Raw genomic sequence first — 230,686 nt, forward strand, 5'->3', positions numbered from 1 at the left:
CTGCCGTTTCAGTGGTGCGTATCTTAATGATTCAAACCACCGTGTCAACCGTTATTTTTAATTTTTTTCCTTTAAAATCAATCACTTACAAGACTTCAAAAGAAACCAAACTTCGGTTGACTTCCCTGCCGCCTCAGCAGCAGGGAGGCGTATATTAAGGATTTAATTACCCGCGTCAACACCTTATTTGAAATTAGTTAACATTCGCTCGGGGCATATAAAGGTAGCTCAGGATCGAGGTTTTACAAGGCTGGATTTGTAGAATCTCCGAAACACTCGCTCACCGAGCAAAATCAGGATGATTGTTAAATAAACCAATGGCTCAGCCGCTGACGCTCGGCTCTGCATCCACAAATGCAGCCATGCTGCACAGACTGCTATGAAAACACCTTTATGAATGACCACCCAATTTTTTCTTAAACGCCTGACCATCCATCTCGGCGATGTAGCAGCCAAAACAAACAAACAAACCCAGGTGAACATACCAACATAGATAAATGGACGTCTATATAGATCTTCAATAAACAGCGACCAGTCGAACTCAATCCACCCTGCCACGTATGTCGTTAAATGAAGCGTCCCATAGAAGAATGAATACAACCCCAGCATCCGACGATAACGCACTACCGTCTTCATGCCTAAGCGTCGCAACGGTGAGCACGCCAAAGTGACCAATAAGAAACGGAGGGCCCAAAGACCATTTTGTTGCAAATACACCTCAACCGGGTCTACCCCCAACAGACGCGGGAAGAAGAAGAACATTATCGACAAATATACGGAGGGCGCAGCCGCAGTAAGAAACACGACCCACCATAGAATTTTATTTTTCATCAGTAGAAAAGCTTCAGATCCATGTCTTTGTAGAGGCCAGCAACTTCACTGTAGCCATTAAAAAGCTGAGTTGGTATGCGATCGATTTTGCCATCCGCACCAAATCTTCGTTCGGTCGCCTGACTCCAACGGGGATGAGATCGTCCAGGGTTAACGTTACTATAGAAACCATACTCGCGCGGCGCGGCAAGATTCCAGGTCGTCGGGGGTTGTTGATCGACAAATCTGATGCCGACGATGGATTTGATACTCTTAAAACCGTATTTCCAAGGGACCACCAGACGAATTGGAGCACCGTTTTGTACCGGCAGTGCTTCGCCGTACATGCCTATCGCCAGAAAAGCAAGCGGATGAAATGCTTCATCCATACGTAGCCCTTCGACATAGGGCCATTCAATAAATGAAAAGCGATCCCTCTGCCCAGGCATTTCTTCTTTTCGGACAATTGTTTCAAAGGCAACGTATTTGGCCTTGCTGTTTGGCTGAAAACGCCGTAATAGTGATGATAACTGAATCCCAGTCCATGGCACTACCATAGACCAAGCTTCGACACAGCGAAGCCGGTAGATGCGCTCTTCTGTTTGGCTACTGGTAACCAAATCCTCCAGAGACAAAACGCCCGGCTTATCGCAAAGCCCGGAAACGCTTATTTCCCAGGGGTAGGGATTGAAATCGCCTGCGTTTTTGACAGGATCGTCTTTGCCAGTGCCAAACTCGTAAAAATTGTTATACCGCTGAGTATCGTAAGCATCGGTGACAGAATCATCGGTGTCGACACTGCGATATACCGTTGAGTTGATTTTCCGGTTAAGCCAATTAGGTGCGTTTGCTGTTTTGGCTGCAACTAGGGGAGATATCATGCTGGTCATTGCCAGGGCACCTGCCCCCTGCATTATTTGGCGCCGATTTAGAAACATCGACTTGGGTGTAACATGGTTTTCAGATTCGGAGAATCGACGAGTCATAATGAGCCGCCTCCATATTTTATGATTGAGACGGCATTATGACCTCACTCCTGTGCGGAAGTTCCTGATTTATTTTTTTTAAGAAACCTCACCACCTCTAACAGTGGACCATGCAATGCATAAGTCAGTGCAAAGCCTAATAAAACGCGCGCTGGATCTAGCGCGATAAGGGACAGTACCAATACTATTGCCAGCAGAGCAAAAAACGGCACCCTACGTTGAGCACTGATATCTTTGAAGGAGAAGTAGCGCACAGGACTGACCATCATTATGCCAACCAAAGGCGTTAACACCACCATCAGCCAAGACACCTGCTGACCGGTGACACCAAACTCTTCTAGTGACCAGATTGTCGACCAAATTACAGCGGCACCAGCGGGACTGGCTAAACCGATAAAGTATTTTTTATCTACCTTTCCGATCTGCACATTAAACCTTGCCAGCCTTAACGCTGCACCAGCAACATAAATGAATGCAGCAACCCACCCCGCTTTATCCATGCCACTCAATGACCATTGAAAGGCCAAAATAGCCGGTGCCAGACCAAAAGCAATAATATCAGACATACTGTCATACTGTGCGCCAAACTCAGATTGCGTATGTGTCATACGGGCAACACGACCATCGGCACCATCCAGTAACTGTGCAATGAAGATTGCTATACAGGCTTTGGCAAAATCTCCATTTATGGAAGCGATAATCGCGTAAAAGCCAGCAAACAAAGCGCTCGTGGTTAACAGGTTTGGTATCAGGTAAACCCCACGGCGATGATGTGACTCAGCTTGGGGACTCAAGCCGGTTTCGTTTTGTTCAGACTGTTGTGACATTTAACCTATCTCTTGCTGAATTTTCTGTGCTGTTTTCCAGAATGCGTTAACCAATGGGTCCTGCAAGCGCCGATTCAGGACGCAAACACCGACATCAAAGGGCTGGAGTTTTTTATCGACATCGATAGTTTTGATCTTTTGCTGGAGCGGGCTGTTTTCCAAAACCAACTTGGGCACAACACCTACGCCCAAGCCTAAACCCACCATCGCTACAATCGCTTCGTGGCCGGCCACCTGCGCGTATATGTTTGGCTTAACGCTTTGAGATCGAAACCAATGGTCCAGTCGTTTACGGGCTAAACCAAATTCCGACATCACGAAAGGGACTTGCCCCCAAGGAATCGGGTTTTGATCAAGCAATGCCGTTATCGGTCCTTCCACTGCCGGAGCAATAAACTCTAGCGATGTTTCAACCAATGATTTAAACAACAAAGGGTTCGGAAGTTGGTCAGGCAATGGCGCAACGGCGATATCGGCTTCATCATCCATTACTTTCTGAATGGCCTGAGCTGCGTCGCCGGTTTCCAGGATTACTTCAATATTGGGGAATTCTGAGCGAAACAATGTCAATAACTCTGACATGAATGAATAAGTCGCCGTAACAGAGCAATACAGCCTGATTTGGCCAGTCAGCTCAATAGGATTATTCTTCAAACGGTGCTTCAAATCCTGCCAATGTGCCAGAGTCGCTTCAGCGAACTCCCTAAATTGTCGACCTGCCTGAGTCAAGACGACGGTCCGGTTATCCCGTTCAAACAGCGTCGCACCCAATTCATCTTCCAGTCTGGCAATACTACGGCTCAGCGTTGAAGGGCTGACATGCATGGCTTCTGATGTTTTACCGTAATGCAGAGTCTGGGATAAATGTATAAATTGACGTAATGCCCGTAGATCCATATTCCCCTCCTAATTATTCAGCGAATTATGGCATGTCATAGATTACGTTGCAGCATTTGCAACAATATTTCGTTTAAAATTGTTCCGCAGGATCATCCAGGAGGTAAAAAGGCAACTCGGATTTTGAAATTCGCTTTGATCTGAACTAAGTTCAATGAAGTTACCTACGTGAGATACCCACCCCATGAATGCCTATCGTCGTATTATGTCATTGGCATTATTCTTAATTTCCGGTTTGGTTATGACCTGTCATGCCGACACCTTAGCGATCGTAGGTGACGATAAAGCAAAGCCAAAGAATTGGTTGGACTCTACAGGGCAACCCAGGGGCATTATGATAGACCTACTGAACGACGTGTCGAATCGAACAGGAATTGAATTCACGTATGATCTTTCACCCTGGAACCGAGCCTTTACCCTCAGTTCAAATGGGAAAGGCGCGATTATCGGCTTTTCCAAAACCGCAGAAAGACAGCAGCTGTGGGACTTCTCGGAACCGATGTACACAGATGAACTGGTAATCGTCACCACCAAGGCAAAGACCTTTGATTTTACCGGGCTGGCCAGCCTGACCGGAAAACGACTCGCGATCAAAAAAGGCAGTTCTTATGGTGATGACTTTGAGATAGCACGTAAAAACGGGGACATCGCCATTGTCGAGTCCACTGACCGAGCAGGACAGATGCGCATGCTGGAGTTAAACAGGGTCGACGCAGTACTAATCAGCCCCGGTCGGGTGGCATTAGAGACTGTTATCGCAGAAAACGAGTGGTTATCAGAGCATCGTGACGATTTTATCATCCTGCCCCGCGCCTATAAGAAAGATTTAAATTATCTGGGCATTCCAAAAAGCATGGGCAAATCCTATTTGCTCCGAGACATTAACAAAGCGTTGCTAGACATGAGAAAAGACGGTACTTATCAAGCGATTGTTGATAAGAATATCCAAGCTGTTCTTGATCAACTGACGAATAGTCGATAAGAAAAATACATGTCCAATTCAAATAATGACAAAACAAGTAATCGCCTACGTTGGTTTCTATCCAGCGTGGTGGTCGGTTCTATTATTATCCCGGCATTTATTGTCGGCACTATCGAAATCACATTCCGATTCAACGCAGAAATAAACGATCGCAGCACCAAAGAAGCGACAGCCTTGATGGAAGTGTTGAAAGAAGGTCTCAATCCGCCTTTGTGGTCATTCATTCCTGAAAACGCAGAACACCTTATTGACGGTGTCGCCCTAAACTCAGCGGTAAATCGCATTACTGTGACTGATGCCCTGGGCGATCTCTTTGTTGATTACTATCGAGTTGGCTATACCCCAGAACCAGACGCACTGACGTTAACCGACAATGTGGTTCGTGAAGAAAAAATCATAGGCAAGATAGAACTCGAATACAGCTTACAACCGGCACGTACGCAAGCCCGGCTCGAAACGCAACAAGTTCTGATCATCACCACCGCACAGGTATTGCTGTCGTTAACCGTTATTTTGTTCATCATTAATCGTCGAGTGAACAAACCGCTGGCTAAACTTAAGGAGTTCGCACACGAAGTGGCCAGAAAGAATTTCGATGCAAATATCACGACTGTGCACGACGATGAGTTTTCGGATTTGGCCGATGAGCTCGATTTTATGAAAGTTGCCTTGAAAGAGTCGTTTGACCACTTAGAAGATCGCGTAAAGCAGCGCACTGAAGACTTAACACGGGTCAATAAAGAGCTAACCGAAACCGTACAACGACTGGAAGACGCGAAAGACAGCCTGGTTCAGACTGAGAAACTGGCTGCGCTCGGTGCTCTGGTCGCAGGCGTTTCCCATGAACTCAACACCCCGATTGGCAACGGCCGGGTCATGTCTTCGTCACTGTATGAAACAGCGAAACAGCTGAAGGCTAACTTCGAAAATGGAAAAATGACCAAAAGCCAATTCGAAAGCGCACTGGATGAGATACTGCAGGGGGCGAACCTGATTGAAAGGAACCTTCTGAAAGCCGTCAATCTGGTTCAGAGCTTTAAAAAAATCGCAGTCGATCGCACCAGCGACAGTCGACGGGTGTTTAAAATCAACGAATTCATCCATGAGATTGAGTCAACACTTCACCATATCTTCAAATCGAAACCTTATGAACTGGTTGTTGATCTTGAAGAACAGGACGCCGAGCTGAACTCCTTTCCTGGCGTACTCAGCCAGATCATTTCAAACCTGATCAACAATTCCATCATGCATGGATTCGAAAATCAGTCCACGGGCACCGTCACTGTGTCGACCCGAAGCCAAGGGAGTTCGATAGACATTACCGTAAGTGACGATGGAATCGGCATGACAGATGACGTTAAAAAACGCATCTTTGAACCTTTCTTCACCACCAAAATGGGCAAAGGTGGCAGCGGCTTGGGCATGCATATCGTGCACAACCTAACCACTGTCTCGTTGGGCGGCCAACTCAACGTGCAATCTGAAGAAGGAAAAGGGACAACGGTGACCTTGAGCATTCCGCTCCAGGCACCCACAACAGACAAGGAAAAATCGGAAGCCAAAAAGGCACAACAAAGTCCGCCACCCTCGTCAACAAACTAAATCGCTGTTGAAACAACATCTGCGACACTCTGTTACAAAACCGCAATGACGGAAAACTAGTTAATTTGGCCTTAGAATGCGATCAATATCTGACCATTTCGCCGCAAATACCGGCAATCCACACTAAAACTGATTCAAGTCAGTTTTTGCAACACTTGATTGCCAACAATTCATTTTAAGCAACACCATCCTTTGGTTAGACTGCGCTTTAACCGTGGTATGAAACCACTTCCAGATTTTTATAGGTAACAGAATGAGTAACTATTTCAACACCCTGAATTTACGCGAGCAATTGGCTCAGTTAGGCCAATGCCGTTTCATGGACCGCAGTGAATTTGCCGATGAATGTGATTTTTTGAAAGGCAAAAAGGTCGTGATAGTCGGTTGTGGCGCGCAGGGTCTTAACCAGGGTTTGAACATGCGCGACTCTGGTTTGGATGTTTCTTATGCCTTGCGTCAAGCAGCCATCGATGAGAAGCGTCAAAGCTGGAAAAACGCCAATGAAAATGGCTTTAACGTGGGCTCATACGAAGACCTGATTCCAACGGCCGATCTGGTCGTTAACCTCACTCCAGATAAACAGCACTCTTCTGTGGTCAATGCAGTTATGCCGCTCATGAAGCAAGGGGCTGCGCTGGGTTATTCTCACGGCTTCAATATTGTTGAAGAAGGCCTGAAAGTTCGTGAAGACATTACGGTCGTCATGGTTGCACCTAAGTGTCCTGGTACCGAAGTGCGTGAAGAATACAAGCGCGGTTTTGGGGTGCCTACCCTGATTGCCGTACACCCGGAAAATGACCCAAAAGGCGAAGGTATGGCAATCGCTAAGGCATGGGCAGCAGCAACGGGCGGCCATCGCGCCGGTGTCTTGCAAAGCTCTTTTGTTGCCGAAGTTAAGTCAGACCTGATGGGTGAACAAACCATTCTGTGTGGCATGTTGCAAGCTGGTTCGATTCTATGCTTTGACAAAATGGTCGCTGATGGCATTGACAGCACCTATGCTGCGAAACTTGTTCAATATGGTTGGGAAACCGTTACCGAAGCCTTAAAACTGGGCGGTATCACCAACATGATGGATCGTTTAGACAACCCATCTAAGTTGCGTGCATTTGAGCTGTCAGAAGAAATGAAAGACATCATGCGTCCGTTGTTCCGCAAACACCAAGACGACATCATCAGCGGTGCATTTTCGTCTGGCATGATGGCGGATTGGGCAGCAAATGATAAAGATCTGTTGAACTGGCGTGAAGAAACCGGCAAAACAGCCTTTGAGCAAGCCCCTGAAGTGGCTAATGATCTGGATGAGCAGGAATACTTTGATAAGGGTATTTTGATGGTTGCCATGGTGAAGGCCGGTGTTGAGTTGGCTTTCGAAACCATGGTTGAGAGCGGCATTATCGAAGAGAGTGCTTACTATGAATCTCTGCACGAGCTGCCGTTGATTGCCAACACCATTGCCCGTAAAAAATTGTACGAAATGAATGTGGTCATCAGCGACACCGCTGAATATGGGAATTACTTATTCGCCAATGCGGCGATTCCTTTGCTGGCCGACACTATCATGCCAAAGGTAACAACAGAGGTTATCGGTAAGGGCTTGAACAGCAAGTCTAACTCTGTAGACAACCTGGCGCTGGTCAAAGCCAATGAAGCCATCCGCAACCACCCTATTGAATACATTGGTGAAGAGTTACGTGGTTATATGACTGACATGAAACGAATTGTAGAAGTTTCCTGACAGTTAACGATCTCAGTGAGGTCCCCAAAAGGGAGTGAGCGTTAGCCCGCACATTGTGCGGGCTTTTTTTGCCTGACTATTCTGTCATCCGCTTGTTCGCACGCTCAATTTGCTGAGCCATGGTCTCCATAGTCGACAACACCAACTCAGGTCGGGTTTCGATCAGTGAGCGAAACTTGTCATACGCCACACGCACTGCTGAACAGGGGCCGTCAGCTACCACCGTGGCAGTGCGCGTTGTTTTCAACAACATGGCCTGCAATCCTATGATTTCGTTCTCTTTGGCCACACCTACCTGCTTCCCCTGCACGGTGACCTTGGCTTTACCTTGTATCAAGGTATAAACGGAATCGGCACTTTCGCCCTCTTTAATGATTTCCTCACCAGATTTAAAGAATTCAAAACCCGGCATGGGATCTGGCGGTACCTGAGTATTGTGGTTTAACAGGCTCATGACCAGGTCACTAAACCCATGAATAACACTCGGTATCACGGCTTGAGGGACGCCCTTCCAGGTCCAGACATCCAAAGTCACGGCGCCTTCCTGATACCACTGCATCACGCCACCTGGATATCCCAACCAACAATCACCGGACTCTAGGGCCATAACGCGGTTATCGTCCATCTTCAATCCAATCAGGCCATCCACAACACGAACCAGCGCCCAATCTTCTGCCGGTGTTTCCGCCAACTCTTCCCGCTTGAAGACCATCCGTGTCGACTTTCCCGCATCAAAGTTCTTTAACGCAAAAAATTGTTGAGTTTGAGCTTTGTGAATCCAGCTTTCGGGATGTTTAACCATCAATAACATAGCGGTTACTCTTCGATCATCAATTCAGAAATTTGGTCTGTGCGGGCAATCGCGTAAGCGTAGGCGTCACTTAAGTCCGCCAAGGTTAGTCCTAATTCGCTCAATTGATTTGCGGGTATTTGATCCCATTGTGAATGCATATACTTCACAACCACAGACAACAGCTGGCCAGTCTCGCCAGCTTTTAGCACCACAGCATCGCGCAACTCATGCGACAAGGGTAAGACTTTCATCAATTGCTCCAATGGATAGTCAAACCACGCATCCAGGCAACTTAACAATCCTGCGGAAAAACTCATCTGCTGAACTTCGGCGGAAAACTTCGTACTCAGATTTTCACACATATAGGCGCGCATCAAACTCTCCGTTTGCAACTCATCTGGTTTGTGATTGAGCTTGCCCAGGCTCACCAGGGTTGCCCAACTGCGGATGCGGTTAATGCCAAGAATCATCACAGCATGACTTATAGAATCCACTTCCTGTACTCGTCGATAAAACGAAGAATTCACCAGTTTCAGTAACTTGTAGGACAAAACCACATCGCGTTTCACGATGTCGGTTAAGCGCTGAATGTCTACTTCCGGTTGATACAGCTCCCGAATCAGATCAAAAATCGCCCGTCTATTGGCGTCCAGAATATGCCCGCGCACCACTTCGGGTTTGCAAAAGAAAAACCCCTGAAACAGGTCGAAGCCTAGTGATTGGCAATACTTGAACATATCATGGCTTTCAACTTTTTCTGCCAGTAATCGGACAGAATGTTGACTTAAAGTGTCGACAGCCTCGGCCAGATCTTGCTCGCTGTATGTAAGGACATCCAACTTCACAATGTGAACAACGTCTATCAGCTCAGGTCGATAGTTAGTCATTTCAAAATCATCCAACGCGACCTGAAAACCGCGTTTACGTAACTGCTCGATTTCCGCAGGCAAAGTGCCGATGTGATGTTCATCCTCCAGGACTTCCACAATCAGAAACTCCCGGGCAAAGGTGGGTATTGCAGACATCATGGTGCGCCCGACATTCAAAAAGCCTGGCTTGCCATTCAATACCTGGGGGGCACTGCTTTCGGTGTAGGCGTGCAGAAGCACCGAGCGGGTTGCCAGATCCCCATCGATAAACTCAGCCTTATCGGACTCGCCATTACGGAACAACAGTTCGTAGCCATAAACCTGCTGACGCCCGTCAAATATGGGCTGTCGCGCAAATAATACTTTTTCCTGCAAGGACTCCACCGAATAGATTGAATTGAAATGAATTGCGTCGTTAGGTTAACTATAGCAACCTTCTGCCAGTTTGCTGGCCCGACATGAATGGATTTTAAAGGAATCTGAGTATGGTGATTCAGATCGGTTTACGTTGTAAACCAGACTGGCTGTGCAATGGGATTGGCTGGGGTCTGGCCTTGATACTTGGCCTGTTGATGCTTGGGCTTGGGCTGAAAATTGCCAAAGAAGTCAAAAACCGGCGTCAAAAGAAATATGCTATTCGATTCAGACGCGACAAGCGTAAATGACCCGCGCAAGCGGACAGCTCGTCCGCCGCGCTTGGTCGGCTGAGTCTTTAAAGGCTCAATACCTTTTCACCACGGGCTACGCCAGATACCCCCGTCCGGGCAACTTCCATGATCGTTGTACCGGACAATGACTCTAGAAACGCCGCGAGCTTTTCCTCATCACCGGTCACCATAATAGTGTAGGTGGTCGGCGTAACATCGATAATCTGCGCTCGGAATATATCGGATGTGCGTTTTACTTCTTCACGCTGGGCACCGGCGGCACGGACTTTTACCATCATCAGCCCGCGTTCGACATGGGTCCCTTCGGTTAAATCGACAACCTTAACGACCTCCACCAGCTTATTAAGCTGCTTGGTTATCTGCTCGATAATCTGATCATCACCCCGGGTCACCAGCGTCAGACGCGACAAAGTAACATCGTCCGTAGGGGCCACATTAAGTGAATCAATGTTATAACCACGTTGCGCGAACAAACCAACCAAACGGGCCAACGCACCAGACTCATTTTCCATTAAAACTGACAGTATATGTCTCATTAGGTGCGCTCCGTTTTGCTTAAGAACATATCGCACATGGCACCATTCGGTACTTGCATCGGATAAACGTGTTCTTCCGGATCAATCCGGACATCAATAAACACGGCTTTGTCGCGAATTGCGAGCGCTTCTTTCAGCTTGCTTTCCAGATCTTCCGCGCGATCGACAACGATACCAACATGGCCATAGGCTTCCGCTAACTTGGCAAAATCAGGCAGGGAATCCATGTAGGAATGGGAGTATCGAGACTCATAGTTCATATCCTGCCATTGTCGCACCATGCCCAGGTAACCGTTATTCAGACACAAAATCTTAACCGGCAGCCCATATTGGCGACAGGTAGACAGTTCCTGAATATTCATTTGAATTGACCCTTCCCCGGTGACGCAGACGACATCGGCATCCGGATAATTGAGCTGAACCCCCATTGCGGCGGGAAGACCAAAGCCCATCGTGCCGAGACCTCCGGAGTTGATCCAACGATTCGGCTTGTTGAACTTGTAGTACTGCGCGGCAAACATCTGGTGTTGACCCACATCGGAACAGACATAGGCATTGCCCTGAGTTACTTTGCTCAAGGTCTCAATGACGAACTGTGGTTTCATCAGCTTGGAATCATCGGTGCGGTAACGTCCACCATGACGGGTGCGCCACTCCGCAATTTGTGACCACCAACGATCCAAGGCGGCATCATCGACATGTAATGACGAATTATCAATCTGTTCCAACATTTCGGTTAATACCGCTTTGACAGGGCCAACAATGGGCAAGTCCGCCTGGATATTCTTTGAAATGGACGCCGGGTCAATATCAATATGAATGAGCTTCGCGTCAGGACAGAACTTCGCGGTATTGTTGGTCACACGGTCATCAAGACGTGCACCAATCGCTAAGATAACATCACAGTTATGCATAGCCATGTTCGCTTCATAGGAGCCATGCATACCCAGCATACCCAGGAACTGTTCGTCGGTGCCCGGAAAACCGCCGAGCCCCATTAAGGTATTGGTTACCGGAAAATTCAGCGTTTTAGCCAGTTTGGTCAGCTCCTTGGAGGCTCTGCCAAGGATGACACCACCACCGGTGTAAATTACCGGTTTTCTGGCCTGCATCAGCATGTTGACCGCTTTGCGGATCTGCCCACTGTGCCCTTTCTTAACCGGGTTATAAGAGCGCATTTTAACCCGCTCCGGGTATTCATAAGGAAACTTGACGTTTGGCATGGTCATATCCTTCGGAATATCCACCACAACTGGTCCCGGTCGTCCGCTCTCAGCAATATAGAAAGCTTTTTTGATGATACCCGGTATATCTTTCGGATCTCGGACAATCATATTGTGTTTCACCACAGGGCGGGAGATACCCACCATGTCGGTTTCCTGAAAGGCGTCACCACCGATCAAATGGCTCATTACCTGTCCGGTAATAACCACCATTGGAATGGAATCCATGTAGGCTGTTGCAATTCCGGTAATCGCATTCGTTGCGCCTGGACCCGAGGTAACCAGAACAACGCCGGCTTTACCAGACGCCCGCGCATAGGCATCGGCCATATGAGTCGCGGCTTGTTCGTGACGTACCAGAATGTGTTTGATTTTGGTTTGCTGATGCAAGGCGTCGTAGATATGCAGTACGGAACCGCCTGGATAGCCGTAAATATATTCAACACCCTCGTCATGCAATGCACGACAGAGCATTTCACCACCAGAAAGCATTTCTGGCTGCTGCTGTGATTTTGACATTTTTTGTTGGACCTTCGCTGCGGTTCAGGAACGCGTTCGCCCTGCGGGCATATCTTCAGCGCGTGTTCAAATGGCAAGACCGGTAAGCCTGACCACCAACACAACCGACCGGTTGTCGAGGAATCCTCACAACGCAGACATCGATATTGCTGCCTGTAACCTTTGTGCATGAACTGACCTGACGGCCAGCGGTTACCGCCATTCTAGCCAGCGGTTAAAGAATGTCCACCAATAAATGGCGCTTTCGGGCAGAAAAAGAAGGCTTCGCTCGCTGTAAAGTGCTTGTCTGAGAATCGATTTAAAAAAACGCCGGTGAGTCACCGGCGTTCTGCGTTTGTGAAGGTCAACTCTTGTGAAATTCAATGGTATCGCTGATGAGCTGCGCAACAATTTTATCCCCGGCTTCAAAATCGCCTCTTAACAATGCAGATGCCAAGGGGTTCTCCAACTCGCGCTGAATAGCACGTTTTAATGGGCGAGCCCCGTAAACAGGATCGTAACCGGCTGCACACAGTTTATCCATGACAGCATTGCTGATTTCCAATCCCAACTCTTGATCGCCGAGTCGTTCGTGCAGTTGTTGCAACTGAATTTTTGCAATTCCGCGAATCTGCTCCTGACCTAAAGGGTGGAACACAACGACTTCATCGAGTCGGTTAATAAACTCCGGACGGAAATAACCGCCGACGACGTCCATCACTGCGCTCTTCATTTCCTCATAGTTAGCCTCCCCGGCCAGATTTTGAATCTGATCGGAACCCAGGTTTGACGTCATCACGATCACGGTATTGCGGAAGTCGACGGTGCGGCCCTGGCCATCGGTTAAACGGCCATCATCCAATACCTGTAGCAGGATATTAAAGACATCAGAGTGTGCCTTCTCGACTTCGTCGAGCAAGATAACGGAGTAAGGTTTGCGGCGTACCGCTTCGGTCAAATAACCCCCTTCTTCATAGCCCACATATCCCGGAGGCGCACCAATCAGTCGGGCCACAGAGTGTTTCTCCATGAACTCGGACATGTCTACTCGCACCATCGCTTCCGTGGTGTCAAACAGAAACTGTGCCAGCGATTTACATAACTCTGTTTTACCCACACCAGTTGGCCCCAGAAACAGGAACGACCCATTCGGACGATTCGGGTCAGAAAGGCCGGATCTGGAACGACGAATCGCGTTACTGACCGCGACCACGGCTTCTTCCTGGCCGACGAGCCGATCGTGCAAGACCTCTTCCATACGCAGCAACTTATCCCGTTCACCTTCCAGCATTTTATCAACCGGAATCCCGGTCCAGCGGGAAATAACATTCGCGATAGACTCATCAGTGACCTTGTTGTGCAACAACTGCATATCCATCATTTCAGCCTGACTGGCCATATCCAGCTGTTTTTCAAGCTCTGGGATCTTACCGTATTGCAGCTCTGACATACGGGCCAGATCACTGGTGCGACGCGCGGCTTCCAGATCGACCCGCGCCTGTTCTAACTGTTCTTTGATGTGCTGCGACCCCTGCACGGCCGCTTTCTCAGTGATCCAGATTTCTTCCAAATCAGCGTATTCCCGTTCAGCCTCAACAATGGCTTCTTTCAGCTTTTCCAAACGGGACTTGGCCTGCAGGTCACTTTCTTTTTTCAGCGCTTCGGCTTCAATTTTCAACTGAATAAGGCGTCGTTCCAAACGATCCATTGATTCCGGTTTGGAGTCTATTTCCATGCGTATGCGACTGGCTGATTCGTCAATCAGGTCAATGGCTTTGTCAGGTAGCTGACGATCGGATATGTAGCGCTGCGACAACTTCACGGCCGCAATGATGGCGCCATCCGTGATGGTCACACCATGATGCACTTCATAGCGCTCTTTGAGGCCACGCAAGATGGCGATGCTGTCTTCCTCGGTGGGTTCAGTGACCAAGACCTTCTGGAAACGCCGCTCCAGCGCACCGTCTTTTTCAATAAATTGGCGGTATTCATCTAAGGTTGTAGCGCCGACACAATGTAGCTCACCGCGGGCAAGCGCTGGCTTCAGCATATTGCCGGCATCCATTGCGCCTTCGCTTTTACCCGCACCAACCATGGTATGCAACTCGTCAATAAACAGAATAATCTGACCTTCTTGTTTGGCCAGCTCATTGAGTACGGCTTTTAACCGCTCTTCAAATTCCCCGCGGTATTTCGCACCGGCCAATAGCGCGCCCAAATCCAAAGACAAGACGCGCTTATTTTTCAGGTTTTCAGGAACTTCACCATTGATAATGCGTTGCGCTAACCCTTCGACAATGGCGGTTTTACCCACCCCCGGTTCGCCAATTAGCACAGGGTTGTTTTTACGACGACGCTGTAAGACCTGAATGGTCCGGCGGATTTCATCATCTCTTCCGATAACCGGATCGAGCTTGCCGGCTTCGGCGCGCTCGGTCAGATCAACTGTATATTTGTCCAGCGCCTGCCGGTTTTCTTCAGCTTCAGCGCTGTTGACGGATTCACCGTTGCGGATGTCTTCAATCGCACTGGCGAGCACATCTTCACGTAAACCGGCTTCCTGCAGAAGTTTTGCGATGCGTGAGCGGTCCTGCAGCATGGCCACAAGCACCAGTTCACTGGATATGTACTGGTCTTTGCGTTGCTGGGACAGTTTGTCGGCACGGTTTAAAACTCTACCAAGGTCATTGGACATGTGTACGTCATCGTCTGCACCCGACACCTTAGGCAATTGGCTTAAAGATTCTTCTGCGGCGACTTTCAAACTCTGAATGTTGACACCGGCTTTCTGCAACAAGCTGGTAACCGATGCGCTTTTTTGATTCATCATGGCTAACAGTAAGTGCACTGGTTCAATGAAACTGTTGTCGTGACCAAGAGCAACGGACTGAGCATCGGACAACGCGATTTGTAAACTACTGGTTAAACGATCGATGCGCATGATTTTTCCTCACCTATCAAGTTCATATGCCTAAACGTGAGGGTAATTAACCTGAGAATCAAGTGGTTATTTTATCGACAAGTGCGAAACGACGTGCATCGCAAAATAATTGCAATCCTCTGGCGATGTTAAGAATAACAATAGGAAGGCTTGTGCCGCTAACGGCTGACTCGCCAGATCAGATTTGCCATCCGACCGGTCAAACCGTCACGCCGGAAGGAATAAAACCTGTCTGCGTTGGCATAGGTGCAAATATCCGACAAATAGACTTGGCTTACCCCCAAGCCTCTAAGTTGGGCAGAGGCTAACCCAGCAAGGTTACACCAGTATTTGTCGGGTTGATTCCCAGGCAGAAAGTTAGTATCTACTCCTGGCCAACCTGCAAATACCTCGCGAACGTCGTCACCAACCTCAAAATGAGCCTGGGATATGGCGGGTCCGATGCCGCAAGCGACCTCGGATTGAGTAAAGGCTGCTAACGTATTTGCCAAAACACCGTTGGCCAGCCCCCGCCAACCGGCATGGGCGACGGCGACTTGACTGCCACACAGTGACCAGAAAAAGACCGGCAAACAGTCAGCGGTCATCACACAACAGGCAGTCCCGACTTGCCGGGTATAGGTCGCATCTAACGCATCAATACAATTAGCGGTTTCTGCCAAGGCGACGTTGGTCGAGTGTGTTTGATTTAACCAGCGGATATCCGGCTGCCCCTTCAGTCGATTGCGCAACAGCTCTCGGTTCAAATCCATGTTAACATCGCCAGCAACGTGCCTGGCGACGTTATTGTGCGCAAAAGCACCTCGGCTGAAACCGGACTCGCGAGTAGACCAGCCCATAAACACGTTTGCTGGCGAAGGCCAGGGGGCGTAATTAAAACTCAATAGTCGTCTGTCCCGTAGAGTTCTAACTCTGCTTCCATTGCGGCTATCAACTGCTCAAAGTCGTCAGGAATGTCCGCTTCCCACTGCATCAGATCGCGAGTGATCGGATGCACCAGTTCGAGAAAACCTGCGTGCAGCGCCTGGCGCTTGAAGTTTTTCAAAACCGCCATGACCTCACTGGACACCCCTTTTGGCAAACGGGAACGTCCGGCATAAAGCGGATCACCCACCAGTGGATAACCGATATGTGACAAGTGCACCCGAATTTGATGGGTACGGCCCGTTTCCAATTTACAGCGCACCAAGGTGTGATTGCGGAAACGCTGTTCTACCCGATAGTGAGTAACTGAATCTCGACCCATACCTTCTGGTGCCACGGCCATCTTGGTACGGTGTTTTGGATGCCGGTCGATAGGCTCATCAACGGTACCACCACCGGTCATCACGCCCATACACATGGCCCAATATTCTCTTCCCATCGAGCGGTCCTGCAGCTGCGCGGCCAATGACGTTTGCGCTTGCAGTGTGCGCGCGACGACCATCAATCCGGTGGTATCTTTGTCCAGTCGATGAACGATTCCAGCCCTCGGGATAGCCGCCAACTCAGGGTATCGATACAGCAGACCGTTCAGCACCGTGCCGGAAGGTGTACCGGCACCGGGATGCACAACCAAACCGGCGGGCTTGTTAATGACAATAATCTGCTCATCTTCGAAGACGACATCCAGCGGTACGTCTTCGGCCTGCCAGTGTTCATTGGCTTCCAGAACAGCGTCTATCGTCAATGTTTCCCCGCCGACAAGCTTCTCTTTGGGTTTCAGTGTTTTGCCATTGACGGTCAGTTGTCCGTTTTTAATCCATGACTGAATTCGAGACCGTGAATAATCCGGAAATAGCTTGGCGGCAATCTGGTCGAAACGTGTATGACCCATGTCGGCCGGGACAATTTGCGTTTCCTTTATAGTTTCTGAAGCATCAGTCATTGGAGGGGAGAGGTTCCTGTGGTTACAATAGCGCCCATTTTACTGATTTAATGAGAATAAGCATGTTTACAGCGGCATCTGACGCAAAAAAGATTTGTCTGACCCTGATTCTGGCACTCTCGGTAACGCTTGTCGGCTGCGCCAGCGCCGGAAAAAAGACCGCGGATACCGAAACAGCTTACTATGAGACCGCCCAGCAGTACCTTGACAACCGTAATTACAGCCTGGCGATTGAACGGTTAAATGAACTGCAAAACCGTTTTCCATTTGGTCGTTATACATCGGCTAGTCAGTTGGACCTAATGTATGCCCATTACCAAACGAAAGATTTCAGTTCTGCATTGATCGAAGCTGACCGCTTCACCCGATTAAATGCGGATCATCCCAATGTCGACTATGCCTGGTTCGTGCGTGCCATGAGTTACTACGAACTGTTTTTGGCCAATCGCGGCCTTTTTGGTAAAGTAGACCCGGCCAAACGCTCAGCTGAGCAAGGAGATAAGGCATTCCGAGCGCTGACCAACTACACCGGTCAGTTCCCCGACAGTCCCTATCGGGCTGATGCCTTATCAGCGATGGTCATTCTGAAAGATGCACTGGCACGCCACGAACTCGTAGTTGCGGACTATTACATCCGCCGTGGCGCCTGGATAGCTGCCGCAGAGCGAGCCCAGGTGGTAGTTGAACACTATCCAGGCGTCAGCGCCGTGGCAGACGCCTATGTCGTCCTGATTGAAGCCTATGACGCACTGTCAATGCCAGACGATCGAGCGACTGTACTTGATAAACTCACAACGCAGTATCCCGAACACGCATCATTGCGCAGTGGCTCCTATACCTCCCCTAAATGGGAAGAAGATCGGTGGTGGCTGAAAGTACTGACGCTGGGAATCACCAGCTAACAGCCGCAGGTCATGGCTGCTTTTACGGTCTCTATCAATTGCGCGGGTCGCTCGACAAAGTAATGGGCGCCCGCCTTTTTTAACACCTCGCTATTACCGTATCCCCACGCCACCGCAATCGTGGTCATATTCAGGTGGCGGCCGGCCTCAATATCAAACACCGTGTCCCCGATCATGATCGTCTGTGCCGGCAGCAACTGCTCATCCTTTACGATTTTGGCCAATAGTTCCTTTTTATCTCCATAACGACCGTCTTCGTCGGAACCGTATACCCCTGCGAATAAGGAACCGAGTTGGTGAGATTCAATGATTTGTTGCGCGTAGCGCTGGTATTTTGCAGTGGCCACATATTGTTCGACGCCGACCTGTTGAAAATGGCGTAACACAGACTCAACATTATCGAATAAGGGACTGTCGAACATTTGCTGTTGATAGAAACCCCTATAGCTCTGTTTTGCGTCGGCTATATCCAGCGAATGGTGCAGATCCAACAAGACGGCCAACAACTCACTCAGTTCAGGCCCGATCCTGGAACGAATTCGAGACTCTGGCCACGGATCCTTACCGTATTGTTCTGCGGTCCGGTTCAGGCAACGAGCTATCGCGGGCATCGAGTCAATCAACGTCCCGTCCAGATCCCAAAGCAACGTAATCACCCGCTAGACTCCCGGTTTCCAACCATGGGTAATCGGATACCGGCGATCGCGCCCAAAACCTCGTTTGGTCACCCGTACACCTTCTGGTGCCTGTCGGCGTTTATACTCATTCAGATCGATCAAGCGGATGACCTTTCGGACGGTCTCAGCGTCGAAACCTGCATCTACAATCGAATTCAGGCTCTCGTCGTTTTCCACGTACCGGGCGATGATCTCGTCCAAAATTTCGTAAGGTGGCAAACTATCTTGATCCAGCTGGTCTGGAGCCAATTCGGCAGACGGTGGCCGCGAAATCACCCGCTCCGGGATGACCTCGCTTTGCTCATTGCGCCATCTGGATAGTTTATACACCCAAAGCTTGGGAACATCTTTCAAGCAGTTGTAACCACCGCACATGTCCCCGTATAAGGTTGCGTAGCCAACCGCCATTTCGCTTTTGTTTCCGGTGGTTAACACCATATAGCCAAGCTTGTTGGACAACGCCATTAAAAACACACCTCGCATACGCGACTGCATGTTTTGTTCGGTCACATCTACTGGTTTTCCTCCAAAAACAGGATTCAGGGTATGCAAGGCAGATTCGAATGCGTCTTTAATTGGCAAGACTTCGTAGCGAATACCGAGTCGTTTAGCCTCGGATTCAGCATCGTCCATCGATATCTGGGCCGTATACTGGTACGGCATCATCACACCCATGACCCGATCGGCTCCTAAAGCGTCAACTGCAATCGCAGCACTCAAGGCGGAATCGATCCCCCCTGACATCCCCAATACCACGCCAGGAAAACCGTTTCGGTTCACATAGTCAGCCAGACCTAACTTCAATGCTTCGTAAAGTGCCGCTTCCGTCGATAATTGCGGAACGACTGCTGGTTCAACGACATTCCATCCTGATTCATTTTGACGCAACTCGATCATTTTCAGATCTTCAGCAAATTCTGGCTGACTGGCGACCACTTTAGCTTCCGAATTCACCACAAAAGAGCCACCATCAAAAACCAGTTCGTCCTGACCGCCAACATGATTCACGTAGAGCGTCGTCATTGGCCATTGACTGACCACTTTTTTAACCTGAGCCTGACGTTCCGTGGTTCGATCGATCGAAAATGGGCTGCCGTTAATATTGATATTTATCTCAGCACCGGCCTCAAAAGCTCGCCGGGCGGGACCGTCATACCAGATGTCTTCACAGATACTCAGGCAAAACGTCGCGCCTTTAAACTCAAACACACAGGTTTCGCTACCCTTTTGAAAGTAGCGTTTTTCATCGAATACCTGGTAATTGGGCAGATGTTGTTTCCGATAATCGGCCAGCACTCGACCATGATCAATGACCATAGCTTTGTTGAAAAGTTTGCCATCTTCCCGTTGCGGATAGCCAACAACCATTGCGACTGGAAGGCGGGCATCAAACAACCGGTGCAGAGCATCACTGACTCGCTTACCCAAACTTGGGCGCAGCAACAAATCTTCCGGTGGGTAACCTGTTAGGGTCAGTTCCGGAAAAATGATCATGTCTGCGCCGGCATTCACCGCCTGCGTTGACAAGTCCAGTATTTTGTCGACGTTACCATCGATATCCCCCACCGGGAAACGAAACTGAGCAAGCGCTATCTTCATACCAATCTATGACCTGACATCTTAAATCCGGCTATTGTGAGGCTTATGTTGGATGGGAACAAGTTTCAAAGCACGCTCAGGCGTGTTTATAATGCCCCGTTCACTGTTAAGAATCTGTCTATGGCTTTTTCCTTCGCACACCCATCCTATCGTGCACAACAGCTCCTGTTTGGTTTCGGTATCTTCCGCCTGATACTGTCGACTGGATTTTGCGTACTGGCGTTTATTCCCAATGCTGTCAGCGATATATTGCCGACATCCAATTTGGAATCGCTGCAATACGCAACAATTTCATATCTGGTACTTTGTGTCATCGGAATGCTGATCACCGTGAATGAACAGTTATCTAAAACACCCGTTACGATTCTGTTAATCACCGATATTCTGTTGTTAATGTTAATCATGCGTTATGGCGGCGGGGTAGATTCCGGATTCGGCAACCTGATGCTCATCAGCGTCGGCATTGGCGGGCTACTGTTGCCTTTTCAGCAAAGCTTGCTAGTGGCAGCCATTGCGTCATCCACACTGGTGTACACTGAGATGCTACCGCTAGCGGGAGCCGGAAAAGACCTGTTACAGGCAGCTCTGCTAGGGGTTGGCTTTTTCACTGAAACGATTTTTTTGCAATACGTTGGCCACCGGGTTAAAACCACCGAGCAATTAGCCCGAGCACAGGCCGACACCATCCTTGATTTGCGGCACTTGAATGAGTTAATCGTTCAAAGAATGCGCACGGGGATTATCGTGATTACCAATGAAGGCGCGATTAGACTGCTTAACGATGCCGCACGAGACTTGCTGAATATCACCGAGCAACGCCCCTTCTGGTTGTCAAAACCCATTTTCGACCGTCTGGAAGCCTGGCGCCAAGATGCAAATGCAACCATTAAACCTTATCAGGCCGACCCAGATCACGCCTTAGTGAATATCAATTTCGCAAAACTGCAACCCACAGAATTCAGCGATCTGATCGTTTTTCTGGAGGACACCGGGCGTATGCACCAACAGGCTCAGCAGCTAAAGCTCGCGTCATTGGGTCGGCTCACCGCGTCTATTGCGCACGAAATCCGTAATCCTTTAGGGGCTATCAGTCATGCTGCCCAGTTACTGGAAGAAGCCCCCGGCCTCGAAGCATCGGATGCTCGCCTGTTGGATATCATCCATACTCACACCCAGCGGGTTAATAACATCATTGAAACCATCCTGGAACTCTCCCGTCGGCGCCCGGCCAACGTATCCGTCACCTCTATCTCAGGTTTAATCCATAATCTAATTCAGGAACGAGAGATGCAGACCAAAATGCACCGAGATCAAATCACCGTGGATAGATTGTCGGATCTGGAAATTGAGTTGGATGTGAACCAAATCAAACAAGTTTTACACAATATCATCGATAATGGTCTGCGCTACAGCGAACAACACACCGGAAAGCGAACAGTGGTCGTCAGCTCTGGAATAATCAACGATACCGGGCAGCACTATCTAGATATCGAAGATCAGGGCCCCGGTGTACCGGCTGATCAGATTAAAAACCTTTTTGAACCTTTCTATACCACGGAAAATAGCGGCACCGGCCTGGGTCTCTATATCGCCAAAGAGCTATGTGAAGCGAATCGGTTGCAATTATCATATGTGGATGACAAAACGGGAGGTTGTTTTAGACTCATCTTTTCCCATACCATCACCAAACAAAACACTAATTATAAAGAATAGGATTTTCGCCTCATGTCTGACACTCAACGCGTACTCATTATCGATGACGAACCTGATATTCGTGAATTACTCGAAATTACGCTAATGAGAATGGGCATCGAAAGTCAGGTGGCTATCGATGTTCATTCCGCGATTGCTGCCATTAAACAACATGAAGTCGACCTGATCCTGACCGATATGCGCTTGCCTGACGGCAATGGCCTCGATGTAGTTCGCTATGTCGCCGAATTCAAACCTGACACACCAATCGCCGTCATTACCGCCCACGGCAACATGGACCTAGCCATTGAATCTTTAAAGTCAGGCGCTTTCGACTTTGTGTCAAAGCCCGTGGATATTCATAAGCTGCGCAACTTGATCAACCAAGCACTGAAAGTAAAACAAGCGGTTAAGGACGCAAACACCGCTGCAGCTAAAAAACCGAGTACGGAAACCCTATCACTGGGCAACTCTGCCCCGATGCAAGCTCTAAGTAAGAAAATTCAGAAGCTCGCTGTGAGCCAGGCGCCAGTATTTATTCAAGGCGAATCCGGCACCGGCAAAGAACTGGCCGCCCGACAAATTCATTCACTGGGTCCCAGATCGGGGGGCGCTTTCGTCCCCGTCAACTGCGGAGCAATCCCGTCTGAACTAATGGAAAGCGAATTTTTTGGTCATAAGAAAGGTTCCTTTACCGGAGCAACAGAAGACAAGCTCGGTTTTTTCCAAGCAGCGAATGGCGGAACTTTATTTTTAGATGAGGTCGCAGACTTACCGCTGACAATGCAAGTGAAACTCCTGCGTGCTATCCAGGAAAAGAAAGTCAGACCCATTGGGTCACAAACTGAAATTGACGTTGACGTGCGCTTGCTAAGTGCCACTCATAAAAATCTGGAAGCGATGGTTGATGCAGGGGAATTTAGACAAGATTTATTCTACCGTATAAACGTCATTTCTCTCCGCATTCCTGCACTGCGAGATCGTCATGAAGATATCCCGCTGTTATGCGACGCAATTTTGAAACGCATTGCGGATAACTACGAACTACCGGCAGCGAAACTCGAGACTAGAGCCAAGAAGGCTCTGGAGTTATACGGTTTTCCAGGCAATGTCCGCGAATTGGAAAACATCCTTGAACGCGCATTTGCCATGTGTGAAGACGATGTAATTACCGAGGATGATTTAAATCTGAAAGATGGTTCATCACAAACGGTTAAACCGCTCAATTCGACCAGCATTGGGGAGCGACCTGAAGGCGTGTCCTTAGAAGACTATTTAATGGACATTGAACGTAATGTAGTTGAGCAGGCACTCGAAGAAACTCGCTGGAACCGCACTGCCGCTGCTAAAAAACTAGGCATAACATTCAGGGCGTTACGGTATCGCTTGAAGAAACTAGGGTTGGATTAATGAAAGAACAGGGAACGCTTGGCGTTCCCAAACATCTGCAATAGCTAGTTACCAACATGTACCCGCTGGATTCAAATTTCCGGCATTATCAAAAGATCTTTGACGGCCAACTGAATCCATTAGAAATATCGAACAAACCGTATCAGCCAATTGAGGACTATTGACAACAGGAGTTGCTGTTAAAGTGAAACACCTTGCACCAACACAGTCCAAGTCGATAGAGTCAATTACACCACCCGCATCTGGTGTTGGTATGGCTGCTGCTGAGTCATTAAACTCAATTGTTAATTGATAGAAGCCCTCATTAGATACATTTACTCCCCCGTTTATGTCAACCACAGAGTCAGTGTAGTTCCCAGTTCGAGTTAATATTCGCTCTTCCATAGCTGCTGCTGCAACTAACATTACTGTTGCATCACTTCTTCGTGTTTCTTGCATATATTGGATGTAACGTGGATATGCTATAGCCGCAATCACGGTAATTAATATACCGACAATCATTAGCTCAACAATGGTAAAACCTTTTTGTTTGTTCATATTGAAAACCTTAAAACAAAATTTCAACTTCGCGCCACGATTGGCGGCCAGCCGCATCAACTACGCCTTCAGTTACTCGACGACAAATCATTTCACCGGTTGAAGACTGTACGAAAACACAGTTACCACCATCTGATTCATCCATCTCTTCCTCAGGCTTAATATTGGAATCATAAGCCATATCCAATAGCGTCACAGTCGAACTTGTTTCAAACACTGTAACCCCTGAAAACTCGCCTTCTCCTAAGTCGGAACTAACATCCACGATTTTTTCTAGGGTTCCATCACCGTCCAAATCGACATCGGTAGTAGATCCAAGGGCATCATACGCCAGCGCAGTCCCAGTCTCCCAGCTTGTGACATAAAGATTTGAACGACCATTTACGTCACATTGATCACCTGAAGGCAGATACTCTGTAAAAATCAACTGATCTTGATAAACCAGAGCTTCACGAAGCACGCGCCCAGTCGGCATGGAAGCATCATTGGTCAAATCACGATACCAACCTCCCTTAGCCGCTACTGCTTTAACCAAGTCTTTATAATAAAGGACTTTGCTTCCTGCTATTGTCGGGTTTTCACCGTTGGCATCTAGAACACCGCCCAACGTTGTAATATTTAACTCCGTACTATCGACCAGATTTGACTTATAGACTTCAGACCACAAGAATCCGCTGGTTGTATTTCTCGGCTCCATTATCCCATACATAGATTGCTGAACTTTCGACACACGATCTTCATTGACCAAGTATCGACCCGTTCCAAAGTGAACCCATCGATCGGCTTTAGGTGACCGAGTTAAAGTCGGTTTTGCAACAATTGGCTGTTGGGTATCCAGCATGACGCTTGGACTGATATCATCGGCATCGTCAATTGCCAAATAAGCACTACCACTTAAAGTGAGGTTCCAACGAAATAGTTTACCGGCTTGATCGCTCACTGAACTACCAGAAACTGAACCAAAGTATACAGCATCAGTACTACCATCTTGATCCCAATCACTGCTTTCAAATCCAACTAAGTAGCTAGACGGAGCGTCGAGAATTTGCTTTTTATACAACTGTTTTTCGCCCAGATCGTATGAAAACACGTAGCCATCTTGCGAAGAAGTACTGTTGGCTGCCTGCCCTACACCGTGAGGCCAAGGACCGCTGCCGAATACCAAGTGCCATTCACTAGCCAATGGTAATTCGTAACCAGAATTAGTTGGCCGTCCGCTGGCGTCGTAAGTTATCGCAGTTGGTATGTACCGTTTGACCAAAGTAGGTTTACTCAATGTCATCCCTAAATTGAAATCGGTAATCTCTGCAATCAATGTCGGTGGAAGTTCCGGATTGGTAACATCCAGTACTACAATTGCTGAACGAAGAACCTGAGTATCACCCGCGCTCCCGTCGTTATCATGATCGACGCTAATATCACCACCACCTTGCCTCATTGGAACAACCAAAATTGTTCCCCAGCCACCTGGGTGATCACTGTCTTCATCAAAAATTCGAACATCAAAAGCCTGAGGTTCACCGTCGACATAAAACATGTGAGGATAGTCAGGTTCTGCTTGCCATCTCATATGCCCAAGTAAGTTTCTGGGCACATATGCCCATATTTCTGAGCCCAAAGAATGATCGTTTGGATCTTGTGCACACCCCGTAGGCGAAGCGGAATTCAGGAAGCCATTACATACAGGATCCCAGTAACCGCCATTAAACGCATGTATCATGCCGTCATTGGAACCTACATATATCATGCGACGTCTATCTTTATATTTTTTTGCAAACTCAGCATACGTTTGATCACCAAAAAAGCGATCATATGACTCTGTTGGGCGTTCGACAACAATTGGAGTACTATGGACGATGTCGCCAAGACGCCACGTATCATCAATACTGTCTCCGTCAACATCAATCTGCCGTTCTCTCAAGCCAGAAACATCAATACCGCGAGTCCAGTTAATTAGGTTTTCAACATCTGTTAAATCAGAAGCGGAATATCCTAAATAACCACTCAAGAAAGCCGCATTGTTCTTTGTAAAAGGCACTACTTGTTCACAAGGGTCATTTATATCAGTTGTTGTTGGACAATCCTCGTAGTAGTAGGAACTGATAATATAACGTCCATCATCCGCTGCATCAGAATAAATGCGTTGATCCTTAAGATCAGCATCAGCGACAAGGGCTAATTGTTTTGCTGCATTCCAAGTTGAAGATAGCTCTTCCAAGTCAACCAGCCCGCCAACTTTCACGGCTACTTTCGCACTATTTCCGGTATTACCAAACAACGCATATCGCTGGAATTTCGTATCGTCCAGATTGGCATCGTATTTAATTTGAACGATAAAGTCGCCGGGAACTAAATTACCACCGGCATCATAATAAGGGGGCTCATCCAGCAACTTGTCACCATCAGAATCCTCTCGAATCAAACCAGCGCTGTCGACAAATAACGAATGCAACTGTCCAACCCAGGTTACAGATGAATTACCTCGAGTCAGCTTTGGAAAGTAAACAGCCTGATAGATAGCACCGTTACCTGACGCTCGGTTTGCAACTACCGCTGCATTTGACCCCGACGATAGTCGTTCGACGATAGTGTTAAAAACTCGACCCAATTGATCTTCTAATGTATTTGGATTGCGGACTTTATAGTAATTGTCAGGTATTCCATCAGATCCGGCAAAACCCGTTTCGTTGATCAGGTTATCCCACTCTTTGGTTGAATCGGGCGCTACTGTATCTTTTGTCGGATCACCATCAAGATCCTCCAACTCAGTAAAACCTCCATATTTGGCGGCTAAATACAATTGAGACTTCAACAGATCGGCAACAGCGACAGTAGGATCAATTGTATGAATTGCAGTTTCACGCGTCGGACCGTTTGCTGCCGGATCCCAATTAAGGTCCGTTGCTCTACCATCCTGGCCATTCGACTTATCACTCCAGCCGGTTTCCAAACCATCATTCGTTGTACCAGCGACGGAGTATGATGCTCTGAACCTCAGGCCACCTGAAGACAATACCATTTGCTGTTCAACCGCAAATTGATCAGCGGTAAGTTTTACTTCTTCGCGAGTGCCATCGTTATCGAAATCGGATGTGCAGTGAGTAGAATCGGTATCGAGTGATGTACAAATATCAATTCTCTGCACAACATCCATATCGAAGTCATTACCCCACTGAGAGTCTTCCCACATGACGTAAATCCGCGCGTACTTAAGGTTGCCTGCTGCATCAAAATCTAACGTGTGGAATTTCACATCATTCAAAGAACAATAGGTATAGTCTGTCTGCCCCGTGTTGTAAGACTGACAGGCAGGAATCAACGACATCTTGTTTCCATTAACTAAAAAATCGAAGGTTGGCACACTATCGGCGAGCTCGATGGCATAAGTATTAACTGTCTGCATTTTCGCAAGCGTCTGCAAGTCGGTAGTTTTAGCATGGTAAGCCAATCCTGCTAGATGATACCCACCTTCGGACTGTGGCTTATCGGGACAGGTACCGGACACTTCACTCAGCACGCCCATTTCACGTTGAACACAGAAATCACCATCAGACGCCAGTTTATTCTTTCCTTTTAGCGTGTCGTACTCTAGCTTTCCAACATAATCGGTCTGGTTAATAAGATCCGATGCACTTGTTAATAGAGGAACCGATCCATCCATATCATCCACGACGTCAATGTCAAATGATGGAGCTCCTGAAGAAATCAAAATAATTGAGCACTTTGCACAACCATTTTTGTTGTTCAGCGGATTCGTCCATTTAAATTCAGAATTCAGTCCAGCGAGAAAATCGACGTCAGATTTAAAGAAATTATCGTTGATATAGTCCGCAGTCGGTTCTGTATTTCCAGAGAAATACCGAAGCGCTTCATAGTAAATCTCAGCAATAGGATTACCCCAGTTAGAGCATCGTCTGTCATCCCGTGTCGGCTCTTTCAAATAAGATGGAGCAATTTTATAGGTAGAGCAATCGGTATAGGTTGAATAGTTATGATTTACAATCTTTAACTTCTCAATCGTCTGAATAATGCCATTCACAGACTTGTTAAACGAACCATTTTTAAGGTTAATTTCATCTTCATTTGAGTCGTCATTTCCTGCAATTTTGCTGATTTGACTCCTGATAACACCACCCTCAACATTGCGGTGATAGGAACCTGTAATTAACCCAAATTGAATTCGAGAGTCTTCACCAAATTTCTGTAGCAATCCTGCTGGTTTATAATATGTCTCAGTACCGTCGAAATATTGTCGACAACGAGGGTTTGTCAACTCATAGGTAGTCGCGCAAACTTCGACCCGCAGTATTAAATCTGACCCTATTTGAGCGGAGCTAACCGGAGCGCCTAAGCCAGAATAATTGCACTGATTTCCTTCTTTTGCAGACCAAAAAGGATATTGACCCTCCACTACCCGCAGTACAGGCACTCCGCTCCTCGATGTTGTACAGAGGGTGATGCCTGAACTTTTATTATAAGCGTCTGGAACAATATGCAACAGATCGGGGATGTTTGCAGGAGTTTTTGTAATAGGGTTATATTTAGGTACTACTTTAGAAAAAGAATGTACATCATTAGGCAGATATGACACCTCAAGAACGGCTCGGCCTCTATCCTGTGCCGCAAGCACGGTTGTATCATCTTCGTAACGCTTACCACCATATAAAACGTGCCGCATTACATCTATACGGGTCATAGAAATCCAATTCAAGAAATTTCCAGACCAATCATCGTTATCACAGCTATGAACAATATTAGCAGTACTTGCGATACCATCATTGTTATATCGACTGATCGATGGGCGCGCGACGATAAACATTTGCTTGGTTGTGTCGTAACGATAACAAAGTGCAGGATCAAAATAGCCGGCGTAGTCGAACGCCTTTAACCCCAAATCAGGTTTTTCTGCGCCTTTATAAAAAACATCCAATACCCCATCATTATCAATATCGGTATAGTCGTTATAGGCTTTGTAATAAAGCTGCTCGTCGTTAGACATTGCGAGCATAACTAACGGCGTATTTTCCTTGGTCAGTGACAAAGGCGTCAATGCGTAGTCGGAAGAACTAACCGCGAAAACGCTTACCATGGAATTAACCGCAGCGACCAATAAAGCCGGTATTAAGAATTTAGTATGAGTCATAACGCACCTCAATCTCTTCGATAAGTTGACTGCAACATCACACGGCTGTTTTGAGTTCTGCCGTAGCCTATTGCAGTAATTCGGTACAAAGGTTCCCAATATGAGGGTATGTATTCGTTCGACGCATCATATTGATCGCTCGCGGGGTTCAATGGATCCTTCACGGCAAAGCATCGAAATTCAATAATGTATTTTGCGTTTGCCAATCCCCCCGCATTGAAAGTCGCTAACCTATGCATTCCTGAACCATCTCGCCATGTTTCCGCAGACTGATAAATCTCGTCAGTTTGATTAAGTTTAGGTTCCAATACACAGCTGTTTGCAGGTTCAAACTCTCCTAAAAAGCAAAGTCCATTAGCACAAGTTGCATTGCCACTGGCGTCTTCCGTATAAAAACAGTCCTGCTGATTACAGGCACCCCCAGTATAAAAATTCAATTGCTGGAAATTCTGTTCATCCAAGTACAGTTCAGCTTCGATCAAAGCAGCTTCAGCTGCCTGAAAGGCGATGTTCCGCTCACTGAAATTACTGGTCATGCGCTCCTCAGCGGTGGACATACGCATTGCAGAAATCCCTGCAACCGTCAATATGAGTAGAAAAACCAAGGCGACCAACAGTACAACGCCCTTTTGATGTGAAATTTGTTTCACGATGAAAGCCCTCGATTGCGCAAACGTAAAGACGTAGTGAATCGTTGCGGAGGTATAGCAAGATTATTCAACGGCTCAACTTCAACTTCGATGACAATGGATAAGGCTTGCCAGAAGCACAAAGCTGTAGGGTCGCACAGGTCATCAGAACCTGCGGCACCGGTATCGTTATCAACAGCATCAACATAGGCTGCATTTATGGTTTCCGCATTGGCAAACCGATCAACGGCCCCGTCACCGTTTTGATCCAGTCCAAATAAATATTGAAGATCAGATATACCCTGAATCAATTCTTCGTTTGCGTCTACGGTATTACCATCACCATCCTCATCGAAACTGGGTGTTCGCCGGTACAGTGCGCTCTGCCCACTGGCAGAGTCTTCAACGGTATAAGCGACTCTGGATACCACGAAGATAGCGGAACCAGGAGAATATGCAGTATCCAGTTTTCCACTAGTGTCGTCGCAGGTGAAATTCCCTTTTAACTCTTTCACGCAATTTTTAGCAATAGGGCTGGCACCTGTACCATGTGGTACCGTAGACGAATTGCCTGCGGCCCCTTTTTGGGCAAATATCCCCATGTTAGAGCAGTCTTTTTCGACAATAGCCCAAATAGTCCCGTCACTGAATCCATGAGGTTTACTGAGAAGAATCGCAGCTGAGCTCCCTCCCGGTTGCTTCTCAACAGTCAAAGCCCCGCCCAGATCGATAACCCGCATTTCAATGACGTCGGGTCGACGTATAATCGTATTTGCCAGATTAAGAGGATCCTGTACGGATATTTCATAGTCTCTTGCGTTCGCGTACTCGGCAGGTAACGTCGCTTCTGTGTTTGCCCAGGACCTTAAAGCATCCTCCGCTCGGAAAAAATCGGCACTGCCTTTTTCTAGGGTATTAGCTGTAGGAATTGCGTTGCCGCTGCACCCCCAATAACCAACATTACGCAAATCGCGAACAATATAATCCATAGCCAATTTGGCGGTTTCCTGCATTCGACCCTGTTCGACGAGCTCCTGATACCCGCTTTGAGAACTGGTCACTACCGTTACAACACCGCCAATCAATACCAACCCGAGAACCATCGAAACCATGAGCTCAACAAGACTGAAACCTATTTGTCTAACCATTACTTGCCTCATAGATAAGTCTGATAACTGACAGTAATCAGTTGATCTTCTGCGTTATCCGCATTAAAAGCAGCGGCGCCTTGTGCTCGTTGCTGTGAAACTTCGACCATTCGAATATCTATCTGGTAGAAACGTCGAGCATCGTCAGTTCCGAGATTATTCGGGTCTTGAATAATCCTCGCGTCGGCAGTAGCGTTTTGCGCCTGCAATCGAGCCGTTATCCACTGGTTCATATCCCAAGCGGCCATTTCCGCAGGCGTACAAGTCGCAGCCGCACAGTCGGTTGCAACCACGGGTAATGCATCGCCAAAGTCACGTTCATAATCCTCCGTTTCGATCGCGTGCACCTGGTTAGAACGCATGCGATCAAGGATATCTTCAGCAAGTGAGCTCGCACGAGCCTGCTGCAATGTTTCGTAGTTCATTCGCAGTGCCTGTGTCTGCAAAGCAGCGAAGCCCAAAAGGCCAACAGCTAACACTATCACTGCGATAAGGACTTCCAACAAGCCTGCGCCCGTTTGCTTAAAAAAAGACATTCTTAACATTCGTTCATGTCCCCTTCTTCGTAATAAGGCCGCCCGGTTCTGTTCACTACTAATGCGGCAGAATATCCTGCTAGTCCAGAGCACGCCCAAAATGATCCGTTTGTTGTATTTTCTAGACGCCCAAGCCGGTCAAAGGTCATATAATTTGTGTTAAAAGCGGCATATCGAAGTGTCATATTGACCGCATTTTTGTTTGCATAAACGCGGATCAGTTCATCGGCAGGCGTATCAAGATTACCATCCCCATTGGCGTCAATAGAGGCGTCTAATATCTGATCACCATCAGTGTCTGCAAAAATTATCCAACCCGTATTCCAATCAGCAGCACCAAAGGTACAAACCGGCGTCATTGCCATTGGGTTAGTTGTAGCGCACATGGTTACTCGACGATTTCGACTCAAGGCTTCAGACCTTGCAAGCACCATATCGACATACAAATCATCACGGACCTTATCGACACCATTACGCATTACAAGATTTTGATACTGCGGATATGCCATCGCACTGATCACAGCAAATATACCGACTGTAATCATGAGTTCCACAATCGTGTAACCTTTAGAAAATCTCATATGTACCCCACATATTATTCTGATGGTTATTTTAGGTGCGCATTTTAAAGAGTTTTGACCGTTAGGATAAACGGTCAATATGCTGAGATGAAAGGACTTTATAACCTCTGTTTTGCGAAACCGGTCAAGGTTTGAGGTCTGTTCAGTCGAGAGGCGTCAGGCGCAATTCTTTGGGAATGGAGAAAGTGATATTTTCTTCGACACCTTCCAGCTCAATAGGGCTGGTTGCGCCTAACCTTTGCAGGCCGTTAATGACCTGTTTAACGAGAATATCCGGTGCGGAGGCACCAGCGGTTACGCCTATGTGCTGCTTGCCTGTGAACCATTCCGGTTGCAGTTGCTCGACGGTATCCACCAAATAGGCTGCGCAGCCCATCCGCTCCGCAAGTTCGCGCAATCGATTGCTGTTCGAGGAGTTCGGTGAGCCGACAACAATCACCACATCACACTCCTGGGACAGGGTTTTGACGGCATCTTGTCGGTTTTGCGTGGCGTAGCAGATGTCATCCTTACGTGGGCCGGTTATCATCGGGAACTTCGCACGTAAGGCTTCAATGATTTTCGCGGTATCGTCCATCGACAACGTCGTTTGCGTAACGTAAGCCAGTCGCGACGGGTCTTTTACTGTCAGCTTCGCCACACACTGCTCATCTTCCACCAGATAAATGGCGCCGCCATGTGAGGTATCGAACTGCCCCATGGTGCCCTCGACTTCCGGATGCCCTCGATGGCCGATCAGGATGCACTCCATGCCATCGTTGGAGTAGCGGGCGACTTCCAAATGCACCTTGGTCACCAACGGGCAGGTTGCGTCGTAAACGCGTAAACCCCGCCGATCAGCCTCTTTGCGCACGGCCTGTGAAACCCCATGAGCGGAAAAAATCACCCAGTTGTCATCAGGCACTTCGTCCAGTTCGTCGACAAAGATGGCCCCACGGGATTTCAAATCTTCGACCACAAACTTGTTGTGCACGACTTCGTGACGTACATATAACGGCGCACCGTGTACTTCAAGCGCACGGTTCACAATATCAATCGCGCGATCGACCCCGGCACAGAAGCCTCGGGGGTTTGCCAGTTTAATGTCCATGACTGGCCGCCTCTACCTGCAGAATTTCCACTTCAAAGTCCAGGGTCTTGCCCGCCAGGGGGTGGTTGAAATCAACCTTTACCTGCTCATCCAATACATCAACAATCACGCCAGGCAGCTCGGCACCAGCGGCATCCTGAAAGGACACAACCATGCCGGCCTCAAGCTCGCCGGTTTGAGCAAACTGAGATTTCTTAAAACTCTGGATATTGCCCGGGTTCTGTTGCCCAAACGCATCTTCCGGTTCAACCCGGACCGTTCGTCGATCACCCTCTTCCAAGCCCAGAATGTGCTTTTCAAAACCTTCCGGTAAATTCCCGTCTCCAATGGTCAGTACCGCAGGTGTTTTTTCAAAGGTACTGTCAACGACCTGACCATCTTCCAGGCGCAGGGCAAAGTGCAAGGTGACTTTTGAATTTTCGTGTATTTGAGACATCGGCTACACCTTAAACGCAAGATTCCCGCGTAGGCGGGAATACAATCAAATTGAGCAGGCCACCCACAAGGGCGGCCTTTCCAGAAAAATCAGGCGAACTGACGGGTTTCGCCACCACCATCCACATTTTCTACGCAACGGCCACACAGTTCCGGATGTTCGGCATGGCTACCTACATCTTCGCGCTGATGCCAGCAACGGGCGCATTTGGCATGGTTTGATTTGACGATCGCGACTTTCAGGCCGGACATCTCGGTGTCCACCACATCCGCCGGTGCGTCTTCCAGGTTCGCCAGTTGTGCGCTGCTGGTCAGCGTCACAAAGCGCAGTTCATCACCCAGTTGACTCAAAGCACTCTTCAGCTGCTCATCACAGTAAAGGGTTACTTCCGCCGTCAGTGAACCACCAACAACACCCTCATTACGGGCATTCTCCAGCGCTTTGTTCACGCAATCTTTCGCTTCTTGGACGATGCTCCAATAGTCAGCACCCAGTGCCTCCTGTTCAGAGAATCCTTCTAGGCCGTCATACCAGACTTCAGTGAAGACCGTTTCCTTGCTTTGACCGGGAACAAAAGCCCACAACTCTTCCGCGGTGTAGCTGAGAATCGGCGCCATCCAGCGCACCATGGCCTGTAATACGTGATACAGAGCGGTCTGGGCAGAACGACGGGCCAGCGAATTTTCTTGTGTGGTGTACTGGCGATCTTTGATGATATCCAGATAAAAACCACCCATATCCAACGCACAGAAATGGTGGATTTTTTGCACAACCTGCACGAACTGGTAGTTGTCGTACAGCTCAGAAAGCTCGTTCTGCACCACTAAAGCACGGTCAACGGCCCAACGATCCAACGCCAGCATGTCAGCATTTGCGACCAGGTTTTCATTCGGGTCAAAACCTGCCAGGTTCGACACCAGAAAGCGCGCGGTGTTACGAATACGACGGTACGAGTCAGCCGTGCGCTTGAGGATCTCTTTTGAGAACGCCATATCACCGGAATAATCGGTTGAGGCAACCCACAAACGAAGAATGTCGGCTCCAAACTGGTTGAAGACTTCCTGCGGCTCCATACCATTGCCCAACGACTTGGACATCTTGTAGCCTTTCTCATCGACGACAAAACCGTGGGTCAGCACTTGCTTATACGGTGCCGTGCCATTCATCGCAACCGCAGTCTTCAGAGACGACTGGAACCAACCACGATGCTGGTCAGACCCTTCCAGGTACATGTCCGCCGGATATTGGCCTAACTCTTCGCGCTTCTGCAGAACCGCGGAATGGGTCACACCGGAGTCAAACCAGACGTCCAACGTATCTTTGGTTTTTTCATACTGATCCGCGTCATCGATAACGGTGGCCAGATCAAAATCATACCAGGCATCCATCCCTTCTTTTTCCACGGCTTTGGCAACGGCTTCGATGATTTCGGCCAGTTTTGGGTGCAGCTCGCCGGTTTCTTTGTGCACGACAAACGTAATGGGCGTTCCCCAGGTTCGCTGGCGCGAGATACACCAATCCGGTGATTGACCGACCATTGCTTCGATACGGTTCTGACCCCAGCCGGGCACCCAACGGACCCCCTGAATGGCTTTCATCGCCTGATCTTTCAGGCCGTTTTCTTCCATACTGATGAACCACTGCGGTGTCGCACGGTAGATCAGCGGCGTTTTGGTACGCCAGCAATGCGCGTAGCTGTGGGTGATTTTGTTTTCGCTGAGCAGATGACCCTGTTCTTTCACCACGGCAATCACTTTTGGGTCGACTTTATAGACGTGCTCGCCAGCGAATAACTCAACGTTAGCCCGGAAGACGCCTTTGTCGTCCATCGGGTTGATCGTGCTGATGCCATATTTGTTACAGACAACAAAGTCTTCCATACCATGGTCTGGCGCGGTATGCACAAAACCGGTACCGGCGTCTAAGGTGACGTGCTCACCCAACAAGACCGGGATATCCCGCTCATAAAATGGATGTTTAAAGACCAGATTTTCAAGGACATCGCCAGTAAAGGTAGCCAATACGCTTGGGCTTTCAAAACCCGTGCGTTCACAGAAGGCCGCCAACAACTCTTGAGCCACCATGACCCGCATCGGCTTACCGTTATGCTGCACCTGCACCATCACATACTCGATCTCGGCCCCAGCGGAGATTGCCAGTGACGAAGGCAAGGTCCAGGGGGTTGTGGTCCAGATAACGGCATGCAGAGGACCTTCGCCCTGATCGCTACCGATCGCGGACAATACCGCAGCCTCGTCTTTAGCGGCATAGGCGACATCGATACTGAAAGAGGTTTTGTCGTGGTATTCCACTTCGGCCTCAGCCAATGCAGAGCCCCCAACAACAGACCAGTACACCGGCTTGTAACCGCGAACCAGGTGTCCTGACTGCGCGATTTTACCAAGCGCACGGATGATGTCCGCTTCGGTCTGATAATTCATGGTCAGGTAGGGTTCGTCCCACGAACCGAATACGCCCATGCGTTTGAATTCTTCTCGCTGCCCACCCACCTGGGTATGCGCGTATTCCCGGCACTTCGCCCGGAACTCTTTGAAATCGACCTTTTCACCGGCACGGCCGATCATGGTCTCAACTTTGTGCTCAATCGGCAGCCCATGACAATCCCAACCGGGCACGTAAGGTGCGTCATAGCCGATGAAGCTCTTTGACTTTACGATGATGTCTTTCAGAATTTTATTAACAGCGTGACCAAGGTGCAGCGAGCCGTTCGCATACGGCGGACCATCGTGCAAAATAAACTTAGGACGACCTTGGCTTGCTTCGCGAATTTTCTGGTAAATGCCGTTCGTTTCCCACTGTTGGAGCATTTTGGGTTCACGTTTGGCTAAATCGCCACGCATCGGAAAATCCGTCTGCGGCAAATTTAATGTCGCTTTATAGTCAGTCATCTTAAGTTTTCACTTTCCTAAGTTTGCAAACCAGGCCTTCGCAGCCTGAATGTCCTGCTGAATCTGAGATTTCAGCGCGTCAAGATTATCAAATGTTTCTATACCTCGCAGCCGCTTATGCAGTGCGACGGTGATTCGCTGGCCATAGAGTTGACCCTCGAAGTCGAAAAAATGGGATTCCAGCCAAAAACGAGGGTCGCCAACGGTGGGTTTTGGTCCCAGATTGGCCACACCTGAAACCGTTTTACCGGCCAGGTCAGCGGATATCGCGAAAACCCCGCTGGTCGGCAGTTTCTTATGGGGCAACAACATATTCGCCGTTGGCACACCAATGGTACGGCCCAATTGACGGCCATAGATCACGCGACCACTGAGTTGAAACCGATCACCCAATAAGGTTTCGGCATGAGCAAAATCGGCACTCGCTATACAATTACGAATCAACGTACTGCTGACTCGCTCACCCTCAACACACAATGAGGGTAGATCCGTGACTTCAAAGTCATATTGCCGCAAAAAGTCGACATTACCGATGCGATCCGCGCCAAAACGAAAATCGTCACCCACCTGCAGCCATTGCGTATTAAGTCTGTCGACCAGAATCTCACGGACAAAGGCATCTGCGCTGAGCGCCCGCAAACGGCTGTTAAAGGGCAAGACCACCAACTGATCAACGCCCATAGCCTGCAGTCGCATGGCCTTATCTGTCAGTGATGACAGTCGCGCTGGTGCTTTGTCAGGCGTCAGAAACTCCCGGGGCTGCGGCTCAAAGGTAATCACTACAGATTGCAGGTTATGAGCCTTGGCATAATCGGTTAAGCGACGGATGATTTGCTGATGCCCCAGGTGCACGCCATCGAAACTGCCGATGGTCACGGCAGATCTGGACAGGGGCATAAGGGGTAATCGCGTGATGCGCATAGTCATTCGAAGCTGAAAATTGGCCGCGCAGTATACTGAAAATAGTTGCCGGTGTCGTGCTCTTCGCCAACACCATCCAGCGACAGTTCTAACGATCAGGCTGGGTGGCGCAGATCCGCCATACGTACACCGACCATCAGCAAGGCCACCGCATAACTGAACAGCCCAGCAAACACCAATACAGACACCACCATTAAGCGTTGCAGCAATAGTTCAGTCATTACAAACCAGGGCAATTGCAACAACATGACCAGCACGATGGACATCACAATGCTTGCCAGCGCTGTGCGCACGATGGAAGGTAAAATCAACGCGCGACGCGGCAAACGCTGCTCCTTATGCAAATGCCAGGCAAGCAAACCCGCATTCAACCAGGCTGAAGCCGAAGTTGCGGCCGCCAGCCCAACATGGGCCAAGGGCACAATCAACAACAGATTAAAAACCATGTTCCAGACCATCGCCTGTACACCAATCTTGACCGGTGTTTTGGTGTCTTGGCGGGAAAAAAACGCCGGCGCGAGAATTTTAATCAGCATGAAGGCTGGCAGACCTAACGCGTAAGCGGCGAGGCTTCCAGCGGCGAAATGAACATCTTCCGATGTAAACGCGCCATTTTGAAACAACAACGTCAACAAGTGCTCAGGCAGGATAACCAGAGCCAACATCGCGGGCAAACCAATCAACAAAACCACGCGAATCGCCCAGGCCAAGGTCTTTTCGAACCGATCGCCATCACTCTCTGCGTGTAACGCCGACAGCCTGGGCAACAAAACAGTGGCAATAGCAATGCCAATAACCCCCAAGGGCAGTTCGGTGAGTCGATCCGAGTAGTAGAGCCAGCCCACCGATCCATTCGGCAACCAAGAGGCAAGCACCGTATCCAATAACAGATTAATCTGACTGACGGATACGCCAAAGAGCGCAGGCAGCATCAGAATCTGGATTTTTTTGACACCTGGGTGCTGCCAATGCCACTCAGTCAGCGACCATACGCCGGTTTTCAGCAAAGACGGCCATAAAAACAGCCACTGCAATACCCCGGCAATTAATACGCCCATAGCAATGCCAGTCTGAGGTACCGCGAACAAGGGGCTCAGAAACAGAGCGGAACCAATCAAGGACAAATTAAGAATAATCGGCGTCAGTGCCGGCGCGGCAAATCGCTGATAGCTGTTCAGCACCGAGGACGCCAAAGCGGTCATGGATATAAACCACAGATAGGGAAAGGTCAGGCGCAGAAAATCCGCGACCAGCTCAAGCTTCGCGCCATCGTCGTGAAATCCGGAAGCGAACAGCCACGCCAAGACAGGCGATCCGATGACAGCCACCAGGGTAATCACCCCAACCACGGCACCCAGATAAATCTGCACTGCTGACACCAGCTTGCGCACACTGTCGTCGCCCTCAGCATGACGGTACTCAGACAGAACCGGTATAAAAGCCTGATTAAACGCCCCTTCGGCGAATAACCTGCGCAGGAAATTAGGCACTTTAAAGGCAATCAGAAACGCATCGTGCGCCCCACCGGAACCGAATAAAGTCGCAAATACAATATCTCGGGTCAGACCCAGCACGCGCGACAGCATTGTGGCGACAGAGACTACAATCGAGCTTTGTAGGATGGATTTACGGATTTTCGTAGACAACGTGATTCCTTGTTGAGCCGTGCCGGTTGGCGGCGCAGTTTACTGGTAGGGAGCCGGTTCCGGCAAGCGCGCCGGTGCGGCCAGACCTTCCACAGACACATCATCTGGCCGACTTTTAACACAACTCTACAATTATGCCGATGTTTCCGTTGACAGCCCTCTAGCGAGTCAATAGAATCCGCCCTCCGAATTTATCAACACCAGATTAACTAACTAATTAAGGAGCATCCTGTGGCAAACTCTGCTGGTTCTCGTAAGCGCGCTCGTCAGGCAGTGGTCCGCCGCGCTCGTAATGCAAGCATGCGTTCAATGGTTCGTACGTACGTTAAGAAAGTTGTAGCTCAAATTGAAGCTGGTAACTATGACGATGCGAACAAAGCGTTGCTGACTGCACAGCCTGTATTAGACGGCATGGCACGCAAAGGCATCATCAGCAAGGCAAAAGCAAGCCGAACTATGAGCCGACTGAACGTTAAAGTTAAAGCATTGAAAGCTTAATCGCTGACATTGTAAAAAAACCGGCTCAGGCCGGTTTTTTTATGTCCGCAAATTAACGCTGAACGTTAGCTGTCTAAAACCGCCCTTCGTTAAAATCCGTGATGGCCTGCTCAACTTCGGCCACGGTATTCATCACAAAAGGTCCGTACTGCGCCACCGGCTCGTTAATCGGGCGACCGGCAACCACCAAGAAACGGGTATCGGCCGTCAACGCGGTCACTTTCAGGATGTCACCCTTACCCAGTATCGCCAAGTGACGCTCCGGCAATGTCTGACCCTCAATCGAGGCTTCACCCTGATAAACATAGACAAATGCCTGTTTATCCGCCGGGACCTCAATTTGTTGTTCGCCTTTTGCCTGATCGATAGACACGTCCAAATACAACGGATCTGTCGCGATATCCGTGACCGGACCGCGGCTATCACCAAACTCACCCACCAGCACATTTACCTGCCCAGTCTGCGTGGGCACAACCGGGATCGCCTCCGGTGAGATATCCTGATAGCGCGGCGCCGTCATCTTGTCTTTGGCCGGTAAGTTCACCCACAGCTGGAAACCCCAGACCGGACCATCGTCCTGGTTTGGCATTTCTTCGTGCACAATCCCACGCCCGGCGGTCATCCACTGAATGGAACCCGGACGCAAATAACCTTCATTGCCCTGATTATCCCGATGACGGAAAGCCCCTTGCAGAATGTAGGTAACCGTTTCAAACCCACGATGTGGGTGCATCGGAAAGCCAGCCATATAATCGGCTTTATCGTCCGATTTAAACTCATCCAACATCAGGAAAGGGTCGACTCGTGGGACATAAGAATTACCGATCACACGGGTTAGCTTAACGCCAGCACCATCCGACGCAGCGACGCCCCTCGCAACCTGTTTTACACCTCGATAGTTCATCAACCATCCTCCTATTCAACATTATTGAACCTTAATCTCTTGAAACTGCATAAAAAAGCGGAATATATTGACGAATCTCTTCAAAAGAACTGAACCATGGCCCATAACCCGATAACACTCGACCTGCTGAAAGCGCTGGATGCTATAGATGCCCGTGGCAGTTTCGCTGCCGCCGCCCAAGCGCTGCACAAAGTTCCTTCAGCGCTGACCTATACCATTCAGAAGGTAGAACAGGATCTGGGCATTAACCTGTTTGACCGCTCCGGACACCGCGCCAAACTGACACCCGCCGGCAAGCTGGTACTGGATCAGGGACGCCTGATTTTGCGGGATATAGACAGCCTGGCGAACTCCGCTCAAAAGCTGGCCAGTGGCTGGGAGTCGGCCATTACGCTGGTTGTCGACACCATTTTTGCCACCGATTATCTGTACCCCCTAATCAAAGAGTTTAATCAGCTTCACCCTTTTGTCCGCGTTAATGTCAAACATGGGTCACTGTCGGGAACCTGGGAACAACTGTTGAACCAGTCTGCAGACCTGATCTTCAGCCCGGATAGCACTGACCCGAAGGTCGAAGGCTACGATAAACGTGTGGTGGGTGAATTCGAGATGATCTTCGCCGTAGATAAATCACATCCACTGGCCAAAGATGCCTGCGAAGTCACTGATGAAATGATCGAAGAGTTTCCCATCATTGTGGTGCCGGACTCCAGCCAATTGCTGACACCCTTAACGCTGGGTTGGACGCGACAGAACAAAGTCATTTCGGTCAGCAATATGGCGGAAAAAATTGCCGCACAGAAAGCCGGCCTTGGCGTTGGCTACCTGCCCAAACACCGGATTCAGGCGGATCTGGACCGTGGCGAACTGGTGCCGTTGAAAGTCAACGCCAACCCCAGCAAAGCCATGTTGGCCTGGCGAAAAGGCACGGCAGGTCCGGCCCTGCAATGGTTTCTGGATCACTTAACCGGTACTCACCTGGGCTTATAACGGAGATTTCAGGTAATCCTGAATAATGAAGGCAATGGTCTGGTGAGTCAGAAACCCCACCTCTTTGAAATTCTTCTCGCTTTGGTAGCGAGTCAGAATATCGTTCGCGAGCAAGGGGTCATCGTTGGGGATTTCGAGCTCCTCCATAAACCCGATTTCCTTGAACGCTTCCTGCAGCATTAGCGCAATTTCCCGCTTTTCTTCCGGTTGCCAGGAGAAGTTGACCGAGGTCCCCCATTCACTGATCTTACTGTTTAACTCAGACATGCGAACCAGAAACTGACGTTCGAGCTTAGCCAGACGAAGTGTCGCTTCTTTGCGCGCTTCTAACTCTTCGTTAAGCCATTTAATCTGATCATTGCGTTGTGCCAGTTTACTCTGCAACGCGTCCAGCTCCGACTGCAATTGCACCAATGTCTGACCATCTTTGGCGTGCGCAGCACGCTCATCCCGCAAAAAGGCGGATAACTGCCCAGCCTGCATTCCCTGCGCTAATAAATCCGGCACGTAGACTTCCGGGTGCTGTTCAATGAAGAACGCCACCTCGCGCATGACTTTTTCATCCACGCTGGGTTGTGAGAAGAAGTCGGTTCCGCTGAACAGAAATAACACCGCCGCAATCAATTCCAGAATCAGCGCTGAAAACAGGGCATTCAAATATTTCCGTTCAATTTCAACGCGTTGAATAATGCCTAACAGGGTGATAATGCCAGTGGCTAAAAACAGCAGTAAAACCACGGCGAATAACGCTAATTTCATGTAATCCTCTAACACAGGTCGCGGCTGATCTGCGCAACAGCCTATTGGATATTGGCACGGCGGTCTACTGAGGGTCCAGTTTGATTCGTTTTTTTAGAACCAGAACCAAAAATTCACCGACGTATGGCCTGTTAAACCGAATTGGTCAGACCAATGTCGGATAGCCTCAAAACCGCGCCAGTTCTAGCCTTTGTTCCTTGACCCTGCGTCCGCGACGGGCAATATTGACCTTCCCCCTTGCGAGCAACAGCGCTCAGATTGACACTGGAAAAACCAAAATAACAACAGCAAGAGAGCCGACTATGACCATCTGCACCATTGAAGATCTGCAAAAACTGGCCCGTAAACGGGTTCCCAAGATGTTTTACGACTACGCCGATTCCGGCTCCTGGACAGAAACAACCTACCGGGAAAACAGTTCTGATTTCCAGAAAATCAAATTGCGGCAACGTGTTGCAGTGGACATGACCAACCGATCAACCGCCATGCCCATGGTCGGCCAGCAGACCAAAATGCCGGTCGCTTTGGCTCCGACTGGACTCACGGGAATGCAAACCGCCGATGGCGAAATTAAAGCGGCCAAAGCGGCCGAAAAATTCGGTGTCCCCTTTACCTTATCAACGATGAGCATCTGCTCTATTGAAGACGTTGCCCAACACACGTCAGCACCATTCTGGTTTCAGCTGTACGTAATGAAGGATAAAGAATTCGCACAAAACCTGATCGACCGGGCGAAAGCCGCCGGTTGCAGCGCCTTGGTGCTCACGTTGGATTTGCAGATTCTCGGTCAACGCCATAAAGACATCCGCAATGGTCTGTCGACTAACCCACTATTGTCCGTGAAAGGCTGGACCCATATTCTGACCCGACCGCGCTGGTGTCTGGGTATGGCCATGACCACACGACACAGCTTTCGCAATATCGTCGGTCATGCCAAGGGCGTCTCCAATGTGAATTCACTGTTTGCCTGGACCGCGGAACAGTTCGACCCGCAATTGAGCTGGGATGACGTTCAATGGATTAAAGATCGCTGGGGCGGCAAGCTGATCCTGAAAGGCATCATGGATGCTGAAGATGCACAGATGGCCGTAAAATCAGGCGCCGATGCGTTGATCGTCTCAAATCACGGAGGGCGTCAGTTGGACGGTGCGCCGTCATCCATCTCTGCGTTAAAAGCCATTGTGGATGCAGTCGGTCCTGCTATTGAGGTCCACATGGATGGCGGCATCCGCAGCGGTCAGGACGTTCTGAAAGCTATTGCCTTAGGCGCCAAGGGCACCTATATCGGCCGTCCGTTTCTCTATGGTTTGGGCGCCATGGGCGAACAAGGGGTTACCAAAGCGCTGGAAATTATCCATAAAGAGCTGGACCTGACTATGGCGTTCTGCGGTGAGCGTGAATTAACGAAAATCAACCGCTCTCACCTTTTGCCAGGCACGTTCTAGGGGTCTAATTTGGGTTTGGACTTGGATCAGGCCCATCATGCTCAGGGCAAACTGGTGATGACTAAATAGCACATACTTGATCACATTTGATTTCAATCGGTAGCATTTGCATCATTCCGTAATTTGGTTTCAATGGGCGATTTTCGCTGTCAAGTGCCACCTTCTCGATAACGAATACGAAACACCAAACGCTATTTCGCCAGATCAGGTGTAAATAGCCGTTCCGTCGCATCTGCTTTGGCTGACTTAATTGGCACGTCGCAACGGATTCAAGGGCATGGATGCCCTTGGAAGCGCCGCGCGTGCAGGGAAGCACGCTCAAGCGACCGAAAGTGACAATGAAGGAAGAATACCAAAGCGGGCGACAAACGGGGGTTCAAGGGGGCTGCCCCCTTGGAAAGAAAAAAACCTCCGAAAGATTGTTTCGTTTAGAACCAATAAACGCATCGTCAGATTTGGCTGGTTCTTCACGGCAATAGACACAACGTTAAACCAGGCCAAAGGTACTCTCGAATTGAAAACTCAAAGGCTAAATACGCTTAGGTCAGTATCATTCGATCACGTCTCCGCCACCTGAATCCGGAAAGGACCGGATTCCGGAACCAGCTGACCAATTCGCTGCAGCCCTCGTGTACTGAATTGAGACTCAAACGCGCTCTGATATTGTGGATCAAGGGCAATCAGTAGTCCGCCGCTGGTTTGCGGATCGCAAAACAGAAAACGCTGGTCGTCGGTCATTGGCCCGAGATGCTGACCATAACTTTGAATGTTGCGACGCGCGCCTCCAGCGATACACCCCGCGGCCAGGTAGTGCGCAGCTTCTGGTAACACAGGCACACGCTCCGCATCAATGTGCGCGGCCAGGCCAGAACCTTGGCACATTTCCAACAGATGGCCGAATAAACCAAAGCCTGTGACATCGGTCATGGCATGAACGGCGGGTAATGCACCGAGCTCTGCGCCAATGTCATTGAGCTGGCACATACTGTCTATGGCAATATGTTGATGTTCCGGTAACAGTTTTTTCTGTTTTTGGGCGGTACTCAAAATACCTACGCCCAGAGGTTTGGATAAATACAGTAGATCGCCGGCTTTGGCCGTGTCGTTCCGTTTCAGATTCGGCAGCAACACGCGCCCGGTCACGGCAAGGCCAAAAATGGGCTCAGGGCTGTCAATACTGTGTCCTCCTGCCAGCGGAATGCCCGCCGCCCGGCACATTGCGCGCCCTCCTTCAACCACCTGTTGCGCCACATCAGCCGCCAGTTTATCGACCGGCCAACCCAAGATCGCGATCGCCATCATCGGCTTGCCGCCCATGGCGTAAACATCACTGATGGCATTCGCGGCAGCAATCCGGCCAAAGGTGAACGGGTCATCGGCGATTGGCATAAAAAAATCGGTCGTACTGATCACGGCAGACCCATCACCCAAGTCATAGACCGCAGCATCGTCCTTAGTGTGATTGCCCACCAGCAGTTGCTTGTCGGGCACCTCGGCCGACGTGCTCTTCACAATCGATTCGAGTAGCGCCGGTGAAATTTTGCAACCACAACCCGCTCCGTGGCTGAACTCGGTTAATTTAATCTGTTCCATGCGGTTTCCCGTCTAAAATTTTGCCAAGGCTAACCAAAGCGCTAATCCATCGTATTGCGCCGCCTCAGGTTTCCAGTCATAAAGGCTCCCACCAGCAGCCTTCGACGACCCGATTGCGAATTCGCGTCCAATTTTCATCACCCACCCAAAGTTGAACTAAACTGACAGAGGCCGTGTTACACAGACGGGCATAGCAACAACTCGCCCCTATCACTGATCGAGCAGGAACGACATGAACAAGGTGCTGATAGCCATCATTATTGCAGTATTGGAATATCAGTCCGTTGGTGCGGAAGAACTCAATATGTCGTTCGGCGATACCTTACCGCCATGGGTCATTGAAAATGGTCAACGCGGCCTGCTGATTGACTTAGTGGACGCCTGCCTGACGCCGTCTGGCCATGTCGTCAATGTCGAGCTCGTACCCTACGCGCGACGTATCCTGGAATACAAAAACGGGCGAGTGAACGCAGTGACCGATATCACTCCGGAACTCATCGCTGAGCAGGCCTTAACCGGCTATTACACCGACACCCTGTATGCCTACGAAAACTACTTTTATGCCCTGGCAGACAATCAGTTCGAGCTGAGTTCGATTTCTGACATCGGGCAACGTTCCGTTGTGTCATGGCAAGGAGCCAAGGTTGTCATCGGCGGGGAGTACCAGCGTATGGCGGAAAACAACCGAAACTACTCAGAAATTGACCGTCAGGAAGCTCAGGTCCGGCTGCTGGTGTCCGGGAGGGTTGATTTCATCCAGATGGACAAGGAAATCTTTAACTATTACCTGAACAAATTTATCGACGCTGGCATTGTCGATAAACAGCTGGCTTTTGACCGCTTTGAGTTACTCGGCGCCAGCCCGAATGGCATTCTGTTTCAAAGCAAACAGGTCCGCGACGATTGCCTAAAGAACCTCCGCGCCTTACCACAAAACCATCCACTGCAGGCTATTTTGCGGCTGCCGCCCAACGAGAGCGATTAGCGCTGCACCCATTGCTCGCATTTGCCAAAGAAAAAATCGATAAAGGCACGAACCTTGGGTTGCTCAATTTTGGTTTGGTGATAATAGGCGTAGGCCTGCACACCGCCAACCCAGTAGTCCTGCAATACAGGAATAAGCCGGTCCCAAGGTGAGCGGGTGTGATCCACCATCGCCGTCGCACCGTTAATTAACCCCAGCCCCTGTGCCGCATACTCTTCACCATTGGCGTCGGTCACCACGTAGGTGGGTAAAAACACTCCTTCCAGGAAGCCATCATTGAAGTCCTTGCCTCCACGCACCACCAAACTGTTCTGCGGTGTATTGTGGGTATTACCAATCACATAATGGTTAGCCAGATCGGTCGGCGTTTGTGGCACACCGTGCTGAGCAAAATACTCGTGCGAACCGTAAACACCAAACGCGGTTTCAATCAGAGATTTGCGTTTCAGACCCGGCATCACGTCACCCAGATATTTACTTAACCCCCAAAACACATCGGCCTTCACGGACTGCAATTGGTTGAAATCGGTCATCAGGTGGATCGTCAGTTTTACCTTCGGGTAGCGTTGCAGGAACTCTCCCACCCAAGGGGTCACGGTCATGCGCAATATGTATTCTTCAGCAATGATGACCGTCAGATTTCCCGCAGGTTCACCATGCCGCTCTGCCAACCAGGCCTCAATCGCGCCGTGCTCTTCCAGCAGAATCTGGCTTTTTTCCAATAGGGATTGCCCGGCTTCCGTCAGAGTGATGTGACGGGTAGAGCGGTTCAGTAACGCCTCGCCGACCTGTTGTTCCAGACCTGTAATGTGCTTACTGATGGCCATCGCGGACACACCCCGTTTCAAGGCCACAGCGGAAAAGCTCCCCTGCAGACCGACATCCTTCAAGGTTCGCAGCCACTCTACTTTCAACATAAGACACCAGATTAAACTTTTAGTTTAGTTAATTTAACCATTTCAACTATTTGGTTTACTTAAGAAGAAGTTTACTCTGGCCTAAACAAACAAAGCAAAGAGAAATCACGATGTCGCTGGTAAAACGTTTATTGACGCACTACGCACTGATCGGCTTTGGGCAGGGCTTGCTGCTCTGTGTGTTAACCCTGTTTATGATCGAAAAAGGCTTGGCTCTGTGGCAAGTTGGTGTGGCCTTTGGTGCATTTGGCCTAACCGCGGTGATCATGGAACTGCCACTAGGCGCAACGGCCGACTTACGCGGTCGAATACGGGTTTACCGCTGGTCTCTGATGGTGAGCGTTGTGGCACTGGTGATCGCCATCACGGTTAGTCATTTCATCTGGATATTGCTTGCCATGAGCCTCATGGGCTTCAGCCGGGCACTGGAATCCGGTTCCGTCAGCGCGTGGGAAATAGAGCAGATCCGCCATCACGGCATGGCCGACAAGACCGCGACATTGATCGGACAGTTTCAGGCCACCAATGCGCTGGGTATTGCCCTGGGTGCGCTATGCGGCGGCTACGTTCCCCAGCTCATGGCCGGAACACTGACCTGGCTGACGCCAGCCACCAACAATCTGGTCATCGTCTTAGCGCTGACCCTGATTCACATCCTGCTGTTGCCCTGGTTATTCAAAGAAGGGGATGTCATCGTCGCATCCGACGAACGCCCTACCCTGAAATCACAAATCACCGTTGCCGTCCAACATGGCCTGAAGCACCGTGCCATCCGCCCTCTGTTGCTTGCGGGCTTTCTGTTCGGCATGGTGCTGTCCAATCTTGAAGCTTATTGGCAACCCTTTGTGAAAACGCTGGCGCCTGACCAGAAATACGACATCTTCGGCTGGATCGCGACCGGGTATTTTTTTAGTGCCGCCGCTGGCCCCGCGCTGTTTTCCACGCTTGTTGAACGCATCAAGGTCTCGCCAGAAACCATGATCACCATCATTTTTGCCGCCGTCGCGCCCGTACTCTATGCCTTGGGCAGCAGTCAAACCCTTTGGAGCTTCGCCTTACTGTACTTTCTGTTTATGGGGGTTATGGCCTGCGTCAACATTCCCGTTACGGTATTGCTGAATGAGCATACGGAAGATCGGATTCGCTCCACCATGCAGAGTGTCATGAGTCTGGTGTTGCAAGGTGGCGGCGCCTGCGCCGCGTTCGCCCTGGCGCCGGTGATTCAACACTGGGGCATAGGCACCATTTGGCATGGGTTGGCGGTTACTCTACTGAGTTTGGCAATTTTCCGCCTGGTTCAGGGCATCTTGCCGAAACTGGGTCGGGGTTTTGTGAGTTCGCTCTTTAAACGCACGGTTAAACGAACTTAAGGTGCGATACCCCAGATCCAGCGAAATGTTCATAATCGGCTTGTTCGGGGCTTGCACTAACTGAACGGTGGCGTCTTCAATACGCCACTCATTGACGAAGTCGTTGAAATTGCGATAACCCAACTGTTCGTTAATCAACGAGCGCACAACATATTCCGGTCGGTTCAAGGTTTTGGCCAGTTGCGCCAACGTTAATTTTTCCTGTTTGTAAAAGCCCTGCTGCATCAACGCCAACAACGGGGCTAACTCTGGGTTAACCGGTTCTGGTTCTGGCGGTGTCGGTTCTCCCGGCGGCCCCAACGTTATGCCAAATAACAGGCCCTGTGGCACCGTCATAATCTGAAACGCCATCACCAACGCACAACTGGCCACCACCAGGCGCTGAAACAACGCCCCACCCCAACCAAAATTGACCGACAACACATTAACCAACACGGCTGCGCCGACCATGACGATAACCACAACCCGCAAGCGGCGGCGAGACGCCACCAGATCATCCGGCCAATACTGAATGACCGTCCATAAGCCTGAGGCAATCAACAGGTATTCAACATAACCCGGAATATCCAGAAACAGGACTTCCATCAATGGTTGATAGGCACCCAGGCCGGGCGAGAACAAATACAGGGCTGGCACCAGCGCAGAATAGACCAGCAAAAGCAGCCAGGGCCAGATAATGGAGGGGCGCTCGCGAAACGCAAAATGGCACAACAACCAAAACAATGCAGGAATCGTCGTCTGTATGTCGGTGGTCAGCCATTGCCAGTTCGCAGGCAACACCGGATGCAACAGAAACCCGGCTGTCGCTACCATCAAAGCGATGAAAATATAACTGACCTGAAACTGTCGATGCGTTTTCAACACAGCTAATGCCATGACCAACAGGCAGCCCAGTGAAAAACCGATGGTCAGATGCAGCAAATTACGCTCCCGGAGCTACAGAGGCCTGCCCGTTGGGCAGGCTTCTCACAAGTCAGGCGGGTCAGTCAGCCGCCAGTTCACCCAACAACGCCACCACCAGGCGCCAAAACGGCTCAACAGTGTCTATTTGCAGGCGTTCAGATGGGCTGTGCGCACCTTTAATGGTGGGTCCAAAACTGACCACGTCCATGTCAGGCTTTTTGCTGATCAGTATGCCGCATTCCAAGCCGGCATGAATGGCTTTCAACTCAGCCGGATGACCAGTAATTTTAGCTGACAGCGACTGCGTTCTCGCCACCAGAGCACTGCTAAAATCAGGATTCCACCCAGGGTAATTCAGAATAACTTTATGGGCTAAATGAAAGGCATCGAATACATGCTCAATGGTCTGCTTCAAGCCCGTGGTCTGTCGCTCATTGAAATGCCGCAAACTGGTCAGGATTTTCAGCTCACCTTCGACAACTTTCACCACAGCGAGGTTGCAGCTCAAGTCCACCAGGTCCGCAGGTTGTTTCAGGTTATAACTCTGTGCCCCATGCGGCAGAATGGAAATCAGGCTTAAAAATGATGTGGTGTCCGCTTTACCCAGAACCAGAGGCTGCTCGACCTCGGTGGGTTCAAATACCCACTCCAGACCTTGTTCCACTTCAGGCAGAAAGGACAACCAGCGTTCTTTGGCAGAGTCCAGCAAAGTACGCCATTGCTCGATGTCATCTTCGGACAGCATTAATACAGCACTCGCCTCACGGGCAATGACATTGTGGGCCACGCCGCCGCGGAACGACACCAGCTGCCAGGTCAATTGCTGAGCTTCATTCAGGACCTCCACCAACAATTTATTGGCGTTACCAAGCTGCTCGTGAATCTGCACCCCGGAATGACCGCCAGAAAGCCCTTTCAGATGAACGATCCACGGCTTCAACCCGGGAGTGGGTAGCTTCAACATAACCTGACGGCTGGCTTCATAACCATAGCCACCGGCACAACCGATATAAATTTCCCCCCAATCTTCGGTATCGAGATTCAACATGCGTGTAGCGCTGAGCATACTCGCGTCCAAACCTACCGCACCAAAAAGGCCGGTTTCCTCTTCAACTGTAAACAGTAATTCCAAAGCTGGATGCACAACACTGTCATCGGTCATCACGGCCAGCGCCGCCGCGACACCGATACCGTTGTCCGCGCCGAGCGTGGTGCCCTGCGCTTTGAGCCAGCCATTCTCCACCACTAACGACAGCGCATCTTGGGTGAAATCGTGTACCGTTTCACCGGTTTTCACCGTGACCATATCCAGGTGGTTCTGAATCGCTACCGTAGGCGCGGACTCATACCCCTTAGTGGCGGGAACATAAACCACCAGATTGCCCGCGGTATCCACTCGGGTCGTCAGTTGACGTGCATTGGCCAGGCCAATGATGTATTCGCGTATGGCGGCTTCCTGACCGGAAGGTCTCGGGATTTGCGTTATCTGATAAAAATGCTCCCAAATTTGAGCCGGTTGCTCAGGATAATGGTTCGGTTTCATATCTTTAACTGCCCTCATGAATCGACCGCGAAGCTTACTGCGCAATCTGGGTACAGAGCAACCTTTGGCCAAGAAATACCCGTCGCGTGCGCACCTGGGGCTCAGGCTGCGTTCGGTCTGGTCCTGTCCTGCGCGACACGCGTACCTGACGTTCCATAAATGTCTGACACTATTCGAGTGTTTTTAACTATATTGTGCTTAAATAATGTTCACTTTCCGGCGACCCAGTGACATCGGGTATTGCCTGCGTATTGTCTGACTGGCTGATGTAACGCGATGAAAAAGACCAATGGCACCGTGGAAACCGACTACAAGAACCGTTTCAATCGCCGACTGTGGCTGGAAGAGCGCCGTCGGGATCTGATCCATTATTTCGACTCCCGCAGCATCAACAACGGGCGTATCGGCACAGACCCTTACTGGAGCGTAGTGCCGCGCACATCGATCTGGCAGATACCCAGCCTTGGCACACCGGGTTTCGATGGGTGGTTTGGCATTGCCGGTGATCACCCTACCGACGTCGTACCGCTGAATTATTTTAATGGCGATCCACGGGTTATTCTGGAGCACTTTGTCAACAAATGGTTACGCGCAGCCGAACGTCTAAAGGCCGGTGAAGATTACGGCGACTTCCGCATTGAGCATATCGAACAACGCCCAACCATCGGCGAACTCATTGAAGACCGTGCCATGCGCCTGAAACGTTGGGTGGACGCCGACGACCTCTGGCACAACGTCGTACCCATTAACCCGGTTATTCTGGTTCCTGACGAAGACGGAGACGCCCTCCCCCCAAGTACAACTGAATAAAAAATAAACAGACATTTTTTTTTCAAATCTGTATACTCCGCGCCGCTGAGGTGACCCAGCCTGCAATTGTGTGCTTTTGGAGCGCTTTGTTTTCAACAGAGTCCATGCCGAACAGCAAGACACATCATCATATTCGCGAATACGCGACACGGGGAGCAGCCTGTACACACCTTCGCGACGACCAACGAGCGTCGTCATCAGCTAATCGCTGTTATTGAACTGGTTCGCCAATATTGGCACCAGAATTATCCTATTGTGCCTTTGATGATGAAACGGCACTGACAATCGAGAACATTAAATGTCTGAAAATCTGACTTTTGCAGATCTGGGCTTAACGCCCGCTATTTTATCTACGCTGGATTCTTTGGGTTACGAAAACCCAACCCCGATTCAAGAACAAGCCATCACCTCTCTGCTGGAAGGCAACGACGTATTGGGTCTGGCGCAGACCGGTACCGGTAAAACCGCTGCATTTGCATTACCCCTGTTATGTATAATTGACACCAATACCACCAAGCCTCAGGCGCTGGTATTGTGCCCAACCCGCGAATTGGCCATTCAGGTAGCTGAAGCCTTCCAAACCTACGCCCGCGGTAATAAAAATTTCCACGTATTGCCCATTTACGGCGGTGCGGACATGCGCAACCAATTACGTCAACTGAAGCAAAATCCACAGGTTATTGTCGGTACGCCAGGTCGTGTTATGGACCATTTGCGACGCGAAACACTGGACCTGTCTGAACTGAAACACATGGTACTCGACGAAGCAGACGAAATGCTGCGCATGGGTTTCATTGAAGATATCGACTGGATTCTGGAACACACGCCAGAGAGCAAACAAACGGCGTTGTTTTCGGCCACCATGCCCAGCCAGATTAAACGCATTACCGATCAGTACCAAAAAAATCCGGTTAAAATCGAAATCAAAGCCAACCACACTGAACTGGCGCGTATTGAACAGTTTGTGTGGCGCGCACAGGGTATCGACAAGCTGGAAGCCCTGACCCGAATTTTGGAAGTCGAAGAATGGAACGGCATCATCATTTTCGTGCGCACCCGTATCGAATGCCAATTCCTGTCTGAAAAATTATCCGCGCGTGGTTACGCTGCAACAGCCTTAAGTGGTGAAGTCGCGCAAAAACAACGCGAAGAAATCATTAACACCATGAAGCGCGGTAAGCTGGACATCGTCATCGCGACCGACGTTGCAGCCCGTGGTTTGGATATTGAGCGGATTACTCACGTCATTAACTGGGATATTCCCGGTGACGTTTCTACCTATACACACCGAATTGGCCGTACTGGCCGTGCGGGCCGTTCAGGTAAAGCCATTCTCTTCTGCAAGCCGCGCGAGCAGCGCATTCTGCGTGACATTGAACGGGCCACCAAATCGCAGTTGATTGACTATCCGATGCCGTCAGCCGAAAAACTGGGTGAATACCGAACAGAACAGTTCAAAGATACAGTGCTGGAGCATGTCGAAAAAGACACGCTCGATTACTTCAAGGCGATGATCACCAGTTGGGTCGACGAAGCCGATACCGACATTCTCGATATTGCTGCTGCCCTGGCCTTTATGGCGCAGGAAGACAAGCCGCTGCAGATTCCGAAAGATCCTGAGTTCAAACCACGCAAACGTGAGAACGATCGAGGTGAAGACCGCCCTCGTCGTGAACGCGGTGAGCGAAGCGAGCGTGGCGAAGGTCGCGGCCGTAAGCGCGAACTGAATTACGATGCAAAAACCTATCGGCTGGATGTGGGTCGTCGTGACAATGTTGAGCCGGGTGCTATTGTTGGCGCTATTGCCAACGAAGGCGGCATTGAAGGCCGCTTCATTAACAACATCACCATCCGTGACACTTTTACATTGGTGGATTTACCAAACGGCATGCCGGCGGATATTTTTGCGCATTTGCAGAAAACCCGCGTTAAAGGTCGCCCTTTAAACATGCGTGAGTGGAAAGATGAAGCGCCGTTAGCTGCTGAAGGCGGTGACCGTCGTCCGCGTCGCGACAGCGGCGACCGTAAACCACGCCGTGACAGTGGCGATCGCAAGCCACGTCGTGAAGGTGCACCGGCGGATCGTAAACCGCGTCGCCGTTCAGAATAACAGCGAGAATAAAACAGAATAGAAAGGCGAACTTCGGTTCGCCTTTTTCTTTTTCTGGTAAACTGCGCCCACACCGAAACAGGGAAATGCCATGTCAAAAATATTCTTAGTGTTGATCGCAATTGTTGTGATCGTGTTGTACATCCGCCGTACCACCACCGACACCAAGGTTGCCAGCTTTAATATTGAGCAAGGCAAAACCTTTTTGCTCGAAAACGCCAAAAACGTCAACGTGCAAAGCACGGACTCTGGTCTGCAATACGAAGTTCTGCGGGCCGGGACGGGTGCCGAGCATCCAAAAGCATCCGATTCAGTTAAAGTGCATTACCACGGTACACTAATCGACGGCACTGTATTTGATTCCAGTGTTGAACGTGGCGAACCGATCAGCTTCGGTTTGAGTCAGGTGATCAAGGGCTGGACTGAAGGTTTGCAATTGATGGTCGTGGGTGAAAAAACCAGATTCTATATTCCTAGCAATCTGGCTTACGGCAACCGTGCAGCAGGCAAAATTCCGCCCGGCTCTGTGTTGATTTTTGATGTCGAATTACTCGGGATTAACGATTAATGAACAGTCCGACCGTCATTGCAAAGCTTGATATGGCGTTGGGCGAATGCCCGCGCTGGAACGAACAGGAACAAGCCTGGTATTGGGTTGATATTCTCGGTCGCCAGTTCTTCCGATTCGACACCCAAAAGGAAACGTTAGAAACGAAGCAGTACGATTTTGCGCCGGCCTGTTTTGCCTTTACTGAACGCAACCACATTGTATTGACCAGCGCCAAAGGTGTGTATTGGCTCGATACTTTCAACAGCGCACCACGCCTGCTGATCAACCCGGAGTCGAACAAACCGGCAAACCGCTTTAATGATGGGGTGACCACCCCGGATGGTGCTTTTATCGCCGGCACAATTGGCGATGGAAGCCAGCCACAGGGAACGGCGTATCGGCTTAGCCTGACCAACAGAACCATGCGTTCTCGTGCGTTGCAGTCGGGCTACACCATTATTAATGGGCAGGCGTTTTCGCCTGACGGTCGCTGGTATTACGTCACCGACACGCCCAACCAGAAAATAATGCGTTATCCGTATCAGGCGGAAACTGGGCAATTAGGCGAAGCGGAATTGTTTTATCAGTGCGAGTCCGATGAATTTCCCGACGGAGCTGCGATAGATACCGAAGGCAATTATTGGGTAGCGATGTATGGTGCCGGAAAGGTCGCGGTGATATCAGCGCAAGGGCAACGTATTCGTGAAATCTCATTGCCCGTCAGTCAACCCACCATGGTGGCGTTCGGCGGACCAAACCTGGATCAACTGCTTATAACCACCGCAGCACAAACCCTATCTGAAGCTGCGCTGGCTAAGGAGCCTTTAGCCGGCTCTGTTCTGCTGCTGCAAACAGACAGCATTGGCACAGTCCCGGCACGCATGACGGAATAACCCTGCCACATAAAAAACGGACCTGAGTGTCCGTTTTTTGTTCTGTATGAATGTTTACAGCAGGATGTCGCGGATCTCTGCCAGTTCCTGCTTTCCTTCGATCAGCTCTTCTGGTGTCAGTCCGGAGAGTTCATGCGGAAACACCAACCAGTCATCACTCTTGCGCACGTAATAATCAGGCAGAATATCTACTTGTGTATTAGCCGGCTTGTACCAAGGACAGGCAACGCGGATGTCCTTTGGTGTGTTCAAGCGCGACAGCTTTTGAATCTGTTTGATTAACGCGTCCACACTGCGACCGGAGTCGAAAACATCGTCCACAATCAGCAGAGAGTCGTCAGCGTTCGCATTCTCAATCAAATAATGTAAGCCATGGACTTTAATATCTTTCGATTGCTTGCCAATGCCGTAATAAGACGAGGTACGAACCGAAATGTGGTCCGTTTCTATGCCTTTGAAATCAAAATATTCCTGCACGGCAATCCCGATTGGAGCACCACCGCGCCAGATTCCGATGATGAAATCCGGGCGAAAACCATCTTCCAATACCTGATGCGCCAAACGAAAAGAGTCCTGCAATAACTCTTGCGAGGTAATAAACACTTTATTTGTCATTTCTCAGACCTAAACCAAAGTTAACCGTTTGGGCAAATTATAATGCGTTCATCGCCATTTGTACGGTTATATTTCGTTAACTTTCAGACTTTAACGCCACCCTAAAGAGCACTGTAGACAACTATTGCTGGAACGGAAACAGTTTGCTGCCAGATTCGCGCTGCCCGCACCACTCGATTCCCGTATCATAATCCCCCCGGTCGGGGTTTCTTAATGCGCTCTCCGCAGAATGCCGACCAAACGTCTCAGGCAAGCATTGTGCGAACAGCAAACCAAGGATTCAGCATGCTCATCAATAAAATAAACAACCGTGACAGCGGCATTGTTGTTTACGGTATTACTCCGCCGAAGACCGGCAACAGCCCGGAAAAACTGCAGGATATTGCGAATCTGCAAATTGAACGACTGCGGGACCAGAACATTGATGGGCTGATTCTTTACGACATTCAGGACGAAGCGGAACGAACCTCCGACGCACGCCCCTTCCCCTTCATCGAAACACTGGATGGCTACCATTACAGCGAAACTTACCTGAAAGGTTTGGACGTTCCGAAAATTGTGTATCGAGCCAGTGGAAAGTACACCCAAACCGAGCTGGCCGGCTTTGTCAACGGCGCTCCGGCTGACGAATATTTAACTGTCTTCGTCGGTGCGGCGTCCACCACCGCCGATGCCGGACACCTATCGTTAAAACAGGCTTATGAGCTAAAAGCCAACAGTGCATCGCACATGTTGCTGGGCGGCGTCACCATTCCAGAACGGCACCAAGCGAAAGGCGACGAACAACAACGCGTGTTCCAGAAAATGGCGCAGGGTTGCTCTTTTTTTGTCTCGCAAGGGGTTTACGACGTGAACGCCTCTAAGAATTTTCTGTCGGATTACTACTACCACGGCCTGGAAAACAACTTGCCTTTGGCCCCGGTACTGTTGACGCTCACGCCCTGTGGTTCAGCAAAAACCCTGTCTTTTATGAAATGGTTGGGCATCAGTATTCCGCGCTGGCTGGAAAATGATCTGATCCACTCCCAGGATATCCTGCAGAAGTCGATCGATTTCTCAGAGCAAAGCTGGCTGGAACTAAAAGAATTTGCGGACGAAAAAGGCATCCCGCTGGGCTGCAATATTGAAAGTGTGGCCATCCGCAAGGTAGAGGTCGATGCCTCCATTGAGCTGCTCAACCGAATTCAGGCATCGCTGAATCGTTAAGGCAAACATGCTTTAAATATCGCCAGTCAAACCAATAGGCACTATCAATACTATTGATAGTGAGCAGCAACCACGCTATTTGCGGTTTTCATGATCACAGAGCGAATGGGTGAGGCCGCTTCCTGTTTGCGCCAGACAAAGCTGAAATCACGGGCCATGTCCAGCTCCGGAATATTTAGAATCGCCAGCTCGCCCTGACTGACCGCCTGTTGCACCGAGCGGCGGCTAAGGCAGGTCAGATAATTACCCTGCTTCACCAACGCAATAATCACCCCGACATGGTCGTATTCACGGTGTACTTTGATCTGGTCGAGGTGCTCGTGAATACTGATATCAAAAATTTCCCGCGTCCCAGCGCCGCGTTCCCGCAAGATCCAATGCGCCATTTCCAACTGGGTTAGGCTGGTTTCGTCTCGTTGTGCAAACGGGTGTTGTGCACTGGCCACAATCACCAGTTCGTCTTCGCACAGTCGCTGTAGTTCAATACGTTCGTCATCACAATGGCCTTCAATCATGCCCAGATCAAAGCGGTAATCGAGCAATCCATTGATCACATGCTCCGTATTCTCAATACCCAGACGCACTTGCAACTGGGGGAAATCGCGATCCAGTCGGCAAATCAATTCGGGAATCAAATACGCAGCTGGCGTTTGACTGGCACCGACGGATATTTGCCCGCTGACCAGATCACGTTCTTTCATGCCCATCTCAATGGTATGGCAGTTGGCGAGCAATTGTTGCACCTGTGGTCGCAACCACACTCCCCAGCTGGTCAGCGCCATGGTGCGGCCATGCCGGTTGAACAGCGGCTTGCCCAGCAACGATTCCAATTGCGCCAACGCCATACTCGCGGCAGACTGAGTCATGTTCAGCGCCTTCGCCGCCTCCGAAACGCTCTGGAACTCTGCCACCCGTTGAAAGACCTGCATCTGCCGTAGACTGAATTTCACATCAATGTTCCTGATAATCCGCATTAAAACTATTGGTTTGTCTTATGGGTTTATATCAGCAATAGTTATGGTCAGAAAGAACAGGATGAGCATTAACTGATACGGATCAACTGAGCGATGCAATCCATTGCGCCTCGCTTGAATATCCCACGACAACAACGCAACAGAGGCAGGACAAGATGGAATTCATAGTAATGATTATTGCCATTGGCCTGCTGATCAGTGCCGCGCTCCATAGCTCAATTGGCTTGCTGTTTTGGTTCACCTACTTTGGCCTGGTCTATTTCTTTACCTTTCCGGGTGGGCCGATAAAACAAATCCTAAATCGCCAACGGGAGCGACGTCAGGCGGGCAATACGGCTTGCGGACACTGCGGAGCCACGATTAACGCAATGGATACCTTGTGTGTCGCGTGTAAGCTGGAGATGTCATTTGGAAAACTCTAACGAATCTGAAGCGCCCACCGAACCTTTTTCAAAAGCACGCAAATCTGCCGAAATAAAAGCCCAGGGGACAGCTGAAGAAAACCAAGATTGATGTGAAACTTGGATATTTTCGGGGTTATCGAGCGCACCCGCTTTAATATAAATTCGCCCCGGGTGGGATGGCGAAGAACCGAATACTGGCGAACCACAACGCGAGCAAAAATGCCGTGTAATGCCACGACCACTTTCACCCTGCGTTGTGTATTCAGCAGGCTTACCGCCCGTTAACTTAAACCCAGTTTCAGAAACGGCAACGACTGTATTAAAGGCACTTCCGGTGTGTCGGCGGCAATCTGAACAATGGCAGTAACTTGCGTGGCCCAGCTCACCGCGATACTCAAAACGGATGTCACCGAAAAGGCACTGACCCGTAATCATGTCAATCAAAACTCCACGTCCCCTTCTACACCATTCCAAAACCAACGGGTCCTTAATTACGATTGGTCGGCATATCATGACTGTCAAAAAAATTAACAGTGACTACACCAACTTCTTTGCAAAGGTCGCGAAATCCGCAATCAGGGTGGTCAGTTGCTGGTCGATCTTTTCATCCAACACATCGCCCTGTTCACTCAGTACCGAGACCGCGCGGCCAATGCCCAATTGCGCCCGATACACATTACAACCAAGATTGCTCAATTGCGTGCGGATGTGCGGCAATGCACGTGCGGCGGCCATCGGGCCTGGCGATGCCGCAAGCACCAGCGCGGCCTTTTCTCGGAACACCAATGTACCGGGTTGGTCGTCTTGCGAACGGCTCATCCAGTCCAGCGTGTTCTTCAACAACGGGGAAAAGAAACCATTGTACTCCGGGCTGGCGACGATTATTCCACTGGCGTCCAACATCCGCTGGTTAAGTTGTTTAATGCTATCCGGCACACCGACCTGAGCTTCGCAGTCGCCATCGTAAATTGGTGCATCCAACTGTTCGGCGGTCACCAGGTCGGCCTCGATACCGTGCTGTTCAAGACGGTGTGCAACTGCCAATAGCAGACGAACATTAATGGAGTCCTGTCGGCGACTGCCAGGTAGTAGTAATACTTTCATATGCAGACTTCCATTAGCCGACGAAATATTTGATGGCACCGGCAATAAGCACCAAAGGCACCAGAATACGGATGATTTTGGCGTACTTTGACGCCTGTTCATCGGTTAAAGTGGTTGGGTTACGCGAAGTGATCATCAGAACGCCCACAATCGCGATACCCAAGACCAACAGAATTTGTACGATAGCAGGCATCAATTCACTCCAAACAGTTCAGCCAGTTTTTCACCCGGTTGCTCTGCGCGCATAAAAGCTTCGCCCACCAGAAACGAATGGATGTTATTACGTCGCATCAGTTCAACGTCGTCACCGGTCAAAATACCGCTTTCAGTGACCAGGATGCGATCGCTGTCCACTAGGTTTTGCAGATCCAAGGTGGTTTGCAACGACACCTCAAAGGTGTGCAGGTTGCGGTTATTTACGCCAATCAATTTATTTCGGATGTTCAGCGCGCGATGCATTTCATCGGCATCGTGCACTTCAATCAGCACATCCATGCCGTACTCCGTCGCTTGTGCGTGCAGATCGGCCATCTGGTGATCATCCAGCGCGGAGGCGATCAACAATACGCAATCGGCTCCAATGGCACGGGCTTCGGCAATCTGATAGGCGTCGATCAGGAAATCTTTGCGAATCACCGGTAACGACACCGCCTCGCGAACGGAGATCAGGTAGTCCTCGTGGCCCTGGAAAAAATCCCGGTCCGTCAACACAGACAAACAGGCGGCACCACCTTGCGCGTAACTTTCAGCGATGGCGGCTGGTTCAAATGGATCGCGTAACACACCCTTACTCGGAGACGCTTTTTTAATTTCGGCAATGACTGCCGCTTGACCGTTGGCGATTTTGGCTTCCATGGCCGCGGTAAAACCTCTTGGCGGCGCGTAGCGATCAAACTCCTGTTCCAGATCCTTGAGGCTTTTATACGGCTTTCGTTCAGTGACTTCCGCCACCTTACGGTCGAGAATCTTCTTTAATATTGTCGGTCTATTGCTCATAGTACTCGTTACTGTTCCCGTATCATGCGTTGGCCGAGCTGGTCAGCTCAGCCAGTTGTTTGAGTTTTTCACCGGCCAATCCGGTTGAAATCGCGTCTTCAGCCATAGCCACACCGTCCGCGAAAGAATTCGCCACGCCGGACACGTAAATGGCCGCACCGGCGTTCAAGGCAATAATATCGGCGGCGCGAGCGGCGTCTTCGTGGCCCGCGCCATTGAAGACGGCCTTAATCAGTTCCAAACTGCTTTGAGCATCGGTTGCGCCCAAACCAGCATGACCTTGTGTCGCCAAACCAAAGTCTTCAGGTTGCACGTTGTAAGTGGTTACTACACCATTTTTCAGCTCGGCCACAAAAGTTGGGGCTGCCAAACTGAACTCATCCATACCATCATGTGAATGCACGACCAATACATGTTCGCTGCCAAGATTCTTCAGAACTTGCGCGAATGGCTCACACAACTCCTTACTGAAGACACCAATCACCTGGCGTTTTACGCCCGCTGGGTTGGTCAGTGGACCCAACATATTGAAGATGGTTCGCAAGCCCAACTCTTTACGCGGGCCAATGGCATGACGCATGGCGCTGTGATGCGCCGGTGCGAAGATAAACCCAACGCCGACCGACTCAATGGCCCGGGCGACCACATCGGAGCCTGCCGCTAGGTTCACACCCGCTGCTTCAAGGACATCAGCACTCCCAAAGGTAGACGATACCGCGCGATTACCGTGTTTGGCCACGTGCGCCCCGGCGGCAGCCACTACAAAGGCACTGGCGGTGGAAATATTAAACAGTTTCTGGCCGGAACCTCCGGTGCCACAGGTATCCACAAGGTTTTCGCAGTTAACCGTCACAGGTGTCACCAGCTCTCGCATAATCGTCGCTGCGGCGGTTATTTCTTCGATGGTCTCACCTTTCATACGCAAGCCCATTAAAAAAGCGCCAATCTGGGCGTCGGTACAATCTCCGGTCATCACCTGCCGCATGACCTGCTGCATCTCGTCCAAACTTAAGTGACCATGACTGGCAATTCGATTCAGTGCTTTTTTAATGTCCATGCCTTTCTCCTGCGCCTTGCTCGTCGGCGGATGAATATTGATGAATAAAATTGGCGAGCAGCTCTAAACCCTGTTCGGTCAAAATCGATTCTGGGTGAAACTGTACGCCTTCAATCGGTAATGTTCGATGCTTAATCGCCATAATGTCGTCCACGGCACCGCTTTCAGTCTCGGTCCACGCCGTCACTTCAAAACAGTCCGGTAAACTATTTTTTTCCAACACCAGTGAATGATAGCGGGTCGCTTGAAAAACATCCGGCAATCCGCGAAACACTCCCTGCCCAGCGTGATGAATGGGCGAGGTTTTACCGTGCATAACCCGGGCAGCTTTCACGACATTAGCGCCAAACACCTGCCCAATGGCCTGATGCCCCAAGCACACGCCCAATAGAGGCACCTTACCGGCGAAGGCTTCTATGGCCCGCAACGACACGCCCGATTCGTTTGGCGTGCAGGGCCCGGGCGAGATCATCAGCAGATCGGGCCGGAGCCGGGCGATGCCATCGACATCAATGTTGTCATTTTTACGAACAACAACGTCAACAGACAGCGATTCCAGGTAGTTCACCAGCGTATAGGTGAAGGAATCGTAGTTATCGATCATTAACAGCATGCAGTTTTCTCAAAATTCGGTGACGCGAATGGTAACACGAGCCACTTTTTTGAAACTACGCATTGACTCTATCGCATTTTGTTATAGCATACTAGTACATGAATACATCAAACACTGAAAAAACTGAACTGCTCGACCACCTGCTGAGCGCCAAATCCCGTGAAGATATGGCGCATCGGCTGGAGCAATTGCTGACGCCAACGGAATATGAAGAAGTCATAAAACGACTGCAAATATTCAAAATGCTCGAAGATGGTCTGCCGCAGCGGAAAATCGCTGAACAATTGGGTGTGGGCATTGCCACCGTATCGCGTGGTGCCCGAGCCTTAAAGAATGAACTTTAATTGAGAACCTCATGAGTCTGCTCCCTTTCGAATTACCGCGTAAGCCGCAATACGTCAAAGTTGCCGATCAGTGTGATTTTTTTGAACTGTTCAAGAAAATCGAAAAACGCTATGACAACTGCTTCATTCTGGAATCCCTCGGCGAAGACAGCCACATCGCCCGGCACACCATCATCGGCTTCGATCCTGAAAAAATAATATACGCGAACGCTGATCAACTGACCGTGGAAGACCGTCAAGGTCAGCATGAAACCGTCACCACGGACAACCCTTACATGTTGCTGCGGGACTTGATGCCACAGAACATCATTTCACGCATGTACGCGGGTGGCCTGACGGGTTACCTGGGTTACGATGCGATGAATTATTTTGAACCGACCATGTCCATTCAGGCCAGTGAGCTGTTCGATACCTTCCGGTTTGGTCTGTACAAAGACGGGCTGGTTTTCGACAAAATGACCGGCGAAGTTTTCTACTTCTATTACGATGACAACCGCATTGCCATAATCGAAGAATTGCTAAACACGCCCTACACCGGCAATGGTGACTTGAAAATCACCGACCTAGGCGACAGCATGAGCCGCGAAGAACATCGCGATGCGGTCATGAAGGTGAAGCAGGACATTATCGACGGGAAAATTTTCCAAACCGAGGTCGGCTTTAAAAAACATTTTAAGCTCGAAGGCGACTGCATCAACCTGTACGAGAAGTTACGCGACATCAACCCGTCACCACAGATGTATTATGTTAAATTCGGCGAACAAAAACTGATTGGCGCAAGTCCTGAATTGCTGTTCCGTTTACGCCAAGGCGAAATGGAAACCTTTCCGCTGGCCGGAACCACCAAACGTGGCGCCACCGCAGAAGAAGACACCGCGCTGGCTCGCGTACTGCTGAATGATCCGAAAGAAATCGCCGAACACAACATGATTGTCGACTTACACCGCAATGATATTGGCCGCGTTGCGCGCTTCGGCACGGTGAAAGTCCGCTCGCTCATGGACATCAAACGATTCAGCCATGTGCAGCACATTTCCAGTGAGATTGTCGGCATTATCGATGAAAACCAAGATATGTTTACCGCGTTGGCCAGCAACTTTCCGGCAGGCACCTTAACCGGTGCGCCTAAAATTGAGGCTATGAAAATCATCGACGATCTGGAAACGGATGGGCGTGGACCTTACGGCGGTGCCGTTGGCCATTTTTCATTTAATGGCGATTGCACCTTCGCCATTCCGATTCGAACAGTTTTTGCCAATGGCGAAAAAGCCTATGTGCAAACCTGTGGTGGTAACGTTTACGACTCGAACCCGGACGATGAGTATGAGGAGATCCGGCGTAAATTTGCCGGTACCCGCAAAGTGCTGGAATTGTTTATGTAACCGATCGTACCGTGACCGTCGCAACGTGCACGGTCTCGCCAACAAACGATCCGAACAACACTGAGAAATTAAGTATGCACATTTACATCATCGACAACTACGACTCGTTCACCTTCAATCTGTATCAGTTTATCGGTGAAGTTCTGCAAAGTGAGAAAAACAAGGGGACGATCAGCGATTTTATCATCACCGTAAAACGCAACGATGAAGTCACCCTGGCCGACATCCGCAATGCTCAACCGGACCGCATTATTATTTCCCCCGGGCCTGGCTCTCCGGATGATAAACACTATTTTGGCGTGTGCGCTGAGGTCATCACAGAACTCGGTAAAACCATACCCCTGCTCGGCGTTTGCCTTGGCATGCAGGGCATCGTGCATTGCTTTGGTGGCAACATTGTCAAAGCGCCGTTACCGATGCATGGGAAAATAAGCCCCATCAATCACGACGGCACCGGTGTTTTTGAGCAGATGCCCGATCAGCTTGAGGTTATGCGCTATCATTCCCTGATTGCCAGCGCGGCAACGTTGCCAGAATGCCTGCGCGTGAACGCTACAGTCGGTTCGCTGACCAAAGCAGACTTTAATAACCGCGACAAACTGACTTCCGCCGGTGATTTCGAAATCATGGGCGTCGAGCACAACGACTACCCGATTTACGGCATCCAGTTTCACCCGGAATCCTTTGCGACCGAAGGCGGGAAAGACCTGATCCGGAATTTCCTGTTCGTCGCTTAAGCTTGAGCAATAATCCGAACTGCCCTAAACCGGCTTAGATGGCCGGTTGCAATCACCTGCGTGAAAAACTGTCGCAGAACCACTTTATGGTTTAGGCTCATAGAGTAAATAGCGCTCTCTGAATCGGAGACCAGCCCCGGCATGTTTGCTCTTAAACTGAACAGCGATGCGACAGCGGCCTTCCGGAATGTCCGAGTGGGCCAGTCACTGTGGGTCGCCATTACCTATGTCATTTGCGCGCGCATCGGGCAAATGTTCGCCATCGACCCCGCCAATGTCACGCCCGTTTGGATCCCCTCCGGCATACTGTTGGCTGTAGCCCTGAGACTGGGACCTCAAATTTGGCCGGGTATCTTTCTGGGCGCGTTCACTGGCAATATCTGGGCATATTTTTCAACAGACAGCCTGACGCGAATGCTGGCGGCGGTCGCATCTGCTACGTTAAACGGCATCGGCGACGTTATCAGCATTGTGGTCATGGCCCAGCTCATCGTTCACCTCAACCGTTCAAACCGTATTTTAAACAGCCACCAATCGTTGGCGATTTTCATCGTTTTCGGTGCGTTTGTCGGCCCTTTCATCAGCGCACTTTTCGGGGCGACAGGTTTGCTGTGGTTTGGTCACATTGAATCGGAAGCGTATCGCACCGTAATGCAAACCTGGCTCCTCGGTGACAGCACGGGCGTCATTATTTTCACTCCGTTTTTACTGTCCTGGCTGTACCCAGAAGAGCACTTCACGCGCAGAACCTTGTTCACACTGATCGTAGTGACCGCGTACGCGATGCTGATAACTGGCGTGATTTTCGACATTCTGAGGTTGCCCAAACTTGCCCAATACGGCCTGTTTTTATTTTTGCCCGCGCTGTTTTACGCCCTGATTCACCTGGGTCAACGCCTGGTGTTTTCCGTGCAGGTGGCGGCATTGTCTTTGGCGGTGGTGGCCACTGCCTTGAACAAAGGACCGTTCTATCAGGCAGATCCGCATAGCGCTTTGATCTATCTGCAACTGTTCGCGGCAATCTTTTCACTGGTGCTCTTTGTGTTCGCCATTCTCAACATGGACAAATCCCGAAGCAGCAAACTACTGCAGCGGCGAACACTCGAACTGGAAGAACTGTACCGTAAAGACGCCCTCACCAAGCTGTGGAACCGATACCGCATTAAAGAGTTTATGGATCTGGAAATGATTCGCTACCGTCGCGATAAACGACCATTTGGCCTGCTACTGCTGGATATCGATGACTTTAAACGGATCAATGACGAACATGGGCATCTGACCGGGGACAAAGTTCTCATTGAATTATCGCAGTTTGTTCAGTCCCGCATCCGTGAGGTGGATTTTCTTGGTCGCTGGGGCGGTGAAGAATTTATCATTATTGTCAGTGAAACATCCGCCGAGGCTATTCTATTGCTGGCAGAAAAACTGCAAACCATGATTCGCGAACATAACTTTGAATCCATTCAACCTAGGTTGACGGTAAGCATCGGTGTTTCGTTGGTGAACGAAACCGACACGGAATTGACGTTAATGGACCGGGTCGACTCTGCCTTGTACCAGGCCAAGAACAAAGGCAAGGATCAAGTTATTTTTGTGGAATAAGTGGAATAAAGTTTCTCAAACCCGGCAGCCTCATCGCGTTTAAAAATTCATTAATCTTCCGAACAGCACCGTCTTTCATGAAGGTTTTAGCAACAATAAATCGAAAGAGGCACCTATAACGCACTGCCTGAACACGCTGATAAGGTCATTCAAAGGGTTCTGGCTCCAACTTTAGTCGCATGCCACAAACACCCGCACCGCTAAACAAATCTGTTTGGCGCCTTTTGGCGTAACCTTGATACCGGTCTACCCTTTTTAAAAGACAAGCGCATTGGCAAACAACCGAGACGGTTATTTCTGTTGACCCCACATAACAGGAATCGGTAAGGTGGCCGGTAACAAAATAAAAACAATAAAAATGCAAGCAACCCACATTGCCTGCTTAAGAGAGTTATAACGCATGCTAACCGTTCAAAACGCGAGTTTGAGTTTTGGTGGCATTCGCGCACTCGTTGATTTAAGTTTTACAGCGAAACAAGGCGAAATCACCTCCGTTATCGGCCCGAACGGCGCCGGTAAAACTAGTTTGTTCAATGTAATTTCGGGTTTCTATCAGCCACAGCAAGGCGCTGTGCTGTTTGAAGGCAAAGACATTACCCACATCCGACCCGACCAGCGGGCCAAACTGGGGATTTCCCGTACCTTTCAAAATATCGCCCTGTTCCGGGGCATGACCGTGCTCGATAACATCAAACTGGGTGGCCACAATAAATTGTCGTCCGGCTTGTTTGCCTCCGGCTGGTTTTACGGTGCAGCGCAACGCGAAGAAGTGGCGTTCCGTGCCGAGATCGAGCGCGACGTGATCGATTTTCTCGAACTGGACCATATCCGCAAGGCGCCAGTCGCTGCGCTGCCCTATGGCTTACAGAAGCGTGTCGAGTTGGCGCGTGCGCTGGCCATGAAGCCGAAGTTGTTGATGCTGGATGAACCCGTCGCCGGTATGAACCGGGAAGAAACCGAAGACATCGCCCGTTTCATTCTGGACATTCAAGAGCAATGGGGAACCACCATTTTGCTGGTTGAACACGACATGGGCATGGTGATGGATATTTCCGATCAGGTGGTGGTGTTGAACTTTGGCCGCCAGATTGCCGCAGGCACCCCGCACGAGGTGCAGCAAAACCCAGCTGTTATCGAAGCCTACCTCGGCAGCAACGAAGCAGGAGCCGCATAATGGGACAAGTTATGCAGTATCTGCTGAACGGCACGATGAATGGCGCACTGTACGCGTTAATTGCGGTGGGCATTGTCTCCATTTTTAAATCCACCAAAGTGGTCAGCTTCGCCCACGGGCACGTCATTATGTTCGGGGCTTACTTCTACTTCACCTTTGCCGTGATTCTGCCGGGTGCGGAATTCATGCCCGACTGGGTTGCTAAATGGGAACCCGAGTGGTTACTCGCCTACAAAGAAGGCGCCATGATGTTTTCGCCCAAAGCCGCCATTGCCGCTTGGGTGAGTAACCTGCCGCGCATTGTGTTGGGCTTGGTGGGTTCGATAATCTGCAATGCCCTGCTTGCCGTGGTCATTGAACGGTTGTTTATGCGCCCGCTGCTTGGGCAAAGTTCGTTGTCGATGATTCTGTGCACCGTCGGTTTAATCTGGGTACTGGAAGGCAGTGCTTCGTTAATCTGGTCAGCGGATATCGACCAGGTACCGGCCCTGGGTCCTAATTTCCCGATTCGTTTTCAACTGTTTGGTGATCAGGTATTTCTGTTCAGCGCCTCAGTGGTGAACTTTGTCATTGCGTTGCTGTTATTCGCGGCACTCATGTTGGTGCTTCGCTTCACGCGCTCAGGGGTCGCCATACGCGCCACCGCTGAAGATCAATCCACGGCTTACGCAATGGGCATTAACGTGCCTGCAGTGTTCACCTCGGCCTGGGTTGTTGCCGCCACCACGGGCGCCGTTGCGGGCGCAATTCTGGCCAGTCGCAATGGCTTGTCTCCCACACTCGGCCTGTTTGGTTTGTCGGTGTTGGCGGTGGTGTTAATGGGCGGGCTGGATTCGTTTGCGGGTGTGTTCATTGCGGCCATGATCATCGGCATTATGGAAGCGTTCACGCAATGGAAATTCGGTGGTGAATACGCCGAGATCGTCCCTTACGTCTTGGTTCTTGTGGTTATCCTGTGGCGACCGAACGGTTTGTTGGGTCAGGCCGAAATAGAGCGAATTTAATTTTGATTACCGGACATTACAAAACGGCATACGCCGCTGACGAAAGCATCTGGAATAACTGGGCGAAAAAATCAGGTTTGGTCATTGCCTTGATCGGCCTGTTTGCCTTTCCATTGTTTGCCAATAATTACTTGCTGCTGATTGCCGGACAAATCCTGATTTACATGATTGCCGTCACCGGAGTGAACGTTCTGGTGGGATACACCGGCTTAATGTCGCTCGGGCATGGCGCGTTCTTCGCCGTTGGTGCCTATACCGCCGTTATCGCGCATAACGCGGTCGAGAATTTATTCCCGCTCATTACATTGGCGTTGTCGGCCGGTGTAGCCGCGTTGTTTGGTCTGCTGTTCGGGCTGCCATCGTTGCGCGTAAAAGGCCTGTACCTTGCCGTGGCGACCTTATCAGCCAACTTTATTATTCTGTTTCTCATCCGTCAGGACTGGGCCGCACCGTGGACAGGAGGCCGTCAAGGCATCGAAACCCCCAACGCCGTGATATTCGGCTGGGAGCTGGCCTCGAACACCGCCAAATATTACTTAATTGCGCCAGTCTTTGTGGTGTTCGTTCTGTTTGCCCAAAATCTGTTTCGCACCCGCTTTGGTCGCGCCCTCATTGCCATTCGTGACAACGACCATTCCGCCGAAATTCTGGGCATATCCCTGTACGCCTATAAGCTGAAAAGTTTTGCTATTTCTGCCGCCTATTGCGGCGCGGCCGGCGCGCTGTGGAGTTATTTTTTCCCGGCGATTCTGCCGGAAGATTTCAGCCTGAACATGTCGATCACTCTGGTGGTCTGCCTGATCGCAGGCGGCATGGGGCGCACGCTGGGGCCGCTGTTTGGCACCCTGCTGATTTTGTTGATTCCTGAAATTCTGAAAATTATCAGCGGCGTCTTTACCGGTGGTGATGGCAACGCCCTTATTCATTTTAGCTCGATCCGAGACATTGTGTTCGGCCTGCTGATTATTCTGTTTCTGATTTTCGAACCCATGGGCTTGGTGTCGATATGGGATCGTTTCTGGCGCTTTGTCGCGCGCTGGCCATTCTCAAAATAACAACAAGAGGAATTAGACATGACGATGAAACGTCGAACCTTTATCAAAGCTGGCGCCGCAATCACAGCCGCCAGTTTGGCACCTGCCATTGTTCGGGCCGAAGAAAAAGTCTGGCGCGTTGGCGGGTCACTGCCCATGACCGGTCCTTTTGCAACAGCGGGCCAATTGGTTGCACCAGCACTGACCGATTTCACCATGATGGTGAATGACGCAGGCGGCATTGGCGGCAAGCCCATGAAAATCGAAGTGGAAGACTCTGGCTACGTGCCGAAAAACGCACTGGCGAATTTCGAACGCGCTCTGGCCAGCGGCCCCCTGCACGGTTACTTTGGTGACTCTACCGGCTTTATGGAATTGGTGGGTCCTTCGCTGACCGGTGACAAAGCGGTCATGATGATGTCGACCTCTTTCGCGTCATCGCTGGCTGACCCGGCGAAACGTCCGTACCAGTTTATGGCCGGACCGAGCTATCAGGATCAGGTGGAAATTCTGCTAAAAGACATCAGCGCCAAAGGCGGTAAAACGGTCGCTCTGGTGTATTCCGATTCTGAATTCGGCCGCGACCCCATTCCACACGCCCGCAACATTGCCAAGCAATTGGGCATTAAAATTGTGCTGGAAGAAGTGACTAAGACAGCTGGTGCGGATATCGAATCCCACGTGACCAAGCTGGCGCAGGCGAACCCGGAGTACGCCATTCTGCAGGGTTACGTGACGGGCGTATGGCCACAGTTAATTGGTGCGGCGCGCGCCTTTGGCTTGAGCACGCAATTCATGGGCACCTTCTGGGGAATGGAAAAGGTGGTGGCGGACCGTGTTACCGAACAGGCTGGACCGTTCCTCGACGGTTATCAGGGTGTTATGCCGTACCGCTATTTCTACGACCAGAAAGACGCGCCCTATTATCAGGAAGTTAACGCCTGGAAAAAAGCACAGAACGCTGATTTCCCGGGTTACATCGTCACCTGGGCGCTGGAAGCGTACATCAATTTGCTGATCTGGAAGAAGTCGATGGAGATCACCATCGAAGCCGATAAACCCATTACCGCTGACAACCTGATGGCCTCTATGCGCTCCATCCGCAATTGGGACACAGGCGGGTTCTTTGGCAGCCCGGTTTCGCTGGCCGAGCATAAAATCGGTCAAGGTCGCGTTTACAAATACAGTGCCGAAACCAAATTGTTTACCCCGGTTTCAGACTGGATAACCACCTGAACCAAACCCTGACACGGTTAATGCCCTGAAACTATTCCGGGCGTTAACCGCCTAATTGTCTGGACGTAAACGCACTGAAAAACGAGACCCTATGTTAACGATTGAAAACATCAACGTGAATTATCATCACGCCGTGCAGGTGTTGAAGGGCTTTTCCCTGACCGTCAACCAGGGCGAGATCACCGCCCTGCTCGGCGCCAATGGCGCAGGGAAAACCACCGTATTGAAAGCCGCCTCCGGCCTGCTGGGATTGGAAAATGGCCACATAGAAGACGGCCAGATCCAGCTCGATGGTGTGTCAATCCTGAAAACAAAACCGCACATGCTGGCCCGCAACGGGTTGGTTCATGTTCGTGAAGGTCGACGGATTTTCGCTGAAATGAGTGTTGAAGATAACCTGACAGCGGCCTCCTACGCGCTCACCGGCCGACATAAAAAAGCAGACTACCAACAGGTGTATGATTTTTTCCCACGTTTAAAAGAACGATCCAAACAATTAGCGGGGCTGCTCTCGGGTGGCGAACAACAAATGCTCGCCATTGGCCGCGCCATTCTGGCGCAACCCAAATTAATATTGCTGGATGAACCTTCGTTAGGGCTGGCCCCTAAAATTGTGGATGAAATATTTGAGATTGTGCGGCGCATTAATCAGGAACAGGGCGTCAGCATGTTGTTGGTGGAGCAAAATGCCGCAGCGGCGTTTCGCGTTGCGCACCAGGGTTACATACTGGAAAACGGTAAAGTGGTCTTGGAAGGCTCCATCGACGAACTTAAGCAGAATAAAGACATTCAAACCTTTTACCTCGGTATGGGGGAACATCAGGATGCGTCGTCCTTCCGCGATGTTAAACATTATAAGCGCCGCAAACGCTGGTTAAACTGAGGGCCTGACATGACAGAGGAAACCTACCTCAGCATTACGCAAATGCTGGAAGACAATGCCCGGAAATATCCGAATGACATTGCCCTGCGTCAAAAAAAATTCGGCATCTGGCAGGAAATGACCTGGCAAGCTTACCTCGACATTACCCAAACCATTGCTGCCGGGCTGCGGGCGAACGGCGCGGAGCGCGCTGCCCACGTTGGCATTATTGCCGAGAACTGCGAAGAATGGATTTTGGCACAACTGGGGACGAATTTTTTATCGGGCGTTTGCTGCGGCATTTACCCCACGAGCCCGGCGAATGAAATACTGCACCTGTTAACCAGCGCCGATTGCAGCATGGTTTTTGTGGAAGACCAGGAACAGGTCGACAAAGTATTGAGCATTGAAGGTCAGCTGCCCTTATTGAAAAAAATTATCGTATTCAACACCAAAGGGTTGCAGAACTACCAACACGACAAACTGGTCAGCCTGGACACATTGATCGAACAGGGACGGCAGCAGTTAACACAGCAACCGGATTACGTGAACGAGTGGCACAAACACCAACACCCAGACGACACGGCGCTGATTGTGTTTACATCCGGCTCTACCGGACTTCCCAAAGCCGCGATGATTTCCTACGCCAACATGTGGCACGAAATGAAAGTGGTGTCTGAAACCATTCGCACGGAACCTGGACAGAACATCCTTTCTTACCTGCCGCTGTGCCATATTGCCGAACAGGCCGTGTCCAACCTGAATGCCATGCGAAACAGAATTGTGATTAATTTCGGTGAAAGTTTGCGCACCATTCGCACCGACCTGCAGGAAATAGCGCCGGACCTTTTCTTTGGCGTACCGAGAATCTGGGAAAAAATGCAGGCGGAGATTTCGGTACTGGCCTCGCGCAGCGGACCGCTGCGACAAAAGCTGATTGGTATGGCCATGAACCGAGCACACGCGTTAGGCAGTAAGCTGCCAGTGAACTGGAACCGCAAAGAACGGCTCGAATTCCGGTTCTGGGATGCACTGGTGTACCGTCACCTGCGCAGCTACCTTGGGCTGGCGCATTGCCACTACGCGATGACCGCAGCGGCACCGATCTCACCCTCGCTGCTCGCGCAGCTGCGCGGCATGGGCATTCGACTTTGTGAAATATTTGGTATGACCGAAACCACCGGTGCGGCCACCGTGCAACCATGGGATATGAACAGTGACGGGCGCATTGGGTTTCCAACCGTCGGCGTGGAATGCAAAATCGCCGAAGACGGCGAACTGCTGGTAAAAGGCGGCATCATCTTCAAGGGCTACTACAAAAACGAACAAGCCACCCGGGATACCATAACCGATGGTTGGTTGCACACCGGCGACATCGCCACCGCGCACCCGGACGGAAGCTTCAGCATTGTTGACCGCAAGAAAGACATCATGATTAACGCCGCAGGCAAGAACTTGTCACCCAGCCTAATTGAAAACACCGTTAAGGCATCGCCCTACATCAAAGAATGCATATGCATTGCCGATCAACGCCCGTATGTGGCCGCGTTGATACAAATTGACCCGGACGCGATACCCACCTGGGCTGAAAATGCCGGTATAACCTACACCACCTTCAAATCGCTCACCCTGAACCCAGCCGTGATCGAATTCATCGCCAGCGAAGTAGAAAAAGCCAACCAACAACTTGCTCGTGTTGAGCAGATAAAACGATTTTACCTACTGCCGAAAGAACTGGACCACGATGACGGTGAAGTGACCGCCACCATGAAAGTGCGACGAAAAAATATTGCCGAACAATTCGCAACTGAAATTGAACAGCTATTTGCCGAGCATGCGGCTTAAGGTTGGTGATGTTAGCAGGGTTGTCAGTGAGATTGGTGACGAAAAGGACAGTTGAATACAAAGAGAAGCAAAACGCCGGGATCTTTAGCGTTTTCTGGGATACCCGGCATAAAAACCCTCAACGGAATGCAACTTTTAAAACACTCGCTCTCGCGACTTGTTCAGCGCTACCTGAGAGAAAGCAAATTACTGACCGTCACAAACTCATAGCCTTCAGATTTTAACTGGTCGATGATTTCCGGAACGGAAGCCATAACCTGCTTTCGGGACTGATACATCACGTGGAGAAGAATGATGGAACCTGGCTGTGTATTGTTTACGACGAATTCCGTTATTTCATGGGTTGTGGCGTCTTTGCCCAGATTCGCTTCAGTGGCAATATCCCACATCACGGTTTGCCTATTCGTTTGCTTCAGATAATACGGCAACAAAAAAAGCTTCTTGCCATATGGTGGCCTGAACGTTATTTCACCTACATACCCAGATTCGCGTATTAATGCATCCGTATCGTCTATTTCGTTACTAATGAAACGATAGGATTTAAGCAGCATTCGAGAATGAGAGAAAGAGTGATTACCTATTTCGTGACCACTCGATACGATGGACTTGGCCAACGGAAAGTTCTCGTCTATAGACTGGCCCATTAAGTAAAATGTAGCTTTAACATTCTTCTCATCAAGGATTCTAAGAATTTCATCTGTAGCGTATTTTGTTGGACCATCATCGAATGTTAAAGCGACGACCTTTCTTTCGGTATCTACTCTATCGACAAGCTCTCCAAAAAACTGGAAGGACGTAGACCTGCTGATATAGAAAAGAATTATGCCTACCAGAAGGAGAACGAGTACTGCAAATATCCCTTTATTCACTTTTATTCCTTAATGCTAAAACGCATTGTTTTGTACGCGGTAAATGCCAGTAGAAGGCATAACCGCGAGAGTAGATTAAATTAGCAGGCCGTCTCTTGCTGATCTTGATCAATGGTTACTTCCGCCACTCGGTGGTTCTTGAGTCATAATAGCCAGACTCCCCCAAGCTTTTCCCCCAGTATACTTTGTATTCATTCTCATCTATGTACTGATAACATGGACAGCTTTCTGAATACTCTATGTCTAACCTTTCGTATAACTGACGTATTTCCGAGTCGGTTGGTATGACACCGTTTTGATCTCTAAATTGTTCGATGGAAATAACCAAAGCTTCCGCGTCTTCAGCCTTTTTATCAGAGCATGTTGTAAGAACGCACACGAATGCAATGGCTAATAAGTGTTTCATAAAATGTAACGTCTAAAAAAGTAAATTAGGTACCCGGTCAAACCGCTATTAACGACTTAAAGTTTCAATAGTTGCAACTTCCGCTCGAAAATTAACCTTTAACATTGTATGTACATACTACCCGTGTTTTTCGACGAGTTAAGGAGCTCGAACCTCTTCTCTTACCCGGTAAATTTCGACCTAGAAAAACAATTTATCGTTAGATGCCATTTCAGGACAACGTCACGCGATCAAAAACTCGTCCATTCAGTTGATTCCAACTGCTTGCAACTTTCATCACGTGAGCGGTCCCTTGTCGAAATTCCTCAAACTGAAGACTAACGTCATGACCCCTGATAAAAAACCTGTTTGAACCGTCTGGAATTAATACCGACTCCACCTCAAGCGAATGAAGTAAGTTCTTAACGGTGAAATAACCAGACTTCTCTGTAATATTTACACGAATATCCGAGTTGCGCATTAAATAGTCTCCAGATACTTGGCCGCTTAAAACAGGCGAACTCTTGCTATTATCAACATGGCTAACTTGTAAGGCCCGAGAAAGCGTCTGATAGTGTTCAGCCCAAGGAGCGGTGTTCACACCGATCTCGATTTTCCTGAATTGCGATTTTTCATAAATTCGATCGCAAAGGTCTTTATAATCTGTCCAGTAATTCAAACACCCCTCAAGACCCGTATATCCTTTGCTTGTTGAATAGTCAGTGTTATTCGTCCACTCGGTTAAAACGTTCTGAAATCTCTTTCCTCGAGCCTGAAAAACTCTCCGCATATGCATCTGGGCATCGCCTTCGTCCAAATAGATAAAATGCGTATCGCAGTCGCTTAACAGGGCTTCAACCTGCGACGCGTAATTCTGAATAATCTTTGCACCTATGTTCACATTCATCAAATGCAGGATGTTTTTTTGAAAGAAACCACTGTCGATGATGACCGCGTCATATTCACTCATCTCAGATCGAATAAATCTTTTCCATATATCGACACTAACCAATAGTAAATGGCTACCTGAACTCTTACCTTCGCATGAAGGCAACGTAAGTGGATGATGTTCGGATAACTCATAAAACCAACGCGAGACTAGTCCAGATTTCCGAAAGGAATGATGCAGCCACTGCGCCGTGGTGGATTTACCACTGCCAGGCAGCCCTTCAATTAATATCAGTTTTTTCATGCGTACCTTGTGGGTTCGCGCTTTTAAACGGCGGTGCAGGCGCGCACCGCGTGTTTTGGGTCAGTGATGTTCCCCCGCAAAAATGGACACTCATCTTTTCTACGCTATCATTTGCTCATATTTAATCGGTGAGGTGTAGCCCAATCCCGAGTGTAACCGAACCGAGTTATAAAACTGATTTATATACCGCCCCAACTCCCGATGCAAATCCTTAAAGCTCAGGAATGTTCTTTTACGTATGAGTTCTCCCTTTAGTGAATGATAGAACGATTCCATATAAGCATTGTCTGTGCAATGACGTGGCCGGTTTACACTGTGATGCATGCCGTACTGACATAACAATTGCTGGAACTCCGAACCCGTAAATTCCACACCCCGATCACTGTGTAAGATGACATTGCGGGTATTTCTACCTTTGTTCATGGCATACCTTAGGGCCGAAGTCGTTAACTCAGTTGTTCGTGTGTAGGATAATGACCAACCAAGAATTCGCCGTGAGTACTGGCCCATCACGGTGGCTAAATACGTCCATTTGTCGGCGAGTTTAATATACGTCACATCGGCGACCCAAACCTGATCAATGCCTGACGTTGGATTGGCATCAAGCAATAGGTTTTCACCCTTATTTCTAAACTGTCTTAAGCCTGGCTGGCGTCGAGTTACCAGCGTAACCCTTGCTTTGAGTCCAGTTTCACGCATCAACCGAGCAACGCGCTTCTCGCTAGTTCGTATGCCCATTTTCCTCAACATTTTAAAGACTCGGGGACTGCCATAGCGTCAATGGCTCTTCTCAAAGACTTGTGTGATGGTCTTCAGCAATTGCCGATCGGACTCGATCGACTTAGATGCCGGTCGTTTCAGCCAAGCGTAATACCCGCTACGAGAAACTCCAACCCACTGGCAAAGAAAGCTCACTCCGAAGGTTTCTTTGTATCTGAGGACAAATCCAAATCGTTCTGATGTTTTTCCGCCAGATACTGTTGCCACTCTTTTAGAAGATCATTTTCCTTCTTAAGGCGCTCAACTTCTGCTCTAAGTTGCGCGGTCTCAGTGATTTTCTTTTGGGATTTCGATATACGTTTTTTAGACAAGCCAACTCGCTTCTTTCCATCACCTTGAAGCAAACCTTCTCGATATTCCTTGCGCCAACGTGACAACATAAATGGATGGATGCCAAGTCCTTCTGCAACCTGATTGCTTTGAATGTCGGGCTGATAACTCATTTTAACGGCCCGAATTTTAAACTCTGTTGAATAGTGCCACGTTTTGCGTGGATTATTATATTTTGGCATTCTTTCCTCCAGATGCGTTATCTAGAGGTGTCCACTAAAACGGGGGAAGTTCAGAATCCCCAACCCGTGCTTGTTAGTTTTAGTTCAAATACTGAGCCCAGATATTCTTCCCCGGGTGATGTTCTCTTATAGTAGACATTGCGCATTCAAGATCTTTCTCATCTGATGTGTCCACTACATAATCAAGAACCGATATATCAAGGTCTAGTTCCCAGAGCTTTTCGATTTCATCATTTGAAAGTATTCCAGAAGCTAGCCATGTAGCATGATTCCCAGTATGAATCAGAACTTTCATTTCCTCATAGGCTGATTTACTTGTTATAAAAAGTACCACTTAATATCCTCCAGCCTAAAGAAACTAACGCCCCTGTTCATTGACCAAGCTTGTCTTGGTCCGATGTAACGGCTTGTTCTGTATTAATTAGTGCAAGACTTCGAATAAACACTGTACTCGATTCTTCTTCGTCTTCCCATTCGTTACCAAGATCCAAAATCATACCGAGATCTATTAATCTAGTAGTGACTTTATCAGTTACATCATCATAAGAAGACAGGTCAGATCTTGAGCCAGCCTCAAAGGGCCAATCTTCGTATGTATCAGATAGAAAATCTATTTCGTCACCTGAATATGACTTTCTATACCATTCAACCATGAAAGCAGAAACCGCATTTGACTCAATTTCATGCCGAGTACTTACCGGAAGGTTTGAAAACAGTATTTGTTCCTTCCTTGTAACATTGACAGACTATACCCTATCGACATTCTCTACCTTTGAAACAGAACGTTCTTGTACACGGGCGAAAAACGAACGCCAGTGAGTTTTGAGTCCAAAGCCCGGAACGGGCTGCGTGCTACAGTTTGTTATGTTCTGGGAATTAGTTACCACTGAGGATTTCCATCTACTATCCCGCTCCTATTCCACTCGGTCTCGAACTCTTCTTTAGATATTTCGATAGACTCTGAAGTTATTTCGATAGGCTGATCACATAGAAAACCATATTTATCATCCATAAAATCTCCGCGGTCGTACTTTATGGAATTACCATTCGAATATCTGTTGATTTGTCGTTCTGCGAATGAATCTGATCCATTAATTTCAAAGAAATACCAAGTTTCACCCCAGTGGTCATACTTATCACCACGAGATTCATTCCAATATTCCTTAATCCACTTCATTCGTTTACCTTAAAAACATAACGCAAAACGCAGGGGCGAGTGGAGCGTAGCGTAACGAGTCCATAGCCCGCCACGATAGCGGAATTTTGCGGGCTAGTTGCCTGCCGTGTATTGTTATGGATGTAGGTCGTTGACATATGCTCGCCTCATTTGTCGCCCGTAACCACAACCATTAGAAAAAAGGTTTCCCCTGAATTTAGATTGAACATATCTCTTATCAATTTGTTGAATGCCGATATGAACTTCATGTCTCGCAAAAGATTCACGAGCCAGCTTATGCAATCCACAGAATATGGCCCAAACCATTAACTGGTGCCATTCACTCAGTGACGTTGCTCTTTCTTCTGCTTGAGCCCAAGCTATATTCAGTTGAGGAAAAGTCCCTCCGTTACCAGAGAGGATCTTACCATCTGAAATTTCAATTTCTCTCTGCCAAAGCAATCTAGTTTCTTTGAAAACTCTACTGAACTTCATTTATGTCTTGCCATAACGCCCGCATAAATGGCGAACGACTTGTTGCGAGTCCAGCGCGTACCGCGAAGCGGTATCTTTAAACGCGCGATATTTCATGAGATTGTTACCTTAAGGGTGAAGCTTAATACGGGTAACTAATGGATAATTTGATACACCACACTTTGTGGGGTGTACTGCAATTTGTACCGAAGCACTTCTCGATTGAGCTGTGAGCAACAATGATAACGCAAACTCAACATTTGCGTCTGAAGGATTGACTTCATAGTGATTGGTAGCGCAGCCCGCTGGGTTGTGCATATCGTCTGCAGAAAAAATAATGATATCAGAGCTATAACCAGCGTTAATTTGCCCCAATTTAGTTAGCTGACTCCAGTCACCAGCAAATGAGAATGACGAAGTGATTAATAGTGAAGTTAATGCCAATTTTCTAAGTTTCATTAAAATTTCCTGAAGGTAACAGTTTCTTCTTAAGCCACCGCCTATTTTTTCATGAGCGCATATGTAATTAGCTGAAAGAACCACAGTATCGCTCTCTGCCAGTCATACTGCAGCCTTCAAATACCCTTGTCAATTTGGTTGTCATTACATAGAGCGCATGCCCAAGTATCTTAAATACTGCTGCGCCTGAAACGCCCTATTCATGGGGGCTTGTCTACTATGCGGGAAATGGAAATTCCGTTATCGCCCGAGTTTTGCGGCGCGTGCATAGATATTCAGGAATTCTCCGGAATATGCGGCGCAAAGGCTTTTTAGCGCGATTGGGGCTTTTTTCAAAGTGAAAAAGCCAAGATTACCCATAATTTGGGAGACGGCGCGATCCATGGGGTTGTTGCGGTGAAGGTTATGCATTTGAAGTTTGATTGTTAGTGTGAAGACCAGCCTTGATGTCGCATTATCCTGGAGCAAGCGCTGTTTAATCGGGGCTAAAGCCCTCTCGCACAGGGTGTGCGATTGTCGGGCTGAAGCCACGACCTACAAATTCTTTGCGCCTTCGACTGCTACGCGCTCAAGGCGAACGAAAGGGGCTGATGGTTTCGCGTCTCCGCGTTGCAAAGCCAGATTCAGCGTAGACCTTTTAATTTGCCGGGCTGAAGCCCGACACACACAGTTATCGCCTCTCCGCGTTGCTCCAAAGGCTCCTACGTGGTTAGAAGGCACATATTTAATCACGTACCTGTGGAAGCCAGCTTTAGCGGAGACGCATTTTAAAGATTGTCGGGCTAAAGCCCGACCTACATGTGAAAATTACACCAAACCGAGTCGGGCGAGTGAGGTGGTGTTCATTCGGTTGTAGCCGCTGCTGTTAGCGGTATCGGCTTTGGTGATGAGGAAGAAGTCGTCCAGCCAGATTGAGTATTCCAGCAATCGGTCTTTTATTCGCGTGGCTTCCAACAAGTGTTTGTCTTTGATCGATAAGTTTCCTTTTGGGTTGTGGTGGATAAGGATGAGCCGGGTGGCGTTGGCTTGAATAATGTGGCTGATGAGTAAATTAGTGGTGAGTTCTTTGAGGGAGAATTTGCCTGTGAGGATGGGTCGGCTTTCTAATAACACGCTGCGGGTGCTGAGCATGAGTGCGTGTATGGCTTCGTGTTTTAAATGGATGAAGGTGTTGGCGATGTACAGCTCGGCACGGGCGATGCTGTCGAGTATTACGGGGTTGGGTTTTTCCAGTTCGCGTTGGTGGGCGTGGGTGAACAGCAGTTCGTCGTCTATGTTGGTGATTATTTTGTACATGATGTTCTCGCTTTTTAAATTCGTTTTCTGTTTAAAAATTTTCAAGCATCAGAAACCTTGCCTGCGGGCGCAGGCAAGATGTGCGGCCAAGCAATGTGTTCTGTGTATATGAGTAGTGAGCTGTTATTTTTTGCGCGGGTACGGCCTGCGCGTTTTGTACAGGCGTAACAGCTGTTTATAACTCACGAATGTCACGGAACACGGCTTTAGCCGCATCGAATTTGGAAAAGCTCCGGTGTACAACGCCAGGGCAATACGAAAACGCCACCAGTGTAGGGCGCGTAAGTACGCGGGGTCGGTTTCTATCTGTGGGTTTCGGTGCCGGTTGGCGTGTGTGGAGTTTGCTGTTGTGTGAACAGCGGTTTCACAAGGTTTTTTCGCTTCAACGGGGTGTTGAAGGTCGCTGTTTTGTGCGCTTAGTTTTTCTTGTGAGTGGAAATTTTCTTGGAACGAGCGGTGCTCTAGCTTAGAATCCTGCTTAGCCATAATTGATACCTTAGCCTATCGGTTGTGGTTAGCTGCCCTTGAGTGTTGGTAGCACTCGGGGGTAGCGCTTAGTTTTGTCTGAGTCTGCCTCTGGTTTACCTCCTTTCCTGTCTAATAATTCAACCTGTATAAAACACTGGGTGCGTGTTGAACACAATTTATTTTTTGTGTGAGGTGAAGTTATTGTGATGGGCGTCTAAAAAAAATTGTTTGTATAGTGTGTTGATGTGAGTTTCTTTTCATCAGTGTAATGGTCTCTTACTTCGTTTTGTTGAGTTTGAATTTTAATTTGTAGCATTTGGTCCATTCGAGACATGGTTTATTTGGGAGGTTTTTTTCGTCAAGGGCCACAACAGCTTGGCCCTTAACAATCCCAGCCGCCGCCACAAACGACTGTTCACTCTTCTCAATTCCGTCTTCGACAGGTCGTTCGCGACGGCCATCCATGGCCGGCTCACTTGTTCAAGCATCCCTGCTTGAACAACCTGTGAGACGAGAATTGCTCCGCGTGGTCGTTTGAAAGGCGGTGAAACAACCGCATGAGTCGCCATCTTATTGGATATTTCTAAAATCGATTTCTGTCACATGATCTTTTGACTAACCATTCGAAAGCCATTGCCGATATTGGCGTAAATAACCGCTCCGTCGCATCTGCTTTGGCTGACTTAATTGGCACGTCGCAACGGGTTCAAGGGCATGGATGCCCTTGGAAGCGCCGCGCGTGCAGGGACGCACGCTCAAGCGACCGTTCGAAGAAAGTGACAATTAAGGAAGACTACCAAAGCGGGCGACAAAAGGGGGTTCAAGGGGATCGCCCCTTGGAAAGAAAAAAACTGAATTGTTTACCAGCACAAACACCAAAAACAAGGTCCAAAAAAGATAGCGCGACCGCCCTCGTGCCTCGGTTATTGGCTCAAACAAAATAAATAAATAACCGTTTTCGATATCGGCGTAAATAACGGCTCCCTCGCATCTGCTTTGGCTGACTTAATTGGCACGTCGCAACGGGTTCAAGGGCAGGGATGCCCTTGGAAGCGCCGCGCGTGCAGGGACGCACGCTCAAGCGACCGTTCGAAGAAAGTGGCAATGAAGGAAGAATACCAAAGCGGGCGACAAAAAGGGGGTTCAAGGGGATCGCCCCTTGGAAAGAAAAAACTTAATTGTTTACCAGCACAAACACCGAAAACAAGGTCCAAAAAAAGATATTGCGACCGCCCTCGTGCCTCGGTTGTTGGCTCAAACAAAATAAATAAATAACCGTTTTCGATATCGGCGTAAATAACCGCCACGTCGCATCTGCTTTGGCTGAATTCATTGGCACGTCGCAACGGGTTCAAGGGCATGGCTGCCTCCTTAGAAAAAAAACAAACCCTCTTCCAGCACAAACAGCTGCGCTGCAAAAACAAAAACCCACCGAAAAGCCCCGACTGGTTTCCTTTGTGCGTTTTCCTTGAGCTGCGTCACTTGGGGTTACCGGTATCTGCGCTGTTTGGCTGCTATCATGCCAGGGTTGTTTTTTGTTCAGCGGTGCTTTTGCTTTAAGGAGGGTTTCTGTGTATCCGTTCTTGATCATTGTGGGTTTAATCTTTTTCTTGCTGCTGGCACTGCTGGCGCTGCGTTTATTTGATGAACATGCGGAGCGATTGGAGTGGGCGCGCTTGTCTGCTTTGCAGCCGTCAAACCCGGCTACGTTTAACTCAAGTTTGGTGGCGGATTTACCTGAGCCTGCTCGTCGGTTTTTCAATTTTGCGATCAAACCCGGTACGCCGTTGCTGAGCGTGGCTGAAATCGATATGGGGGGTGAATTTAGTTTAGGGACGAAAGATAAGCCTAACTACCAGCCGATGGATGCCAGGCAGATTCTGGCTTCGCCTATGGGGTTTGTCTGGAAGCTGAAAATTCCTGGGGCGGTGTCGGTAACCGGGTCGGACAGTGGCCGCTGGACGCGTTTTAGGATTCTAGGTCTTATTCCTGTTGCCCGTATGGAGGAAAGCGTAAACCACACGCGGTCGGCATTCGGCCGGTATGTTGCCGAGTCTGTGTTTTGGACGCCTGCGGCTGTGCTCCCGGGGCCGGGGGTGGTCTGGCAAGCATTGGGGTCGGACTCTGCCCGCGTAAGCGTGACGGGCAATGGCCTGACCCAAGAGGTGGATGTAAAGGTTGATGCCGAGGGTCGGCCCGTCGAGGTTCATTTCATGCGTTGGACCAATGCCAATGCTGAAAAACAACACCGGCTGCAACCTTTTGGCGGTTATCTGTCAGATTTCCGTGAAGTACAGGGCTTTCATGTTCCCTTTGATGTTGAGGCTGGCAATATGTTCGGTACGAGCGATTACTTTGCGTTTTTTAAGGCAAAGGTGACGGCTGTCCGCTTTCGTGAGCATGCACGTGAACGTGAATGATGGGGTGTGACTGTGTCAGCGCACGTGCTGACACAGGTGGTTTTACTGCGCGTTTATGCTTTCGCCCTTTACATCGCGGCGCAATAGTCTGCGGTGGGTACAGCGCGAATGATTTCAATACTGGCGGCCGGTTTGGTCATGAATTCCGACAAACCCACGGCGGTGCCGTTATCGGCCCAGTCGTAAGTGTAACCAAGCCCAGTCCAGGGCACGCCCGGTGCGGCGCGGAAGCTTTTCATGTAAAGCTGCTGGTAAAACTGCGTGTAGTCGTTAATGCCGTCCACCTCTGGGGCGCTGCCATCAAAATTCAGGTTGCATTGGGTGTCTTCGGGGCTGGGGTCGACGCAGGGGCGGAATACGTCCTGTGGCTGAATCCACATTTCAACAAACAGGTCGTATTGCCAGCTTGGGTGCAGGCCGAGCAACTGTTTCAAGCGCAGGTCGCGTACGGCATCCAGGTCGGCATTGTCGGCGTGTTGTTGTGTCCATTGCTGGCAAAATGTCTGCACTTGTGGGGCAACCGTAACCCAATAGGCAAACTCTGGGTTTGCTGGAGTTTGCGTGGTACCGGCGATGTAGTTTTCAAACGCGGCGGTGCTTTTCCAGGTGACAACTTTGATGCGACCTTGGTCATCGCGGAGCAGCTGATTGTTTGTGGTGGATATCGGCGTTAACTGATTTACGTTTTCGCCATCCATCACTTGCGCGGCGTCAATCACCGCCTGCTGATAGGATTCATCCAACGACAGAGTGGTACAACCACTCACCGCCAAGCCAAAAAACACCAGCAACCCTATTGGTGCAGAAATTTTTCTCATTACTCTTTCCCCAGATATTGATCAAGATAGGTTTGCCACACGTCTTCGTCCAAAATACTGAGCAAGGCACGGTTGACCGGTTCCCGTAATGCGCTGCCTTCTGGAAACGCGATCGCGTAATCCTGTGGTTCCACGCTCAGTGGCGCCAGTTTTACATTCACCAGTGCTTTGGTCGTCACCAGATACTGCAGAATTTCTTTGTCGTGCAAAAACACGTCGACCGCGCCTTCGTCAAATTTGCGTTGCAGCTGTGGAAAGGTTTGCAGCTGTTCGACGAAAACGCCCTGCTTTTCGGCCCACTCCGAGGCCACACTGAGGTTCTTCACCGCAACGGTTTTTCCTTTCAGATCGGCCACGCTGGTGACCTGAGGTTCCAGTGCTTGCAGGGTCAGACTGGAGGTAATCACGGCGGTAAAACTGGAGATAATGGTGACGCCAAAAAACATCAGAAACAAAACAAACAATTGACCGAACCGGGTGTTTAATGAAAACGGATCGCCCCGCCCCTGGAACACCAACAGTGTTGACCAGATTAACGCGCGGTAAAATCCTTTCAGCGGGCCTTCGGCAAAAAATTCATTGCCGCGTTGCCGTTCTGTCCACCAGTAGTAAATCGCGACGATAAACATGAAAGACAGCAAACCCAGAATAATGTTTAACAGGTTGGAGCGAAAAATTTTAGCCAGCACCAAACCAAAGTTGGCGCCGCTGTCCCGGTCCGCCACCAGCGTGCCCAGCGACGCTTCAAAATAGCGGTGCGAGAAATCGATTTTTGCTTCGCGCGCGGGGGTGATCGACAGCGCCGCAATGGCTAAATCTATTTCCCCCTGTTGCGCAGCCAGGATCAGGTCATCCGCTGTGCCATATTCGATGAACCGGTATTGCGATGCATCCAGATCCAGACAATCGGCAACCAGTTGCCATAAGCGAATACTCAACCCTTCCAGATTACTCAGTTGACCCATCACAAAGGGCGGCGAAAACTTGGTGCCAATGCGAATGGGTTGCTCGCTGGTAATCGGATCAATTTTCGGGCAATAGGACGGTGCCGCATGGACGACGCTGGCACAGGCCAGCAAAGAAACCAGAACCAAAAAACGGTGCCATTTAGTCATGCTGTTGAAGCCTCATGTCAGTCAGGTGCTGAACCTGGGAAAGTGCGTCCTGCAACGTTGCAAACTCGTAGTCGTACGTCAGGTGTTGGAATTCATGCTTGCCGCCGTAACCCCATCGGGCAACGGCTGTCTGGCACCCGGCCGCCAGGCCACATTGGATGTCTGCCCGGGCATCGCCCACCATAAGCAGTTGTTCCGGTTTTATTTGCGTGTATTCGCTGAACAGGAGAACCATGTCTGGTGCGGGTTTCGGTTGCGCGACAGTGTCGCTGGCGTAAACCTGAGAAAAGTAGTGCCCAATATTGCGCGACTGTAACAGTTCCAGGGTGCGTTCAGAATCTTTCCCGGTGGCAATGGCCAGCGGTAACTGTCTTGCGGCGCAGCATTCCAACAGTTCTTTTACGCCGTCGTACAGCAACACCTCATGCGCCATTGCCCGGCTGTATTTGCGGAACGGTTCGTACATATCTTCGGTCAAATTCAGGTTGCGCATAATTTGCTTGAAACCCAACCCGAGAAAACGCCGGTATTCATTAAACAGCGCGTCGATATCAAACGTTTGGTGCGGGTAGACCTCCACCAGCGCAAGCGACAGTGCCTGCTTCATCACCGCGAGGCTGTCGATCAAAACGCCGTCCAGATCGAACACAATCGCTTGAACAGACCGCTGCGAATTATTCATTTTCCGCACTGGCCTGTTCCATATAAAGTGTTTCAACGACGTCAACAAACTGGCCGATTTCGCGACTAAAGGCTTCGTAGATCCCCGGCAAGTCCAGCTGACGTTTGCGCACCAGAGATTGATTCATACCAATGATGAACTGCTTCGCTTCCAGATAGTCCGGCGATAAGGTGCCTGACAGGGCGTCCAACGCCAAGTCCATGGCCACCTGCCCTTGTTCCGTTCCCGAAATAGCGACGGTCATCAAACCACCGTCTGCAACAAAATTGGTGTTGGCGCCCAACACCGGTAACAGGGCATTGCGCTCAGTCCAGCTGATCACCTCTTTGGGGGAAACAGCCTTGCAGGCTTCGTTAGCGGTCGGCTCTGGGCAATCGCCCTCGGTCAGGTTTTGGTAGTTGGCAATCAACAACATGGTGTTATCGGCATTGGCCTGTAACACCGCTTGCTGCCATTGCTCGAAAGAGCTCACCGCCAACGGCGCCCTGGCGTTAAACGGCGACCAGTCTTGCAACAAATAGCCGCGGTTTTCTTCTATACCGGTGGCGGAATGGTCGTTGAGCATTTGGATGGCGGCCACGTCCAGTTCACTGGCGTTGCTTAACGTCTGCAACGTTTCGATCAGGGCTTTGTAGTTTTTGTGTTCATAAATACCGGCAACATTGCTGGCAGCGTCGTAGCCGTATTGTGTGACAGTGCCGTTAACGCCAGCAAAAATAATGGTCGGGGTTGTCAGACTCGCTTCGCGTTGCAAACCAAAGTAGTCCACACCCGGGTTCTCGCATCGGCCACTGGCCAACCACTCGGCAATGCTTTCGGCTTGCGCGGAGCGATCGAAATCCGCCGCCGTCTGCAATTGATTGAAGCCGACCAGCGCCTGTGCCAGATCATCCACCAGCACAACCACCTCCGGCTGCCAGTCGCTGATGGTAAAGCGCACATCCGCCGCCGCATTTTGATAAAAGTTACAGTTGGGGTGGTTTTTTAAATCCATGTAGTGCGTTCGCACATTCAGGTTACGCACATCCGCTGATGCCAGCGAGCGGGAGATACCTTCGTTAATATCATTCACCCAGGCCAGATCTTTATTGTAGGAATGTACGACCAGAATTTTTCGTTGATCGCTGTTGTGCTGCAGAACAACAACCGCCGCAGTGGCCAGCAACACCAGGATCAGTAACCATTTTATGAGCGCTAAAAGTTGAGTCATGTTCGGGCAATCCTAAATAAAATAGAGCGACTGCCACCACGGCAGACTGGCGTAGATCGCAACAATCCGCAGCGACAGAAAACCAACATTGACCAACAACATCAGCCCCGGCCGGTAGGCGACCTGTTGGGCATCCAGTTCACTGATCGTTTGCGAATACACTCCATGTTGATACGGAAACAGAAAACTCTCAGAGACCGTCACCACAATAAAGCCCACCAGCCAGGGCGACACGCCGACGCTGGCCGCAAAGGGCAACAGCGTCGCGGCTAATAAAATAAACGCGGGTGCGCCGGGCACCACCAAACGCACCAGCAGAACAAAACCGATGATCAGACCAATACCCAGCGCAAAGTTGGCTTCAAAAATAGGTTTGATCAATTCAATCTGCGCCACCAGCCATTGGCTCAACGCCAGGTGATCGAGCATGTCGCCCCAGGCCACCACGGTGGCAATAAAAATCAAGGTGGGCCAATCCACTTTGCTGCGCAAAGACTGCAACGACAGCCCCTGAAATAAAAAAACCACCAGCGCCAAAAACACCACAACCCAAGCCAAGGGAATTTGGTGCAGGCTCTGAGTAAAGACGCTGGTCAACAACAAACCATACAGCCCCAACACGCCCCAATCTTTTCGGGTGATGAGGGTGCCAGGTGTTCGTGCAGCCAATGTGTCGCGTTCAAGTTTCGGTTCCGCTTGGGGTGGCAATACGAAGCGTTGTGCCCACAACGCAAAGCCAATCAACCCAATCGACAACACCAGCGCGACAACCATACTGGCTTGCAGCCAACCCAACCATTGAAAACGGCCGCGCGTCTGTTCGCTGAGCATAGCCAGTAAAATAAAGTTCAGTGGATTACCGGTCAGGAATACGGTCGACATTAAGGTTGTGCCGTGCACGTGTAACAACGCGTAGATGGACTTACCGGTGGCACTCTGCGACAAGGCGAATTTATCAAGCAAGGGTTTGAGCATGGTCGCCCGGCCCAACGGTGATGGCACCATCAGGGTTAGCAGCAACGCCGACGCCAACAGAGTCAGGATCTGTTTGAGACTCGACACGCCCCCTTGGGCTAAAGCGGCATTTAAGCGATCAAGCCAATGGGTTTCCGACAGCATAGCCGCCAAAATAAACACGCCCATGACCAGAAAAAAAATCTGCGAATAGAACCCGCTAAAGGCGACATCCTGCGGTACCAGTTCCAGCAAAGTCGCTAACAGAATGACGGCCAGCCCGGGGACAAAGTCCGGCACGAGACGGAACACCCACATTGCCACAGCGGTCGCGGCGATCGCAACAAACCAACGTTGATCCGACGTTAAATGGGGTCCGCTAAGAAAGAAAATGCTATAGGGCACCAACACGACAATCAGCCAGGCAACAACGCCACTGGTCGTCTGTTGCCCACCCTGATTGATGGTTTTATCAGATGAACTCACCGGTTCTGACTCTCTCTTTATTGTTGTGGTTTGACCACTTTTTCTACAGCTTATGAAATAGTACGGTGTTTGGGAAATTTTTCGTGCAAAAAAAACCCGGCATAGGCCGGGTTCATTGCTGTGTTCAGATTATTTGTAAACCGGTAACTTGCCGCAAATATCTAACACTTTACCTTTTACTTCTTCGATTACGGCGTCAGCGTTGCCGTTTTCCAACGCGTCCAGAACGTCACAGATCCAACCGGTCAATTCACGCGCTTCGGCTTCTTTGAAACCACGGCGTGTAATGGAAGGTGTACCAATACGCAAACCTGAGGTCACAAACGGTGAACGAGGGTCATTCGGTACGGAGTTTTTGTTGACGGTGATGTTAGCGCGACCCAAAGCAGCATCGGCATCTTTACCAGAGTATTCTTTGCCGATCAGGTCGACCAGGAACAGGTGATCTTCCGTTCCATCAGACACAATGTTAATGCCACGCGCCATAAATTCCGCAGCCATGGCTTTTGCGTTCGCAACCACCTGAGCTTGGTATTCTTTGAACGCAGGCTCCATGGCTTCTTTGAAACACACCGCTTTCGCTGCGATAACGTGCATCAATGGGCCACCCTGAGATTCTGGGAATACGGCAAAATTCAGTTTTTTATTCAGCTCTTCATCTTCTTTCGCGAGGATCAGACCACCGCGTGGGCCACCCAGCGTCTTGTGCGTTGTTGTGGTAACAACGTCGGCGTAAGGCATTGGGCTTGGGTAAACACCGGCGGCGACTAAACCAGCAATATGCGCCATGTCGACGAACAGGTAAGCACCCACTTCGTCGGCGATTTCACGGAAACGGGCCCAATCGACAATTAGAGAATACGCAGAGAAACCCGCCACGATCATTTTTGGTTTGTGCTCACGCGCCAGCGCAGCAACCTGATCGTAATCGATCTCGCCAGTTTGAGGGTTCAAGCCATACTGCACCGCATTATAAATACGACCAGAGAAAGATACGGGAGCACCGTGGGTTAAGTGACCACCGTGTGCCAGGCTCATGCCCAATACGGTATCGCCTGGTTGACACAACGCCATGTACACCGCTGCGTTCGCTTGTGAACCGGAATGTGGCTGTACGTTGGCGTAACCGGCACCGAACAGTTCTTTTGCGCGATCGATAGCCAGCTGTTCAACCACATCGACATGTTCACAACCACCGTAGTAACGCTTACCCGGATACCCTTCGGCGTATTTGTTGGTCAGCTGAGAGCCTTGTGCCTGCATCACGCGTGGTGACGTGTAGTTTTCAGACGCGATCAACTCGATGTGCTCTTCCTGGCGCACACGCTCCGCTTCCATGGCGTGCCACAGGTCGGCATCGTAATCGGCAATATTCATTGTTTTTTCAAACATCGGGACTCTCCGGATCGTTGTAACCGTTAACTAAAAAGCTCAAATGGGCTGTTTAGGTAACGCCTGCAAAACTCGTACAACCAGTCAGTTTTTTGCCTGAAAATCAAGCGATTTCAGGAAGCGGGTATTTTACACAAACGCTCGGGCAATCCCAGACACAGTTCTGATTTAATTCGCAACAATCTGTTCCGTTTGCAGGCAAGTAAAGCGGGCTTTCGATGAGAGTTAAAATGGCTTCAAAGGCTGAGCAGGATTGGCCTGGCGGTCGATTTAACCCCAGGCTCTGCGCGCAATGGTGACGCTACGATAAGGCCGCCTACTTTGCGCCAGAAGCCGCTACGATTCAAGATACCGGCATCGCACCGATTCAGGAGAATCCCTAATGAGCTTTTTCGACGATCCCAAAAATGTTGAGCAATACATCGGCATGTCCCAAGGCTACGATGGCGCCCTATTGGTCAATGCCCTGGCAGCCAAACTTGCGGAAGGTTCCACCGTGTTTGTGTCCTGAGTCAGAAGTTCACAAGAATTCAGCGTGCCATTCAAGCTTTATAGCTAGGCGTGTCTCGCAGTCAATGGTTATTCCATTGGCAAGAGACAGAACAACGCTAGAGAGCTTGAATGACGCGCCCGAAGGGAGCTCATGGAAAACACTATTACGGCGTTGCTCTTCTTGAAAAGATCTCGATATTCTCTACAAAGAGCGCCTTGTACTAGCGCTTCCCATGAGCTCTGAAACGATGCGAACTTCTGACTCAGGACACTAGAACTGGGCATGGGCGAAGGCAAAGACGTCGCGCTGCTCAGTCAGTACTTTCAGGTCACCGGCTCCGACGCCTCATCCGTTTTTGTGCAGCGCTATTTGCAGCGTCATCCCAATGCCGACGTTCTGGTGCTGGATGCGGTATCGATTAACACCGAACGCCAGTTCCACGCCCTCTATTCAAACAAGGTGTTGCATCAGCTCTCGCCAGAACAACTGGCGGAATCCTTTCAACAGCAACACGCGCGCTTACTGGATAATGGTTTAATCCTGCATTCCTATTGGCTGGGCACCGGCTCTCAGGAATTTGCCGGAGACCGAACTTACTACTACCAACCCGCAGCCATCACGGAGCTGATGGCCCCCTTTTTTGACGTGCTCAGCATTGAAACCTATTCCGAAGCCGACACTGAGGATTCGTTCTTTGTGCTCGGCCAAGCGATAAAAAACTAAATTTTAATTTGTGGCGGCGCACCCTCCTTGCTAACGTTGGTAGAATCACAATAAAAAACGACGAGAGTGCTATGCCGCTAAAACTGAAACTGATCTGGCCTTTTCTGTTAACCATCCTGATTCCGTTGATCGTCGCCTGGTTCGTCTACCCGAACCATGTTCCGCCGGAGTTCATGGTATTCCCGCCGGTAGAAATTACGCCGACACCCGGCTTTAACCTGCTGTACTTCATCGTTCTGGCGATAGGCGCGCTTGCAGTGACAGCGCTGATCTTGTTCCCAACCTTGTTTGGCTTCAAAAAAGTCACACCACCGACACCGCCTGTGGTCACGCACAGCTTTCCCTGGTGGTTTTACGTGGGTGCCGCCTTCATGCTGTTTTTCTGGTGGCTGATGTGGTCACGCTCATTCGTTTTCGGTGATCTGGTGTATTACGCCTTCAGCCCGATGTGGTGGGGCTTTATCGTGATGCTGGATGGCATTGTCTATTACCGTACCGGAGGCAAGAGCCTGATCGTCAACCGACCAGCCCTGTTTTTGATTTCTGCCGTATTTTCGGTCGCTGGGTGGTATTACTTCGAATACTTCGACTATTTCGTGCTCAGTAACTGGTATTACCCGAATGGACACATGTCGGAACTCTCCCACGCCACTATCGTCGGCATTTTCCTCGTTGCCTATTCCACGGTTTGGCCCGCCATTTTTGAGTGGTACACCCTGCTGAACAGTTTTCCGAAGTTGGTGGCTCGCTACAGCGAAGGCTGGAAAATTACGCTCAACGGTAATGTTCTGTTAATTTTGGGTATGCTGGTCACCGCTGGCATGGTTGCTTTTCCGCACCTGATGTTCTGGGGCGTCTGGATTGGTCCGATGGCCATGTTGGTCGGCCAGTTGATGCGCCTGGGCATCTGGACACCGTTTCAATCCATCGAAAAGGGCAACTGGAGCCCGGCGATACTGGTCGCCGTCGCCTCATTGTTCAATGGCTTTTTGTGGGAGTTGTGGAATCACGGCAGCGAAGCCTTGAACCCGGTCAACATGTCCGGCCCGATTGCGCAGACCAACCCGAACTATTGGATCTATGACGTGCCTTACGTCAACGTGATTCACCTCTATTCTGAAATGCCGCTGTTGGGCTATTACGGTTACCTGCCGTTCGGATTGTTTGTGTGGATCATGTACATCTGGGCCGGAAAAATCTTCGGCTGGCGGACCGATTTAGACCTGTAACCGCAATCTCGCCACCTTCGCTGATTGAAGGTGGCTTTCCTGCCTCATCTGGTAAACGCTGCCATTCAACCCAAACTGTGCACTGTTTAAAAGTTTTACGGTAAAGCCTTTGCCAGCCATGCAACACGGCTCTTATACTGCCCCGCTGAATAAATAACTCACTGTTGTTGGCCCATTGGGCTTATGGATACTCATCAGGCAACCCATGGACGTTCTTGCCTGTCAGCAACCTTACCGATGGGTATCATCATGAAACACTTTCTAGCGTTAGCCGTATTGACGCTGAGTCTCCTGCTTCCAACCGTTTCTACTGCCAATGATTTTGATTGGATGCGCGATTTCAACGTTCGCGCTGAAGCCGATCAAGACGGCGTTCGTTTGCGTCTGCAAAAGACATTCAACATTAACGGCGCTGAAATCGATCTTGTCTGGTCAAACACGAAAGACCCTGCCGATGCATTTAATGTGATCGCACTGGCAGACATCTCAGACCGCCCGGTACGTGAGGTGCTGAGCGCCTATGAAAAATCCACAGGCTGGGGCAATCTCGCCAAACAGCTGGGCATTAAGCCAGGCTCGGCAGAATTTCACGCGCTGAAATCGGGCAATTATGGGCAAGCCTCGGTTCTGGGTGAACAAGCGTCATCGGGTAAAGGTAAGTCCAACGGTAATGGAAAAGGTAAAAACTGATTTATGAACGCATTACAAGCCAAAATTTTAGCCGCAGTGTTCATTCCCTTGGGGTTAGCTTCTGCCGGTTACGGTGGTTACCAACTGTTTTTGGCCTGGGACCACAACCAAGACCTGAAAGAATCTGACAATGCCTTGGGCGGGCTGCTCAGCAGTGTCACCAATGCGCTGGGCGCTGACATGACCATGCCCTACACGCAACCGGCCATCTTTTTGGGCGCGGGTTTGTTTGTGTTTTTGCTGGGCTGGCTGGCGCTGGGTCGCGTGCGCTGATTTCCCCTACCATTCGGGCGCGCAGGGATCGCGGCCCGAGGGTACCCTTGAAACATAATTCGTCACACCTGGACACACTCAACCAACCAAAACCGGGTATCCGTCACAGACGGACAAAAGCCAGCTCCCCACAAAAAAAACCGACGGGTCTGTTTCGCTAACCTCACGCTTAGGAACCCGGCGCAAGACAGACACCAAGTGACAACCCATCCCCCATGCACTAAAATCCGCCCTTCACAAAACATATTCAAAGGCTTATTTCGTGGCTCAATACGTTTTTACAATGAATCGCGTGGGTAAAGTAGTTCACCCAAAACGTGAAATCCTGAAAGACATCTCCCTCTCCTTTTTCCCCGGCGCTAAAATCGGTGTATTGGGTTTAAACGGTTCTGGTAAATCCACCTTATTACGCATCATGGCGGGATTGGACACCGACATTCTTGGTGAAGCGCGTCCGCAACCCGATCTCAACATTGGCTACTTACCTCAGGAGCCGGAGCTGGATGACAGCAAAACCGTGCGCGAAGTCGTTGAAGAGTCACTGAATCACATTAAAGAAGCCCAGACCCGGTTGGATGAGGTGTATGCCGCCTATGCCGAACCGGATGCCGACTTCGACAAGCTGGCCGCTGAGCAGCAGAAGCTGGAAAACATCATTAATGCCGCTGACGGTCATAACACCGAAAATCGTCTGGAAATTGCGGCAGACGCGCTGCGTTTACCACCCTGGGACGCCGAAGTGAAATACCTGTCCGGTGGTGAGCGACGCCGTGTGGCGCTTTGCCGTCTGTTGCTGTCTAACCCAGACATGCTGTTACTGGACGAACCCACCAACCACCTGGACGCTGAATCGGTTGCCTGGTTGGAACGCTTCCTCCATGAATTCACCGGCACCGTGGTCGCGATTACCCACGACCGTTATTTCCTCGACAACGTTGCAGGCTGGATTCTCGAACTGGACCGTGGTCACGGTATTCCGTTTGAAGGCAACTACTCTCAGTGGCTGGAAAACAAAGAAAAACGGTTGCAGACCGAGTCCAAACAGCAGGCTTCGCATGAGAAAGCCATTAAAGCTGAATTGGAGTGGGTGCGTCAGGGTGCAAAAGGCCGCCAGTCCAAATCTAAGGCGCGTTTGAAGCAGTTTGAACAGATGAATTCGCAGGAATTCCAGACCCGCAACGAAACCAACGAAATTTATATTCCACCGGGTCCTCGTTTGGGTGATATCGTGATTGAGGCTTCTGGCGTCAGCAAGTCATTCGACGGTCGCCTGCTCTACGAAGACCTTGATTTTGTGGTACCACCGGGTGCCATTGTCGGGGTGATCGGTGGTAACGGTGCGGGTAAGTCTACCCTGTTTAAAATGATTGCCGGTCAGGAACAGCCAGATACCGGTACCATCCGCATTGGTGAAACCGTGAAGCCGGCCTTTGTCGGTCAGATGCGCGAACTGGACGGTAACAAGACCGTTTGGGAAGAAGTGTCCGATGGTTTGGACAACATCATGATTGGCGGTTGGGAAACCTCGTCCCGTGCCTACATTGGCCGATTCAACTTCAAAGGCAGCGACCAACAGAAACTGGTGAAAAACCTCTCCGGTGGTGAACGTAACCGACTGTTCTTAGCTAAACTGCTGAAAGAAGGCGGCAACGTGCTGCTGCTGGACGAACCGACCAACGACCTCGACGTAGAAACACTGCGTGCTCTGGAAGAAGCCTTACTCGCGTTCCCGGGCGTTGCCATTGTGATCTCGCATGACCGTTGGTTCCTCGACCGAATTGCGACGCACATTCTGGCCTTCGAAGGTGATTCGAAAGCGGTATTCTTTGAAGGTAACTTCACCGAATACGCAGAAGATCACAAAAAGCGTTCCGGTAACGACGGCCCGCACCGCATTAAATACAAGCGCATTAAATAGCAGTCTTGAGTATGCAAGGCCTGTGCACCGACAGGCTTTGCTGTTGTTACAGATCGGTGCGCTCATTCTTACTGCCGAGACCAACATGCCGAAAACGCCCCTCACTAAAGCTGCCAAAACCACGCACACCTTTAAAGGGCCGATCATTTCGCTGGTCACCGCGAGTTTTCTCGCCGGTATGTTCATGCTGGGGGGGTTTTGGCTGCTCAACACCAATCTCGGCTTAGCCAGTTCGCTGTTTGCGATTATTCTGGTTTTCCTCAGCCTGACCGGTTTATTGGTTGCACTGCGTATTTACGCGCACATTTCCCTGAACCTGGCGCAGAACGATCAAAAACACCTGCAAAACGCGTTGATTCAAGCTAAAGACATGCTCGACACCAGCAAACAATTACGCGACGACCACATTGTGCTGCAATCGCTGATGCAGAACCTGCCTTTTCCCATTTGGTTGAAAGATCGTTTTGGCCGCTACCTGGTCGCCAACCAGGCATTTACTCAGCAATGGTGCAACGGAGCCGACCCGAAAGGCAAAACCGATGCTGAGCTGCTTAACGCAAAATTAGTCGATGCCTTTGCTTTGGAAGACCAGAAGGCTTTGAGCACCGGGCAACCGCAGATTCTGGAAATCCGATTCGACTTCACTGAACAAACGGCACAGTGGATGCGCATAGAACGGTATGCTCTGGTCGGTGATGACGGTCAGTCGGTCGGTGTTTTGGGTTTTGCCACGGATATTTCCGGGTATAAACAGGATAACGTGCCGCAGTCTGAGTTGCTGAAAGACTCAGTGACCCAGTTGATGAACCAGACGGGACTGACCCGCTACATTGAACAGCAGGAACAAGCGGCCCATGGCGTGCACTGTGTCTACATCGATATCGACCATTTCAAGGTGTTGAATGACTCACTCGGCCAGGATTCCGGTGACCAACTGCTGAAACATGTGGCTGAGCGAATTTTGCTGGCCAGTGAGAAGGGTGAAGTCTTGTCGCGGATCAGCGCCGATGAATTTGTGCTGTTTTTAACAGAAGACAGCCAAAACTCACTGAAACAACGCATTGACGATTTGCATGAGCAGTTGAACCAACCTGTCAGCATCAATGACATTCAATACAGTTTTACCACCTCCTTTGGTGTGGCCTTTGCCCCGGAACACGGCGAAACTCTGGGCGAACTGAAACAACATGCCGGTGTCGCCCTGTTCAACGCTAAAAAACTGGGGCGGAATCAGGTGCATTGGTACCACAATGATTATCGCGATCAAGCCATACGGCGGCTCAATAAAGAACAGGTCCTGCGGCAGGCCATTGCTGAACAATTGTTGGACATTCATGTACAGCCGCGCATTGACTGCCGGAACGGCAGCATTCAGGCGCTGGAATGCCTGGTACGTATTCAAATGGACGATGGCGATCTGATATATCCGGGTACTTTTATAGCCCTTGCTGAGCAGAATGGACTGATCCGCCAACTCGACACCTTTATGCTGGAAAGCGCTCTGATGCAGATTCAGGGTTGGCTGAACAGCGGCGTGGAGCCCATTCCATTGGCCATTAATCTCAGCCTGCAGAGTTTCAACGAAACCTTGCTGGCGCACCTGAACCGTTGGCAGGTGCGTAACCCGGCGGTGTTTGACTACCTGGAACTTGAACTGACCGAGCACCGCTTACCCGAGCGAGACCACAATTTCCTGCAACATTTGCACACCATTCGTGAATTCAATATCCGCTTGGCGCTGGATGATTTCGGCACCGGTTACGCCAATCTGTCACGCCTGCCTGAATGGCCATTCCAGATCCTGAAACTTGACCGCAGTTTCATCATTGACTTACCCAACTCGCCAAAACAGCAGGCCGTGGTGAAGTCGATCATTGATTTATGTGCCACATTGGATATTCAGATTGTTGCCGAAGGCGTTGAAACGGAAGAGGTCCTAACTCTGGTCGATCAGCTGGGTTGCCACTATATACAGGGTTTTGTTTACGCCAAGCCGAAACCCATTACCGATATCGACGATTGGCTGCACGCCCGGAAACTGGTAGCGCAGTAACTTTTTACCGCTAAGCGCTTGATCTGCAAAATAAAAATCACTATTATGCGCGTCCTCGTTGAGCGGACGTGGTGAAATTGGTAGACACGCCAGATTTAGGTTCTGGTGCCGCAAGGTGTGAGAGTTCGAGTCTCTCCGTCCGCACCAGTTGCTTCAGGCAACACTTCTCAAAGATTCCCTGTTCGTATTCCCAATCCGTTACACAAACAACCTGCACCCGTTTATGTTTTTTGTCGTTACAACGGAATATCAAAATGCAAAACATCTTCGCGCACGCCTAACTTGGTATAGAGCTGCACCGCAGGCTCGTCGGCGTAGTCCGCCTGGACATAGATAACCCAGGCACCAACCGCTCTGGCAATCGGCTTCAACGATTCAATCAACCCCGTCGCGACTCCCTGACGGCGGAACTGCGGATATACCGCCAGATCGTAGATATACATTTCACTGCGGGGTTGTTCAAACTTCTTCAACTCATACCCCACCAGCGCACCAGCAAGCTCATCGCCCTGCATGGCCGCTAGGCAGATAAAACTGTCACTGGCCAGCAACGACGTAAGGTATGCCCGGTCAGGTCGGTTGGTACCGTAGGTTTCAACGTCGTCAAAAACGGTGCTGAAACAATCCAAGACCTGATGTATGAGAGCCTGGTCATCGCCAGACAGACGCTTTATTTGAAAAACCATTCTAACCCCCTTTCTCGGTTTCTCGCCTGCCGGGATAACTGGCAACCCAGGCAACAGACATTAACTGAACGCGGCGATGCCTGTAATAGCGCGCCCAACAATCAACGCATGAATATCGTGGGTTCCTTCATAGGTGTTCACCGCTTCCAGATTCAGCACGTGCCGGATGACATGAAACTCGTCGCTGATGCCATTACCACCGTGCATGTCACGAGCGGTTCGGGCAATGTCCAGTGCTTTGCCGCAATTATTGCGTTTCATCACAGAAACCAATTCAACCGGGCAGGTACCGGCGTCCATCAGCCGTCCCAACTGTAACGCACCCTGTAAGCCGAGGCCGATTTCAGTTTGCATGTCAGCCAGTTTTCTTTGAATCAGTTGATTGGCCGCGAGCGGTCGGTTGAACTGCTGTCGATCCAGACTGTATTGCCGGGCGGCACTGAAACAGAATTCCGCAGCGCCCATGGCACCCCAAGCAATGCCATAACGTGCTTTGTTCAAACATCCAAAGGGACCTTTAAGACCTTCGGCATTAGGCAGCAGATTTGCCTCAGACACGAAGACATTGTCCATCACAATTTCGCCGGTTACGGAGGCGCGCAGCGAAAACTTACCGTCAATCGTGGGGGTACTCAGGCCAGCCATCCCCCGCTCCAAAATAAAACCGCGAATCACGCCATCGAGTTTAGCCCAGACCACGAAGACATCCGCAATGGGCGAATTAGTGATCCACATTTTGCTGCCGATCAGATTAAACCCACCGTCTGCCGCAACGGCTCGGGTTCGCATACTGGCGGGGTCGCTGCCACTGTCCGGCTCGGTTAAACCAAAACAACCGACCCATTCGCCACTGGCCAGTTTCGGCAAGTACTTCTGTCGCTGTTCTTCGTTGCCATACTGGAATATCGGGTACATCACCAATGACGATTGCACGCTCATGGCCGAACGATAACCACTGTCTACCCGTTCCACTTCTCGCGCGATTAACCCATAACTGACATGATTCAGTCCTGCGCCGCCATATTCTTCAGGGAGTGTGGAACCCAGCAAACCTAACTCACCCATCTTGAGAAACAGATTGCGATCAAATTGTTCGTGCCGGAAGGCTTGGGTGACGCCAGGCAATAGCTCGCCCTGACAAAAATCGTGCGCGCTGTCGGCAATCATGCGCTCTTCGTCAGACAGTTGCTGATGTAACTGAAAGGGATCTTGCCATTGGTAAACAGGCTGAGGCATAGGGAGTTCCTTAGAGGCGTTATCGAGTTGGTATTATTCAAGCACTCTGTTGTTGGGGCTGACAAGCCGCAGACCATTGAATATATTTTCAATCAATCGAAATGTGTAAACCACAGCGAACAGAGGGCGCAGGATCAGCCCCGAATGGTACTTACTTAAGGTTACTTGGCATGGGGATTTTCATTTCAAGAATAACTGCACCACTGGTCGAACTGTATTTCCTTTGCCGTGAAAAACCATTCAGTTCTGACGATTCTTTCTTAGTTTTATAACGAAAGAATCTTTCGGAGGTTTTTCTTTCCAAGGGGCGATCCCCTTGATCCCCCCTTTGTCGCCCGCTTTGGTATTCTTCCTGAATTGTCACTGTCTTCGAACGGTCGCTTGAGCATGCATCCCTGCACGCGCGGCGCTTCCAAGGGCATCCATGCCCTTACATCCGTTGCGACGTGTCAATTGCGTCAGCCAAAGCAGATGCGACGTTACGCTATTTACACCAATCCTAGAAATGTAGAATTTGGAGGTTAGTTTAATCTAACGAGCAAGTGAGCAGGAAATGGCGGTCCGACGTTTCGGTGGCCGTTGCGAACGACCCGTCGAAGACGGAAATAATCTGAAGTAAGTAGCATTCGATCACCCCCCTACCATCTTTTCCCAAATCTGATAACTGTAATCAATGTTCGAGGAAAAATGCTGCTCATAGATTTTTTTAAAACTGGCCGGTATGTCCGGAAACGGCACATCACCATCGACCTGAGCGTGGATGACCGATAGATGGATCGTATCTGCCTGTTCAATTAACTGTTGATACAGCTGACCGCCGCCTCCGACAAACAGGTGATCCGTGCGCTCTGCCAGCGCGGCCAACGCGGTATCGAGATCGGTAAAAAACAACGGGTCAGACTCAGACGGCTCGGGGATGTCCTGACTTAGCACCGCCAGATGCCGACCCGGTAACGGTCCAGCGGTTTCGTATGTTCTGCGGCCTAATAATACCCACTGGTTCATGGTTAGTGCTTTAAAAATCAACTGTTCTCCGCGCACTTTCCAAGGAACATCCTTACCTCGGCCGATCACACCATTTTCTGACGTTGCGGCAATTAAACTAATTTTCATGGGTTTACCTCGTGTGAGATGAATAGACCACCAAGTCTTTACGATAAGTCCAATGCCCTTTGTTCCAGAACAAATCGCGCGCGGGATTGTCCCGAAAGACAAAACAATGACATTTATGAATACCATCCAGATACAGCGCGTGCAGCGCGCAATCCAATAATGTCGTGCCGATCCCCTGGCGCCGAAGCGTTTGGGCTACGGCCAGGTGATGCACGTAGCCGCGTCGACCATCGTGCCCGCATAAAACGGTTCCGACCACGCTGTCCTGTTGCAACGCCACAAAACTGGTGGACGGGTTACGCTGTAAAAACCGCGCCAGATTTTCTTCATGGTCAGAATCACTTAAGCCCACGCCCGGTGATGCTTGCCATAACTGCTGTGCCTGCTCAATGTGGCCAGGATCAAAAAGGCTAACCTGAATTCTTGCCATAACGGAAGCGGAGTCCTGTGTGGTTGACGACATTTGAGTTTTCAGAACCCGGTTGTTGTCGTGTTATCGAAACCGAAATTCCCGGTTCGGCAACCAGGAAGTAAACATCTGAATATAGTGATCCACATGGGCGGGCACCGGTGGCAAATCCCGGATTCCAAAATACTGTGCTGAATCGTAGTCAGTGGCGGGCGATATGTCACCTTGCCAATCGGTGGACACCATGACAAAGGCATGCAATTGCACCAAGATATTCTGCGCTGGCCAGATAATCTTATTAGCCGGGTCCGCGCTGCTGTAGCCGATGCATTCCAGCTCAGCGGGTTCGACGCCAAGCTGTTGCCTGGTCAGCCTCAGCGTGGCCTCGGTGGCTGTTTCACCATCGCGAATACCATCCAGAGGTAATTGCCATTGTTGGCGCTCTGTTTCTTTTATCAGCAGAAATTCGGCATTCTCATTCAACAGAATCACCACACACGCAGGTAACTTCACCGCGGTTGAAGAAGCATCTCGCTGCAACTGCTGCAGGTATTCACTCACTAAAAACCTCTAACCCCATTCTTTTAAGTGCTATAAAAACTGTTGCCGATAGGCAACCGGGCTTATGCCCACCTGCTTTTTAAAACGATTGGAAAAATTAAATTGATCCGAAAATCCCAACCGGCCTGCGAGCTCAGCCAAAGGCCAGTCGGTATGTTCCAGTAATTGTTTGGCGCGATCAATGCGCAAATCACGGATGATCTGTTTCGGGCTTTTACCAAACCGTTCTTTGCACAACCGATACAGGTGCGGCTCTGAATAATAGGTCAGGCTTGCCACATCAGCAACGGTCCAGCCCTTGTGCAAACTCTGTTCGACTTGCGCAAACGCGGCGGTCAGCCGATCCTCCTGTTTAGGCGCTTTCTCCCTCAGATTGAATTCAATATAACGGGCCAATTGCGCGAAACTATGCTCACGGAAGTCGCGCTCTAAATGCCGCTCCTGATCAATAACGTGACTCAGATAAAAGATATTCATGGCCTGTGAGGTGGCGCGGACTTCGCCAATCCGCGGCATCAATGCATTCCAGTGCAGGCTGGTCGGCAACAGAATCCAGCACATGTCCCATTGATCGCTGTCTATTTCGAAGCGCACATCGGTATGTGCGGGCACCACCGTCATGGTTTCCGGAGTGATCATGCTGACGCCAGCGGCCGTGGTGAGTTTGCCAAGCCCTTTGGAGCTGAACAACAGGGTATGCACTGTCGGGTCTACCCGTTCCACCACATAAGGCGGTTTTAAATGCGCAATCCCGGCCATGTGAACGCCGTAGACCGGCATTTCCGGAAACGCATCGCTGGTTAAGAAAATTTCAAAGCAGTCCTTGCCGATTTCCAACCGATTGGTGAATTTAAAACTCATAGGCGAACACAAAATGATAGGAATTAACATGCCAATCATAGTTCTGCGCATACTATTCCGCCAGCGGATTCATAAACTGGCCGCACAATGATTTCCTTCACCCTGTGGCGAGGTTCGCACATGAAAACACCGTTGTTTCAGCAAATTATGAAACTGGCACTACCGGTTGCGTTGCAAAGCGTGCTGATCTCGTTATTGGGGATGTCTGACGTCTTCATGGTGACCGGTCTTGGTGCTGCGTCGGTGGCGGCCATCGGCTTGGGTGCGAAGCTGCATTTTGTGTTGATCATGGTCATGGCCAGCTTTGGTTCCGCTATTTCGATCCTCGTGGCGCAGTATCATGGTCGTGGCAACAAACACGCCACACAAGCGGTGTTGACGCTGGGCAATATAGCAGGTCTGTTGCTGTTGGTGCCGATTGCGGTGGCTTTCTTTGCGTTCCCTCGCCAATTACTGAGCCTGCTCAGCGACGACACGCAGATGATCGAACTGGGCGTGAACTACTTGCGGTTAACCGTGCCCTTGCTGTTCTTCACACACATTATCATCAGCTTTGAAAGTGCCCTGCGGGCACGCAGCGAAACAATGACACCTTTATTGCTGTCGTCGTTGGCGATAGTTATGAACATAGTCTTAAACTATGTTCTGATTCACGGTGTGGGCGTTTTTCCTGAGTTGGGTGTGTCCGGCGTTGCCATTGCCAGTGATATTGCACGGTTGGTACAGGTTGTCCTGTTACTGTTATACCTCGGCAGACACCGGCACGCGTTTGCGCTGGGCAATTTGATCGCCTGCGTGACCGATATTGCCCGCTTTGTGCCCAAGTTCTTTAAAACGGCCTGGCCATTGACGGTTAACTTCTCCGTTTGGGGTATCGGAACCTTTGTGTACCACGGTGTGGCGGCGAAGGTCAGTACCGATGCGCTAGCGTCGCTCAGCTTGATCAGTCCGATTGAGGGAATGTACCATTCGCTGTTCTTTGGTCTGGTAACCGCCTGCTCGGTTTTGGTGGGTCAGAGCCTTGGCCGTAATGATTTTGACATGGCGACGCTACTCGCCAGGCGCTTCGCCACCTTTGCACCAATGGGGTCGATGATTATCGGTTTAATGATTCTGGCGGCCACCCCTCTGTTTCTGCCATTGTTGCTGGATACGGAAAGTTCGCTCTACTCGCTCAGTGCACAGCTGATGTGGGTGATGTGCCTGACATTCTGGGTCAAAGTGTTGAACATGACACTGATCGTTGGCGTACTGCGGGCAGGCGGCGACAGTAAGTATGTCCTGGGTGTCGACATGATTGCGATGTGGGGCTTGTCGATTCCTGCTGTGTTAATCGGCGCCTTCGTCTTTGAGTTAAGCTATGTCTGGGTTTACGCGTTGGTATTAGTCGAAGAAATCGCTAAGGCTGGGATGGTGACGCACCGGGCTTTGAAGAAAATCTGGCTGAAAAATCTGACCGACGATGAGACCGATCACCCGGATATCACCCCTATCGCGGCTTAAAATCGCCGTTGAAAGTTGCCTTTGCCCTGCGTCCAACTCCATAATGGCGACTTTGTGACAGGAGACCCAACCGGGTCTCCTCCCTTTGTTGAAATAGGTTGTCGTCAGTGTCTAAAAAAGTAAGAGTCGGTATTATTTTTGGCGGTCGTTCCGCTGAACACCAGGTCTCCCTGCAGTCTGCTAAAAGCATCATTAACGCCATTGATAAAGACAAGTATGAGCCGGTGTTGATCGGCATTACCCCCCAAGGCGAATGGTTACTGAATGAATCGACGCTTTGCCTGTTGAATCAGGACGACCCCAAACTCATCGCACTGAACGACGATGGTCAGCCCGTCGCATTGTTAGCCAGCGCCAATAAAGGCGAGGTGATGAACACTAGCGGGCAGGCGGGCATTTCAAATGTCGATGTTATTTTCCCGGTATTGCACGGCCCCTATGGCGAAGACGGATCCATTCAAGGACTGGCCAAGTTGGCGAATATTCCCTGCGTGGGCAGCGGCATTATTGGTTCCGCGGTCGGAATGGACAAAGATTTCACCAAACGTCTGCTGATATTGGCCGGTTTGAACGTTGCCGACTACGAACTCGTACGGCGCGGTAACCTGAGTAACGAATTGATCGACACCATTGAAAACCGTTTGCGCTACCCGGTATTTGTGAAACCGGCGAATATGGGCTCCTCCATTGGCGTCAGCAAAGCCGACGATCGCGCGGCATTGATCGAAGCCGTTGCCAAGGCTTCTGGCTTCGACAGCAAGGTGTTGGTCGAAGCAGCCGTTGTCGGCCGAGAAATTGAATGTGCCGTACTTGGCAACGATGACCCACGAGCATCGATTTGTGGCGAGATTGCCGCAAACCATGGCTTCTACGATTACGATTCCAAATACATTGAAGCTGACGGTGCCACGTTAAGCATTCCTGCGCAGATTTCAGAAGAAGAATCGGACCGTATCCGTGAGATTTCCAAGCAGGTCTTCACCACATTGGAATGCCGGGGCTTAACTCGAGTGGATGTATTCCTGACCCCTGACAGCCAAGTGTATATCAACGAAGTGAACACCATGCCCGGTTTCACCAAGATCAGCATGTACCCCAAACTGTGGGAACACAGCGGCGTTTCCTACTCCAAGTTGATCGATACTCTGATTCAGTTGGCCATCGACGATTTCCGCGAATAACGCGAAAGCCATCCCTCTTACCTCTGTGAGCACGTTGCTCATGGAGGAACAAGACTAGCCTCCGCACTCAATTGACCTGTTAAGTAAAAAATGACAGCTGTCCCTGTGAACAATTCGATCTATGTTCGCTATCGTACAGTATTCATCTGCAAGTTGTTTATACTCAAATGCTGATCATTTGATATCGAAATATATCGTTCTCTTCAGTTTTACCGTGGCACTTGGGGTCTACCGTGCGGCGGAGACAGGATGCTCATATATCAATGGACTAGCAGGCACTTTTTTTACAGGCCCTAGGTGTGCCTTATCAACCCAAAGTATGACTGCTCAGGTGCTTGCTATGTTATTACTGAAAACAGACAAAATGATTATCAATCGTCTCACGTCCATCGATAGCAACAATGCAAAGCCAGCGTCAGAGACGACGGGTGTCATGCTGAAGACTATTCGTACCCTAAAACATAAAGTTACGGCACTCGAAAACAAGTTATCAAAAGCACAACATCTCGCCCATCATGATGAGTTAACGGGTTTGGCCAATCGAAGCTTGTTAAGGGATAGACTGAATCAGGCAATAAAGCATGCTATAAGACATCAGAATTTAGTTGCAGTGCTGTTGTTGGATCTAAACGACTTCAAACGCATTAATGATACCTTCGGTCATCACATTGGAGATGCTTTACTGATTAACGTTGCGAGCCGCTTGAATTCCTGTATACGAGATGCTGATTCAGTTTACCGGTATGGGGGTGACGAATTCGTTGTACTTGTACCAGATGTGGAGAACGTTTCGGGCCCGTTTGAGCTGAAATCCAAACTCCTTGCCTGCATTGCCAAACCCTATAACATTAGCGAACAAGCATTTTCGATTTCAGCGAGTATCGGGGTTGCTATTTACCCTAAACATGGTGCAGATCAACACGCTCTTATCAAATATGCCGATAGCAAGATGTACACAGCTAAACAGGTGTCGCAAGAAAAAAGCTTGCCACTTTTGCGGTGATCTAAAAACACTCTAACCTGATGAGGTGTAAAAAAAATTGGGCACGGCAGAATGATAATTATCTGCCTCGGTGCCAGCAGGCTTTAGCAAACTCTACGAACAATATTCACAAGCTTGGCAAAGCAATTTTCAACTACCCACTCTCCCGCAGTGATTAGGATCATCAGAAGAGCAATATTGTTTGCTTTAAAAACTCGCCACTCCTTTCGATGCGCGCCACCTCTCCAGTCCTGAATCTGACAAGAATAGAGAAATTCAAACTAATTTGACTTGACTGAATGTAAATTAAAAGCCCGGACACCCCACCAAACCATGTTAGACGTTATGAATGATGAACTATCCAGGACAATTTTGCCTTCAGTGTTAACAACCAATGTATAAGATTAGAAGGAGACTATTTTTCGACTAAGGTCGATACTCGAGAGTCTTCTTCACGTTTCGACTTTTTAGCCGCTCGCTTCTCTTTTTTGGTTGAAGACGCCGGGGTCTTGTCTTCTTTGTTACTGTGCCTTTCTTTGCTCATGATGCTGTTCCTCTAAGAATTGGAATGCGCTCAGAACTGTTCGTAGTATCGCTGAGCGATCTAATTGGCGCAATTACGCCAGTCGCTTATCGACTCGCTTTTCCGCGAGCAACCAATCGTCCAAAGCATCGCCGACGCCTTCGGCACGCGATTGTCCCAGCATGTAGGCTTCTTGCTCAATCAAACGGTGGCGAGATACGACCGAGTTCTCTTCTGCCGGTAGTTTCTGGGCTTGCTGTTTTTTGGTTTCAGCGGTAAATACTTTCATGATAAATCTCCTCGTTAATGAACCGATAAATGACCGATTCAATAATTCACTTAAGTGGCGAATCAAACACAGGAGATTGCGTGCAGACTTTTCTGCTTGGAATTTTGCGAAAACTGTCAGATTCCGCATTCAGTACACGTCAATCTACCGCAATACTATCGGAGAAAAAAATGCAGAAGTCTGTACGGTACCGTACATTGGAAAGCAGAATCGGATTAGCTGGGACAGGGTTTTGGCAGAGGCAATAAACGATCCGTTTCTTTCTTCACTACCGCGTAGCACTCACACGACAGCTCTTCCATTCGTTGTCGGTTAAGCACGGTAATATGGCCTCGTTGATACGATATGACGCCCAGTTTCTGCAATTTGCCGGCGGCTTCGGTGACGCTTTCACGGCGGACGCCGAGCATGTTGGCAATTAATTCCTGCGTCATGACGACTGTATTCTTGGGCAGCCGGTCCAATGACAACAGCAACCATCGACATAATTGCTGATCGATTGTATGGTGCCGATTACACACGGCTGTTTGCGCAATTTGCGTGAGCAATGCCTGACTGTAGCGCAACAACAGTATCAGCAATTCGGTGTGGCGGGAGAACTCGCTTTTAAAGATTTTCCGGCCCACGCGATACGCATGACCCGCACTCTGTATAATGGCGCGACTTGGTGTGCTTTCGCCACCCATAAACAGGGCGGTGCCCAACATACCATCGTTACCGACGATGGATATTTCTGCCGAAGCCCCATCCTCCATAACGTAAAGCAGCGACACAATACAATCAACAGGAAAATAAGCATGGTGTAACGCATCACCCGATTCATACAGGACGGCGCCTAATTCGAGATTGACTAATTCAAGATTTGGCAGCAACCGGTCTTGGACATCGGCAGGAAGTGAAGCAAGGAGATGGTTTTGTAATGGGTCGAGGGAATAAGGTTTTGCATCGATCATGGCGTAAACTTTCTTTAGGTTTTTGCGCTTAGTAACGCGTTGATTTATCAACGCGCTACAATCCGTCATACCTTAAGGTTTACGAGTGCGTTAAGTTTAAGTGTTTCAATTACACAGATATATGCGCAATTGATCTGAAAAGCACGGCGCAGGCAGATTACGACACGCATGGGCTGAATACTAACCGGATGTTCACAGACGAAAATCACTATACGCTACTGAGCCTCAGTAAGCTCGAACTATTCACCTCTTTCTCCGTCACAAGGTCTACCAAAATTTACGGTGGTGACCAGTACACCATTGACCTGAAACGGATCGTATTGTTGCAATACTGCTGTGACTTTCGCGTCAAATTCACGTGCTTTATCGATACCCATGCGCTCAATACTGAACCCGTTGCGAGCGTGGATCGATTCCACAAAATCTGCAATGGATTGGCGATATGGCACGGGATCGGTCGAGACCACTCGTTCTGTTTTAAAGAAACCACCCTGTTCGATCAACTCGATTAAGGAAAAGGGCGTGAAATCCTGATTGGTTGAGTAAGCCTTCACCAGCGCCATCACCTCAGCTTGCCCAGCGTAATCACTCAGCTCACCGCCGGTGATGACCGCTAACATGCCGTCAGCCCGGAGCGCCTGCTTAAATTTCGGAAACACCACCGGCCAATCCATCCAATGCAAACTGTTGGCGGTCACAATTAACGACAGATCTTCTGGTAAGTGAAAGGCTTCAGCGTAAGCTTGGTGCCATTCAACCTGCTGGCTTTTCTGCGCGGCTTTTTCAATCATGGCTGCTGATGGATCCACCGCAGTAACAACATAACCCCGCTCTGCCAGCGGAATGGCAATTTCCCCCGTCCCGCAACCGACATCAAGTATGCGGGCGTGGGCGGGCAACTGCGCAGTCAGTGCATCAAAAACACATTCGTCATAAGCCGGACGCTTGTGATACCGGTCAACAATAGACTGGTCCTGGAATTGATCGCCATAATATCGGGCTAGATGAGCAGGTTTCATAAATGGTGTTCCCTCATTGGATTTGCATGACAAAACCGTGTGTCATGGCCTATGGTTAAAGGGGTAAATGCTGAACATGGCGAGATAGCCAACCGTGCGACCTACTTTAACCCATCCCCAAGTACTTGAAAAACCTCTGTATAAAGCGGAGGTTGATCGGTTACGTGTTGCACTGCTCAAACAGCAACGCCGGATCAGCGGCCTGAACACCTCAGTGATTGTTGTCATCGCCGGTGATGACCGGGCGGGTCGTCACGAACTGATTAATACGCTGATGACCTGGTTGGACGCGCGATTTATCAAACTTAATGCGTACGGCCCCGCTGAGCAACTGACGCAAGAGCACCCATTTTTGTGGCGTTACTGGCAGGACTTGCCTGCCCAAGGCCAGCTTGCGCTCTATTTCAGGGATTGGACGAGCAGCACCATCGTGCAAACCCTCAACGGTGCCCTGCACAAATCTCAACGTAGCAGGCGCATTCAGGACATTAACGATTTTGAAAAAAGTCTCTCCGACAATGGTTCGGTTATCGTCAAATTCTGGCTGCATCTTTCTTATGAAGCCCACGAAAATAAGCGACAAAACACATCAGACGCCGATGACTATGATCGAAAAGATGAGTTGGCGTATGAGCACTACGATACCGCGATGGCAACCATTGATCAGATACTGTCAGCAACGAATACCGAATCCTCTCCTTGGTCAATCGTCGACAGTGATCATCCACTCAAACGGAATGTTCTCGTGGGTCGCCACCTGTTAACGTGCCTGCAACAGGTGTCGGATACAGAACCCGAAACGGACGTTAAACCCTGGTCAACATCAACAGAGCAAACGCCAAACAGACTGCAGCGAGCCCTGGCAGAAAAAAGTGTACTCAGCAAAGCCGAGTACCAACATCAATTCAAGACATACAGCACAGAGTTACGACAACTCGCCGAGCGTGCTTTGCGGGCAAAGCAATCGGTTATCTGCGTATTCGAAGGCGTCGATGCTGCTGGCAAAGGCGGGGCAATCCGTCGCTTGGTGTCGGCATTAGACGTTGATCAATACCGGATCGTCCCTATCGCAAAGCCGAATGATGACGCCATCGCCCGTCATTATCTTTGGCGTTTCTGGCGACATATACCGGCTGATGGATTGATGACGATTTTTGACCGCAGTTGGTATGGCCGCGTTTTGGTTGAACGCGTTGAAAAGTTTGCCTCGGATGTTCAATGGCAACGCGCGTACACCGAAATAAATCAATTTGAAAAACAACTCACCGACTACGGCATTCTGGTGGTGAAATTCTGGTTGCATATCGACCAAGATGAACAACTGCGTCGTTTTCAAGCCCGTGAGATCACCCCACATAAACAGCATAAAATTACCGATGAAGATTATCGCAACCGTGAGCAGTGGCCCGCCTATGAACAAGCTATTGAAGATATGCTCAGGTTAACCGATACCGAACACTGCCATTGGCATGTTATACCGGCACAGGACAAACGATTCGCTCGCATTGCCGTCTTCGAAACATTGATTACAGAGATGAAACATCATCTACAATCAACAACAGTCGCACCGAGTACGAGAAGCCCCGATGAAACTGAATAAAGACTTCCACCCTCAAATGGCGGCCGTCAGAGCACAGCTGAATTGTGATTTTGCTATCATCAGTCACATCGTTGGTGAGGACTACACAGTGATCGCCGTTGATGGTGTGTTGGATACTGTCAAACAAGGTGATTTGTTCGAGGTTCAAAATACCTATTGCCACGCGGTTGTTGAAGGCGGGGATACCATTACCTACAACGAGGTCGGTAAAATAAAAGCCATGGTATTGCACCCAATTTACACCGCGATGCAACTGGAGGCCTACATTGGAGAGCCTCTGCAAAAGAATGGCAAAGTTGTTGGTACGCTGAATTTTTCTGGCTTCGGCCCAAAACTGCCCCCCTTTCAGGAGGCTGACATAGCGCTGGTTAGATCGCTCGCCCGCGAAGTTGAAGCGGCAATCGAGCCCAACTCCGTTTAAGTTATTAAAGAGGCTTGCTGTTGATTCAAACTCACCGCAAACAAATTGCACGCATACTCAGCGTAGATGGCAACCACCGTTTCAGTCGCACGGTGGATGTTTTATTGATTGTGTTGATTTTACTCAATGTCATTGCCATTGTGCTCGAATCGATACCCGCATTTCATGATCGCTACCGCGCCTATTTTTTTGCGTTTGAGGCGTTTTCTGTCGCCGTTTTTTCTGTCGAGTATGTGCTTCGTATCTGGTCATGCGTGGAGTTCGCGGGATACGCTGATACACACCCAACTAAGGCTCGTCTGCAGTATATGCGGACCCCCTTGGCGATCATCGATTTAATCGCCATCCTGCCTTTTTACTTGATGTTTATCTTCGTTATCGATCTGCGATTCTTACGTATTATTCGCTTGCTGCGTATTTTTAAACTGACTCGTTATTCTGGTGCAATGAACCTGCTTCTCAGTGTTCTCAAGGAAGAAGCCAACGCGTTTCTTGCTGCATTTTCCGTACTGCTTATGTTACTGATTCTGGCTTCCAGCGGAATTTACGTAATTGAACATAAAGTCCAGCCAGATGCATTCGGCAGCATACCGGATGCCATGTGGTGGGCTATGGCAACACTGACCACCGTTGGCTATGGCGATGTCGTTCCGATTACCGTGCTGGGTAAAATTTTTGGCGGTTTTATTACCGTAATCGGAGTTGGCATGGTTGCATTGCCAGCAGGTATCCTTGCCAGTGGATTCGCGGATCAGGTTCATCGTCGACGTTCTACCTATGAAGAACGACTGGAACAGGTCTTCGATGACGGCTATTTAAGCCCGTTGGAGCAAGCAGACCTCAATAGCCTCAGGGACCAATTGGGTTTGACTGAAGATGACGTTGAAAAACTGACACACGAATACGTCAAAAGAATGCAGCACAGCCTGCGTCAGTGCCCTCATTGTAAAAAGCCATTATTCCAACAGCGTCAATCTGACCAACCCGGAGCTTAAGGCAACTCTGATTAATTCAAATCACCTCAGTCCTATCAGATCGAAGGATGAGCGAGGCGTGTGTTGCAGGGAATGGCGAGTCCTTTTCAAAACACACAACAAAGCTCAGTCATCGATCTGAAGGACCCGGAGGGAGGGCTGAAATGGCAAATTTCGTTGTTAAGTCCTTTGCCAAGATGATGAATATTGCCTGCAGAACTTACTTCGAATTTTGCGCATTTCTTCACCCGCTGAGGTAGATGGCAATTATTCAGAGTGGCCTTAACGTTTCGCGTTTAAATGTCCCTGTTTTGTGCTGCATTTCGTCGGCTGTTTTGCTATAAAGACCGGCCGATTAATTTTACCTGAGTTTGACTTTTTTCAAACGCTGTACAGGGATGACGAGTGACACAGCCCAAACTAGACAACCGCCCTGCAGGGGCCAGCGCAACATTGCTGAATGCCAATATGCGCTTGTTGGCACCCAAATTGGTAACGTACGACTGCGAACTGAGTACGCTGATCGAATGTATTGAGGCCGATGCGGAATGCGCACGGGTGTTGATCAGCTATGCCAATAAGCGCAAGGAAGATGGCGATACTCGTATTGAAACGGTGAATCATGCAATCGTATTCCTTGGTCTGATAGACAGTAAACAGTTTCTCTTTGCCTACCTGTTGTTGGATGTGTCCCAACCCACTCGCGCGCAGATCGTACAGCTTATGGTAAGGGCCAAACTCTGTTCAGATTTATTTAAAACCAATGGTCCCGTTAACAAAGACCTAGCGTTTATAGCTGCATTAACGACGCATAAACGTTTTTTAAAAATCCAGAAATCCGAAACCATCAGCCTGTTATTCAAGTTGCCACTTGAGCGCAAAGAAGCCATTAAGAACTTGGACTACGGCCTGCGCAATACCATTAAACAGGCGATGATCATTGACACTAAGTGCAACCCAAACTCACAAAAACGTGAACCGATGCCGGGTGAGTTTGAAGCTATGTTCCGCGACGCGTTGTACTGGGCTAACACCATAATCAGCGCCCTGTCCTAAGACTGGGCGTGTTTTCGGTGAGCTCGCCAACCCAGCGCACCAGGAATGCCAATGACGGGCCACCACAACAGCCAGGCCAGCTGAAAACCTTCTACTTGAGACATGATGCCGACAACCACCGTCAGCACACCCCATTTGACCGCAAAATACAGAGCATAGGCGCGACCGAAACTCTGCGCCTTGGAAGCGAAAGTCGGGGACTCTAGCGCGCGGCGCACCGCTACAGGTAACTTGGACTTTGCTGGGTGTAACATAAATCACCTCACCACCCATGCTTTGTATCCATTTTAGCGCTGCTGAATGTCAGCAACAGGCAAACCTTACCCAGCCTTGACCTGCCACAACTAAACCAGTTAAAAATCTCTGGTATTATCCGCTTAATATTTCCACCGGAACATTCCATGCTGTTCGATCTGCGTCGACATAGTTGGGTTTACCAATGCTTTATCGCCTTCGTCTTGCTGGCCTCCTTGCCCATGCCTGCCGTTGCATCGATGTCGGCATCTTGTTCCGAGCAAGTTTCCACACCTACTCACAGCATGCACTCCACTACCCTGGCCGATGATTTTGAGCAGCCACTAACCGCGAATCGTTGTGATTTGAACAACTCGGCAGACGCAGCATCAGACTGCTGCACGACCGCTGGGTGCCAATGCGTCACTTGGGTTGCTGTACCAGCAATACCAACTTTGCCCCTGTCTTCGGCTATCCAGCCATCCTTAGAACTGGTCTATACCAGCCCTCGCGCACGCACCGAACAACTGTATCGCCCACCCCAGGCTATCGGGCAACTCTAGGACGTTCTTCAAACTCGTCTCGAACACCGTCTAGAGTATGTCCATAATGTCCCACAACGTTTGAAAAACAATTATTTGACATTAGTTCTGGAGCTTATTTATGAAAAACCTAACTCGCATTGCGTTAACACTGGCCTTTATGACTGGCTTTGTCTGGGCAGAAACCATTACCGTTTATAAATCCCCCACCTGCGGTTGCTGTTCTGAATGGGTGAAAATCATGGAAGCCGCTGGCCATGAAGTGCATATCAAACACCCTGTAAGCTTACAGCGCACCAAAGATAAGCTCGGCGTGCCGAACCAATTGGGCTCTTGCCATACATCTGTCATCAATGACTACGTATTTGAAGGCCATATCCCAGAGCAGGATGTTATGGCGTTTTTGGCGAACCCTCCAGAAGGCGCTCGTGGTTTGGCCGTTCCCGGCATGCCAGCTAACTCACCGGGTATGGCGGCCGAAGGTGTTGAATACAGTGGCTTCAATGTCATTGGGTTCGATGACCAGAATAAATTGTTCCTGTATAAGAAATACTGATGAAGGGCCTGTTAGTATTGCTTGCTGTGCTCCTCATGACAGGGGCACAAGCTGAAGAAACAGCATTGGAAGCGGGACAAAGGCTGTACTTCGAATCTGGCGGTTATGGTTGTGCGGTTTGCCACGGTTTGGGCGCGGAAGGAGGTGGCCAGGCCGGTGGCTACATTCGCGGCGCCAGCTTGGTACGTCTGAACGAGAGTTTGGCCGAAAATGACCCCATGAAGCCACTGGCCACGGTATTGTCGGAAACGGATCGACAAATGTTGATTGATTACCTGACAGACCTGGCCGCGATTCCACTGGTACAGTTGACGTTTGAAAACGGTCAGTGGAGCGGCTTGTCCGAGCCACTCAAGGTGAATCAAACTGCTGAAATTGTGCTGTATAACGCGACATTTGAGGAGCAGGCTATCGATCTGAGTGCATTAGGGCTCGGCCAGATCACTCTGCAACCATTGGCGCGTGACCGCAGACAATGGAAGGCACAATCCGAGCAATTCACGCTGCCAGGGGTCGCGCTCGGCGAGATCAAAACCGTACTACCGGGCGCTACTGCCAACACAACGCCCTAACCGGTCCAGCGCATAGGCAGACTGACCACTTCGCATTATACTGCACCCCATCCAGAGGCTCTTGCCAGGCATTCAACCTGGCAAGAGCCTCCTTTTTGTTAATTACACGTACAGAGATTTATGATGAACATCACCAAAGATACCGTTGTTGAGCTGCACTACGCCATGAGCGAAGGTGAGACGCTGATTGAAAGCAGTCACGAAGGTGACAGCGTTTTTATGTTGCAAGGCCATAAGAATATGCTCGGCGCAATTGAAGAAGCCATCGAAGGCAAAGCAGCCGGTGATAAAATCGAAGTCACACTGACACCAGAGCAAGCTTACGGTGTCCGTCAGGAAAACTCGATCCAGCGTATTCCCATTAAACACCTTCAGGGATCCAAAAAATGGCGGCCCGGCATGGTGGCTATGGTTGACTCAAACCAAGGCCGTAAACAGGTCACCGTGGTCAAAGTTGGTAAATTCAATGCTGACTGCGACATTAACCACCCACTGGCTGGCAAGACACTGAGCTTTGTCATCGATATCGTGTCTGTGCGCGCGGCGAATGCCGATGAGATCAGCCATGGGCATGTGCATGGCCGCGGTGGCGTTCATCACTGATCGACGCCTTTGAGACGTTAGATGTTAGACGTCCGCGATCGGTTTATGCTGATGAACGGACGTTGCTTTTTTAGGTATGTAATCAAAACAGCACCAAACTTTTTCCTGCCAGTCAGCTTCTTTTCAGTGTGAACTTGACCTTAGAGCCCCTCTAAAGCGCATCATTAACCCAAATGATCGATAACGAACACGCACCGAACAATCAGAGGTGAGAACATGACAACAGCCAACAACCCCCATGTGGTTTTGCCGGTCACCGGCCTAACTTGTGCATCCTGTGTGACTCGGCTGGAAAAAGCCATGAATAAACACGACGGTGTGGTACGTGCGAATGTAAATTTAGCCCTCGAAACGCTCGATTTATCCGTCGATGAAGCAACCAATTTGGCCGACATTCCACAGTGGGTATCTGCCGCAGGTTTCGGACTGGAAACACAGGAAGTGACGGTCACGGTAGACAACATTACCTGCGCTTCCTGCGTTAATCGCATTGAAAAAGTTCTCGGTAAAATGCCCGGCATTGAACAGGCATCGGTAAACCTGGCAACATCACAGTTAAAAGTGACCTGGTATGCTGGGTTGACGACACTCAGTCAGATTAAACATCGCTTAGCCGACATCAACTATCCGGTAGTGGAGACGGAGAACGAAACACAGACTACAGCCGCGTCAGCAAATACGCTATTAACGCATTCACTGATCGGGCTCGCACTTAGCCTACCCATGGTCGTCACTATGTTTGCCGGGTTATTTGGCGCGGACTGGATGCTACCATCCTGGGTCCAGTTTATTCTGACGACGCCGGTTCAATTCTGGCTTGGCTATCGTTTCTATGTTGGCGCCTATCACTCTTTGAAAAACAAATCGGCCAACATGGACGTGCTCGTCGCCATGGGTACCAGTGCGGCGTATTTCTATAGCCTCTATCTTTGGCTGGTTTTGGGCAGTTCACACCTTTATTTTGAAGCCGCTGCGGTTGTGGTCAGTTTGGTCATGCTCGGCAAGTGGATGGAAGAACGAGCCAAAAACATCACCAGCGACGCCATTCGAAAGTTAATGAACCTTCAGCCTCCCACGGCACAGAAATGGCAAGGCGATGACTTAGTAAAAACCGATGTGAACGACTTGGTGCTGGGCGATGAATTGCAAATTCAACCTGGCGATACTGTACCGGCAGATGGTGTTATCGTCAGTGGGAGCAGCGCCATTGACGAAGCCATGCTCACCGGTGAAAGCATTCCGGTTACCAAAACGACCGGCGACACAGTACTGGCGGGTACAAAAAATACCAATGGCAGTATCCGGCTGAAAGTACACAGTTCACCCGACCAGTTCCGGTTAAAGCAAATCGTGCAGCTGGTGAATGATGCTCAGATGCAGAAGCCAGATATCCAAAAACTGGTCGACAAAATCTCTTCCGTTTTCGTCCCGGTTGTTATTGCCATAGCGCTCGTCGCATTCGTTTTACAATGGTGGTTTATCAGCCTTGATGCGGCGTTCGTTGCCAGTGTCTCGGTCTTGGTCATTGCCTGTCCTTGTGCACTTGGATTGGCCACACCAACAGCCATTATGGCCGCCAGCGGGGTTGGCGCACGACGTGGCGTACTGATCCGCAATATCAATCAACTGCAGATTCTGGCTAACGCCAATGCAGTTGTCTTTGATAAAACCGGTACCTTGACTCAGGGCACACCTAAAGTGGCCGCTCTGCAAACTTGGATTGACGATGATTCATTACTGCCTTGGGTAAAACAGGTACAACGTCAAAGTCAACATCCATTAGCCAGTGCCATGGTTGAGCACCTTGCGGAGGTCCGGGCAGACGATAATGACGCTGAATTTGAAAACCTGTCGGGTCGAGGTGTCGTTTCAAAACGTGGAGACCAGCGTCTACTCATTGGTAATGAGCGACTGTTGACTGAATATGAGTTGTCCATACCTGATGACTATCACAGCAGTTTGGCCGCCAGCAGCACCGTTTGGGTGGCGTTGAACGATCGACTTGCCGCACGTTTCGACATCACGGACCCGATTCGCAATGATGCCAAAGATACCATCCGTTGGTTAAACAAAGCCGGGTTGAATAGTTGGATGTTGTCTGGCGATCATCAGAATGCGGCCGAAGCCGTTGCTCAGGAATTGGGCATCTCCGACCTGATGGCTAACCTGCTTCCCGAACACAAAGCCCAGGCGATTACCCAATTGAAGAAGAAATCTAACGGCGTCATTATGGTCGGTGATGGCATTAACGACGCACCCGCACTCGCCGCCGCAGACGCCAGCATCGCCATGGGCAGCGGTACCGATGTTGCGATGGAGTCTGCGGGTATTACATTGATGCGTTCAGATATTGGTTTGATTACAGAAGCTATTCAGATTGCCCGTAAAACCCAACGAAAAATTAAACAGAACCTGTTTTGGGCATTCATCTACAATTGCGTAGGCATCCCGCTGGCCGCTTTCGGCCTCTTAAGTCCGGTCGTAGCCGGTGCTGCCATGGCATTTTCCAGTGTTAGCGTGGTCACCAGCTCCATATTATTACTGCGTTGGAATCCAACATCGATAAAGGAAAACTCTCATGATTGAACTGAAAATTGAAGGCGCTACCTGTCAGGGTTGCGTGAACTCCATTGAAAAAGCCATCCGTCAAGTCAGCGGTGTCGACGAAGTCCACTTCAGTTTGGAGACTAAAATTGCCCAGGTCGAAGGCAGTGCGGATAAACAGGCGTTGGCCGATGCCGTCGAGGATGCTGGCTTTGACGTGGTAGACGGTTAAATGATACGAACGATTACGTTAACCATCTGCGCCGCGATAACCTTGGTTGCCTGTTCAGATGACACTGAACAGGCAACCAATAACCAAGGCGCCAAAGCGACGTCGAACATTGATCCGAAAACCGTTTCATTGCTCGCCAACCCGCAAACCGGTCGCTGGTACAGCCCGGCACAAGTTGACAAGGGGAAACAGAACTTTGCTCAATACTGCGCCGGTTGCCACGGCGTGAAAGCCGAGTCGACACCCAATTGGAGAACCACTGATGCCACTGGAAACTATCCGCCGCCACCCTTGAATGGAACCGCCCATGCCTGGCACCATCCGCTTGCAGTATTGGATATGGTGATTCGTGACGGTGGTGCACCACTGGGAGGCGTTATGCCAGCTTGGGGGCAGGTTCTGAACACCGAGCAGCGATTAGAATTAATCGCCAGTTTCCAAAGTTACTGGCCAGACAAAACCTATGATTTATGGCTGGAACGGGAACTGAGCAGTAGGGAGGAATAAAAGCCGATCCAAAAAAAGCCATTGTCACGGGACCGTGGCAATGGCTTTTCGATGATGCAAAACGAATCTTTAAGCGTGTTGTTTACGGCTGGCGCGCAAGCCTAATAAACCGAGTGCCAACAAGCCTAAAGTCGCTGGTTCTGGTACTGAAGAGACGTAAGTGAAGTCGTCAACGGCGATCCAGTCGTAAGAGCCATCCCAGGACAAGGTCGCATAAGAAATGTCTGCCGCAGAAATACCATAGAACTCACCGGCATTGCTCGAGCCAGTTGATGGCAAAATGTAAGATTCAATCAAATTGTTGGATGAATCGAATGCCGACAGGTTCCAGGAAGCGAAGCTTTCTGCCATGCCCCAGGTGAAACCAAAGGCACTGGTACCACCGTCGAAATCAAACGTTAATGACCCAAAACCATTGCCACCGTATGTACCGTTATCCAGATAAATACCGGATTGATTGTACTGTTGATAGGTGTTGTCTATTCGAAGGTTATTGTCATTGGCTGTGAAGGTCACATCATCAATGGTCAATGAGGTGTATGTACCTAAGGTTTGATCTTCAAAATCAATCACATTACCGCCAGACAACGACGCATCACCGCTGGAAGTAATAAAGGATGCACTGGCAAAACCAGACATTGCGAGGGTGGCGATTGTGCCTGCCAAAATCTTTGTGGTTGCTTTCATTGTTATAATCTCCAAGTTTAAGTCCTTTCTGTCCTGCACCGCCGTGTTACTTCATATGCAAGAAAAGTAACTAGGTACTTTCCTCTCCCCTAATCCAGCGGCCATCGATACATTGCAAAACACCTGCCTGCTTCATGAATGTTCCTTGAAATCAGACACTTAACATCCAGTAACATTTAAACTTTGCGGACATCGTTAAAGTTTCCGACTCTTTCTCAGGAATCCCCCGATTTACTGTAAAGAAAATCGGCAGTTTTCAGTGAAAGAGATCACAAAAATTTAACAAACTGTTACTTAAGGGCACCTCTAGAAAGTCCAACTGACTCTGGATTTAAGAACGCGCTTAGGGCAAGGCGGAAATTTGAAAACCTAGCGGGCTAAGTTAAAAGCTTTCAACACAGCCATAAGCTCGTTCATAATTCCCCAACGGGGCGGGCTAGCACACGCGCAGAGACGGACGGACATTTTAGAGGTGCCCTTAATGCAGACTTCCTGGTCACAACTGACCTTTAACCATAACAACCGGCTCTTGGTATACTCGTGCACGCAATTCTTATGAGGTAAAAGGATGGATTGGAAAATTTTTGCGACGATATTTGTGTCGGTTTTCATCGCTGAATTGGGCGACAAAACTCAGCTTGCGACGATGTTGTTTGCGGCCGATAAAGCCGTCAGTAAATACACGGTTTTCTTTGCGGCGTCTGCCGCATTGATTGTCGCATCTGCGATAGGTGTTCTGGCTGGTACGTTACTGTCTGAATACATCAATGAAAAATACCTGCACTACATTGCCGGCGTGGGTTTTATCGCCATTGGCGCGTATACGCTTTATAGCGCTTAACTAAGGAGTCGCTAGCCAATGGTTTTATCCTTTGGCTACGCCGATCGATTCAAATCACTTCAGTCCGGTCGGATCGACGAATGAGCATGGCGAGGGTTACCGGGCACAGCGAGTCATGCTTAAAACGCATGACAATGCTCAGCCATTGATTTGAATTCCCCTTAGAATTCGACTTATGATGAAAATTCCGGGCTATGGAAATCGACTGGCATTGCGCTGCAACAGTGCTCGCACAAACACGACGCCAATCACGAAGGCCATCAAACACGCGAGTATCAACAAGTGCTGACTTTGCCAATAGGGGTCACACCACAAAACCAACATGACAAATACCGCCAAGGCCACCAGATATATGACAAACCAACTGGTGCGATAAAAGCGTTGCAACTTATAAAACCATATTGAAGCGACCGCCAGTGTCACGGAAAGCACCACGACTAAAAACAGCAGCAGCCTGGCAGGCCAGCGATTGGGGCAGACGATTTTGCACACAGGCTCCAACGCGACCTCGACCGCACTGCTGGGTTCAACGAAAAACAGCGAAGATAGAGCCGTCGTTTCATTAACGGTTAATGGCATTGTCCACAGGCCGACGCCGCCGTAATTCCATTCACTGTACTTTACGGTGGCGATGAATTCGTCTTCGGTGTATTTATTATTAGCTAACACTGGAACCAATTTTTCCATGATTTTCAAACCATTCAAAACGGATGACTTGCTGTCCAACTCAGCGTGCAGAGCTTCCATCAATGAAATAGCTGGGGTCAGGTCAGTCGCTGTTTGAGTAACAGCCGAATCGCCATCGGATGCTTCAGATGCTCCTTGCGCATTGTCAGTTTCAACGGGTGTCAAAGATACCGCCGTACTAACAGGTTGGCTCGCGTCCAAGTAGCTCGAAGGCAAATCAATCGGGTCGACCACAACCAAAATGATATTCAAGTAGTCGGCTAGTATGTCCATGTTTTCCTGTACGTAGTAGCCTTTGCCGAGATCGTGATAATTCACCATCAGGTTGACGTAAAAGTCGTCGTCATTTTTGGCATTGGGTAATTCACTGAGTTTGTTTTCATCAAAAGCAACGTCGTTCAATGTCATTTTTAACTTTATGATAAAGCGGGTTACTTGCTTCATTTGCTCAGGGTCGGTCATATCGGCGAGGTCCAGATCCAGTGTGATACCGTCGGCCAGTGTACGCACCCGGCTCACTCCAAAAGAAATGGTGGGTCGGATACGGTTAAAAAAATAATCGTTGAGTTCGGTTTTAACATGCGAGGCTAACGACAGAACAAGTTCATCGTCAAATTTGGAAACCCGGGCATTCGCCAGCTCTGTTCGGCTTAAGGTGCTGTTCTGTACATCAATACGATCCGTCAGCACCATATCCAGCTTTGCCCGGTACTTGTGAATATCGTTGACAAATTCTGAATAGGGCTTTTTATTCTGCAGGTGAAGCCAGTCATCCACGGTACCGGCCTCGTTTAACGAAACACCGTAGTAACCTATACGGGTTAACACATTATAATTAATAGCTTCCGGTTCGTAATCACCCAATTCACTCTGCCAAAAAGGGTAAATTCCATATATGAAGTTAGAATACAACTCACTGTCGGTCGCCTGTAGTGAGCAATTGCAATCATTTCCAGACCAGGACAATGGTGACAACGTTTGATCGCTGATCCCGGATTTGATCGCCACCGAACGAAGCCAGGTGAACTGCGACGGGGATAACTCAAGCGCTTGCGGTTGGGTTACCGCCATGTATAGCTGATTTGCGGTGTTAAATTCAACCGCGACCAGTGACGTTAGCTGCGCCATCGCGTCCTCAGAAATCACGCTAAAGCCACTGTCTGATAAGAACTGTTGAAAAGAGGCATCCGTCACCGTGTACACAATGGCTTGTGTCGTGTCAGTCGCCATTTCGGTCTGTGCCGTACTTTTCTGTTCACTGACACTGGTTGTCGTAGTCGTGGTGTTGTCAGAATTGGTTGTGGTTACGGTGGTCGTCGCCGACGTATTGGCCGTCGTTTCACTGACCTGCTTCGTCGCGGACGCACTTGCGCTGGCATCACTGTCATCGGCTTCATCATCAGCTTTCACGACCACCGGCACCACCAGATTGCCAATCCAATTGTCGATCGCACCTGCGGGCGATATTACGCCACCATCAATAAGGGGTTGCAGTGTTGTCCGTATCGCATTCCGCGCCGCCAGCTGAGTTTCCATTTCGGGGCGCTGGTTGTTTAGCGCGGTGACCACCGAGTTAACAGTTTGCAACGTCAGCAGATCCGCCTCCGTCACTTGAAAATAAACGTCGGGCAAATTCACTGTCGTCACCGTGATGTTGGGTGTCGCTACTACGGTAGGTTGATGCTGGGCGACATAAGCATCAATGGCCTGCAAAATGAACATGGAAGAATGCAACGTCACCGGCGTATTAAGATCGCCCCGGGATAACGTGGGTGTGTCGCTCCCTGCGACGCTGTCCGTCTCGGATGACATTGTCTGATCGGAAAGACCTTGTTGATAGCTCATAAACCAGGTTTCAAAATCAGGCTGCTGGACCAACACTTGCCAATCAGGGTATTTGTTTTCCAACTCCATCGAGAAAATCAGGTCTTCAACCAAAGCAGACGCTAGCAACACCCGGGTGGCGTCTTCCTTTTTTGAATTCACGATTAACCGACTGTTTTCTGAAATGGCGGAAACCTTTTCCAGAAATTCAGATTCGACACAATAATCTCGCAACCATCCCAGGGTTACAGGGCCGACAATGTTATCGGTCAACATGGCTTTATCTGCGCCATATTTAACCTGGATGGCATTGCCTTCTTTATCGAAAAACCAACCGAGCCCACTTTGAATCAAAACCGCAAGAATACGCCCTTCAGTCAGTGCTTTGTCTTGGGTTATTTGCTCACAGGTAAAACCAGTCAGGTTACTCATTTCGCTCTGAGCGCTGAAAGCTGAGTTGGCAACCCACAAGAGCATCGTACAGAAAACGGTTAGGCAAGCATTCCTGAGATAGCTTCTCAAATCGACGTTTCGTCGACGCCGTACGATGGCATTAGATTGTACGTTCAAAGCGATTTACCTTCTTTTCGCTGTTCCTTGACAACACCTTGGTCCAGAAACTCTTGCGTAATGTGATCAGATCCGGTTTGAACAACCTGTATGGCCGCATACCGAATGACGTTGATAATGGCGCCACCTGCCAGCTCATGATTATCGGCCAGGGCATGCAGATCTACGTCGTCCGCTAACGGGCACTGTGCGGGAATCGAATTCTTCCATATTCGATAACGTTGCTGGGCATCTGGCATGGCAAAATGAATCATCGATTGAAATCGGCGCGAAAAGGCGTCATCTATATTGCCCTGTAAGTTGGTCGCTAAAATAACAATGCCGGGGTAATCTTCGATGCGCTGCAAAAGGTAGGATATTTCCTGATTTGAGTGTCGATCGTTCGCAGTGGACCCTTGCGTGCGTTTGCCAAACAGCGCGTCCGCTTCGTCGAAAAACAGAATCCATTTTTTCTTTTCAGCCTGATCAAAAAGGCTGGCCAGATTTTTCTCGGTTTCACCAATATATTTTGACACCACCGCAGACAAATCGACTCGGTAGACATCCGATTGGATTTCCTCGCCGATCAGACTGGCTGTCATGGTCTTACCGGTACCCGGTGGACCGTAAAACAGAACACGGTAGCCAGGTTTTAACACCTTAGCCAAGCCCCAGTCCTGCATAATAGTTCTGGCACCATGTGCCCAGGAAATTAAATGACGGACCTCATCCTTTACATGATGTGCCAATACCAGATCATCCCAGCAGGCTGCGGTGGTTAACCGTTTGGCGGGAAATGTCATACTGAAGTCAGGTTTATGAACTTCCCCTGTCGTAAACAGATTCAAATACTCAGTACTCATGCCCAACGTGGTGCAAAAAAAGGGTTCACCGAACTGCTTGTAGTCCAACATCAAAATGTTATGGGCCGTGAATGGATGGTCGGGCTCAAAGAGTTCTGTTAAGACAAAACGTTTCTCTATATCTCCTCCGGCAATTAAAAACGCCGCAGTCTCAATGGTTGGCATGAAGCCACGGTGCTGCCCACTCTGCCAGCCACCAAACTCGGAGTAGGGTTTATCGAATAACTTATTCCGAATAAAAAAAGTATCCAGCGCTTGCGGCATGATGTTGGGCAGCAAGGCCAGAATCAGTATCAGTCGTTCACGTTCGTCGAAACCGAACAGACGAATCGTTTGGGCATACATTGATTTATCCGTACTCAAATCAGGCACGGGTATCTCGTTGATATCCGAGAATGGGTTCTCACCCTGTTCAAAATACAAATTAAATCGACAGGTCAATACACGATTAAACCAATCAATTTCAGCCGATAAAGCGTCGGCATTTAACCGCTGAATATCACTTGCTTCTGCGCCGCCCAGCGGGTCAGGCTCAATTAGGTTTAGTGCACTTGCCTGATTCATGATAGACCTCGCTTAATCATCGCCATTCAACCTGAATAGATTGCGCCATCCAGGGGAATTTAATAAAGGTAAAGTTCCACGGAAGTTGATCCAATAACATATCAAAGGGCTTGTTCTCAACATGCAACGAATACCCGTCGTCCGTGATTCTCAGAACGCCATCACGGCAAAGAAATGACTCGCGCAGCCCGTCGATGGACGTACTCTTCAGTGGCGCCCAATTATGTAAGACCCCCTTCAGCAACCCTTCCAACACCGTTTTTTCATCGTCGGTGATGCCGACCCTGCGGACGATCGGTGTCGATAATGGCATCCCACAAAGCAGTTTGTTCAGCGCCAGTGCGGGCTCGACGGTTTCCTCACTTCCGGTGACCAACCATTGTATTAAGTGAACGCCCCGCTCTTGTGCCATCGACGTTACAAAGAGCCCTTCTTTCGTCAACGACAACATGTCAAACAATCGAGGGAGGTAAGCACAAACAATGACCAAACCAGCGTTATGGATGTACAGACTATCGCCAGCTTCTGCAGCAGAGAATTCTTGAGATTCCATGAGTTCCATAAATTGCGCTTCCGTTAGCGTCTCTTGCGCCAAACGCGAAGGCTCAATCGGGCTTTCACGTTCGAATAGGACCGCGACCGTTTTATCACTCAAGCCATCCAAAAATAGTGGTATTTGGTCACTATTTAAATACCGGCGCAGTGCTGCAGACATTTTTCCGGTACGACGAGACATCAACAAAGTTACCAGGTCGTTAACGTCTTGCTGTGACAGAGATTTAACGTTGGTCGTTAACGGAGGAATACTGCCTCGAGCAACGGACTGAGCCAGAAAGTCTGCAAAGGAAAGCCAGCCGCGTTGAGCGATCGTTTTTAAGTAGCTCATAAAAGTGTCTGCCAACACCGTTACATCTGCCTCGGAAATCGACTGCATCCACTGGGTATTTTCAATCGAATCTGAGCGGTCTTGTTCGCGGTGTCTCGCATCGTCTGTGGCATGATCATCCCGCAGAGTTTGCTTCGCATCATCCCTGGCCAACGTCGATTGAGACGGCTTTGAATCGAAAATTGTGGTTTGGCTATGGTGACCAGTCACGTTTTTCAGATCAACAACATCACCCGCCAAAACCTGCTTAAGCAACACAATGGTAACCTCGCCGCGACTGTCGGATGCAACCACTTTTTTAATGTTCTGACCAAGGATACTACGATCAAAGCTCTGAAAAATGTCTGTCACGGTTCCAGACTGTCGGCACGCCCAGGTCAACGCCATCAAACTTAAGCACTCCGCACGCGTGTAGCGGCTGAGCAGTGATGTCTGGTTCGTCAAATGTGTAATGAGTCTTCTCGCCCAAGAGCGGTTATACCTATACAGCCCGTTCAGCAGTTCGTCGAACGTCGTGACCGATACCAACCACTGCCAACTCGAAAAAAACGTTGGATTTTCGGGCGCTTGTACTCCAACTTGAAGTTCGCGCAACTCACTTAGGTTGAGACGGCTACTGCGTCCACCGCCGAGCCAGTTCCGCGCGAGTTGATAGACTCGAAAGCCGAATCGCCAGGTTTCCCAAGTTGCGCTCTGTTCAAGTGATGTGCCACCGGCAGATTCCGCTGTGGTTGTGACGTGCCCGTTTTTGTGTTCCGATCGAGAACTGATGGTTGCGGTAAACTCATTACGCAAGGACAACATAACACGCAGCAAACGATCGTCCCGAGACGACAACGTTTGGATGCTCTCCAGAGAGGCTATGAGCGTGAGCAGAAGATCGTTCGCCCGAATATTGTGATGATTGGCGATTTTTTGAAGCATGTAGCGGATATACACGCGGACACTGAAGTCACTTCCCCGCGTAGATAAGGCAAAGTGAAAAGAGGCCTCCCACAACACCGCCTCACGGGTCACCAGTTCGGGGGTTGAAACTCCGACTCGTGTCTGATTCTGGCTCGCGAGTACACGCTGGCGAAAAATTGGCTGTTGAATGAACTCGCTGACCACTTCGGCGAGGTGCGGACTGACCACCGTCAGCAGCTGCGTCAACTGTGCAGTCGTACAGGACTGAACGAGCCGTTGAATAACGCTATGGTCCGAAGCGAACTGACGCAGTAACGAGACAAACCATTCCAGCTGACCTGCCGTAGCGTCAGCGAGCAGCGTACTCACAGATACCTGAGTATCACCACGCACGGCGGCGGTTAGTCGTTGCTGGAACTCGGTGTCAATGTCAGCATCCGTTTGCTCCGTCACCTCACGCGTTTCGGGTTTGGGATCGTCATAGCGCAATATCGGCTGCAGAATGTCACTGAGCAATTGAGAAAAGCTCGTTGCATCCCTGTTTTGGGCGGGACGAATACGCAGTACCAGCAGTATTTCCTGGCCCAGTTGTTCAGCGGTCACATTAAAGCGGGCAGCAAGATCACGGATCAGGGATCGAATGAACTGTTTCCGGTTAAAGTGACTGCCATGATCAACCAGAAGATACGCTAACGTTACCTGCCAAAGCGCTTGCTTTGTCGTTTTCGATGAACTGGCTTCACTCGCTGGGATCGTCGGTACCAGCTGTTGGCGCGCGATGTGTATGGTGTCCGCCTGAGACATGACCTGTTCCATAAACGAACCTGCATCCCGGTTCAATACCGAAATGCAATCCAACAACATCGGTTCGCTGTACAGGCGCGCGACCACTTCCTGAGTCTCCACCCGGTTGACATGCCGTCGCAAGAAACGTTTTAGTAACAAAGGATACTGTCGAACAATAAGCCACCACACGGCGATCAATTTGGATGTATCCTGCGTGGCAACCGAGGCTATTAGCAATTTTTCCAACCTGGCTTGCTGTTGTTTCGTTTTTAGCGTCAGGCGGTGAGAGTCGGACTCTGTAGGGTCAATAGCATTTGGCACCGTGTCGACCATGTCTGAGTCTTTGGGGATTGCCAGCAACGGGTTTGACACTTGCCACAAGCGTATCGCGTCGGGCGTTTTTTCATGGGCAAAGCGCTGGTCGAGTGCGGCGTGTATCCACTGACTTTCTCTCTGTTGCAACTCAGCAGGCGGTGGGTTTCGCGAATAGACTGACAAAAAGAGGGCAAGAGTGTCCCGCTCACACTGCAGCAGCAAACGAGTCAGTATAAATTGAGCACGCGGTTGGCGGAGCAAGAAACGGATAAACAGATGACCGCGATTGTTGAGATTACCCTGTATCCATTGATCGAATGATCCATCCTGAGCGTCGTCAGATTGCGGGAGCGCCGCGTGACCTTGCTGCAAAAACAATAAATAGACATGGGACCCTTTTTGCTCATCGGTGAAAACCCACTTTAACTGGCTGTCCTGCCCATGTTGATATCGTGCAACTTGATCCGCCAGCAATGCCCGTAACTTCTGTTCTAGAATTTCACCACCGTCATCCAACAGCGCTTGCAATGACAGGGTGCCAAGATCAACCTCCAGTTCATCGAACCGTATTGTTTGGCCAACGGTGTCGAAGTCATCCAGCACCCGTTCAACCGATGAAAAAAGAGCGTGCTTCACCCAGGCATCGGCATCACGCATGAAATGCCACGCGTCAGACTCGGTGGTGAAGTGGAAATCTATGTTCACGTCGTCAATACCGTGTCGGCTCATAGCGGTTGCTCCTGCGCAACAACCGAAGATTGCCAATGCCCAGACAGGCAGTTGGCCAATGCCCAGGCTGCCCGATCCAATACATCAACGTCCACAGAATGATCACGGTAGGCCTTAACCCAACGTGCGTAGAGGCTTTCAAACGTGGCCATATCAGCGAAATCCAGCCAGATGACATGCACAAACACATGAGCGGGTGCCTGCTGCCGGATCAGCTCTTGAGCATACTTTCGAAAATGCAAATCCGCACAGCGAGCGCTCCAACCGGCCAAAACAACACTGCATTGAGACGCAAACCCGAATGTCTTTTCCAGATCCTTCAGGGGTTTAAAACCAGCGACCGAACGCAGCAATGGATGTTCAACCAAGTGCAAGCCTTCACTCGCCAGATTCATCTGGACCAGAGCACTGCGTAATATATTCACCGCGCTAATCGCTTTGTCTCTCGAAGGGAAGGCCCCCAGTGAGCAAAGCGTTTCTGAGCGATCATCCGAAGGTTGCGCATCCCGGTTCCACAAAACAACACGAACGCCAGCGTCATCCTTTGCACGGACGAGTCGAAAATTAGATTGTGTCGCCGCGCTGCGAAATAACCAACCAGGTAACCCCTGCCCCTTGCCTGAAAATACAGTCGGCCATTGTTCCCGTAACTGGCGTATTAACGTCCGCAGGGGTTGTTCGTCCACTTTTTGCCAAGGGACCGGCTCACCCAGCTCCGACGCCGTATTCAACGCACGCAGACCCGCAATATCAGAACGTAAATTTCGCCATGTCTCGGCATCGTCTTTGGCAAATTCAAACCCCGACTGCAACAACCGATTTGCGACAGAGCCAAAGCTCAGCTCGTGCACATCCAGCAGCAGCGCGCAGCGCTTCAGAAAGCCGGTCAATGGTTCTCCTCGCCATTGCAATCGGTGCAGATCTACCGGCGCCGTGCGATTTTGGGTGATTTCAACAATGGCGTCGAGCATCAGCATTTTTTGGCGCAGTAAACGATGACTGACCTCCAGTTCAGAAAAGTACGGATTAAAATGCGCAATGGCATCACCTGCGGCTTCTTCTCCATACAAACTTAACAGATGGTCAAGCAGTCGACTGTGTTGCTCCGTAGACGAATTGATGCCTTGTTCGGCAAAGACGCTGTATCGTTCGCCGGTCTGCACTGAGCGCTGCAATGTTTCATAGTTCTGTATGCCGGCATTGCTCAAGTCGTGAAATGACGGTTCATCGCTCAAAAAATCAATTGAAAAAACCTGATTCAGGTGACCTATGAGTTGATGCATATAACTCAGCCGTTGATCGAATAAGCCGAGATAGCCTTTCAACTGTGTGGACTTAAGCCGAGTGTCCGCCGATGCAGTTTTGGGTAAGCCATAGTGACCGACGCCGTAGACTGCCGGAAAGTGATTTTGAATGGAATGGTAGGGACCAAGCGCATTCGGCTTTACGGCGGGCAAGGGGAAAATATCGTTGCCGGATTCAACCCGTTTGAGTTGCGCCTTGTTTCGAAAAAAAATCTGATCCGCTTTGACGCTGAGTTCGTCAATCCCTACTGGAATTTGGCGTCCATTTCGCGTGGCGATTACATGAATCTGGTCATCTTCGACCGGCATGGCTATTTGGGTAACGACATTTTTTTCCCGCAACGGCAATGAGGTGCCCACATCATGACCGTGCCAGTAGAATCGAACATAGTGAACTTTTTTTACCCCGGGTAACTGACGCAGGTTGGCGTAAAAGCTGGCCACGGGAATGTGCTGCGGTTCTTCTGATTTTTTTGGCATTTCTGGATCAGCCGAGAAATAGCCCGACCGGGTTTTTGGTCCGGTAAACACAGCTTCCGCAGTGTAACCCTGAGCTTTGGCCTCACTCAAACTCATCCGGTTCAACGGCATTTCCAGGTGTTTACGACACTGTAAATAGATTGATGCCACAACGTCTGACGCGTTAGAGGCTTCATCCAGTTCAACGCTGGCGTGTAATTGAACGTTAGCTTCCGAGACGAATTGAATATCCGGCTTCGTTTCACACATGGAACGATTGGCTGACATCACCGCACTGACTTGTGCAAATACGGTAGCTTCCAACTCATGAACTCGTGCTCGAGTCATATTTCCCTGGTCCCGTAAATGCACCAACAGCTCAAGCCGACTGCTATTCTCTGCTTTCACGCGTGTCACCCAAACGTCCTGGATCTGTGGAATTGCATCCAGCAGCAGTATACGGATATCGCTCAGCGTGGTTGCCCGGCAGGGATAAATGACTTCCGGTGCCTGCAAACCTGAACGCTGCCAGTGTCGCGTTCCGTCACCCACAAGATGTTCCACGATGGGCCGATCAAGCAGGTAGTTCAGCTCGGTCAGTGCAAAAACGGCTTGTTCCAACACGGTGACACCTGGGTCATGATCATTGAAGTCTGTCCACAATTCGCCACTGGCGCGTTGAGCATACTCAATCCCCAGACGACGAAGGCTGGTAAAGCTTAAAGGATCATTATCGTGATCTTCACGGAAGATAAACAACGTTTCAGTCATATTATCGAGCCGTAGACACGAGCAGCTTTTCGGTAACGCTCACCTACTCATCGCCCTCAGCATACGCAATGGTATTCAGCGCATCCGTCCACAACTTCGTAATGTGATACTGAATAATGAGCTTCTTCCCACTGAGACGGCTGCCAAATTTAATGTTGCTGCGTACCTGTAGCTGATAGCGATGCTCATGGGCATTGCCCACCGTATTCCAGCGGAATTTCAGTCGATACGCCAGGGAGCGGTAAAAGGCATGGTGGCACTTTATGCGGTTCTTTAATCCGAATGGGTTTGAGAGCCAACCCGTTGGGTGGTACGCGTTCATGGCAATCGCATGAGCCAGCGCATACTGTCCCTGCGATTTATTGGCCTCCGACGACACAACGCCGGCAACGATTTCGAACGCATGGCAACCGGTCAGCTCCTCGGTAATGTTGTGCCAGTCGCCATCGGCATAGGCGACAAGTTCACCCTGCCCGAGGGCATCTATCGTCGGCGAGCGCCCGAGCCGTCCATCGCTGGCAACAAAACCGCGCACATCCAGATCGGTCGTTGGTGTTTGTGTATTAATACCAACTCGCTCCGAACTCAGCACATTCAAAACAGGCTTCGCGTCTTCACCAAGCGGTTGATAATTGATACTGAACCCGTCTGAACGCCCGATATAACCAAAGGTCCAAAGCGGTTTGGGTTGCCCATCGCGAAAGAAGCTCATCAGACTCTGGCTGCCATCTAACGTGGATAACTCAAACCCATATTCTGAGGACTTTGAGAATCCTTCATCGGCCATATTCAATGTTGAATCTATCAGATCGGCAAAGGTCTCCTGAGTCGGCAATTGCCCCTTGCCAAAAAAGTTTCTTAGCGTGTTACGTGTTTGTTTAGGCATCTTCTGCTTTCCCTTCCCTTACAACGAAAGTCCGCCCTATTTCCAACTCATCGATACCTGTGAGTTCTGGTTGAATAGGTTGCTGCTGATCTATCACGGTGATGAAATGCTTTGCGCAAGGTACCGGCAAACTCCAACGGTAACTTGGCAGGATCAACCGTTCTGTTATCTCGGCGCTGTCACTGAATAGATAGTCGTCGTCAATGGCTGCTGTACCTTCATCAAGAACGACCCTTAAAATAGAAAAATCCGTTATGAAAGAAACATAGGGTAAATGAGACAGGTAGGACTCCAGTTCCTCCGTTTTGATCTTCCAATCGAAATGACCTAAACCACCCTGCTCCGTCCATGGGCACAGATAATCTGAGATATCGCTGTTCAGCTTTTTAAGCAAATAACCTCGGTTCCCGTTGGATGTAAACTGCACCGCGCACCGAACTTGTATGCGCTCATAAATGGGGTTCAACACATGCAATTGGCAGTCATCCACACTGCGCAACACCAGGTATTGATAAATTTCCTTCAGGTCTGCTGAACTGAGTTTTGCACCTGAGCATCGAGCATGCGTGCAATGTGACCAGGCCGGAACGACGGCTATGGTGATATGGCTCGGTGAAATTCCCCTAACCGCAGGGTTAACATGGTTCATGCATTTGACCATGTTAACGTTTGGGAAAGCCTGCAGGACCAACTTTTCAAAATCCCAGACAGTGGATGCTCGCTGTTTGTGACGCAACCGTTCTGCCAATCGCATACGCATATCGGCATTCGTTTCCGCATCGCGTCCCGCCGTTGCGATTCGGCGACTGCGAATGGCACCGAGACCGGCAACCGAACGTTTGGCGAGCCATTTTTCAGGTAGAAACACTGCGTCATTGGCAATGGCCGCACCCTCGGCATGCACCAAGCGCAGGCCGTGGGTAACGACGGTTCTCAATGAACCAAATCGGGAAAACTGCTGTGAGCAACTGATGCGAAACCAAAACAGGTTGTCGTTAACGACCGGGTGGCTGCTGGACATATCGTCGGGGACATCAATGACGACAATACCTGAGGTAACAAACCCGGCGCTGGTGTCTGCGATAATGCGTTCGGGTGGCAACTGCCGCCAACCTTGACGGGTCAGGTAGTGCCAGTGAATGTCCGATTGTCCCGTCGCCGCGTCGACTTCAAGCGCGGAATCATCAGTCAAGTCAAAATACAGATTCAAATTACCGCCCAATTGACTGGCTGAAATACCAATGTAGAGGTTTCCGTCGTACTCCTGCGAGCTGATTAATGTCGCCCCCTGACCGGAGGCAATCGGATTAATCGGTTCAACACCGAATGGGCTGATATGAAAAAATTGATCCGACTTTTTACTGACATGTCGTTCTGTCGTCGCAGGCTCACTTTGTTTTCGGGTACGGGTATAGAAATCGATACGGTCACTTGCCTGATAAGCTAATGACAGCGAGCTCAGAGAAGGGGTATACGGAGGCTTCGGTAGCGGTTTGGGTTTTTTATGTCGGGCATTGTAGGTTAAGACATGAGTCAGTAACTCTGGGTACACATTGTGCCCAAACGCAAATTCCGGCTGCGAAATTCGCAGCTTGAAAAAACCATGACGAGTGTTTGGCGTAAAATCGAAGGGTTCGGTGCTGAAGTCACCGTCATAGGGGCGATGCAAATTGCCCACTTGAAAATCCAGTTTTCTGGACGTGTCTAACGTTAAGCTGCCTGGTAACGAATCAAAAAGTGACGTCTCCATAACGGATTTTTCATCCGCCGAAGACAGCGTGCGCCAGCGGTTATTGCTGAGTACATCGAGCTGCGCGGTAAAGTCACTGTTGACGACATTCAACGGTTGCTGGTCATCAATGAGAGTGTAATCCCGATAATGGTCGGCAAAACCATCTTGATGATTCGGTAAATCGGCCCACTGGCAGGTCAGCGATAAGTCCGATACCTTCTTCTTCGACATTTCGGCATTACCGAATATCAAATAGGCACTCGTCGTAGGCAATGGACCAAAGGGTAAAAACGGCTTGCTGGGGTCTAATCGACCGAACTGGTTGTAGACCACGAGGTCGGTAATGCCCTGAACGTTTACGTCGATTAATACACGCTTTAAACACAACCCCTGAAGAATCGAGTAGCTGGCATGTTGCGCCTGCTCGTTGAGTAAAAAAGAAACCACGGGCTCACGTGTCTGATAGTTGTCGCCGTGTAACTCAGGGTCATAACCTACAATCGCTTCCATTTCTTCGGCTAATGTCAACGTTATACCCAACCCCATATCCACAGACGACACCGTGTCGTGTACCGGTTTGACAAAACAGTTGTCTATCGTCAGCCAACCGGATGCGCCCGTCATCTGCACCACGAAGATTTTCTTCATCCATTCATAAAACAGCCGCTCTTTGTTTTTAAACAGATTGATCCGCAGCCAATGGTAACTGTCTACCTGCTCACGCTGTGATTCACTTACGGCAGCACGGACCACACTGGATAAGTCTTCGTTTAAAAGGGCGGTCATCAACGGATCGCTCAGTTCGGCCAGAGTTAGGGACGTCAGGTTCTTTACGGCATCGGTAATGAGCGAGTCCGTTTGTACCTGACTATCAAGCAGGTTGTTATCCATCAGCAGTTCGCGAGCGCGCAGCAAGAGTAACAGCTTGTGATAATCCGATAACCAAGCATCACGCATCAACAGGTAACGTCTCAGCACCCGTCCAAACTCTTTGAGAAAAGATTCTGCGGTGACCGCGTTAAACAATCTGGCCATCAAATAGGTACGAAAAAAGTGTTCGGTTTTTGGCTTCGATTCTGATGAATCAAGTTCGCTGACTATAAATCTCGGTAGCGTGTCAAAGATTTCTCCAGCGCGGTATAACAAGGCTTCCTTGCGCGCGCTGGGTTTATACACGCCAAAATGCGAACGCTCGCTCACATCATTCTCGAGGAAAAAAGAAAAAAGCCTGCCGTAATCTATTTTAGCGGTTGGCAGAATGAAATCTTTTGGGCTGACTTTGTGCTCATAGTCTTCGCGCAGATACAAACTAAGCTCTATTTGGCGGCGACCCTGAGCAAGGTGCAGAACGGGGCTGGAGATGGCAAACCCGTACCGGGCGTTTACCTCGCTAGCAACGGATGTAACGCCGATGGCTTCTGCTCGGTCAACGAAGGTAGGTACTCCAAACAAGGGGACAGCGGCGACATCAGAGTCTGTGCTGCCTATCTCAATGGTGCGCTCTTTAATATGGGTCACAAATTGAAACTGTCGTTGTGGCGCTACTTTTTTGCTGCGCATAAAACCCAGCGTTTTTAGTTTCGCGACGCGTGCATCGGTAATCGTCGTTGCGTGTTCAAGCTTGTAAAGAATCTCTGCCGTTCCAGACGCGCCGCCGCTGAACAGATCGTTTTCCTGCAAATAAGTAATCGCCTCTGCGGTTGGACTCGGTTGGACGGTTACGTACACACTCGCTGGCGTCGCAGATCTCGGGGCGTTTTTCAGGACATCCCGGTAGTAAAAATCAATGTGTTTTTGCGTCAGGGCATTCAGCTGATTCTGTACTTTCGAATAGAGCTGTAAAAAGGAGGCGTACAGGCCAAAGGCTGGGTCGTGCTTTTGGTTGTTCAACACCTCAACCCAAGCCAGTTCACTTTCTGCTTGTAGATAACGCAGTACACTGAGCACGCGGGAATAGGCTTGTTTCACGACTTTTTCGTGCGCAGAATACGCCCCATTCATGGGGACGTCGTTCAGTGGAAACCGAATCCGAACTGGAATGTTAGCCTCTTGTGTGAGCTCTATCGCCCAGAGATTTTCAAATTCCAATAGGTGTTGACTCAACAACCGATAGCGATCCGTCCCAGATTGTGCGGCAGATTTAAATAGAATCGGTCCCAAGCGATGCAGCTCACTCACTAATCGATCTCTGACAACCGCGTCGAGAATTAAATCAAAGTTATGCGAACTATCGTTCACTTCGGAAGGAGTCCGCTTCAACCATTGATTAATATCGACAAAAAGTTTAAAAATGAAAAAGGCCCCTTCGCCTAATCCACTGTCCATCGCACGGTTAAAACGACGGTTCAGTTCCTGTATATCGCAAGAGTGAATGGCCGCGAGTACGACGAGGTCATCGTTATCGAACAAACTCTGCCAACTGTCGTCTTTCTCTTGGACACCCGCAAGTTTTAGCTCGGCGGCCAGGTGTCGGCCCTGTACCAGAAGTTCGGTAAACGACATTCGATCCGGCTGAAAATAACCATCTTCAAAGTACCGTATTGCGCGCTCAGACCGATGGCTACCGTGTGAAGAATAGGAAGTCATAATGAAACATTGGTCCCTTCAAGAATGTAGTAAGGGTACACAAGATTGTGTCGGGTATTGGTTGCTCGGATATCGTAGTCAATCACGATTTTCAGCAACCCTTCCAATGATTGCGCGGCGTCGACCTCAACGCGATTCACAATGATACGAGGCTCGTGGTACAGAATGGCTTGTTCAACCGTTCGTCGAATTCTGGCAATAGAATTTGAATTAATCACTTCAAACACCAGGCTTTTCAACCGACAGCCGTAACCCGGATTCATCGTGCGTTCGCCTGGCTCGGTTGACAGCAGTATCCACAAACTCTGTTCAACATCACGGACTCCGTCGACCATGTGCGCGGTAGCATCTTTCGCTGTAAAACTCACTGGAAATGACCATCCCTTACCCAGAAATTCCATCACAATCCCGTTTTAATAATTGATGTAAAAATGCTTCTCATTACCCGCCGATCATGACCGTCGGTAACCCCAACACGACACTGCCTCCGTGAGCGGTGGTATCACCCATTCGCGCAGCGGGCTTTCCCCCGATCATCACGGTCGCCGAGCCCTTGGCGATGGTATCCGGAGGTCCGACGCAAGTGCACATATCGCCAACAACCGCAGCGGGTAAACTGCCGATTAATACCGTTGGTATTCCCGGTCCCGTGACCGGTCCACCCACGTGGGGCACGATACCGGTGACCATCGGACAGACATGAAGATCTGTGAGTCTTGCTGCTGGCGGCATTGTGGTTCTCCTTTGGTTGCTTGAACCATCAGTTGATCATGACCATGGCGCCTTTAATCGTCGTTTGTCCCGAAGCAGACACTTCTGCGCTGGCACTGCCTTTGCCTACAAAGCCAACCTGGGCGGTGACATTGACATTAAGTCCTTCGGCTGTGACATCGGCTTTGGAGGACATCGCAATATTTCCGGTCGCATCCAAATTAATTTTTCCTTTTGCCTTTAAGTTGATGTCTTTAGGAGAATCCAACGTAATGCCCGCGTCAGACATCAGGTAACTATTTTTATTCAAGTCAGTAATGGATATGGTTTTGGCATCGTCACTGAGTTCCACAACGTGACCACCCGGTGTGCTCAGCGTGATCACTTTTTTCTCATCATCGAAACGAACAGTGAGTTTCTCTTTCGTCACCTGCGACCGAATGTAGTTTTCAGCGGTTATGGTTTCTGCCGGCGGCAAAGAACTACTGTATAAACTGCCCAATACCACCGGTTGCGCTGGGTCACTGTTGAAGTACCCGACGATAACCTCGTCTCCGACGTCTGGAATGCAAAAATGGCCGTAGGCATTAGAAGCTGAAAAACTCGACAATCGAGCCCAAATGCCTTCTGTTTCTACCCCCATCACAGGCAGAGATATCTGAATCCGATGTTCACTTGCGGGGTCTGCGTCCAACTTCAGAACTTTGCCAATCTGCAGACCCGTCACCGCTGGAGCAAAGTTGCTCGCGGGCGGCGCTGATATCGCGTTTTGCTCCGCAAACCAGGTAGGAGACAAGCCGGTTTCTATATCGGTAATCCACTGACCGCCTTCTAATCGGTGAATCACGGCGGTCATCATTGCTTTGCCACTCAAGCGTTTGCCTACGCCCACCAGCTCAATACAGCTGCCGACCAATGCCTTTTCGGTACCTTGTACCCGCAAACGGCCTCGAACCCGAGACATCGCCATTTTCTGCTGTTGCGCGCCGGCCCAGGCCTTCAGTCCGTCGCTACTGACAACCGCACTGGTGTGCGTCTTAACGGCTTTTACATCCAATGCTTCTGCCAATGTTGCGGCGGTCAAATTGCCTTGACTGGTAAAAGCGTCGGCTTCAGCAGACTGCTTAACCACGCTTTGCTGAGCAATATCCCAGGCAGAATAGTCTGCGCTCGGCACCTGAAATTGCGCGTCAACATCGGCGTCAAAAGACATAAGATCTTCTCCGTAAGTAACGGTTAAGACTTCCGCAGCGCTGGCATCTGGAGCCTTCACAGAAACCTTGCCGGCGTTAACGGACACCAGTAAACCATTTACCTCCGCCCGGGCAATCATGAAATCCCAATCTGTGCACTGGTATTGCACCAGTTCGGCGTACTCGATACTGGTGGCGTCGACATCGGCCGTTAACGCTGAATAGTTTCCAATCAAGGCGGTAATAATGTCGGAGTCTTTCTGGTCAACGTAATTTTCATTCTTCCGACCCAGTGTCATTGCCAGTACAGGATCCCGACACTCCACACGTAACTGGGAACCACTCTCTGCAGAAATCTGCAAACCGTGCTTCACAACAACGCCCTCGAAAATCGTTTCCTCACCCTCGTCGTATCCCGCACAGATTTTTATCTTTTTTCCAGGTATGAACATATCGGCATCACTGACCGGGAACGATTGATCCGCAGGGTCACCATCAATACATTCTATGATGGCATAGGGCACGCGATTGAATTGATAACTGACAACCACAGAAGTCACCCCGACGGTGTCGGGAATTTCCTCACCTTCACTGTATATTGCAATTCGTACAGGACCGTCCGAATTGACGGCCGGGGAATCTGCCATCAGGGTTGCCTTAGCGGGGGAAAGCGCAGTTGGGTTCCGGGTTCGAGAAAACGGAACGTGTTCAGATTATTGAATTTCGCCACGGCGACGTAGTAGCGACTGTCTTTGTAAATCCGGTGACATAATTGCGGCAGCGTATCTCCCGCGCGCACGACCACATGGTGCGTCAAATCTGGTGAGGAACGCTTCGCCTGCAAAGACTCCTCTTCATTGGACATATAACTGGAAAAGGCTAACTTCACCTTGGCCCTTATCGGGCTGCCGTCGGGCTTAAATAACGTATAGTCGATAGACATCGAGTCCAACCGACACTTAAAGGCGAAATCCTTCCAGACAATTTCGACCACACAGGGTTCATGCTCATCGCCATCGTAGTCGTACACAATGTTCTTAAGGTTACTGACTTGGGTGCTGACATCGTCCTCGGCTTCGACCACACCGGAGCCATCCAACATCAGTTCAAAGCTCACCTTCTCGGGTTTGTACGCCGTAAACTTAGACTCATCCGAGAGCTTACCCAGCGGAGTTTTAGATTGCCCGCCTTTGCTGGAACCCGTGCTGTAGTCAATGGCATGGGCGTGAGAAATGGTCGACGGATTCAGCATGACCGTGAAAATATCGCTGTCACCTGAAGCCGGTTCCTTCTTTTCACCGACACAGCGGGTTATGGTCAATTTGGTTTTTGTCGCCAGTGACGGGTTCATCGGTTATCTATCCGTGGTTTCGCGTAACATCTGTTTTACCAGGCGTTCAACGTCTTTCAGAATCTCCTCCTTTATTCCGGGCGCACAGCACTCGGCTGTTCGCTCATTGCGGTAATGGGCGGAATGAGGTTCTTCTACCGTCGAACGTATCGTCAATTGCTTTACTTCTATCGTCATATTTAAAACAACCTCATGGAATAATCGTAACTTAACTCTATTTTTTCGATGGCCAGTTCATTTTTGGTTGAATTAAATGGGTCCACTTCCCACGAAACAGGAAAAGCGTTGAAAAAAGTCCACGCGCGAATAGGAATGTTGTATTCATTCATTAGGTACACGGCCAACGGTTGAGTTTGAATGGAGACTGAAAAATCCAGTTCAAAAACCGACTTACACCAGATGACCAACGGAGAATTGATCATATCGATACCGCGTTTCAACACCAGATTTGAATGAGTAATGCCTTTGGGTAACTTATAGGCAAAACGATTCTCGCCGCCTTCATTATAAGTATCGGTTTCCAGCTTGGTGGTAATGCCAGATACTTCCTGAAAAGAGGTATCCATTTGACCCAGTGAGCTGACAAAGGATACCTGGAAGAAGAACGCCGTTGGCGGCGTTTTTAAACTCTGAGCAAGTGCGGCTAAACTTTCCATAAAACATAAACCCTTTTACTGCATTGACTGCTTGATCTGCGCTGTTTGCGAACATGCGGTGTCAACTGAGATACAGGAAGCCCCTAGAGCTTCCTATATCTGAGCACCGTCTAAACGTTAACCGTTGGCGATCGTTAGTCCTTCATGTGCAATTTCAATTGTCTCGATGGCGACTTCATTGCTGTCGGATTTCAGATCGGTACCGGTAATTTTGGTCGGCCATGCGTTCGCCAGAGTCCATACCATGGTGACCGCGTCCGTTTCATCCAACAAACTAATTACCACGGGGACACGTTTGATGGTGTTCATCTTGATCGTTGAGAACCAATCCCAGAACTTGTTATCGCCCTTGTACACGCCTTTTTTCATGGTCACGTTGCCAGACTTCACAAGCCCAGGCATTTTTATGGTTGAAAAGACAGGGTTATCCCCCGCGCGATACTCAATTATCTGCGATTCAACATCCAAGCCGGATACTTCCTGAAAAGACATTACTTCGGAGTCCCATTTCACCTGAAAGTAAAATTTAGGCATTGGCCATACTGTTTGGGATTGTGCGCTACCGTCATCTGCCATATTTAAATTCCTTCATCATCAATGTGTTTATACAGTTTGCAAGAACGTTATTACGATTTTTGCATTTGCTGTTGGAATGTAATTTCAATAAATTCAGCTGGACGGGTTACCGCTACCAACACCGTAATATTCATGCGCCCTTCTAAGATATCCACCGCCGTCATGGTTTCACCTAACCCAACACTGACGCTGAAGGCATCCGCAGGTGAAGAACCGGCCAAGCCACCTCGCTTCCAGACGCCGGTTAAGAAGTTTTGAATCATACTTTTAATCGTCACCCAGGTTTTAGACACATTGTCTTCAAACACGAAAGCCTTTGCCGCCGTCGCGATGGATTGTTCAATCATGATCATCGTGCGTCGAACATTCACATAACGCCAATCCAGACTATTGCCATCTAACGTACGCGCTCCCCAGACCAAGGTTCCTTCATTTATGAAGTTACGAATAGCGTTTATAGACTTTCCTTGCGCGTGCACGTTCAGATCTTCCTGGTCGGCGTGCGTAATATTTACTGCCGGTGACATGACACCATTCAAGCTGACATTGGCAGGTGCTTTCCAGACTCCGCGAGAGTTATCTACCATGGTATACACACCTGCCATGGCTGAAGACGGAGGCAGGAGGTTCATGGTTTTCGCGGTAGCTTTCAGTATTTTTTCGTAAAGAGGGCTGGCATTGCGCAAGATTTTTCGTACTTGCACCTTATCTTCGTCTGTTACATCACTGTCTTTAACTTTTTCAAGCTCATCCCAGATCTGTTTCTGGTACTGAAACTTCTTCTTCGCTTCGGCCAGTTTTTTTTCGTCCGTGGAACCTTCTGCGTTTGTCGGCACTTCGGTTGGCGCCTGCTCCGGCAATTGCAGATCTTCAATGATGACTTTTTTTACCATATCCGCGCTGAAATTCTGAAAATCGAGCTCTGCGTCTGAGATGACGGTTGAATTTACCCATGGGTAGTAGGCCGTGGCAAAATCCAATGAATTTGCGCCAGCGTCCATACGGAAATTATCAATGCAATCGTCCGTCGCAACACCTTGGCCCAGAAAACGATGATCGCTTTCCGGCTCTGTTGGGTCGCGCCGATCACGATAACCCTTGAACACATCCAGAATCGCAATTCTACTCTGCATGGTTGCGCAATGACTCACGCTACTGGCTAAAACGTTTTTATACCCTGCAGAATCGAGAGTCACTGCTTCAGGAACGACTACCATGGTTGGCTCAGACTCTTTTACCAGTTCATCGATTCCCTTCGTTAAATCTTTTGCTGAGACTTCACTGTCGAAACCACCCACGGAAACCACGTAACAAGGGCCGCCACCATTTTGGAAAAACATCAGCATGGATTGATACAGAATGTGTTGTTTCTTTACGTTTTCCCATTCGATTAAGTAGTCTTTTACAACCGGTTTCCCATCTTTTAAAACGGGCTTTCCGTCTTTGGTCATCGTGTAAGAAAAGCTTTTAGTGACATCCGCTTGAACGGCGGGAGCTGAGGGTGCAGCGGCCGCTGCAGGTTGGTCTCCCCCCTCCTCAGCCGGTGCTGAAGCTGGTTCTGCTTCAGCGGCGGGCGCAGGAGTGACATCAGTTATTTTGAACTTCGGCTGAAACATGCCACCAAAGTAATTGCGGAATTCCGCCATTGAGGAAATTCGCCAAGGTTTCAGGTGCAGGCTATCACCACCATTGTCTGCCCTTTCGGTGTAGCCAATAAAAGCCGGCACTGCGGTAGCGACTTCAACAACAGAATTGGGAAAGGCGTTTTTCTCAACGATATAAACGCCGGGAGTTTTCATGGTTGTCATAAAATGTTCCTTTGGTAGTCTCGCATATATTTGTTCCCACAGTTACGGCATAAAATGCCCATCAGTAGTTCACATAAATATTGGATTCCGCAGCGTATACACCACCTTTCAGCGTACCCTGAAGGTGCGCAGGCGATGCAACCGGCAAACGTTTAATAATGACTTTGTTGGTTCGAGCATCTTTCAGTTGAAAGGAATAATTCGACCGTTCAAGCAACGGCAATTTCTTAGTCGAGCGAAACAACGTAACTTTTCGCTGTAAGGCGTCCTCATACCCATCGGCAACCGATTCAAATAAAGGCTCTTCATCCCCGACGGCCGATTCATCAACCGTGACACTTTTGTCGCTTCTTGAACGATCAACCACTTCCAACAGAAACTGATCAAACCGTCCCATGAAGTGGTACACCCATAAGCTGGCGGTAGCTGCCAACTGCGCGGTAAAGTGCAGGGCTGTTAAGCCTTGGTCATGGCGTTGTTTGATCGTGCGGAAGAATGCCGGGTTAATTTCAAGGCGCAGCAGCAAGGCAATGCCGTGGGGTGAGGAAGTTTCAATGCGATCGTTGGATAACCACTGCTGTACGTTAACCAAGGCGGTTTTGTCGACCACATCCCCAGCGTGTAATGGCAATACGTCGGCGTCTTTATCGGGTTCAACCACCGCATTCATCAACGATAAGACTTTCCCTCGTTCAGTTGGCAACCGACTCGCCAGTGCTTCTGAGTAAAGCGTAAAATTTGAATCTAACGATTGCGCCGCAAAATGCACACAAAACGGGTCGACAATATCGCGATATTCACCAATGGGTTCACCCTCACCCATGTTTCGATACGATCGCTTCTGGTTTGCCAGGCTTTCCAGCTGCATCCAATTGGCTGGAGAATCTTCCAGAAACATATCCAGACCATCGTCACGGTACTTCACCATCAGCTTCGCATTAACAAGCTTACGGTGTGTGGTACCGAGTTCGGTAAAGCGTAAATGGCGGCAGCGGTTATCCGCAAAATACCGGTGTGCAACAGACACAGACAACAGGCGGCTATACCCCATAGCAACCTCTCACTGGTGTCGGTCTGTCTAATTGCTTGTTCACCATCAACGCCCTCCCACGGAAGTTTCTGGTTCAGACGCACTGGGAATTTCGCCCCGTATCTGATCCGCATTGATGCTGACCACGCGCAAACGGTACAGCACCGAAGGTGTATATCGCCCGCCGTGGATGCTCCAAAGGTTACTTAAATCCTGCGTATTGGCATCTTCAAGTTCGATGATGAGCTTGTCGATATTGGTATCCAGGCCAGGGGTATTGGCGTGATCAAATACCCTCGTCGCGTGAAAAAAACCGACCACCGCAGACAACAGGTTCACTGCGTGCTCGTATTTCACACCACTAAAGTGCGCGGAAACCAAAATAGAAACATTCACCAAAATAGGCGAAGAAATGTCTGAACGAGACAGTCCGGTGGAGCCGCGCTGGTTAGTCATTGCGTTGCGTTCCTGGGTAACATTCACCAGCGTGATCGCAACTTTGTTGGCGACTCGTTCTTCGGAACGGCCTTCGGTGTCCGCAAGATTACTGAGTACCGCAATGTCTTCTGTTAAATCAAATTGCCGGATCAAATAGTCATTTAGCTGACTTCGTACGGCTGCCAATGCTTCCGCAATCATCCGTTACTGCACTCCTGTCACCATCACACAACGTCAACTCAAGTTTTTTGGGCAAAGAAAACCCTTACACAATTAGTGTATTTTTTATGAGTCATTGCGTAAAAACGCCAAGGAAAACATCGGTGCCATGAACATGGCTGACCTGGGCTTGGTTATTTTTATGTTTATCTTCTGTCAGAAGACAATTTTTATATTCCTCTCTTCGCTTCTTACACTAGTTCAGCGGTATCGCGTTGGTCAATCAAAAAAGATTCCATTTCGTTTTCTTATTGCCAAATTAGTGACAATATTTTTATTATTTTAGACACTCATCACACCCGCACGATAGCGGACCGGCGTTTCTGAGTTCTCCACCCGAATTTAATTAGTATTTGAAAACATTGATTTTTTTCTCACGCCAAACGAAGTAACGAAATCACTCTGCCTGCTGTTGTCAGATTAACGCAGCGAAACCGCGCGAAAGGAATTAAGAATAAGATAGACAGTACTAATTCAAAAAAAGTCTATGAATTAGGTTTTCGTTTCATGTGAACTAAAAAAAAGAAAGGCTTGATCTGTCAGGTTTCACCTTTTTCAAGTGAGGACATAGCCTGTATTGCAGCACGTTGTAGTGCCGCTTCGCCCATTTGCGTAGCTTCGGATTCCAATCCTGCGTCGTCATTCACCTCAACACCGTTGACATTCATGGTGGGTTTAACCCGACCTTGCATCTGTTGAACAACATGTCCCAGTTCATGGGGTAAGTGCTGTTCCTGGCCAGCAGCCAAATGAATATCACTGCCCTGCGCATAGGCATGCGCATTCACGGCAGCGGGTTTTGACGAATTATAATGCACCTTAACATGATCTAACGAAGTACCAGACAACGTTTCCATACCCGATTTTAGATTATCAGGCAGACCGGTGGCATTGGGTTTTCGCTGGTGAACGGCTTGAGTTCCGTCCGAAGAAGTTGAGTCAAACTTGCCTTGCAGCAATTCTTCTTCCTCTGGTTGACGTTGCACTGTGTCTACTGTCTGCGTTTGAACGATGCCAGATCCACCCGATGTAGTCGCGAGATACTGCAATTGCGCCACCCGTTGCATTGCTAAGCGATTGTCGGTAAAAGCGGCTAATTGCGCCGCGCGTATTGTAGGTTCTTTACGGCCGTGGTTAGCAGACGCTATTTTTTCCTGAGGTGATTTCATAGGACTGGTTTCCTTCAAATTCAAGGGCTAAACAACTCATGAGACGCAGATCGCGTTATGCAGAAACCCGACGAAAAATGACCTTAGTTGATTACCGACCAACCGTCAATTCAAACACAAAACAGACAACAGAAACCTCTATTCTTGTTTGCCCGCTCGGAAGATTAAAAAAGAAAAAGTATTCGGTACATGCATAACGACAACTCTATGAAGATGATCGAGCATTCACTCTAAAGCCATGTACCAGCCTTTCGCGACTACGATGCCTTTATCGACTGAAATTAAATACTGATCATGATTTCCGCGCCAATTGAAAACCCAGATATCACTAATAGGCTCTCCTTGCCAATCGACTTGCGCAACCAACGTCTTTTTTTTGTGAAGTGCGTCTAAAATTTTCAGATCAGGTTCGCCCAGTAACGCCAGTATGTCTTCCGAACTGGATTGCCCAACTTCGACCTGCTCATCAAGCGCTTGCATGATTTTGTGTAGCGTTCCGTTCCAGGCATCTACGTGACTATTCCAGGATGCACCTTCAAAATGCCCTGGTACTGAACGCCAATATTGAAAGTCTGCAATCAGCGTACGCAGATCCGTGCCATTTATGTTTGATTCCGTCGTGGGTTCAGCACTCACAAGCGCTGCGAAAGATAGCAGCAAAAGGATTAATTGTTTATTTAGGCCGTTTTTCAAACGTCATTGCCTCTTTCACTTTTAATGAACAGATGTACATTTTCTTTTGACAATTGAAAACAACACCCCTAATTTCTAGCGCTTGCCTCACTAAGTTGCTTGCAGGTTCCTCATAGGAAATTTTTAAGCATGATGTCTATTGAGACACTGCAATCCAACACATTGGATTGCATTACTCCACAAGAGTAAGCAATACCGCCTGGTCTTAAAAGACATATGACGGAAACATAATAATACCTAGGAGAGTTAAATGAAAAACATAAGCGCCTTATCAATGGCCGCGTTATTAGCGGGCTCATTGATGAGCTACCCGACTTTCGCTGCCTCACAAACGGCCGATGAAACCTATCAACTGCTAGAACAACAAAAGAAAAATACCTACTACAAGGTCACCTATCGCTCAGAAGCGGAGGGCGCAAAAATTGCGATTTCTTATCACGCTGAGCTGATGGAGACCAACAAAGAGCAGGGTTATCATGTTATCGACCTGACAACAGAAGACATTGAAAAACTGGAGTCACTGGGGTTTACTGTCGACATTGCAACAGATTTCATGAATCAGCAAGTTGACCTGCTCACGCAAATGCAATCGGTTGCCGTGCAGACAACACTAACCACAAACAGCGAAAGCAACGCCGCCGCGCTTATTGCTGGCATTCCAGGCTACAGCTGCTATGAAACGGTAGAGGAAACATTCGCTGCTGCGCAAACCATTGCCAACACATACACAAATTTAGCGGATTGGATTGACGTTGGTAATTCCTGGGAAAAAAACCAGGGACTCGGAGGCTTTGATATTAAGGTCCTCAAGCTGACCAATAAGGCCAATACCGGCACAAAACCCATTCTTTTTGTGAACAGCGCCATTCATGCGCGTGAATACACAACAGCGCCGTTAAACCTGGCATTTGCAAACTGGTTGGTTGAAGGTTATGGCAACAATGCCGACGCCACCTGGATTCTGGATCATCATGAAGTTCACCTGATGCTGCAGACAAACCCGGATGGTCGGAAGAAAGCAGAGACCGGCTTGTCCTGGCGCAAAAATGCCAACCAAAATTATTGCGGCTCGACGAGCAACAGCCGAGGCGCAGATTTAAACCGAAACTTCAGCTTCAGTTGGAATATCACCAACGGCCAAGGCTCGAGTGGCAACCAATGTGATGCGACCTATCGCGGTCCGTCCCCCGCTTCCGAACCCGAAGTACAGGCCATTGAAGCCTATGTGCGCAGTATTTTCCCGGATCGCCGAGGTCCCAACAAAAACGATGCCGCGCCGACAGATACCACCGGCATGCACATTGACGTTCACAGTTACAGCGAATTGGTTTTATGGCCTTGGGGCGATACCAATCAGGTGGCGCCAAACGGTATTGCTATGCAAACCCTGGGTCGAAAATTCGCCTTCTTCAACAACTACCGGCCACAACAATCCATTGGTCTTTACCCAACCGATGGCACCAGCGATGCCGTCAGCTACGGCGAACTCGGTGTACCAGCCTACACCTTTGAACTGGGTACATCATTTTTTCAAGGCTGCTCAACATTTGAAAGCACCATTAAGCCAGACAACCTGAAAGCGCTCATTTACGCCGCCAAAGTGGTTGGCGCGCCGTACATTACGCCAGGTGGTCCGGACGTCACCAATCTTGCGCTCAGCGATGGCGCGTCGAGTGGCGGCGTGACACCAGGAACACCGGTAACACTAACCGCAACCACCAGCGATACTCGTTTCAACAACAGCAACGGTACAGAACCCACGCAGAACATTGTGGAAGCGGAGTACTATATCGACGTTGCTCCTTGGCAATCTGGCAGTACGGCAATCGCACTTTCCGCAGCCGATGGCTCATTCAATAGTAAAACCGAAGGCGTCACTGGCGTGATCAACACGACGGGCTTGAGCTTGGGTCAGCACATCGTTTACGTCCGAGCCAAAGATGCAGACGGCGTCTGGGGTGCGGTCACCGCCGAGTTTTTGGTGATTGATAACGACCCTACACCAGAACCTGTTGAATATTGCGCGGCCGCTGGAGCCAATGCCAGTGAAGAGTGGATATCGCAAATAACCGTGGGCAGTTTCACTAACGCCTCTGGTAGCGCGACTTACTCCGACTTCACCAGTAAAACAGTTCCCGTCAGCACAGGGGCGAACGCAATTACCTTAACGCCTGGGTTCTCTGGCTCAAGTTACAACGAGCATTGGACGATATGGATTGACTTGAATGCCGACGGCGATTTTTCCGATTCCGGCGAAGAAGTCTATAACTCAGGAACCGCATCTTCATCGACTCGAACCGGTACGTTAACTGTTCCAGCAGGCACAGCAGAAGGCGATACACGCATGCGCGTAGCCATGCGTTACAACGCAGCACCCAGTGCATGTGGTACGTTCAACTATGGTGAAGTGGAAGACTATACCGTCCAAATCTCAGACGGCGGCGGCACCGTGCCGAGTACCTTTGAAAACACCAACAGCTATGCAATACCCGACAACGACGCAACCGGAATCAGCAGCCCAATAGCGGTAAACCGAACCGGCGCCTCTGGCACCGTTAGCGTTGCTGTGAACATTTCGCATACGTACAAGGGTGATTTAATTGTCGATGTCATACACCCGGATGGCACCGTTTATAACCTGCACAACCGTACAGGTGGTTCGGCTAACGACATCATCGGCACTTTCTCTTTTGACGCTGGCAGTAAAGATTCAAGTGGAACCTGGAATTTGCGGGTACGGGATCGTGCCAGGGCAGATGTTGGCACCATTAATCAGTGGAGCCTGACGTTCCAATAATTTAGCCAAGCAAAACGAAAGCCGGTGCATGCACCGGCTTTTTTTGGTCTGGCTCACCTTTAAAAATCTGCCCGCCCCCGAAAAAGTAAGCGACATTAAGAAAAACTGGACGGTCTCAGAATCAACTGCTATTTCATCCCGGACTGCCCTGTAGGCGAAATTAGTTCACGCAGGCAAAGTTCAACGCCACACAGGGGGTAGACTAAGAAAACTCTGACTTTAGCCTAAGTCAAAGTTCTTGCCATCTGCCTTAAGCGTACTCAGGGAAATCGTCGGATGATCAATATTGCCTTTGTACTTGTCACTTATCAGTTTCCCTGTTAGTGCGCTTTTGAGATCGGAGTTAGAAATTCCCCACGAATTATTAAAATCTTGCCAACGTTTCCATAACGTTTGGAATTCGATGTATGTTGGAAAATCATCGTTTTCAAGTGGTACGTTCTGTGCTGAGCTACTGATAAAAAACTTACTGGTGTTAGTCAGTCCACCTTTTTTACCCAATATTTCTACTGCTTGCCAACGCGCGCCCTCAGCCACGTACTTGGTTACTGAGTCGGCGCCTTCGGGGCCAGGGGCACCAAGTGCCCGTTCCACTTCGTTTTCGGTGCCGTCTTCCAAATGTCGGGCATCGTACTGATCTTTCTCATGCGTCATATCGGGCAGCGTCAGGTCAGGACGTTCATATTTTATGCCCATTTGAAAAAATTCATTGGCGTTACCGCGCACTTCGGTGATGTACCCATAGTTTGCCGACCCAAAGAACGCTTCGATGCCAAGCTCTCCTGCTAAGCCGTCGTTCCCAAAGGTGTTTTTATAGTCAAAGTCAATATCCACTGCAAAAGGCCAGAAATGGTTTGAATCAACAGGGACCCAACCTTGCTGTCCCTGCATCCACTCTATGGCTCTATTGGATTCCTTCTTGGATTTTTTCCGTACGGCTTTCAGCATACGACTAGAAGTAGCGACGCTTCCAATCATACGTAGTACAGCCATCATCTGATTCAGCGCATCGAACTTAGTCTCCTTGACCGGTGGTCCCATGTAATCGTAATTGACATAGGGGTACTGCACTTCCCTGGGGTCCGCAATTCCTGAGGTTTTCAACTTATATTGACCACCATAATGCTTGTCGAGCTCTAGCGGCAGTGCTTCATCTGAAATAATCCTCAATTGCATCGGTTTCATACCAGGATTCTGTGCTGAAACCTTCGATTCAGACTGTTTCGAGGGACTGGATTCAGGGTTCAAACACGCAACACTGTCAACAAGTTTTCGTAGGCCCTGTTGGTTAGAACTCATATCCGCAACACGTTGCAATTGCGCAAGCTGATTCTCTCGTTTCGAGTGAAAAGTGTGATTCGCGCTCACTGAGCGGGTAGCCCCAGACTCCACACTGACAACGGGTTTCCTGAAAGATTTGGACTCATACATATTATTGACTTTTCCATAATTGCCAAGGTAAACGACTTTCCCAACAAACCATCGTCGACGTTATTTATGTCGCAGTGTTAGATCCAGCCATCTAACATGCTGACGCTCGTTACTTTCACATCCCAAACCTCATCAAAATAGTCTACTGTCGATGTATCAGCATGGTGAAGTCGTGTTCCAGATAATCGGTAATACGTTGACAGTGAGGGGTAATTTGCATACAACGTTGCAACGCTTCATCGGGGCAATACCCGGTTAACAACGGACTCGCATCGAAGCTGTTTGCATTTAACAGATTAAACGCCATACCCAAGCGCGCGTTCTTCCATAAAGACGATAATAACGACCAGGGATAGTCACTGGTGGAATTACGATAGTTAAGGCTACCAGACATCACGATCACATCCACTTCTGGTAACGTCACTTGGCTGAAGTCCGCCTGAATAAAATGCGTACGTGGTAAGTGGCCATATTTTCGCTCGGCACCTGTGATAAAGTCGTCGAGCAAATCCACACCCAAGTAGGTCACACGATCAAACCGCGATTCCAGATACGCTCGAAAGTCGCCATACCCGCAACCCAGATCCATCACGGAAAGTCCGTCAAAGTTCCCCCATTTGCACAACTGTTCAAAACGAATTCGTTGACCATCTTCGGTTTGATACGCGAGCTCCTGGTGCGGTAATTGGCCGAGCCTTTCACGATGAAAGCGCTGGATAGTGGCTTTTTCCATAATATTCATATTGACGAAACCTCAATGCCCTCGTCGATTAAACCAATAGACCGCCAACGGCACCCGCTATGGCACCGACACCTGCGCCAATACCTGCGCCAACTAATGCACCCGCCGGACCACCCACTGCGGCACCAATACCCGCGCCTATTCCGCCCCCGACAATGCCACCGCCGAGCGCACCGGCCGCAACTTTTTGACCCGTCGATAGCCCAACTTTCCAATTGCCACTGAGATCTTTTGCGCCAATCGCTTTATAAAGCGCGCGGGTATAGCGGTTCGATCTGGGCTCAGTATTGTCGTACGCACCGTTCGCCAAATCGGAGAATACTTTTTCATTGAGTACATATTTACCTGAACTCGGATCCAGAATCACCGATTTCTGCTTTTTCGCATCTTCGAGATATTCGCCACCGCGTTCTAGTGCGTATTCAGCCTCGGCGCGCCAAGTCTTGGCTTCATTAACGTTATCTTGCTGCACGGCCTGAACCGAATCGTCTGTGCCTGCGGGTGCGTCTTTATCGACAACATGTAGTGATTCGTGAAACAACGTCAGGGCAGAGACCTGATCGTTCGGCGTATTGGTATGATCAATAAAAATAACCGGTGGCCGTTCGTCCGGAAGTGTTAAGCCATAAATGCCAACACGATTGTTGTTATAGAGCAGACTGTCGACCTCCTGAACCTCACAAGTATCCAGAATGTCTAGCGTTCGGCGACCTTTCGCGTCTTGATTTAATTCCGCCTTCACGACTTCCTTATCCATACGCTTCAACTGCGCAATGCCATCTGTTGGCAGTGTAGGCGAATAAGAGTGTGTCATTTTCGCCAGCTTGCGCTGAGTCGCAGCGTCGCGCCGATTATCATGAAATGCAATGGCTTGTTGAACGTTTTTTTGCGCTGATCCCTTCGCAGAATCATTAGGTTCGCGTGAAGGCATGGTCTTTCTGGCATGGTGTGACATGGCGGCTCCGGAGCTTTATTTCTATAAGCACAGTAGAACCACGTCACTTTACTGTACGATGATATTTCACGGGCTTAGATTAGCGCATTACGTCTGTATCGCAAGATGGTTCCTTTTTTATGGGTTTATCAACAGGTTGGCTTTATCGGTTAACGTTACCGCACCGCCTTTCCAGGTCAGAGAAATTTCATCACCCGCCATCGCCGTCAGTGCGTGACGCAATCCTTCTGAACTTGCGTCCACCGGCACGCTATTGATAGCCGTCAACACGGTTCCCGGTTTCAGTCCCGCCGCACTGGCTGCACTGTTTTGCCAGACCAGACCGATGGAAATATGATCGCCCAAAGCCAGTGAAAACCCAAAGTCGGAATAAGCAAAAGGCGCATCGGAAAACGCTTTGAAATAAGCGACGCCTGCTGTGGAGTCCAACGTCACAATATAGTGCGCCAGCATTCGCGCACCAATCAGACTTGGCGAACCGTCACGCGTTTCCGACACCACAGCGCCCAATTTTAAATTACCCAGCGACAACGAATTCAACATCACCTGACGTTGTTCTGCGTCTGCGGCTTGCCCGCCTAAAGAGCTGCCGGCAGAACCAAAACCAGTTCGCGTTTGCCCAACACCGCCTGCCTTTCTGGCCCCCTCCAAGTCAGCCGGCGACAGATTGAAGTAAGTCGGCGCACCGGTATCCAACATCGCCTTACTGCGTGCTTTTTTCGCAAAGGTGACGTCGAATATCGGGCTAAACGGATAGCCAAACTGATATAGCTTTAATTTTTTGGCGCGGTTGAGATTGGGCAATTGCTGCGTCTCGGTACGAAACCGCAAGATCGACTGTTGCAGGTCTATCTGCCAGGCGCCCAACGGCAATAATTCTGACCCGAGCACACCGTCGCCAATGAACGTTGCAGTAAGTGGATTAGAAGAAAAGTCTGCAGTCACCATCGGCACCCGACGAAACTCTACACCACCGATTTGCAGATCTGCCTGCACAATATCGCTGCGAATAACAGCGCCGTGCGCATCGGTTCCCTGGCTTCTACCGACACTGACCAGCCCTAGTTCATGAGCCAGCGCTTTATCGATCATGGACGGGCTACCGGTATCCACCACAAAACGACGTTCCTTCCCGGCGATGTTCACCTGCACATATAGCTTGGTGGCAAACACGTCCAATGGGACATCAAACGATGCACTTGGCTGTGCTAAGACTGGCCCTTCAGTGAGCCAGACTGGCGGCTGAGAGTTTGCATTTGCAGAAGCCGAAAACATGAATAGCAAAGGCAGCAGCGCGGCGGCTAGAACAGTGCCGAGGTGAAGTTGTGGAAATCGACTGCCGTTAAATCGAGTTGTTTGATTTATTGGGTTAATCTTCATCGCCACTAACCCCATCTCCTGAGAACAAATAGGCCACTAAGTTTGGCAAATGCCGCCGACCGACAAACATAAACACGATACCAAACAGAATACAGCCGACAGACTGAGAGACGGTCATTAAAGGTGGTAAGACGTCAAAAAATATCAGATTTAACAACCCGATAATGGTCAACAATATTCCCGACCAAGCGAAGATTAACAACATTCCACTGCTCCTGATTGTGATTCATTTACGGTGAAATGCAGCGTGCATGCACGCCGTGGGTTTACAGCTGTTCACCTTTTCGATATTTACCCGGCGTTGTCCCGGTCCATTTTTTAAATGCCCGCTGAAAAGCCGTCTGGTCGGCATAGCCCAGCAGGTAGGCCAGTTCGGGAAGGCTGACATCCGCTTGGTTAATGTAGGTCATCGCCAAATCTTTACGGGTCCGTTCGAGTAAGCTGTTAAAGGTTTCATCTCGCTCACGCAAACGCCGCTGCAATGTTCGCGGTGTCATGCCTAACGATTCCGACAAAGATTCCAACGTCAACGTTGCTTGCGCCAGACCTTCAATAATCAACCGACGCACATCACGGATCAGACTATCGGTTTGGTTAAATTGCTGCAACAGTCGTTCGGCGTGAGCATCCATCATTTCTTGCATGAGCGGGTCGTGTTGCGTGATGGGCAAATGAAGGTAAGTAGTGGGAAAACGCACCTCAACCACCGGCTGTTCAAACAACACCGGGCACTGAAAAATGCGCTCGTATTCGGCCAGGTACTCTGGTGCCGAATGCCGGAAATGAACCGACAATGGGCGCAGGTTTTGCCCGGTTATCCAGCGGGAGAACGTAACCCAGGCGGCGACGTTTTCTTCAGCAATTGCACAGGCGGCTTCATCTGCACCGGTATTCCAGGTCAGTGAACACTCCTCGTTACCAAGTTGATACCGGGACTGCGCACGGTTCGACACCAGTGCTTCGTATCGCTCATGTCGTGCAAACGCTTCCTGCACGGTTTGGCTGCTCATCACCGCATACCCAAGAACGCCATACTGGCCCGGCTTAATACATTCCCCCACGTGCAGACCCACGGCCGGGTCGGAAGCCAACTTGCCTGCAGCCTCCAGCAAGGTCAGAAAGGTCGTACTGGGTAATCGCCGGTCTCCGTCGTTCAATAATTCCAAGGCAATGCCCGCTTGGGCAAAAAACGGCTCTACCGCGCATTCGCGCCGATTCAAGTATTCAACGATACCGCGCAGGTAATGGTATGAAACCGTGCTGTCTTGGTGGGTATCTGGCATGTTCAGCAAATTTTCCTGACGTTTTGAATCTATCACCGGGGAGTGGAATCCGGCACTATGCGCAATCCGAATAATACAGCGCTCTGGCCGGTGCACAACCGACCGAGACGATAATAATAAACACGGTGGCCCGATGACCTTTGAACCTCAACTCATACTGATTTACTTTGCGCCGATATTCTTGGCCTTCATTGCCTGGGAATGGCTCAGCCTGCGTAAGCAAGCCGGTTCCGCCCCGGCAACCGCGCAATACAGTCTGGCAGATACAGCCTCCAACATCACCCTGGCGTTGCTGCATGAAGTTGGTGACGGTCTTGCCGCATTTGTGACACTGAGTATTTACTATTGGCTGTTCGATTTCCGACTGTTTGACATACCCAACACGCTGTGGGCGTTTGCTCTGTTGTTTGTACTACAGGATTTTTGCTATTACTGGTTTCACCGCGCCAGCCATCGAATTCGTTGGATGTGGGCTTCACACGTTGTGCACCATTCTTCGCAAACGCTGAATTTCTCAACGGCGTTCCGCCAGAGCCTGACCTACCCTATTTCGGGGATGTGGGTCTTTTGGATTCCGCTTGTCATGCTGGGCTTCGAGCCAATGACGGTGATCGCGGTGGTGCTGTTTAACCTGGCGTATCAGTTCTTTATTCACACGCAGCTGAGCCCAAAATTCGAATTTCTGGGTAAGGTATTGAACACACCTTCACACCATAAGGTGCATCATTCGCGCAATGCGGAATACATCGACATGAACTATGCCGGCACATTGATTATCTGGGATAAACTATTTGGCACCTTTATCGCCGAAAAAGACGACATCGTCTGCGATTTTGGCATTACCCGGCAAGTTGTCAGTCACAACCCGATCTACCTCACCTTTCACGAATGGAAGGACATGTTCCGCGATGCCTTCAGTGGCCAGAAAAGCGTATCAAAACGGCTGAAACACTTCTGGGCACCGCCGGAGTGGCAACCGGAACCGGCAGCCTCATCAAAAACAGGTTACAACAGTACCGAACCAAACGTACACTAGACTGGATATTTAATCCTAGGCAGAGCGCTACGGAGTACAACGATGCTTTGCGCAGCATGGTGACATTTCAGGGCTAGCCGGTGGTGCTTAACGCACCACTTGCTTATTGATGTCCACTACATCGGCTGTCGCCACACTCGGTTCAGCAGGTTGGAAATCCGGGGTTTGCTGAGCCCTTTTACGGAACTCCGACGGCGTGACCTGATAAGTTTTCTTGAAATAGCCATAGAAGGTGGTTTTCGATGAAAACCCGGCCGAATAGAAAATCTCGGTCACCGATTTGTTCGGTTCCTGAATCATCCGATTGGCCGCATAGGCTACTCGCAGATCGTTCACGTATTCGTAGAAGTTCTTTTCGTAGCAATTATTGAGAATGGCCGACAACCTATGCGGGCTGACGCTCACAGCTTGAGCCAGGCTCGATAACGACAGGTCTTCGCGTAAGAACAATTGCCCTTCCAACACCTCTTTCTCAATGCGTTGCGCGTCGGCATTGTAAGCCAACTGTTCTTCGTCCAGTACTTTTGAAAAATAAGAGGTCTGTTCGTAAATGATGTCATCGGCGTCGTTGTCGACTCGGATGGCCCGGAATGTCGTACGCACACTGAGGTAAACAAAGTGCGTTACCAGAATCATAAAGCCAATATCACCCACCGATACCTTGTTACCTGTTGGGAACAAAAAGGCACTGAGTACCTGCGTGGCATTGGCCACGAATATGACCAGCAACACCTTAATCATGTCATACCAGCTGTCTGGCAAAGTCTTACTCTGGTAGGAATTCCAGTCTTTCTTCATCTTCAAAATAAGGTGCGACGCCCGGGCCAGGTACATCAGCAAATGAATACCCGCCATAGCGCTGATCATGTTGAATATCATGATGTAGCTGTCCATTTTGTAAGCATCACGAGGCACCAGAGAAAACATGGGGTAGCCACCCAAAAGATCGCCACACAGCAGAGCAGTCACCACCGGTAAAAAACAAAAGGTGAAGTCTTTTAACTGCACTTCTTTGCGGGTCGAAATATGACTGACATAGCCCAGAATCAGTGGCCCTGGCAGGAACAGGATAGCGAGCGATATTAAATAGGCCTGCGGGGAGATCCGAATATCGAAACTGTCCAGCAGAATTAAGGACATATAAGCAGACAGAAACAACATGAAGGCCACCAGCCACTTACGTGACCGACACTGAACCGCAATAAACAGGGTGGCGAGCGCCAAACAAGCTGCCAGCGAAACACCGTAAACAACACTCATTACAGACTCCATTTCGAACTCTCTCTTGCTTCTATTTATGACCAACCGATCATGCAGACAACCGCCTGCAAAGACTTTATAAGTGTATAAAAATTAGTCGACGAACATCACTACCCAACCGAGTAGGTCGGCCAAAATACCACTAAAAAAACGTCCTGCAAGAGGACCGTTTTAACGGCGCTCACTTCGAAACGATGTGTTGCTGAGAGCTTCAAAGACACCGTTCGAGACTTCCCAACCGCTGTTTTGGCGTTCGCCTGGCCCAAAAAAAGCGTTCGGCTGCATAAAAAAGCGTCCGTCTGGACCAAGGCTGACACCCGAACGCCCCTTCATTCTTAAACTGCGCGCATTGAGATCTTTTTCAGGATGGAATAAAGACAATGGCAGTATCGATGAAATCATTTACCCAACACCCACTTACCCTGGGCATGGCGCTGTGCACAACCGCGCTGCTTTCTGCGTGCGGCGAACCCGAAACCAAAAACAGTGCCCCTTCGGCGAACGGTGTACAAATTCTATACGGAGCTGACCAACTCACGCTGCAGGAAGCCGGTGACGATATTTGGACAGAAGTGGAACTGACCGGATCTTTTACCTACTCCGACGCCGAACAGGACCCAGCCAACGTAGAAGGTCACCAGTATCGCTGGTTAGTCGATGGTAAAACCGTCAGTACCTCGTTGAGCTTTACCCCCTCGCGGCTGGATCACGACAAAGAGATTCGTTTCGAAGTGACCCCGGCGGCGGCTTCCGGCTCCGCCACTGGTACCCCAACAGCAACATCTCCTTTAACACTGCGCACGAAAGAGCGCCTGTTTTTCACAGCCACCGCCTTCGACGAAGACCAGGCTCTCTACGTGACAGACGGCAGCGCTGATAACACTGTTCGCATTGGCAATTTTGTCCCCGGAGTTGGCCGCGAAGGCAGAGAGTTCGTCACTGAGCCATTTATGGCCGGAGACCGATGGGTTTTTTCCGCACAAAACGTGGCAGGTAAAACAGTCCTGGCCTCCACAGACGCAACAGCAGAGGGCACCATTCTGCTGGATGACGGTGAACTGGCCGACTTAAACCCGAATTCTTTCAAGATGTTCAATGGATATGTCTATTTCCGAGGTTTCGACGCTGATCACGGCACCGAAATGTGGCGCACCGACGGTACTGCTGAAGGAACTGAAAGAGTGACCGACATTGTCCCAGGCATCAATTCCAGCTACGCCTTCCCATTGACGGTAATGAATGAACAGCTTTATTTCATGGCGCTGCACAGCAACAAGGGTTTTGAACTGCATCGTATGAACGCCGCTCATGAATATTCATTGGTCAAAGATATTAACCCTGGCGCACCAAATGCCAGAATCCACACCGCCGTCGCATTTAATAATCGACTCTACTTTGGCGCCGACAACGGCGTGTCCGGAGAACCCGGTGGAAAAGAACCGTGGGTATCCGACGGAACAGAAGCTGGCACGGTGATGTTGAAGAACATCAACACCCTCGGCAGTTCTACCCCTCAGAACTTTGTCGCGGTCGGCGACACGCTGTACTTCATCGCATCTTCCTATAACGGCGAATACAGTAGCGAAGTCTGGCGCACACGAGGTACACCGGAAAGCACACTCATTGTCAGTGAAACCATGGCAGGGGCAACCGCGTTAACACCGTTTGGGGACCGTATTGCGTACGGTAACCGAGGCAAGCTGCAAATCGCCAAACCCCTTAAGACTGAAGATGGATCGAACTCCCGTGAACTCATCACGCTAGACGACGTTGTTAACCTGCAATACATGGTTAATTTAGGGGGCAATCTGGTGTTTGCATCTGACATTAAGGGCCATGGTCAACTTGAATTGAGAACAGTTAAGGCAGATACGCCACAAACCGTCGAAACACTTGCCGACCTTAACGGCGTCGACTCTTCGTACCCAAAACAATTTGCTCCGCTGAACGGCAAACTTTTATTTACGGCTGCTGACACGGGCACAGGTAATGAAATCTGGATTACCGATGGCACCTCCGAAGGAACACAACTGTTAATAGACCTGTACACAGGCGCGAACTCCAGCAACGCCACACTCAATCTGCCTGTAGACGGCTTGCTTCGATAACTATTCAACAAAACAGCGGCGGCCGGGCAAGTACCCAAGCCGCCTCAATTGCAGGACATCATCATGAAACATGCTTTTACTGTCAGCCTGACAGCCGCGCTAATAACAGCCTGCGCAGGCGGCAATTCACCAGAAGTGATCAAACCGGACTTGGGTGGCGGCGATAACGTTGGCCAACTCACTGCCGGCAGCCAACCGTTCGATATCGACGGGTTGGGGTTTAAAACTGCCACAGTCAACGCTAAGTCAATTGATGGTCAGTTCAGTTACAACGACGGCGAACAGATTACTTTTATGCTGGGTGATACTGAACTGTTTACGGTGGCTGCAGCAGAGAACCTGAATTTCTCGACAGCTTTGCGCCAGGGCTACGCGCTGCCCGATACCGCCGATGCGGTTCTGTCGATTCTCGAAACACCACCAGGACAAGCCGCCGCAACACTTGATCCGCTTCACGTGATTTCGAACAAAATGAAGCTACTTTTGGTGCTCGACAACGACCGCAACCCGGACAACGGTATTGACTTAACCGACTGGCACCAACGCCTGGCAGGCACGTTTGTGGATCTGGATCACGCATTTGACCGACCTGACGTTTTTGTAGATACCTTTAGTGGCAGCCTGGCGGCACCTGTGGCTATTGATATCGCCGAACCGCTCGTTACGCTGTACGACATGGAAGGTATAAAGGTACGCGCACCGCGAATGATCCAACACGAGTCCGCTTGGAGTAGCTTAGAATACATCAACAGCTATCAATACAATTCGCTGGGCGCACTGACACAAACAGATAATCTGGTACGACGCACAAGCACAGACAAGGACTTGAGCCGAGATACCATTACATACAGTTTGGACAAATTTGGCTTCCCTCAAGAAGTGATCACCACTCAGCGACTTAATCTGGATACGGATACACCGGAAACCTATGTCGCAAAAACCGTGCTGATCAACAATGGCTATATGGGCCGAAATGGTTACCAAATTGTGACCTTTGAAGAAGACTTCAACGGCACCAGCCTTGACGATTTGGAACTGGAATATCGCATGGAAAGCACCTATTCAGCGAACCAGCCGATTCGCATGAAAGAATTTTCCGACAATGGGAACCAAACTACGTCCCAGCACGACTATGTCTACCAATACGACAGCGAAGGACGCGAAATACAGGAGCGTATGGACTACATCAGCCATGATGACACGGGTGCTGTGATTGAAACCGTTACTAACCTATACACCACTGTTTATTCTACTGTAAACGGCGATGAAGTAACCTCCCGTTCGGATGACCGCGACAATGACGGTGTCATCAATAGCCGCAAGGAGATTCGTATTAAACGCAATTCTGAAGGTCAAGTGTTGGAAAAAGAGTCCAGCTACTATGGCACGGACGACTTGCTGACGTTTCGTCGTCAACAGAACTTCGAATACAACGACAATGGCAAAGCGATACAAGAAATCGAGTTACGCGACTTAGATAAAGACGGTTTAGACCTTGAAAACGAGTATGGGGTTAAGATCGACACCTATAACGACCAGGGTGTTTTGGTTGAACAGTCCCGCACCTCAAACTCGAACAATACCAATGTGACCAAAACCGTGACGAAATACAGTTACGAGGAACAGGGAACAACACTGGGTCGCATGAAAAGCATTGTTCAAACCGAACAAACCTGGGCTTATGGCACCGCCGAAGCAGACCGACCGGAGCCACACCGCGTGATCACCTACAATTACGTGTACGACGCCAACAGCGGGCGTTTAACCAACATCAACTCGAATCAGATCTACAACGGCGTTGAAAACTACCGACAGACCATTGAGCTGGCGTATAACGCAGACGGTAACTTAACCGACTATACGATCACCTATAACGTGGACGACATTGGTGGCACAGCGCGCGTCATGGCACATCACATGACTTACGTGGAAACCGACAATGGGCTGGGCTACTTATTGCACAACCAGACCCGCGAACAATTGAACTCACTGCTCAACAAGACCGCCCAAGACTACGACATTTACCTCAACACGCCCGTACTTATTTTCGCGCCATGGAAGTAATGTAGAAGAACTCGTTGGATCCGGAGCGAGCGCTCTGGATCTTTTTTTTGAATACTGCTTTTCTCTTTTAGACCTCAACCTACAATGATATTTGACATTTTCTCAGCATTAACAGGAGTTCAAAACAAATTTTTCAGTCAAAGCCGCAAAATGGTGTTCGTAAATATGGAATTACTAACGAGGAATCGATTGTTATACGTTCAGAATAAACACACTGGTCACGCACTAGAAACGGTAATTAGAAATGTAATGAAAGACTTTCAGTCTAAAACAATAGCTATCCCAAAGAAGCACTATTTAATCTGTATCACACCGAAGATTTGCATGAGGCGAGAATCTAGAATCCAAAGTAAATCATAAGAATTTCAAATTACGAACAAACGCACAGGGTCTACAATTCAAAGTAGCACCTCAGATACAATCATCATTCAAAAATATTTCAGAATATATCCACATGATTTACCCACCACCATTCTAACTAGGCTTGGTCAAACTTTTTACCCGAATATGCAGATGAAGATAATATATCCCAGTAACAATGGCAGTCGTTACCGTTAGAATATAGGCTGCCGCGACAGTTGTACGCGCAAAGTAGAATGCCTCAGAAAAACTATCTGTACTTGGTAACGGAAAAGGGCTCACATGGCCATTTTCACTCAAAAATGCAAAACCATAGCCCATCACGCCTGCCCATAGACCCAGAGCAACAACTCCAAGTAGAGCAATACCACATACTGCACCGAAGTCTATATTTCTATCCAACACATCAAGTTTATCCCATTGCTCTGTAATACCCTTAACACCAATCACCAAAACACCTGTCAGTACGGGAATCATAACCTGTACGATATTTATCAAGTAATTCGCTTTTTCCACGTGATCCACAACGTTCATAACATAAATCCTTCTAACTTAGTAATTTCGCACTGATATTTTCGTCAATACCACTAAAGGCTTTAAATTGGTCATAAGAAATACTTTATTAAAAAGCCAACAATCCCCTAATACAACAATTCAACCACACTCAGGTAACAAGATAGTTTAACGGGTATTGGGGATGAAAAGGCTTCCTTTCATCCCCATCAAATCGACTAAAAAAACTATTAAGTTTTCGAATACCTTAAAAAACAACCGCGACCAGTCGCCAGGTTGTTCAAATTCAATCCCAATCCCACGCTAAACGTACTTGTGGAATAGTGCGCCAAATAATCCATTGGCCCCAAATGAGTCCTTAACTGTAGAGGGAACGATGTACCTCGTATGCAAATATCCCATGTTAATTGCAGATCACCAGAAATCCCATCTAGCAGCAAGGTACCAGTCCTAACAGATGCACTGCCACTTAGGGCACTGCCGAACATTCCTTCCACACTGACTTTTCCGCCTATCATATCATAACCTTTGAAACCGACATTTTTTCCGGCAATCCAAAATCTATTTCCGTTATCAGGGAACCAAAATGGTTTAACGTTAAGCTCATAACCATAGACTTCCCCGCCGATGGTGGGCTCAAAGTACCGACTATAATTTATGGAAACGAAATTAGCTCCTTGCCCCAAAGAATCAAGAGCTTGATGATCATTACTGTTAAACGCATCAGTTATGTCATCCAACACATAGGCGATAGGTTCGCCTTTGTCGTTAAATTGTGTGGGAACTGGTTCTCCGTCTTCGTCGGTCTCATCGAGGACTTGACCATCAGATCTATGCTCCAATCCAAATAATAGCGATTTTTCTTGATGGGATTCACTTTCACTTGGGCTAAAAAATTGGTAAGGCGTATAAAACTCCAAATAAATTCCAGGATTTGAAATGCGGTTTATTACTGGACCAGAGTCTCTCGTAATCAGGTAGAAGTCAAACATACCGGTCATACCAAAGAAAAATCGCTTCGACCATTTATCCGGATTTAAGTTCTTTTCATCCAGACAAGCCAAATAGGCAATACTGCTTCGACTATTATATGAATACTTTCGTCCATCACTTTTGCCATTTCCCTGTATATTATTCTCATATTCACAATTAGTGCTTTCCCAAAATGTATACTTTATGGAGTATTGCCCTCTTAAAGACATCTCATCTGTTTGCCTATCTTCGCCTCCAAGCTGCATAGATGAAAACAACCTGTAATTCAGATAGTTATCCCTAAAAAAGCTCAGCTTTTGAACATTCAAAGGATCACACTCCCCCCATATTAAACAAGGACCCGAGGATAATTTTTCCTGCATATATTTAAAGTCAAAATCTTCTGGTGTTTCGAGATCATCATCCCCCAAGCTGGCATCATCTGCATAGCTAAGATTTGGCAATACCAAAAGCAATATTAGCAGTAAATCTTTAGTTAACATTTTCATATCTAGCTCCTTTTGTTAACAGCGTCTCTAAGTGCTTTGCCAGCATTAAACTTCACCAGATTCTTTGCAGGGTAATTTTCCACTTCGCCATTTCGTCGGTTTCTACTGGTACGTTCAGGAATATGTTCAACTTTGAAGGTCCCGAAGCCCTGAATGCCAATACTTTCATCTGGTGATAATACATTTGAGAGCGTTCCAACAAAGGAATTCAGAATATCTCTGACATCTGAAATTGCATGACCTGTGTCATTGGAAATTGCCTTAATCAATTCGGTTTTATTCATAGAGCTCTCCTTTCTTTCTATCTATTTCGAGACATTAAAAATCCTCTTTCACATAAACGAGATTAGCTACAACATCGTGCATTAAGTGTATGCCAATATCGAGTAATTATCGGTTGCGATACTTCGCAATCTCTTTTAATTTGTTTCGGTATATCTTCATACTGTGACTACTGATCGTAGATCGCGGATTAATTTTGATGCTATTCAGGAACCAGCGGAGTCGGTCTAAAAAGACCGGTGCAACATACACTTCAACCTGTTTAGTATTGCCAGATTTCATATCCGTCAGGTAACGGAGATCGCCCCAGTGACGATACAGCGACATTTTCTCAAGAAACTGAATTGCTTTATCCAGCGTTGGTTGTTGGTTTCGGCTACTGGAAGTGAGTGCTCGCTTAATCACGATCAAAACGCCGGTGAGCAATTGGATCAGCAAGTTCGTTGGTAAACGGGGGACGATGTCGGCAGAATTAACAACGCGATACACAGGCGTTTTATAGAATCGGAAATACAGGTAGTCGGCGAATCGGGGGGCACCAAAGGTGTAACATACCTTGCGAACGTCATCGCTTATTTGTTGCGCTGCCATTTGCGCGAATACCCCACCTTGCGAATGCCCAGTTAGAAATACGATGGCTGGTTTGGTTTCTCCGTTAACATAATGTTGAATGTCGTCTATTAAATGTTGTTGAAGAATATTTTGAAAAGAATCGTAAAAGCCCTGGTGAACGTTACCTGCGTCACCTCCTTTCGGCTTGGCATTCGCATTTAACAACCAATCTTTGACATTTTTATCCGTTCCCCTAAAGCTGAACACGACAAATTTTTTACGATTAGATACCCCGGTTAACACATAGTATTCAGCGGAATCGACTTGCCGGAACTCTTTGTATTCAATACTAACGGCCTTGAGATGGTTCAGAATTTCTTTGAAAGCGTCGGAGTCTTCATATTTGCCAAGATAGCTTCTGATCTTATCCGCCGTTAAGTGATCCTTATTTTCCAATATCTTGGTTATACCTTCTTCGATATTGAGTTTATAAAAATCATTTGGTGTCAGGTAAGCAAAGTAAGCGAGTTCAGACATTAAGTAAGCGGCCCGGTCTGAATAACCAAGCCGCAAAAGATCAAAATTTTTCGCGATAGGATCGGGTTGAATATCGCTGGCTTTAACACTGGAAGCATCGAACTGAGTAATTGCGCGACCGTAGTTCAAGCCAACAGTAGCAACGGCAACAACGCCAGGCAGCCAAAACAACAAAAGACTTTCTAGGCTTGGCGAAGTAAACAGCCCTATGCCCAACGCGGCTTTAAGGCTGCCAAAATAAATGAATGGCACGACTGCCCATTGCGCAACATTCTGAATAATTTTTAACATACCTACGTCCTTGTAATCTTAGATTCCACAGTAACGCGTTGAACTCTATCAACGCCATTCGGCGCGCACAGCGCCAGACAAAAACTCTGTACATGAGTATGTTACTGGTGACTTACTCACAAAGATCAGCAATTCGTTGGCAAAGCGCTAGGCCAACATTCACCCCCTTTGCTGATCACTTATTGACCAAACTACAGTTAACCAAAATGATTATCAACAGCATTTTCTACCATGGTAAGAATTTTTTATATGAACATATGTCATTTTTATGACCTCCCGAAATAACGACAAGTGCGATTAAAACGGCTACCTGGAACGCAATTCCCGTGACTACTAACCACTAACGCCCTCGTCCACGGACCAAAAATTCCTTTTAAATAACCCCCATACTCGCTAACGAGGTGAGCTTCATGCGATCTGGTTTTCCGGTTGGTTTATTGGCTATGAAAACGTCGTCCAACCACAACGAGAATTCCAGCAAACTGTATTTAATGCGACTGGCTTCTTGTCGCTGTGCCTCCGGCACGTTGAGTTCGCCCGCTGGGTTGCTGCACACCAGAATCAGCCGCGTGGCGTTGGCTTGAATGATGTGTTTGAGCAACCGACCGGTGGTGAGCGCTTTCAGTGATGATGGCACATTGAGTAAGGTTCGGGTCTCGATCAGGTGTTGCGATGTGGTGAGCATAAGCCCGTACACGCCGGTTTTAATAAACCGATGTTGCGCATCTGCAATGTGTTGTTCTGATTTTAAGCGCGTATCCAACAGAACGGAGTTGGATTTCTGGAAGGCTTCCTGGTGGCGGTGAGTGAACAACAGTTCTTCGTCGCCGATGCTTATTTTTCTGTACATAATGTTCTCGCGTTTACAGTTGAAATAACATGAAAAAATATTGGCAAACGCTTTAGAAACCTCGCCTGCGATGCGCGCAGGCAAGGGAATGCGGCTAAAGCATTGCGTTCTGGGCTGTGTTTACAACAATGAATACCGGGACGGCCGCGGCGGAGCCACGGTGGTGATACTCAACACAGGCAAAGAACAGAGCTGAAGCCGCTCCGATTCTGGAAAAATACCGCTGAACCACACCACAGCAAGCTGCAAACGCCACCAAGGGGTGCAGCGTAAAGTCGCCAGATGGGTTTCTGTGTGGGTGGGTTGGGGTTGCCATTGGGTGTGGGGTTCGCAAGACGATTCCGCGTCAGAAAGGTTCTGAGCGGCGCTGTTGAGTGCGCTTAGTGTGTCTTGGGACTGAAATTTTTCTTTAGCCGAGTGGGACTCTAGCTTACAATGATCTTTAGCCATGATTGATACTCATATTATCGATTTTGGTTAGCTGCCCCAGAGTGTTACCAGCACTCTTGGGTAGCGCTTAGTTTTTCAACGTTTTTCTTGCGATAGACCTCCTTCTGTTTTTCATCCAACGCTTATAAAACACCTTACGAAAACACCACGCAAGCGGTAAATTTTTCAGGTTTGTTTTTTGTGATCGAGTTAAAAAAATGAGATCTTTTTCGGGAAAGGAATAAAGCCCGAATTAAAAATATTCGGGCTGTTAAATGAAATACGTTAAAAAAAAGAGAACCCATTGCGTTCGGGTTACGACTTCCAACCAGAACCCAGTACTAACTAAGCTTTGATCGAGTCACTTAGCTCTTTTGGCGCTTGAACAGAAATGTCTATCACGTCGGATTTTAATTCGATTTAAACCATTCGATTTTTCCAATAGGAGGAATCAGAAAAATCCAAAACGCTTTTTAGCGACATTTTTTCGGTTAATGTCTATCACATCGGATAGGTGGTATTTTTCAAGCCTATCCAACAGCGCGTCTGTCCCTTTGGCCAGCTTATAATCCATTTCCTCATTGTACAAAGGAACGATACTGTAAAATTCAATCTCCTTTTGGTCGTTGATTTTCAACTTATGAAAGTCTGGTGGTACCGTGACAGAAGGCAGAAGAATAACACCGCAGAACTCGGTGTTATTTGCAAACGGCTCCGCGGGGTTTCCATTTGGAATTGAATGCCCCCAACCAAACCAAGTTTCGTACTTATGCGGAAAACGCGCCAAGTATTTGAGTTGTCTAACAGGCCAGTACCATACTTCATCTTTAAATGCTGCGTCACCAATCTTCCAGCTTTCAGGAAGTGAGACCATTAATTCCATGTACTTCGTTGAATCTGCATCTTCCGGGACACTCATAGGGAGGTCACTCATGCCGGATGTCACCAGCGTATGAAATGGTCGCTCTTTGGTAGGCGGTACATGGTGTATGTCGATATGTACGGTATCCGATACCAGCTCGTGCATGACCGTTGGAATTTTTCCAATATGGGCTTCAATATGATCTGAGATTTCTTCTATACATTCTTCGCCGCTTGGGACTTCCCATTCTTTTTCACCATCGGTATAGGTAAAAATTGGTGATCCTGACAGCGATACGACTTTTTCATCTTTATCCATAGATGTCTCCGATTTATCCTTCCTTTTAACGAATTCGAGAACTTTATCAAGTGCCGGAAGCGAATGCTATGACTGACAGTTTTTACTGTCATTACAACCACTTATACATCACAAAGGCATCCACATAGCCTTTTGCTGGGTGATTAAAGGCTTTTGGCAAACAGCCGACTGTTTCAAAGCCAAGTTTGTGCCAGAGGCGCACAGCCCCTTCGTTACTGGATGCTACAAAATTAAACTGCATGGCCTTATAGCCAAGTTTTTTGGCGATTTGCTGAGAATGCTCGCACATTATGGTTGCCAGCCCTTTACCACGCGCCAAAGGTGAAACCATATAGCCGCAGTTGCAGACATGGCTACCGGGGCCTGCTTGATTTGTTTTCAAGTAATAGGTTGCCAAGATTTCGCCGTCGTCTTCAACGACAAAGGTTTTGCGCGGCGTCTCTAACCAAATTTTCTTGGCTTGTGGTTTTGAGATATCGGGGTCGAAACCATAAGTTTCTCCCGCTGACACGATACTGTGAAAAATTGGCCATATGGCATTCCAATCTTGCTTCTTGGCTTCTCGAATGTCATTTCTTAGTCGGTTCAATTTTGGTACTCGCCTCAACAAAAATCAGAAACCACTGTATAAGTTCCTGTTGAAAAACCAAAGAGAATCAGGTCGTCTTTTATTGAAGAAACTTCCCCTTTTGACTAACACCTAACAGAAACAGTACCAACTTCAACAATGATACTGACGGACAAAGTTACCTAATGAGTTACTTTCCTTAGGCTTTTTATCCAGACTCTGCCAACTTACCACTCACGAGACCACAAATACAACGTTACGATTCTCGAAATATAAGCATCAGTTTTCAGGGACGACTTTGGTTTTATTTCATGATTTTTATTATTTGCACGTCAAAGCAATTGGTTTGACTTCGTTTGCTTTCATTTTTCACCAATTCCGCGCTACTTTGGCCCGGATTTTAGGTAAAACCCAATTTCAGGGCACATTGCCCCGCCCCAAGGCCAACAACCTTACTTGCCCATACAAAAAAATACCGATTCCCCAAAACGGAGTTTCCATCATACGGCCTGTCTGTTCACGGGCGCACCAGACTAAATCGAGCGCATTCTACTCACTCCAAAAAGACGCATATCTGTAACACTCAATAATGATCCTAACTTCTAGATCCAATATTTATAGATGCAGTTCTCAGAATGATCTATGAACATTTGACATAACTCTTCGCTCGACTAATGTAGTATAAGTTGGAATATTTCATTAGAAATTAAATTTAGCAACTTTCGAATAAATATAACTAGCAAAATTGGCATTGTGAGCCGTATCTAAATAACAGACGTTTGCAGTAGTGGAATTCAGTGCCTCATGAAAAGAGCGATTAAGATCTAGCCCCTTAATAAGGTTTCAGGCTTGGTCTCAGGACAAGTACGCGCTTAAAAAATACTCATGCAAAATTCGATACAAACGGCTTTACAGTGAAAATATAATTAAGGCAACTCTGATTAATTCAAATCACCTCAGTCTTTTAAGATCGAAAGATGAGCGAGGCGTGTGTTACAGGAAATGGCAAGTCCTTTTTAAAAACACACAACAAAGCTCAGTCATCGATCTGAAGGAGCCGAAGGGCGGGGCGCAAATGACAAATTTCTTTGTTAAGTCATTTGCTAGGATAATGAATATTGCCCGTAGAACTTGCCTCGAACTTTGCGTATTTCTGAACCCGCTGAGGAAGACAACAGTTATTCAGAGGTGCCTTAAGTTTTCAATTGTCTAGCCCGGTCGTCAATCGAAGCTAAAGAATTTGTGATCTAAACCGTCGCAAATACGCTGCAGCCATTTCGACTAACTCTGTCGCGTTATGCTTACGTCGAAAAAACAAGTACAACTAGCATTACTCTTCACAAGAGGAAGACATATGAGAGATAAAATAATGAGACCAACCCGCTTCGCGGCGGCTATTGGTTTCGCCATTGCCGCCGCAAGTGCACAAGCAGGTGAATGTACATATACGGTACAAAATTCATGGAATACCGGATTTGTTGCCTCGATAAAAATCACCAACGATGACACCACCGCGATCGATGGCTGGGAAGTGAACTGGAACTATGGCAACAATGTCATTTCCAACTCATGGAACGCTAATTTAGCGGGCGCCTACACAGCAACAAACTTAAGCTGGAATGCCGTTATTCAACCTGGACAAAGCATCGAGTTCGGCTTTCAAGGCACGTTAAATGGTGACGTTGTTGAAACGCCTATTGTTACCGGTTCCGTTTGCACGTCTAACCCTGATCCAGATCCTGATCCAGATCCTGATCCAGATCCAGATCCTGATCCTGATCCTGATCCTGATCCTGATCCAGATCCAGACCCAATGGGTAAATTCCGAGTTAATGCGCAAGGTAACATCACCAAAGATGGTGAAGAAATGCCGATTCAATGCGGAAACTGGTTTGGTTTAGAAGGTCGTCATGAACCATCAAATGATGTCACAAACCCAAGTGGCGCTCCAATGGAGTTATACGTGGGCAATACATTCTGGGCCAATGGAAGCGCGGGAACAGGTCGTACCATTCAGCAGACTATGAATGAGATCAAGGGTATGGGAATGAACGTTATTCGCTTCCCTATCGCGCCGCAAACGTTGAATCCGAACGATCCTCAAGGTAAGGCTCCCTTCCTGAAAAACCACTCGTCTGTGCGTTCCAATAATGCGCGTGAAGCAATGGAAGATTTCATTAAGTTGGCAGACCAAAATGACCTGCAAGTCATTATTGATATCCACTCTTGCTCGAACTACCTTGGCTGGCGTGCGGGTCGTTTGGATGCTCGACCTCCATTTGTCGACGTCACCAGAACGGACTACGACTTCTTACGCGAAGATTATTCATGTTCAGCAACCAATAACCCAGACAGTGTGAAACACATTCAAGCCTATGACAAAGAGAAGTGGCTTGATGACCTCCGCGAAATAGCTGGTTTATCTGAGTTGCTGGGTGTGAGTAACATCCTGGGTATCGACGTGTTCAATGAGCCATGGGACTACTCTTGGGGTGAATGGAAAGATCTGACTACAGAAGCGTACGCTGCAATCAATGAAGTGAATCCAAACGTGTTGATTTTCGTTGAGGGTATTTCAGACAGTTACGATAACCAAGACGGCACGCCAGACGACATTGGAAACTCTCCACATGGCGACCCAGACACAACGCCTAACTGGGGTGAGAACTTCTACGAGTTTGCTGCAAACCCACTCGACATTCCAAAAGAACGTCTTGTCATTTCACCTCATACGTACGGCCCATCTGTGTTTGTGCAGCCCATGTTTATGGACCCAGCACAACCCGAATGTGAAGGCTTAAAAGGCCACGAGGCAGGTGCCGCGAAATGTAACATTGTGATCGACAAAGACCGATTAGTTCCTGGTTGGGAAGAGCACTTTGGCTACTTACGCGACCAAGGTTATGCAGTCATTATGGGTGAATTCGGTGGTAACATGGATTGGCCAAACAAAGCCTCTCTGGGCGACCAGAAGCTTTGGAAAGGTCACATCACACCAGGAGTTGACCAAGATTGGCAGATAGCCTTCACCGACTATATGGTTGAAAAAGACATCGATGGTTGTTACTGGGGAATGAACCCTGAGTCTGGCGATACAGGCGGTTGGTACGGTCACGCATACGATCCAATCTCCAATACAGCTGGCTGGGGTGAATGGCTTGACTTCGACCAACGTAAAACCAACCTCTTGAACAAGATCTGGGGGCAATAATCGCTTTAGCGGAATCATTTCGCTAAAGACAACCGCTTAACCATCCTTCGCAATGGTTAATGAAACCATATAAGCAAACCATTGTTGGTTTGCTTTTTTTTGTTCTAGACCTACTGGGTGCAAAGAAAAAAACGCAAGCACGGTCATTTGAAATACAGTTGAGTCATGGCCTCATTGAACAAATCTGTGGTTCGTGACCGCTTCGAGAATATCTATTCTTGCTATACAGAAACAACGAGTGTCGGGTCGAACTGGGGATTTCTTTCATCCGGATAGCCCCTAGGATTACACACAACTCTAGTTTTCCCTATCAGGTAGTCACAAGTTTCGTGCATATGCCCGTGGACCCAAAGATCAGGCTCTAACTCTCGGACTAAGTTATCCAAGTTTGAGGCGTAAGACGCACTCAAAATATCATTTTCGTACTGTCGGGGAATAGACTGAGCACTTGGCGAATGGTGCGTTACAACCACAGATTTCCTTGTTTTGGAATTTACTTCGGACTCAAGCCACCTCACAGATTTCTTGTTTATCATAGCCACATCGACAGAGCGAAGCTTCGAATAGCTAGGTTCCTTCCTGATTTTCATGAAATCTGTCATTACTTGCTGGCATTGGTATCTTGCTATTCTGGACTTGCCATAGGCTGTAAGTTTGTTAACACTGATTTCAGAAACTCCAATCCCGCGAAATTTCCGAATAGTGAGTTTCTCTAATTTAATTTCTCCATCCCTTGTAAAAGCGCTCAATTAACTAGCTTATTTACATACTTAACTTTTGCAGCCATTCTTTGCACAGGTGATTTTTTCTCTACTCGTCACCCAATGGCTTGGATTATCACTAGTATAAAAACACATGCTGTTTTCCCACCTTTGATGCCTTTATGAACTTCCTTTGTTGGTATATGTTTGACAGCCATTCTTTTATCCTTTACTGATTACACGTTAATTTAATGTCGATTCGTACCGCTATGACGTGGATCGTTAGTGGTTAAGTTATTACGACTTAGAACTCTTCAATCAAACTTATTCCAATTCTTCACTAACCAAGCCATGACATCTTTGTGGCTTTGCGTATTTTCGGGCAGGTGTTCCTTGAGCAAGTTTTCGATTTTTCGTGCTGATTCGTGATACTGAATTTCATGGATCATGATAAAGCGGTTGATGAATTCCAAAACATCGTGGCCGTTGTTGCAATCCAGTACGGTGGTGTCTGGGGTTTGGCTGGTGTGGCGTTGATGGTGTTTGTGGTCAGACGTATTGTCCGGCCAGGCGTAGCTGTATTTAAGGTCCGACTTCGTGATAAATGGCACACGGCCTCCTGTTGTTTTTGTTGTCCCATCAGCTGTCATTGGTCAGAAAGCTGTTTGGTTTTGGTAACTGGCTCGTTTTTATTTATTCGTTTTTAATTTGTCGTTCGTTTTTTTTGTTTGTTTCTTATTGCTTGAAATTTCTTCTCACTTGTTTCTTACTGCGATTGTGTTGCGTTTTTATTGCATTTTTCTGTTTTTACGCTTCATCCCTAAATTTTTTCCAAAACACCAAACTGGTAATCGAACAGGTAGTTCTCGTTCCGGTAGGCAATCACTTCACTGGCCTTTTTCTTCAGTCCTAAGACTTCAATGGGTTCTTCGCTCAAGCTGTTGGCGGTGCAGTAGTCCCACTGGGTCCATTTATCGGGTGCGGTGAGTAAGGCACGGCCAAAAAAATTGGCAATGGCTTGTGCTACATCGGGTATGCCCTGCTCGTTGGTTAAGGCGTCCGCAAAGGACAGTTGGTGCTGCCCTCCGGTGGTACGGCAAAACACGGGGATAACATCCGCTTGGCAAGCCAACGCCATTTCGATGCCGCCGGTTGGCATGGCCACGGTGCGGTTCAGTAGTTGCACGGCTTGGGTACGGTTGGCGGCGGCGTTCGGCACAATGGCGTCTATAAACGTAAATACAGCCTCTTTCTTGCGCAGCCTGCGGGCTACAGTAAGCAGGCTGCTGGGCTCTTCAGCGTAGAGAATGTCTATGCCCAGCTCTTTTTGGGCACGGGTATAAAGCTCGTTTTTCCACGCGGGCACAGCGGCCCGTGCCTGACGGCTCATTAAAAAAGTGAGCGGTCGTTGGGGTGCCAGTTGTTTGGCCAGGAATATGGGAATGCAAGCAAACTGGGTATCGAAATGGATAGACACGAATAACATGCCCTGGGGTTGCGTGAGATCGGGCGGATTCACGATTACTTCGAAGTCGGCATCCAATGTTAGGGTGGATCGGTCTTCGGCAATGCGTTGCATAAAGGCTATGTTTTCGAAGAACACGCGTTCTGGCTCTATCCCAAAAGGCAGCAGCTCCTGGTACAGTGTTTGAAGACGTGTTGCTTCGAAAACATCCATGGGGTTTGCCCTTAAATCCGCGTTATCAACAAGCGCACGGGCCGCCACCGGGGACAAACACAATCAGTTTTTTCTTGGGTTTCTGTTGTTTCACGTACTTCATCATCGCTCTCACTGTTCACCAACATGGGCCTTTCATGGTATGGGAGCTGTCTTCAAAGCATATACACTTAAAGTTTGTTTGATCCGAACCTTAGGTTCGACTAATGTTGAGTAAAACCCTTCGCCATTTAAGAGTCATTATGAAGTTGTCCCTGTCGCAGATGGAGACGGTTGCTGCCCTGCTGGGGTCGGAAACCTATGTAGAAGCTGGTCATAAATTGGGAAAGTCCGATGTGGCGGTTGGCCGTCAGGTTCGGCAGATTGAGCAAATCCTGGGGCGGTCGATCACCTATCGTTCCTCTACGCGACGGCTGTCGTTAACGGAGTTTGGTGCTGAAATTGCGGAACGCTATGCCACCATACTGAAAGAGCTGGAAGGTGTGACACAATGGGCCACGGTGGAAGATGTCGAAGCCTCCGGCACCGTGCATGTGGCGTACCACGACGAAGAAGTTTTCCACGCGACGCTGCTGCCGTTGTTGCCGGAGTTTTGTAATCGCTTCCCGGGTATTAACATTCAGCTCGAACAGATAAAACCCATTGTGCGACACGGCTCTTACACGGCGGACGTTTATTGGGGTGTGGGTGAATACTTCAAGCAGATGAACCCGAAGCTGACGCAAAAGCCTTTGTTGAATATCGACTATGGTCTGTTTGCCGCAGGCAGCTATTTAAATAAGCATGGTGAGCCCAGTACGCTTAAAGCGCTGGAGTCGCATCATATTATCACGTCCTATTCGCGGTTGCCGGATGACAGCCTGTTCTGTTTCGACCGGAACGCCTCTGAACGCTTTAAAACCATTAAAGCCCGTAACCGACTGCGGGTAACCAATCATGTGCTGGATTTAGCCTGCGCTGGGCTGGGCATTGTGAACGCGCCATACAACACCATGACCATGTCGAAACTGTTGCAGGAAGGAAAACTGAAACCCATTTTGAAGCCGCATTGGATTAAAGGCATCGGGATGTATGTGTATTACGACGCGTCGTTCAGTAAAACGCATCCGGCTAAGCAGTTTACGGATTACTGCCTGCAGCAAAGCGATAAGTTTTTGCTGACGCGGTGAGGGCGATAAGAGCGGTTCGATGTTTCGTCTTTTTATAGGACCTCTCAGTTGGTGCTTGGTAGTGTGGGGATTATGCTAATTTTGGGATCAAACGTGTCGGACGCTTTGGTTCGGTTTTTGACCAACAGATTTCTTGGAGAATTTTCTTTCCAAGGGGTCAGCCCGAATGGGCCTTAAGTATATTTACATTGTATTTGAGACTTTTGCGTCATTCGGTGACTTAGTTTAACCGAGACTTTTTACTTCAAGCACTAAATCTGTTCCGAAGACTATGGTTCCATTTTTAACCAAAAGTTCTCTTGGAGGATTATTCTTTTCAAGGGGAGATCCCCTTGCACCCCCTTTGTCGCCTGCTTTGGTGTTCTGCCTTAATTACCACTCACTTCGAACGGTCTCTTGAGCGTGCATCCCTGCACGCGCGGCGCTTCCAAGGGCATCCTGCCCTTGAATCCGTTGCGACGTGTGAATTAAGTCAGCTAAAGCAGATGCGACGGAATGGTTATTTACGCCGACTCGGTCAAGTTTACATTTTGTAATCTGCCTCAATGGACAAAGGAGTGGGGGTTAGGATTGTTGAGAGCCGAGCCTGAATCGTCGGACCGGTTTGGCCTCCGACAGAAAATATCGCCCATGGAAGCTACGTCATAGAATAATGCATATGTCATCGATTCAAACCGCCTTCAATTGGTAGTTACCGCTCTAACGAGGTCTTTATTCAGCCATCCTTGGCGTTGGGTCCTCTGATTCAAACCGAACGAACCTTACCTTGGTGCCAAATCACAGATGATGTGTACTCATCTCAAAAAAGAGCTGTGATTAAAAACACTTTTAATAATTAATAAAAACCTGTGCGGCTATGGCCAGGCTTACGGCTTGTTGGCATGTGGCGAACAAGGTGGTGCCTCTGCAAGTATCGGCGGCTTCGTCCAGTGCGGCAATGTTTTGCTCGGCGAGTGCGACATCGGCCAGTAACTGTTCTTTTTCGGTGTCGTCAGTTTCGACCTGTGCGAAAGCATAAAGAGATTCACGAATTTGTTGGTTGGCGTACAAGCGGACACGCAGTTTTTCTTCTTCCAGTGCGAACTGTGTTCCTTTATCAACATGTGGTTTTGCCAGCGAAAAGTGAGCGGAGGCGCCATAGGGTTGTGTGGTAAACGATATGACCTGTTTGGGCGCGTTTTGAATGTCGGCGCTGTAGCCGGTTTCGCTGAACAGGTAGTCAAACACTTTGCTGCCGGTGTCGATGCAGGCATCCATGTTGTCGGTCGTGCAGTAGGTTGGGTTGTTGTTCAGAATAGATTGCAGCCGGTCGGTCATACCGCCGCGTGTGTCTACGGTGATGCTGTATACGCCATTTTCCGTTAGGTCGAGCCACTCTTTGGTTTTTGTTTTGGTCTTTGAATAGAATAAAAAGCGCACTTTAATTTTGGTGACCCACTTTTGGTATTCTTCGATGGAGCGAAAGTACAAACGCGCCGTGACATAAATTTCAGAACCCAGTTTCACATGATGAATAAACGAGTCTCCGCAAACGGCGTCGACCTGTAAGTCATCTTGCGCAGCAACAGACTCTCCAAGTGGCGTTAGGGTACGATTTTCCAGCGACAGGTCGCGGGCGTCGTAAATCAACTGCACACTGGAAGAGGCGGTACGGGAGTTGTCTGTCACCCGGGACGATAGTGATGTACTGACAGACCCGGCGAACAGGATCAGATTAATGCCGCCTTTTACTTTGCCGAAGGTTTCTTCCATGTGGCGCTCAACGGTGTTCGCGCCGGTGTAGCTCAGCTCGCCCTGCGTGTTTCCCGTTTCCACCAACTCGCCGGTTACGCAGGTGTCACGGAACATAGTGAGTTGGCTGTCGAACCCCTGCCCCAACTGTTCAGGATTAACGTGGACACCGAAATATTCTGTCGCCGACAGGTTCATGGCACAGAACAGCAGCCCGGTGGTTAGCCAGACTTTTTTGTGGATCAACATACAGACTCTCCTTGCAAACAAACCCGAAAAGGCCGCCAGTTTTAAACGGGGGCCTTTGCAGGTTAGGGTTATGATTTACCGTTCGAATTCAGCGCCGTACGTGGTTAGGGCAAATTCGCAAGGCGTCCATTCAATAATGCCGTCGGTCGCTTGTGTAATATCAACAAAGACCGGTGCCCAACGCAATTTGCGATAAGACAGCGACAATGAGTTGGCAATCAAGCCGTTGTTGGTCGCGCGTTGACGCGCCATTTCGCATTGATTGACTTTACGTTCCTGAGTCGGGATTTCCAGCGAGTCTCGGTCGTAAGCGACCACGCAGCCTTCACCCGTATTGACACACACATTATTGATGTTGTTCCAATAGTCCACACACTCGGTACCGTAGGGATGTGACTGACAGTATTCCGCCGCGTCATAAAAGAGCCAGGCATTTTTGTAGGCGTCTTTCTGCAGTTGCACGACCGAGGCCCGTTGCGCTTCTGGAATCCAACTGTAGTAGGTGCTGAGCACATCGGCGGCACGCTGTTCATCGACCAGAGCTTTTTTGTACTTGTCCGTCAACTCGAACAACAGTTGATTACGGGCGAAGCTGATGTCCTGATACGTTGGCGCGAGGCGTTTTACATCGGCGGTAGAACGATCGTATCGCGTGGTTTTATAGCTCACCACGTTGTAATCCGATAGCTGATTAAACTGATACCGGAAGTCGTTCTTCGCGTACTGAATGGCCTGAGCAAACAAGTCGAAACAAGGTTGTGGGTAGCTCAGCGAACAGGTCACAATGTTGTTCGGGATAATGTTCAGCAATTGCGTTGGGTCACCGCCTTTTTGAATTGCGCGGACGGTGATTTTCACCGACTCTTTCGACTCTTCATCGAGGAAGTCCAGCTCGCCCTGCACGCTGACGATACCACCGGCAATGTCGACACCGAGATACCCGCCAATGTCGCGCTTGTCTTCACTGTTCAGGTACTCAATGTTCATGTTCACAAACAACTGCGCACCGTATTCGATGGAGGTGACAAATTCATCGCCCGCCATTTCAACTAACTGGCCTTGAAAGTCCGTTGCGATGGCGTTACCCACCGGGCTCAGGGTAAAGCCCTGGTTCGCATTCACCGGCACAAAAACTTTTTTCTTCGGCGTTGTTGAGGCGGTGAATGTGTAGGAACTGGAGAATTCCGATTCAGCAGACTCTTTGGCGATGTGCGCACCGGCGTTTACCTGTACCGCGCTGATGTTAACAGATGCATCGATGCTGCCGTTCAGCGCGCTGAGGATTTCGTCGTAACTGGTGTCGGTGTCGTACGTGAAGTTGAACTCAACTCCGCCGTATTCTTCAGTGACCCGCCCGGTAACCGGTTGGTGGTTCAGAAATTCCTTGGTGGCGCTGTTATAGGCGGTGCCGATAATAACGTGGTCGTTAACCAGGCCCGGAATGGTGGTGCTGAACGCGTCCAACGCTTGCGCCTGCATGGGTTGGATAAGGTCATTGTTATTCAGCCCAGCGGCAGAAACGTGTGTCGCTGCGACAAGGACGCTGAGCACAAGACCGGATTTCATAAATGTTTTCATCGTCGGTATCCCGCTTAGTTAATTTTCAATGTGTAATCTTCAACTTCGCCGTACTGAATGTCGCGACAGGGGTCTGCACTGCCTCCGGCGTAATCGTCAGTGATGCGCAGTTTGATGTAGCCCGGTGTGGCGTTTTCAGGGACTTCCAGATTCAGCGATACTTCGTCCGCGACTGCGGTGGTATTGCGCATCAGTATTTCGCCTGCGTCGTCCAGCTTGCCGTTGCGGTTCCAGTCGGCAAACACATGCCAGGTTCCTTTCAGGCGTGGGTGCACCTGGTGCTCTTGCATGGTCATGCGCACGCGGTCGCCACGGTTCACCTGGATAATCCGGCCACTGAAGTTTGAGTATTTTTCAGCACCACTGGCGTTGGTGAATCCGCCCACGGTGACGTTGATAATGGCGTTGTAGTTCGACTTAGCGGACTTCGCCGGGCAGTATGGCTTGAAGTCGAATGACGTCAGCAAGCCGATCATACCGTAACCACGCGGAATGGTTTTGCAGTTTTCGCTGGCGCTGGTACCGGCGTACCACTGCTCCGGATTCTCGTGGTTTTTGTCACCAAAGGTGGGGTACTGCGGATTAATGCGCAGCGCACCACGCTCATACAACCAAGCGTCTTTCAATTGGTTAAGTTTTTCTTCGGTTGACATGGGCGTGGTCACATCAAACATGGTTTCCCACGTTTCCAGCAACAGCCCTTCAAAACATTTTTCCATCCACTGAAACCGCCCCTGGGCTTGCGCCGGTGATAGCTGGTCGTTCCACATACCGTAGTTGGGGTAGTCCGTAGCCATGCTATGCGCGGCAGTGACCATGGCCACAAACGCGATGGCCAGTGTGCGTAATGATTTTTTCATTGGTCCATTTCCTTAATTCGGTTTTATAACGATTCAAGATCGAGCAGGCTTGCGTCATATGTTTTCACGTAGCCGCCGTCATAAATTTCCTGTTCACGTTGACGGCAATGCGGACCTAACGGATTGCGGTTGCAGTAGTCCACAGAATCCGCAAAGAGGTAAGCATTGGCGCGCGCTTTGTCCGCGATATCGTTAATGGCCGCTTTCTGCGCTGAAGTCAGGCTGGAGGCGTAATAGTTAACGATGTTCTCGGCACGGCGTTTATCCAACATGGCTTGTACCCACTCGTCACTCATACGGTTGATGGTGAGTTTGGTGAGGTAGCCTACTTCTTCGTAACCGGTCACCGGCGTCAGAATATCCAGGTTCGGTCCGGAGTACTCATAGCGGTGGGTGTACAGTTTGACGGGGTTGTATTTGTCCAACGTCGGGAACTGGTTGATGTAATCCGCCTTCAGATAGTTCACCGTTTCGGAGAACAGGTTGAAACAAGGGTCAGGGTTATTCAGGCTGCATTGCATCAAACCATTCGGAATAATCTTCGCCAGTTCCAGTGGGTCACCACCCACCTGTTTCGCTGAGATGGATATTTTTACCGACCGTTTGATGTCTTCATCCACGAACGACAAATCACCATCCACGCTGACAATACCGTTTACGTCGACTGAAAGGTAACCACCAATCAATCGCTTGTCTTCAGCGCTGCGGTATTCCACTTTCATGTTGACGATCAGGTAGGAGGCGTACTCGATGCCCATCACAAACTCATCGCCCAGCTCTTCCAGACGATTACCCGGATAGGCATTGGCCAATTGCACGGCAGCCGCGGTTGGCGAATAGCCGTCCGAGTTTGCCGGTACCAACAAACGCTTTTTCGGCTTCAGGTTGATGTACACCGTGTAGGTTCCGGTGTATTCATCGGCCGCATTTTTTGACGCATAGGTGCCGCCTGCATCGACGCTGACCGCCGTTAACTTAACCGATGCGTCCAAGCTGCCGTTCACCATGTTCAACAGTTGCTTGTACCCCAGGTCCACAGAAAACTGGATTTCACTTTCGGTGTTGCCGTAGGTCTCGTCGATCAACCCATTCACCGACTGGAACCCATAGAATCCTTGCTTGTCGCTGTGATAAGCCGTGCCTAATGGAATGTGGTCGTTTTCAATGCCAGGGATCTCGGTTGCGAACAGCGCGCCAGATAACAGCGCGCTGCCGATAGCAACGGAAACCGGTTTTCGTATCGTTCGAATTGCAGGCAATATGCAATTTTTTAGTTTCATCATGTGAGCTTCCTCAGTGAGGTCGTAATGACACAGTGTGTTTTCGTCAGCACAGCAATGCCCGGGCCTGTGCAACTTGTGCACTGGCCAGCATAAGAAAACGAGAGTGATTGACCGGCGATGAAATCGCCGGTATTCGTTACCGCTGAATTATTGCTTCAAAGAATTCAGGTAATCCTGATGCCACTCTTCTGGCAATGCTTCCAGCATGGATTCAACCGTCGTTTTGGCCTTGTCTTTAAAGGTCAACGCAGACTGATAACCCAGGTCACCTACCGCAATGCCGTTGGCGAACATGGTTTCCTCGGTAGCGTCAGTGCCTTTGACCGGCTCCAGTTCAAGGTTATGAACGGTGTCGTTAAACATGACAGCACTCACGGCAACCACGGTGGACGATCCGGCATCGGTTGACAGCACATCACCGGTGACCACTTCATTCGCCCAAACCACACCGCGTGCCGTCACAACAGGGTGTGTCTCCGTTAACAGCACGTTGTTTCCTAAGCTGTCTGTCAGGCTGATCATTGGGATGGCTTCGTAACCAATCGACGTATCTTGAACTTCCTTCACGCCGTCGGCAGTGGCCACCAGATCGCCCACGTAAACGTCTTCAATCGCTTTGGTGGTGCCATCGGCCATGGAAATCAGCGTGCCTTTAGCGATACAGCTGTATTCGAAGTACAAGAACGGTAGTTTGTCTTCAAACACCCAGTCGCTGTGCACGTTGCTCATGTCTGCGTTTTCTGCAACAAACACAGTTTCGATAGTTTCCGGATTACCCATGTCGTCCGTAAATGGGTGGAAGCGGTCTTCAGTGGTGTTTACATCACCGTCGAGGTCGATCGTATCCTGCGACTTAACTTTGATGCGGATTTCCCATTGCACGTTTTCAAATCGTTTAAACAACGTACCGGTGGTATCGGCGCCCACACCAAAAATCGCTTCGTCCATGGGGATGTCCCACGTTAAACGCGTTCCCACGAACCCTTCGGCATCCACGAAGTGACGTTTTTCGACGTAGTCGACGAAGGTTTCACCGGTGGTCGGGTTACGCATGCTGGCCCACTCGCCTGCTGCGCTGGCGTTACCGGCCATAATCCAGGCACCTGTTTCATTGCCCAAAATGGCAGCTGACCCTTCACCCGGAGCGAAGATGTCGGTAATTTCGTGGAAGGTTTCAATCTGCCCACGCAATGGAATCTTTACTTTCAATAACGCATTCGGGGTGTCACGTGGATACAGTTGCGGAATGTCGCAGTCACCGTGGTCGCGGTTCAAACAAACTTTGATATTGGGTGCACCTGCGGCTTGATTTTCAGGCGTTTGCGCGGGCGCATCAACCGTCAGGGTTCCATTGTGGCTGGACTCACCGCTCATCAACGCGCGAGCGTAAACCTTGTTGGTCATCTTATGGAACTGGCTTTGACCGGACGTGTCTTTCGTCATCGCGAAGGATTCGATGGTGAACTGATCGGTCTCTTTATAATTGGCGGCGATGTATGAAGCGTCGATATCGCCTAACGCCAGTGACCGGTTCGCTTCAGATGCGTATGTGCGACGTGAACCCGGCACGCCAATCTGTTTACCGGCAGGGTCTTTCAACACAACTGTGGTATAGCCAAAGCTTAAATCACCAGTCACGTTAACCGTAGCTGAGTTGATCAATCGTTCTTCATTTGTCTTGGCATTCACAAACGCTTTTGGTGCCAATACGGAATGGTGCATGGTTTCCTCAACCGCCAGCCGTGAAATCGCTTCTGGGTATAGCGTAGGACGCATAAGGGCTTCCGTGCGGGCCTGCTGCACCATTTTGAAAAACATGGGCGATTTTTCTGGTGTGGTATTGGCGTAGCCGATGTGTTCCATAATCACGGCAAAGTCATCACTGTTGCCCGGATTAAGGTAACCGTTCGTCCCCGGACGCTGATTCACGTATGGTTTCTGTGCGCGATTGTCTTTGCTCTTGGCAACAACCACCGATGAGCCTTCCGAAACCAGTGAGCCCGCGACCGCGGACGTGCCAATGACCGCGATTGCGGAGATGGCGACGGCTAAAAACTTCTTATTCATATTGTTTTTCCTTTTCGTTGCGTTCAATGGATCCAATGCTCAATGCACTGCGTGTAGCCAGAGCAATCAGACAGGGGTAAACCTCATTCAAATCTTAAAATGTAGTCTTCTGTTTCTCCGTTGTACTGCGCGTCATTCACCTCTTCGCAAGCGGACGGATTTGCCCGAGCCTTTGCGAATACGCGAATTCTGGTTTCGCCGGCCTCGATTTCACCAGAGCTGAGCACTATGTTGGCGTATTGCCGTTCTTTTTGAGCGATGCTGTCGAGATAGACGACTTCATCGTCAGCGAATACTTTGTCTTTGTTTCTATCGAGCCAGATACCTACGTGACGATCGAAACCGTTGAAAGCATGTGACACTTCAACACTGATATAAAAGTTGGCGGGCTGAGTTATGGTTCGCTTGATCAACGATGCGTCGAACAGGGTGTAACCAGAACTGACGTTGGCATCGGTGGCATTAACCAAAACGTTTTCATAACCACCGTGGTGCACGGCGACCTTTTTGATGGCGATACCTCCAGTGGCACTGCCAGCCTGACAATAGTCATCGTTGCCGCCACTGTCGTCGCCGCTAATGGTCACCGTATGTTGAGCAGTAGAAACCAAGGTTGTGTTATCGAACATGCGCAACTCAATGTCGTATCGACCGGCTTCGGTCACGGTTAACGATGCATGACGAGTAGATGCAAAATCGATAAAGCTGCTACCACCGGTGGCGCGGTAACGCCAGGACCAAGCGACGTTTTCCGGTTCATCTGTGCTGTTGTTGGTGAATGTTGCGGTAAATCCGGTTGGCGGCACATTGGGTGTGAATGCCGCGACAGGGTCTGGCGTTGGGTCTGTCTGATACGACAAACGAACGGCATAGTCTTCGTACTCACCGGAGGTTGCGTGCGCGCATGGGCGCTCCATATTCGACCAGTCCATCACCACACGAAGCCGGGTGATTTGATCGCGCGCCGCAGTATCGATCTCGGGTAAGGAGAAACTCGCGTTCACAACGCCTTTACTGCGTGCGTTATACAGCTGTTCACCGGCATCATCGAAGTCATGATCACCATTCAGGTCCACGTAGAGGGTCCATCGCCGGCGGTAGTCGTTATCATTTGGCGTCAGTGTGATAGTGTTTTCACCCGAGGTCAGCAACGACAACGGTGCCAGATGGGTGTAGTCGGCGTAGCCACTCGGTTGGGTTTGCGTTTGCGGAAACGACTCGCCATTCACAGACACCTGTTTGATGTAATCGGTCGTACCGCCAAACCCGCTGGGCGTACAGTAGTCTGGTGTGAGATCCAACTCGCGCACAATAGTATCGGTACGACGGCTGTCATCCGCGGTTAACGCCACTGCCAAAGATTCAATGCCTTCCAGTTGTGTTAGCAGCAGTGTGTCGTTCTTTGAGTGGGTGGTTTGGTCAATACTGCCGTCGTAATTGGTATCCCAACGGTACGCGACGGTACTTGACCATTGCGAGGAGGTTTTGTTAATCAACCGAATGTCAGAGAAAACGCGTTCGTAGTCGAACAACGCAACCAAATCATCGGTGACCGCCAGATAAACATCGGCTTTGGCGAACGCCAGTATCACGGCCCGGCGAACGTCTTGCAGACTGACACTGTCTGGCAATTCGGAATTCGAACGGAAGGTATCCGCGACAGACAACATACATTGCGCGGCATCGGCGTATTGCATCGAGTAAGACCAGCAATTGGCCGCGGCGGTTATCCATAGGTCGTACGCAATTAATGGCGTCCAGTCATCGTTATCATTGACCAGATGATAAAAAGCTTTGTTCATTGGACCGGCCAGATGATGCCCGGTGACTTCCACATTCCAGTCTTTTGCTGAGTCGATCGATTTTCCATCGAGTGAAGGTTGTGTGAAGTAGCGCGCGGCGGCGTCCAGTGTTGGCTTAAACACTTCAGCGCCGTACTTCCAGTCGTTTGAGCGCGACTGCGTTTGGCGAATAGCGTATTCGGTTGCTTCACCGGCAATATCCGCAAAGGACTCCGCTATGCCCATGGAAATACCGGCGCTTTGATTGATCTGGCTGTAACGTTCAAGAACCGCGTGCGCGAGTTCATGACCGATGATATCCGCCGAGACTTTCGGGTAGAAGTCGACATCGCCATTTCCAAGCGCGATAAATTGACCATTCCACGAAGCGTTATCCGTTGCGCCATAATTCGCTTTTACAATAAGTGGGTCGGATGATTTCAACGGCCCTTGCCATTGCGTGAGGGTGAATCGCTCATAAAGATTGAACGCGACCTGCGCGTGAAACGCAGCGTCGTTCAACGGAGCAAACGCGCCATTGAGGTAAGTGTTCTCTCCGGGTTTAATGCCGCCATCGCTGTTGCAGCGATACCAATACGCCGCAGTGGCGTCAGGTCCATCCATCACCACCACATTGTTCTTCCAGGTACCACTGGGCGACAATGCCATGGTGCAACGGTCTCCATTTCGGTCGACCAGAAATGTTTGTGCGGACAGGGCATCGAGCTCTGAATTCACTGGCGAATAGGTGTACTGAGACGTCATCTCGTTACCACCGGGCCCACGACCGGCCTGTACAGAGCGATGCAGAGTATCCTGTGAATCAACGATGTCTCCAGAATCCGGATTCACGAAAAGCAAAGGCCGAAGGAAAAGCCCGGCGTCTTTATTTTCAGCATTAAATGAAAGCCGGATGACGGACTGTGCCTGTCCATCGACAATGTGAACCACCGGCTTTGCAAGCGGTTGAGACACAGCCCACTGACCAGAAGACATATCGGCCAGATAGTTTTCAATCCAAACGTTCGCCTGCTCGGAACTTGATTCATCGGCCGTATACAAACTCACCATGGCTGTCGCTGACTTTTGGATATTCTTATTCAGGTCGGCCGCAATGCCATCATAGACAGAGCCAAACACACGTTGGACACGACCTTGATTATCGAGCTGTACCACGATGCGTGCGCCTTCAACATCCTGACCGTTATAGGTTTGCTGTAAATGCTTGAAACGCGCCAGCACGTGGTCTGGTGTAATGTCACGAAAACTCAGTGCTTCCTGAGTATTTAAGAAAGACGAAACCTGCTGCGACAGACTGTTGGCGCTCACTCCGCTGGCCTTGAGCGTTGTCTGGAAGGAGGTGTTCTTTGTTGTATCTTTGTTGACCTGCGATTTTTCTGTCGCAGCCAATGTTGCGCCCGATGCTGCAATGACGCTGGCCATGACAAGTGTCTTCACTTTGAATATGACATTGAATGTTTGGTTTTCTCTAGGCAATAGCATGGCTCTCCCAACCCTCCCCGGCTTGAGCAAAATGTGTTTTAAAATGTTGAGTGTCTGACGACGACAACCGACGTTTTTCAGGCAAAAGGAAACCCATGGGCGCTCAGAAGCCCATTGCCCTTTTTTCAGAAATTACTCGTTGGTTTGATCGACGCGTGGTCTTCGCAGGTAACTGGGGCAAACGTTATCGCCTTAGGTTACGCGCGACTCAATGGGTCATGTTGTTATCTTAGAGAAGTGCATACAGGCATCCTTTTATAAAGTTATTATTGCGAATAGGTACGTCTTGTTTTTTGAACTTCATACCTTTCTGTTGCGAACCCGACGACCGAAGTATCGCCGTCAAATACGCGGCGAACCCGGAATAGCCGCAACAAAAGCAAGCCAATGAAGAGTGGAAATAAAAATGTGATTGCCCCTGCTTTTGGCAGTGCATCACGGGACATGGTTTTTTGCTGTTGGAACGTTCGTCCATTCTCGGTTAATGATAGAGTCACGGTAATTTGCTGCACGTCTTTTCCGATGGAATCGACGTCGTATTTATGCTCATGCGTGGCTTTAAATTCAGTGAACTCCTGATGATTTCCATCACCATAATCCCAACGCCAATGCGCGCTTTCACTATACTTTTCGCTGATGTTGGTAAAGGTCACCGTCGCGGTCTTTTTATTTACACTAAATTCAAAGTCCGGTTCAGGGTTCTTTGCAGGCACGTCGACAGTCTGCTGCTTCTGGAAGACAACTTGCTCCGTGGTAATCAATTGCAACTCAACGGTGACCGGGCCAAAGCTCGCCAGTTCTAGCACCGAATTCTGTTCATTGGAGAATACGGCCCAGTCTGCGGAATCTTTCTGATAGCGCCAAACCCATTGGGCACCCTCTGGAATGGCTTCGCTGGTGTTGCTCAGTGTGACCGAGTAGGTGCCAGGTGTCACAGTTGCCGTGAAATTGGCTTCCGGCACGCGAACCAACGTGACTGTATAGTCTTCATACTCGCCCAGTGCATCGCCGAGACAGGGGTCGGTCTGGAAACTCCAGTTTCGGACCAGTCGCAACCGGGTCTGTTTGCCTTCGACCGCCAGCGAGCGATCCACGTCGACGGTTACGCTTTTTTCTGAGGTGATTTTACTGAGGTCAAATAACACTTCGCTGGTCTTATCAAATCGATGGTCTCCGTTGAAGTCGACATAGGCGGACCAATAGGAGGATTCGCTATTGTTCGGTGTCACCACAAACGAGTTTTCGGCATTTAAATACAAAGGCAGCGGCGGTTGGGCCGTATGGTCACCGTAACCATCAGGGTCTGCGCCGGTTTCGGCGTAACGCGCGCCGTTCAAGCCGAACTGTTGAATATAGTCAGCCCCGTTATTGCTACGGGCGGGCAAACAAAATCGGCTACCGAGGAAAATATTGCGTTGGTATTCGTCACTCGCGTCACCGCCAGTTGCCGTCAAACGCACATCGATGTTCGTCTCATTCTCGGCGACGTCAACAATAACCTTGTCGGTCAACAATTGGGTTTGTGCAAAGGGCTCGGTTTGTCCACGGGCAAACCATTGGAACTGATAGCCTTCAGGTCCCGGTATTGAACTGGCGTTTAGCAACTGCACATCGTCGAAATAGGGTTCTGCATCGAACAGGGCGATCAAGGCGGTTGAATCGGTGGCAAAAACATCCGCCTTGGCAAAGGCAAGTATCAATGCGCGGCGAATATTGGCAGATGTCCAGGTTGGCGCCAGTTCCGTATTGTTGGCGCGAAAGGTGTCGACCGAATCAACAAGGCATTGCGCTGCCGTCGGGTAGAGGGTGGCGGGAACCCAGCAATCGGTCGCCGCGGTTATCCACAGATCGAACCCTATGATCGGGTTCCAGCCCGCATTCTCGGTAATCAGATGGAAAAAGGCCTTGTTCAATGGGCCCGCCTGATGGTGCCCTTTTACTGTAACGTTCCAGTCTTTAACAGAACTGATGGATTTGCCATCCAATTCTGGGTTCTCGAAATAGCGAGCAGCGTCTTCCAACGTTGGCTTGAACGTTTCGGCAGCGTATTTCCAATCGTTCTCGGCGCCTTCCATCTGTGCAATGGCGTATTCCGTCGCTTCACCCGCTATATCGCCAAACGATTCCGCTATACCCAAAGGCACACCGGAATTCTGGTTAATCAGGCTGTAGTGCTCCAGAAACGCATGGCCCAGTTCGTGACCTAAGGTATCCGCTGATACCTTGGGCAGGAAACTGACCAAACCATCGCCCAAGGCAATGAATTCACCATTCCAGAACGCGTTGTCGCTTGGTAAGCCCCTGGATTTATAATGCACGCGCACGTCAAGCGGACGCCCGATTTCCCGTAAAGGCCCCAGGTCGCGGGTTTTGGCAAAACGTTCGTACAGGTTAAACGCGACCTGAGCGTGATAGGCGGCATCGTTAATGGGGGAATAGGCTTGCAATGTCGCCACCTGGTTCTCATCGTGCCGGCCGGTATTGACATCGCCTTCGGTTATCTCGGTACAGGTATATTCATAGACGTCAGTTCCGTCGTTACCCTTAAACAGCCGCACATTGTTTTGCCATTCACCAACGTTTGGCGTAACGAACATGGCACAGGTGGTATCCGTGCGGGTCACCAAGAAAGTACCACTGCTCAACGCATCTGTCGCATCTGGGGTGAAAGAATAATCATGCTGACCAGTCAGGGTATTACCACCTAACCCACTACCTGCCTGCACACTCCTGCGCAGACTGTCTTCGACACGCAACAGCTCACCGGTGTTTGGGTTGATCAGCAACACGGGACGAACGGTGATGTCCTGCGCGTCGTTCGTTGCCAGAAAACCGAGGCGCAGTGCACGCACAAACTGATCATTCACCCGGGCAACCACGGTTGTTTCTTTCCATTGTTGAATGCGCCAGTCGCCCTGCTGTTCAATACCTGCGAGATACGATTGAGCCACGGCTTGGGCGTCTGTGTCTGTAAATGCTTTGGCTGTATGGCGCAGCTGTTGAGCCATGGGCAAGTCAACGGCAGCGGTGTCAACCACGGAACCGTAGACACGTAAAATGTCTCCCGCTTTGTTGACCCGAACTGCAATGATAGCCTGGTCAATATCAACGCCCGCGTAGGTTTGCTGCAGCTGTTTAATGTCACCTGACGCCTGAGGCAAGGTAATATCACGGAATGAGACGGAATCGGACAGTAGAAAATAGCGCGCGAGCTGCTCTGCGAGTGGTTCCGCGATTTGTTTGGCAGAATCACTGGTGCGCGCATAAATGACAGACGCGCTGACCGTCAGCGACAGGATTAACAGGCAATGTGCAATAAAGCGGATAGAGACATCTACATGTTTTCTGCGGAGATTGATGATCATCCCTGAATAAACCTTACAAAAGAAAAACAATGTATTGACGAAGCCCAGCAAGTATTAGGAATGAATGCGCGCAATACAATGTCATTTTGATGAATAGTTCCGAATTTTTGTGACGCACTTGGAAACGATTTAAACAACATTTTTAAAGGGCGTAAAAGAAGGATCATTGCCCGATTGTTTTTTTAGAAACGTATCACAAGCCTCTTGTCACTGAGCTGACTTATTCTGGTCTCGAATAAACCGTACGTGACTTCTTAGGACGCAGCATCAAAATTGCACGTGTTTGCATTCCTGTTTTACACTCGCACGGGGAAAGTTTAGATCGTCTCAAAAAACCAATCTTAATGAGATGAGAAACCGACAACCTGCGTTATTGAGATCTGCAATTTATAACCGCAGCGTTTAAAACTATCACACCCAAATAATTAAACGGAATTAAGGACAAAGGATGACCATAGAAGCTGCCAAACAACACCATTTAAGTGAGATTAAAGCGTTGGTGGAGTCTCTAGCGCATTATTACCTGGAAGACACCACGGCTCCCTTGCCCGAGTGGTTTTCCAACACACTTACCGAACAGAGCTTCGAAGATCGGCTCAATAACCCGGATTATCAGAACTGGGTTTATCGCTCTGGTAATGAAGTGCTTGGGTACATTGCCATGAAGAATGATGGCCACCTCTACCATTTATTTGTTGCAGAACACGCACAGGGCCGAGGTATTGCGAGACAGCTTTGGGAGCATGTTTGTAAGTTAGTGCCCCAACAGACATACACCCTGCGCTCGTCGCTGTATGCAGTACCGGTGTACCGGAAGTTTGGTTTTATCGAAACTGACGCAACAGGTTTTAAAGACGGCATCGGCTTTCAACCGATGACTTACACGGTATCAGGCTAACGACAGCCAATAATGGGGACTTTGTGATGCCGGGCTACTCCGGCATACCTTTGTTTAAAAAACTGGGCTTAAAACCGGGCATGCGGCTGTACGTGAAGAACGCACCGGATGACTATTGGCAATGGATAGCACCGGCATTAGACGAAATATCGGTACTCAAGAGGCTTGGGGCCAATGTAGACATGGTTCATTTATTTACGCTTGAATGACGGGAGCTGGAATCCAACATCCCTTCGATCACGCAGAAGATCAAGAATGAAGGCATGATCTGGGTATCCTGGCCTAAGAAAGCTTCGAAAGTCCCTACCGATGTAACGGAGGATGTCATTCGCAAAGCCATATTGCCTTTAGGCTTAGTTGATGTAAAAGTCTGCGCGGTAAGTGATGTCTGGTCAGCGCTGAAGGTGGTGATTCGTAAGGAAAACCGCAGTCATTATTAACAAGCGTCGATTTACACAAAAATAGCGAGCGCTCAAAGAACGCGATCTTTAGCGGAGTCCGTTACAGGGTATCTTGCGATCTGAAACACTGACACTTGAAGACTTTTTATGAGTACAACCAACGTATGAATAGAGCCGCAACCCTCGATGAAATCAGCATACAGATCGTCAAACAAAAGCGCACGTGGACCAGACCCCTTCTGGTGGGTATAGATGGCAACGATGGCAGTGGAAAATCTTACTTCGCTAAGGAACTCAGTGAGTCTTTGCAGAAATCGGGCCTAACCTCGTTGGTTTGCTCTATCGATCATTTTCACCAAACCAGACACCTGCGCTACCGGCTTGGTAAGAACTCACCCCAAGGTTTCTTTGAAGACTCTCACAATTTGCAAGACTTGATCGACAAGCTGATCCTTCCGGTACGAAACAACGAGAATGTCGTCACCTGCCAAATATTTAATAGTGAATTGGATGAACCCTGTCTGCGGACCTGTGATATCGGGAATACGGATATCGTATTTGTTGAAGGTTTGTTTTTGCACAGAGACGAGCTCGAACAATACTGGGATTACAGCATCTACTTACAAACCAACTTCCAGATATCAGTTCGCCGGGGTAACGCCAGATTTGGGCTCAACCCAGATCCGGCGCATACGAGCAATTTCCGTTATGTAGAAGGCAACAGAATTTATCAAAACCGCTGTACCCCTTCCTTACGAGCTACCGTCGTTGTCGACAATAACGACTTGGATACTGCTCACATTGTTTAACGGTTATTGAAAACATTACTGCCAGCGCTAAGTTTAGTTTGATTAAAATTCAGCCGGCAATATCCATTTATTGCAGCGATGCCATGGTTTGGCCGGTTTTGCTAAATAGCCAGCTTTAAAGAGGCAACTCGCAAAGTCAGAGAACATCACAAAGCGGAGGGTTTGATGGTTTATCAGGGGAGAAATGAAAGGCTCAAAGCGGACATTTCAACGTTTCAAACACCGACAAATAATGAACGCCAGTGAGTTTTATTGTCCATAGCCCGGCATGGGCGGGTGCTTCATTTTGCTAAAGAATGGTGCGGACATTCTAACAATAGTTCTAGCTCAGACCGCAAAATACTGATTTCATCAGAGAACTTATAGTCTGCTTCCAGAATGTGGTAGTTATGAGCCGCTGGCAAAATCCTAGCATTCTCGCAGGTAAGTTCGTAGAAACTTACGTTTTTAAAAGACCAAGCTAAGTTTTCAACATAACTAAGTCGAGAACCAGCATACGATAAGAAAAGATCTGGGTCTCGTTGAAAGAGATATACATTTAGATCTAGTGTTTCCTCAGACCCTGTTTGCACCCCTCGCATCAAGCTGTTGAAGTTCTCTTGATAATTGAATGTTAGCGCTACTTTAGCGAAATCAACGTTATTGTACTTAGCTTCCATACCGAAATAGTAAAAAACGTTTTCTTGTAGGGAATCTGCAATGAACCGCTTTTCTGATTCAGACAACCCACGATAGCCTCGGATAGTTAACTGTCGTACACACTTCGCATATTCATCACTTGAGAACGACTCCTTGTTCAATTCCATTGGGCAAAATTCTTTACCAGAAGCAATAATTGAAATAAATAAAAGAGCAGTTGCTAATACTAGCTTCATAGGTTTTTTAACGCCCGCATTTGTGGCGCTTTTGTAGTGAGACACAAACGGAAAACCGTCCAAGCCACACAGTGGCCGATGCAACATGCGCTTGTTAGAATCCATTGCGACGCTGCTCCCTTTTAGGGTTATGTACCCATACATTGCAGCCACATTCCTTTGAATATGTTTTACCTAGGTCAGTGGTGATTTTTACTGAACACATAAATGGCTTACCACCTAATGCAGAGCCCCAATAATGATATTTATGCTTGTATTCTGCATCAAATTTAAAAGTAATGCTGACATCCCGTAACCACCCACTAGGTATTTTTCTTGACTCTAAGTCCCTCTTTAAAATACTAGATAGCAGTTTGATTGCGGGAGAAAATTCAATATCCTCAGCATCAATAGAAACAAACTGATCAACCAAATTTATGACAAATTCATCTGTGTCATTGGCATCAGCATGTTTATATAACTTCCCGATAGCCCAATATCCCTCATAGTCGAAGCTTCGACTCAGGCACCACTGAACAAGGTTGCCAGCTATACCTTTTAATTGTTTCCTTCGTGCCATAGTTAAGGACTTCTAACGCCAAGCTTTGCGGCGGTCCAAGGCCCGCCGCGTTAGCGGTTTAAGGCGGACCTGACGCAACAGTGCTTTGTTACGAGCAGTTGCGCCCACCATTGAATTAGTTTTGGATTTCTATTTGTTTCGGTTTGATCGGTGCCAACAGCAAATAAAAGACCCATGCGAACCACGATATAAAGACCATGGCTATAAGCCAAGATAGTTTTTCACCGCCTGCTACTTTCTTTGAAAATATGATTATTAGAAATGGAAGAAACCAAAAAATCAGTAAGAACTGACCTAAGAATGTGAGATTAAAGTTCATAGATTTTCCTTATCTATTTTTAGCTGGAACGCCCGCCATACAGGCGAGCAACTTGTCGCGAGTCCAAGGCACGGAGTGCCTGTTTGTGCTGGTGCCTGTTATTGTTCATTGTCAGTAATATCAAGTTCCAGCCCCTTTTCTTTTCGATAGTTCGAGTTAAGTCCCGCTCTAAAGTATTCATTCACCCATATCGGACTTAAGGAAATACCTTTACGCCACAACAGGCAATCATCAACTGTTATTGGCGAAACCTTGTCGGCAATTGTTACTGGAAACGCCTCAGTTCCTGTTTGAACAAAAACCGTAAATGAAAAATCAGATTTCCTTTCTACTGTAATAACTTCATTGACAATAGAAGCAACTTCTAAGGGCTTCTTACCGGATGAACGTATAACTCGAAACAAGCCACTTGTTAAGAGGGTTCTGTAATATACATTCAGGGCGTCAGAAAGAACTTCTACAGAATCAAAGTCTCCACCTTCAACCTTCCAGAAGTTGTTCGCATAAGAGCCAATTGAGAGCCCATCTTGGTTGTAGACTCTTCCAGTATTTAGTTCAGTCTTCCACATAGATTCAATAACGCTTACGGCAGTTGCGCGGTCTTTTTCGCGTCGACTGCCCGTGATTGTTAAGCATGGGGAGCCAGTGAAGCAACTTCATATTCCGTTGAACCACTCACTTCCTTTGCAGAAAATTCAGGAGGCATAAACGCTAAGGCTTCGGCTTCAGTTTTGAACTCTGCTTCAAGTATGGTGGGAATACCTTTACCAACGTTTATCGACATCTCGACTCCATTGTAAGGAAAGTAATATCGATGCCTAATAACTTTTATTCCTTCCATCTTAGATAAAGAGCTATATTCAATATCCGATAGATATATATTCGTTATTGGCTCGCAAATATCCGAAGTTTTTCCATATTTCTTACAAAGCTTATATTTAGTACCAATACTTGATTCTTCTTTCCGAAGACGAAGCCGTGAATCCGCTATATACAGATCAGTAAGCACTTTAGCTTTCAGCTCAGATAAATCTGGTAGTTTGTCGTCATGCACTAACCACCTTCTTTCAATTTCTAACTCAGAGTATTTCATTCTTTAGATGCTTAACGTTCAACTTTGGGGTGAGCGACAAAGGAGCGAATCCCTTGGCCCGCCGCGAAGCGGTCTTTTAGCGGGACAACTTGCAACAGTGCCTTGTTACGTATGACGTTCTAGTAGCACACAGTTTTCTTCGCTTTCAATTACGCTAAACCCGTTTTCTTTATAAAATTTAAGAGCTCTCTCATTAACGTGAAAGCACCTTAACCTTAAAGGTTTTCCTTCTTGAAGCCCTTGTATCTTACTGAGCACATTATTCCCTAACGACTGACCTTGATAATTAGGGCTCATAATTACCATATTGAGATATGTATCGGCATCATTCAAAGAATACTGTACATAGCCAAGTTTATTCTCATTTAAAACTATGAAAGAAGTATTCAACTCGAAGAAACGACTATTAAATTCGTTCGTTTGCCAATTCTCTTCCCAGCCCCAGATCTTCTCGATATGAGGTTTCATAGCAGGAACAAACATGTTCCAGATATCCGATTTATCTTCCTCAACGGCAGGTAAAAGAGCTACTTGCATGATTTCCTATACGTAACGCTTGCAGCAGTTGCGCGGTCTTTTTCGCGTCGACTGCCTGTGATTGTTACTTTCACGGGTGAGAGTTTCCATATAGATAAACAATATCTCCGTCGAAATACGCGCCATAAGAGCGCTTCTCACCACTTTTTGTCAAAACATAGCCCCCTGCTATAAGGCCGAGTTTAATATTTGCCTTAGGAGTAGCTATCTTTCTTAATACAGATATAGCTTCTTCGTGCTGAGTTTTACTGAAGGCTCTTTTCTGCGTAAAGCACGCCAACCTTTGAGAGCATCCGAACTCAATGAGAACTCTAGTTTCCAAGAGTTCGCCTTTAGGATTTTTGCTAGTGAAACCTATAACAAACCCGTTCTTAGCTTCCGTAAAGTCAATTACTTCTATTTCAATTACTGTACCTCCAGCAAAGGCGTATTTTGCTGCAATCAGTAACAGTAAGCATAGGAAAAGTCGTTTCATTGCCAGCTCTTTGAAAGTAACGCCGCCAGAACCTGAACAACAAGCGTTTTAATGGCCTGCTTTTCAAGGCCATTGCTTGCTGTTTCAGGCTGCTGGCTTTGTTAAGCATTTTTGATAAGTTTTGCATATTCCTCAGCAACGTCTTCGTCTACTTCGACACCCCGATTGCCACCATAAAGCCTATTGTTTTGGTCCTTGCGCGGTCCAGATATCCAGTATTCGTCGCCACTTTCTACTTCGTAATAGTTAGATTTATAGCCGCTACCTTTAAGGCTTTGAAATACTGAACCACGATAGTACAAAGTTTTTCCGGACTTTGAAAAATATACTCTACCTATCCTAGCTGGACCTTGAAGACCGCCAGATTTATCTTCGATATACATAATTCGTGACCGTTCGGCTCGAAATTCTTTGGGTGGAATTAGATCTTGGTCCAACTTCATCCCCATATATTCGATTTTTATTTCGCGATCGGTGAGTTTCATATGCTTAACGTCTGTGGCAGTTGCGCGGGCTGTTTCGCGTCGACTGCCCACATTTGTTAGTGCTATCCGCCAGTCGACCACACTCGATGGGAAGACTTCGATAAATTGTCATAAAACAAGACATATCCATAACTAAAATAACCATACGTTTTAAAAAGGAGATCTACACTCCCATCACTATCAAAGTCAGCCGCCTCTACTAGAGACATATCCCTTTCCAATAGTAAGAAATTCTCTGCATCAAGAAAGTAGTACCAAGTACTTAAATAACCTTCGTCAGGAGGTCCATCACATTGGTAATATTCATACTTGAAGCCAATTTGTACCAATTTGTGTTCCTTAATTGAGGAATAACTCTTCTTGGCTTCAAAGTACTCTGGCTTCCACTCTGTTGCAGTGCCTAACTCATTATCCGTACAAATGAATTGATGTGTTAATGGAATCGACTTCTTTAGCGCATCAAATGCTAGTAAGAATTCTTTCGAAGCTGGTATGTAAGGCTTCCACTGCAATCGATCTTTGTGAGAAATATTCGTTCCAACAACTAGAGGCCGATAGAGACTTCCCCAGCCAAACGCATTTCCTATGTTTTTCTTTTTAAAGGTACTTTCGCTCCCTACTAACTCATACCTGTGTTCAAAATCGCAGTTTCGAACGGTTTTTTTATGGATACAACTAGAAATGTCTTTTAATTTTATAGTTCCAACATCACGGCCATCGAAGACTACCTTCCATCTATCTTCATGCTCAAAGAATTTTCCGCTGTACTTTTGCCAAATACCATTCTCATATTCAAATAAAGGTATTACATACTGATTGTGGGAATCAAAGCCGTCGATATGTGATTCATCTAGAACGCCCAGCTGAATTGCCTCTGCATTCACGCTACTAGCCGCAAACAGTATTTGGAGTGAAAATAGTATATATCTCATATGTCACTAACGTTTTTCAACACCGGCGAAATCGCGCGCAGCGTGATTGAGTCCAATGCCCACCGCGAAGCGGATTGGTGGGCGGTGCTTGAATTTGTTAGGTACTTTTTTGCCTAGATGAGTAGACCATTATCCCCCCAACTAACCATAGTACCAATGTTACCGGGACTGTTAAGATACCGAACCATGCTATATATGCAAACGAGGGATTATATAACTCTGCTAAGAGTAAAGGGAGCGCTACCGTCCCCCATATTAACCCACTGCCAATAGCTACCAAAAGTTGCCCAGAAGCATTTCTACTCTTCCGCTCAATGGATATGTTATTGGGAACTAAACCCCACTTTATCCATACTCCGATGATTAGAAGTAAGGGTAGTGAAGAAAGGATGCAAGTTGTCGCAGTATTCAGAACATAGCTACTAGTCGACTGTCCAGTAAGTAGTGCCATCATGCTGAAATAAAAAACTATTGAACTATAAACAAAGAAAAAGTTTAAATTACCCACAGTCATTTCCTTTTGACCTAACGTTTTCGTTTTACGGCGAGCTTGCGAGTCCAAGGCCCACCGCGAAGCGATGTATTTAGGGCCTGAGTAACAACTTTTTGTTAAGACTAGCCATTATCAATTGACTTGTACGGTCCCTTTTTGAAGTTCCTTTTGAAAATCCGGAACGACAGTCTAAATAGCCAAAGCGCAAGCAGAACCATAAGTGGTCCGGTTACGACACCACCATATACAGCACCGGCTGAAAAACTCCCTTCAACCTCTACTTTATCAATTATCGCCATAACAGAAGTTAGTAGCCCTTTAACACCTACAAACAGAAAAAGTAACGCAAATGGCAATGCTAAGATGGCAAATATGTTTGCAACCAGTAGGTTGAATACATTGGCGACTTTAAACCAAAATTCAGTCATTTTCTCTCCATTAGTCTTAACGCTGAGCACAGCTGCATTTTTGGAAGCGCCGTTGTGTGGTACACACCACACAAAAAGGCGATGGAAAAAATGTCAGCTGGTGCGACTTGTTACATTTAGTTTCTGACTCGAACATGGCCGACAATTGGTCGAGATGGTCCGCATTGGTATAAATGAAACGACACATCCTTTTGAGCCATAAATGCAGCCAATATAGTGGAAGAAACTAACTCGTAGTTTTCTCCAGTTTGGCTTATTGATGCTTTATTAAGATCCAACATATATGCCGCGCCAGGATCTACCTTGCAGCCTAGAGTTGATCCTACAGTATAATCTACCTGGATATGCATTCCCCACGCTCTTGTTTCTATACCAACTATTTTCCCATACGGTGTAGTTTCTAAAGCAGCTAAACACGCTGATGATAGAAAGCAACCAAACAATACAATCAGATATTTCCTCAATTTTTAGACCTCTCGATAATAGAATGTAACGCCGCTATTACCGGCGAATTGTAGTTGATTGGATTTTTATGCTACTCAGCATAAAAACCAAGCGACGGAAATGGAGTCCGGTAGATAGCTTTGTTACATGCCGATTATATAATCGCCCGCTTTTACCTTTATTTCCATACCATCAGATTTTGCATCTTCCCATTTTTCACGATCTGAATACCCCCATTCACACATTAACCGATAATCATAATCATCAGGGGTATCTTCGATACGTACCAACTTGGGTTTCGCATTTCTTATTTCTGAACCAGCCAAAAACTTTAACCTTGAGATTGAAAGTTCTATTTCACTTATTAGACCATGAGCCTCTACATCTCTTGGATCTTCAGTAACCTTTTTCTCAAGTTCCTTTTTCCAATGGTTCAGCTTGTCTATGACATTAACGGTATTGTCATAGCTATCCCTCGCCTCTAAATATTCTTTGCTACTTACGTTTTCCATGATTCACCGTTTAGGCATGTAACGTTTGTAGCAGTTGCGCGGGCTTTTTCGCGTCGACTGCCTGCATTTGTTAATTTCAGAGGCTGATCGCATAGTTTGCCTCTGTTATTTTTAGCTCAATGTCTGCGATTTCTGCGGCTTCAGCGTTTGTATATCTACAGCTAATGCTAATTGAAGCTGTTCCACCTGGCTCGATTGCTGAATAGTAATTCTCGCTACAAGAATTAACGAGGATGTCATTTACCAGTATAAAAGCTTGAACATGTATATTTTCATATACTTGATCTGAGAGATTTTGGATAGAAGTCTTCACTATGAGACTTGAAGCAAAACCAGATGATGTAGTTACCGGCCCCAATATAATGTCCGTGGGATCAATTCTCTTTCCTAAGAAAACTGTCTGCTGATCAGCCGGAGAAATTGCGCCAGTATCCATACGGAATGCTAATGCAGCCACAATAAACGCAGTTACAGAGATAACGACTAAAAAGCCGATTCCATATGCTATTCCTGTTGCTACGTTTTTTAAGAATCCTTTCATTTCCATACCCTAGAAATTAACAGTTTATTCGTACGCTACTGCGTATTTTTAATGCGCACATATGTAATTGCCTGAAACAATCCTATGTCGCCTCTAAGTCAAGCATATTGAGAGCTTCCGCATTGGATGTCAATTTGACCATCCTTATTTTTGTGCTCCAGCACAAGTATTTTAAATAACCAAGCACTTCAAACACCCGATTTTCCTAGTGTCGACCCTCATCGCAGATATTCGTTTTCTGGACCTTCCTCTGAGTTTTTAAGCATCAGCTCATATATCTGCCAATTCCCCGGATATGTAAGCGCAAGCATCACTATTTTGTGATCGGTTTCTCGGGTCTTTTCCAAATCCGACTCCATACTGCTTGGATATACATATTCGATGTACAATGAAATGTACATTTACGAGAAAATCAGGACCGATTGATATCCGTACCGCATTACCCGAAAAGCCCAAAGGCTTCTTAGATCAATTCAGAGTATTTATTCGTTCACGCGGTCTCGCCTACGCCACAGAAAAAACTTACCTGCTTTGGGCGAAACGCTTTGTCAGATTTAGCAAGTACCAATACCCAAAAACTTTAGGCTTCAGAATACCGACAATTTAAAAGGTGTATCAGCGAGTGGGTTGGGACGCCGTTGAATCCGTTTGCCACTGCGCCATTTCTTCTTCTATAAAATAATGCACGAGATCGCGATACATTTTTTCTATCACATCAGGGCTCAATCCCTCAGAGGCTGCCCAGTGTCGTCGCTGTTCCAACATCGCTCGTTGGCGTTCCGGTGCTCGCACAGAAGACTCGTTTTTCTTATAGGATGAAGCCGCTTTCACGTACTGAAATCGCTTGCCCAGAATCGCAATGATTTCGCGGTCCATATCATCGATTTCCCGGCGAATGTCATCCATCCCCTTACACTTTTCCGGTTCAATCCTGTTCTCGTACTGCATGTATTCGTCTTCTCCTGCGAACTCAACGTTGTGAAAAGTAGGTGTGTTACTATCAAGTACGCAGTGTGGATATTTTCATGAACACCCAGGGCGCACCAAAAGACAACCAAAAACCAATTATGGCGTAGCGAATTAAATCGGCGATGTGAGAATTGAACGGCAGAAGCATTTTCAAACCGATTTTTAACAACAGAAGAACTGCCAACCCAAAGATAAATTTAACCGCCTTTTGCCACCAACGTCCGCCTGGCTGGTAGTTGAGAACTTTCAGATCTAACTGCATACCGGCCAGAAACCCTAACGCGGCACCAAAAACAGTCACCAAATCCTTATTGTCCGGGTAGGCAAAATAGGCCAAAAAGAACGGCAATAGTAACAGCCACAATAACCCGCGATGCGTACGCTCGGCATAGGCCATAAACCAATTGACAAACAGTACCCAGAGCAAACCAATACCGATGCCCGCCAGTACATCCATTGGCCAATGTACGCCTAAATACAAACGAGACAGTGCGACCAGCACGATCATGGCCGCACACATCAAGCTAAACCAACGCGTTTTCACCTGAATGGCGATGGCTGTCCAAAACGAAGCGGCACCCTGGGTGTGCCCACTGGGGAAGGAGTGGCCTGTCGCTGTGTGGGTGCGCAGAGAGTCGATACCCTCCATACCAATGGGCCGTTCTAGCGCAATGACACTTTTTAGCGTCGGGTTCAGTACCATACTGGATAAAAAGGCAAAGCCGATTTGATGCGCCATACGCTTGTTCTGACACCAAAGCAGCCAGGCGGCAATCGCTATATAAAAGGTCTCCTCAGCAGTAAAAGAGATGAACTGAAAAAAACCATCCAACACTGGATGTCGAAATTGCTGCAACCATTGCAACACGTTTAATTGCCAATCCATGAGATTCCCTGTTTTCGTCGAATGCACCAATATCGCAATTCCACCTGAAAATTTCCAGCCAAGAAATGAACCCTAACGCGTGTTGGCATTAATCCAGATCAAATAAGCGAATAACACCGTGACCTGTGCACTTTCCAATATGACCCGGATTCTTTATCATCCCGGCCACACTTTCTCGGCACATCCGTGCCCTTCTCAAGGAATTATGATGAAGAGAACCCTACTGAAAACCACCGCACTCGCCGCATGCCTGACTGTGGTGACAGCCCCCAGCTACGCCTTTGACCTGTTCGGATGGTTCAAAAAAGACAACAGTATTGACGCCATGATCGAGCACGTTCCCGCGGATACGGCTTTTTTCTTTGGCGGCATCAGCGATCCTGAATATCTGGAAAGTGCAGATCAGATGATTCAATCGATTGACTACAGCGAGATGAGCAAAGGACTCACGGAGCTGTTTGAAGTACTACCGGAATCCAAAGGGTTGGATATTCTGTCGTGGATGCTTGATGACTATTACGCCACCCTGCCTGAAGGCACAGAAAAACTGTATGCGCACTATGGGTTGGATACCAAAGGCGCCAGTGTCTTTTATATGGACGGCCTGTATCCGGTTATGCGAGTTGCCGTTAAAGACGAGGAAGCGTTTCTAAACGTGCTGAAAACCGGTGCAAAGACAGTAGACCTGGCATTGGGCACGGCAACCATCGACGGCAACAGCCTAACCACGATTGAGCTGGTCAACGAAGACAATGCCTCCATTCATCTCGGCATTCTGGTTAAGGATAAGGTATTAACCCTCTCTGCCCTGTCAAACAAAGACAGTGACGCAGCAAAAGCGCAACGCTTCGCACTGGCGAAGCCAGCCACGGCAATGAACCCAGACCTTTGGGACGAAGACGGTGATACTTATGAATTTAATGAGTACTTCCGCGGCTATGTCAGCTTGCTGAATATCGCCAAATCACTGCTGAATGAAGATTCTCAAGCGATTCAACAGATTCTGGCCTTTGCCGGAGACGACGCACCCGATTTCTCGGCACTGCAGGGGCAATGCAAAAACGACGTTCTGAACATGGTTGCCGGTACGCCACGATTCGTGATTGGCCTGAATGACTATCAACTCGATGGCTCTACCATGACCAGCGAACTCAGCTACGCGCTGGAAGTTAAAAATGAATCGGTATTGGGCGAGCTGCAAAAACTGCGTGGATTCAATCCCGGTTACATCACGAACAACGATGCATTAGCGTTCGGCATCAGCCTCGGCATTTCAGCCGATGCGCTATCTCCGGTATTAACCAGTTTATGGACGCAATTCACTCAAGCTGAATTTAGCTGCGAGCAGTTGCAGAAAATGCAAGCGCAAGCCAGTAGCTTTAACCCAGCGATGATCGCCATGTTTACCGGCATGGCGCAGGGACTATCGGGCATCAGTGCAGGTGTGTTCGACGTTATGCTGGATGAATCTCTGCCTGCGGGTGGTCGTTTTGACATGATCGCATCCGTCACCGCCGAAAAGCCTGAGGTTCTGGCTGCGTTAATCAGTAACTACCTGCCCATGTTGCAGGGTACTCAGATTCCGACAGATGGGACGCCGGTTAACCTGGCTGACAACGGCCTGCCGATGGACATCTTCCTGGCTATCAAAGGCAAACACCTGGTGGCTTACAGCGGCGAACAGGGTACGAAGGTCGCCAATGCTATGGCGAACGAACCCAACACCGCAAACGGCACAGCAGCGCTGGCATTGGATTACCAGAAAACCGCCGACGTTCTGCTGACAGCCATTGGCCCTTGGTCTGCTTATTCTCAAGATGAAAGTTGCACTGAGTTTTACAGCGCCGCACTGATGCTTAAGAGCTTCCCGGCACGTCTCACAGGGCGCGACGATATTACGGCCAATGGTTTCGAAGCCAATTGGACAATGTCGATGAGTGACATTCAAAGCATCATGAACCGTTACGGCAACAGCATCAGCGGTGAATACGCGCTTGAATATCTGGATTACGACTGCAGCTGGGTTGCCATCGGCACCGAAACATTGAATGACGACGGCACCGGAATGTACTCAGAGCAAGATGAAAGCGGCAGCTGTAATGTCTACGAGAGCCGTTACCAGTGGAACAACGCGATGGGAATCATGGTTCAAAGAGAATCGGTTAACCAATACCGCGACAGTTGTGACGAAGAATGGTACGAAGATGAACCCTATGACTTTACCTGTCAGGTTCTGGCCAACGACGACACCGGTTTCTATTGTTTAGAAAGTGGAGAAGACGAGCCAACTCTGCACCGCTATACACGCCAATAGATAACACTTTTTAAAAATCCCCGCTAATGCGGGGATTTTTTTGTCATCATTTCGACCATCTAATTTTAGTTAGCCCGCCCAAAAATTTCATCGATGAGTGCAATCATAAGTTTCGGATCAGATGATTCCCGCTCCAGTGCATTCATGAATTAATCTCAGAAGTAAACATACAAATTCACGAACTACGAAACAGCAACGGTTAAAACCGTTTGTTACGATTCAAATGGGCTTTTTCTGTGTGACCAATCTCTCATCCTTTGTGACGCTCTCTGTACGACTACCGTTTCGCTCCTTAGCATGGCCGGTGCTAAAAAAAAACAACTCAATGGACAATCGGGAAGGTCGAGTCCCGTAAAAGGAATTATTTCTATGCTGAAAAAAAACACGCTCAATAAAATCAAACAGCAAAGCATCGTTACGCTTGCCTGTCTCTGGCTTACGGCCTGTCAGGTGGAAACACTCAACGAGCCTGATGCAACGCCCGTTTCCGATCAAAGCCTAGCAAAAGCATCGCTGACTGAGGTTGGCGCAACGTCAATGTGTAATGCGGTACCGATAAGCGGAGGACTGTACACCCTGGTCAATCGACAATCCGGACTGGCCTTGGATGTTTACCGCAAAGAGACAGAAGCCGGCACGGCGATCATTCAATGGCGACCAACAGGCGCGGCGAATCAAACATTCAAAGTCACCCGGGTTGATGGCAATTACTGGAACATTGAAGCCACTCACAGCGGTATGTCACTGGACGTATTGGGTTTTGCGGATTACGACAACGCCGCTATCGTGCAATGGCCTTATCTGAGCGGACCAAATCAACAGTGGCATTTAGTCAAATCCAGCTCTGGTGGGTTCAGCGTACGTGCCAGACATTCTGGCAAAGCGCTCACGGCATCTTCGGATCAGATTGGCGCGGCCGTTGTTCAAAAGCAGGAACAGGGAGAAGGTTTACAGCGCTGGTATTTCAATCCGACCAATGGCTTCTGCCAAGATGCCGTTGGTTTTGCCAATGAACCGGGCTCTGACGGCCTGCAAAGCACAACGGGCGGTGCTGCCGGATCGATGATCGTCGCTGAAACCTGTGATCAACTGAAGAACGCCTTAACCAATGACAGCGCACTGACCGTTTTCATTCCGGATACCACATTGGACTGCCGAACTCAGCCTCGGAAGATCCAAGCCTGTGAGATTTCTTGTCCCTCCTATCGAGAACCTGAAAAAACGTTCTATCGGGTGCCGGTTGGTAACCAGACCTGTACAGAGCTTGGCAGCAATACCAACGCAACGGTGACGCAACCCCGATACGATATACGCATTAACGTGAAGTCCAACAAAACGCTGGTAGGGCTCGGTGCCAACAGTCGATTACTGGGCGTTAGCCTGAACCTGTCTGGCCAGAAAAACATTATTGTCAGTAATCTCAGTATTGAAGAAATCAACCCTCATTTGGTGGAAGCCGGTGACGCAATCAGCGCCGACAACGCCAGTCACATTTGGATAGACCATGTAAAAACCAAGCGCATCAGCGATGGACACCTGGATGCTCGTAGCAGCCAGAACATGACGTTAAGCTGGAACCATTTCGACGGATTTAACGGTTATGTTTGCGGCAGACAACATCACTACACCCTGTTACTTCAAGATTCTCAGGCGACACTGCATCATAATTATTTTGATCACGTCTCCGGTCGTAACCCTAAACTGGTTGGAGACAAAACCCGGGTACATCTGTTTAACAACTATTGGAAGAACGTGACTTATTTCGCGATCAGCACCGCGAACAGAGCCGAGGCCTTGATCGAAAACAATGTGTTCGAAAACAGCCGTCGTCCTCACTGGAACGAATCAGGCTATATGAACGCGCTAGGGAACATCTATACCGGCATCTCTGCCACGGACCCAGAACGGGACAGCGGCAACGCGGTGTTCGGCGACGTGAATCTCTACTCTTATCGGTTAGATGACCCGGCAACGTTACCTGACTCCGTTGCCACTCAGGCGGGTCCTCGTTAACAGCCCCTGCAGAAGAGCATGGCCGCACCGGCTATGCTTTTCTGTCTTTTCAATCCGATATTTCTCAAGCCCGAATTTATAATACCTGCATTCGTGTCGGCGGCCTTTGCCGCGCAATATTATTTGTTAATTAACGACAGTTTAGCCTTTATACTGGCGCTGAATTCCAATTGACAACCTTAAGTTATGTACCAACTGAAAATCGAAATTCCCCCGGTAGAGGACTACATTGCGATTCGGCTCGCCGCTGGCTTGTCACGTAAATCGGAACAAGCCGCAGAACGCGGACTACCCAACTCCTTGCATGCCGTGACGGTGTATTACAAATCGCAACGTGTCGGCATTGGACGGATCATCGGCGACGGTGGTTGTTTTTTTGAAATAACGGACATGGCGGTTTTGCCGGAACATCAGGGCAAGGGCGTGGGTCGGATAATCATGAACGCGCTGGTTGCCTGGCTTCAGGAAAACGCACCAAAAACAGCGTATGTCAGTTTAATGGCCGACCACGGCACGCCAGATTTCTACCAGCAATTTGGTTTTACTAAAGCAGAGTTGCCCAAATCCGCTGGCATGTACCTGCGAATACTTTGAGGAAATTTAATGATGGCAGTTACCATGATGACCATAGCTGGCGCATGTAGCCTGTTAGCCGCTCTTCTCCATGTTGGCGTGATGATCAAAGGGCCTCGCTGGTATCGACTGTTCGGTGCAGGTGAACGTATGGCAACGCTTGCGGAACAAGGCTCACCAAGACCCACCCTGATCACCAGTGGTATTGCGCTGGTCCTGACTATCTGGGCCTTTTATGCCTGGTCCGCCGCACAATGGTTGCCCCCCTTACCCTTTACCATACCGGTGCTCTGGCTGATCACCATTATTTACCTCATCAGAGGGACTTTAGGCTTTGTCGCCATGTTGTTTAACCAACACCCGACGATCGCACAGAACAGCCCGGCATTCTGGTTTTGGAGTTCCATTGTGTGCCTGTTAATTGGCTTGGTTCACCTCGTTGGATTGCTATGAACGAATCAGCAAGCGCTCGTTCAACCCAGCAATGAGCCGTGTAAGACGCCACAATCCATAATAGTGTCCTGAGTCTGAAGTTCGTATCGTTTCAGAGCTCATGGGAAGCGCCAGTACAAGGCGCTCTTTGTAGAGAATATCGAGATCTTTTCAAGAAGAGCAACGCCGTTTGTTTGATCTGAGTAGGTCTTCGCTTATTCGCTCTTCCGTTACTATTCTGCGCCAAAACATGAACGAAAAACCTCAACCAGCCTTTGATTTACCGAAACTGAGGTGAATTGAGCGAAGCAGAATTAAAGGAATAGAAGGCATGGAAAAACGACGAGTATTGATTGTTGGTGGCTATGGCACGGTTGGGCGATTGGTTGTTGAACAACTCTGTGGCGACCAAGATTTACAACTGATTATTGCAGGCCGTAATCGCATCAAGGCCGAGGAAACCGCGCAAGAATTCAACGCATCCTCGTGCACATTGGATGCTAACGAGCTACCTTCGGTTCAAGAAGCGCTCATCAATATCGATCTGGTCATCAATTGTTTTGGTGGTCCTTTTACCAATGCCCCACTGGCTTTAGCGGCTACTGCTGCGGAACGAGGGATAGACTATATCGATGTCTCAGGAAGCATGGAGTACAGCAAACGCTTTCTCTCACTGGCGTCGACAGCTGAGGAAAATCACGCCACGTTGATCACCGGAATGGGCGCAAACCCAGGCATACCGTCGCTTGCTGTTTGCTGGTTGGCGTCACAGTTGGAGCCCCCCGTTGAAGCAGAGATCAACTTTATTTTTGGATCCAATATTGAAACACTGTCCCCAGCATCACTGCAGGAAATGCACTATCTGTTTAAGAATCCACCTCTGCTCTGGCAACATCAAACATGGCAACTCAACAAGGTGTCGGGTAAACAGCAAACATTCAACCCACCATTTCACAAATCCGTTTATCTGGGCCCTTCCTTTTCTTATGACATGATGAGCGCGACCGAAATACACGACTTAAACCGGCTCTCTGCTTGGTCCGGTTGCCAGTCAACATTTCAGGGCACATTAATGTACCTTGGCATGAAACTGGGTCTGGCAAAACACCAACGAACCAGGCACCTGTTTCTGAAACTGCTGAAATCTGCGGGGCAGTCTGCAACGGCCGTGGCCGAATCAATGATATTCGTGACGGCTTCGGGCAAATACCAAGGTCTTCAAGCAGTCAAATCCGTTCAGTGTGTCGGCGATGAAGTTTTCATGACAGCGGCAGCGGTCAGTACGACCGCGCGATTGCTGTTAGACGATACAGTGTCACGCACAGGCGCCTTTTTGCCACCATCGGTGATTCCTGTGGATTTGTTTTTCGACAGGCTGCAAGCCGTGGACTGTATCAAAGTGAGTGTCGACTGAGTCAAGCGCCATGAGGTTTAATCTTGCCGACGCACATTGCCTGGCCCCACCTGTTTGATGATTTTATCTTTCAAGACAGTTGCGGCTTCTTTCCCTTCGACCCGTTCAATCAACTTCATGGTTTGCTTCCCGCGCCCTTTTGCCAGCAGTGTGAAAAAATGACGCTTGGCCGTTTGCGAGCTTTCCCAACCCGTCGCTTTATTAATGTCCAACGCAGATAGCTCATCCGCAGCGATGGTCTGCTGTTTTCGAATCAATCCGATGAATGAACGTTGCTGATGCAGTCCATCCACCGTTGCGGTGGTGACCACTTTGGTCAACAGATTCCGCAGTGAAATCCAGAAAAACAAAAATCCGATCGGGCAAAAAACCAATGGAAAAATAAACGGTGCACCCGCCATCGACACGCCAATACCAGAACCCATAAATACAGCGCCAAATAAAATACCGCCCATTCGTTCATAGATATAAGAAAAGCGTGGCTCGGTAATGACCAGCTGATTTACCTGTTCTTCGATATGCAGCAACGCCAGCCGACTTTCAGTTAACTCGTTCAGTTGCGGGTGCTGGTCTGCCAGAAACTGTTGAGTTGGTTGTGCGCCACGGACTCGCATGACCGGCACTGTAAATGCGCGTTTAAATGCCGTCCCCCCGACGGTGGTGTCAATATCCACGCGCCAGAAATGATAGTTTTTAGACGAAGGCGTTGTGGTTGGCACATGGTCCGGCAGATTGAACGCAAAACGCAAACGGGTTTTTCCCTGCGAACTGCGCTCGATATAAGCCAATCCCTCGCTGTGCCATATCGTCGTCTCACGCGTTCGGCTTTTACCACCGGATCGGGATGTGTAGCGATTAATGCAGGACACAATAACCCGGACCTGTTGGCCGCGTTGATAGGCAATATTTGTGTTCACGGTAGCGGCCAAATGACCGCCAACAGAGGCGGGGTAAGGTGATAACAGCAATGGACTTCGACCAAACTTTAACAGTTTCAGCCATTCTTTAAAGAACGCGACAAAGAAGCCAACGGCAATAACCGGAAACACCATTGCGATCAGAATGGCCTTGTTGCCGCTGGACCACTCATCCCAGAAATCGAACAAAATTGGACTGCTCACCGCCGCGATAAACACCGCGATTCCTAAATAACTCCAAACAATCACACGGGCCGATGAATAAATAGGCGACGAGGACGCCGTTGCCGTTGTTTCTGCGTCAAGCACACCGTCATTCAGCGGCGATTGCTTCCGGGACGATACCAAAAAGGAACTAAAAAACAGGCCGCCACCAACTCCACCAAACACAACGACGAAAATCAGTTTGAATCCGAGCAACCCCCAGCGGATATCCGCAAACAAATAGACCCGTTCGGGTTCGTCAGGATGAACGTAGGCAAACATGGGTTCGTTGCTGTCGTATGCCTGTTTCAACACTCGGTAGGCGTTCTGCTGCCAGCGGCCAACATTATCGCTCCCCTTACTGAAACCAACCTGATTTCCCTGGTAACGCTGGCCGTCAACATCATAGTAGTAACTGGCTTGTGCCTGATAACTGGTGCTGTCGCCATGTGAGACGCTCAGGTTAACAGACGAGAGCGTCGCTGGAATGCGATCCCAACCCGGTACTGTCGCACCAAGGTATAAGGTTGGAATAACGCTGATGAAAAGAAAGCCGAGGCCAACACCAAAGAACGGCAACGAAAAGAGCAACGCAGGCCAACTTGGTTTACGGAATGTGACAGCCAAAAAATAATCTCCTGTACTGGCGTTGGTAAATGCTAACAAACAACCATGCAACTTGTCGCCGGTTGTCATGGCACGTTAATGGCCGTAATCTCACCCATTTTCTGGCAAAGAAAGGCATCGTTCGTGTTTATCATTGATATCGAGTACACCGTAAGCTTAGATAAAATTGACCCACTGATCCCAGAGCACGTCATATTTTTAAATAAATACTACGACGCAGGCGTATTTGTAATGTCTGGTCGTAAAGAACCCCGAAGCGGGGGCATCATTATTGCCAAAGCGAATTCACGTCAGGCGATCGAAGCGTTAATTGAAGAAGATTCGTTTTATCAAGCGAATGTTGCGAACTACCGCATTACCGAATTCCTGCCCGGAAAGGCGGCAGCAGGCTTAGAGGACCTTTGCGAACCAGTTCAACGGTGAATTCCTTGGTGTGAAGAACCAATCCAGTCCGGCGACTGTGATTCGGTTCTTGATACTAGAGCCGCTCGGAGGAGGATTTTTCTTTTCAAGGCGACAGCCCGGGATGATGTTTACTTGAACTTTGTTAGTTTTTAACGCATGAATCTCTCGGAGGATTTTTCTTTCCAAGGGGCGATCCCCTTGATCCGGCCTTCACCAGAGGTGAAGTCGTTAAAATCGAATCGAAGCCCATTGGGGCTTCGCTTTTAATCGATTTTAACCCCCCCTTTTGTCGCCCGCTTTGGTTTTCTGCCATACCGGACACGTGCTTCGAACGGTCGCTTGAGCGTGCATCCCTGCACGCGCGGCGCTTACAAGGGCATCCATGCTCTTTAATCCGTTGCGATGTGTCCGTCATGTCAGCCAAAGCAGATGCGACGAAACAGTTATTTACGCCAGTCTTTGGTACATAGAATTTAGAGGTTGGTTTTATCTATCGAGAAAGTAACTCTTGCAGCGGATTTTGCCGCCTCTCAAATGACCTGTCTAAGACGAAATTGAGAAGTTTGATCAGTCGTTTGTGACCGCGACTGGGACTGGGACTGATAAGAGCCAAGCCTGAATCGTCAGACCGGTTTGATCCTTGACGGCGAAAATATCCCAGTGAAACCGTGTCATGCAAATGTCGTAGATAAAAACTATATAAACTGAAGTAAGTGCCATTCATCAATGAATTCAAGCCCGGAACCAAGCGAATTTACGCTTGGTTCCAATCCGCCAACTGAATACAGATACCGCGCATCAGGACTTCGCCGTTAAAGTCGTTGCCTTTTACGACAACCAATTCCAAGCTGTTTTTAACGGCCTGCCATTGGCTTCCATTCAAGTCGATGCGGGTTGCACCAGCCGCCAACGTGGTTAACTGCGTCACGTTGCCGGTGTCTCGTTCAATTGCCCACAGCGTGGCCTGATCAACGCTTTGTCGATCGGTGCGATCGTTCCATCGCAATTCCAGACGTGACGGTGTTTTTTCCGTTTTGCCATAAGCGCTAATCACAAGCGGCGCTTCTCCGCTCGCCAGGGCCGTTTGCATAACCGCCACATAGGAAAGTTTTGGAATCTCAGGAACACTCGTGCCGAACGGTTGTACCGCTAACAGAATAAACAATGCCATTGAGGCCATAGCAATACCTTGCCAGAACCAAAGCGATTGCCACCAGGACGCTATTGTTTTGGTACCCGGTGCGGATTTCCCCTGAATCTGAGCCATAACTTTTTCTTTAACATAGGCCGGGGCCGCTACCTCCTTAGGCAGCTCATTCAGCGGTGCCAGGCGTTCTTGCCAGGCGATCACCTCACGTTCGAAGGTTGGGTCTTGCTGCATCAGTTTTTCCACCCGTCGCTTGACCGCAGGCAACAATAAGCCCATGGCGTATTGACTCGCCAGATGATCACGAACCTTGGGGTTCTGGTATCTTACGCTTCTAAGCATTCGCGCAACTCCTGCAACCCACGTCGTATCCACGACTTCAACGTGCCTAATGGTGCGTCAAACTTCTCCATTAGTTCTGCGTGAGACCAGCCATACACGTAAGACGAGATAATGACGTTTTGCTGCTCTTTCTTAATCAACTGCAGGCACCGCCCCAAATCCACATGTTCTGGCCACAATGTTGAGGTATCCGCGCTGAAGTCTTCGACAACCGTACTGTCATCGGTTTCGTTTAAACGTTTGCGTTGCCGGATACGATCGATGGCCTGATTACGCGTTAACTGACACAACCATGACCAGGCCGAGCCTAAGTCGGCCCGGTACTGATCCGCATTGGTCCAGATTTTACTGTAGGCATCCTGCAATACATCGGCCGCGAGGCCTTCATCGGGAATAATTTTCAGAATCAGGCCATACAGTTTGGCGTTCGTTAAATCATAGAGCTCGGCAAACGCAGGCTGATGTCTCAGCTTCACCTGCGCGAGCCTCTGCTCTACTTCTCTCTTCCACGCGTCTTGGTTCAAAACGGAGTACTCTCGTTTTTATTTGGTTTGCGCAGCGTACCACACGTTTCCAATGCCGTGACCATTAATGTCACCTTCTTTTTGGTCTCCGACCCAGGTATAAAGAGGTTGATTTTTGTAGGCCCATTGATAAGACCCGTCGCCTCGTTCAATCACCGTAAAGTCGCCCCAGGTTTTGGCGTCCTTTTTGGCCATAAATGGTGGCCAATTTGCGGCACAGCCACCGTCGCAGTTCGATTTTCCAGCTTCATCCTTGGTGAAGATATACAACGTTAAGCCCTTGGATGTTGCAAATACCTCACCAAGCGACGTATTAACCTTGGTCACCACCGTGTCTGCCTGAGCCAGGGTAACGGCTTTATTGCCATAACTGTCATTGGTTGTGGTATTGCTACCATAACCGTTGCCAGCACAGGCAGTTAGAGCGGCAGAAGAAAGTAAAGTTGCGATGATCATTGATTGAAGTTTCATGGGTTTTCCTTTTGTGTGTTAGGTTCACCTTTAGAAACGACGGCCGATCCGGTTTTAGATGCAAAAAAATAAAAATTTTTTTTTCAACATACCTGAACCACGGGTGGTTATGGCCTGTTTTTAACGGGCCAACCATGAAAATAATTGAACTGACCTTCACGAAACCATTAAAGCCCGAGCAGATCGGGTATACGACGAACTCGCAGACCCGCCCAATTTGCTGGGCTTGCAGCTACTTTTGACGAAATTAAGGTTCAAGATGTTACGTCCACCGCAGAAGGCAGTGTCTTCTATTACCAAACCTCGGGATCGTTTCGTCTGTTTGGTCTGGCAATTTGGAGAAACCAGATTGATGTCATTACCCGAACTTCAACTAAAACGAGGCGAATTGAAAGGTTTGTCAGATCAGAGGCGTACTAACAAAAAGACCTCATCAGGAGAGGTCTTTTATAGGCAATATCAGCGTCATTGAGGTTCAGCTGTCGATACCATCATCGTCTTCGTCTTCATCCAGTTCGTGATCGCCATCTTCATCTTTACCGTATTCCGCAGAATCTTCGATGTTGTCTTCAATAACATTCATGACTTCACTGTTGGTATTGCCGCTTAACATGATTTCATCGCCGTTTCCGTTGTTAATAACAGCGTCTTCCAACGTCCAGTTGTCACTGTTGGTTTCTGTGTTATCAAAGCGGAACCATTCATTCAGGCGGAACGCGACGATTATGTCATTAATGCCCTGATCATCAACGACGAAGCCAGCGCTGAAATCGGTTCCGGAAAACTCAAATTCATCCGTCTGGTCATAAGACAGCGTGAACGGTATGGCGACATAAGTGGTGCCATCGGCGCTGGTGTAACTGCCTTCAATGTACAACGAATAAGTGAGCAGTTTATCCGCCACACCCTGTGGCAGATCCGGCATACCAACCAGGTCTTCGCTGGCTAATTTCTCAATGTCCAGTTCAATGTCTGCATACAGACCGGTGTCGATCGTCACCTCCGGTAAGGCTGGATAGGTCATGCCGGACAATAAATCCAAGGCGTACGGGCCAATGAATTCTAACTTGCTTTCATCTAGATCCGCGGTGTCATCATCGTCTTCGTGTTCCAGTTCAATTTCCTTAACGACCATCCACGCCTCGGTCATGTTTATGTTTCCGCTGACATTACCGGCAGTATCCGTCACGGGAATATCATTAATGGTGGTGCGCAACATGGTGCGCGCGGTCTGGGATGCCGAAAAAGACAATGTTACGGCGCCTTTGCCATCATCCTGAGTGGCCGATGGATTACAGGCAACAAGCGTCAGTGCAGAAAAAAGAGTAACTGGGAAAAGTGCTTTCATAGGATCTACCTCGTTGGTCAGTGACCTAACTCTAGCGCCGATCTTTCACCTACAATGTTAGAGAAGTGTTCGGGTTTTGTAGCGACACATAGCCAGTCACATGGCCAGGCGGTACAGTGTGCGAACTTTGAAAACATCTTTTAATGAAGCAACGAGCGAGATTCATGACGAATCTGTTTTCCCGACTTTACCTGACATTCACCGCCACGCTGGTCGCTCTGCTGACGATCATCGGCGCGGCGCTCTATGGCTATGGTCACTTAAAACTGCAACGCTATGCGACGGTAGGGGTTGATCCGGTAGTGGAACTGGCCAAGGCAGCCTGGCTGTCCCTGGATGTCGATGAACACAGCAACTGGCTGGCCTTGATGTCGACCCTTTCCGGCACTCAATGGCAATTACAGGACACCACGGACTCGCGCACCCTTTTGTCCGTCAATCCATTTAACAATACCGTCTCGGTACAGATACCGCTGGACTCAAACCGGGCCATCGCGATACCGGTGGAAAACTGGGACGATTGGCATAAAGCACACGGCTGGCTGATTTTGGGAGCGCTATCTAACGTGCCTGCCGACTTGCGTGAAGCAAAGTTCCAGGCATTAATCGCACAAACACCCTGGCCCTTAGACCGAGTCAACCGTGACAACGAGGCCCTCAACGCGCTATTTTTAAGACAGCTGAGCAATGGCCAGAGCATCCGTGTCACGGACGCGGAAGCCGGTACCGATACGTTTTACTTTCCCGCAGGTGCCCGACAACTCATCCGTTTGGGTCCCATCCCCACTTTTCAGCTTTTTACGCCAGAGCAATGGGTGTCGCTGTTTGTATTCAGCCTGATGCTGCTGAGTCTGGCTTTTTCACTTTGGGTACGTCCAATCCAGCGTCGTTTTACAGAACTTCTAAGCGCCGTAGACCATATTGATGAGCAATCTGACAGTGTCCGGTTACCCACGGATCACAACGACAATGTCGGTCAACTGGCAAAACATATTGAACGCATGGCGCACCGGCTGATTGAACAGGTTCGCCTTAATCGGCAGCTTAATCAGGCCGTATCACACGACTTAAAAACGCCGCTTGCGCGCATTCAGTTTGCCCTCGCCTTGCTGCCCGATGCCGATGAAAACCCCTATGTCGAACAGATCCGCACCGATGTGACCTTATTGAGCAACCTGACGCAAGAATTGCTGCTGTACCACCAGCTAAAACAATCGAGTCCCGATGAAGTGCAGTGCTGGGCGGTGGCAGAATTGACCCATAGCCTGGCCAATGTTCCAGAAGGGGCTCATTTGGATGTCGTGCACCCTCAACAGGATCGTCAGATTCCCATGTTAGCTACTCACTGGCGGCGGATTACCGATAACCTGATTAAAAATGCGGTTCAGTACGGGCACGGTAAGCTGAAGGTCAATCTGTCATGTCAGGGCAACGTCTTGGAATTCAGTGTGCACGACAACGGTAAAGGGTTATCGGATGAGCAATTTGAGGCGCTTAAGCAACCATTTCAACGCCAGCAAACACACCGCAACCTCAATGAAAACAATCATGGATTGGGGTTGGCCATTGTGGACGCCACCGTAAGCCACTACGGCGGCGATTTCAGTGTATGTACCAGTCCTTTGGGTGGCAGCTGTTTTTGTGTCCACCTACATTTTACGAACAATGTAGGACTCGAATAACGTGGCCCGGCGAGGTATTCTCAATCCTAATATGGCACTGGATGCGTTGACGTGAAATTTAGTTTGCTTGTGGTATCAGTTTTAGTCGCGGTGGCGAGCGCAGGTGCTGACGAATGGGGCTCCTGGGACGACCTGCCTGACAACCTGCTGACCACAGCGTCTGATCCGAACCAAGCCATTGATCGGCTCTATGACCAACTCCAATCCCGCTCTTCTGATGATCTCGCTGGCCGGGAAGAAGACCTTCAAAACTGGCTACTGACGTTGAATCTGGACTTTCAGGACAACAGCGAGTTATCAGCCTTGCTCGATCGCCTGCAAGGGGAATCCAATGAAGACATTGCCGATGAAATTGAAGATTGGTTGAAGGACCAATTGGATGACGCCAACGATGCCCTCGAGGACGATCTGAAAGAACTTAAAAAGCAGCAAGATGAGCTGGATGACGAACGCGAAGACGAACTGGATGATCTGGAAGACGAATTAGATGAGATTGACGAAATCGATGAACCGGACGAGCCTGAAGTGGAGGGGCCGTGACGGTGAAAAGGTTTTTGTCATTGCTTGGTCTTATCTGCCTGTCTGCACCGGCACTGGCCTGTAGCAGCGATGAACGGATTACCCTAAGTCAGTCCCTGGCAGAGCGTGGCAAAACATTTGCGGCCATTAATGAGCTGAAAGATGGACTGGGCAACTGCTATCACCCTCGCTTGAAACTTGAATTGGGGGCTTTGTACCTACAGTTGGGAGATCTGGAGTCAGCCTTGTCTTGGTGGCAGTCCGCACTAACCGAAGACGAATTACCTGCTAAAGTCGCCGCCGCCGTCAAACTGCGCATCATTCAGGCAAAGCTATCACCACCGTCGTCTGACCGCGCACATATGCTGCTGGGCGCTGGCGTCCGGTACCAAAGCGATTCAGGTGTCAGCCATGATTTCTCCATTGTCACCGCAGGTCAACACAGGGGTCGCTCCACAGATGCCTGGGGATACCCTTTGACACCCGGCCTATATGGCAAATTTTCGGGAACCAACCGCTACTACTGGCAAAACGACACCTCACTCAGCAGCCTGTTAGTAACCGCAGGCGTGATGGCCGAGGCCGCGCCGGCATCACTCAGTATGGGCGCCACGCTGCAGAATCAGAGTGACTCACTCAGTGTTGGAGCCGTATCTGAATTGTCTGTTCGGTTTGCGATATTGACTTTGACGACCGCCCTGCAAGGGTCCACGCAACGTCCACAATTTAAAATCACCGAATCGGCCAGGGTGAATTCTGGAGACTGGACGGCGAGCCTGAGTCTTGAAGCTCAGTACGATAGCCAACAATGGCAATTCGACCAGTTGACCACAAAATTCAGATTGAACAACCGATGGAAACCCACTCTGCAGGCAGAGTATGACGCGCCAACCGCAGAACTGAGCGGTTATGCTCAGGTCACCTGGCCAATAACGCCGCAAATCGGGCTGCAATCGCAAACCGGTGCTACGCTGTCTACAAGCACGCTTTGGTACACTAAACTGACGTTGAACTGGCAGCCGTTTTAAACCATGACCAACACTTTTGACTACGCCCACATCGCCCTGGTTGAAGATGATCAGGCGTTGGCACAGCTAACAAAAACCTACATAGAAAAACAGGGCTATCGGGTTACCCACTTCAGCGATGGCCACTCAGCCGTTGCACAAATCCCTGAACAACAACCCGATTGTGTGTTACTCGATATTATGCTGCCCGGTATCGATGGCGTGGAAGTTTGCCGTCAGCTGCGGTCCGACTATCAGGGACCCATCATTTTCCTAACGGCCAAAGGCGACGCGCTGGATGAAATTTTGGGTCTGGAAGTCGGTGGTGATGACTATCTGACCAAGCCCGTCGAACCGCGCTTACTGTTGGCTCACATACGCGCGCATTTACGCCGCAGTCAGCGCGAGCCAACAGCTGAACCGGCTTCACAAAAACCCGCTTTCCGTGTATTTGCAGAAGCCGAAATCATAGAGTACCAGGGGCAAAAGCTGCCGCTGTCGCAACCTGAATTTCGGTTGTTGCAATTATTGCTGAACAGCCAAGGGCAAAGCGTTAGCCGGGATCAGGTCATGCTGGCGGTGCGTGGTATTGAACACGACGGTTATTCCAGAACCGTCGACATCTTGGTGTCCGATCTGCGCAAAAAACTGCCCAACCCGGAATGGATTAAAACCATTCGCGGTAAGGGCTATGTCTGGCAACCTAATTAATGGGTCAACTACACATTACGCCGATATTCCCCGCCAACCTGATACAGGCTGTGACTGATCTGTCCGAGGCTGGCCACCTTAACCGCGTCCATTAACACAGCAAACACATTGTCATTGTGGACTGCGGCGCTTCGCAGTGCCTGTAACGCAGCGTCCGTTTTCGCCTGGTGGCGTTGCTGAAACGCTTTGACGGCAGATATTTGCTGGGCTTTTTCGTCGTCGGTTGAGCGGGCCAGCTCAAGGTCGCTGTTCTGCGCCTGACTGTCCTTCCCGAGAAACGTATTAACGCCGATTAACGGCAATTCACCGGAATGCTTTTTGTGTTCATAAAGCATGGACTCATCCTGAATTTTAGACCGCTGATACATCGTATCCATGGCACCCAACACACCGCCGCGCTCACTGAGTCGCTCAAATTCCTGATACACCGCTTCTTCCACCAGGTCGGTGAGGTAATCAATTGCGTACGAGCCTTGTAATGGGTTTTCGATCTGATTCAAGCCGAGCTCTTTATTGATGATCAACTGAATCGCCACCGCACGGCGCACGCTGTCTTCGGTCGGCGTTGTGATTGCTTCATCGAAGGCGTTGGTGTGCAGGCTGTTGCAACTGTCGAACAGCGCGTACAGCGCCTGCAACGTGGTGCGAATGTCATTGAACTGAATTTCCTGCGCGTGCAACGATCGACCCGACGTTTGAATATGGTATTTCAACATTTGCGAACGTGCGTTGGCACCGTAACGGTACTTCATCGCTCTGGCCCAAATGCGACGCGCCACGCGACCAATGACCGCGTACTCGGCATCCATCCCGTTACTGAAAAAGAAGCTCAGGTTCGGCGCAAAATCGTTCAGCGCCATACCTCGGGCCCGGTAATATTCCACCAGCGTAAAACCATTGGCGAGGGTAAAGGCCAACTGGGTAATCGGGTTCGCTCCGGCTTCAGCAATGTGATAACCGCTGACACTGACAGAATAAAAATTCCGTACGCCCTGTTCAATAAACCATTGCTGCACATCGCCCATCAGATGCAAGGCAAACTCGGTTGAGAAGATGCAGGTGTTTTGTGCCTGGTCTTCTTTCAAAATGTCAGCTTGAACGGTACCGCGCACCTGTTGCAGAGTTTTCTGCTTGATTTGCGCATAGATTTGTTCATCGACCAACTGATCGCCGGTGACACCCAACAGCCCCAAACCCAAACCATTGTGCCCCTCGGGCAACTCGCCTTGATACGCCACCTGATGTGTACCACGCAATGCGCTGATTTTTTTCTGAGCATCATTCCACAGGCCATTTTCTTTCAAATACACTTCAACCTGCTGGTCAATGGCTGCGTTCATGAACATGGCCAGGATCATTGGCGCGGGACCGTTAATGGTCATTGAGACTGACGTCGTCGGCGCACATAAATCGAACCCGGAATAGAGCTTTTTCATGTCATCGAGACTGGCGATCGACACGCCGGAGTTACCCACCTTGCCATACACATCTGGCCGTTCGGCCGGGTCTTCACCATAGAGCGTCACTGAGTCAAAAGCGGTGGATAAGCGAGCCGCACTTTGCCCACGTGACAGGTAATGAAAGCGACGATTGGTGCGTTCCGGTGTGCCTTCACCGGCGAACATCCGCGTTGGGTCTTCACCGGCGCGTCGATACGGGTAAACACCGGCGGTATAAGGAAAATGTCCAGGTAAGTTTTCTCGACCGCTGAACAGCACCTGCTCACCCCAGTCTTTGCTTCGGTTGGCAGCGACCTTTGGAATCTTCTGACCACTGAGTGTGGTGCGGTAGTTTTCGCCGGTGATGCTTTTACCACGCACGTCATAAGAGAAGGTTTCTGTTTGTACGCCAGCCATGCGCGGCGACCAGCTTTGTATGGCCTCGACTGTCTCCGGTGTGAGCGCGGCCAGTGAGTCGTGATAATGGTCGATGAGCTTAGCCAATCCGGTATCGTCGGCGGTGACATGAATTTTTTCCAGCGGCTCACCCACCTCGACACCCAACACCTGCAGACTTTCAAACAGGTGTTGCGCACGGCGCGCGAGCTCCGCCTGTTGCGCCAATTGCTTATGTACGTCGCGGCCCTGTTCAGCAATTTCGGCCAGATAGCGCTGGTGTTTGCCTGGTATCAAAATGTGAGTTTTGGGTTCTCCGGCAGGCAGTTCTGCCTGCCATTGACGGGAATCTTTTGCCGTCAGGGTTTGGCACAACGCATTAAAAAAACCGTTCACACCGGTGTCGTTAAAGTGACTGGCGATACTCGGAAATACCGGCACCTGCTCGTCCGGCGTGGCAAAGTCGTTGTGATTTCGGCGCCATTGTTTGCGTACATCGCGCAGCGCATCGTGCGCGCCTTTGCGATCAAACTTATTGATGACAATCCAGTCCGCCAAGTCGATCATATCTATCTTTTCCAGCTGACTGGCGGCACCAAATTCCGGTGTCATAACGTAACCAGGGATATCCACAAGGTCGACGATAGCGGAGTCGCTCTGGCCGGTACCGGCGGTTTCCACAAAGACTAGATCAAACCCCATATGCGTTAAGGCTGCAATCGCCTCTTGTAGCATGGCATTGGTCGACAAATGCTGACGTCGCGTCGCCATGGAACGAAAAAACACATTACCCTGGCGCAAGCTGTTCATTCGAATCCGGTCCCCCAACAGGGCACCGCCGGTACGCCGACGAGTCGGGTCGATCGCCAGCACCGCAAATGTACGGTCCGGAAACTCGGTCGCGAAACGCAACACCAGTTCATCGGTCAGACTGGATTTACCGGCGCCACCGGTACCGGTTAAACCAACCGTCAGGCAGGCGGTTTTCGTTGCTGGAGCGCGTGTTTGTCCCTGTTCAATCAGACTCAGTTGGCGAGCCTGTTTCAGAAATGGATGTGCGGTTTCACAAAGCTGCGCACGGTGCTTAGCTTTGTGTTTTTCGATCTTAGCGACGGCATCATCGATCATGCCGGTCAACCCCAAAGTCATACCGTCATTCGGATGATAAATGCGGGTGACGCCATAGGCTTCCAACTCGCCGATTTCTTCCGGGGTAATCGTGCCACCACCGCCACCGATAATGGCGATGTGTGGTGCACCAGCGGCCTGTAACTGGTCGACGAGATAGCGAAAAAATTCATTATGCCCACCCTGATAAGAACTCAGGGCAATTGCGTCGGCGTCTTCCTGTAACGCTGCCTGAACGATGTCATCGACCGAACGGTTGTGACCCAGATGAATGACTTCGCACCCTCGATCCTGAATAAGCCGTCGCATCACGTTAATGGCGGCGTCATGACCATCAAACAGGCTCGCAGCTGTCACCACGCGCAGCGGAATTTCTGTACTCATTGTTCTCTCCGGTCTGTCGACATAAACCTTGTGGGTTTGCCGATCATTTATTGTTGTTGGCTGACCTGTGTTTAGCCCATGCGGCAAACACTGAAAAATGCGGGGCTTATGGCCCCCGGGTGCCCGCTCACCTCAACTTGGTGGACTGTCAACGGGCTGGCCGCACACGATTGCGCGACCACTGCTATGTTCTACGGTTGGTTCGTTCAAGATATTAATAGTCGTAAAAACCCTTACCGGATTTCTTGCCGAGATAGCCAGCGTCCACCATTTGTTGCAGCAACGGACAAGGTCGGTATTTGCTGTCTTTAAAGCCGTCATGCAGGACGTTCATGATAAACAGACACGTATCCAGTCCAATCATATCCGCCAGACGTAAGGGCCCCATCGGGTGATTCATGCCCAGCGTCATCACCGCATCGATGTCTTCTGTCGTCGCCACCCCTTCGTACAGGGTATAGATGGCTTCATTGATCATCGGCATCAGAATCCGGTTCGAGACGAAACCCGGAAAATCTTTTACGGTTACTGGCGTTTTATTCAGCTGCTTACTGATCTCAAACAGGGCATTAAAGGTTTCATCGCTGGTTTGCAAACCACGGATCAGCTCCACCAATTCCATGATGGGTACCGGATTCATGAAATGCATACCCATAAAACGATCCGGACGCTTGGTTGATGCTGCCATACGGGTTAGAGAAATAGCACTGGTGTTTGACGCCAGAATGGTGTGATCCGGGCATATTCGGTCAATACTCTGAAACAACGCGATTTTGGTCGGCTCTTCTTCAGTAACCGCCTCAACCACGAGATCACAACTTTTAAAAACATCCATTTGCGGAGAGGTATGAATGATCGACAAGGCATTGTCTTTACGGGCTTCATCGATCATGCCCCGCTCAATACACTTATCGAGCCCTTTCTGAATTTTGGTCACGGCCTGTTGCAGGTGGCTGGGTTGGTTATCGACCAGATGCACGGTGAAGCCGTTGCGGGCGAAGACTTGTGCAATCCCACTCCCCATGGTGCCTGCGCCAAGCACACCCACTGTTTTAATTGTCATATTAGGTTCCCTCAAACCAGAATTCGCAAAATATTGACCGATTGCTTGCGTTGCAGCCTAGTTTTCGTTTACGTTAACGTCAACCTAAGCAACAAGTCAATGCCGACAGTATTCCGTAAACTGAACGCAACAAGAGTGATTCGCATCAACCATCTATCATCGAGACGCCGTATTGATGACCATTGACCACCTGACAGAACAATTCAGTATCCGGGACCTCGCGGACGAATTTGACATCACCACCCGTACCATCCGGTTTTATGAAGATAAGGGTCTGATGACGCCAACCCGAGCCGGACAGCGACGAATTTACAGCAAACGGGACCGAGCGCGCCTGAAACTGATTCTGCGCGGTAAGCGTCTTGGTTTCAGTCTCGACGAAATCCAGCATCTGGTTGATCTGTACGAAACCCCGGACGATGAACGGCCACAATTGGAAAAGTACCTGGAAACCCTGAGCAGACATAAACAGACATTGCTGCAGCAAAAACAGGATCTGGAAAAAACGCTGGAAGAGCTGACGCAAGCCGAAGCCGATTGCCGCGCGCAAATCCAGCGACTGAACAGCTAAAACGGGTTTCGCGAGGCGTTCGGGCTGTTATAATCCGGCCCAATTATCTAATCTGGAGACTGACGAATGCCAACTTTCGATATCGTGTCGGAAATCGATAAGCCGGAAATGAAAAATGCCGTGGACAACGCCAACCGCGAACTGGCCACCCGTTTTGACTTCCGTGGTGTGAACGCCAGCATCGAATTAACCGGCGAAGACACCATCACCCTTAAGTGTGAATCCGATTTCCAAGTCCGACAGTTACAGGACATTGCCGCCAACAACTGCATCAAGCGCGGCATTAACGCAGGTTATGCGGATGTAGAAGACAATCCGATTCATACCGGCAAAACCTTCACGTTAAACATGAAATTCAAAAACGGGCTGGAGTCAGCCACCGCGAAACTGATCGTCAAACTGATCAAAGAAAGTGGCATCAAGGTGAAAGCCAATATTCAGGGCGATAAGGTCCGTGTGGAAGGTAAAAAACGCGATGACCTTCAAGCCGTGATGGCCATGTTGCGGGAAAACAAGAAGATCGAACAGGATTTGCAATTCAACAATATGCGGGACTGATTCTATCGATGTTGCGTTGACCAACAACCGGCCGACGCAATACGCGTTTTAAAGCCGGCTTAAATGCTGCGCCCCCCGCAACATGGCGGTCACCAATTCCTTAGCGTCAAACTTGGTTAACGCCTCATTTGCCCCCACCTGCTTCGCCTGAGAAACCGAAATTTCGCTCGACAACGACGTGTGCAAAATAATGTAGGCGTTAGCCAGCGCCGGAGCACTGCGCACTTCAAAAGTCAGTTCGTAGCCATCCAAACCCGGCATTTCAATATCGCTGACCAACAAATCAATAGGCCGTCCAGCACTGGCTTTCTTATGCATAATATCCAATGCATGCTGGCCGTTATCAGTCACTTCGAAAGGAATATTCAGGTAGCTCAGGACATCCGTTAACTGTTTGCGAGCGGTGCGGGAATCATCCACCACCAGAATATTCAGTGGTTTCAGCTGTTCCCGTTCAACGTCGGTGACTGTGGCTTTAATCATGCTGGGGTCGCTGGGGTAAATACGTTCCAGCAGTACTTCGACATCCATCAATTGCACCAGCTCACCCTTCACATCAACGGTTCCGGTAATGAAGATATCTTTGCCAAGACTGCGATCCGGCGATTTAATCTGCCGCCAATTGGTCTCAACAATGCGTTCAATGGAATCCACCAGAAAACCAATGACTTTACGTTGGCAATCGGTCACCACAATAAAGGAATGCTTGAGTTTTGACTCCGGAATAGCCCCTGCCCCAATCACCTGAGCCATATCGACTATCGGGATGGTTTGCTCACGTATGGTGACCGCACCCATCACCCCGGGATGCGAGTTCAACATCGGCGTAACCGGTTTATAGGGCACCAGTTCGCGGATTTTCAGCGTCCCCAGCGCAAATTGACGGTTGTTATGCAACCGAAACAACAATAAGCCCTGAGAATGCTCAGCTTTAGAAGTCACAGATTTATCCTTACCACAGTTGGATACAGAGGTTAGCGGCACACAGTAGCCTAACTATAGGACACATATGCACAGTCAACCGGATAGATTATAACTCAGTCGCGCGCGCACCCTTAATCTTGTTAGCCATTTCCGGCTGGGACCCTCGTAAACCAAAAAAGGCCACCCGAAGGTGGCCCAAACAGTAATCTGGAAAAAGGGAACCGATCAGTTGGAGCGTGCGCCCTGAGCGGGCCCCATGTTCTGCCCCATACCCGGTCCTTGACGATCTCCGTCACCACGACCGCCCTGCTTACCTCCCATGCCCGGACCACGATGGAAATCAAGGTATTTGACTAATTCTGCGGTCAGTTCCGGGCTGAGCACGGTGTTCAGCTTGTCGGTCAGTAATTGGGATTGTGCCGCTTGCTGGGCATCTCGCAATGCCTGCATGTCTTCGCGAGTTGGACGATCTTCCTGATCACGCAACGCCTGCATCTGGTCCCACATGGCCTGACGGTGCTCTTCCTGAACCGCTTCCAAGACAGCCAGCACATCGGTTTGTTGCGTTTCAGTCAGTTCCAATTGCGTGAAGATATAACTCATGCGTGTCGCCGGGTCACCTTGCCCTCCCATGCCACCTTTGGCGAAGGCGCTAGCACCTGCGGCGGTGAGAGTAACGGCAATGGCGGTGGCGATCAGTGTTTTGTTTAATGCTTTCATAATAATGCTCCTGCGGTGAAAATTCTGTCAGGCACTATTGCCTGGTACGAGAGACAGTTTCGTCCTTAAAAGTGCAGCGAATAGGGACGAAATGTGCAAAGACACAATCCTGACAAAACAGTTCTCAAAACACAGATGAACTTTTGTTTTTGCCTGGAAAATGAGCGTATGCTTAGTCACACAACACAAAGCAGTAAGGATTCGTCATGTTAAGAAAAACCCTCACTCTGTCTCTGCTCGCCACCGTCGGTCTGAGCAGTTGTTTTACTGAAGATTCAGGCACTTTGAGCTTGAAACTGACCGATTCCGCGGTAACCGATGCGGACAATGTCGTTTTATCCGTTGCCGGTGTCACCATTAAAGGGCCGGATGGGCAGCAGAAATTTGTGTTTTTGGGAGACGATAACGAACCTGAAGCCAAAAGCATTGACCTGTTGTCTCTAACAGGTGCACAAAGCATGGAGCTGGTCAGTGATTGGTCACTTCCGGCGGGCGAATATCAGTGGTTGCGTTTGGACGTAAACACTCAAGATGATGGCGATAGCTACGTCATGATCGGCGATACTCCACACGAAATCACCATACCATCCGGCGAGCTGAAACTAGTTTCAGGCTTTTCCGTACCGGCAAACGCAGCCGCCAATTTCACGGTGGATGTTGACCTGTATAAAGGGCTCGTTCTGAGCAATGGAGGCTACAAACTCAAACCGGTCATGCGCCTGATCGACAACGCCCAGGTGGGGCATGTCTCGGGAATCGTCGATGGAAATATATTCGCTGACAACAGTTGTGCAACAATGGCTGTTTACGCCTTTGCTGGATCGGACCAGACGGCTGACGATGTCTTCGGTGACGCCGGACCAGATTTGGTGGCCTGGGTAGATACCTCGGCGTCGGAGTACCAATATGAACTCGGTTTCCTGACTCCGGGCAGCTATACCCTGCATTTGGCGTGCGATCCGGCAGATGACCCGGAAGTTGATGACGATGTCACGTTTATTGCCGATCAAGCCCAGAATGTCGAGGTACAAAACAACACAACCATGACAGCTGATTTCAATTTGTAACCCAACACGGAAATATCAGCCCGTTGAGAAGCCAATCTCAAGGGCTGACACGATCGCTGAGCTATACTAAAGACCAAGGCCCAAGCAAACACCTTGGCCCATATAAAAATGTTGCCAGCAGCATCTGCCTCGTTGTCAGGTAATTTCTGCTTCCGCCGAAGTCGCGGCAATGTTAAGAATAAAAACAGATACAGGTCGGCAGGCATTAATGAAGAGTACTGAATTCCAAGATGTGACGATAGCCGTCGGAAAACTGGAAATTGGCATGCATGTGGTCGCACTGGATCGCCCATGGGAAGAAACCAATTTCCTCTTGCAGGGCTTTATCATCGAGTCGCAACAAGACATTCTGGAGTTACAGCGCCAGTGCCGACAGGTGGTGATTCAAGCGCGCATTGAACATGTCGAGCGCTTGCGAGAACACCACGCCTCAGCAGCGAGTGACAGCGGACCAAAGAAGAATAAATACGGCGCTCATGCCGCGACATTGCCAGAGAGCATGCGTGGACCGGCAACTAAAAAGAAAATCACCTACATCAACCAGGTCAGCTTCGAACAAGCGGTGAAATCGTCCATGCTGACCTTCGATTCGGCACGCAGTATGGCGGTCGCGATCATGGATGGACTCAGAGTTGGGCGTGCGCTGGATATGGAAGAATGCCGCGATCAGGTCGCGACCATCGTGGAAAGCGTGCTCAGCAATAAAGACGCCTTGCGCTTTTTGGCGATGATTAAAAACAAGGACGCCTACACCGCAGAGCACAGCATGAACGTTTGTATTCTGTGTGCCACCTTTGCCCGACATCTCGGACTACTGGAATTTGAAATTAAGATCATCGCGCTCTGCGGGTTGTTGCATGACGTCGGCAAAAGCAAAATTCCATTGGAAATTCTGAACAAACCTGGCCGATTCACCAAAGAAGAAGCCTTTATCATGGCTGAACACACCACCTATGGTCGAAACATCTTAATGTCGACCAGTGGTGATCAGCGTCATGCGGTAGACGTGGCACACAGTCATCATGAGCGGATTGATGGTCAGGGCTATCCACGCTGCCTTTCTGCGGGCTACATTTCCTATTACGCCAAGATCGTCGCCATCGTCGACGCCTACGATGCCATGACCAGTGAGCGTTGCTATGGCAAGCCCAAAACGTCTTATCTGGCGTTAAAAATCATCATGGACAATGCAGGTACACAGTTTGATCGCGAATTGGCCCGCGAATTTGTCCGTTGCATTGGCTTCTATTCCGCCGGGTGTCTGGTGGAGTTAAAAATGGGCCAACTTGCGGTGGTCATCAAAGCCAATGAAGCCGACAACGCCCGGCCGCTGGTTCTGGTGGTCACCACGCCGCAAGGGCAGAAGTTGCCCAGACCGACACTCGTTGACCTGGCCAAACCGGAAAACAGCGCCATCGAAATCGCCTCGGAAGTGCCCAATGGCACCGGCGGAATTGATGTTAAACACTACATAAGCCCGTCGTTGTTTGCCTGATCGCCCGAACTATTCAAGCACCGGTTGAAAACGATAGCCGGCACCATAGACGGAATGAATGTAGTCATGCTCCGCATTCAGATTGAGCAATTTTTTCCGCAGTTTTTTGATGTGACTGTCGATGGTCCGGTCTGACACAACCCGCCGGTCATCATAAATACGGTCAATAATCTGATCCCGCGAAAATATCTGACGAGGATGCGTCATCAGCAGATTGAGCAGGTTCACTTCCACCATCGTCAACTCCACCTGCTGTTCACCAAAGCGTACCGTGGCACTTTCTGCTTGCAGGGTCAGCGCCCCCGAATCGGTGGTTTGCGGCTTCTGCAACGCCTCAAAGCGGCGCAATACCGCTTTTACCCGGGCAACCAACTCACGCAGACTGAAGGGTTTACACATGTAGTCATCGGCGCCCAATTCCAGACCGATCAAGCGATCAACTTCTTCAACTTTAGCAGTGGTCATGATGATTGGAACATCACCGCTGCGGCGAATCGCCCGGCAGATATCCAAGCCGTCGGCACCGGGCAGCATCAGGTCGAGCACGACCAATGTTGGCGTATTGTCCTGTAACCAGACCAACGCTTCGTCGCCACGATGAATGACCGTGACCTCGAACCCAGCATTGAGCAAATAGTCTCGCTCCAACCCAGCCAAATGGCTTTCATCTTCCACAATTAAAACATGGCTCATCTTAAATATCCTTTGCTTTCTGAGTGGGCAGCGAAACCGTTACGGTTAGGCCACCCAACTCGCTGTGCTTGGCAACAACCGTGCCGTCGTGCGCGGTCACAATACTTTTCACGATGGCCAATCCCAAGCCACTTCCGCCACTGTCGCGTGAACGGGATTCATCCACGCGATACAACCGATCAAACAGTTTAGACAGATCCTGCTCACCAACGCCCGGCGCTGAATCGCTCCAACCGATGTCGACCCATCCCGCTCGTTCGGTAACGGTGACTTTCAGGTGGCCATGGCGTGCGTCGGAACCATCGGTATAACGCAAGGTATTCTGCCCCAGATTGGTCAACAACTGGTTCAGACGGTTATCGTCACCGCGCACCCAGATGGGTTTGGGCGGCGTTTGCCAATGGACATCAATGTGGCATTGTTCGCAGGATTTACGGAACTGCTCAACCGCGCTGTCGACCAATGCGCCCAAATCAATTGGCGCAAATCGATAAGACAACGTGCCAGCATCCGATTGGGACAACTGATGCAGGTCGTTGACCAACCGCGTCAGCCGCACCACCTGATTGTGCATCGACTCAAGCCACGCTGCATCGACTTTGCGAACGCCATCTTGTGCGGCTTCGATGTCGGCCTGAAAAATCGCCACCGGCGTGCGCAGTTCATGGGCAATGTCACTTACCCACTGCTGACGATCCTCATGGTTTTTCCGCAACGTCTGAGACAGTCGGTTTACGTCGGCAGCCAACTGGCCGAGTTCGTCGTTACCCGCTACGCTCACCGAGACATCCAGGTCCCCGTTGGTCATGGTCCGAACCGCGCGGGTAATTTTACGAACCGGCCTGACCAGCCAACCGGAAAACGGTATGGCCAACGCACCGGCAATCAACAACCCCAGCGCGCCGATGTAAATCAGATCCCGTTGCCGTTTTTCCGCAAACACCTGATCAAACTCAGCATCCAGGCGCGTGCGGGTTTCAAACCCAAGTTCCGCCACTACAACGTCATCGGCGGATACAATTGGCAACCAAACCATCTGATCCGGCGCCTTTTTTCGACCCAGTAATACCTGCCCAGTCCGAGTATCGCGGATAATCAAGCGTTCAAGGAAATTACGGTTATTCATCGGCATGTCGCCCGGCCTTGGACCGGGTTGACCGCGATCCATCGATCGTAAGTCGCGCGCCGAAAAAGAGCTCTGCACGACATTGATCCAGCCCGGATTATCCCAACGCAACCAACGCCAATTGCCTTGACGTTCGTACTCATCGGCGATATTCAACAGCAGCGGCTGCATCCGACGCGATTCCTGGCTGGCCACATAGTCACTGAAGCTGCGTTTAAACGTTGCAGCATTCAACGCCAACAAGACACTGACCATCAAGGCATTGGCCAATACGATCACAATAAACAGTTTCGTCCGAATCGACACGAACATAGGCAATATTTCACTCTTTCATCAATATAACACTGTCAGCTCAACGATAATCGAGCTGAGCCTGCTCCATAACAAACACAGACTAGTTTCCTGAGTAGGAAGTTCGCATGAATTCAGCGTGCCATTCAAGCTTTATAGCTAGGCGTGTGTCGCAGTCAATGGTTATTCCATTAACAAGAGACAGAACAACGCTAGAGAGCTTGAATGTCGCGCCCGAAGGGAGCGAATGGCAAACACTATTACGGCGTTGCTCTTCTTGAAAAGATCTCGATATTCTCTACAAAGAGCGCCTTGTACTGGCGCTTCCCATTCGCTCTGAAACTAGTCGAACTTCCGACTCAGGACACTAACATGCAAATGTGCAAAGAAAATGCAGTCTGCAACGCGGTTATCATTGCTGGTTTAATGAACCAGAATCGGTCATTGTGCGTATAGCTTGCAAATGTTCAGCGGGTCTTTCCCATGTTCGACAAGTTAAAAGATTACAGCATTGTTTATTCCTTTGACCAAACCGGGTTTAAGCGCCACGCACGGCATTTTTCTGCGTTGAACCCGACAGCGGTGGCCGGCAAGCACTTCCTGGTGACGGGCGGAACACGGGGTATCGGCGAAGCGGTAACCCGCGGCTTACTGGATATGGGTGCACGTGTCACGGTAACCGCCCGCACCGACAAAGATTTCAACACTGCTTTCGCTGACGTAGAAGGCGTACATTTTGTGGCATTAGACCTCGCCGACTTTGCCCAGGTGTTAACGGCCAGTTTTGGCTATTTCGATGGTGTGGTATTAAACGCAGGTGGCATGCCGGACCAGCTCACCATCATAGACGGCCAGTACGATACCATTTTTGCCTCACAGGTGGTGGGCCACTACTTCTTAATGCGCCGACTTATCGATGAACGCCGTATCAAGCCAAGAAGCCCCATTCATTGGGTATCGAGCGGCGGAATGTATCTGCAAAAACTGGATTTATCGGATCTGAGCTGGCAACAAAAGCAGTACGACAAAGTTAAAAGCTACGCCAATGCAAAACGGGCTCAGGTGATTTTAAATCAATTACTGGCGCAACGTATCAAAGGCTACGTATTTTCCTGCTCACATCCCGGTTGGGTCGGGACGGCCGCCTTAGCCGAAGCGCTACCAGGCTTTACGAACAAACTGGGGGCTCGACTGCGCACCCCGGAACAGGGCGCGGACACGATTCTCTGGTGTTTGGAACAAGGCATTAAGTTAAAAAGCGGAAATTTCTGGTTC

Annotated in this window: 215 protein-coding genes, 1 tRNA gene and 1 pseudogene (1 of these 217 cut by a window edge); 79 read left to right on the forward strand and 138 right to left on the reverse strand. The window is 49.2% G+C overall.

Features of this window, described 5'->3' with window-relative positions; genetic code table 11:
• Positions 1–228: 228 nt before the first annotated feature.
• The 4 genes from IYN85_RS12295 to ilvY are packed head-to-tail and all read right to left on the reverse strand — an operon-like array spanning position 229 to position 3,520.
• On the reverse strand, positions 229–831 hold the full coding sequence (locus tag IYN85_RS12295; protein WP_196159210.1) for a sulfite oxidase heme-binding subunit YedZ: 603 nt from the start codon (positions 829–831) through the stop codon (positions 229–231).
• A complete protein-coding gene (gene msrP, locus IYN85_RS12300; RefSeq protein WP_196159211.1) occupies positions 831–1,796 on the reverse strand; it encodes a protein-methionine-sulfoxide reductase catalytic subunit MsrP in 966 nt (321 codons plus the stop codon). The genes IYN85_RS12295 and msrP overlap by 1 nt, the downstream gene beginning before the upstream one ends.
• A 44-nt stretch (positions 1,797–1,840) precedes the next feature.
• A complete protein-coding gene (pssA, locus tag IYN85_RS12305; RefSeq protein WP_196159212.1) occupies positions 1,841–2,623 on the reverse strand; it encodes a CDP-diacylglycerol--serine O-phosphatidyltransferase in 783 nt (260 codons plus the stop codon).
• Positions 2,624–3,520, reverse strand: coding sequence for an HTH-type transcriptional activator IlvY (ilvY, locus tag IYN85_RS12310; protein WP_196159213.1), 897 nt, complete (start codon positions 3,518–3,520; stop codon positions 2,624–2,626). It abuts the gene before it with no gap.
• A gap of 184 nt (positions 3,521–3,704) precedes the next feature.
• On the opposite strand from ilvY, the gene IYN85_RS12315 reads away from it, so the two are divergent.
• The 3 genes from IYN85_RS12315 to ilvC all read left to right on the forward strand — a co-directional run bounded on the left by IYN85_RS12315 (position 3,705) and on the right by ilvC (position 7,842).
• Positions 3,705–4,502: an ABC transporter substrate-binding protein gene (locus tag IYN85_RS12315; protein WP_196159214.1), complete on the forward strand. Its 798-nt coding sequence runs from the start codon at positions 3,705–3,707 to the stop codon at positions 4,500–4,502.
• 9 nt (positions 4,503–4,511) lie between these two features.
• Positions 4,512–6,104 (forward strand): sensor histidine kinase, encoded by a 1,593-nt coding sequence (locus IYN85_RS12320; protein ID WP_196159215.1) that lies wholly within the window; start codon positions 4,512–4,514, stop codon positions 6,102–6,104.
• A 253-nt stretch (positions 6,105–6,357) separates the two neighbouring features.
• The gene (gene ilvC, locus IYN85_RS12325; protein WP_196159216.1) at positions 6,358–7,842 is read left to right on the forward strand and encodes a ketol-acid reductoisomerase; all 1,485 of its coding nucleotides are present in this window, start codon (positions 6,358–6,360) and stop codon (positions 7,840–7,842) included.
• A 76-nt stretch (positions 7,843–7,918) separates the two neighbouring features.
• On the opposite strand, the gene IYN85_RS12330 is transcribed toward ilvC, so the two are convergent.
• Together IYN85_RS12330 and IYN85_RS12335 are read right to left on the reverse strand one after the other, a co-directional pair.
• Positions 7,919–8,653 carry a Crp/Fnr family transcriptional regulator gene (locus IYN85_RS12330; RefSeq protein WP_196159217.1) on the reverse strand — a complete coding sequence of 245 codons (735 nt, stop codon included), beginning with the start codon at positions 8,651–8,653 and terminating at the stop codon, positions 7,919–7,921.
• Between the two features lie 5 nt (positions 8,654–8,658).
• Positions 8,659–9,879: an EAL and HDOD domain-containing protein gene (locus tag IYN85_RS12335; RefSeq protein ID WP_196159218.1), complete on the reverse strand. Its 1,221-nt coding sequence runs from the start codon at positions 9,877–9,879 to the stop codon at positions 8,659–8,661.
• Between the two features lie 110 nt (positions 9,880–9,989).
• Between IYN85_RS12335 and IYN85_RS12340 the strand changes: the two genes are divergently transcribed.
• Positions 9,990–10,169, forward strand: coding sequence for a hypothetical protein (locus IYN85_RS12340; protein WP_196159219.1), 180 nt, complete (start codon positions 9,990–9,992; stop codon positions 10,167–10,169).
• A gap of 47 nt (positions 10,170–10,216) precedes the next feature.
• Here the strand turns inward: IYN85_RS12340 and ilvN are convergent, their stop codons facing one another.
• The 5 genes from ilvN to rluD all read right to left on the reverse strand — a co-directional run bounded on the left by ilvN (position 10,217) and on the right by rluD (position 17,237).
• Positions 10,217–10,708 (reverse strand): acetolactate synthase small subunit, encoded by a 492-nt coding sequence (gene ilvN, locus IYN85_RS12345; protein ID WP_196159220.1) that lies wholly within the window; start codon positions 10,706–10,708, stop codon positions 10,217–10,219.
• Entirely contained in the window at positions 10,708–12,450 is a 1,743-nt protein-coding gene (locus IYN85_RS12350) for an acetolactate synthase 3 large subunit (protein ID WP_196159221.1), read from the reverse strand. Before IYN85_RS12350 ends, ilvN begins: the two co-directional genes overlap by 1 nt.
• Before the next feature lie 343 nt (positions 12,451–12,793).
• Positions 12,794–15,370 (reverse strand): ATP-dependent chaperone ClpB, encoded by a 2,577-nt coding sequence (clpB, locus tag IYN85_RS12355; protein WP_196159222.1) that lies wholly within the window; start codon positions 15,368–15,370, stop codon positions 12,794–12,796.
• Between the two features lie 158 nt (positions 15,371–15,528).
• Entirely contained in the window at positions 15,529–16,254 is a 726-nt protein-coding gene (gene pgeF, locus IYN85_RS12360) for a peptidoglycan editing factor PgeF (protein WP_196159223.1), read from the reverse strand.
• Complete coding sequence (gene rluD, locus IYN85_RS12365) at positions 16,251–17,237, reverse strand: 23S rRNA pseudouridine(1911/1915/1917) synthase RluD (protein WP_196159224.1); 987 nt, start codon at positions 17,235–17,237, stop codon at positions 16,251–16,253. Before rluD ends, pgeF begins: the two co-directional genes overlap by 4 nt.
• Before the next feature lie 62 nt (positions 17,238–17,299).
• Between rluD and IYN85_RS12370 the strand changes: the two genes are divergently transcribed.
• Positions 17,300–18,139 carry an outer membrane protein assembly factor BamD gene (locus tag IYN85_RS12370; protein ID WP_196159225.1) on the forward strand — a complete coding sequence of 280 codons (840 nt, stop codon included), beginning with the start codon at positions 17,300–17,302 and terminating at the stop codon, positions 18,137–18,139.
• Here the strand turns inward: IYN85_RS12370 and IYN85_RS12375 are convergent.
• Positions 18,136–18,795 (reverse strand): HAD hydrolase-like protein, encoded by a 660-nt coding sequence (locus tag IYN85_RS12375; protein WP_196159226.1) that lies wholly within the window; start codon positions 18,793–18,795, stop codon positions 18,136–18,138. The two genes, IYN85_RS12370 and IYN85_RS12375, sit on opposite strands and share 4 nt — an antisense overlap.
• A 3-nt stretch (positions 18,796–18,798) precedes the next feature.
• Positions 18,799–20,415 (reverse strand): NAD+ synthase, encoded by a 1,617-nt coding sequence (locus IYN85_RS12380; RefSeq protein ID WP_196159227.1) that lies wholly within the window; start codon positions 20,413–20,415, stop codon positions 18,799–18,801.
• A 120-nt stretch (positions 20,416–20,535) separates the two neighbouring features.
• Between IYN85_RS12380 and IYN85_RS12385 the strand changes: the two genes are divergently transcribed.
• Together IYN85_RS12385 and IYN85_RS12390 are read left to right on the forward strand one after the other, a co-directional pair.
• A complete protein-coding gene (locus tag IYN85_RS12385) occupies positions 20,536–22,128 on the forward strand; it encodes a PAS domain-containing sensor histidine kinase (protein WP_196159228.1) in 1,593 nt (530 codons plus the stop codon).
• Between the two features lie 12 nt (positions 22,129–22,140).
• Positions 22,141–23,517 carry a sigma-54 dependent transcriptional regulator gene (locus IYN85_RS12390; RefSeq protein WP_196159229.1) on the forward strand — a complete coding sequence of 459 codons (1,377 nt, stop codon included), beginning with the start codon at positions 22,141–22,143 and terminating at the stop codon, positions 23,515–23,517.
• Between the two features lie 48 nt (positions 23,518–23,565).
• On the opposite strand, the gene IYN85_RS12395 is transcribed toward IYN85_RS12390, so the two are convergent.
• The 11 genes from IYN85_RS12395 to murJ all read right to left on the reverse strand — a co-directional run bounded on the left by IYN85_RS12395 (position 23,566) and on the right by murJ (position 39,093).
• Positions 23,566–24,054: a type IV pilin protein gene (locus tag IYN85_RS12395; RefSeq protein WP_196159736.1), complete on the reverse strand. Its 489-nt coding sequence runs from the start codon at positions 24,052–24,054 to the stop codon at positions 23,566–23,568.
• Between the two features lie 10 nt (positions 24,055–24,064).
• A complete protein-coding gene (locus tag IYN85_RS12400) occupies positions 24,065–29,197 on the reverse strand; it encodes a pilus assembly protein (RefSeq protein ID WP_196159230.1) in 5,133 nt (1,710 codons plus the stop codon).
• An 8-nt stretch (positions 29,198–29,205) separates the two neighbouring features.
• A complete protein-coding gene (locus IYN85_RS12405; protein WP_196159231.1) occupies positions 29,206–29,847 on the reverse strand; it encodes a PilX N-terminal domain-containing pilus assembly protein in 642 nt (213 codons plus the stop codon).
• A complete protein-coding gene (locus IYN85_RS12410; RefSeq protein ID WP_196159232.1) occupies positions 29,844–30,974 on the reverse strand; it encodes a PilW family protein in 1,131 nt (376 codons plus the stop codon). The genes IYN85_RS12405 and IYN85_RS12410 overlap by 4 nt, the downstream gene beginning before the upstream one ends.
• 8 nt (positions 30,975–30,982) lie before the next feature.
• A complete protein-coding gene (pilV, locus tag IYN85_RS12415) occupies positions 30,983–31,510 on the reverse strand; it encodes a type IV pilus modification protein PilV (RefSeq protein ID WP_196159233.1) in 528 nt (175 codons plus the stop codon).
• Positions 31,511–31,512: 2 nt separating this feature from the next.
• Positions 31,513–32,091, reverse strand: coding sequence for a GspH/FimT family pseudopilin (locus IYN85_RS12420; RefSeq protein ID WP_196159737.1), 579 nt, complete (start codon positions 32,089–32,091; stop codon positions 31,513–31,515).
• 142 nt (positions 32,092–32,233) lie between these two features.
• A complete protein-coding gene (gene ispH / locus IYN85_RS12425) occupies positions 32,234–33,181 on the reverse strand; it encodes a 4-hydroxy-3-methylbut-2-enyl diphosphate reductase (protein ID WP_196159234.1) in 948 nt (315 codons plus the stop codon).
• On the reverse strand, positions 33,171–33,617 hold the full coding sequence (gene fkpB / locus IYN85_RS12430; RefSeq protein WP_196159235.1) for an FKBP-type peptidyl-prolyl cis-trans isomerase: 447 nt from the start codon (positions 33,615–33,617) through the stop codon (positions 33,171–33,173). Before fkpB ends, ispH begins: the two co-directional genes overlap by 11 nt.
• A gap of 89 nt (positions 33,618–33,706) precedes the next feature.
• On the reverse strand, positions 33,707–36,526 hold the full coding sequence (ileS, locus tag IYN85_RS12435; protein WP_196159236.1) for an isoleucine--tRNA ligase: 2,820 nt from the start codon (positions 36,524–36,526) through the stop codon (positions 33,707–33,709).
• 9 nt (positions 36,527–36,535) lie between these two features.
• Complete coding sequence (gene ribF, locus IYN85_RS12440) at positions 36,536–37,423, reverse strand: bifunctional riboflavin kinase/FAD synthetase (protein WP_230390721.1); 888 nt, start codon at positions 37,421–37,423, stop codon at positions 36,536–36,538.
• Between the two features lie 119 nt (positions 37,424–37,542).
• Complete coding sequence (murJ, locus tag IYN85_RS12445) at positions 37,543–39,093, reverse strand: murein biosynthesis integral membrane protein MurJ (protein ID WP_255533741.1); 1,551 nt, start codon at positions 39,091–39,093, stop codon at positions 37,543–37,545.
• A gap of 231 nt (positions 39,094–39,324) precedes the next feature.
• Between murJ and rpsT the strand changes: the two genes are divergently transcribed.
• Positions 39,325–39,591, forward strand: a complete 267-nt coding sequence (rpsT, locus tag IYN85_RS12450) for a 30S ribosomal protein S20 (RefSeq protein ID WP_196159238.1) — start codon at positions 39,325–39,327, stop codon at positions 39,589–39,591.
• A 73-nt stretch (positions 39,592–39,664) separates the two neighbouring features.
• Here the strand turns inward: rpsT and IYN85_RS12455 are convergent, their stop codons facing one another.
• Positions 39,665–40,495, reverse strand: coding sequence for a pirin family protein (locus IYN85_RS12455; protein WP_196159739.1), 831 nt, complete (start codon positions 40,493–40,495; stop codon positions 39,665–39,667).
• A gap of 96 nt (positions 40,496–40,591) precedes the next feature.
• Here IYN85_RS12455 and IYN85_RS12460 point away from each other — a divergent pair, with 96 nt between their 5' ends.
• On the forward strand, positions 40,592–41,485 hold the full coding sequence (locus IYN85_RS12460; RefSeq protein ID WP_196159239.1) for a LysR substrate-binding domain-containing protein: 894 nt from the start codon (positions 40,592–40,594) through the stop codon (positions 41,483–41,485).
• Here IYN85_RS12460 and IYN85_RS12465 read toward each other — a convergent pair.
• Positions 41,480–42,244, reverse strand: coding sequence for a hypothetical protein (locus IYN85_RS12465; protein WP_196159240.1), 765 nt, complete (start codon positions 42,242–42,244; stop codon positions 41,480–41,482). The genes IYN85_RS12460 and IYN85_RS12465 overlap by 6 nt on opposite strands.
• Before the next feature lie 302 nt (positions 42,245–42,546).
• On the opposite strand from IYN85_RS12465, the gene IYN85_RS12470 reads away from it, so the two are divergent.
• Positions 42,547–43,689, forward strand: a complete 1,143-nt coding sequence (locus IYN85_RS12470; RefSeq protein WP_196159241.1) for an alpha-hydroxy acid oxidase — start codon at positions 42,547–42,549, stop codon at positions 43,687–43,689.
• Positions 43,690–44,247: 558 nt separating this feature from the next.
• On the opposite strand, the gene selD is transcribed toward IYN85_RS12470, so the two are convergent.
• Positions 44,248–45,282 (reverse strand): selenide, water dikinase SelD, encoded by a 1,035-nt coding sequence (gene selD / locus IYN85_RS12475; RefSeq protein ID WP_196159242.1) that lies wholly within the window; start codon positions 45,280–45,282, stop codon positions 44,248–44,250.
• A 232-nt stretch (positions 45,283–45,514) separates the two neighbouring features.
• Between selD and IYN85_RS12480 the strand changes: the two genes are divergently transcribed.
• Complete coding sequence (locus tag IYN85_RS12480) at positions 45,515–46,267, forward strand: transporter substrate-binding domain-containing protein (RefSeq protein ID WP_196159243.1); 753 nt, start codon at positions 45,515–45,517, stop codon at positions 46,265–46,267.
• On the opposite strand, the gene IYN85_RS12485 is transcribed toward IYN85_RS12480, so the two are convergent.
• A complete protein-coding gene (locus IYN85_RS12485; protein WP_196159244.1) occupies positions 46,264–47,184 on the reverse strand; it encodes a LysR family transcriptional regulator in 921 nt (306 codons plus the stop codon). The two genes, IYN85_RS12480 and IYN85_RS12485, sit on opposite strands and share 4 nt — an antisense overlap.
• Before the next feature lie 110 nt (positions 47,185–47,294).
• Here IYN85_RS12485 and IYN85_RS12490 point away from each other — a divergent pair, with 110 nt between their 5' ends.
• Positions 47,295–48,554, forward strand: a complete 1,260-nt coding sequence (locus IYN85_RS12490) for an MFS transporter (RefSeq protein WP_196159245.1) — start codon at positions 47,295–47,297, stop codon at positions 48,552–48,554.
• Here the strand turns inward: IYN85_RS12490 and IYN85_RS12495 are convergent.
• Positions 48,453–49,475 carry an AraC family transcriptional regulator gene (locus IYN85_RS12495; RefSeq protein ID WP_196159246.1) on the reverse strand — a complete coding sequence of 341 codons (1,023 nt, stop codon included), beginning with the start codon at positions 49,473–49,475 and terminating at the stop codon, positions 48,453–48,455. The genes IYN85_RS12490 and IYN85_RS12495 overlap by 102 nt on opposite strands.
• 61 nt (positions 49,476–49,536) lie before the next feature.
• Positions 49,537–51,000, reverse strand: a complete 1,464-nt coding sequence (pepD, locus tag IYN85_RS12500; protein WP_196159247.1) for a beta-Ala-His dipeptidase — start codon at positions 50,998–51,000, stop codon at positions 49,537–49,539.
• A gap of 276 nt (positions 51,001–51,276) precedes the next feature.
• Here pepD and IYN85_RS12505 point away from each other — a divergent pair, with 276 nt between their 5' ends.
• The 4 genes from IYN85_RS12505 to IYN85_RS12520 all read left to right on the forward strand — a co-directional run bounded on the left by IYN85_RS12505 (position 51,277) and on the right by IYN85_RS12520 (position 55,363).
• Positions 51,277–51,810, forward strand: a complete 534-nt coding sequence (locus tag IYN85_RS12505) for a DUF4826 family protein (protein WP_196159248.1) — start codon at positions 51,277–51,279, stop codon at positions 51,808–51,810.
• A gap of 298 nt (positions 51,811–52,108) precedes the next feature.
• On the forward strand, positions 52,109–53,920 hold the full coding sequence (locus tag IYN85_RS12510; RefSeq protein WP_196159249.1) for a DEAD/DEAH box helicase: 1,812 nt from the start codon (positions 52,109–52,111) through the stop codon (positions 53,918–53,920).
• A gap of 91 nt (positions 53,921–54,011) precedes the next feature.
• Entirely contained in the window at positions 54,012–54,488 is a 477-nt protein-coding gene (locus tag IYN85_RS12515) for an FKBP-type peptidyl-prolyl cis-trans isomerase (RefSeq protein WP_196159250.1), read from the forward strand.
• A complete protein-coding gene (locus tag IYN85_RS12520; protein WP_196159251.1) occupies positions 54,488–55,363 on the forward strand; it encodes an SMP-30/gluconolactonase/LRE family protein in 876 nt (291 codons plus the stop codon). Before IYN85_RS12515 ends, IYN85_RS12520 begins: the two co-directional genes overlap by 1 nt.
• A 54-nt stretch (positions 55,364–55,417) precedes the next feature.
• On the opposite strand, the gene IYN85_RS12525 is transcribed toward IYN85_RS12520, so the two are convergent.
• Positions 55,418–55,978: a phosphoribosyltransferase gene (locus tag IYN85_RS12525; protein WP_196159252.1), complete on the reverse strand. Its 561-nt coding sequence runs from the start codon at positions 55,976–55,978 to the stop codon at positions 55,418–55,420.
• 285 nt (positions 55,979–56,263) lie between these two features.
• On the opposite strand from IYN85_RS12525, the gene IYN85_RS12530 reads away from it, so the two are divergent.
• Complete coding sequence (locus IYN85_RS12530) at positions 56,264–57,184, forward strand: methylenetetrahydrofolate reductase (RefSeq protein ID WP_196159253.1); 921 nt, start codon at positions 56,264–56,266, stop codon at positions 57,182–57,184.
• A 50-nt stretch (positions 57,185–57,234) separates the two neighbouring features.
• On the opposite strand, the gene IYN85_RS12535 is transcribed toward IYN85_RS12530, so the two are convergent.
• Positions 57,235–58,134, reverse strand: a complete 900-nt coding sequence (locus IYN85_RS12535) for a LysR substrate-binding domain-containing protein (RefSeq protein ID WP_196159254.1) — start codon at positions 58,132–58,134, stop codon at positions 57,235–57,237.
• 179 nt (positions 58,135–58,313) lie between these two features.
• Between IYN85_RS12535 and IYN85_RS12540 the strand changes: the two genes are divergently transcribed.
• The gene (locus IYN85_RS12540) at positions 58,314–58,580 is read left to right on the forward strand and encodes a hypothetical protein (protein ID WP_196159255.1); all 267 of its coding nucleotides are present in this window, start codon (positions 58,314–58,316) and stop codon (positions 58,578–58,580) included.
• On the opposite strand, the gene IYN85_RS12545 is transcribed toward IYN85_RS12540, so the two are convergent.
• The 6 genes from IYN85_RS12545 to IYN85_RS12570 form a co-directional block, all read right to left on the reverse strand.
• Positions 58,563–58,997, reverse strand: a complete 435-nt coding sequence (locus tag IYN85_RS12545; RefSeq protein ID WP_230390752.1) for a GFA family protein — start codon at positions 58,995–58,997, stop codon at positions 58,563–58,565. The two genes, IYN85_RS12540 and IYN85_RS12545, sit on opposite strands and share 18 nt — an antisense overlap.
• A 102-nt stretch (positions 58,998–59,099) precedes the next feature.
• Positions 59,100–59,666, reverse strand: coding sequence for an NADPH-dependent FMN reductase (locus IYN85_RS12550; RefSeq protein ID WP_196159257.1), 567 nt, complete (start codon positions 59,664–59,666; stop codon positions 59,100–59,102).
• A 13-nt stretch (positions 59,667–59,679) separates the two neighbouring features.
• A complete protein-coding gene (locus IYN85_RS12555) occupies positions 59,680–59,859 on the reverse strand; it encodes a hypothetical protein (RefSeq protein ID WP_196159258.1) in 180 nt (59 codons plus the stop codon).
• Complete coding sequence (gene trpC, locus IYN85_RS12560; protein WP_196159259.1) at positions 59,859–60,662, reverse strand: indole-3-glycerol phosphate synthase TrpC; 804 nt, start codon at positions 60,660–60,662, stop codon at positions 59,859–59,861. The genes IYN85_RS12555 and trpC overlap by 1 nt, the downstream gene beginning before the upstream one ends.
• 22 nt (positions 60,663–60,684) lie before the next feature.
• Positions 60,685–61,719, reverse strand: coding sequence for an anthranilate phosphoribosyltransferase (gene trpD, locus IYN85_RS12565; protein WP_196159260.1), 1,035 nt, complete (start codon positions 61,717–61,719; stop codon positions 60,685–60,687).
• Positions 61,709–62,332 carry an aminodeoxychorismate/anthranilate synthase component II gene (locus tag IYN85_RS12570; protein ID WP_196159261.1) on the reverse strand — a complete coding sequence of 208 codons (624 nt, stop codon included), beginning with the start codon at positions 62,330–62,332 and terminating at the stop codon, positions 61,709–61,711. The genes trpD and IYN85_RS12570 overlap by 11 nt, the downstream gene beginning before the upstream one ends.
• Positions 62,333–62,430: 98 nt before the next feature.
• On the opposite strand from IYN85_RS12570, the gene IYN85_RS12575 reads away from it, so the two are divergent.
• The 10 genes from IYN85_RS12575 to IYN85_RS12620 all read left to right on the forward strand — a co-directional run bounded on the left by IYN85_RS12575 (position 62,431) and on the right by IYN85_RS12620 (position 73,552).
• The gene (locus tag IYN85_RS12575) at positions 62,431–62,676 is read left to right on the forward strand and encodes a Trp family transcriptional regulator (protein WP_196159262.1); all 246 of its coding nucleotides are present in this window, start codon (positions 62,431–62,433) and stop codon (positions 62,674–62,676) included.
• Positions 62,677–62,687: 11 nt separating this feature from the next.
• Positions 62,688–64,058, forward strand: a complete 1,371-nt coding sequence (locus tag IYN85_RS12580; RefSeq protein ID WP_196159263.1) for an anthranilate synthase component I family protein — start codon at positions 62,688–62,690, stop codon at positions 64,056–64,058.
• Between the two features lie 74 nt (positions 64,059–64,132).
• On the forward strand, positions 64,133–64,795 hold the full coding sequence (locus IYN85_RS12585) for an aminodeoxychorismate/anthranilate synthase component II (protein WP_196159264.1): 663 nt from the start codon (positions 64,133–64,135) through the stop codon (positions 64,793–64,795).
• Between the two features lie 141 nt (positions 64,796–64,936).
• Entirely contained in the window at positions 64,937–66,397 is a 1,461-nt protein-coding gene (locus IYN85_RS12590; protein WP_196159265.1) for a diguanylate cyclase, read from the forward strand.
• A 400-nt stretch (positions 66,398–66,797) separates the two neighbouring features.
• Complete coding sequence (locus IYN85_RS12595; RefSeq protein ID WP_196159266.1) at positions 66,798–67,571, forward strand: ABC transporter ATP-binding protein; 774 nt, start codon at positions 66,798–66,800, stop codon at positions 67,569–67,571.
• The gene (locus IYN85_RS12600) at positions 67,571–68,575 is read left to right on the forward strand and encodes a branched-chain amino acid ABC transporter permease (protein ID WP_196159267.1); all 1,005 of its coding nucleotides are present in this window, start codon (positions 67,571–67,573) and stop codon (positions 68,573–68,575) included. Before IYN85_RS12595 ends, IYN85_RS12600 begins: the two co-directional genes overlap by 1 nt.
• 77 nt (positions 68,576–68,652) lie before the next feature.
• Entirely contained in the window at positions 68,653–69,630 is a 978-nt protein-coding gene (locus IYN85_RS12605; RefSeq protein ID WP_196159268.1) for a branched-chain amino acid ABC transporter permease, read from the forward strand.
• A gap of 18 nt (positions 69,631–69,648) precedes the next feature.
• A complete protein-coding gene (locus tag IYN85_RS12610) occupies positions 69,649–70,845 on the forward strand; it encodes an ABC transporter substrate-binding protein (RefSeq protein WP_196159269.1) in 1,197 nt (398 codons plus the stop codon).
• A 91-nt stretch (positions 70,846–70,936) separates the two neighbouring features.
• Positions 70,937–71,728 (forward strand): ABC transporter ATP-binding protein, encoded by a 792-nt coding sequence (locus IYN85_RS12615; RefSeq protein WP_196159270.1) that lies wholly within the window; start codon positions 70,937–70,939, stop codon positions 71,726–71,728.
• A 9-nt stretch (positions 71,729–71,737) separates the two neighbouring features.
• Positions 71,738–73,552, forward strand: coding sequence for a long-chain fatty acid--CoA ligase (locus IYN85_RS12620; RefSeq protein WP_196159271.1), 1,815 nt, complete (start codon positions 71,738–71,740; stop codon positions 73,550–73,552).
• Positions 73,553–73,719: 167 nt separating this feature from the next.
• Here the strand turns inward: IYN85_RS12620 and IYN85_RS12625 are convergent, their stop codons facing one another.
• The 14 genes and pseudogenes from IYN85_RS12625 to IYN85_RS12690 all read right to left on the reverse strand — a co-directional run bounded on the left by IYN85_RS12625 (position 73,720) and on the right by IYN85_RS12690 (position 82,504).
• Complete coding sequence (locus IYN85_RS12625) at positions 73,720–74,421, reverse strand: polysaccharide deacetylase family protein (protein ID WP_370592201.1); 702 nt, start codon at positions 74,419–74,421, stop codon at positions 73,720–73,722.
• Positions 74,422–75,038: 617 nt separating this feature from the next.
• On the reverse strand, positions 75,039–75,998 hold the full coding sequence (locus IYN85_RS12630) for a hypothetical protein (RefSeq protein ID WP_196159272.1): 960 nt from the start codon (positions 75,996–75,998) through the stop codon (positions 75,039–75,041).
• A 99-nt stretch (positions 75,999–76,097) separates the two neighbouring features.
• A pseudogene (locus IYN85_RS12635) lies at positions 76,098–76,763 on the reverse strand (IS3 family transposase); the annotation flags it as partial.
• A 146-nt stretch (positions 76,764–76,909) separates the two neighbouring features.
• A complete protein-coding gene (locus IYN85_RS12640; RefSeq protein ID WP_196159274.1) occupies positions 76,910–77,290 on the reverse strand; it encodes a transposase in 381 nt (126 codons plus the stop codon).
• A 79-nt stretch (positions 77,291–77,369) separates the two neighbouring features.
• A complete protein-coding gene (locus IYN85_RS12645; RefSeq protein ID WP_196159275.1) occupies positions 77,370–77,624 on the reverse strand; it encodes a hypothetical protein in 255 nt (84 codons plus the stop codon).
• Between the two features lie 37 nt (positions 77,625–77,661).
• Positions 77,662–77,943: a hypothetical protein gene (locus IYN85_RS12650; protein WP_196159276.1), complete on the reverse strand. Its 282-nt coding sequence runs from the start codon at positions 77,941–77,943 to the stop codon at positions 77,662–77,664.
• A 227-nt stretch (positions 77,944–78,170) separates the two neighbouring features.
• A complete protein-coding gene (locus IYN85_RS12655) occupies positions 78,171–78,467 on the reverse strand; it encodes a hypothetical protein (protein WP_196159277.1) in 297 nt (98 codons plus the stop codon).
• A gap of 114 nt (positions 78,468–78,581) precedes the next feature.
• The gene (locus IYN85_RS12660) at positions 78,582–78,941 is read right to left on the reverse strand and encodes a hypothetical protein (protein ID WP_196159278.1); all 360 of its coding nucleotides are present in this window, start codon (positions 78,939–78,941) and stop codon (positions 78,582–78,584) included.
• Positions 78,942–79,049: 108 nt separating this feature from the next.
• Entirely contained in the window at positions 79,050–79,379 is a 330-nt protein-coding gene (locus IYN85_RS12665) for a hypothetical protein (RefSeq protein WP_196159279.1), read from the reverse strand.
• A gap of 240 nt (positions 79,380–79,619) precedes the next feature.
• Positions 79,620–79,910, reverse strand: coding sequence for a hypothetical protein (locus tag IYN85_RS12670; protein WP_196159280.1), 291 nt, complete (start codon positions 79,908–79,910; stop codon positions 79,620–79,622).
• Between the two features lie 276 nt (positions 79,911–80,186).
• Entirely contained in the window at positions 80,187–80,675 is a 489-nt protein-coding gene (locus IYN85_RS12675) for a JAB domain-containing protein (protein ID WP_196159281.1), read from the reverse strand.
• A gap of 123 nt (positions 80,676–80,798) precedes the next feature.
• Positions 80,799–81,161: a hypothetical protein gene (locus tag IYN85_RS12680; RefSeq protein WP_196159282.1), complete on the reverse strand. Its 363-nt coding sequence runs from the start codon at positions 81,159–81,161 to the stop codon at positions 80,799–80,801.
• A gap of 258 nt (positions 81,162–81,419) precedes the next feature.
• Complete coding sequence (locus IYN85_RS12685; RefSeq protein ID WP_196159283.1) at positions 81,420–81,608, reverse strand: hypothetical protein; 189 nt, start codon at positions 81,606–81,608, stop codon at positions 81,420–81,422.
• A gap of 563 nt (positions 81,609–82,171) precedes the next feature.
• Positions 82,172–82,504 carry a hypothetical protein gene (locus IYN85_RS12690; protein WP_196159284.1) on the reverse strand — a complete coding sequence of 111 codons (333 nt, stop codon included), beginning with the start codon at positions 82,502–82,504 and terminating at the stop codon, positions 82,172–82,174.
• 210 nt (positions 82,505–82,714) lie between these two features.
• Between IYN85_RS12690 and IYN85_RS12695 the strand changes: the two genes are divergently transcribed.
• Complete coding sequence (locus tag IYN85_RS12695) at positions 82,715–83,563, forward strand: DUF6544 family protein (protein WP_196159285.1); 849 nt, start codon at positions 82,715–82,717, stop codon at positions 83,561–83,563.
• Between the two features lie 68 nt (positions 83,564–83,631).
• Here IYN85_RS12695 and IYN85_RS12700 read toward each other — a convergent pair whose 3' ends face one another.
• The 6 genes from IYN85_RS12700 to glyA form a co-directional block, all read right to left on the reverse strand.
• Positions 83,632–84,381 carry a hypothetical protein gene (locus tag IYN85_RS12700; RefSeq protein ID WP_196159286.1) on the reverse strand — a complete coding sequence of 250 codons (750 nt, stop codon included), beginning with the start codon at positions 84,379–84,381 and terminating at the stop codon, positions 83,632–83,634.
• Positions 84,381–85,496, reverse strand: coding sequence for a transporter substrate-binding domain-containing protein (locus tag IYN85_RS12705; RefSeq protein ID WP_196159287.1), 1,116 nt, complete (start codon positions 85,494–85,496; stop codon positions 84,381–84,383). The genes IYN85_RS12700 and IYN85_RS12705 overlap by 1 nt, the downstream gene beginning before the upstream one ends.
• Positions 85,489–86,178, reverse strand: coding sequence for an HAD family hydrolase (locus tag IYN85_RS12710; protein WP_196159288.1), 690 nt, complete (start codon positions 86,176–86,178; stop codon positions 85,489–85,491). Before IYN85_RS12710 ends, IYN85_RS12705 begins: the two co-directional genes overlap by 8 nt.
• Positions 86,171–87,388, reverse strand: coding sequence for a hypothetical protein (locus tag IYN85_RS12715; protein WP_196159289.1), 1,218 nt, complete (start codon positions 87,386–87,388; stop codon positions 86,171–86,173). Before IYN85_RS12715 ends, IYN85_RS12710 begins: the two co-directional genes overlap by 8 nt.
• 12 nt (positions 87,389–87,400) lie before the next feature.
• Entirely contained in the window at positions 87,401–88,828 is a 1,428-nt protein-coding gene (locus IYN85_RS12720) for an SLC13 family permease (protein ID WP_196159290.1), read from the reverse strand.
• Positions 88,829–88,957: 129 nt separating this feature from the next.
• Positions 88,958–90,220 (reverse strand): serine hydroxymethyltransferase, encoded by a 1,263-nt coding sequence (gene glyA / locus IYN85_RS12725; RefSeq protein WP_196159291.1) that lies wholly within the window; start codon positions 90,218–90,220, stop codon positions 88,958–88,960.
• 382 nt (positions 90,221–90,602) lie between these two features.
• Here glyA and IYN85_RS26155 point away from each other — a divergent pair, with 382 nt between their 5' ends.
• The 8 genes from IYN85_RS26155 to IYN85_RS12760 all read left to right on the forward strand — a co-directional run bounded on the left by IYN85_RS26155 (position 90,603) and on the right by IYN85_RS12760 (position 97,746).
• Positions 90,603–90,731: a hypothetical protein gene (locus tag IYN85_RS26155; RefSeq protein WP_255533742.1), complete on the forward strand. Its 129-nt coding sequence runs from the start codon at positions 90,603–90,605 to the stop codon at positions 90,729–90,731.
• Positions 90,732–90,995: 264 nt separating this feature from the next.
• A complete protein-coding gene (locus tag IYN85_RS12730; RefSeq protein WP_196159292.1) occupies positions 90,996–91,436 on the forward strand; it encodes a trans-aconitate 2-methyltransferase in 441 nt (146 codons plus the stop codon).
• Between the two features lie 71 nt (positions 91,437–91,507).
• Positions 91,508–92,665: a mechanosensitive ion channel protein MscS gene (locus IYN85_RS12735; RefSeq protein WP_196159293.1), complete on the forward strand. Its 1,158-nt coding sequence runs from the start codon at positions 91,508–91,510 to the stop codon at positions 92,663–92,665.
• 249 nt (positions 92,666–92,914) lie between these two features.
• On the forward strand, positions 92,915–93,355 hold the full coding sequence (locus tag IYN85_RS12740; protein ID WP_196159294.1) for a hypothetical protein: 441 nt from the start codon (positions 92,915–92,917) through the stop codon (positions 93,353–93,355).
• Positions 93,356–93,358: 3 nt separating this feature from the next.
• Positions 93,359–93,628 (forward strand): hypothetical protein, encoded by a 270-nt coding sequence (locus tag IYN85_RS12745; RefSeq protein ID WP_196159295.1) that lies wholly within the window; start codon positions 93,359–93,361, stop codon positions 93,626–93,628.
• A 262-nt stretch (positions 93,629–93,890) separates the two neighbouring features.
• Positions 93,891–95,546, forward strand: coding sequence for an energy-dependent translational throttle protein EttA (gene ettA, locus IYN85_RS12750; protein ID WP_196159296.1), 1,656 nt, complete (start codon positions 93,891–93,893; stop codon positions 95,544–95,546).
• A gap of 22 nt (positions 95,547–95,568) precedes the next feature.
• Positions 95,569–97,599 (forward strand): EAL domain-containing protein, encoded by a 2,031-nt coding sequence (locus IYN85_RS12755; protein WP_196159297.1) that lies wholly within the window; start codon positions 95,569–95,571, stop codon positions 97,597–97,599.
• Between the two features lie 62 nt (positions 97,600–97,661).
• Positions 97,662–97,746, forward strand: a tRNA-Leu gene (locus IYN85_RS12760).
• Positions 97,747–97,835: 89 nt separating this feature from the next.
• Here the strand turns inward: IYN85_RS12760 and IYN85_RS12765 are convergent.
• The 6 genes from IYN85_RS12765 to IYN85_RS12790 form a co-directional block, all read right to left on the reverse strand.
• Positions 97,836–98,285 (reverse strand): AAC(3)-I family aminoglycoside N-acetyltransferase, encoded by a 450-nt coding sequence (locus IYN85_RS12765; protein WP_196159298.1) that lies wholly within the window; start codon positions 98,283–98,285, stop codon positions 97,836–97,838.
• A gap of 60 nt (positions 98,286–98,345) precedes the next feature.
• Positions 98,346–99,521: an acyl-CoA dehydrogenase gene (locus IYN85_RS12770; protein WP_196159299.1), complete on the reverse strand. Its 1,176-nt coding sequence runs from the start codon at positions 99,519–99,521 to the stop codon at positions 98,346–98,348.
• A gap of 630 nt (positions 99,522–100,151) precedes the next feature.
• Positions 100,152–100,634: a dihydrofolate reductase gene (locus IYN85_RS12775; RefSeq protein ID WP_196159300.1), complete on the reverse strand. Its 483-nt coding sequence runs from the start codon at positions 100,632–100,634 to the stop codon at positions 100,152–100,154.
• A gap of 4 nt (positions 100,635–100,638) precedes the next feature.
• Positions 100,639–101,097 (reverse strand): GNAT family N-acetyltransferase, encoded by a 459-nt coding sequence (locus tag IYN85_RS12780; RefSeq protein ID WP_196159301.1) that lies wholly within the window; start codon positions 101,095–101,097, stop codon positions 100,639–100,641.
• 30 nt (positions 101,098–101,127) lie between these two features.
• Entirely contained in the window at positions 101,128–101,604 is a 477-nt protein-coding gene (locus tag IYN85_RS12785) for an NUDIX hydrolase (protein ID WP_196159302.1), read from the reverse strand.
• Between the two features lie 30 nt (positions 101,605–101,634).
• Positions 101,635–102,465, reverse strand: a complete 831-nt coding sequence (locus IYN85_RS12790) for an AraC family transcriptional regulator (protein WP_196159303.1) — start codon at positions 102,463–102,465, stop codon at positions 101,635–101,637.
• 120 nt (positions 102,466–102,585) lie between these two features.
• On the opposite strand from IYN85_RS12790, the gene IYN85_RS12795 reads away from it, so the two are divergent.
• The 3 genes from IYN85_RS12795 (at position 102,586) to IYN85_RS12805 (ending at position 106,152) form a co-directional block, all read left to right on the forward strand.
• Positions 102,586–103,968, forward strand: a complete 1,383-nt coding sequence (locus tag IYN85_RS12795; RefSeq protein WP_196159304.1) for an MATE family efflux transporter — start codon at positions 102,586–102,588, stop codon at positions 103,966–103,968.
• Positions 103,969–104,075: 107 nt separating this feature from the next.
• On the forward strand, positions 104,076–105,149 hold the full coding sequence (gene ddlA, locus IYN85_RS12800) for a D-alanine--D-alanine ligase (protein ID WP_196159305.1): 1,074 nt from the start codon (positions 104,076–104,078) through the stop codon (positions 105,147–105,149).
• A 340-nt stretch (positions 105,150–105,489) separates the two neighbouring features.
• Positions 105,490–106,152 (forward strand): GGDEF domain-containing protein, encoded by a 663-nt coding sequence (locus IYN85_RS12805; RefSeq protein WP_196159306.1) that lies wholly within the window; start codon positions 105,490–105,492, stop codon positions 106,150–106,152.
• A gap of 394 nt (positions 106,153–106,546) precedes the next feature.
• Here IYN85_RS12805 and IYN85_RS26160 read toward each other — a convergent pair whose 3' ends face one another.
• The 4 genes from IYN85_RS26160 to IYN85_RS12820 form a co-directional block, all read right to left on the reverse strand.
• Complete coding sequence (locus tag IYN85_RS26160) at positions 106,547–106,675, reverse strand: hypothetical protein (RefSeq protein ID WP_255533743.1); 129 nt, start codon at positions 106,673–106,675, stop codon at positions 106,547–106,549.
• Positions 106,676–106,748: 73 nt separating this feature from the next.
• Positions 106,749–106,943: a hypothetical protein gene (locus tag IYN85_RS12810; protein ID WP_196159307.1), complete on the reverse strand. Its 195-nt coding sequence runs from the start codon at positions 106,941–106,943 to the stop codon at positions 106,749–106,751.
• A 215-nt stretch (positions 106,944–107,158) separates the two neighbouring features.
• A complete protein-coding gene (locus IYN85_RS12815) occupies positions 107,159–107,896 on the reverse strand; it encodes a Crp/Fnr family transcriptional regulator (protein ID WP_196159308.1) in 738 nt (245 codons plus the stop codon).
• A gap of 239 nt (positions 107,897–108,135) precedes the next feature.
• Positions 108,136–108,915 carry a trans-aconitate 2-methyltransferase gene (locus IYN85_RS12820; RefSeq protein ID WP_196159309.1) on the reverse strand — a complete coding sequence of 260 codons (780 nt, stop codon included), beginning with the start codon at positions 108,913–108,915 and terminating at the stop codon, positions 108,136–108,138.
• Positions 108,916–109,009: 94 nt separating this feature from the next.
• On the opposite strand from IYN85_RS12820, the gene IYN85_RS12825 reads away from it, so the two are divergent.
• The 4 genes from IYN85_RS12825 (at position 109,010) to IYN85_RS12840 (ending at position 112,966) form a co-directional block, all read left to right on the forward strand.
• Positions 109,010–110,515: a polyphosphate:AMP phosphotransferase gene (locus tag IYN85_RS12825; RefSeq protein ID WP_196159310.1), complete on the forward strand. Its 1,506-nt coding sequence runs from the start codon at positions 109,010–109,012 to the stop codon at positions 110,513–110,515.
• A complete protein-coding gene (locus IYN85_RS12830; RefSeq protein ID WP_196159311.1) occupies positions 110,502–110,936 on the forward strand; it encodes a GAF domain-containing protein in 435 nt (144 codons plus the stop codon). The genes IYN85_RS12825 and IYN85_RS12830 overlap by 14 nt, the downstream gene beginning before the upstream one ends.
• A 20-nt stretch (positions 110,937–110,956) precedes the next feature.
• On the forward strand, positions 110,957–111,931 hold the full coding sequence (locus IYN85_RS12835; protein ID WP_196159312.1) for an ion transporter: 975 nt from the start codon (positions 110,957–110,959) through the stop codon (positions 111,929–111,931).
• 384 nt (positions 111,932–112,315) lie between these two features.
• Entirely contained in the window at positions 112,316–112,966 is a 651-nt protein-coding gene (locus tag IYN85_RS12840; RefSeq protein ID WP_196159313.1) for a hypothetical protein, read from the forward strand.
• Here IYN85_RS12840 and IYN85_RS12845 read toward each other — a convergent pair.
• Positions 112,963–113,220, reverse strand: a complete 258-nt coding sequence (locus IYN85_RS12845; protein WP_196159314.1) for a hypothetical protein — start codon at positions 113,218–113,220, stop codon at positions 112,963–112,965. The genes IYN85_RS12840 and IYN85_RS12845 overlap by 4 nt on opposite strands.
• A 147-nt stretch (positions 113,221–113,367) precedes the next feature.
• Between IYN85_RS12845 and IYN85_RS12850 the strand changes: the two genes are divergently transcribed.
• From IYN85_RS12850 to IYN85_RS12880, 7 genes are all read left to right on the forward strand, one after another.
• Positions 113,368–113,763 (forward strand): hypothetical protein, encoded by a 396-nt coding sequence (locus tag IYN85_RS12850; RefSeq protein ID WP_196159315.1) that lies wholly within the window; start codon positions 113,368–113,370, stop codon positions 113,761–113,763.
• A gap of 100 nt (positions 113,764–113,863) precedes the next feature.
• A complete protein-coding gene (locus tag IYN85_RS12855; protein WP_196159316.1) occupies positions 113,864–114,298 on the forward strand; it encodes a DUF411 domain-containing protein in 435 nt (144 codons plus the stop codon).
• Positions 114,298–114,870 (forward strand): hypothetical protein, encoded by a 573-nt coding sequence (locus IYN85_RS12860; protein ID WP_196159317.1) that lies wholly within the window; start codon positions 114,298–114,300, stop codon positions 114,868–114,870. Before IYN85_RS12855 ends, IYN85_RS12860 begins: the two co-directional genes overlap by 1 nt.
• 123 nt (positions 114,871–114,993) lie before the next feature.
• Positions 114,994–115,473 carry a peptidylprolyl isomerase gene (locus IYN85_RS12865; protein WP_196159318.1) on the forward strand — a complete coding sequence of 160 codons (480 nt, stop codon included), beginning with the start codon at positions 114,994–114,996 and terminating at the stop codon, positions 115,471–115,473.
• A gap of 216 nt (positions 115,474–115,689) precedes the next feature.
• Complete coding sequence (locus tag IYN85_RS12870) at positions 115,690–118,059, forward strand: heavy metal translocating P-type ATPase (RefSeq protein WP_196159319.1); 2,370 nt, start codon at positions 115,690–115,692, stop codon at positions 118,057–118,059.
• Positions 118,052–118,249: a heavy-metal-associated domain-containing protein gene (locus IYN85_RS12875; protein WP_196159320.1), complete on the forward strand. Its 198-nt coding sequence runs from the start codon at positions 118,052–118,054 to the stop codon at positions 118,247–118,249. Before IYN85_RS12870 ends, IYN85_RS12875 begins: the two co-directional genes overlap by 8 nt.
• Complete coding sequence (locus tag IYN85_RS12880; RefSeq protein ID WP_196159321.1) at positions 118,250–118,756, forward strand: cytochrome c; 507 nt, start codon at positions 118,250–118,252, stop codon at positions 118,754–118,756.
• A 69-nt stretch (positions 118,757–118,825) separates the two neighbouring features.
• Here IYN85_RS12880 and IYN85_RS12885 read toward each other — a convergent pair whose 3' ends face one another.
• Complete coding sequence (locus tag IYN85_RS12885) at positions 118,826–119,443, reverse strand: PEP-CTERM sorting domain-containing protein (protein ID WP_196159322.1); 618 nt, start codon at positions 119,441–119,443, stop codon at positions 118,826–118,828.
• Positions 119,444–120,011: 568 nt separating this feature from the next.
• On the opposite strand from IYN85_RS12885, the gene IYN85_RS12890 reads away from it, so the two are divergent.
• Positions 120,012–120,284, forward strand: coding sequence for a TMEM165/GDT1 family protein (locus IYN85_RS12890; protein WP_196159323.1), 273 nt, complete (start codon positions 120,012–120,014; stop codon positions 120,282–120,284).
• 192 nt (positions 120,285–120,476) lie between these two features.
• Here IYN85_RS12890 and IYN85_RS12895 read toward each other — a convergent pair whose 3' ends face one another.
• From IYN85_RS12895 to IYN85_RS12980, 18 genes are all read right to left on the reverse strand, one after another.
• Complete coding sequence (locus IYN85_RS12895) at positions 120,477–123,227, reverse strand: hypothetical protein (RefSeq protein WP_196159324.1); 2,751 nt, start codon at positions 123,225–123,227, stop codon at positions 120,477–120,479.
• 134 nt (positions 123,228–123,361) lie between these two features.
• Positions 123,362–124,771 carry an ATP-binding protein gene (locus IYN85_RS12900; protein ID WP_196159325.1) on the reverse strand — a complete coding sequence of 470 codons (1,410 nt, stop codon included), beginning with the start codon at positions 124,769–124,771 and terminating at the stop codon, positions 123,362–123,364.
• 16 nt (positions 124,772–124,787) lie between these two features.
• Positions 124,788–128,393 carry a contractile injection system tape measure protein gene (locus IYN85_RS12905; protein ID WP_196159326.1) on the reverse strand — a complete coding sequence of 1,202 codons (3,606 nt, stop codon included), beginning with the start codon at positions 128,391–128,393 and terminating at the stop codon, positions 124,788–124,790.
• Positions 128,390–130,927 (reverse strand): hypothetical protein, encoded by a 2,538-nt coding sequence (locus IYN85_RS12910; protein ID WP_196159327.1) that lies wholly within the window; start codon positions 130,925–130,927, stop codon positions 128,390–128,392. Before IYN85_RS12910 ends, IYN85_RS12905 begins: the two co-directional genes overlap by 4 nt.
• A gap of 43 nt (positions 130,928–130,970) precedes the next feature.
• The gene (locus IYN85_RS12915) at positions 130,971–131,813 is read right to left on the reverse strand and encodes a hypothetical protein (protein ID WP_196159328.1); all 843 of its coding nucleotides are present in this window, start codon (positions 131,811–131,813) and stop codon (positions 130,971–130,973) included.
• The gene (locus IYN85_RS12920; RefSeq protein WP_196159329.1) at positions 131,806–136,131 is read right to left on the reverse strand and encodes a baseplate J/gp47 family protein; all 4,326 of its coding nucleotides are present in this window, start codon (positions 136,129–136,131) and stop codon (positions 131,806–131,808) included. The genes IYN85_RS12915 and IYN85_RS12920 overlap by 8 nt, the downstream gene beginning before the upstream one ends.
• A complete protein-coding gene (locus tag IYN85_RS12925) occupies positions 136,128–136,532 on the reverse strand; it encodes a GPW/gp25 family protein (protein ID WP_196159330.1) in 405 nt (134 codons plus the stop codon). The genes IYN85_RS12920 and IYN85_RS12925 overlap by 4 nt, the downstream gene beginning before the upstream one ends.
• Positions 136,533–136,572: 40 nt before the next feature.
• The gene (locus IYN85_RS12930) at positions 136,573–136,863 is read right to left on the reverse strand and encodes a PAAR domain-containing protein (RefSeq protein WP_196159331.1); all 291 of its coding nucleotides are present in this window, start codon (positions 136,861–136,863) and stop codon (positions 136,573–136,575) included.
• 28 nt (positions 136,864–136,891) lie between these two features.
• Entirely contained in the window at positions 136,892–138,682 is a 1,791-nt protein-coding gene (gene vgrG / locus IYN85_RS12935; protein ID WP_196159332.1) for a type VI secretion system tip protein VgrG, read from the reverse strand.
• Positions 138,682–139,386 carry a hypothetical protein gene (locus IYN85_RS12940; protein ID WP_230390723.1) on the reverse strand — a complete coding sequence of 235 codons (705 nt, stop codon included), beginning with the start codon at positions 139,384–139,386 and terminating at the stop codon, positions 138,682–138,684. The genes vgrG and IYN85_RS12940 overlap by 1 nt, the downstream gene beginning before the upstream one ends.
• 3 nt (positions 139,387–139,389) lie before the next feature.
• On the reverse strand, positions 139,390–139,563 hold the full coding sequence (locus IYN85_RS12945; RefSeq protein ID WP_196159333.1) for a DUF5908 family protein: 174 nt from the start codon (positions 139,561–139,563) through the stop codon (positions 139,390–139,392).
• A 2-nt stretch (positions 139,564–139,565) separates the two neighbouring features.
• Positions 139,566–140,042: a phage tail protein gene (locus tag IYN85_RS12950; protein WP_196159334.1), complete on the reverse strand. Its 477-nt coding sequence runs from the start codon at positions 140,040–140,042 to the stop codon at positions 139,566–139,568.
• 117 nt (positions 140,043–140,159) lie between these two features.
• The gene (locus tag IYN85_RS12955) at positions 140,160–140,618 is read right to left on the reverse strand and encodes a phage tail protein (RefSeq protein WP_196159335.1); all 459 of its coding nucleotides are present in this window, start codon (positions 140,616–140,618) and stop codon (positions 140,160–140,162) included.
• Between the two features lie 50 nt (positions 140,619–140,668).
• The gene (locus IYN85_RS12960; RefSeq protein WP_196159336.1) at positions 140,669–142,426 is read right to left on the reverse strand and encodes a phage tail sheath C-terminal domain-containing protein; all 1,758 of its coding nucleotides are present in this window, start codon (positions 142,424–142,426) and stop codon (positions 140,669–140,671) included.
• 61 nt (positions 142,427–142,487) lie between these two features.
• The gene (locus IYN85_RS12965; protein WP_196159337.1) at positions 142,488–143,477 is read right to left on the reverse strand and encodes a hypothetical protein; all 990 of its coding nucleotides are present in this window, start codon (positions 143,475–143,477) and stop codon (positions 142,488–142,490) included.
• 45 nt (positions 143,478–143,522) lie between these two features.
• Positions 143,523–144,095 carry a DUF4255 domain-containing protein gene (locus IYN85_RS12970; RefSeq protein ID WP_196159338.1) on the reverse strand — a complete coding sequence of 191 codons (573 nt, stop codon included), beginning with the start codon at positions 144,093–144,095 and terminating at the stop codon, positions 143,523–143,525.
• A gap of 557 nt (positions 144,096–144,652) precedes the next feature.
• Positions 144,653–145,282 (reverse strand): DUF4157 domain-containing protein, encoded by a 630-nt coding sequence (locus IYN85_RS12975; protein ID WP_230390724.1) that lies wholly within the window; start codon positions 145,280–145,282, stop codon positions 144,653–144,655.
• A 225-nt stretch (positions 145,283–145,507) separates the two neighbouring features.
• Complete coding sequence (locus tag IYN85_RS12980; RefSeq protein ID WP_196159339.1) at positions 145,508–145,918, reverse strand: hypothetical protein; 411 nt, start codon at positions 145,916–145,918, stop codon at positions 145,508–145,510.
• 307 nt (positions 145,919–146,225) lie between these two features.
• Between IYN85_RS12980 and IYN85_RS12985 the strand changes: the two genes are divergently transcribed.
• Entirely contained in the window at positions 146,226–148,772 is a 2,547-nt protein-coding gene (locus IYN85_RS12985; RefSeq protein ID WP_196159340.1) for a M14 family zinc carboxypeptidase, read from the forward strand.
• Between the two features lie 219 nt (positions 148,773–148,991).
• On the opposite strand, the gene IYN85_RS12990 is transcribed toward IYN85_RS12985, so the two are convergent.
• From IYN85_RS12990 to IYN85_RS13015, 6 genes are all read right to left on the reverse strand, one after another.
• The gene (locus tag IYN85_RS12990) at positions 148,992–149,957 is read right to left on the reverse strand and encodes a hypothetical protein (protein WP_196159341.1); all 966 of its coding nucleotides are present in this window, start codon (positions 149,955–149,957) and stop codon (positions 148,992–148,994) included.
• A 388-nt stretch (positions 149,958–150,345) separates the two neighbouring features.
• A complete protein-coding gene (locus IYN85_RS12995) occupies positions 150,346–150,945 on the reverse strand; it encodes a trans-aconitate 2-methyltransferase (protein WP_196159342.1) in 600 nt (199 codons plus the stop codon).
• A gap of 28 nt (positions 150,946–150,973) precedes the next feature.
• Positions 150,974–151,900 carry a hypothetical protein gene (locus IYN85_RS13000; protein WP_196159343.1) on the reverse strand — a complete coding sequence of 309 codons (927 nt, stop codon included), beginning with the start codon at positions 151,898–151,900 and terminating at the stop codon, positions 150,974–150,976.
• A gap of 117 nt (positions 151,901–152,017) precedes the next feature.
• Entirely contained in the window at positions 152,018–153,280 is a 1,263-nt protein-coding gene (locus tag IYN85_RS13005) for a retropepsin-like aspartic protease (protein ID WP_196159344.1), read from the reverse strand.
• Positions 153,270–153,485, reverse strand: coding sequence for a hypothetical protein (locus IYN85_RS13010; protein WP_196159345.1), 216 nt, complete (start codon positions 153,483–153,485; stop codon positions 153,270–153,272). Before IYN85_RS13010 ends, IYN85_RS13005 begins: the two co-directional genes overlap by 11 nt.
• 61 nt (positions 153,486–153,546) lie before the next feature.
• On the reverse strand, positions 153,547–154,563 hold the full coding sequence (locus tag IYN85_RS13015) for an AraC family transcriptional regulator (protein WP_196159346.1): 1,017 nt from the start codon (positions 154,561–154,563) through the stop codon (positions 153,547–153,549).
• Positions 154,564–154,696: 133 nt separating this feature from the next.
• On the opposite strand from IYN85_RS13015, the gene IYN85_RS13020 reads away from it, so the two are divergent.
• Positions 154,697–155,599: a sterol desaturase family protein gene (locus IYN85_RS13020; RefSeq protein ID WP_196159347.1), complete on the forward strand. Its 903-nt coding sequence runs from the start codon at positions 154,697–154,699 to the stop codon at positions 155,597–155,599.
• Positions 155,600–155,686: 87 nt separating this feature from the next.
• Here the strand turns inward: IYN85_RS13020 and IYN85_RS13025 are convergent, their stop codons facing one another.
• A complete protein-coding gene (locus IYN85_RS13025) occupies positions 155,687–156,859 on the reverse strand; it encodes an AraC family transcriptional regulator (RefSeq protein WP_196159348.1) in 1,173 nt (390 codons plus the stop codon).
• Positions 156,860–157,030: 171 nt separating this feature from the next.
• Positions 157,031–157,261, reverse strand: a complete 231-nt coding sequence (locus tag IYN85_RS13030; protein ID WP_196159349.1) for a hypothetical protein — start codon at positions 157,259–157,261, stop codon at positions 157,031–157,033.
• On the opposite strand from IYN85_RS13030, the gene IYN85_RS13035 reads away from it, so the two are divergent.
• Entirely contained in the window at positions 157,252–158,967 is a 1,716-nt protein-coding gene (locus IYN85_RS13035; RefSeq protein WP_196159350.1) for a hypothetical protein, read from the forward strand. The two genes, IYN85_RS13030 and IYN85_RS13035, sit on opposite strands and share 10 nt — an antisense overlap.
• A 63-nt stretch (positions 158,968–159,030) precedes the next feature.
• Positions 159,031–161,031, forward strand: a complete 2,001-nt coding sequence (locus IYN85_RS13040; RefSeq protein ID WP_196159351.1) for a hypothetical protein — start codon at positions 159,031–159,033, stop codon at positions 161,029–161,031.
• Positions 161,032–161,505: 474 nt separating this feature from the next.
• On the opposite strand, the gene IYN85_RS13045 is transcribed toward IYN85_RS13040, so the two are convergent.
• The 8 genes from IYN85_RS13045 to IYN85_RS13080 all read right to left on the reverse strand — a co-directional run bounded on the left by IYN85_RS13045 (position 161,506) and on the right by IYN85_RS13080 (position 168,095).
• Complete coding sequence (locus tag IYN85_RS13045; protein ID WP_196159352.1) at positions 161,506–161,925, reverse strand: hypothetical protein; 420 nt, start codon at positions 161,923–161,925, stop codon at positions 161,506–161,508.
• A 209-nt stretch (positions 161,926–162,134) separates the two neighbouring features.
• Positions 162,135–163,385, reverse strand: coding sequence for a hypothetical protein (locus IYN85_RS13050; RefSeq protein WP_196159353.1), 1,251 nt, complete (start codon positions 163,383–163,385; stop codon positions 162,135–162,137).
• A 2-nt stretch (positions 163,386–163,387) separates the two neighbouring features.
• Entirely contained in the window at positions 163,388–163,669 is a 282-nt protein-coding gene (locus tag IYN85_RS13055; protein ID WP_196159354.1) for an HU family DNA-binding protein, read from the reverse strand.
• 106 nt (positions 163,670–163,775) lie between these two features.
• Positions 163,776–165,047 carry an Mbeg1-like protein gene (locus IYN85_RS13060; protein WP_196159355.1) on the reverse strand — a complete coding sequence of 424 codons (1,272 nt, stop codon included), beginning with the start codon at positions 165,045–165,047 and terminating at the stop codon, positions 163,776–163,778.
• Positions 165,048–165,420: 373 nt separating this feature from the next.
• A complete protein-coding gene (locus tag IYN85_RS13065) occupies positions 165,421–165,897 on the reverse strand; it encodes a hypothetical protein (protein WP_196159356.1) in 477 nt (158 codons plus the stop codon).
• 120 nt (positions 165,898–166,017) lie between these two features.
• Positions 166,018–166,347, reverse strand: coding sequence for a hypothetical protein (locus tag IYN85_RS13070; protein WP_196159357.1), 330 nt, complete (start codon positions 166,345–166,347; stop codon positions 166,018–166,020).
• A 430-nt stretch (positions 166,348–166,777) separates the two neighbouring features.
• Entirely contained in the window at positions 166,778–167,506 is a 729-nt protein-coding gene (locus tag IYN85_RS13075; RefSeq protein ID WP_196159358.1) for a suppressor of fused domain protein, read from the reverse strand.
• Between the two features lie 91 nt (positions 167,507–167,597).
• The gene (locus IYN85_RS13080; protein ID WP_196159359.1) at positions 167,598–168,095 is read right to left on the reverse strand and encodes a GNAT family N-acetyltransferase; all 498 of its coding nucleotides are present in this window, start codon (positions 168,093–168,095) and stop codon (positions 167,598–167,600) included.
• A 1,333-nt stretch (positions 168,096–169,428) separates the two neighbouring features.
• Here IYN85_RS13080 and IYN85_RS13085 point away from each other — a divergent pair.
• Positions 169,429–171,285 (forward strand): cellulase family glycosylhydrolase, encoded by a 1,857-nt coding sequence (locus IYN85_RS13085; protein WP_196159360.1) that lies wholly within the window; start codon positions 169,429–169,431, stop codon positions 171,283–171,285.
• Positions 171,286–171,506: 221 nt separating this feature from the next.
• Here the strand turns inward: IYN85_RS13085 and IYN85_RS26400 are convergent, their stop codons facing one another.
• The 3 genes from IYN85_RS26400 to IYN85_RS13100 all read right to left on the reverse strand — a co-directional run bounded on the left by IYN85_RS26400 (position 171,507) and on the right by IYN85_RS13100 (position 173,664).
• On the reverse strand, positions 171,507–171,887 hold the full coding sequence (locus IYN85_RS26400) for a metallophosphoesterase (RefSeq protein ID WP_370592211.1): 381 nt from the start codon (positions 171,885–171,887) through the stop codon (positions 171,507–171,509).
• A gap of 413 nt (positions 171,888–172,300) precedes the next feature.
• Complete coding sequence (locus IYN85_RS13095; protein ID WP_196159362.1) at positions 172,301–172,597, reverse strand: hypothetical protein; 297 nt, start codon at positions 172,595–172,597, stop codon at positions 172,301–172,303.
• Positions 172,598–172,806: 209 nt separating this feature from the next.
• Positions 172,807–173,664, reverse strand: a complete 858-nt coding sequence (locus IYN85_RS13100) for a hypothetical protein (RefSeq protein ID WP_196159363.1) — start codon at positions 173,662–173,664, stop codon at positions 172,807–172,809.
• Positions 173,665–173,906: 242 nt separating this feature from the next.
• On the opposite strand from IYN85_RS13100, the gene IYN85_RS13105 reads away from it, so the two are divergent.
• Positions 173,907–174,833 (forward strand): LysR substrate-binding domain-containing protein, encoded by a 927-nt coding sequence (locus tag IYN85_RS13105; RefSeq protein WP_196159364.1) that lies wholly within the window; start codon positions 173,907–173,909, stop codon positions 174,831–174,833.
• A gap of 828 nt (positions 174,834–175,661) precedes the next feature.
• Here the strand turns inward: IYN85_RS13105 and IYN85_RS13110 are convergent.
• From IYN85_RS13110 to IYN85_RS13135, 6 genes are all read right to left on the reverse strand, one after another.
• Entirely contained in the window at positions 175,662–176,813 is a 1,152-nt protein-coding gene (locus IYN85_RS13110; RefSeq protein ID WP_196159365.1) for a hypothetical protein, read from the reverse strand.
• Positions 176,814–176,888: 75 nt separating this feature from the next.
• Positions 176,889–178,391, reverse strand: a complete 1,503-nt coding sequence (locus tag IYN85_RS13115) for an internalin (RefSeq protein ID WP_196159366.1) — start codon at positions 178,389–178,391, stop codon at positions 176,889–176,891.
• Between the two features lie 14 nt (positions 178,392–178,405).
• A complete protein-coding gene (locus IYN85_RS13120; protein WP_196159367.1) occupies positions 178,406–179,251 on the reverse strand; it encodes a GEVED domain-containing protein in 846 nt (281 codons plus the stop codon).
• Between the two features lie 23 nt (positions 179,252–179,274).
• Positions 179,275–180,534, reverse strand: coding sequence for a hypothetical protein (locus IYN85_RS13125; RefSeq protein ID WP_230390725.1), 1,260 nt, complete (start codon positions 180,532–180,534; stop codon positions 179,275–179,277).
• A gap of 147 nt (positions 180,535–180,681) precedes the next feature.
• On the reverse strand, positions 180,682–182,601 hold the full coding sequence (locus IYN85_RS13130; RefSeq protein WP_196159368.1) for a Hint domain-containing protein: 1,920 nt from the start codon (positions 182,599–182,601) through the stop codon (positions 180,682–180,684).
• Positions 182,602–182,684: 83 nt separating this feature from the next.
• The gene (locus IYN85_RS13135; RefSeq protein WP_196159369.1) at positions 182,685–185,885 is read right to left on the reverse strand and encodes a GEVED domain-containing protein; all 3,201 of its coding nucleotides are present in this window, start codon (positions 185,883–185,885) and stop codon (positions 182,685–182,687) included.
• A 95-nt stretch (positions 185,886–185,980) separates the two neighbouring features.
• On the opposite strand from IYN85_RS13135, the gene IYN85_RS13140 reads away from it, so the two are divergent.
• A complete protein-coding gene (locus IYN85_RS13140; RefSeq protein WP_196159370.1) occupies positions 185,981–186,118 on the forward strand; it encodes a hypothetical protein in 138 nt (45 codons plus the stop codon).
• 33 nt (positions 186,119–186,151) lie between these two features.
• Here the strand turns inward: IYN85_RS13140 and IYN85_RS13145 are convergent, their stop codons facing one another.
• Positions 186,152–189,250 (reverse strand): GEVED domain-containing protein, encoded by a 3,099-nt coding sequence (locus IYN85_RS13145; protein ID WP_196159371.1) that lies wholly within the window; start codon positions 189,248–189,250, stop codon positions 186,152–186,154.
• Between the two features lie 448 nt (positions 189,251–189,698).
• Here IYN85_RS13145 and IYN85_RS13150 point away from each other — a divergent pair, with 448 nt between their 5' ends.
• The 4 genes from IYN85_RS13150 to IYN85_RS13160 all read left to right on the forward strand — a co-directional run bounded on the left by IYN85_RS13150 (position 189,699) and on the right by IYN85_RS13160 (position 191,358).
• The gene (locus tag IYN85_RS13150; RefSeq protein WP_196159372.1) at positions 189,699–190,148 is read left to right on the forward strand and encodes a GNAT family N-acetyltransferase; all 450 of its coding nucleotides are present in this window, start codon (positions 189,699–189,701) and stop codon (positions 190,146–190,148) included.
• Positions 190,149–190,174: 26 nt separating this feature from the next.
• On the forward strand, positions 190,175–190,357 hold the full coding sequence (locus IYN85_RS25910) for a hypothetical protein (protein ID WP_230390726.1): 183 nt from the start codon (positions 190,175–190,177) through the stop codon (positions 190,355–190,357).
• A gap of 54 nt (positions 190,358–190,411) precedes the next feature.
• Positions 190,412–190,588, forward strand: a complete 177-nt coding sequence (locus tag IYN85_RS25915; RefSeq protein WP_230390727.1) for a hypothetical protein — start codon at positions 190,412–190,414, stop codon at positions 190,586–190,588.
• A 125-nt stretch (positions 190,589–190,713) separates the two neighbouring features.
• A complete protein-coding gene (locus IYN85_RS13160) occupies positions 190,714–191,358 on the forward strand; it encodes a uridine kinase (RefSeq protein ID WP_196159373.1) in 645 nt (214 codons plus the stop codon).
• Between the two features lie 281 nt (positions 191,359–191,639).
• Here the strand turns inward: IYN85_RS13160 and IYN85_RS13165 are convergent, their stop codons facing one another.
• The 11 genes from IYN85_RS13165 to IYN85_RS13215 all read right to left on the reverse strand — a co-directional run bounded on the left by IYN85_RS13165 (position 191,640) and on the right by IYN85_RS13215 (position 199,051).
• Positions 191,640–192,338 (reverse strand): hypothetical protein, encoded by a 699-nt coding sequence (locus IYN85_RS13165; RefSeq protein WP_196159374.1) that lies wholly within the window; start codon positions 192,336–192,338, stop codon positions 191,640–191,642.
• Positions 192,328–192,792 (reverse strand): hypothetical protein, encoded by a 465-nt coding sequence (locus IYN85_RS13170; protein WP_196159375.1) that lies wholly within the window; start codon positions 192,790–192,792, stop codon positions 192,328–192,330. Before IYN85_RS13170 ends, IYN85_RS13165 begins: the two co-directional genes overlap by 11 nt.
• A gap of 417 nt (positions 192,793–193,209) precedes the next feature.
• On the reverse strand, positions 193,210–193,680 hold the full coding sequence (locus tag IYN85_RS13175; RefSeq protein ID WP_196159376.1) for a hypothetical protein: 471 nt from the start codon (positions 193,678–193,680) through the stop codon (positions 193,210–193,212).
• A 59-nt stretch (positions 193,681–193,739) separates the two neighbouring features.
• The gene (locus IYN85_RS13180) at positions 193,740–194,204 is read right to left on the reverse strand and encodes a hypothetical protein (RefSeq protein WP_196159377.1); all 465 of its coding nucleotides are present in this window, start codon (positions 194,202–194,204) and stop codon (positions 193,740–193,742) included.
• 105 nt (positions 194,205–194,309) lie between these two features.
• Positions 194,310–194,741 (reverse strand): GNAT family N-acetyltransferase, encoded by a 432-nt coding sequence (locus tag IYN85_RS13185; protein ID WP_196159378.1) that lies wholly within the window; start codon positions 194,739–194,741, stop codon positions 194,310–194,312.
• 70 nt (positions 194,742–194,811) lie between these two features.
• Positions 194,812–195,216: a hypothetical protein gene (locus tag IYN85_RS13190; protein ID WP_196159379.1), complete on the reverse strand. Its 405-nt coding sequence runs from the start codon at positions 195,214–195,216 to the stop codon at positions 194,812–194,814.
• A 101-nt stretch (positions 195,217–195,317) separates the two neighbouring features.
• On the reverse strand, positions 195,318–195,701 hold the full coding sequence (locus IYN85_RS13195) for a 1-deoxy-D-xylulose-5-phosphate synthase (protein ID WP_230390728.1): 384 nt from the start codon (positions 195,699–195,701) through the stop codon (positions 195,318–195,320).
• 62 nt (positions 195,702–195,763) lie between these two features.
• Entirely contained in the window at positions 195,764–196,585 is an 822-nt protein-coding gene (locus tag IYN85_RS13200; RefSeq protein ID WP_196159380.1) for a hypothetical protein, read from the reverse strand.
• Between the two features lie 663 nt (positions 196,586–197,248).
• Positions 197,249–197,554: a hypothetical protein gene (locus tag IYN85_RS13205; RefSeq protein ID WP_196159381.1), complete on the reverse strand. Its 306-nt coding sequence runs from the start codon at positions 197,552–197,554 to the stop codon at positions 197,249–197,251.
• A gap of 587 nt (positions 197,555–198,141) precedes the next feature.
• The gene (locus IYN85_RS13210; protein ID WP_196159382.1) at positions 198,142–198,510 is read right to left on the reverse strand and encodes a hypothetical protein; all 369 of its coding nucleotides are present in this window, start codon (positions 198,508–198,510) and stop codon (positions 198,142–198,144) included.
• Positions 198,511–198,586: 76 nt separating this feature from the next.
• On the reverse strand, positions 198,587–199,051 hold the full coding sequence (locus IYN85_RS13215) for a hypothetical protein (RefSeq protein ID WP_196159383.1): 465 nt from the start codon (positions 199,049–199,051) through the stop codon (positions 198,587–198,589).
• A gap of 388 nt (positions 199,052–199,439) precedes the next feature.
• Here IYN85_RS13215 and IYN85_RS13220 point away from each other — a divergent pair, with 388 nt between their 5' ends.
• Positions 199,440–199,658 carry a phage integrase N-terminal SAM-like domain-containing protein gene (locus IYN85_RS13220; RefSeq protein ID WP_230390729.1) on the forward strand — a complete coding sequence of 73 codons (219 nt, stop codon included), beginning with the start codon at positions 199,440–199,442 and terminating at the stop codon, positions 199,656–199,658.
• 8 nt (positions 199,659–199,666) lie between these two features.
• Here IYN85_RS13220 and IYN85_RS13225 read toward each other — a convergent pair whose 3' ends face one another.
• The gene (locus IYN85_RS13225; protein ID WP_196159384.1) at positions 199,667–199,999 is read right to left on the reverse strand and encodes an isochorismate lyase; all 333 of its coding nucleotides are present in this window, start codon (positions 199,997–199,999) and stop codon (positions 199,667–199,669) included.
• Positions 200,000–200,051: 52 nt separating this feature from the next.
• Positions 200,052–200,906, reverse strand: a complete 855-nt coding sequence (locus IYN85_RS13230; protein WP_196159385.1) for a phosphatase PAP2 family protein — start codon at positions 200,904–200,906, stop codon at positions 200,052–200,054.
• 208 nt (positions 200,907–201,114) lie between these two features.
• On the opposite strand from IYN85_RS13230, the gene IYN85_RS13235 reads away from it, so the two are divergent.
• The 5 genes from IYN85_RS13235 to IYN85_RS13255 all read left to right on the forward strand — a co-directional run bounded on the left by IYN85_RS13235 (position 201,115) and on the right by IYN85_RS13255 (position 207,652).
• Positions 201,115–203,220, forward strand: a complete 2,106-nt coding sequence (locus tag IYN85_RS13235; protein ID WP_196159386.1) for a hypothetical protein — start codon at positions 201,115–201,117, stop codon at positions 203,218–203,220.
• A 369-nt stretch (positions 203,221–203,589) separates the two neighbouring features.
• The gene (locus tag IYN85_RS13240) at positions 203,590–205,233 is read left to right on the forward strand and encodes an RICIN domain-containing protein (protein WP_196159387.1); all 1,644 of its coding nucleotides are present in this window, start codon (positions 203,590–203,592) and stop codon (positions 205,231–205,233) included.
• Between the two features lie 186 nt (positions 205,234–205,419).
• Positions 205,420–205,827: a GNAT family N-acetyltransferase gene (locus IYN85_RS13245; RefSeq protein WP_196159388.1), complete on the forward strand. Its 408-nt coding sequence runs from the start codon at positions 205,420–205,422 to the stop codon at positions 205,825–205,827.
• Between the two features lie 9 nt (positions 205,828–205,836).
• Positions 205,837–206,259 (forward strand): hypothetical protein, encoded by a 423-nt coding sequence (locus IYN85_RS13250; RefSeq protein WP_230390730.1) that lies wholly within the window; start codon positions 205,837–205,839, stop codon positions 206,257–206,259.
• 310 nt (positions 206,260–206,569) lie between these two features.
• Positions 206,570–207,652 carry a saccharopine dehydrogenase NADP-binding domain-containing protein gene (locus tag IYN85_RS13255; RefSeq protein WP_196159389.1) on the forward strand — a complete coding sequence of 361 codons (1,083 nt, stop codon included), beginning with the start codon at positions 206,570–206,572 and terminating at the stop codon, positions 207,650–207,652.
• Positions 207,653–207,669: 17 nt separating this feature from the next.
• On the opposite strand, the gene IYN85_RS13260 is transcribed toward IYN85_RS13255, so the two are convergent.
• The gene (locus IYN85_RS13260; RefSeq protein ID WP_196159390.1) at positions 207,670–209,400 is read right to left on the reverse strand and encodes a DUF3592 domain-containing protein; all 1,731 of its coding nucleotides are present in this window, start codon (positions 209,398–209,400) and stop codon (positions 207,670–207,672) included.
• A 123-nt stretch (positions 209,401–209,523) separates the two neighbouring features.
• On the opposite strand from IYN85_RS13260, the gene IYN85_RS13265 reads away from it, so the two are divergent.
• Complete coding sequence (locus IYN85_RS13265) at positions 209,524–209,823, forward strand: YciI family protein (protein ID WP_196159391.1); 300 nt, start codon at positions 209,524–209,526, stop codon at positions 209,821–209,823.
• A gap of 736 nt (positions 209,824–210,559) precedes the next feature.
• On the opposite strand, the gene IYN85_RS13270 is transcribed toward IYN85_RS13265, so the two are convergent.
• From IYN85_RS13270 to IYN85_RS13285, 4 genes are all read right to left on the reverse strand, one after another.
• The gene (locus tag IYN85_RS13270) at positions 210,560–211,294 is read right to left on the reverse strand and encodes a hypothetical protein (protein WP_196159392.1); all 735 of its coding nucleotides are present in this window, start codon (positions 211,292–211,294) and stop codon (positions 210,560–210,562) included.
• Positions 211,279–211,770 (reverse strand): sigma-70 family RNA polymerase sigma factor, encoded by a 492-nt coding sequence (locus IYN85_RS13275; RefSeq protein ID WP_370592203.1) that lies wholly within the window; start codon positions 211,768–211,770, stop codon positions 211,279–211,281. Before IYN85_RS13275 ends, IYN85_RS13270 begins: the two co-directional genes overlap by 16 nt.
• Before the next feature lie 66 nt (positions 211,771–211,836).
• A complete protein-coding gene (locus IYN85_RS13280) occupies positions 211,837–212,289 on the reverse strand; it encodes a hypothetical protein (RefSeq protein ID WP_230390732.1) in 453 nt (150 codons plus the stop codon).
• A gap of 475 nt (positions 212,290–212,764) precedes the next feature.
• Entirely contained in the window at positions 212,765–213,637 is an 873-nt protein-coding gene (locus IYN85_RS13285) for a hypothetical protein (RefSeq protein WP_196159394.1), read from the reverse strand.
• Positions 213,638–213,801: 164 nt separating this feature from the next.
• On the opposite strand from IYN85_RS13285, the gene IYN85_RS13290 reads away from it, so the two are divergent.
• From IYN85_RS13290 to IYN85_RS13305, 4 genes are read left to right on the forward strand one after another with little or no spacing between them, the layout of a single operon-like run.
• Positions 213,802–215,319 (forward strand): HAMP domain-containing sensor histidine kinase, encoded by a 1,518-nt coding sequence (locus IYN85_RS13290; protein WP_196159395.1) that lies wholly within the window; start codon positions 213,802–213,804, stop codon positions 215,317–215,319.
• 51 nt (positions 215,320–215,370) lie between these two features.
• Positions 215,371–215,859: a hypothetical protein gene (locus tag IYN85_RS13295; protein ID WP_196159396.1), complete on the forward strand. Its 489-nt coding sequence runs from the start codon at positions 215,371–215,373 to the stop codon at positions 215,857–215,859.
• Positions 215,856–216,866: a lipopolysaccharide assembly protein LapB gene (locus tag IYN85_RS13300; protein WP_196159397.1), complete on the forward strand. Its 1,011-nt coding sequence runs from the start codon at positions 215,856–215,858 to the stop codon at positions 216,864–216,866. The genes IYN85_RS13295 and IYN85_RS13300 overlap by 4 nt, the downstream gene beginning before the upstream one ends.
• A gap of 3 nt (positions 216,867–216,869) precedes the next feature.
• Positions 216,870–217,556 carry a response regulator transcription factor gene (locus IYN85_RS13305; RefSeq protein WP_196159398.1) on the forward strand — a complete coding sequence of 229 codons (687 nt, stop codon included), beginning with the start codon at positions 216,870–216,872 and terminating at the stop codon, positions 217,554–217,556.
• Positions 217,557–217,564: 8 nt separating this feature from the next.
• Here the strand turns inward: IYN85_RS13305 and IYN85_RS13310 are convergent, their stop codons facing one another.
• Both IYN85_RS13310 and IYN85_RS13315 read right to left on the reverse strand, forming a co-directional pair.
• Entirely contained in the window at positions 217,565–220,903 is a 3,339-nt protein-coding gene (locus IYN85_RS13310) for a methylmalonyl-CoA mutase family protein (protein WP_196159399.1), read from the reverse strand.
• Positions 220,904–221,117: 214 nt separating this feature from the next.
• Complete coding sequence (locus IYN85_RS13315) at positions 221,118–221,966, reverse strand: 3-hydroxybutyryl-CoA dehydrogenase (RefSeq protein ID WP_196159400.1); 849 nt, start codon at positions 221,964–221,966, stop codon at positions 221,118–221,120.
• Positions 221,967–222,141: 175 nt separating this feature from the next.
• On the opposite strand from IYN85_RS13315, the gene IYN85_RS13320 reads away from it, so the two are divergent.
• Together IYN85_RS13320 and IYN85_RS13325 are read left to right on the forward strand one after the other, a co-directional pair.
• A complete protein-coding gene (locus tag IYN85_RS13320) occupies positions 222,142–222,537 on the forward strand; it encodes a MerR family DNA-binding transcriptional regulator (RefSeq protein WP_304627155.1) in 396 nt (131 codons plus the stop codon).
• A gap of 66 nt (positions 222,538–222,603) precedes the next feature.
• Positions 222,604–223,095 (forward strand): YajQ family cyclic di-GMP-binding protein, encoded by a 492-nt coding sequence (locus IYN85_RS13325; protein WP_196159401.1) that lies wholly within the window; start codon positions 222,604–222,606, stop codon positions 223,093–223,095.
• A gap of 48 nt (positions 223,096–223,143) precedes the next feature.
• On the opposite strand, the gene IYN85_RS13330 is transcribed toward IYN85_RS13325, so the two are convergent.
• Together IYN85_RS13330 and IYN85_RS13335 are read right to left on the reverse strand one after the other, a co-directional pair.
• The gene (locus IYN85_RS13330) at positions 223,144–224,037 is read right to left on the reverse strand and encodes a chemotaxis protein (protein WP_196159402.1); all 894 of its coding nucleotides are present in this window, start codon (positions 224,035–224,037) and stop codon (positions 223,144–223,146) included.
• A 207-nt stretch (positions 224,038–224,244) separates the two neighbouring features.
• Positions 224,245–224,739: a Spy/CpxP family protein refolding chaperone gene (locus IYN85_RS13335; RefSeq protein WP_196159403.1), complete on the reverse strand. Its 495-nt coding sequence runs from the start codon at positions 224,737–224,739 to the stop codon at positions 224,245–224,247.
• Between the two features lie 206 nt (positions 224,740–224,945).
• On the opposite strand from IYN85_RS13335, the gene IYN85_RS13340 reads away from it, so the two are divergent.
• On the forward strand, positions 224,946–225,806 hold the full coding sequence (locus IYN85_RS13340) for a DUF4382 domain-containing protein (RefSeq protein WP_196159404.1): 861 nt from the start codon (positions 224,946–224,948) through the stop codon (positions 225,804–225,806).
• A gap of 169 nt (positions 225,807–225,975) precedes the next feature.
• Complete coding sequence (locus IYN85_RS13345) at positions 225,976–227,301, forward strand: HD-GYP domain-containing protein (protein ID WP_196159405.1); 1,326 nt, start codon at positions 225,976–225,978, stop codon at positions 227,299–227,301.
• 9 nt (positions 227,302–227,310) lie between these two features.
• Here IYN85_RS13345 and IYN85_RS13350 read toward each other — a convergent pair whose 3' ends face one another.
• Together IYN85_RS13350 and IYN85_RS13355 are read right to left on the reverse strand one after the other, a co-directional pair.
• On the reverse strand, positions 227,311–227,994 hold the full coding sequence (locus tag IYN85_RS13350; RefSeq protein WP_196159406.1) for a response regulator: 684 nt from the start codon (positions 227,992–227,994) through the stop codon (positions 227,311–227,313).
• Position 227,995: 1 nt separating this feature from the next.
• Entirely contained in the window at positions 227,996–229,432 is a 1,437-nt protein-coding gene (locus IYN85_RS13355) for an ATP-binding protein (RefSeq protein ID WP_196159407.1), read from the reverse strand.
• 462 nt (positions 229,433–229,894) lie between these two features.
• Between IYN85_RS13355 and IYN85_RS13360 the strand changes: the two genes are divergently transcribed.
• Positions 229,895–230,686, forward strand: the 5' portion of a protein-coding gene (locus IYN85_RS13360) for an SDR family NAD(P)-dependent oxidoreductase (RefSeq protein ID WP_196159408.1). 141 nt of this gene lie beyond the right edge of the window; 792 of the gene's 933 nt are visible here — the first part of the coding sequence; the start codon lies at positions 229,895–229,897; its stop codon lies beyond the right edge, outside the window.

Source organism: Reinekea sp. G2M2-21 (genome assembly GCF_015687175.1).
Classification (GTDB): domain Bacteria; phylum Pseudomonadota; class Gammaproteobacteria; order Pseudomonadales; family Natronospirillaceae; genus Reinekea.

Excerpts from the sequence above, each read along its gene's own strand:
- trpD (WP_196159260.1), bottom strand. The coding sequence starts at position 61,719 with ATGGACATTAAAAAAGCACTGAATCGAATTGCCAGTCATGGTCACTTA.
- IYN85_RS12685 (WP_196159283.1), bottom strand. The coding sequence starts at position 81,608 with ATGGATGGCCGTCGCGAACGACCTGTCGAAGACGGAATTGAGAAGAGT.
- IYN85_RS25910 (WP_230390726.1), top strand. The coding sequence starts at position 190,175 with ATGCCGGGCTACTCCGGCATACCTTTGTTTAAAAAACTGGGCTTAAAA.
- IYN85_RS13180 (WP_196159377.1), bottom strand. The coding sequence starts at position 194,204 with ATGAAATACTCTGAGTTAGAAATTGAAAGAAGGTGGTTAGTGCATGAC.
- IYN85_RS13110 (WP_196159365.1), bottom strand. The coding sequence starts at position 176,813 with ATGTTGATCCACAAAAAAGTCTGGCTAACCACCGGGCTGCTGTTCTGT.
- IYN85_RS13170 (WP_196159375.1), bottom strand. The coding sequence starts at position 192,792 with ATGGCACGAAGGAAACAATTAAAAGGTATAGCTGGCAACCTTGTTCAG.
- IYN85_RS13150 (WP_196159372.1), top strand. The coding sequence starts at position 189,699 with ATGACCATAGAAGCTGCCAAACAACACCATTTAAGTGAGATTAAAGCG.
- IYN85_RS13340 (WP_196159404.1), top strand. The coding sequence starts at position 224,946 with ATGTTAAGAAAAACCCTCACTCTGTCTCTGCTCGCCACCGTCGGTCTG.
- IYN85_RS13020 (WP_196159347.1), top strand. The coding sequence starts at position 154,697 with ATGACCTTTGAACCTCAACTCATACTGATTTACTTTGCGCCGATATTC.
- IYN85_RS12805 (WP_196159306.1), top strand. The coding sequence starts at position 105,490 with ATGTTATTACTGAAAACAGACAAAATGATTATCAATCGTCTCACGTCC.
- IYN85_RS12810 (WP_196159307.1), bottom strand. The coding sequence starts at position 106,943 with ATGAAAGTATTTACCGCTGAAACCAAAAAACAGCAAGCCCAGAAACTA.
- IYN85_RS12965 (WP_196159337.1), bottom strand. The coding sequence starts at position 143,477 with ATGGGGTATAGCCGCCTGTTGTCTGTGTCTGTTGCACACCGGTATTTT.
- IYN85_RS13105 (WP_196159364.1), top strand. The coding sequence starts at position 173,907 with ATGAAGTTGTCCCTGTCGCAGATGGAGACGGTTGCTGCCCTGCTGGGG.
- IYN85_RS12490 (WP_196159245.1), top strand. The coding sequence starts at position 47,295 with ATGTCGCTGGTAAAACGTTTATTGACGCACTACGCACTGATCGGCTTT.
- IYN85_RS12925 (WP_196159330.1), bottom strand. The coding sequence starts at position 136,532 with ATGGAATTTCTGGGTAAGGGATGGTCATTTCCAGTGAGTTTTACAGCG.
- IYN85_RS12410 (WP_196159232.1), bottom strand. The coding sequence starts at position 30,974 with ATGGTTAGACAAATAGGTTTCAGTCTTGTTGAGCTCATGGTTTCGATG.
- ilvN (WP_196159220.1), bottom strand. The coding sequence starts at position 10,708 with ATGAGACATATACTGTCAGTTTTAATGGAAAATGAGTCTGGTGCGTTG.
- IYN85_RS12660 (WP_196159278.1), bottom strand. The coding sequence starts at position 78,941 with ATGAAGTTCAGTAGAGTTTTCAAAGAAACTAGATTGCTTTGGCAGAGA.
- IYN85_RS12350 (WP_196159221.1), bottom strand. The coding sequence starts at position 12,450 with ATGTCAAAATCACAGCAGCAGCCAGAAATGCTTTCTGGTGGTGAAATG.
- IYN85_RS13070 (WP_196159357.1), bottom strand. The coding sequence starts at position 166,347 with ATGGCTAAAGATCATTGTAAGCTAGAGTCCCACTCGGCTAAAGAAAAA.
- IYN85_RS13025 (WP_196159348.1), bottom strand. The coding sequence starts at position 156,859 with ATGAGTGTTGTTTACGGTGTTTCGCTGGCAGCTTGTTTGGCGCTCGCC.
- IYN85_RS12995 (WP_196159342.1), bottom strand. The coding sequence starts at position 150,945 with ATGAATATTATGGAAAAAGCCACTATCCAGCGCTTTCATCGTGAAAGG.
- IYN85_RS13210 (WP_196159382.1), bottom strand. The coding sequence starts at position 198,510 with ATGGAAAACGTAAGTAGCAAAGAATATTTAGAGGCGAGGGATAGCTAT.
- IYN85_RS13245 (WP_196159388.1), top strand. The coding sequence starts at position 205,420 with ATGTACCAACTGAAAATCGAAATTCCCCCGGTAGAGGACTACATTGCG.
- IYN85_RS12790 (WP_196159303.1), bottom strand. The coding sequence starts at position 102,465 with ATGAGTTTTAAATTCACCAATCGGTTGGAAATCGGCAAGGACTGCTTT.
- trpC (WP_196159259.1), bottom strand. The coding sequence starts at position 60,662 with ATGAGCAATAGACCGACAATATTAAAGAAGATTCTCGACCGTAAGGTG.
- IYN85_RS12545 (WP_230390752.1), bottom strand. The coding sequence starts at position 58,997 with ATGATTACGGGTCAGTGCCTTTTCGGTGACATCCGTTTTGAGTATCGC.
- IYN85_RS13185 (WP_196159378.1), bottom strand. The coding sequence starts at position 194,741 with ATGCAAGTAGCTCTTTTACCTGCCGTTGAGGAAGATAAATCGGATATC.
- IYN85_RS12850 (WP_196159315.1), top strand. The coding sequence starts at position 113,368 with ATGCTGTTCGATCTGCGTCGACATAGTTGGGTTTACCAATGCTTTATC.
- IYN85_RS12900 (WP_196159325.1), bottom strand. The coding sequence starts at position 124,771 with ATGAATCAGGCAAGTGCACTAAACCTAATTGAGCCTGACCCGCTGGGC.
- IYN85_RS13320 (WP_304627155.1), top strand. The coding sequence starts at position 222,142 with ATGACCATTGACCACCTGACAGAACAATTCAGTATCCGGGACCTCGCG.
- IYN85_RS12780 (WP_196159301.1), bottom strand. The coding sequence starts at position 101,097 with ATGTCGTCAACCACACAGGACTCCGCTTCCGTTATGGCAAGAATTCAG.
- pepD (WP_196159247.1), bottom strand. The coding sequence starts at position 51,000 with ATGAAACCGAACCATTATCCTGAGCAACCGGCTCAAATTTGGGAGCAT.
- IYN85_RS12570 (WP_196159261.1), bottom strand. The coding sequence starts at position 62,332 with ATGCTGTTAATGATCGATAACTACGATTCCTTCACCTATACGCTGGTG.
- IYN85_RS12905 (WP_196159326.1), bottom strand. The coding sequence starts at position 128,393 with ATGAGCCGACACGGTATTGACGACGTGAACATAGATTTCCACTTCACC.
- IYN85_RS12855 (WP_196159316.1), top strand. The coding sequence starts at position 113,864 with ATGAAAAACCTAACTCGCATTGCGTTAACACTGGCCTTTATGACTGGC.
- IYN85_RS12530 (WP_196159253.1), top strand. The coding sequence starts at position 56,264 with ATGCTCATCAATAAAATAAACAACCGTGACAGCGGCATTGTTGTTTAC.
- ilvC (WP_196159216.1), top strand. The coding sequence starts at position 6,358 with ATGAGTAACTATTTCAACACCCTGAATTTACGCGAGCAATTGGCTCAG.
- IYN85_RS12585 (WP_196159264.1), top strand. The coding sequence starts at position 64,133 with ATGCACATTTACATCATCGACAACTACGACTCGTTCACCTTCAATCTG.
- IYN85_RS12770 (WP_196159299.1), bottom strand. The coding sequence starts at position 99,521 with ATGCCTCAGCCTGTTTACCAATGGCAAGATCCCTTTCAGTTACATCAG.
- IYN85_RS12465 (WP_196159240.1), bottom strand. The coding sequence starts at position 42,244 with ATGAAATTAGCGTTATTCGCCGTGGTTTTACTGCTGTTTTTAGCCACT.
- IYN85_RS12295 (WP_196159210.1), bottom strand. The coding sequence starts at position 831 with ATGAAAAATAAAATTCTATGGTGGGTCGTGTTTCTTACTGCGGCTGCG.
- IYN85_RS26160 (WP_255533743.1), bottom strand. The coding sequence starts at position 106,675 with ATGAGCAAAGAAAGGCACAGTAACAAAGAAGACAAGACCCCGGCGTCT.
- IYN85_RS12940 (WP_230390723.1), bottom strand. The coding sequence starts at position 139,386 with ATGAACCCGTCACTGGCGACAAAAACCAAATTGACCATAACCCGCTGT.
- IYN85_RS13345 (WP_196159405.1), top strand. The coding sequence starts at position 225,976 with ATGTTAAGAATAAAAACAGATACAGGTCGGCAGGCATTAATGAAGAGT.
- IYN85_RS13125 (WP_230390725.1), bottom strand. The coding sequence starts at position 180,534 with ATGATGAAACTAAAAAATTGCATATTGCCTGCAATTCGAACGATACGA.
- IYN85_RS12795 (WP_196159304.1), top strand. The coding sequence starts at position 102,586 with ATGAAAACACCGTTGTTTCAGCAAATTATGAAACTGGCACTACCGGTT.
- IYN85_RS13240 (WP_196159387.1), top strand. The coding sequence starts at position 203,590 with ATGCTGAAAAAAAACACGCTCAATAAAATCAAACAGCAAAGCATCGTT.
- IYN85_RS12665 (WP_196159279.1), bottom strand. The coding sequence starts at position 79,379 with ATGAAACTTAGAAAATTGGCATTAACTTCACTATTAATCACTTCGTCA.
- IYN85_RS12950 (WP_196159334.1), bottom strand. The coding sequence starts at position 140,042 with ATGGAAAGTTTAGCCGCACTTGCTCAGAGTTTAAAAACGCCGCCAACG.
- IYN85_RS12555 (WP_196159258.1), bottom strand. The coding sequence starts at position 59,859 with ATGCCTGCTATCGTACAAATTCTGTTGGTCTTGGGTATCGCGATTGTG.
- IYN85_RS12610 (WP_196159269.1), top strand. The coding sequence starts at position 69,649 with ATGACGATGAAACGTCGAACCTTTATCAAAGCTGGCGCCGCAATCACA.
- IYN85_RS12515 (WP_196159250.1), top strand. The coding sequence starts at position 54,012 with ATGTCAAAAATATTCTTAGTGTTGATCGCAATTGTTGTGATCGTGTTG.
- IYN85_RS12970 (WP_196159338.1), bottom strand. The coding sequence starts at position 144,095 with ATGATTGCGGAAGCATTGGCAGCCGTACGAAGTCAGCTAAATGACTAT.
- IYN85_RS25915 (WP_230390727.1), top strand. The coding sequence starts at position 190,412 with ATGATCTGGGTATCCTGGCCTAAGAAAGCTTCGAAAGTCCCTACCGAT.
- IYN85_RS13045 (WP_196159352.1), bottom strand. The coding sequence starts at position 161,925 with ATGAACGTTGTGGATCACGTGGAAAAAGCGAATTACTTGATAAATATC.
- IYN85_RS13065 (WP_196159356.1), bottom strand. The coding sequence starts at position 165,897 with ATGTACAGAAAAATAAGCATCGGCGACGAAGAACTGTTGTTCACTCAC.
- IYN85_RS13035 (WP_196159350.1), top strand. The coding sequence starts at position 157,252 with ATGAAATCATTTACCCAACACCCACTTACCCTGGGCATGGCGCTGTGC.
- IYN85_RS12470 (WP_196159241.1), top strand. The coding sequence starts at position 42,547 with ATGACCATCTGCACCATTGAAGATCTGCAAAAACTGGCCCGTAAACGG.
- IYN85_RS13280 (WP_230390732.1), bottom strand. The coding sequence starts at position 212,289 with ATGAAACTTCAATCAATGATCATCGCAACTTTACTTTCTTCTGCCGCT.
- IYN85_RS12455 (WP_196159739.1), bottom strand. The coding sequence starts at position 40,495 with ATGAACTATCGAGGTGTAAAACAGGTTGCGAGGGGCGTCGCTGCGTCG.
- IYN85_RS12910 (WP_196159327.1), bottom strand. The coding sequence starts at position 130,927 with ATGACTGAAACGTTGTTTATCTTCCGTGAAGATCACGATAATGATCCT.
- IYN85_RS12510 (WP_196159249.1), top strand. The coding sequence starts at position 52,109 with ATGTCTGAAAATCTGACTTTTGCAGATCTGGGCTTAACGCCCGCTATT.
- IYN85_RS13305 (WP_196159398.1), top strand. The coding sequence starts at position 216,870 with ATGACCAACACTTTTGACTACGCCCACATCGCCCTGGTTGAAGATGAT.
- vgrG (WP_196159332.1), bottom strand. The coding sequence starts at position 138,682 with ATGGCAGATTCCCCGGCCGTCAATTCGGACGGTCCTGTACGAATTGCA.
- ispH (WP_196159234.1), bottom strand. The coding sequence starts at position 33,181 with ATGGACATTAAACTGGCAAACCCCCGAGGCTTCTGTGCCGGGGTCGAT.
- IYN85_RS12820 (WP_196159309.1), bottom strand. The coding sequence starts at position 108,915 with ATGAAACCTGCTCATCTAGCCCGATATTATGGCGATCAATTCCAGGAC.
- IYN85_RS13220 (WP_230390729.1), top strand. The coding sequence starts at position 199,440 with ATGAAATGTACATTTACGAGAAAATCAGGACCGATTGATATCCGTACC.
- IYN85_RS13335 (WP_196159403.1), bottom strand. The coding sequence starts at position 224,739 with ATGAAAGCATTAAACAAAACACTGATCGCCACCGCCATTGCCGTTACT.
- IYN85_RS12640 (WP_196159274.1), bottom strand. The coding sequence starts at position 77,290 with ATGCCAAAATATAATAATCCACGCAAAACGTGGCACTATTCAACAGAG.
- IYN85_RS12675 (WP_196159281.1), bottom strand. The coding sequence starts at position 80,675 with ATGTACAAAATAATCACCAACATAGACGACGAACTGCTGTTCACCCAC.
- IYN85_RS12735 (WP_196159293.1), top strand. The coding sequence starts at position 91,508 with ATGCCGCTAAAACTGAAACTGATCTGGCCTTTTCTGTTAACCATCCTG.
- IYN85_RS12710 (WP_196159288.1), bottom strand. The coding sequence starts at position 86,178 with ATGAATAATTCGCAGCGGTCTGTTCAAGCGATTGTGTTCGATCTGGAC.
- IYN85_RS12945 (WP_196159333.1), bottom strand. The coding sequence starts at position 139,563 with ATGACGATAGAAGTAAAGCAATTGACGATACGTTCGACGGTAGAAGAA.
- IYN85_RS13235 (WP_196159386.1), top strand. The coding sequence starts at position 201,115 with ATGAAGAGAACCCTACTGAAAACCACCGCACTCGCCGCATGCCTGACT.
- ileS (WP_196159236.1), bottom strand. The coding sequence starts at position 36,526 with ATGACTGACTATAAAGCGACATTAAATTTGCCGCAGACGGATTTTCCG.
- IYN85_RS12525 (WP_196159252.1), bottom strand. The coding sequence starts at position 55,978 with ATGACAAATAAAGTGTTTATTACCTCGCAAGAGTTATTGCAGGACTCT.
- IYN85_RS12700 (WP_196159286.1), bottom strand. The coding sequence starts at position 84,381 with ATGAGAAAAATTTCTGCACCAATAGGGTTGCTGGTGTTTTTTGGCTTG.
- IYN85_RS12985 (WP_196159340.1), top strand. The coding sequence starts at position 146,226 with ATGAAAAACATAAGCGCCTTATCAATGGCCGCGTTATTAGCGGGCTCA.
- IYN85_RS12865 (WP_196159318.1), top strand. The coding sequence starts at position 114,994 with ATGAACATCACCAAAGATACCGTTGTTGAGCTGCACTACGCCATGAGC.
- IYN85_RS12715 (WP_196159289.1), bottom strand. The coding sequence starts at position 87,388 with ATGACTCAACTTTTAGCGCTCATAAAATGGTTACTGATCCTGGTGTTG.
- IYN85_RS13010 (WP_196159345.1), bottom strand. The coding sequence starts at position 153,485 with ATGTTGTTAATCTTCGCTTGGTCGGGAATATTGTTGACCATTATCGGG.
- IYN85_RS12315 (WP_196159214.1), top strand. The coding sequence starts at position 3,705 with ATGAATGCCTATCGTCGTATTATGTCATTGGCATTATTCTTAATTTCC.
- IYN85_RS26400 (WP_370592211.1), bottom strand. The coding sequence starts at position 171,887 with ATGACAGATTTCATGAAAATCAGGAAGGAACCTAGCTATTCGAAGCTT.
- IYN85_RS13255 (WP_196159389.1), top strand. The coding sequence starts at position 206,570 with ATGGAAAAACGACGAGTATTGATTGTTGGTGGCTATGGCACGGTTGGG.
- IYN85_RS13165 (WP_196159374.1), bottom strand. The coding sequence starts at position 192,338 with ATGGATTCTAACAAGCGCATGTTGCATCGGCCACTGTGTGGCTTGGAC.
- IYN85_RS12330 (WP_196159217.1), bottom strand. The coding sequence starts at position 8,653 with ATGTTATTGATGGTTAAACATCCCGAAAGCTGGATTCACAAAGCTCAA.
- IYN85_RS13085 (WP_196159360.1), top strand. The coding sequence starts at position 169,429 with ATGAGAGATAAAATAATGAGACCAACCCGCTTCGCGGCGGCTATTGGT.
- IYN85_RS12540 (WP_196159255.1), top strand. The coding sequence starts at position 58,314 with ATGGAATTCATAGTAATGATTATTGCCATTGGCCTGCTGATCAGTGCC.
- IYN85_RS12875 (WP_196159320.1), top strand. The coding sequence starts at position 118,052 with ATGATTGAACTGAAAATTGAAGGCGCTACCTGTCAGGGTTGCGTGAAC.
- IYN85_RS13140 (WP_196159370.1), top strand. The coding sequence starts at position 185,981 with ATGGGCGCTCAGAAGCCCATTGCCCTTTTTTCAGAAATTACTCGTTGG.
- IYN85_RS12385 (WP_196159228.1), top strand. The coding sequence starts at position 20,536 with ATGGCTTTTTCCTTCGCACACCCATCCTATCGTGCACAACAGCTCCTG.
- IYN85_RS12880 (WP_196159321.1), top strand. The coding sequence starts at position 118,250 with ATGATACGAACGATTACGTTAACCATCTGCGCCGCGATAACCTTGGTT.
- IYN85_RS12890 (WP_196159323.1), top strand. The coding sequence starts at position 120,012 with ATGGATTGGAAAATTTTTGCGACGATATTTGTGTCGGTTTTCATCGCT.
- msrP (WP_196159211.1), bottom strand. The coding sequence starts at position 1,796 with ATGACTCGTCGATTCTCCGAATCTGAAAACCATGTTACACCCAAGTCG.
- IYN85_RS12575 (WP_196159262.1), top strand. The coding sequence starts at position 62,431 with ATGAATACATCAAACACTGAAAAAACTGAACTGCTCGACCACCTGCTG.
- IYN85_RS13030 (WP_196159349.1), bottom strand. The coding sequence starts at position 157,261 with ATGATTTCATCGATACTGCCATTGTCTTTATTCCATCCTGAAAAAGAT.
- IYN85_RS12775 (WP_196159300.1), bottom strand. The coding sequence starts at position 100,634 with ATGAAAATTAGTTTAATTGCCGCAACGTCAGAAAATGGTGTGATCGGC.
- IYN85_RS13060 (WP_196159355.1), bottom strand. The coding sequence starts at position 165,047 with ATGTTAAAAATTATTCAGAATGTTGCGCAATGGGCAGTCGTGCCATTC.
- IYN85_RS13075 (WP_196159358.1), bottom strand. The coding sequence starts at position 167,506 with ATGGATAAAGATGAAAAAGTCGTATCGCTGTCAGGATCACCAATTTTT.
- IYN85_RS12505 (WP_196159248.1), top strand. The coding sequence starts at position 51,277 with ATGAAAAAGACCAATGGCACCGTGGAAACCGACTACAAGAACCGTTTC.
- IYN85_RS13040 (WP_196159351.1), top strand. The coding sequence starts at position 159,031 with ATGAAACATGCTTTTACTGTCAGCCTGACAGCCGCGCTAATAACAGCC.
- IYN85_RS13325 (WP_196159401.1), top strand. The coding sequence starts at position 222,604 with ATGCCAACTTTCGATATCGTGTCGGAAATCGATAAGCCGGAAATGAAA.
- IYN85_RS12975 (WP_230390724.1), bottom strand. The coding sequence starts at position 145,282 with ATGAAATCACCTCAGGAAAAAATAGCGTCTGCTAACCACGGCCGTAAA.
- fkpB (WP_196159235.1), bottom strand. The coding sequence starts at position 33,617 with ATGTCTCAAATACACGAAAATTCAAAAGTCACCTTGCACTTTGCCCTG.
- IYN85_RS12550 (WP_196159257.1), bottom strand. The coding sequence starts at position 59,666 with ATGAAAGTATTACTACTACCTGGCAGTCGCCGACAGGACTCCATTAAT.
- IYN85_RS12860 (WP_196159317.1), top strand. The coding sequence starts at position 114,298 with ATGAAGGGCCTGTTAGTATTGCTTGCTGTGCTCCTCATGACAGGGGCA.
- IYN85_RS26155 (WP_255533742.1), top strand. The coding sequence starts at position 90,603 with ATGAGCTTTTTCGACGATCCCAAAAATGTTGAGCAATACATCGGCATG.
- IYN85_RS12620 (WP_196159271.1), top strand. The coding sequence starts at position 71,738 with ATGACAGAGGAAACCTACCTCAGCATTACGCAAATGCTGGAAGACAAT.
- IYN85_RS13000 (WP_196159343.1), bottom strand. The coding sequence starts at position 151,900 with ATGTCACACCATGCCAGAAAGACCATGCCTTCACGCGAACCTAATGAT.
- IYN85_RS13290 (WP_196159395.1), top strand. The coding sequence starts at position 213,802 with ATGACGAATCTGTTTTCCCGACTTTACCTGACATTCACCGCCACGCTG.
- IYN85_RS13270 (WP_196159392.1), bottom strand. The coding sequence starts at position 211,294 with ATGCTTAGAAGCGTAAGATACCAGAACCCCAAGGTTCGTGATCATCTG.
- rluD (WP_196159224.1), bottom strand. The coding sequence starts at position 17,237 with ATGACTGATGCTTCAGAAACTATAAAGGAAACGCAAATTGTCCCGGCC.
- IYN85_RS12580 (WP_196159263.1), top strand. The coding sequence starts at position 62,688 with ATGAGTCTGCTCCCTTTCGAATTACCGCGTAAGCCGCAATACGTCAAA.
- IYN85_RS12650 (WP_196159276.1), bottom strand. The coding sequence starts at position 77,943 with ATGGTTGAATGGTATAGAAAGTCATATTCAGGTGACGAAATAGATTTT.
- IYN85_RS12615 (WP_196159270.1), top strand. The coding sequence starts at position 70,937 with ATGTTAACGATTGAAAACATCAACGTGAATTATCATCACGCCGTGCAG.
- IYN85_RS12830 (WP_196159311.1), top strand. The coding sequence starts at position 110,502 with ATGAAACTGAATAAAGACTTCCACCCTCAAATGGCGGCCGTCAGAGCA.
- IYN85_RS12400 (WP_196159230.1), bottom strand. The coding sequence starts at position 29,197 with ATGACTCATACTAAATTCTTAATACCGGCTTTATTGGTCGCTGCGGTT.
- IYN85_RS12460 (WP_196159239.1), top strand. The coding sequence starts at position 40,592 with ATGGCCCATAACCCGATAACACTCGACCTGCTGAAAGCGCTGGATGCT.
- IYN85_RS12340 (WP_196159219.1), top strand. The coding sequence starts at position 9,990 with ATGGTGATTCAGATCGGTTTACGTTGTAAACCAGACTGGCTGTGCAAT.
- clpB (WP_196159222.1), bottom strand. The coding sequence starts at position 15,370 with ATGCGCATCGATCGTTTAACCAGTAGTTTACAAATCGCGTTGTCCGAT.
- IYN85_RS12920 (WP_196159329.1), bottom strand. The coding sequence starts at position 136,131 with ATGACTTCCTATTCTTCACACGGTAGCCATCGGTCTGAGCGCGCAATA.
- pssA (WP_196159212.1), bottom strand. The coding sequence starts at position 2,623 with ATGTCACAACAGTCTGAACAAAACGAAACCGGCTTGAGTCCCCAAGCT.
- glyA (WP_196159291.1), bottom strand. The coding sequence starts at position 90,220 with ATGTTTGAAAAAACAATGAATATTGCCGATTACGATGCCGACCTGTGG.
- IYN85_RS12420 (WP_196159737.1), bottom strand. The coding sequence starts at position 32,091 with ATGAGATTTTCTAAAGGTTACACGATTGTGGAACTCATGATTACAGTC.
- IYN85_RS13350 (WP_196159406.1), bottom strand. The coding sequence starts at position 227,994 with ATGAGCCATGTTTTAATTGTGGAAGATGAAAGCCATTTGGCTGGGTTG.
- IYN85_RS12395 (WP_196159736.1), bottom strand. The coding sequence starts at position 24,054 with ATGAACAAACAAAAAGGTTTTACCATTGTTGAGCTAATGATTGTCGGT.
- IYN85_RS13120 (WP_196159367.1), bottom strand. The coding sequence starts at position 179,251 with ATGAAAAAATCATTACGCACACTGGCCATCGCGTTTGTGGCCATGGTC.
- IYN85_RS13215 (WP_196159383.1), bottom strand. The coding sequence starts at position 199,051 with ATGAAAGGATTCTTAAAAAACGTAGCAACAGGAATAGCATATGGAATC.
- IYN85_RS12690 (WP_196159284.1), bottom strand. The coding sequence starts at position 82,504 with ATGCCCTTGAACCCGTTGCGACGTGCCAATGAATTCAGCCAAAGCAGA.
- IYN85_RS12480 (WP_196159243.1), top strand. The coding sequence starts at position 45,515 with ATGAACAAGGTGCTGATAGCCATCATTATTGCAGTATTGGAATATCAG.
- IYN85_RS12680 (WP_196159282.1), bottom strand. The coding sequence starts at position 81,161 with ATGGCTAAGCAGGATTCTAAGCTAGAGCACCGCTCGTTCCAAGAAAAT.
- IYN85_RS12590 (WP_196159265.1), top strand. The coding sequence starts at position 64,937 with ATGTTTGCTCTTAAACTGAACAGCGATGCGACAGCGGCCTTCCGGAAT.
- IYN85_RS13310 (WP_196159399.1), bottom strand. The coding sequence starts at position 220,903 with ATGAGTACAGAAATTCCGCTGCGCGTGGTGACAGCTGCGAGCCTGTTT.
- IYN85_RS12595 (WP_196159266.1), top strand. The coding sequence starts at position 66,798 with ATGCTAACCGTTCAAAACGCGAGTTTGAGTTTTGGTGGCATTCGCGCA.
- IYN85_RS12320 (WP_196159215.1), top strand. The coding sequence starts at position 4,512 with ATGTCCAATTCAAATAATGACAAAACAAGTAATCGCCTACGTTGGTTT.
- IYN85_RS13145 (WP_196159371.1), bottom strand. The coding sequence starts at position 189,250 with ATGATCATCAATCTCCGCAGAAAACATGTAGATGTCTCTATCCGCTTT.
- IYN85_RS12730 (WP_196159292.1), top strand. The coding sequence starts at position 90,996 with ATGGGCGAAGGCAAAGACGTCGCGCTGCTCAGTCAGTACTTTCAGGTC.
- IYN85_RS13135 (WP_196159369.1), bottom strand. The coding sequence starts at position 185,885 with ATGCTATTGCCTAGAGAAAACCAAACATTCAATGTCATATTCAAAGTG.
- IYN85_RS13175 (WP_196159376.1), bottom strand. The coding sequence starts at position 193,680 with ATGTGGAAGACTGAACTAAATACTGGAAGAGTCTACAACCAAGATGGG.
- IYN85_RS12955 (WP_196159335.1), bottom strand. The coding sequence starts at position 140,618 with ATGGCAGATGACGGTAGCGCACAATCCCAAACAGTATGGCCAATGCCT.
- IYN85_RS13355 (WP_196159407.1), bottom strand. The coding sequence starts at position 229,432 with ATGTTCGTGTCGATTCGGACGAAACTGTTTATTGTGATCGTATTGGCC.
- IYN85_RS12930 (WP_196159331.1), bottom strand. The coding sequence starts at position 136,863 with ATGCCGCCAGCAGCAAGACTCACAGATCTTCATGTCTGTCCGATGGTC.
- selD (WP_196159242.1), bottom strand. The coding sequence starts at position 45,282 with ATGGAACAGATTAAATTAACCGAGTTCAGCCACGGAGCGGGTTGTGGT.
- IYN85_RS13015 (WP_196159346.1), bottom strand. The coding sequence starts at position 154,563 with ATGCCAGATACCCACCAAGACAGCACGGTTTCATACCATTACCTGCGC.
- IYN85_RS12870 (WP_196159319.1), top strand. The coding sequence starts at position 115,690 with ATGACAACAGCCAACAACCCCCATGTGGTTTTGCCGGTCACCGGCCTA.
- IYN85_RS12520 (WP_196159251.1), top strand. The coding sequence starts at position 54,488 with ATGAACAGTCCGACCGTCATTGCAAAGCTTGATATGGCGTTGGGCGAA.
- IYN85_RS12765 (WP_196159298.1), bottom strand. The coding sequence starts at position 98,285 with ATGGTTTTTCAAATAAAGCGTCTGTCTGGCGATGACCAGGCTCTCATA.
- IYN85_RS12630 (WP_196159272.1), bottom strand. The coding sequence starts at position 75,998 with ATGAAAAAACTGATATTAATTGAAGGGCTGCCTGGCAGTGGTAAATCC.
- IYN85_RS13230 (WP_196159385.1), bottom strand. The coding sequence starts at position 200,906 with ATGGATTGGCAATTAAACGTGTTGCAATGGTTGCAGCAATTTCGACAT.
- IYN85_RS13055 (WP_196159354.1), bottom strand. The coding sequence starts at position 163,669 with ATGAATAAAACCGAATTGATTAAGGCAATTTCCAATGACACAGGTCAT.
- IYN85_RS13195 (WP_230390728.1), bottom strand. The coding sequence starts at position 195,701 with ATGAAACTCACCGATCGCGAAATAAAAATCGAATATATGGGGATGAAG.
- IYN85_RS12485 (WP_196159244.1), bottom strand. The coding sequence starts at position 47,184 with ATGTTGAAAGTAGAGTGGCTGCGAACCTTGAAGGATGTCGGTCTGCAG.
- IYN85_RS13005 (WP_196159344.1), bottom strand. The coding sequence starts at position 153,280 with ATGAAGATTAACCCAATAAATCAAACAACTCGATTTAACGGCAGTCGA.
- IYN85_RS13100 (WP_196159363.1), bottom strand. The coding sequence starts at position 173,664 with ATGGATGTTTTCGAAGCAACACGTCTTCAAACACTGTACCAGGAGCTG.
- IYN85_RS12990 (WP_196159341.1), bottom strand. The coding sequence starts at position 149,957 with ATGAAACCGATGCAATTGAGGATTATTTCAGATGAAGCACTGCCGCTA.
- IYN85_RS12915 (WP_196159328.1), bottom strand. The coding sequence starts at position 131,813 with ATGCCTAAACAAACACGTAACACGCTAAGAAACTTTTTTGGCAAGGGG.
- IYN85_RS13115 (WP_196159366.1), bottom strand. The coding sequence starts at position 178,391 with ATGAAAACATTTATGAAATCCGGTCTTGTGCTCAGCGTCCTTGTCGCA.
- IYN85_RS13205 (WP_196159381.1), bottom strand. The coding sequence starts at position 197,554 with ATGACTGAATTTTGGTTTAAAGTCGCCAATGTATTCAACCTACTGGTT.
- IYN85_RS13050 (WP_196159353.1), bottom strand. The coding sequence starts at position 163,385 with ATGAAAATGTTAACTAAAGATTTACTGCTAATATTGCTTTTGGTATTG.
- IYN85_RS13315 (WP_196159400.1), bottom strand. The coding sequence starts at position 221,966 with ATGACAATTAAAACAGTGGGTGTGCTTGGCGCAGGCACCATGGGGAGT.
- IYN85_RS12845 (WP_196159314.1), bottom strand. The coding sequence starts at position 113,220 with ATGTTACACCCAGCAAAGTCCAAGTTACCTGTAGCGGTGCGCCGCGCG.
- IYN85_RS12885 (WP_196159322.1), bottom strand. The coding sequence starts at position 119,443 with ATGAAAGCAACCACAAAGATTTTGGCAGGCACAATCGCCACCCTCGCA.
- IYN85_RS12600 (WP_196159267.1), top strand. The coding sequence starts at position 67,571 with ATGGGACAAGTTATGCAGTATCTGCTGAACGGCACGATGAATGGCGCA.
- IYN85_RS12815 (WP_196159308.1), bottom strand. The coding sequence starts at position 107,896 with ATGATCGATGCAAAACCTTATTCCCTCGACCCATTACAAAACCATCTC.
- IYN85_RS12380 (WP_196159227.1), bottom strand. The coding sequence starts at position 20,415 with ATGAAGATAGCGCTTGCTCAGTTTCGTTTCCCGGTGGGGGATATCGAT.
- IYN85_RS12745 (WP_196159295.1), top strand. The coding sequence starts at position 93,359 with ATGAACGCATTACAAGCCAAAATTTTAGCCGCAGTGTTCATTCCCTTG.
- IYN85_RS12895 (WP_196159324.1), bottom strand. The coding sequence starts at position 123,227 with ATGAGTAACCTGACTGGTTTTACCTGTGAGCAAATAACCCAAGACAAA.
- IYN85_RS13160 (WP_196159373.1), top strand. The coding sequence starts at position 190,714 with ATGAATAGAGCCGCAACCCTCGATGAAATCAGCATACAGATCGTCAAA.
- IYN85_RS12740 (WP_196159294.1), top strand. The coding sequence starts at position 92,915 with ATGAAACACTTTCTAGCGTTAGCCGTATTGACGCTGAGTCTCCTGCTT.
- ribF (WP_230390721.1), bottom strand. The coding sequence starts at position 37,423 with ATGCCCCTGTCCAGATCTGCCGTGACCATCGGCAGTTTCGATGGCGTG.
- IYN85_RS12370 (WP_196159225.1), top strand. The coding sequence starts at position 17,300 with ATGTTTACAGCGGCATCTGACGCAAAAAAGATTTGTCTGACCCTGATT.
- IYN85_RS12960 (WP_196159336.1), bottom strand. The coding sequence starts at position 142,426 with ATGACAACCATGAAAACTCCCGGCGTTTATATCGTTGAGAAAAACGCC.
- IYN85_RS13130 (WP_196159368.1), bottom strand. The coding sequence starts at position 182,601 with ATGAATAAGAAGTTTTTAGCCGTCGCCATCTCCGCAATCGCGGTCATT.
- IYN85_RS13285 (WP_196159394.1), bottom strand. The coding sequence starts at position 213,637 with ATGAAAGCACTTTTCCCAGTTACTCTTTTTTCTGCACTGACGCTTGTT.
- pilV (WP_196159233.1), bottom strand. The coding sequence starts at position 31,510 with ATGTCTTTTTTTAAGCAAACGGGCGCAGGCTTGTTGGAAGTCCTTATC.
- ilvY (WP_196159213.1), bottom strand. The coding sequence starts at position 3,520 with ATGGATCTACGGGCATTACGTCAATTTATACATTTATCCCAGACTCTG.
- IYN85_RS12390 (WP_196159229.1), top strand. The coding sequence starts at position 22,141 with ATGTCTGACACTCAACGCGTACTCATTATCGATGACGAACCTGATATT.
- IYN85_RS13190 (WP_196159379.1), bottom strand. The coding sequence starts at position 195,216 with ATGAAACGACTTTTCCTATGCTTACTGTTACTGATTGCAGCAAAATAC.
- IYN85_RS12655 (WP_196159277.1), bottom strand. The coding sequence starts at position 78,467 with ATGAAGTGGATTAAGGAATATTGGAATGAATCTCGTGGTGATAAGTAT.
- IYN85_RS12705 (WP_196159287.1), bottom strand. The coding sequence starts at position 85,496 with ATGACTAAATGGCACCGTTTTTTGGTTCTGGTTTCTTTGCTGGCCTGT.
- IYN85_RS13225 (WP_196159384.1), bottom strand. The coding sequence starts at position 199,999 with ATGCAGTACGAGAACAGGATTGAACCGGAAAAGTGTAAGGGGATGGAT.
- IYN85_RS13250 (WP_230390730.1), top strand. The coding sequence starts at position 205,837 with ATGATGGCAGTTACCATGATGACCATAGCTGGCGCATGTAGCCTGTTA.